Annotated in this window: 215 protein-coding genes, 3 tRNA genes and 1 pseudogene (2 of these 219 running past the window's edge); 86 read left to right on the top strand and 133 right to left on the bottom strand. The window is 65.4% G+C overall.

The window, feature by feature from the left end:
- The 11 genes from AC4ELS_RS18790 to fadD5 form a co-directional block, all read right to left on the bottom strand.
- A protein-coding gene (locus tag AC4ELS_RS18790) for an RDD family protein (protein WP_448444253.1) crosses the window boundary here: on the bottom strand, positions 1-287 show its 5' portion. It extends 691 nt beyond the left edge of the window; only the first 287 of its 978 coding nucleotides appear in the window; its start codon is at positions 285-287; its stop codon lies off the left edge, out of view.
- On the bottom strand, positions 284-928 hold the full coding sequence (locus tag AC4ELS_RS18795; RefSeq protein WP_448444255.1) for an Rv1363c family protein: 645 nt from the start codon (positions 926-928) through the stop codon (positions 284-286). The genes AC4ELS_RS18790 and AC4ELS_RS18795 overlap by 4 nt, the downstream gene beginning before the upstream one ends.
- A complete protein-coding gene (locus tag AC4ELS_RS18800; protein WP_064881334.1) occupies positions 898-2448 on the bottom strand; it encodes an MCE family protein in 1551 nt (516 codons plus the stop codon). The genes AC4ELS_RS18795 and AC4ELS_RS18800 overlap by 31 nt, the downstream gene beginning before the upstream one ends.
- 6 nt (positions 2449-2454) lie before the next feature.
- A complete protein-coding gene (locus AC4ELS_RS18805) occupies positions 2455-3609 on the bottom strand; it encodes a virulence factor Mce family protein (RefSeq protein ID WP_064881338.1) in 1155 nt (384 codons plus the stop codon).
- The gene (locus AC4ELS_RS18810; RefSeq protein ID WP_064881272.1) at positions 3609-5243 is read right to left on the bottom strand and encodes a virulence factor Mce family protein; all 1635 of its coding nucleotides are present in this window, start codon (positions 5241-5243) and stop codon (positions 3609-3611) included. Before AC4ELS_RS18810 ends, AC4ELS_RS18805 begins: the two co-directional genes overlap by 1 nt.
- A 9-nt stretch (positions 5244-5252) precedes the next feature.
- The gene (locus AC4ELS_RS18815) at positions 5253-6818 is read right to left on the bottom strand and encodes a virulence factor Mce family protein (protein WP_448444258.1); all 1566 of its coding nucleotides are present in this window, start codon (positions 6816-6818) and stop codon (positions 5253-5255) included.
- A complete protein-coding gene (locus tag AC4ELS_RS18820; RefSeq protein WP_064881270.1) occupies positions 6815-7846 on the bottom strand; it encodes an MCE family protein in 1032 nt (343 codons plus the stop codon). Before AC4ELS_RS18820 ends, AC4ELS_RS18815 begins: the two co-directional genes overlap by 4 nt.
- Positions 7843-9072, bottom strand: coding sequence for an MCE family protein (locus tag AC4ELS_RS18825; protein WP_064881268.1), 1230 nt, complete (start codon positions 9070-9072; stop codon positions 7843-7845). The genes AC4ELS_RS18820 and AC4ELS_RS18825 overlap by 4 nt, the downstream gene beginning before the upstream one ends.
- Before the next feature lie 4 nt (positions 9073-9076).
- The gene (locus AC4ELS_RS18830) at positions 9077-9946 is read right to left on the bottom strand and encodes an MlaE family ABC transporter permease (protein ID WP_064881265.1); all 870 of its coding nucleotides are present in this window, start codon (positions 9944-9946) and stop codon (positions 9077-9079) included.
- 1 nt (position 9947) lies between these two features.
- Positions 9948-10685, bottom strand: coding sequence for an MlaE family ABC transporter permease (locus AC4ELS_RS18835; RefSeq protein ID WP_165610635.1), 738 nt, complete (start codon positions 10683-10685; stop codon positions 9948-9950).
- A gap of 306 nt (positions 10686-10991) precedes the next feature.
- Positions 10992-12581 carry a fatty-acid--CoA ligase FadD5 gene (gene fadD5, locus AC4ELS_RS18840; protein ID WP_448444262.1) on the bottom strand — a complete coding sequence of 530 codons (1590 nt, stop codon included), beginning with the start codon at positions 12579-12581 and terminating at the stop codon, positions 10992-10994.
- A gap of 126 nt (positions 12582-12707) precedes the next feature.
- On the opposite strand from fadD5, the gene AC4ELS_RS18845 reads away from it, so the two are divergent.
- On the top strand, positions 12708-13400 hold the full coding sequence (locus AC4ELS_RS18845) for a GntR family transcriptional regulator (RefSeq protein WP_498884588.1): 693 nt from the start codon (positions 12708-12710) through the stop codon (positions 13398-13400).
- A gap of 319 nt (positions 13401-13719) precedes the next feature.
- Positions 13720-14022, top strand: a complete 303-nt coding sequence (locus tag AC4ELS_RS18850) for a hypothetical protein (RefSeq protein WP_499048591.1) — start codon at positions 13720-13722, stop codon at positions 14020-14022.
- Here AC4ELS_RS18850 and AC4ELS_RS18855 read toward each other — a convergent pair.
- Together AC4ELS_RS18855 and AC4ELS_RS18860 are read right to left on the bottom strand one after the other, a co-directional pair.
- Positions 14019-14459: an SRPBCC family protein gene (locus tag AC4ELS_RS18855; RefSeq protein WP_064878520.1), complete on the bottom strand. Its 441-nt coding sequence runs from the start codon at positions 14457-14459 to the stop codon at positions 14019-14021. The two genes, AC4ELS_RS18850 and AC4ELS_RS18855, sit on opposite strands and share 4 nt — an antisense overlap.
- Positions 14428-14892: an acyl-CoA thioesterase gene (locus tag AC4ELS_RS18860; protein ID WP_064878522.1), complete on the bottom strand. Its 465-nt coding sequence runs from the start codon at positions 14890-14892 to the stop codon at positions 14428-14430. Before AC4ELS_RS18860 ends, AC4ELS_RS18855 begins: the two co-directional genes overlap by 32 nt.
- Before the next feature lie 26 nt (positions 14893-14918).
- Here AC4ELS_RS18860 and AC4ELS_RS18865 point away from each other — a divergent pair, with 26 nt between their 5' ends.
- The gene (locus AC4ELS_RS18865; RefSeq protein ID WP_064878524.1) at positions 14919-16010 is read left to right on the top strand and encodes an alcohol dehydrogenase catalytic domain-containing protein; all 1092 of its coding nucleotides are present in this window, start codon (positions 14919-14921) and stop codon (positions 16008-16010) included.
- Here the strand turns inward: AC4ELS_RS18865 and AC4ELS_RS18870 are convergent.
- Complete coding sequence (locus AC4ELS_RS18870; protein WP_064878526.1) at positions 16007-17725, bottom strand: acyl-CoA dehydrogenase; 1719 nt, start codon at positions 17723-17725, stop codon at positions 16007-16009. The two genes, AC4ELS_RS18865 and AC4ELS_RS18870, sit on opposite strands and share 4 nt — an antisense overlap.
- 9 nt (positions 17726-17734) lie before the next feature.
- Positions 17735-18631, bottom strand: coding sequence for a sigma-70 family RNA polymerase sigma factor (locus AC4ELS_RS18875; protein WP_064878528.1), 897 nt, complete (start codon positions 18629-18631; stop codon positions 17735-17737).
- 99 nt (positions 18632-18730) lie between these two features.
- Between AC4ELS_RS18875 and AC4ELS_RS18880 the strand changes: the two genes are divergently transcribed.
- Entirely contained in the window at positions 18731-19111 is a 381-nt protein-coding gene (locus tag AC4ELS_RS18880; RefSeq protein WP_448444270.1) for a DoxX family protein, read from the top strand.
- On the opposite strand, the gene AC4ELS_RS18885 is transcribed toward AC4ELS_RS18880, so the two are convergent.
- Both AC4ELS_RS18885 and AC4ELS_RS18890 read right to left on the bottom strand, forming a co-directional pair.
- Complete coding sequence (locus AC4ELS_RS18885; RefSeq protein ID WP_064878532.1) at positions 19104-19877, bottom strand: SDR family oxidoreductase; 774 nt, start codon at positions 19875-19877, stop codon at positions 19104-19106. The two genes, AC4ELS_RS18880 and AC4ELS_RS18885, sit on opposite strands and share 8 nt — an antisense overlap.
- 3 nt (positions 19878-19880) lie before the next feature.
- Complete coding sequence (locus tag AC4ELS_RS18890; protein WP_064878534.1) at positions 19881-20558, bottom strand: TetR/AcrR family transcriptional regulator; 678 nt, start codon at positions 20556-20558, stop codon at positions 19881-19883.
- 127 nt (positions 20559-20685) lie between these two features.
- Here AC4ELS_RS18890 and AC4ELS_RS18895 point away from each other — a divergent pair, with 127 nt between their 5' ends.
- A complete protein-coding gene (locus AC4ELS_RS18895) occupies positions 20686-20796 on the top strand; it encodes a hypothetical protein (protein WP_088305440.1) in 111 nt (36 codons plus the stop codon).
- On the opposite strand, the gene AC4ELS_RS18900 is transcribed toward AC4ELS_RS18895, so the two are convergent.
- Positions 20797-21324, bottom strand: coding sequence for a CGNR zinc finger domain-containing protein (locus tag AC4ELS_RS18900; RefSeq protein WP_463806981.1), 528 nt, complete (start codon positions 21322-21324; stop codon positions 20797-20799). It abuts the gene before it with no gap.
- A gap of 85 nt (positions 21325-21409) precedes the next feature.
- Here AC4ELS_RS18900 and AC4ELS_RS18905 point away from each other — a divergent pair, with 85 nt between their 5' ends.
- From AC4ELS_RS18905 to AC4ELS_RS18915, 3 genes are read left to right on the top strand one after another with little or no spacing between them, the layout of a single operon-like run.
- Positions 21410-22273 (top strand): alpha/beta fold hydrolase, encoded by an 864-nt coding sequence (locus AC4ELS_RS18905; protein ID WP_448444275.1) that lies wholly within the window; start codon positions 21410-21412, stop codon positions 22271-22273.
- Positions 22273-22950: a haloacid dehalogenase type II gene (locus tag AC4ELS_RS18910; protein ID WP_498884594.1), complete on the top strand. Its 678-nt coding sequence runs from the start codon at positions 22273-22275 to the stop codon at positions 22948-22950. Before AC4ELS_RS18905 ends, AC4ELS_RS18910 begins: the two co-directional genes overlap by 1 nt.
- Positions 22947-23927: a zinc-binding alcohol dehydrogenase family protein gene (locus AC4ELS_RS18915; RefSeq protein ID WP_463791596.1), complete on the top strand. Its 981-nt coding sequence runs from the start codon at positions 22947-22949 to the stop codon at positions 23925-23927. The genes AC4ELS_RS18910 and AC4ELS_RS18915 overlap by 4 nt, the downstream gene beginning before the upstream one ends.
- Positions 23928-24022: 95 nt before the next feature.
- Here AC4ELS_RS18915 and AC4ELS_RS18920 read toward each other — a convergent pair whose 3' ends face one another.
- The 3 genes from AC4ELS_RS18920 to AC4ELS_RS18930 are packed head-to-tail and all read right to left on the bottom strand — an operon-like array spanning position 24023 to position 26680.
- Complete coding sequence (locus tag AC4ELS_RS18920) at positions 24023-24808, bottom strand: ABC transporter ATP-binding protein (protein WP_498884596.1); 786 nt, start codon at positions 24806-24808, stop codon at positions 24023-24025.
- Positions 24792-25820: a taurine ABC transporter substrate-binding protein gene (locus tag AC4ELS_RS18925; protein WP_499048596.1), complete on the bottom strand. Its 1029-nt coding sequence runs from the start codon at positions 25818-25820 to the stop codon at positions 24792-24794. The genes AC4ELS_RS18920 and AC4ELS_RS18925 overlap by 17 nt, the downstream gene beginning before the upstream one ends.
- Positions 25817-26680 (bottom strand): ABC transporter permease, encoded by an 864-nt coding sequence (locus AC4ELS_RS18930; RefSeq protein ID WP_448444285.1) that lies wholly within the window; start codon positions 26678-26680, stop codon positions 25817-25819. Before AC4ELS_RS18930 ends, AC4ELS_RS18925 begins: the two co-directional genes overlap by 4 nt.
- Positions 26681-26866: 186 nt before the next feature.
- Here AC4ELS_RS18930 and AC4ELS_RS18935 point away from each other — a divergent pair, with 186 nt between their 5' ends.
- Entirely contained in the window at positions 26867-27538 is a 672-nt protein-coding gene (locus tag AC4ELS_RS18935) for a TetR/AcrR family transcriptional regulator (RefSeq protein WP_498884599.1), read from the top strand.
- Positions 27535-28392, top strand: a complete 858-nt coding sequence (locus tag AC4ELS_RS18940) for a 3-hydroxyacyl-CoA dehydrogenase (protein WP_499048599.1) — start codon at positions 27535-27537, stop codon at positions 28390-28392. The genes AC4ELS_RS18935 and AC4ELS_RS18940 overlap by 4 nt, the downstream gene beginning before the upstream one ends.
- A gap of 13 nt (positions 28393-28405) precedes the next feature.
- On the opposite strand, the gene AC4ELS_RS18945 is transcribed toward AC4ELS_RS18940, so the two are convergent.
- Positions 28406-29020 (bottom strand): DUF3159 domain-containing protein, encoded by a 615-nt coding sequence (locus AC4ELS_RS18945; protein WP_064878552.1) that lies wholly within the window; start codon positions 29018-29020, stop codon positions 28406-28408.
- Between the two features lie 55 nt (positions 29021-29075).
- Positions 29076-30389 (bottom strand): cytochrome P450, encoded by a 1314-nt coding sequence (locus AC4ELS_RS18950; protein WP_448444293.1) that lies wholly within the window; start codon positions 30387-30389, stop codon positions 29076-29078.
- Between the two features lie 123 nt (positions 30390-30512).
- Between AC4ELS_RS18950 and AC4ELS_RS18955 the strand changes: the two genes are divergently transcribed.
- The 5 genes from AC4ELS_RS18955 (at position 30513) to AC4ELS_RS18975 (ending at position 35836) form a co-directional block, all read left to right on the top strand.
- Positions 30513-31181, top strand: coding sequence for a TetR/AcrR family transcriptional regulator (locus tag AC4ELS_RS18955; protein ID WP_064878556.1), 669 nt, complete (start codon positions 30513-30515; stop codon positions 31179-31181).
- A gap of 62 nt (positions 31182-31243) precedes the next feature.
- Entirely contained in the window at positions 31244-32257 is a 1014-nt protein-coding gene (locus AC4ELS_RS18960) for a magnesium transporter CorA family protein (protein WP_064878658.1), read from the top strand.
- A 118-nt stretch (positions 32258-32375) separates the two neighbouring features.
- Positions 32376-33902, top strand: a complete 1527-nt coding sequence (locus tag AC4ELS_RS18965) for a Re/Si-specific NAD(P)(+) transhydrogenase subunit alpha (RefSeq protein WP_064878558.1) — start codon at positions 32376-32378, stop codon at positions 33900-33902.
- Between the two features lie 34 nt (positions 33903-33936).
- Positions 33937-35376, top strand: a complete 1440-nt coding sequence (gene pntB, locus AC4ELS_RS18970) for a Re/Si-specific NAD(P)(+) transhydrogenase subunit beta (protein WP_463791602.1) — start codon at positions 33937-33939, stop codon at positions 35374-35376.
- A gap of 76 nt (positions 35377-35452) precedes the next feature.
- Positions 35453-35836 carry a RidA family protein gene (locus AC4ELS_RS18975; RefSeq protein ID WP_064878563.1) on the top strand — a complete coding sequence of 128 codons (384 nt, stop codon included), beginning with the start codon at positions 35453-35455 and terminating at the stop codon, positions 35834-35836.
- Positions 35837-35965: 129 nt separating this feature from the next.
- Here AC4ELS_RS18975 and AC4ELS_RS18980 read toward each other — a convergent pair whose 3' ends face one another.
- Together AC4ELS_RS18980 and AC4ELS_RS18985 are read right to left on the bottom strand one after the other, a co-directional pair.
- Positions 35966-38767, bottom strand: a complete 2802-nt coding sequence (locus tag AC4ELS_RS18980) for a cadherin-like domain-containing protein (protein ID WP_499048602.1) — start codon at positions 38765-38767, stop codon at positions 35966-35968.
- A 221-nt stretch (positions 38768-38988) separates the two neighbouring features.
- Positions 38989-41697, bottom strand: coding sequence for a cadherin-like domain-containing protein (locus tag AC4ELS_RS18985; protein WP_499048605.1), 2709 nt, complete (start codon positions 41695-41697; stop codon positions 38989-38991).
- 252 nt (positions 41698-41949) lie between these two features.
- Between AC4ELS_RS18985 and AC4ELS_RS18990 the strand changes: the two genes are divergently transcribed.
- Positions 41950-43110 (top strand): ROK family protein, encoded by a 1161-nt coding sequence (locus AC4ELS_RS18990; RefSeq protein WP_448444302.1) that lies wholly within the window; start codon positions 41950-41952, stop codon positions 43108-43110.
- A 31-nt stretch (positions 43111-43141) separates the two neighbouring features.
- On the top strand, positions 43142-44281 hold the full coding sequence (locus AC4ELS_RS18995; RefSeq protein WP_064878571.1) for an acyl-CoA dehydrogenase family protein: 1140 nt from the start codon (positions 43142-43144) through the stop codon (positions 44279-44281).
- On the opposite strand, the gene AC4ELS_RS19000 is transcribed toward AC4ELS_RS18995, so the two are convergent.
- Positions 44256-45170 carry an alpha/beta fold hydrolase gene (locus AC4ELS_RS19000; RefSeq protein WP_448444306.1) on the bottom strand — a complete coding sequence of 305 codons (915 nt, stop codon included), beginning with the start codon at positions 45168-45170 and terminating at the stop codon, positions 44256-44258. The two genes, AC4ELS_RS18995 and AC4ELS_RS19000, sit on opposite strands and share 26 nt — an antisense overlap.
- A gap of 91 nt (positions 45171-45261) precedes the next feature.
- On the opposite strand from AC4ELS_RS19000, the gene AC4ELS_RS19005 reads away from it, so the two are divergent.
- The gene (locus AC4ELS_RS19005; protein WP_448444308.1) at positions 45262-46875 is read left to right on the top strand and encodes an LCP family protein; all 1614 of its coding nucleotides are present in this window, start codon (positions 45262-45264) and stop codon (positions 46873-46875) included.
- A 6-nt stretch (positions 46876-46881) separates the two neighbouring features.
- Here AC4ELS_RS19005 and AC4ELS_RS19010 read toward each other — a convergent pair whose 3' ends face one another.
- Both AC4ELS_RS19010 and AC4ELS_RS19015 read right to left on the bottom strand, forming a co-directional pair.
- Positions 46882-48048, bottom strand: a complete 1167-nt coding sequence (locus AC4ELS_RS19010; RefSeq protein ID WP_064957575.1) for a sensor histidine kinase — start codon at positions 48046-48048, stop codon at positions 46882-46884.
- Between the two features lies 1 nt (position 48049).
- The gene (locus AC4ELS_RS19015; protein WP_064878581.1) at positions 48050-48700 is read right to left on the bottom strand and encodes a response regulator; all 651 of its coding nucleotides are present in this window, start codon (positions 48698-48700) and stop codon (positions 48050-48052) included.
- 42 nt (positions 48701-48742) lie between these two features.
- Here AC4ELS_RS19015 and AC4ELS_RS19020 point away from each other — a divergent pair, with 42 nt between their 5' ends.
- On the top strand, positions 48743-49624 hold the full coding sequence (locus tag AC4ELS_RS19020) for a LysR family transcriptional regulator (RefSeq protein ID WP_064878583.1): 882 nt from the start codon (positions 48743-48745) through the stop codon (positions 49622-49624).
- 46 nt (positions 49625-49670) lie between these two features.
- The gene (locus AC4ELS_RS19025) at positions 49671-50918 is read left to right on the top strand and encodes an MFS transporter (protein WP_499048610.1); all 1248 of its coding nucleotides are present in this window, start codon (positions 49671-49673) and stop codon (positions 50916-50918) included.
- Here AC4ELS_RS19025 and AC4ELS_RS19030 read toward each other — a convergent pair.
- Positions 50864-51349, bottom strand: coding sequence for a nuclear transport factor 2 family protein (locus AC4ELS_RS19030; RefSeq protein WP_499048613.1), 486 nt, complete (start codon positions 51347-51349; stop codon positions 50864-50866). The two genes, AC4ELS_RS19025 and AC4ELS_RS19030, sit on opposite strands and share 55 nt — an antisense overlap.
- Before the next feature lie 55 nt (positions 51350-51404).
- Here AC4ELS_RS19030 and AC4ELS_RS19035 point away from each other — a divergent pair, with 55 nt between their 5' ends.
- Positions 51405-52622 carry an acyl-CoA dehydrogenase family protein gene (locus tag AC4ELS_RS19035; RefSeq protein WP_499048855.1) on the top strand — a complete coding sequence of 406 codons (1218 nt, stop codon included), beginning with the start codon at positions 51405-51407 and terminating at the stop codon, positions 52620-52622.
- The gene (locus AC4ELS_RS19040) at positions 52619-53416 is read left to right on the top strand and encodes a tyrosine-protein phosphatase (RefSeq protein ID WP_448444315.1); all 798 of its coding nucleotides are present in this window, start codon (positions 52619-52621) and stop codon (positions 53414-53416) included. Before AC4ELS_RS19035 ends, AC4ELS_RS19040 begins: the two co-directional genes overlap by 4 nt.
- An 88-nt stretch (positions 53417-53504) precedes the next feature.
- On the opposite strand, the gene AC4ELS_RS19045 is transcribed toward AC4ELS_RS19040, so the two are convergent.
- The 6 genes from AC4ELS_RS19045 to AC4ELS_RS19070 all read right to left on the bottom strand — a co-directional run bounded on the left by AC4ELS_RS19045 (position 53505) and on the right by AC4ELS_RS19070 (position 57842).
- Complete coding sequence (locus AC4ELS_RS19045) at positions 53505-54029, bottom strand: YceI family protein (RefSeq protein ID WP_448444317.1); 525 nt, start codon at positions 54027-54029, stop codon at positions 53505-53507.
- The gene (locus AC4ELS_RS19050) at positions 54026-54529 is read right to left on the bottom strand and encodes a DUF456 domain-containing protein (RefSeq protein WP_448444319.1); all 504 of its coding nucleotides are present in this window, start codon (positions 54527-54529) and stop codon (positions 54026-54028) included. The genes AC4ELS_RS19045 and AC4ELS_RS19050 overlap by 4 nt, the downstream gene beginning before the upstream one ends.
- Complete coding sequence (locus tag AC4ELS_RS19055; RefSeq protein ID WP_448444321.1) at positions 54526-55236, bottom strand: methyltransferase domain-containing protein; 711 nt, start codon at positions 55234-55236, stop codon at positions 54526-54528. Before AC4ELS_RS19055 ends, AC4ELS_RS19050 begins: the two co-directional genes overlap by 4 nt.
- A gap of 9 nt (positions 55237-55245) precedes the next feature.
- Complete coding sequence (locus tag AC4ELS_RS19060; RefSeq protein WP_448444323.1) at positions 55246-55941, bottom strand: haloacid dehalogenase type II; 696 nt, start codon at positions 55939-55941, stop codon at positions 55246-55248.
- A 66-nt stretch (positions 55942-56007) separates the two neighbouring features.
- Entirely contained in the window at positions 56008-56973 is a 966-nt protein-coding gene (locus AC4ELS_RS19065; protein ID WP_448444325.1) for an NADPH:quinone oxidoreductase family protein, read from the bottom strand.
- Between the two features lie 5 nt (positions 56974-56978).
- Entirely contained in the window at positions 56979-57842 is an 864-nt protein-coding gene (locus tag AC4ELS_RS19070) for an SDR family oxidoreductase (RefSeq protein ID WP_055119353.1), read from the bottom strand.
- A 230-nt stretch (positions 57843-58072) separates the two neighbouring features.
- On the opposite strand from AC4ELS_RS19070, the gene AC4ELS_RS19075 reads away from it, so the two are divergent.
- Both AC4ELS_RS19075 and AC4ELS_RS19080 read left to right on the top strand, forming a co-directional pair.
- A complete protein-coding gene (locus AC4ELS_RS19075) occupies positions 58073-58240 on the top strand; it encodes a hypothetical protein (protein WP_448444328.1) in 168 nt (55 codons plus the stop codon).
- Between the two features lie 158 nt (positions 58241-58398).
- Positions 58399-58596 carry a hypothetical protein gene (locus AC4ELS_RS19080; RefSeq protein ID WP_448444329.1) on the top strand — a complete coding sequence of 66 codons (198 nt, stop codon included), beginning with the start codon at positions 58399-58401 and terminating at the stop codon, positions 58594-58596.
- Positions 58597-58659: 63 nt separating this feature from the next.
- Here the strand turns inward: AC4ELS_RS19080 and AC4ELS_RS19085 are convergent, their stop codons facing one another.
- The 3 genes from AC4ELS_RS19085 to AC4ELS_RS19095 form a co-directional block, all read right to left on the bottom strand.
- Positions 58660-59592 (bottom strand): class I SAM-dependent methyltransferase, encoded by a 933-nt coding sequence (locus AC4ELS_RS19085; protein ID WP_448444331.1) that lies wholly within the window; start codon positions 59590-59592, stop codon positions 58660-58662.
- Positions 59589-60551: an SAM-dependent methyltransferase gene (locus AC4ELS_RS19090; RefSeq protein ID WP_448444333.1), complete on the bottom strand. Its 963-nt coding sequence runs from the start codon at positions 60549-60551 to the stop codon at positions 59589-59591. The genes AC4ELS_RS19085 and AC4ELS_RS19090 overlap by 4 nt, the downstream gene beginning before the upstream one ends.
- Positions 60552-60622: 71 nt before the next feature.
- Positions 60623-61258: a TetR/AcrR family transcriptional regulator gene (locus tag AC4ELS_RS19095; protein WP_448444335.1), complete on the bottom strand. Its 636-nt coding sequence runs from the start codon at positions 61256-61258 to the stop codon at positions 60623-60625.
- Between the two features lie 123 nt (positions 61259-61381).
- On the opposite strand from AC4ELS_RS19095, the gene AC4ELS_RS19100 reads away from it, so the two are divergent.
- The gene (locus AC4ELS_RS19100; RefSeq protein WP_448444337.1) at positions 61382-61957 is read left to right on the top strand and encodes a TetR/AcrR family transcriptional regulator; all 576 of its coding nucleotides are present in this window, start codon (positions 61382-61384) and stop codon (positions 61955-61957) included.
- 11 nt (positions 61958-61968) lie between these two features.
- On the top strand, positions 61969-64113 hold the full coding sequence (locus tag AC4ELS_RS19105) for an FUSC family protein (RefSeq protein WP_498884618.1): 2145 nt from the start codon (positions 61969-61971) through the stop codon (positions 64111-64113).
- A 4-nt stretch (positions 64114-64117) separates the two neighbouring features.
- On the opposite strand, the gene AC4ELS_RS19110 is transcribed toward AC4ELS_RS19105, so the two are convergent.
- Positions 64118-65092 (bottom strand): pirin family protein, encoded by a 975-nt coding sequence (locus AC4ELS_RS19110; protein ID WP_055119343.1) that lies wholly within the window; start codon positions 65090-65092, stop codon positions 64118-64120.
- A 142-nt stretch (positions 65093-65234) separates the two neighbouring features.
- Positions 65235-66914 (bottom strand): phosphoenolpyruvate--protein phosphotransferase, encoded by a 1680-nt coding sequence (ptsP, locus tag AC4ELS_RS19115; protein WP_064878617.1) that lies wholly within the window; start codon positions 66912-66914, stop codon positions 65235-65237.
- A 102-nt stretch (positions 66915-67016) separates the two neighbouring features.
- On the opposite strand from ptsP, the gene AC4ELS_RS19120 reads away from it, so the two are divergent.
- The 6 genes from AC4ELS_RS19120 to AC4ELS_RS19145 all read left to right on the top strand — a co-directional run bounded on the left by AC4ELS_RS19120 (position 67017) and on the right by AC4ELS_RS19145 (position 74433).
- The gene (locus AC4ELS_RS19120) at positions 67017-67784 is read left to right on the top strand and encodes a DeoR/GlpR family DNA-binding transcription regulator (protein ID WP_064878619.1); all 768 of its coding nucleotides are present in this window, start codon (positions 67017-67019) and stop codon (positions 67782-67784) included.
- Positions 67781-68749, top strand: coding sequence for a 1-phosphofructokinase family hexose kinase (locus AC4ELS_RS19125; RefSeq protein WP_499048617.1), 969 nt, complete (start codon positions 67781-67783; stop codon positions 68747-68749). Before AC4ELS_RS19120 ends, AC4ELS_RS19125 begins: the two co-directional genes overlap by 4 nt.
- Positions 68746-70767: a PTS fructose transporter subunit IIABC gene (locus AC4ELS_RS19130; RefSeq protein WP_498884621.1), complete on the top strand. Its 2022-nt coding sequence runs from the start codon at positions 68746-68748 to the stop codon at positions 70765-70767. The genes AC4ELS_RS19125 and AC4ELS_RS19130 overlap by 4 nt, the downstream gene beginning before the upstream one ends.
- Before the next feature lie 22 nt (positions 70768-70789).
- Positions 70790-71047 carry an HPr family phosphocarrier protein gene (locus tag AC4ELS_RS19135; protein WP_499048620.1) on the top strand — a complete coding sequence of 86 codons (258 nt, stop codon included), beginning with the start codon at positions 70790-70792 and terminating at the stop codon, positions 71045-71047.
- Positions 71048-71190: 143 nt separating this feature from the next.
- Positions 71191-73608, top strand: a complete 2418-nt coding sequence (locus tag AC4ELS_RS19140) for a TPR repeat domain-containing protein (RefSeq protein WP_448444771.1) — start codon at positions 71191-71193, stop codon at positions 73606-73608.
- A gap of 9 nt (positions 73609-73617) precedes the next feature.
- Positions 73618-74433 carry a hypothetical protein gene (locus AC4ELS_RS19145; RefSeq protein WP_448444352.1) on the top strand — a complete coding sequence of 272 codons (816 nt, stop codon included), beginning with the start codon at positions 73618-73620 and terminating at the stop codon, positions 74431-74433.
- 27 nt (positions 74434-74460) lie between these two features.
- Here AC4ELS_RS19145 and AC4ELS_RS19150 read toward each other — a convergent pair whose 3' ends face one another.
- Positions 74461-75276 carry a type VII secretion target gene (locus AC4ELS_RS19150; RefSeq protein ID WP_448444354.1) on the bottom strand — a complete coding sequence of 272 codons (816 nt, stop codon included), beginning with the start codon at positions 75274-75276 and terminating at the stop codon, positions 74461-74463.
- 377 nt (positions 75277-75653) lie between these two features.
- Here AC4ELS_RS19150 and mycP point away from each other — a divergent pair, with 377 nt between their 5' ends.
- The 3 genes from mycP to AC4ELS_RS19165 all read left to right on the top strand — a co-directional run bounded on the left by mycP (position 75654) and on the right by AC4ELS_RS19165 (position 78827).
- Positions 75654-77003 carry a type VII secretion-associated serine protease mycosin gene (gene mycP, locus AC4ELS_RS19155; protein WP_448444356.1) on the top strand — a complete coding sequence of 450 codons (1350 nt, stop codon included), beginning with the start codon at positions 75654-75656 and terminating at the stop codon, positions 77001-77003.
- Positions 77000-78397 carry a type VII secretion protein EccE gene (gene eccE / locus AC4ELS_RS19160; protein ID WP_448444358.1) on the top strand — a complete coding sequence of 466 codons (1398 nt, stop codon included), beginning with the start codon at positions 77000-77002 and terminating at the stop codon, positions 78395-78397. The genes mycP and eccE overlap by 4 nt, the downstream gene beginning before the upstream one ends.
- Before the next feature lie 100 nt (positions 78398-78497).
- Positions 78498-78827 (top strand): YbaB/EbfC family nucleoid-associated protein, encoded by a 330-nt coding sequence (locus tag AC4ELS_RS19165; protein ID WP_448444360.1) that lies wholly within the window; start codon positions 78498-78500, stop codon positions 78825-78827.
- Positions 78828-79216: 389 nt separating this feature from the next.
- Here the strand turns inward: AC4ELS_RS19165 and AC4ELS_RS19170 are convergent, their stop codons facing one another.
- The 4 genes from AC4ELS_RS19170 to AC4ELS_RS19185 form a co-directional block, all read right to left on the bottom strand.
- Complete coding sequence (locus tag AC4ELS_RS19170) at positions 79217-80764, bottom strand: PPE domain-containing protein (protein WP_448444362.1); 1548 nt, start codon at positions 80762-80764, stop codon at positions 79217-79219.
- A gap of 221 nt (positions 80765-80985) precedes the next feature.
- The gene (locus AC4ELS_RS19175; RefSeq protein ID WP_448444364.1) at positions 80986-81981 is read right to left on the bottom strand and encodes an EspK C-terminal domain-containing protein; all 996 of its coding nucleotides are present in this window, start codon (positions 81979-81981) and stop codon (positions 80986-80988) included.
- A 1281-nt stretch (positions 81982-83262) separates the two neighbouring features.
- The gene (locus tag AC4ELS_RS19180) at positions 83263-84231 is read right to left on the bottom strand and encodes an ESX-1 system-associated protein (protein WP_448444366.1); all 969 of its coding nucleotides are present in this window, start codon (positions 84229-84231) and stop codon (positions 83263-83265) included.
- 277 nt (positions 84232-84508) lie between these two features.
- Entirely contained in the window at positions 84509-85294 is a 786-nt protein-coding gene (locus tag AC4ELS_RS19185; RefSeq protein WP_448444368.1) for a hypothetical protein, read from the bottom strand.
- Between the two features lie 596 nt (positions 85295-85890).
- Here AC4ELS_RS19185 and AC4ELS_RS19190 point away from each other — a divergent pair.
- The 4 genes from AC4ELS_RS19190 to AC4ELS_RS19205 all read left to right on the top strand — a co-directional run bounded on the left by AC4ELS_RS19190 (position 85891) and on the right by AC4ELS_RS19205 (position 87791).
- Positions 85891-86325 carry a DUF4333 domain-containing protein gene (locus AC4ELS_RS19190; protein WP_448444370.1) on the top strand — a complete coding sequence of 145 codons (435 nt, stop codon included), beginning with the start codon at positions 85891-85893 and terminating at the stop codon, positions 86323-86325.
- 193 nt (positions 86326-86518) lie between these two features.
- Entirely contained in the window at positions 86519-87097 is a 579-nt protein-coding gene (locus AC4ELS_RS19195) for a hypothetical protein (RefSeq protein WP_448444372.1), read from the top strand.
- 127 nt (positions 87098-87224) lie between these two features.
- Complete coding sequence (locus AC4ELS_RS19200; protein WP_448444374.1) at positions 87225-87479, top strand: hypothetical protein; 255 nt, start codon at positions 87225-87227, stop codon at positions 87477-87479.
- A 12-nt stretch (positions 87480-87491) separates the two neighbouring features.
- Entirely contained in the window at positions 87492-87791 is a 300-nt protein-coding gene (locus AC4ELS_RS19205; protein WP_448444376.1) for a hypothetical protein, read from the top strand.
- Positions 87792-87817: 26 nt separating this feature from the next.
- Here AC4ELS_RS19205 and AC4ELS_RS19210 read toward each other — a convergent pair whose 3' ends face one another.
- From AC4ELS_RS19210 to AC4ELS_RS19305, 20 genes are all read right to left on the bottom strand, one after another.
- On the bottom strand, positions 87818-88303 hold the full coding sequence (locus AC4ELS_RS19210; protein WP_448444378.1) for a hypothetical protein: 486 nt from the start codon (positions 88301-88303) through the stop codon (positions 87818-87820).
- A 9-nt stretch (positions 88304-88312) separates the two neighbouring features.
- Positions 88313-88606 carry a DUF4333 domain-containing protein gene (locus AC4ELS_RS19215; RefSeq protein ID WP_448444773.1) on the bottom strand — a complete coding sequence of 98 codons (294 nt, stop codon included), beginning with the start codon at positions 88604-88606 and terminating at the stop codon, positions 88313-88315.
- A gap of 74 nt (positions 88607-88680) precedes the next feature.
- Positions 88681-89442 (bottom strand): DUF4333 domain-containing protein, encoded by a 762-nt coding sequence (locus AC4ELS_RS19220; RefSeq protein WP_448444380.1) that lies wholly within the window; start codon positions 89440-89442, stop codon positions 88681-88683.
- A 9-nt stretch (positions 89443-89451) separates the two neighbouring features.
- A complete protein-coding gene (locus AC4ELS_RS19225) occupies positions 89452-90711 on the bottom strand; it encodes an Rv0964c family protein (protein ID WP_448444382.1) in 1260 nt (419 codons plus the stop codon).
- A 3-nt stretch (positions 90712-90714) separates the two neighbouring features.
- Positions 90715-91035: a WXG100 family type VII secretion target gene (locus AC4ELS_RS19230; protein WP_448444384.1), complete on the bottom strand. Its 321-nt coding sequence runs from the start codon at positions 91033-91035 to the stop codon at positions 90715-90717.
- 130 nt (positions 91036-91165) lie between these two features.
- Positions 91166-91519 (bottom strand): hypothetical protein, encoded by a 354-nt coding sequence (locus tag AC4ELS_RS19235; protein WP_448444386.1) that lies wholly within the window; start codon positions 91517-91519, stop codon positions 91166-91168.
- A gap of 565 nt (positions 91520-92084) precedes the next feature.
- Positions 92085-93617 (bottom strand): type VII secretion integral membrane protein EccD, encoded by a 1533-nt coding sequence (gene eccD / locus AC4ELS_RS19240; RefSeq protein ID WP_499048632.1) that lies wholly within the window; start codon positions 93615-93617, stop codon positions 92085-92087.
- A complete protein-coding gene (locus AC4ELS_RS19245) occupies positions 93614-95044 on the bottom strand; it encodes a MinD/ParA family ATP-binding protein (protein ID WP_499048635.1) in 1431 nt (476 codons plus the stop codon). The genes eccD and AC4ELS_RS19245 overlap by 4 nt, the downstream gene beginning before the upstream one ends.
- A 130-nt stretch (positions 95045-95174) precedes the next feature.
- Positions 95175-95462 carry a WXG100 family type VII secretion target gene (locus AC4ELS_RS19250; protein ID WP_135358654.1) on the bottom strand — a complete coding sequence of 96 codons (288 nt, stop codon included), beginning with the start codon at positions 95460-95462 and terminating at the stop codon, positions 95175-95177.
- Between the two features lie 30 nt (positions 95463-95492).
- Positions 95493-95795, bottom strand: coding sequence for a WXG100 family type VII secretion target (locus tag AC4ELS_RS19255; protein WP_064933487.1), 303 nt, complete (start codon positions 95793-95795; stop codon positions 95493-95495).
- A 92-nt stretch (positions 95796-95887) separates the two neighbouring features.
- Positions 95888-97216 (bottom strand): PPE family protein, encoded by a 1329-nt coding sequence (locus AC4ELS_RS19260; protein WP_499048638.1) that lies wholly within the window; start codon positions 97214-97216, stop codon positions 95888-95890.
- A 41-nt stretch (positions 97217-97257) separates the two neighbouring features.
- Positions 97258-97551: a PE family protein gene (locus AC4ELS_RS19265; RefSeq protein ID WP_448444394.1), complete on the bottom strand. Its 294-nt coding sequence runs from the start codon at positions 97549-97551 to the stop codon at positions 97258-97260.
- Positions 97552-97731: 180 nt separating this feature from the next.
- Entirely contained in the window at positions 97732-99483 is a 1752-nt protein-coding gene (gene eccCb, locus AC4ELS_RS19270) for a type VII secretion protein EccCb (protein ID WP_499048642.1), read from the bottom strand.
- 2 nt (positions 99484-99485) lie between these two features.
- A complete protein-coding gene (gene eccCa / locus AC4ELS_RS19275) occupies positions 99486-101714 on the bottom strand; it encodes a type VII secretion protein EccCa (RefSeq protein WP_499048644.1) in 2229 nt (742 codons plus the stop codon).
- Positions 101711-103153 (bottom strand): type VII secretion protein EccB, encoded by a 1443-nt coding sequence (eccB, locus tag AC4ELS_RS19280; RefSeq protein ID WP_064933477.1) that lies wholly within the window; start codon positions 103151-103153, stop codon positions 101711-101713. The genes eccCa and eccB overlap by 4 nt, the downstream gene beginning before the upstream one ends.
- A gap of 3 nt (positions 103154-103156) precedes the next feature.
- Entirely contained in the window at positions 103157-104881 is a 1725-nt protein-coding gene (gene eccA / locus AC4ELS_RS19285; RefSeq protein ID WP_448444400.1) for a type VII secretion AAA-ATPase EccA, read from the bottom strand.
- Complete coding sequence (locus AC4ELS_RS19290) at positions 104874-105419, bottom strand: YbaB/EbfC family DNA-binding protein (protein WP_448444402.1); 546 nt, start codon at positions 105417-105419, stop codon at positions 104874-104876. Before AC4ELS_RS19290 ends, eccA begins: the two co-directional genes overlap by 8 nt.
- A 14-nt stretch (positions 105420-105433) precedes the next feature.
- Positions 105434-106282 carry an ESX secretion-associated protein EspG gene (locus AC4ELS_RS19295; protein ID WP_135358662.1) on the bottom strand — a complete coding sequence of 283 codons (849 nt, stop codon included), beginning with the start codon at positions 106280-106282 and terminating at the stop codon, positions 105434-105436.
- Positions 106283-106297: 15 nt separating this feature from the next.
- A complete protein-coding gene (locus AC4ELS_RS19300) occupies positions 106298-106609 on the bottom strand; it encodes a type VII secretion target (RefSeq protein ID WP_448444405.1) in 312 nt (103 codons plus the stop codon).
- A gap of 31 nt (positions 106610-106640) precedes the next feature.
- Positions 106641-108227 carry an EspA/EspE family type VII secretion system effector gene (locus tag AC4ELS_RS19305; protein WP_499048651.1) on the bottom strand — a complete coding sequence of 529 codons (1587 nt, stop codon included), beginning with the start codon at positions 108225-108227 and terminating at the stop codon, positions 106641-106643.
- A 391-nt stretch (positions 108228-108618) separates the two neighbouring features.
- Here AC4ELS_RS19305 and AC4ELS_RS19310 point away from each other — a divergent pair, with 391 nt between their 5' ends.
- Complete coding sequence (locus AC4ELS_RS19310) at positions 108619-110115, top strand: MinD/ParA family ATP-binding protein (protein WP_448444409.1); 1497 nt, start codon at positions 108619-108621, stop codon at positions 110113-110115.
- Positions 110116-110125: 10 nt separating this feature from the next.
- Here AC4ELS_RS19310 and AC4ELS_RS19315 read toward each other — a convergent pair whose 3' ends face one another.
- The gene (locus AC4ELS_RS19315; RefSeq protein WP_448444411.1) at positions 110126-110917 is read right to left on the bottom strand and encodes a transcriptional regulator; all 792 of its coding nucleotides are present in this window, start codon (positions 110915-110917) and stop codon (positions 110126-110128) included.
- A 385-nt stretch (positions 110918-111302) separates the two neighbouring features.
- Here AC4ELS_RS19315 and AC4ELS_RS19320 point away from each other — a divergent pair, with 385 nt between their 5' ends.
- Positions 111303-111596 carry a WhiB family transcriptional regulator gene (locus AC4ELS_RS19320; RefSeq protein WP_448444413.1) on the top strand — a complete coding sequence of 98 codons (294 nt, stop codon included), beginning with the start codon at positions 111303-111305 and terminating at the stop codon, positions 111594-111596.
- 237 nt (positions 111597-111833) lie between these two features.
- Here the strand turns inward: AC4ELS_RS19320 and AC4ELS_RS19325 are convergent, their stop codons facing one another.
- Positions 111834-112100, bottom strand: a complete 267-nt coding sequence (locus tag AC4ELS_RS19325) for a DivIVA domain-containing protein (protein WP_448444415.1) — start codon at positions 112098-112100, stop codon at positions 111834-111836.
- 45 nt (positions 112101-112145) lie between these two features.
- On the opposite strand from AC4ELS_RS19325, the gene AC4ELS_RS19330 reads away from it, so the two are divergent.
- Positions 112146-113114, top strand: a complete 969-nt coding sequence (locus tag AC4ELS_RS19330; protein ID WP_448444417.1) for a pirin family protein — start codon at positions 112146-112148, stop codon at positions 113112-113114.
- A 4-nt stretch (positions 113115-113118) separates the two neighbouring features.
- On the opposite strand, the gene AC4ELS_RS19335 is transcribed toward AC4ELS_RS19330, so the two are convergent.
- The 4 genes from AC4ELS_RS19335 to AC4ELS_RS19350 form a co-directional block, all read right to left on the bottom strand.
- Positions 113119-113628: a pyridoxamine 5'-phosphate oxidase family protein gene (locus tag AC4ELS_RS19335; RefSeq protein ID WP_064878642.1), complete on the bottom strand. Its 510-nt coding sequence runs from the start codon at positions 113626-113628 to the stop codon at positions 113119-113121.
- Positions 113629-113711: 83 nt separating this feature from the next.
- Complete coding sequence (locus AC4ELS_RS19340; protein ID WP_064878644.1) at positions 113712-114869, bottom strand: hypothetical protein; 1158 nt, start codon at positions 114867-114869, stop codon at positions 113712-113714.
- 1 nt (position 114870) lies between these two features.
- On the bottom strand, positions 114871-117333 hold the full coding sequence (locus tag AC4ELS_RS19345; protein ID WP_448444420.1) for a GAP1-N2 domain-containing protein: 2463 nt from the start codon (positions 117331-117333) through the stop codon (positions 114871-114873).
- Complete coding sequence (locus AC4ELS_RS19350) at positions 117330-119252, bottom strand: SaeA-related protein (RefSeq protein ID WP_448444422.1); 1923 nt, start codon at positions 119250-119252, stop codon at positions 117330-117332. Before AC4ELS_RS19350 ends, AC4ELS_RS19345 begins: the two co-directional genes overlap by 4 nt.
- Positions 119253-119518: 266 nt before the next feature.
- Between AC4ELS_RS19350 and ygiD the strand changes: the two genes are divergently transcribed.
- Both ygiD and rfbA read left to right on the top strand, forming a co-directional pair.
- Positions 119519-120292 (top strand): 4,5-DOPA-extradiol-dioxygenase, encoded by a 774-nt coding sequence (gene ygiD, locus AC4ELS_RS19355; RefSeq protein ID WP_448444775.1) that lies wholly within the window; start codon positions 119519-119521, stop codon positions 120290-120292.
- A 99-nt stretch (positions 120293-120391) separates the two neighbouring features.
- Positions 120392-121258 (top strand): glucose-1-phosphate thymidylyltransferase RfbA, encoded by an 867-nt coding sequence (rfbA, locus tag AC4ELS_RS19360; RefSeq protein WP_499048655.1) that lies wholly within the window; start codon positions 120392-120394, stop codon positions 121256-121258.
- A 9-nt stretch (positions 121259-121267) separates the two neighbouring features.
- Here rfbA and AC4ELS_RS19365 read toward each other — a convergent pair whose 3' ends face one another.
- On the bottom strand, positions 121268-121951 hold the full coding sequence (locus tag AC4ELS_RS19365) for an immunity protein Imm33 domain-containing protein (protein ID WP_499048657.1): 684 nt from the start codon (positions 121949-121951) through the stop codon (positions 121268-121270).
- Positions 121952-122040: 89 nt separating this feature from the next.
- On the opposite strand from AC4ELS_RS19365, the gene AC4ELS_RS19370 reads away from it, so the two are divergent.
- On the top strand, positions 122041-122580 hold the full coding sequence (locus AC4ELS_RS19370) for a hypothetical protein (protein WP_064957529.1): 540 nt from the start codon (positions 122041-122043) through the stop codon (positions 122578-122580).
- Between the two features lie 24 nt (positions 122581-122604).
- On the opposite strand, the gene AC4ELS_RS19375 is transcribed toward AC4ELS_RS19370, so the two are convergent.
- The 5 genes from AC4ELS_RS19375 to AC4ELS_RS19395 form a co-directional block, all read right to left on the bottom strand.
- Positions 122605-123501 (bottom strand): sensor domain-containing protein, encoded by an 897-nt coding sequence (locus tag AC4ELS_RS19375; RefSeq protein ID WP_498884691.1) that lies wholly within the window; start codon positions 123499-123501, stop codon positions 122605-122607.
- 1098 nt (positions 123502-124599) lie between these two features.
- Positions 124600-126378, bottom strand: coding sequence for a hypothetical protein (locus AC4ELS_RS19380; protein ID WP_499048660.1), 1779 nt, complete (start codon positions 126376-126378; stop codon positions 124600-124602).
- Entirely contained in the window at positions 126375-127436 is a 1062-nt protein-coding gene (locus AC4ELS_RS19385; protein ID WP_499048663.1) for a hypothetical protein, read from the bottom strand. Before AC4ELS_RS19385 ends, AC4ELS_RS19380 begins: the two co-directional genes overlap by 4 nt.
- A 402-nt stretch (positions 127437-127838) precedes the next feature.
- Positions 127839-128060: a hypothetical protein gene (locus AC4ELS_RS19390; protein WP_499048666.1), complete on the bottom strand. Its 222-nt coding sequence runs from the start codon at positions 128058-128060 to the stop codon at positions 127839-127841.
- An 822-nt stretch (positions 128061-128882) separates the two neighbouring features.
- Positions 128883-129335 carry a winged helix-turn-helix domain-containing protein gene (locus AC4ELS_RS19395; protein ID WP_499048669.1) on the bottom strand — a complete coding sequence of 151 codons (453 nt, stop codon included), beginning with the start codon at positions 129333-129335 and terminating at the stop codon, positions 128883-128885.
- A gap of 589 nt (positions 129336-129924) precedes the next feature.
- Here AC4ELS_RS19395 and AC4ELS_RS19400 point away from each other — a divergent pair.
- The gene (locus AC4ELS_RS19400; protein ID WP_499048672.1) at positions 129925-130125 is read left to right on the top strand and encodes a helix-turn-helix domain-containing protein; all 201 of its coding nucleotides are present in this window, start codon (positions 129925-129927) and stop codon (positions 130123-130125) included.
- A gap of 587 nt (positions 130126-130712) precedes the next feature.
- Here the strand turns inward: AC4ELS_RS19400 and AC4ELS_RS19405 are convergent.
- The 9 genes and pseudogenes from AC4ELS_RS19405 to AC4ELS_RS19445 all read right to left on the bottom strand — a co-directional run bounded on the left by AC4ELS_RS19405 (position 130713) and on the right by AC4ELS_RS19445 (position 141456).
- Positions 130713-131534 carry an LLM class flavin-dependent oxidoreductase gene (locus AC4ELS_RS19405; RefSeq protein WP_499048675.1) on the bottom strand — a complete coding sequence of 274 codons (822 nt, stop codon included), beginning with the start codon at positions 131532-131534 and terminating at the stop codon, positions 130713-130715.
- A gap of 100 nt (positions 131535-131634) precedes the next feature.
- The gene (locus AC4ELS_RS19410; RefSeq protein WP_499048678.1) at positions 131635-132174 is read right to left on the bottom strand and encodes a TetR/AcrR family transcriptional regulator; all 540 of its coding nucleotides are present in this window, start codon (positions 132172-132174) and stop codon (positions 131635-131637) included.
- Between the two features lie 102 nt (positions 132175-132276).
- Positions 132277-133509: a cytochrome P450 gene (locus AC4ELS_RS19415; protein ID WP_499048681.1), complete on the bottom strand. Its 1233-nt coding sequence runs from the start codon at positions 133507-133509 to the stop codon at positions 132277-132279.
- A gap of 332 nt (positions 133510-133841) precedes the next feature.
- A protein-coding gene (locus AC4ELS_RS19420; protein WP_499048684.1) for an IS3 family transposase occupies positions 133842-134980 on the bottom strand; the annotation gives its coding sequence in 2 pieces (ribosomal slippage) (positions 133842-134710 and positions 134710-134980; 1140 coding nt in all).
- 625 nt (positions 134981-135605) lie between these two features.
- Positions 135606-136430, bottom strand: coding sequence for a hypothetical protein (locus AC4ELS_RS19425; RefSeq protein ID WP_499048687.1), 825 nt, complete (start codon positions 136428-136430; stop codon positions 135606-135608).
- A gap of 305 nt (positions 136431-136735) precedes the next feature.
- On the bottom strand, positions 136736-138355 hold the full coding sequence (locus tag AC4ELS_RS19430; protein WP_499048689.1) for a hypothetical protein: 1620 nt from the start codon (positions 138353-138355) through the stop codon (positions 136736-136738).
- 545 nt (positions 138356-138900) lie between these two features.
- A pseudogene (locus AC4ELS_RS19435) lies at positions 138901-139053 on the bottom strand (nuclear transport factor 2 family protein); the annotation flags it as partial.
- An 813-nt stretch (positions 139054-139866) separates the two neighbouring features.
- Complete coding sequence (locus AC4ELS_RS19440) at positions 139867-140790, bottom strand: hypothetical protein (RefSeq protein WP_499048692.1); 924 nt, start codon at positions 140788-140790, stop codon at positions 139867-139869.
- A gap of 351 nt (positions 140791-141141) precedes the next feature.
- A complete protein-coding gene (locus tag AC4ELS_RS19445; RefSeq protein WP_499048695.1) occupies positions 141142-141456 on the bottom strand; it encodes a helix-turn-helix domain-containing protein in 315 nt (104 codons plus the stop codon).
- 274 nt (positions 141457-141730) lie between these two features.
- On the opposite strand from AC4ELS_RS19445, the gene AC4ELS_RS19450 reads away from it, so the two are divergent.
- From AC4ELS_RS19450 to AC4ELS_RS19490, 9 genes are all read left to right on the top strand, one after another.
- The gene (locus AC4ELS_RS19450) at positions 141731-142483 is read left to right on the top strand and encodes an AAA family ATPase (RefSeq protein WP_499048859.1); all 753 of its coding nucleotides are present in this window, start codon (positions 141731-141733) and stop codon (positions 142481-142483) included.
- Positions 142484-142543: 60 nt separating this feature from the next.
- Positions 142544-144958 (top strand): S8 family serine peptidase, encoded by a 2415-nt coding sequence (locus tag AC4ELS_RS19455; protein ID WP_499048698.1) that lies wholly within the window; start codon positions 142544-142546, stop codon positions 144956-144958.
- Positions 144955-145296, top strand: coding sequence for a hypothetical protein (locus tag AC4ELS_RS19460; protein ID WP_499048700.1), 342 nt, complete (start codon positions 144955-144957; stop codon positions 145294-145296). Before AC4ELS_RS19455 ends, AC4ELS_RS19460 begins: the two co-directional genes overlap by 4 nt.
- A complete protein-coding gene (locus AC4ELS_RS19465) occupies positions 145293-145793 on the top strand; it encodes a hypothetical protein (RefSeq protein ID WP_499048703.1) in 501 nt (166 codons plus the stop codon). The genes AC4ELS_RS19460 and AC4ELS_RS19465 overlap by 4 nt, the downstream gene beginning before the upstream one ends.
- A gap of 284 nt (positions 145794-146077) precedes the next feature.
- A complete protein-coding gene (locus AC4ELS_RS19470) occupies positions 146078-146380 on the top strand; it encodes a WXG100 family type VII secretion target (protein ID WP_499048706.1) in 303 nt (100 codons plus the stop codon).
- Position 146381: 1 nt separating this feature from the next.
- On the top strand, positions 146382-146672 hold the full coding sequence (locus AC4ELS_RS19475; RefSeq protein WP_499048709.1) for a WXG100 family type VII secretion target: 291 nt from the start codon (positions 146382-146384) through the stop codon (positions 146670-146672).
- A 219-nt stretch (positions 146673-146891) separates the two neighbouring features.
- A complete protein-coding gene (locus AC4ELS_RS19480; protein ID WP_499048712.1) occupies positions 146892-148127 on the top strand; it encodes a hypothetical protein in 1236 nt (411 codons plus the stop codon).
- Between the two features lie 13 nt (positions 148128-148140).
- Complete coding sequence (locus tag AC4ELS_RS19485) at positions 148141-148689, top strand: hypothetical protein (RefSeq protein WP_499048714.1); 549 nt, start codon at positions 148141-148143, stop codon at positions 148687-148689.
- A 259-nt stretch (positions 148690-148948) separates the two neighbouring features.
- Positions 148949-151567, top strand: coding sequence for a DEAD/DEAH box helicase (locus AC4ELS_RS19490; RefSeq protein WP_499048717.1), 2619 nt, complete (start codon positions 148949-148951; stop codon positions 151565-151567).
- A 290-nt stretch (positions 151568-151857) separates the two neighbouring features.
- On the opposite strand, the gene AC4ELS_RS19495 is transcribed toward AC4ELS_RS19490, so the two are convergent.
- Positions 151858-152280 (bottom strand): hypothetical protein, encoded by a 423-nt coding sequence (locus tag AC4ELS_RS19495; RefSeq protein ID WP_499048720.1) that lies wholly within the window; start codon positions 152278-152280, stop codon positions 151858-151860.
- A gap of 89 nt (positions 152281-152369) precedes the next feature.
- Here AC4ELS_RS19495 and AC4ELS_RS19500 point away from each other — a divergent pair, with 89 nt between their 5' ends.
- Positions 152370-152825 carry a helix-turn-helix transcriptional regulator gene (locus AC4ELS_RS19500; protein WP_499048722.1) on the top strand — a complete coding sequence of 152 codons (456 nt, stop codon included), beginning with the start codon at positions 152370-152372 and terminating at the stop codon, positions 152823-152825.
- Here the strand turns inward: AC4ELS_RS19500 and AC4ELS_RS19505 are convergent.
- Positions 152822-153310, bottom strand: coding sequence for a hypothetical protein (locus tag AC4ELS_RS19505; protein WP_499048725.1), 489 nt, complete (start codon positions 153308-153310; stop codon positions 152822-152824). The two genes, AC4ELS_RS19500 and AC4ELS_RS19505, sit on opposite strands and share 4 nt — an antisense overlap.
- 26 nt (positions 153311-153336) lie before the next feature.
- Between AC4ELS_RS19505 and AC4ELS_RS19510 the strand changes: the two genes are divergently transcribed.
- The gene (locus tag AC4ELS_RS19510) at positions 153337-154392 is read left to right on the top strand and encodes a serine/threonine-protein kinase (RefSeq protein WP_499048728.1); all 1056 of its coding nucleotides are present in this window, start codon (positions 153337-153339) and stop codon (positions 154390-154392) included.
- Positions 154393-154579: 187 nt separating this feature from the next.
- On the opposite strand, the gene AC4ELS_RS19515 is transcribed toward AC4ELS_RS19510, so the two are convergent.
- Positions 154580-154662: transfer RNA gene (locus AC4ELS_RS19515), tRNA-Leu, on the bottom strand.
- 274 nt (positions 154663-154936) lie between these two features.
- Here AC4ELS_RS19515 and AC4ELS_RS19520 point away from each other — a divergent pair.
- From AC4ELS_RS19520 to pknB, 7 genes are all read left to right on the top strand, one after another.
- Complete coding sequence (locus tag AC4ELS_RS19520; RefSeq protein ID WP_448444432.1) at positions 154937-156445, top strand: FHA domain-containing protein; 1509 nt, start codon at positions 154937-154939, stop codon at positions 156443-156445.
- Between the two features lie 131 nt (positions 156446-156576).
- Positions 156577-157044, top strand: coding sequence for an FHA domain-containing protein FhaB/FipA (locus AC4ELS_RS19525; protein WP_055119261.1), 468 nt, complete (start codon positions 156577-156579; stop codon positions 157042-157044).
- Positions 157045-157129: 85 nt separating this feature from the next.
- Positions 157130-158650: a PP2C family protein-serine/threonine phosphatase gene (locus AC4ELS_RS19530; RefSeq protein ID WP_499048732.1), complete on the top strand. Its 1521-nt coding sequence runs from the start codon at positions 157130-157132 to the stop codon at positions 158648-158650.
- Positions 158647-160062, top strand: a complete 1416-nt coding sequence (rodA, locus tag AC4ELS_RS19535) for a peptidoglycan glycosyltransferase RodA (protein ID WP_448444435.1) — start codon at positions 158647-158649, stop codon at positions 160060-160062. Before AC4ELS_RS19530 ends, rodA begins: the two co-directional genes overlap by 4 nt.
- Positions 160059-161537: a D,D-transpeptidase PbpA gene (gene pbpA / locus AC4ELS_RS19540; RefSeq protein WP_064885492.1), complete on the top strand. Its 1479-nt coding sequence runs from the start codon at positions 160059-160061 to the stop codon at positions 161535-161537. The genes rodA and pbpA overlap by 4 nt, the downstream gene beginning before the upstream one ends.
- Positions 161538-161559: 22 nt before the next feature.
- On the top strand, positions 161560-162822 hold the full coding sequence (locus AC4ELS_RS19545) for a protein kinase domain-containing protein (protein ID WP_055119253.1): 1263 nt from the start codon (positions 161560-161562) through the stop codon (positions 162820-162822).
- Positions 162819-164690, top strand: a complete 1872-nt coding sequence (pknB, locus tag AC4ELS_RS19550; RefSeq protein WP_064957525.1) for a Stk1 family PASTA domain-containing Ser/Thr kinase — start codon at positions 162819-162821, stop codon at positions 164688-164690. The genes AC4ELS_RS19545 and pknB overlap by 4 nt, the downstream gene beginning before the upstream one ends.
- Here pknB and AC4ELS_RS19555 read toward each other — a convergent pair.
- Positions 164668-165342: an aminodeoxychorismate/anthranilate synthase component II gene (locus AC4ELS_RS19555; RefSeq protein ID WP_064885495.1), complete on the bottom strand. Its 675-nt coding sequence runs from the start codon at positions 165340-165342 to the stop codon at positions 164668-164670. The genes pknB and AC4ELS_RS19555 overlap by 23 nt on opposite strands.
- Before the next feature lie 100 nt (positions 165343-165442).
- Positions 165443-166192: a DUF881 domain-containing protein gene (locus AC4ELS_RS19560; protein ID WP_055119247.1), complete on the bottom strand. Its 750-nt coding sequence runs from the start codon at positions 166190-166192 to the stop codon at positions 165443-165445.
- A gap of 94 nt (positions 166193-166286) precedes the next feature.
- Here AC4ELS_RS19560 and crgA point away from each other — a divergent pair, with 94 nt between their 5' ends.
- Positions 166287-166571, top strand: coding sequence for a cell division protein CrgA (gene crgA, locus AC4ELS_RS19565; protein ID WP_036443688.1), 285 nt, complete (start codon positions 166287-166289; stop codon positions 166569-166571).
- A gap of 155 nt (positions 166572-166726) precedes the next feature.
- Entirely contained in the window at positions 166727-167143 is a 417-nt protein-coding gene (locus AC4ELS_RS19570) for a PH domain-containing protein (protein WP_064885497.1), read from the top strand.
- A gap of 85 nt (positions 167144-167228) precedes the next feature.
- On the opposite strand, the gene AC4ELS_RS19575 is transcribed toward AC4ELS_RS19570, so the two are convergent.
- On the bottom strand, positions 167229-167756 hold the full coding sequence (locus tag AC4ELS_RS19575) for a peptidylprolyl isomerase (RefSeq protein WP_064885499.1): 528 nt from the start codon (positions 167754-167756) through the stop codon (positions 167229-167231).
- A gap of 153 nt (positions 167757-167909) precedes the next feature.
- Here AC4ELS_RS19575 and cwsA point away from each other — a divergent pair, with 153 nt between their 5' ends.
- Positions 167910-168308 carry a cell wall synthesis protein CwsA gene (gene cwsA / locus AC4ELS_RS19580; protein ID WP_499048736.1) on the top strand — a complete coding sequence of 133 codons (399 nt, stop codon included), beginning with the start codon at positions 167910-167912 and terminating at the stop codon, positions 168306-168308.
- A gap of 23 nt (positions 168309-168331) precedes the next feature.
- Here cwsA and AC4ELS_RS19585 read toward each other — a convergent pair whose 3' ends face one another.
- The 13 genes from AC4ELS_RS19585 to dnaA form a co-directional block, all read right to left on the bottom strand.
- The gene (locus tag AC4ELS_RS19585) at positions 168332-168976 is read right to left on the bottom strand and encodes an Rv0361 family membrane protein (RefSeq protein WP_499048739.1); all 645 of its coding nucleotides are present in this window, start codon (positions 168974-168976) and stop codon (positions 168332-168334) included.
- Positions 168977-169047: 71 nt separating this feature from the next.
- Positions 169048-169980: a hypothetical protein gene (locus AC4ELS_RS19590; RefSeq protein WP_499048742.1), complete on the bottom strand. Its 933-nt coding sequence runs from the start codon at positions 169978-169980 to the stop codon at positions 169048-169050.
- Positions 169981-170070: 90 nt separating this feature from the next.
- A tRNA-Ala gene (locus tag AC4ELS_RS19595) sits at positions 170071-170143 on the bottom strand.
- 153 nt (positions 170144-170296) lie between these two features.
- Positions 170297-170370, bottom strand: a tRNA-Ile gene (locus AC4ELS_RS19600).
- A gap of 56 nt (positions 170371-170426) precedes the next feature.
- On the bottom strand, positions 170427-171329 hold the full coding sequence (locus tag AC4ELS_RS19605; protein WP_448444447.1) for a DUF3566 domain-containing protein: 903 nt from the start codon (positions 171327-171329) through the stop codon (positions 170427-170429).
- A 52-nt stretch (positions 171330-171381) separates the two neighbouring features.
- A complete protein-coding gene (gene gyrA, locus AC4ELS_RS19610; RefSeq protein WP_499048745.1) occupies positions 171382-173886 on the bottom strand; it encodes a DNA gyrase subunit A in 2505 nt (834 codons plus the stop codon).
- Positions 173887-173975: 89 nt separating this feature from the next.
- The gene (locus AC4ELS_RS19615; protein WP_055119229.1) at positions 173976-174257 is read right to left on the bottom strand and encodes a putative quinol monooxygenase; all 282 of its coding nucleotides are present in this window, start codon (positions 174255-174257) and stop codon (positions 173976-173978) included.
- A gap of 12 nt (positions 174258-174269) precedes the next feature.
- Positions 174270-176297, bottom strand: coding sequence for a DNA topoisomerase (ATP-hydrolyzing) subunit B (gene gyrB, locus AC4ELS_RS19620; RefSeq protein ID WP_064882390.1), 2028 nt, complete (start codon positions 176295-176297; stop codon positions 174270-174272).
- 219 nt (positions 176298-176516) lie between these two features.
- Positions 176517-177104, bottom strand: coding sequence for a DUF721 family protein (locus AC4ELS_RS19625; protein ID WP_064882392.1), 588 nt, complete (start codon positions 177102-177104; stop codon positions 176517-176519).
- Positions 177101-178255: a DNA replication/repair protein RecF gene (gene recF / locus AC4ELS_RS19630; RefSeq protein ID WP_064957517.1), complete on the bottom strand. Its 1155-nt coding sequence runs from the start codon at positions 178253-178255 to the stop codon at positions 177101-177103. Before recF ends, AC4ELS_RS19625 begins: the two co-directional genes overlap by 4 nt.
- Positions 178256-178264: 9 nt before the next feature.
- Positions 178265-179191 carry a phosphogluconate dehydrogenase (NAD(+)-dependent, decarboxylating) gene (gene gnd, locus AC4ELS_RS19635; RefSeq protein ID WP_448444777.1) on the bottom strand — a complete coding sequence of 309 codons (927 nt, stop codon included), beginning with the start codon at positions 179189-179191 and terminating at the stop codon, positions 178265-178267.
- Entirely contained in the window at positions 179184-180377 is a 1194-nt protein-coding gene (gene dnaN / locus AC4ELS_RS19640) for a DNA polymerase III subunit beta (protein WP_064957515.1), read from the bottom strand. The genes gnd and dnaN overlap by 8 nt, the downstream gene beginning before the upstream one ends.
- Positions 180378-180989: 612 nt before the next feature.
- The gene (gene dnaA, locus AC4ELS_RS19645) at positions 180990-182513 is read right to left on the bottom strand and encodes a chromosomal replication initiator protein DnaA (protein ID WP_448444453.1); all 1524 of its coding nucleotides are present in this window, start codon (positions 182511-182513) and stop codon (positions 180990-180992) included.
- A 512-nt stretch (positions 182514-183025) separates the two neighbouring features.
- Here dnaA and rpmH point away from each other — a divergent pair.
- The 9 genes from rpmH to AC4ELS_RS19690 all read left to right on the top strand — a co-directional run bounded on the left by rpmH (position 183026) and on the right by AC4ELS_RS19690 (position 189532).
- A complete protein-coding gene (gene rpmH, locus AC4ELS_RS19650) occupies positions 183026-183169 on the top strand; it encodes a 50S ribosomal protein L34 (protein ID WP_055119217.1) in 144 nt (47 codons plus the stop codon).
- A gap of 30 nt (positions 183170-183199) precedes the next feature.
- Positions 183200-183556, top strand: coding sequence for a ribonuclease P protein component (gene rnpA / locus AC4ELS_RS19655; RefSeq protein WP_064882403.1), 357 nt, complete (start codon positions 183200-183202; stop codon positions 183554-183556).
- Entirely contained in the window at positions 183553-183909 is a 357-nt protein-coding gene (gene yidD, locus AC4ELS_RS19660) for a membrane protein insertion efficiency factor YidD (RefSeq protein WP_448444456.1), read from the top strand. Before rnpA ends, yidD begins: the two co-directional genes overlap by 4 nt.
- A gap of 43 nt (positions 183910-183952) precedes the next feature.
- Positions 183953-184975, top strand: coding sequence for a membrane protein insertase YidC (gene yidC / locus AC4ELS_RS19665; protein ID WP_498885035.1), 1023 nt, complete (start codon positions 183953-183955; stop codon positions 184973-184975).
- Between the two features lie 39 nt (positions 184976-185014).
- Positions 185015-185557, top strand: a complete 543-nt coding sequence (locus tag AC4ELS_RS19670; RefSeq protein WP_055119208.1) for a Jag family protein — start codon at positions 185015-185017, stop codon at positions 185555-185557.
- Between the two features lie 59 nt (positions 185558-185616).
- On the top strand, positions 185617-186333 hold the full coding sequence (rsmG, locus tag AC4ELS_RS19675) for a 16S rRNA (guanine(527)-N(7))-methyltransferase RsmG (RefSeq protein ID WP_064932196.1): 717 nt from the start codon (positions 185617-185619) through the stop codon (positions 186331-186333).
- A gap of 122 nt (positions 186334-186455) precedes the next feature.
- Positions 186456-187319 (top strand): ParA family protein, encoded by an 864-nt coding sequence (locus AC4ELS_RS19680; protein ID WP_236734751.1) that lies wholly within the window; start codon positions 186456-186458, stop codon positions 187317-187319.
- A gap of 74 nt (positions 187320-187393) precedes the next feature.
- Positions 187394-188428, top strand: coding sequence for a ParB/RepB/Spo0J family partition protein (locus AC4ELS_RS19685; protein ID WP_448444461.1), 1035 nt, complete (start codon positions 187394-187396; stop codon positions 188426-188428).
- 222 nt (positions 188429-188650) lie between these two features.
- The gene (locus tag AC4ELS_RS19690) at positions 188651-189532 is read left to right on the top strand and encodes an acetyltransferase (protein ID WP_448444463.1); all 882 of its coding nucleotides are present in this window, start codon (positions 188651-188653) and stop codon (positions 189530-189532) included.
- A gap of 33 nt (positions 189533-189565) precedes the next feature.
- Here the strand turns inward: AC4ELS_RS19690 and AC4ELS_RS19695 are convergent, their stop codons facing one another.
- The 9 genes from AC4ELS_RS19695 to AC4ELS_RS19735 form a co-directional block, all read right to left on the bottom strand.
- On the bottom strand, positions 189566-189997 hold the full coding sequence (locus AC4ELS_RS19695) for an SRPBCC family protein (RefSeq protein ID WP_448444465.1): 432 nt from the start codon (positions 189995-189997) through the stop codon (positions 189566-189568).
- Between the two features lie 386 nt (positions 189998-190383).
- Complete coding sequence (locus AC4ELS_RS19700) at positions 190384-191574, bottom strand: N-acetylmuramoyl-L-alanine amidase (RefSeq protein WP_003883338.1); 1191 nt, start codon at positions 191572-191574, stop codon at positions 190384-190386.
- Positions 191575-191694: 120 nt separating this feature from the next.
- A complete protein-coding gene (trxA, locus tag AC4ELS_RS19705; RefSeq protein ID WP_055119196.1) occupies positions 191695-192027 on the bottom strand; it encodes a thioredoxin in 333 nt (110 codons plus the stop codon).
- Between the two features lie 34 nt (positions 192028-192061).
- On the bottom strand, positions 192062-192997 hold the full coding sequence (trxB, locus tag AC4ELS_RS19710) for a thioredoxin-disulfide reductase (protein ID WP_448444467.1): 936 nt from the start codon (positions 192995-192997) through the stop codon (positions 192062-192064).
- Between the two features lie 80 nt (positions 192998-193077).
- Complete coding sequence (locus AC4ELS_RS19715) at positions 193078-193821, bottom strand: RsmA family anti-sigma factor (protein WP_448444469.1); 744 nt, start codon at positions 193819-193821, stop codon at positions 193078-193080.
- The gene (gene sigM / locus AC4ELS_RS19720; RefSeq protein ID WP_448444471.1) at positions 193772-194425 is read right to left on the bottom strand and encodes an RNA polymerase sigma factor SigM; all 654 of its coding nucleotides are present in this window, start codon (positions 194423-194425) and stop codon (positions 193772-193774) included. The genes AC4ELS_RS19715 and sigM overlap by 50 nt, the downstream gene beginning before the upstream one ends.
- A gap of 99 nt (positions 194426-194524) precedes the next feature.
- Positions 194525-198214: a murein biosynthesis integral membrane protein MurJ gene (murJ, locus tag AC4ELS_RS19725; RefSeq protein ID WP_448444473.1), complete on the bottom strand. Its 3690-nt coding sequence runs from the start codon at positions 198212-198214 to the stop codon at positions 194525-194527.
- Positions 198214-200712, bottom strand: coding sequence for a DUF6049 family protein (locus AC4ELS_RS19730; protein ID WP_448444475.1), 2499 nt, complete (start codon positions 200710-200712; stop codon positions 198214-198216). Before AC4ELS_RS19730 ends, murJ begins: the two co-directional genes overlap by 1 nt.
- Entirely contained in the window at positions 200709-201524 is an 816-nt protein-coding gene (locus AC4ELS_RS19735; protein WP_448444477.1) for an NUDIX hydrolase, read from the bottom strand. The genes AC4ELS_RS19730 and AC4ELS_RS19735 overlap by 4 nt, the downstream gene beginning before the upstream one ends.
- Positions 201525-201608: 84 nt before the next feature.
- Here AC4ELS_RS19735 and AC4ELS_RS19740 point away from each other — a divergent pair, with 84 nt between their 5' ends.
- Both AC4ELS_RS19740 and AC4ELS_RS19745 read left to right on the top strand, forming a co-directional pair.
- Positions 201609-203078 (top strand): CCA tRNA nucleotidyltransferase, encoded by a 1470-nt coding sequence (locus AC4ELS_RS19740; protein ID WP_064957505.1) that lies wholly within the window; start codon positions 201609-201611, stop codon positions 203076-203078.
- Positions 203079-203096: 18 nt separating this feature from the next.
- Positions 203097-203624 (top strand): pullulanase, encoded by a 528-nt coding sequence (locus AC4ELS_RS19745; protein WP_499048752.1) that lies wholly within the window; start codon positions 203097-203099, stop codon positions 203622-203624.
- Between the two features lie 71 nt (positions 203625-203695).
- Here the strand turns inward: AC4ELS_RS19745 and AC4ELS_RS19750 are convergent, their stop codons facing one another.
- Together AC4ELS_RS19750 and AC4ELS_RS19755 are read right to left on the bottom strand one after the other, a co-directional pair.
- Complete coding sequence (locus AC4ELS_RS19750; protein ID WP_499048754.1) at positions 203696-204472, bottom strand: TIGR03084 family metal-binding protein; 777 nt, start codon at positions 204470-204472, stop codon at positions 203696-203698.
- Between the two features lie 22 nt (positions 204473-204494).
- Entirely contained in the window at positions 204495-205778 is a 1284-nt protein-coding gene (locus AC4ELS_RS19755) for an MFS transporter (RefSeq protein ID WP_064957502.1), read from the bottom strand.
- A gap of 88 nt (positions 205779-205866) precedes the next feature.
- On the opposite strand from AC4ELS_RS19755, the gene AC4ELS_RS19760 reads away from it, so the two are divergent.
- Positions 205867-206472 (top strand): YqgE/AlgH family protein, encoded by a 606-nt coding sequence (locus AC4ELS_RS19760; protein WP_463791675.1) that lies wholly within the window; start codon positions 205867-205869, stop codon positions 206470-206472.
- A gap of 8 nt (positions 206473-206480) precedes the next feature.
- Here the strand turns inward: AC4ELS_RS19760 and AC4ELS_RS19765 are convergent, their stop codons facing one another.
- Both AC4ELS_RS19765 and AC4ELS_RS19770 read right to left on the bottom strand, forming a co-directional pair.
- Complete coding sequence (locus AC4ELS_RS19765; protein ID WP_064882438.1) at positions 206481-206831, bottom strand: hypothetical protein; 351 nt, start codon at positions 206829-206831, stop codon at positions 206481-206483.
- A 58-nt stretch (positions 206832-206889) separates the two neighbouring features.
- Positions 206890-207816, bottom strand: coding sequence for an LpqN/LpqT family lipoprotein (locus tag AC4ELS_RS19770; RefSeq protein ID WP_499048757.1), 927 nt, complete (start codon positions 207814-207816; stop codon positions 206890-206892).
- 202 nt (positions 207817-208018) lie between these two features.
- Here AC4ELS_RS19770 and leuS point away from each other — a divergent pair, with 202 nt between their 5' ends.
- The gene (gene leuS, locus AC4ELS_RS19775; RefSeq protein WP_499048862.1) at positions 208019-210886 is read left to right on the top strand and encodes a leucine--tRNA ligase; all 2868 of its coding nucleotides are present in this window, start codon (positions 208019-208021) and stop codon (positions 210884-210886) included.
- 12 nt (positions 210887-210898) lie between these two features.
- Here leuS and AC4ELS_RS19780 read toward each other — a convergent pair whose 3' ends face one another.
- The gene (locus AC4ELS_RS19780; protein WP_064880261.1) at positions 210899-211573 is read right to left on the bottom strand and encodes an SDR family oxidoreductase; all 675 of its coding nucleotides are present in this window, start codon (positions 211571-211573) and stop codon (positions 210899-210901) included.
- A gap of 77 nt (positions 211574-211650) precedes the next feature.
- Here AC4ELS_RS19780 and ggh point away from each other — a divergent pair, with 77 nt between their 5' ends.
- Positions 211651-212991 (top strand): glucosylglycerate hydrolase, encoded by a 1341-nt coding sequence (gene ggh, locus AC4ELS_RS19785; protein WP_064880263.1) that lies wholly within the window; start codon positions 211651-211653, stop codon positions 212989-212991.
- Positions 212992-212996: 5 nt separating this feature from the next.
- On the opposite strand, the gene AC4ELS_RS19790 is transcribed toward ggh, so the two are convergent.
- The 9 genes from AC4ELS_RS19790 to AC4ELS_RS19830 form a co-directional block, all read right to left on the bottom strand.
- Complete coding sequence (locus AC4ELS_RS19790) at positions 212997-213479, bottom strand: MarR family winged helix-turn-helix transcriptional regulator (RefSeq protein ID WP_064880265.1); 483 nt, start codon at positions 213477-213479, stop codon at positions 212997-212999.
- A 76-nt stretch (positions 213480-213555) separates the two neighbouring features.
- A complete protein-coding gene (locus AC4ELS_RS19795) occupies positions 213556-214293 on the bottom strand; it encodes an amino acid ABC transporter ATP-binding protein (RefSeq protein ID WP_055119170.1) in 738 nt (245 codons plus the stop codon).
- Complete coding sequence (locus tag AC4ELS_RS19800; protein ID WP_064957498.1) at positions 214293-216065, bottom strand: ABC transporter substrate-binding protein/permease; 1773 nt, start codon at positions 216063-216065, stop codon at positions 214293-214295. Before AC4ELS_RS19800 ends, AC4ELS_RS19795 begins: the two co-directional genes overlap by 1 nt.
- A gap of 45 nt (positions 216066-216110) precedes the next feature.
- Positions 216111-216776 carry a GntR family transcriptional regulator gene (locus AC4ELS_RS19805; protein ID WP_064880269.1) on the bottom strand — a complete coding sequence of 222 codons (666 nt, stop codon included), beginning with the start codon at positions 216774-216776 and terminating at the stop codon, positions 216111-216113.
- A gap of 89 nt (positions 216777-216865) precedes the next feature.
- Entirely contained in the window at positions 216866-217684 is an 819-nt protein-coding gene (locus AC4ELS_RS19810) for an LLM class F420-dependent oxidoreductase (RefSeq protein WP_082941565.1), read from the bottom strand.
- Positions 217685-217741: 57 nt separating this feature from the next.
- Positions 217742-218629: an Rv0045c family esterase gene (locus tag AC4ELS_RS19815; RefSeq protein ID WP_499048760.1), complete on the bottom strand. Its 888-nt coding sequence runs from the start codon at positions 218627-218629 to the stop codon at positions 217742-217744.
- Between the two features lie 88 nt (positions 218630-218717).
- Positions 218718-219809, bottom strand: a complete 1092-nt coding sequence (locus AC4ELS_RS19820; RefSeq protein WP_064880273.1) for an inositol-3-phosphate synthase — start codon at positions 219807-219809, stop codon at positions 218718-218720.
- Positions 219810-219866: 57 nt separating this feature from the next.
- Positions 219867-220412, bottom strand: a complete 546-nt coding sequence (locus AC4ELS_RS19825) for a PadR family transcriptional regulator (protein ID WP_055120968.1) — start codon at positions 220410-220412, stop codon at positions 219867-219869.
- Positions 220413-220636: 224 nt separating this feature from the next.
- A complete protein-coding gene (locus AC4ELS_RS19830) occupies positions 220637-221509 on the bottom strand; it encodes a DUF1707 SHOCT-like domain-containing protein (RefSeq protein ID WP_448444496.1) in 873 nt (290 codons plus the stop codon).
- 70 nt (positions 221510-221579) lie between these two features.
- Here AC4ELS_RS19830 and AC4ELS_RS19835 point away from each other — a divergent pair, with 70 nt between their 5' ends.
- From AC4ELS_RS19835 to AC4ELS_RS19845, 3 genes are all read left to right on the top strand, one after another.
- Complete coding sequence (locus tag AC4ELS_RS19835) at positions 221580-222002, top strand: DUF5318 domain-containing protein (protein WP_036443617.1); 423 nt, start codon at positions 221580-221582, stop codon at positions 222000-222002.
- 130 nt (positions 222003-222132) lie between these two features.
- Positions 222133-224580, top strand: a complete 2448-nt coding sequence (locus AC4ELS_RS19840; protein WP_082963336.1) for a transglycosylase domain-containing protein — start codon at positions 222133-222135, stop codon at positions 224578-224580.
- A gap of 32 nt (positions 224581-224612) precedes the next feature.
- Complete coding sequence (locus AC4ELS_RS19845; protein ID WP_499048865.1) at positions 224613-226265, top strand: glycosyltransferase family 87 protein; 1653 nt, start codon at positions 224613-224615, stop codon at positions 226263-226265.
- A gap of 42 nt (positions 226266-226307) precedes the next feature.
- Here the strand turns inward: AC4ELS_RS19845 and AC4ELS_RS19850 are convergent, their stop codons facing one another.
- From AC4ELS_RS19850 to AC4ELS_RS19870, 5 genes are all read right to left on the bottom strand, one after another.
- Entirely contained in the window at positions 226308-227003 is a 696-nt protein-coding gene (locus tag AC4ELS_RS19850) for a hypothetical protein (protein ID WP_448444498.1), read from the bottom strand.
- 59 nt (positions 227004-227062) lie between these two features.
- Positions 227063-227629, bottom strand: coding sequence for a hypothetical protein (locus AC4ELS_RS19855; protein WP_499048763.1), 567 nt, complete (start codon positions 227627-227629; stop codon positions 227063-227065).
- A gap of 131 nt (positions 227630-227760) precedes the next feature.
- Positions 227761-228306 carry a hypothetical protein gene (locus AC4ELS_RS19860; protein ID WP_499048766.1) on the bottom strand — a complete coding sequence of 182 codons (546 nt, stop codon included), beginning with the start codon at positions 228304-228306 and terminating at the stop codon, positions 227761-227763.
- Between the two features lie 40 nt (positions 228307-228346).
- On the bottom strand, positions 228347-229015 hold the full coding sequence (locus AC4ELS_RS19865) for a hypothetical protein (protein WP_499048769.1): 669 nt from the start codon (positions 229013-229015) through the stop codon (positions 228347-228349).
- A gap of 76 nt (positions 229016-229091) precedes the next feature.
- Positions 229092-229700, bottom strand: coding sequence for a hypothetical protein (locus tag AC4ELS_RS19870; protein ID WP_499048771.1), 609 nt, complete (start codon positions 229698-229700; stop codon positions 229092-229094).
- Positions 229701-229856: 156 nt separating this feature from the next.
- Between AC4ELS_RS19870 and rpsF the strand changes: the two genes are divergently transcribed.
- Together rpsF and AC4ELS_RS19880 are read left to right on the top strand one after the other, a co-directional pair.
- A complete protein-coding gene (gene rpsF, locus AC4ELS_RS19875) occupies positions 229857-230147 on the top strand; it encodes a 30S ribosomal protein S6 (RefSeq protein ID WP_018603055.1) in 291 nt (96 codons plus the stop codon).
- 69 nt (positions 230148-230216) lie between these two features.
- A protein-coding gene (locus tag AC4ELS_RS19880) for a single-stranded DNA-binding protein (RefSeq protein WP_055119149.1) crosses the window boundary here: on the top strand, positions 230217-230686 show its 5' portion. Its footprint extends 34 nt past the window's final position; 470 of the gene's 504 nt are visible here — the first part of the coding sequence; it begins with the start codon at positions 230217-230219; its stop codon lies off the right edge, out of view.

Below are 230686 nucleotides of genomic sequence, written 5' to 3' on the forward strand. Positions count from 1 at the left end.
AACACCGATCGGCCCGGGCTCCAGCCGGTCAACGCCGGCAACAGAATGCGATTCACACAAGAAACGGCCACCAGCAGGACCAGCCCGCCCGCGTATACCGCCCACCACAACCACTTGCCCAGGTCCGTGCCCTGGGCGACCAGCGTCGCCGTCACGATCAAACCGGCGGGCGCCAGCACATCGATGGCGAACGCCCCGGCCCGCGCCGGCCACGACGCCAACCGCACCCCGTCCGTTCCGGCGCCCTCGGCGGCCACCGGTCCGGCGTTGTCCAGCACAGCGGTCACGACGACGTGACCTGGTCGAGCCGCGCGACCTTGTAGTTGCCGTCCTCGGCGCGGGCCATCTTCACCCGCAGCCGATAACCCTGCTCTTCATCGGACTTCTCGCTGTTGGTGACCAGCACCCGCACCGCGACCAGCAGGTCCATCGACCCGTCGTCGTTGTGCTTCTCCACGGCCGCCCGCAGATCCGAAACCTTCACCTGCACGTTGGCGGCCTGATAGGCGTCGAGCAGCATGCCGCTGTAGAGGCCGGCCTGCGCGCCGAAGTCACCGGTCGCACATTCGATGATCTTGGTCTGGGCCTCGATCATCGCCTGGGTGTTGGGGGCCTGCGTGGCGGTCACACAGTCCTTGGCCGCCTGCAGGGCCTCGGCCTCGTCGCTGGCGATCCGTTCACTGTCCTGATGCGCACGCAGTGCCAGGTAGCCGCCGACACCGGCGGCCCCGGCCAAGACCAGCAGCCCGGCAAGGATCGCCGCCATCCAGCCCCGCCCGAGCCGGGAAGGCCGCGCTGCGGCCTCCTCGGCGTCCGTGGCTGAGATCGGATCAGTGATCTCGGTGACGGCCTCCGCTTGCGGTTCGGTGGTGTGGGGGTCCTGCTGGTCGGCGAGGTTCAGCTGGCTGGCGCCAGCATCTCCTTCCATCCGTCATCTCCTGGTTTATTCGAGTTGGTGACGGAGTACTTCACACCGCCGGGACCGACCACCTCGCCGCTGGACGGACTATAGGTGGCGGTCGAACCTGCTGCCGGAGTGTAGATGCAGGGGTTCGGCTGCTGTCCACTACAACTCACATTGCCACCCCGCGGCGCGGTCAGCGGATCGCTGCGCATCGCCGTTGATTCCGGTGGTGGAAGCTGACTTGCCGGCAACGGGTTCATCCCATTATTCACCGAAGGCGCGGGAATGACCCGGCCCGGATCGACGGGCTGATCGCAGCGCGCGGCCGGAGCCGGGCAGTTGCGGATCTGATTCGGGTCGCCGTACCACGGGTTGGTGCCCAACGGCTGGTAAGGCTCGTCGCTACGGCACTCCGAGGGCGAGGCGGCCCGCTTACCGGGCACATCGGCACACGGGTAGTTACGCGCACCACGCACCGCGTTCGGCGCGTCCTTGGGGATCTTGCAGTACAGGCCTTCAGGCAGCGGAGCCGTGGACGTGTCCGCGGGCGAACGCCACTGCGAGGCCGGCAGGAACCCGGTCAGGCACGGCGGCGGCATGTTGATGCCGAGACCGAAGTGCAGCAGGCCCTTGGGCGCGAAGATCGTCGCGGTCTGGGCGACGGCACCACCCTGGGGCAGTGCCACCAGCACCTGCTCGACGTTCTTGTTGTAGCGCTTGAGCATGTCGATGACGATTTCCAGGTTCGCCAGCGTCTGCGGCAAGGACTCCTGGACGTCTCCGAACACCGAGTTCAGCTGGTCGGCCGTCGGTGCCGCCTGCTGGAGACCGCCACGCAACGCGGCATCGTTCTGAGCGCTCTGGGCGGCCAGCGTGTTCAGGTTCTTGGCCCACCGCGAGATCGCGTCACCCGAATTCACCTGGCTGTCGATGATCGGCCCGGAGTTCTCCACGATGTCGTTGACCGCACCGATGTTGTCCTTGAAGTCACCGGCGATCGCCTGGGTGGAATCGACCAGATGCTGCAGTGACGGCCCGAGCCCGCCGACCGCTGTGGCCGTCTCGTCCAGCAGCGTCGCGATCTTCTCCTTCGGCAGCGCCGCCAAGCCCTTCTGCGCGGCGTCGAGCGACGGGCCCACCTCGGCGGGCACGGTGCCCTTCTGGATCGTGTCGCCGCTGCGGAAGTACTCCTTCGCGCCGTCCTTGGAGACCAGGTCGATGAACTGCTCACCGACCGCCGACACCGAGTGCACGTTGGCGCTCGCGTCGATCGGCACCCGGAACTGGTTGTAGATGTCCATCTTGACGTGGGCGCCCTGCTCGGTGGGCTCCACCGAGGTCACCTTGCCGATCGTGGTTCCGCGATAGGTCACGTTGGCGGTGGCGTACAGACCGCCCGAGTTCGGGAGATTGGCGTTGAGTTGGTACATCCCGACGCCGGCCCAGGTCGGCAACCGCAGGTAGACCAATGCCAGCACGACCAGTGCTATCACCGTCAACACAGTGAACAGAACGAGCTGCATCTTGATGAAGCGGGTCAGCAACATGTCTCACTCCCCCCTTTCCACAAGCGGGCCGCCAGGTGCGTCGTGCGGGTTCGGCGTGAACCGGACATCCGGAATCATCGTCGACGGATCACGTCCCCAGGCCTGTTCAAGCGCACGGAGCATGCCCGAGACACCGGTACCGGACAGGAACGCGTTGTCCACCGAGCTCAGCGTCAGGTCGATCGTCAGCGACACGTTGATGTAGTCGCCGCGCACCGCCTTCGGGATGTTCTCGATGTTGAACGGCACCGTGAGGATCAGCTTGAGCGCCTCGACCAGGTACGGGGCCGAACGGGCCAACTGCTTGAGCGGCCGCTGCAGGTTCTGCAGGTTGGTGTGCAGGTTGGCGTTGCTGTTCGACAACGTGTCGTCAGCGGCCTTCGACAACCGGCCCAGCGAGGTCACCGCGTCGGCGAACAAATCGCGTGTGTCGGCGAAATGCTGGATCAGCGGCGGGAACTCGGTCAGCACCCGATCCAACGTGTCGTTGCGCGCGGCAACGATGTTCAACAGCCGGTTGGTCGAATCGATCGCCCGGGTGATGTCGTTGCGCTGCTGATTGAGCTCGTCGGTGAACGTGTCGAGCCGGCCCAGGAAGTCGCGGATCTGATCGGCACGACCGTTGAGGATGTTGAACACCTCGGTCTGGATGGTCTCGATGTTCGGGATGCCGCCGCCGGTCAGGATGCCGGAGATACCGGCCAGCGTCCGCTCGATCGTCGGGTACGCCGACGACTGCGACAACGGGATGGTGTCCCCGCTGCGCAGCATCTCCTTGGACGGGTCCTTGTCCGGCGGGTTGAGCTCCACGTGCTGCGAACCCAGCAAGCTGGTCTGGCCGATCTTGGCCAGGGTGTTCTTCGGCAGCTCGATGCCCGGCTCCAGGTCGACGGTCAACGTCGGAGTCCAGTTGATCAGCTCGATCTTGCGGACCCGGCCGACGAACACGTCGCGCACCCGCACCCGGCTGTTGGCGTTGAGCGCCAACGTCTCCGGCATCTGCACGTAGAGCGTGGTGCGGCCGGACTCGGTGCCCGGCCCACCCGGCAGCGGCACGTTGGCGACGCCGCGCCACTGCCCACACGAGGTGAGGATCAGCGCAGACGCCGACAACACCGCGACGCGTCTACCGACGCGACCCAAGCTACGTGTCTTCATTAGCCCTGTCCTCCGACCTCGGCGGGCAACGCCGGTCCGGCGGGAGCCGGAGCCGGAGCGGCCGGTGCGGGACCCGACATCGGGTCACCCGGGATCACACCCGGTGCAGGCACCGGCGGCGGTCCGGGCTGCGGGTACCACGGCGGCGGCAGCGGATTGGTCTCGTTGTACGAGTTCGGCGGTCCGGGCAGGTTGCCTCCCGGAGGAGCCCCGAACGCCGGCGGGGCCGGCGGGGCCACGATGTCCGGGCCGCCCATCAACTCGGACAACGATTCCGGCGTCAGCATCTGCTGCGTGGCCGGCTGCACCTGCACACCCTGCATGCCCGGCGCCACGGTCCAGCCCGGCTCATGGTTGCCGTGCGAGAACAACGTGTCGCGCGACCAGATACCGGGGACGGTGGTGTCCTTGTAACCGCCCGGCGGCTGCAGACGCGGATCCGAGTAGGAGATCTGCTTGGGCAGCGTCATCGCGGTGTTGGCCAGGTTCTGGCCGAACGGCAGGAAGTTGAACTTGATCGCGTCGAGGATCGGCGCCAGGTACTGCGCGCACAACTCGGCCGAATCCTGGTAGCCCAACCGGCTGCCCGCCTGGATCGAACTGCAGATGAACTGCAGCGGGTTGGAGAAGTTGGTCAGGCCCGGCAGAACCGGCAGACCCACGATGCCACCCTGATTGGGCGAGACGATGTTGAGCACGTTGGCGGCCAGGTTCGGGTAGGCATGCAGACCCGTCTCCAGACCGTTGCGTGGCTCGGGCTGCAGGATCGCCGTCGTCGCCTCCGACAGGTTGTTCACGTCGTGAGTGAGCACGCCGCCGTTCTTGTCGAGGAACTCACGGGTGGTCTTGAGCACCTTGTTGAGATCCTGCAGGGCCGTTGCCAACTCCTGATCGGTGTTGGTGAACGAGTTGGTGAACTGCGCCAGATCGTTGTTGAGCGCCACGAACTGCTGATCGCTCTTGTGCAGGGCGTTGACGAACAACGCCAGGCTCTTGACCACCTGGAAGAAGTCGCCGCGACCCTGGTTCAGCGTGGTCAGCGCCTCCGACAACCCGTTGAGGGTGCGGTTCAGCTGTTCACCCTTGCCCTGGAAGCCGTCGGCGAAGGACTCGATGATGTCGCCGAACGGACCCCTGGGCTGTTCGGCCGTCGGGCCCAGATCGTCGAGCAGACGCGTGATCTGGTTACGCAACTCGTCGTACTCGACCGGAATCTGGGTGTTCTCGATCGGGATCACCGCGTTGTTCTGCAACCGGGGTCCACCGGTGTAGGGCGGGGACAGCTGGATGACGCGCGAGGCCACCAGGCTGGGGTTCAGCACGGATGCCGTGACGTTCTCCGGCACCTTGTACTTGTTGCTGACGTGGAAGACGACCTTCATCTTGTCGCCGTCGGTCTCGATGCTGTCGATCGCGCCGACCTTGACACCCATGATGAGCACCTTGTCGCCGGGATACAGCGCAAGGACCTCGGGGAAGTACGCGGTGACCGTGGTGTTGGTCATCTTCTTGTACAGGCTCAGGCCGAAGTAGCCCAGCACCAGGGCAGCCACCACCGCCAGCGCACCGACGATGACAGATGCCCGTGATGCCTTGGGCAACTTGATGTTTCGAACGTTGAAAACTGTTGACATGTTTGCGGCCTATCCCTGCGACCCGGGCGGAAGGAACGGCGGGTTACCCGGAAGCGGCGGTGTACCCGCCGGCCCCGCGTCCGGCCCCGGTCCCGGTGGTGCCGGAGGAGCGTTCAGCGGTCCCGGGTGCGGTGCGTAACCCGGGATGGGTCCCGGTGCCACCGGCAACGGGGCGATCGGAACGGTCCGGGCTCCCGGCGGGCCGGGGAGCAGATCAACCGGCGCACCCGGCTGATCCGGGGGCATCTGACCGGGGATGGCCGCACTGGGCACACCCGGCGAATGCGCGATGCCGTCAGGATTCGGCGCCGAGGTTGCGAGGTCCGGCGGACCGTACTCCGGGCCACCGAACGGACCCTGGGTGGCCGCCGCGCACGGCATCGGGTTGCCCGGCGACGGGATTCCGGCCGCGGTCGGCGTGTACGAGCACGGCGACCCGGGCGGGACGGCAGGTCCCGGATGCTCCGGGGTGCCTTCCAGCGGTGTCGGGGCCGACGGCGGAGCACCGTTCTCGAACCGCTTGCCGTTGGGATCGGGGAACCGCGCCGAGGGCAGGCCGGCGTTGCGCCAGAACTCCTCCGGGTCGATGCCGCGCTTCTTGAACGCGGAATCGACGAACGGCTGCAGGATCTGCGGCGGGATCAGGTTGACCAGCATCACCTTGAAGTACGGGCCGGAGGCCAGCGCCTCGGCGAGTGACGTGATGAACTTGCCCGCCACGGTCAGCGTGTCGGCCAGATCCTGCTTGCGCTCGACCAGCAGATCGCTGACCGTCCGCAGCTGCTCCAGCACGTGGTTGAGGTTCGGGTTGTCGTTGATCAGACCCTCGACCTGACGCGACACCGACGAGACCCGCTCCAACAGCATGCTCACGGCCTGGCCGCGCTCGTTGACCGCGGCCAACAGGGTCTGGGCGTTCACCAGCAGCTGATTGACCTGCGTGCTGCGGTCACCGAGGATCGTCGCCACCTTGTTGGCGTTGGCCAGCAGCTTCTTGACATCCTCATCGCGCTTGCCGATGGTCTCGGAGAACTTGGCCACCCCGTCCAGCGCGGCACTCAGGTGCGGCGAGGTCTGATCGACGGTCTCCGACAGGACATTCAGCGAATCCTTGACCGACTTGGTGTCCCAACCCGACGCGTTGCGCGTGACATCGAGGAATGCGTCGTAGATCTGGTACGGCGTCGTCGTCTGGCCCAGCGGCAACATCCCGCGCGGCGGCAGCGTCTGGCTGCCGCGCGGCTGGATCTCGATGTTCTTACGACCCAGGATCGTGTCGGTACGGATCGCCGCACGGCTCTCGGTACCGATCGTCTTCCCGCCAAGGGTGTAGCCGATCTCGACCTTGTCGCCATTGATGTCCATGCTCTTGACCGTGCCGACATCCATACCGGCGATGCGGACCTTGTCGCCCAGGCTCAGGCCCCCGGTATCGGAGAACTGGCCGTAGTACGTCGGGACCGCGAACAGCATCGGCACACTCGTCAGCGTCGAACCGACGCCGATCACCAGCGCCACCACCGCAACACCCATCAGGCCTTTGCGGAAGCGGTCGGAACCTTGCAGTGTCCTCATCGCGGCGTGCACCTCCCCGACGGCTGTGAAGCGAGTCTGACGGTTCGGACGGGCCCGCCCGGCTGCAACCCGTTGAGCTTCAACGAAAGGTCGCAGGCATAGAAGTTGAAGAAGTCACCGTAGATACCACCGGCACGTCCGATGATCTTCAACGCCTGGGGGAACTGCACCAGGATGTCATTCAGCTGCTGCTTCTGGTCGATCAGCGGCTGCTGGATGACCTCGAGCTGACCGATGGTGTCCTTGAGCAGCGGGCGGTTGTCCCCCAGCAGATCTGCCAGTGAACCGGCCGCGTTGCTGATGTTGGCCACCGAGGCTCCGATCGGATCGGCGCGGTTCTTCAGCCCCGTGACCAGCGTCTCGAAGTTCTTCAGGGTGTCGTTGAACTGCTGCTGATGCGCCACGGTGGTGTCCAGCACGATGTTCAGGTTCTTGATCACCTCGCCGATCGCCTGATCCCGGTCGGCGATGCTCTGGGTGAGCTGCGCGGTCTGGTCCAGGATGTCGTTGATGGTGCCGCCCTGGCCCTGGAAGATCGTGATGATCGACTGGGAGATGGTGTTGACCTTCTCCGGGCTCAGCGACTGGAACAGCGGACGGAAGCCACCGACGAGCGCGTCGAGGTCCAGAGCCGGCTCGGTGCGCTCCAGCGGAATGGTGCTGCCGGGAGCGATCTTCGTGTTGCTCTCGCCCCGCTTGAGTTCCAGATAGCGGTTACCGATCAGGTCCTGGTAGCGGATCGCGGCCGTGGTCTCCTCGAACAGCGGCAGCGACTTCTCGACGTTGAACGTGACCTCGGCCTGCTGGCCACCGTTGACCAGCTTCACGGCCGAGACCTTGCCGACCTCGACACCGGAAGCCCGGACGAACTGCCCGGTGCGCAACCCGCTGACGTTCTTGAAGATCGCCGAGTACTCGGAGGTCCGGTTGAACCGGATCTGGCCGAAGACCACGAAGATGATCGCAGTGAAGGTGAGCAGCACCAGTGAGAAGATGCCGAGCTTGATAAGCGTGCCCTTGATGCTCATGGGTTGATCGTGTTCTCCCCCACTTGGCGTCCCCACACATACTCGGCGACGAGAGGTTGCCCCAGCTCGAGGTGGTTGTACGGCGCGATCGATGCTCCGGTGTCCATCACCAGGTACGGCATGGGCCACAGGTCCTTTGTGATCGGCTGCCAGCAGCCGGGCCGGCCCTCGGGCCCACCCTTGGCGTTGACCCGCGGCAGGTTGTCGGGATAGACGTACGGGTTGCCCACGCCCATCACCAGCGACTGGGTCTGCAGCGAGTAGCCGTTACCACCAAGTGCGCCTGCGAGTTTCGGGCCGGCGTCGTGGTAGTTGCGGATCGTGCAGAACAGCGCCGGGCTGTACTTGTCGAGCAGTGCCGAGGTGGGCAACAGGTCCTGGGCGCCGCGGACCAGGTACGGGCCGCCGCGCTCGAAGATGTCGCCGCCGGTGTTGCCGAAACCGACCGCAGCCACCAACGCCTGGTCCAGATTGCCGCGCTGCTCGTTGAGGGTGCGGGCGGTGGTGACGGCGTTGGTCAGACCGTCGAACAGGTCCGGTCCTGCGTTGGCGTAGACCTCGCCGAGGTCGGCCAGACCGGCGATGTCGCGACGGATCTGGGGCATCCGCGGATTGAGATCCGAGAGGATGTCGTTGCCGTTGACGATCGACTGGCCGAACTTGTCCCCCAGCCCGTCGAGGGCCTGCGCGGTCGCCGTCAGCGTCTGGTTCAGCTTGATCGGGTCGATCTGCTCGGAGATCGCGGTGATCGTTTCGAACAGCGTGTTGAACTCCGTCGTCACACCCTGCGCCCGGATCGGCGTGGAGGGCGACAAGCGCTCCGACGACGGGTTCGGCGGCGACAGGAACGAGATGTACTTGTTGCCGAACACCGTGGTGGCCCGCAACTCTGCGCTCACGTTCTCCGGGATCAGCTTCAGATACTGGGGTTTGACGTCCAGGATCAGCTTCGCCTCGGGGTTGTTGTCGACGGTGACGACGTCGATCGAGGCCAGTCGCCCGATGGGCACCCCGTTGAAGGTGACCTTCGAACCCGGGTCCATCGACAGACCGGCCCGACCCGACAGCACGGTCAGCTGTGTCTTCTTCTCGAACGTTCCGCGGAACTGCATCCACGTCAACGCGAAGACCACCATGGTGACGAGGGCGAGGATCAAGCCGGCCAGCTTGTACGGCGGGACCTTCGGCTTGTTCAAGGGCGCGTGCGGCACTGCAGGCTGGGTCATGCCGCTACACCGTGAGGTTGAAGTTGGGGTCGGTGCCGTAGAGCGCCAACGATGCCAACAGGACCACCAACACGATTGCGATCAACGAGGTTCGCATCGACCTCCCTACTGCCTCACCCACACCGACGGCACCGCCACTGGCGTAATAGCCGAAGTAGCAGTGGTTCAACATGACCACGATCGACATGACGATGACCTGAAGGAAGGACCACATCACGTCGTCGACGCGTAGGAACGTATGGAAGTAGTGCTCATACGTACCGACTGACTGCGAGTAGAAGACCGTCGTGACGAACTGCGCAGACAGGAAGGACAGCAGGACCGCCCCGGCGTACAGCGGGATGATGACGATCGAGCCGGCGATCAGGCGAGTCGACACCAGGTACGAAATCGACCTGATACCCATGACTTCCAGTGCATCGACCTCTTCGCTGATCCGCATGGCACCAAGCTCTGCGGTGGCACCGGCGCCGACTGTCGAAGCCAGGGCCTGACCCGTGACCACCGGGGCAACGACGCGGATGTTTGCCAACGCGGCGAAGAAGCCGGTGAAGGCCTCGACACCGATATTGCCCAGGGATGCGAAGCCCTGAATGGCGATCAAGGAGCCGGCCGACAGCGTGACGAAACCGATGATGGCCACGGTGCCGCCGATGACGGCCATGGCGCCGGTACCCATACCGATCTCGGCGACCAGGCGCAGGGCCTCACGGCGATAGTGCCGGAACGCATGCGGGATGGAGCCGATGGCCTGGACGACGAACCACGCGACGTGGCCCATGCTGTCGAGGAACCGGGCCGGAGTGCCCGCGATGTCCGAGGTGCGCGAGAACGCCCGGGGGAACCGGGAGCGAAGAACTGTTGCAGTACTCATGTCAGTGCCCTGTCCCGAACCGCACACCGATGGTGGTGAGCACGACGTTGACTGCGAACAATGCCACCACGCACAACACCAGGGTCTCGTTCACCGCGGTACCGACGCCCTTGGAGCCACCGGCCACCGTCAGGCCCCGGTAGCAGCCGACGAGTCCGGCGATCAGGCCGAACAAGGTTGCCTTGATGACCGAGATCATCACCTCGGGGAATCCGGTGAGCAGGGTCAGGGTGGACACGTACGCACCGGCGGACACGTTCTGGACGTACACGCCGAAGAAGAAGCCACCGATGAGGCCGATGGTGATGACCGCACCGTTGAGCATGAAAGCGACGAATGTGGAGGCCACCACGCGCGGGACGACCAGCCGCTCGATCGGGTCGATGCCGAGCACCTCGAGCGCGTCGATTTCTTCACGCACGGTGCGGGCTCCGAGGTCTGCGCAAATTGCGGTCGACCCGGCGCCGGCCACCACGAGCACGGTCACCAGCGGACCGAGCTGCGTCACCGCGCCGAGGGCCGCGCCCGCGCCTGAAACATCGGCTGCACCGAACTCCGCCAACAGGATGTTGAGGGTGAAGATGATGAGCACGGTCAGCGGGATCGACACCGCGAGCGTTGGCAGGAATGCCACGCGGATCAGGAACCAGCTCTGAAGCACGAATTCCTTCCACTGGAAAGGCCGTGTGAGAAAGGCCTTTCCAGTGAGCACAGTCATCTTGAAGAAGCCACCGACCATAGCCAGCGGCTTCTCCAATTGACCACGTACGTAGCCGACGAGCCCGTCGGCGGGCGCCGTCACCGGTGCGCCCCCTGGACGTGTCGCACGCCCCCTCCTCGTCGCCTGTCAGCTTGTGTGATCCGTCTCTCCCTACTCGCGAGTAGTAATTGAGACCACCGGACTGTACCCGATGGAAACCGGGCCGTGCACTGCATCGGGTGGATTGTGCCATCAACCGTTAACAAGGGCGTGCAAAGACAGCAAACTTTCCCCGCGACCTGCAGAAACCCGTTGACGCGGAGTTACTTTCGTAAACGTCAACCGCTACTGGACGTTGATCGGAGAACCGAACCGCTCCCGGAGTTCGGTCTTGAGTACCTTGCCCGACGGGTTGCGGGGCAAAGCGTCGACGATCTCGATCGCCTTCGGGTGCTTGTAGCGCGCCAGGCGCTCGGTGAGGAAGCCGTCGAGATCCCCGAGGTTCAGTGCATCGCCTCGACTCAAAGCAACCACCGCAACCGGAACTTCGCCCCACTTCTCGTCGTGGCGCCCGATCACCGCGACCTCGGTGATGGCGGGGTGCCCGGCCAGAACGTTCTCGACCTCGGCGCAGTAGATGTTCTCGCCGCCGGAGATGATCATGTCCTTCTTGCGGTCGACAACCCAGATGTAGCCCTCCGCATCCTGGCGCACCAGATCGCCCGAGTGGAACCAGCCGCCGGCGAACGCCTCGGCGGTGGCCTTCGGGTTGTTCCAGTAGCCCGCCATCAAAGTCGGGGCGCGGTAGACGATCTCACCGACGTCGCCGACCGGGACGTCGTTCATGTTCTCGTCCACGATGCGGGCCGAAACGGTGGGGATCACCTGACCGACCGAGCCCAGCTTCCGAATTGCGTCGTCTGCCAACAACATGCAGGTGACCGGGGACATCTCGGTCTGCCCGAACGCAGCGAGGATCTGGCTGCCCGGGAACGTCTCGGCCATTGCGCGTAGCAACGTGTCCGACGCCGGCGCAGCACCCCACGACAGCGACCGCAGGCACAGGTCGCGCGGATTGGCTTTCTGCTCGGCACAAACCGCCTGCCACTGCGCGGGCACCAGGAAGATCGCGGTGACCTTCTCTGCCGCGAGTACGTCGAGCAACGCACCCGGGTCGAACGCGCCGAGCGGATAGATGACCGTCGGCAGGCCGAGGGTCAGACCTGTGTTCACGTTTCCGGCGACACCGGCGATGTGGAACAGCGGGACCCCGATGAAGCCGACGTCGTTGTTGATGTCGACACCGGTGGTGAAGAGGTTGGTCATGCCCTGTCCGACCAAGTTGTTGTGCGTCAGCACCGCACCCTTGGGCCGGCCGGTGGTGCCGGAGGTGTACATGATGAGCGCCGGGGCATCGCTGGGGATGTCGACCGGTTCGACGGGCGGGCCGTCTTCGGCGATCAGGTCCTCGTAGCCGAGGACGCCTTCTTCTGTGGGGGCGTCGGCCACGATGACCGTTGACAGCGTGGCATCGAGATCGCGCACCGCCGTGGCGACTCCGGCGAGCACGGGCTCGGTGACGATGACGCGGGCCTCGCAGTCGCTGACCAGGAACGCCACCTCGGGCGGGGTCATCCGGAAGTTCACCGGCACTGCGATCGCGCCGAGCTTGTTGGCCGCCAGCATCGCCTCGATGAACTCGGGGCGGTTCAGCATCAGGATCAGCACGCGGTCGCCGAAACCGATCCCGCGCCGGCTCAGGGCGCCGGCCAACCTGGTCACCCGGTGGTCGAGCTCGCGCCACGTGGTGGTGTGCCCCAGGAAGCGCAGGGCCGTCTTTTCGGGCTGCATCAGGGCATGCCGGGTCAGTTGGTTGGCCCAGTTCTGACGACGGGCCAGGTATGGCTGCTCAGTGGGGAACGGCTCGGCAGTCAACGGATCTGTACTCCATGGGTATTGAGTTGCACGAATTTTATATTTGATCAAACATGGGGTTGCCCCGGTCACACTATGGCCTCGGCGCCTCGGCGACAAGCCCACCAGAAAGGCGACCGGATTCGCGTGAATGCACCTGCCAGAACGGCCGTGCAACGTCGTCGCGGAGGGCGGCGCGAGCAACTTTCCGACGAGGTTGCCGCCCAACTGCGCGCCGAGATCATGACCGGCGTACTACGCCCCGGGACGTTCATCCGGCTCGACGAGACCGCGGCGGCACTCGGAGTCAGCATCACCCCGGTGCGGGAGGCGCTGCGCACGCTCCGCGGTGAGGGCATGGTGCAGTTGGAGCCGAACCGCGGACACGTCGTGGTGCCACTGACCCGCGCCGACGTCGAGGACATCTTCTGGCTGCAGGCCACCATCGCGCGAAAGCTGGCCGCCACCGCCACAGCACGCATCACCGCGGCCCAGATCGACGAGCTGGAGCAGCTCAACGCCGACCTCGCCGCGGCGGTCAAGGAGCAGGATCCGGTGGCGATCTCGTCAGCCGAGTTCACCTTCCACCGGGCCTTCAACCACGCCAGCGGCCGGATCAAGCTGGCCTGGTTCCTGCTGCATGTCGCGCGGTACCTGCCCGCGCTGATCTACTCGACCGATCCGAAGTGGGGCACCGAAGCCGTCGAGAACCACCGGCTCCTGATCGATGCGCTGCGCCGGCGCGATGCGGAGGCCGCGGTGGAGCTCAACGCCAACCAGTTCACCGACGCCGCCCAGCGGCTGATCACGCGGCTGAACGAGATCGGGATGTGGGACTGAGGACTCCGAGCCGGGCCGGCTGTGTGTCCGCGTCGGCGTGTCGGCCCGGGAAACCAGTGTTCGACCTGCCCGCCTACGAGCGACAATCCAGCGACAATCGCCTCACACACATCGTCAGCATCGGCGGTCACATCAACGATCAATACATGCGCCACTCCAGGTCAAACCAGCCTCGCGTGTAACAGAAATCGGGTTGCCGTGGCGCATGATGCCCCCGTGGCGATTGTCGCTGGATTGTCGCTAACAGTCGGGCACATCGGATATCCCCCGGAAATCCGGGACCGGCATGATTGTCAGACCCCCTTGGCACCGTGACTCCATGGCGGACAAACTCCTGCTGCGGGGCACCAACCTTCGTTACGTGCTCACCATTCAGCTGCTGCAATGCGGCCCACAATCGGTCGCCGACCTGGTCGATGCCCTCGCGGATCAGGGATTCACGACCTCGGGGCGCACATCGAAGGCGATCTCCGACGCCCTGCGCTGGGAGATGAGCCACGGCCGCGTCTACCGGGTCAGGCACGGCCGCTATCGCCCCGCCGAGATGCCGCGAGCCACCGAGTACCGCATCCGCAATCGCGTGCTGGAACTCCGTGCGGCGGCGGCGGACCGTGCGGCCTAGGCGGACAGTTCCTTCACCCTGGTGACGAGTGCGTTGGCCAGGTGGTCCAGCGTGTCGCCGATGAGCTTCTTGACCATCATCGCCGGGATCGGCAGCTTGACCTCGACCTCGAGATCGACCTGAAGCAGCGTGCTGTCCGGCCCCAAAGGAACGACGGAGAAGCGCTGTTCCTGCTTGGTGAAGTGGTCGCCCTGCTGCAGCACGGTGAAGATCTGGTTCTCGGCCGGGTAGTAGACAGCGTTGATGAAGACGCCGGACTGACCCTGGATCTCGACGTCGAGCCGCAGCTGGCTGGGCCGGCCGTCGTCGTAACGGGCCAAGATCCAGCAGCCCTTGATCTCGGGGTTCCACTGCGGATAGGCCTCGAAATCGCCGACGATCGCCATGATCTTCTCGGCAGGGGCATCAACCTCGACGGTCTTGCTCACGAGTGGCATCCGGCGAGCATATCGACTGCAACAGATCGCGGATCACGTCGGGAATCGGTACCGGACGTCGTGAGGTCCGATCGACATAGACATGTACCCAATGGCCGACCGCCGCGACCGGCCCGTCCGGCTCGAAGAGCCCGAGTCGGTAGGTGACGCTGCTGTTCCCCAACCGGGCCACCGCCAGACCGACCACCAGCGGGTCCGGGAACTTCAGCTCCGCGAAGTAGCGGCACCCGGACTCGGCGACTACGCCGAGCCAGGACGCGGTGACCGGATCGACGTTGCAGTTGGTGTTGATCCAGGCGTTGATCGCGGTGTCGAAGAGCTCGTAGTACACCGCGTTGTTGAGGTGGCCGAACATGTCGTTGTCGGTCCAACGGGTCAGCACCGGCCAGTGCAGCGGGAAGTCCTCGGGGGTCAATTCAGCTCCGTCGGTCATTCCGGCAGTCTGACAGGCTGGAGGTCATGAAGATCCGCGGCGCCGTCCTCGAGCACATCGGCCTCAACCGCCCGTACGCCGAGTCCCGACCGATCCGGGTGAGCGACCTCGAACTCGCCGAGCCCGGCCCAGGTGAACTTCTGGTCCGTATCGAGGCCGCGGGTCTGTGTCACTCCGATCTGTCGGTCGTGGACGGCAACCGGGTACGACCGGTCCCGATGCTGCTGGGCCACGAAGCAGCCGGGATAGTCGAGGCCGGTGACACCGATCTGCCGGTGGGCCAGCGGGTGGTGATGACCTTTCTGCCGCGCTGCGGAGATTGCCCCGCGTGCGCCACCGACGGCCTGACCCCCTGCGGACCGGGATCGGCCGCCAACGGTGCCGGCACGTTGATGAACGGCGACATCCGGCTGACCCGCGACGGCCGACCGGTGTTCCATCACCTCGGGGTGTCCGGCTTCGCCACCTACGCCGTCGTGGACCGTCGCTCGGTGGTGCCGGTGCCCTCGGATGTCCCGGCTGTGGTCGCGTCGTTGTTGGGCTGCGCGGTCCTGACCGGGGGTGGCGCGGTACTCAACGTGGGCACGCCGCGGCCGGGCCAGACCGTGGCGGTCGTCGGACTGGGCGGTGTCGGCATGGCTGCGGCCCTGACCGCGCTGGCCCACGACGACGTCCGCGTCATCGGTGTGGATCAGCTGCCCGACAAACTGGCCCGGGCCCGTGAACTCGGCGTGCACGAGACCTATACCCCCGAGCAGGCCGCCGACCTCAAGGCCGACATCGTGATCGAAGCTGCCGGTCATCCCGCGGCGTTGGAAACCTCGATCGCGCTGACCGGCCCGGGCGGGCGCACGATCACCGTCGGCCTACCCCGCCCGGACGCCCGGATCTCGGTGTCGCCGTTGGGTTTCGTCGCCGAAGGCCGGTCGCTGATCGGCAGCTACCTGGGCTCGGCGGTGCCGGCACGCGACATCCCGCGCTTCGTCGAACTCTGGCGGGCCGGTCGGCTACCGGTCGAATCCCTGGTGTCCGACACCATCACCCTCGATGAGATCAACACCGGGATGGACGCCCTCGCCGACGGGCGAGCTGTGCGGCAGATCATCGAGTTCGACTAGAACCAGTTGTCACGCATCTCGAGCGTGGTGCGGTCCAGGCTCTCCAGCAGATCCAATTGCGGTGCGGTCCTGGGCAGTTCGTAACGGAAGAAGTACCGGGCGGCCTGACGCTTACCGTCATAGAAATCCCCGGTCCGGCCTTCGGCGGCCAGGAACTGCTCCAGCCAGATCCAGGCGACGACGATGTGCCCGAAGGCTTCCAGGTATACCGCGCTGTTGCCCATCGCGGCTTCGATATCACCCGAGGCGAACATGGCAGCGGTGACGGCGACCAACCGCTGCCAGGCCGCGTCGAGCTGTGCGGCCAGTTCGGGCGCCGCATCCGAAGCGGCCGCGACCGTCGCTGCGATCCGCTCTCCTAATGCCGCGAGGCCCGTCCCGCCGTTCTGGGTCACCTTGCGCCCCAAAAGATCCAGGCTCTGGATGCCGTGGGTGCCCTCGTGGATCGGGTTCAGCCGATTGTCGCGGTAGTGCTGCTCGACGTCGTATTCGCGGGTGTAGCCGTAGCCGCCGTGCACCTGGATCGCCAGATTGTTGGCCTCCACGCACCACTGCGACGGCCAACTCTTGGCGATCGGGGTGAGGATGTCGAGGACAGAACTGTCCCCGGCAGCATCCCTGTCTACGAGTTTGGCGCAATAGAGCGCCAGAGCCAGGCCACCCTCGACATAAGCCTTCTGCGCCAACAGCATTCGCTTGACGTCAGCATGCTCGATGATGGGCACCTGCGGGGTCGACGGATCCTTGATCCCCAGGGGCCTGCCCTGGGGACGCTCGCGCGCGTACTCCAGCGACTTCAGGTAGCCGGTGTACCCGAGTGCGACGGCGCCCATCCCGACGCCGAGGCGGGCCTCGTTCATCATGTGGAACATGTAGACGATCCCGCGGTGCGGTTCGCCGACGAGATAGCCGACCGCACCGTCGAAGTTGAGCACCGTGTTGGTGATACCGCGCTGCCCCATCTTGTGGTTCAGCCCGGAGATGGCGACCCCGTTGCGGCTTCCGTCGTCCAGGTACTTGGGCACGATGAGCAGTGAGATGCCCTTGGTTCCGGCCGGCCCGCCGGGAATCTTGGCCAGCACCAGGTTGACGATGTTCTCGGTCATCTCATGCTCGGCGCCCGAGATCCACATCTTCGACCCGAACACCCGATAGCTGCCGTCGGGCTGAGGTTCGGCGCGCGTGGTGATGTCGGCCAGCGACGATCCGGCCTGGGTCTCCGACAGCGCCATCGTGCCCGAGAACCGGCCGGCCAGCATGGGTTTGACGAACCGCTCGATCTGCTCGGCCGAGCCGAAACGGGCCAGCAGGTTCGCGTTGGCGATGGTGAGCATCAGATAGCCCGATGTCGACACGTTGGCCGCGGCGATCCAGGCGAATGCGGCCTGCGCGACGGTGACCGGCAGTTGCGCACCGCCGAGCTCATCGTCGAAACCCATGGCGATCAGGTCGGCCGCCGCGAACGCGTCCCAGGCCTCTTTCACCTCGGGGATCAGCGTGACCGTCTGCCCGTCGAACGTCGGCTCGTTCGCATCGCTGAGCTTGTTGTGCGGCGCGAAGTAGCGGGTCGCGAGTTGCTCGCACAGATCCAATACGCCGTCGAACGTTTCGCGTGAGTGCTCGGAGAACCGGTCCAACTTGGTGAGCTTTTCGACGTCCAACCACTCGTAGAGCAGGAAGTCCAGGTCGCGCCGCGAGAGGATGGTCGACTTCATGCGGCCAGGTTAATCGCCGGACGGCGGCTCGGGCAGTGACATCCGAGCCAGCCGTCCCGGGTCGATGATCGACACGATCCCCACCAGTCGACCCCCGTCGACGACGCAGGCCATCACGCTGAGCGGACGACCGGTCGGCCCCCACGCCAGGATCCCCGGCTCGCCGTTGACCGATACGCGCCGGGCCAGGACGCGGGTGCCCTGGCCGCGCCGCACCGCGGCGACGATCGCGTCCGATCCGGTCCCGACGGTCACGCCGGTGGCCGTGTACCGCTGCCAACTGACGTCGGGATCCAGCACGCGAAGCAGGGCATCGAAGTCTCCGTCACGCGCGGCGGCCAGGAAGGCGTCGACGACCGCGCGCTGCTCCTGCTTCCGTCGGCGGCCGCCGGTGGGCGCCGGCACGTCCTGCACCTTCCGGCGCGCACGGCTGGCCAGCATCTTGACGGCGTCGCTCGACTTCTCCAGGATCTGCGCGATCTCCGCGAAGGGCACGGCGAACATGTCATGCAGGACGAACGCGAGGCGCTCGTCCGGACGCAGCGACCCCAGCACGACGAGCATCGCCAGCCCCACCGAGTCGGCGAGCACCGCGGCGTCCTCCGGGGAGTCCTCCCGGGTGTCCAAGTCCTCGGTGACGGCGAATTCGGGAATGTCGGCGGTGGGCGTCACCTCGCCGCGGCTGGTGCGCGACCGCAACATGTCGATGCAGATGCGGCCCACCACCGTTGTCAGCCAACCCGCGACGTTCTCGATCGAGGCCGCGTCCTGACGAGACAGCCGCAGCCATGCTTCCTGCACGGCGTCCTCGGCGTCTGCCCGGGAGCCCAGGACGCGCTGGGCCACCGCGAGCAGTCGGGGCCGCTGCCCTTCGAATGCCTCCGCCAAAGATGCCTCAGGCGTCATCAGTTACCTCTCCTCGCGCCGACCCGTCATAAGAGTGACGAGTCAGCAGTGCCCGACGTAACTACGAAGCCCAGACGTAACCACGAAACGGAGCGAGGAATGCACACCACCCTTTGGATCATCACCATCATCGCCGCGGCGGCCTACGCCGCAGGCGGGACCACGATGCTGCTGATGTCGCGGGAGAGGTACCGGTCGATGGGCAGCACCCAGCACTGGGTCGACGAGTTCGGTGACGGTCACCTGAAGGTGATCGGGACCATCAAGCTGGTCGGCGCGATCGGCCTGGTGCTGCCCGCGGCGTTGAACATCGCACCGGTGCTGACCCCGGTGGCCGCTTGCGGCCTGGCGCTGTTCATGGCCGGGGCAGCCACGACCAGGTTCCGTCGTAGCGAGTGGCTGTACATGGCCGGCGACATCGTCTATCTCGGCGTGTTCGCCTTCTTGGCCTGGGGCTGGTTCACCCTGCCCATCACCTGATGGTGCTCACGCCGCCGTCGACCGGGATGACCGCGCCGGTGATGTAGGCGCTGGCCCGGCTGGCCAAGAACACCGAGATGCCGGCGATGTCGTCGGGCTGTCCGATCCGGCCCAAGGGAAGGACGGCGCCTACCTCTTCCGAGCCGGCCCGCAGCATCTCCTTGGTCATCCGGGATTCGAACAGACCCGGGGCGATCGCGTTGACAAGGATCTTCGGGGCCAGTTCACCGGCGAGGTGCCGGGTCAGCATGTGCACGGCGGCCTTGCTGGCGCTGTAGGAGAAGTTGTCGCGGCCCTTGCCCGGGGCGACGATGCCGTCGATGCTGCCGGTGTTGATCACGCGGGCCGGATCATCTTCGGTGGCAGCGGCATTCAGCAACGGGGTGAGCGCGCGGGTCAGCAGGAAGACGCCTTTGACGTTGACGTCGTAGACCTTGTCGAATCCCGACTCCGGGAACTCCTCGTAGGGTGCACCCCAGGCCGCGCCCGCGTTGTTGAACAGTGCGTGGATGGCGTCCTCGCGTCCGGTGACGGCCGCGGTGAGTGCGGCGACCCCTTCGGCGGTGCCGAGATCAGCGGGCACCGCCGAGATCCGGCCGAGCGGGGACAGCGCGTCTACGGCCGCGTTGAGCTCGGCTTCCTTGCGACTTGAGATGTACACCGAAGCGCCTGCCTGCAGCAGGCCACGGGCCATCATCAGGCCGATGCCCCGGCCGCCTCCGGTGACGACGGCGACCTTGCCGTCCAGTCGGAACAGATCGGTCATGTTCTAGGCCTTTTCCTCGATCTCGACGCCCAATGGCGATTCGTTGCGGATTCCCTCGTCGCGGATCAGCCCGCGCAGCAGCGCCGTGCTGAACTCGACGGCGATCTCCTGGGCACTCCGTCGGCCGTGGGGTCGCAGCCATCGGTAGGAACCGAGCGTCATGCCGATGTAGCCCAGTGCCAACACGTGCGAGTCACAGTCGTAGAACTCGCCGCTGGCGATACCGCGGTCGATCACGTCGCGGACATGCTCGTAGACCTGGGTCTCGGCGCGCCGGATGTAGGCCACCTGCTCCTCGGTGAACCACTCCGCGATATACGGGCCCTCCTGGAAGTACACCGCTGCGCGCTCCAGGTCGTTGGCGATGCCGACCATCAGCCGCCGGGTGAAGTTGTAGATGGTCTCCCGCGCCGAGGCGGTCGGGTCATCGTGGAGCGCCTCGACGGTGAAGTCCGCAGTGCCCTTGTAGATGTCGTAGAGGATGAGGGACTTACTCGAGTAGTAGTGATAGACCGTGGCCTTGTTCAGCCCGACGGCCTCGGCGACATCGTCCATCCGGGTGCCGTGATACCCGCGAGCGGCGAACAGTTTCGCCGCAACGGTCAGCAGTTCATCGCGGCGGGATGTCCCGTTGGCAGTCGCGCCCCCGCGGCCCCGGCCGCCCTCTGCGTCGGATGACATAGCACACTCACTATCAGCATCGCCGGGACCTTGCCCGGGAAATCAATCAACTAGATGGTTGAAGAGTGTAGGCAATTTCCGTTCCCGGCCCTGTTCCGACCTCGCGTACTGCGTCTAGACTGCGGGAATGGATCCGAATCCTGACTACGACGTCAGCGACGAGAGCGACTTCTTCTTCCCGTGGCTGGCCTGGGGCTTGCGTGGCGTTTACCCGCCGCCGGCCTATCCCCCGGTGTAATCAGGGCTGTTCGTCAGTCTTCGCAATCCTTGCGCGCCGGTGGTATCGGCGCGCCTTCATGCGGTTTCCGCAGGTAGTCATCGAGCACCAGCGTTTTGCGTTGGGCTTGCTCCGATCCATCAGGAAGAGCCGACAGTCCGGGTTCGCGCACGCGCGCAGCCGCCCCGGACGCGCGGTCCGCAGCGCATCCCAGGCCAGGACCGCCCGCACGGCGCCCCGCATTTCCTCGTCGACATCCAGTTCCCAGGTCACGCCGTTCTCCGTCGCGTGCGCTCGTAGAACCGCGGCATTCAGGTACGGCGTCAGCGCATCCGGCGACTCGGTTCCGCGCACCACGTCCTGAAGCAGATTCCGCGCTACGGCCAGTTCTGCCAGTTCGGCTTCGGCCGCCTGATGCTCACGCAGCCAGACCCTCACGGCGGCATTTCTCTTCAGCACGTCGTATTGCATTCCCTCCACCACCGGCGTGGTGTTGAGGAGATCGAGCAGCAGCGACTCGTCCGTCAGGCCTACCTCCATGAGCTTCATATCTAACCCCCAAATAGCTATTGACAGGTTATGCCGTCGGGCGTTAGATGTCACTAACCACTAAAACTAGTTAAAGGAGTTAGACATGACCGTTCACCATCGCTACGCCACCGTCGACGGGCAGCGGCTGTTCTACCGCGAGGCCGGAGCACCCGACGCACCGACGATCGTGCTGCTGCACGGTTTCCCGACGAGTTCGTACATGTTCCGTGACCTGATCCCACGGTTGGCCGAGCGTTACCACGTCATCGCCCCCGACCACCTGGGCTACGGCCACTCCGATGCGCCCGCGGTCACCGACTTCGACTACACCTTCGACGCCCTGGCCGACCTCACCGACGGCCTGCTCAACCAACTCGGGGTGTCCCGCTACGCGATCTACGTCCAGGACTACGGCGCACCGATCGGCTGGCGACTGGCCCTGCGGCACCCGGAAGCCATCACCGCGATCGTCAGCCAGAACGGCAACGGCTACGACGAAGGTTTCGTCGAGAGCTTCTGGTCCGGGGTGTGGGCCTACCAGCGCGAGCAGACCCCCGAAACCGAGGCCGGGGTGCGGACCGCGTTGAGCATCGACGGCATCAAATGGCAGTACCTGACCGGGGTTTCGGACGAAAGCCTGGTCAACCCCGACACCTGGGTGCACGACGCCGCGATGGTGTCGCGGCCCGACAACGATCTGGTGCAGCTCAAGCTGTTCCGGGACTACGCCACCAACGCCCCGTTGTATCCCGCGCTGCACGAGTACCTACGCAGCAGTGAGGTTCCCGTGCTTGCCGTGTGGGGCGAGGGCGACCCGATCTTCGGGCCCGACGGGGCGCGCGCCTTCGCCAAGGACGCGGTCGACGCCGAGATCCATCTGCTCGCCGGCGGGCACTTCCTGCTGGAAACCCATGTCGACGAAGTCGCGGGCCTGATCGACGGATTCCTGCAACGCCGGGTCGCCTGATGCGGCCCGGGGTGCTGGTGTTCGACGTCAACGAGACGCTCATCGACATCGATTCCCTGCAACCGTATTTCGAGCGAATGTTCGGCGACCCTCAGGTCCTTCGCGAATGGTTCAACCAGCTGGTGATGTACTCCATGGCCATCACACTGTCCGGGCGGTACACCGATTTCTTCACGCTCGGTCAGGCTGCGCTGCGGATGACCGCCGATGTCCGCCACGTGGATCTCACCGCGGACGATCTGACCGCCCTCGCCGACGGCATGCGCGCCATGCCGGCACACACCGACGTCGCAACAGGCTTGCAGCGGCTTCTGGCAAACGGTTTTCGCCTTGTCACACTTACCAACTCACCACATCGAGACGGGCCGACGCCGCTGGAACGGGCGGGCTTGGGCAGTTACTTCGAGCACCAGTTCAGCGTCGACGAGCATCGCGCTTTCAAGCCGTCGCCGGTGCTGTACACCGGCGTCGCCGAACGTCTGGGGGTGGCGCCCTCGGACTGCATGATGGTGGCCGCCCACATGTGGGACACCCTGGGCGCCCAGGCCGCCGGATTCAGCGGAGCACTCATCACCCGTCCCGGTAACGGTGTGCTGCGAGCACCGAACGTGCCCCAACCCACCGTCGTCGCAACAGACCTCGTACAACTCAGCCACATTCTGGAGGAACAATCATGAGCACCATGCGCGCCATCGTTCTCGACGGCTTCGGCGGGCTCGACCACCTCGTCTACACCGACATCCCCAAACCCGAGCCCAAAGCCGGCGAGGTGGTCATCCAGATCAAGGCCTTCGGCATCAATCACGCCGAGATGCACATGCGCCGAGGTGAATGGGCCGAGGCCGCGGAGGTCAGCGGCATCGAATGCGTCGGCATCGTCGACTCGTGTCCCGGCGGCGAATTCCCTGTGGGCGCCAAAATTGCTGCACTCATGGGTGGACTGGGCCGCACCATCAACGGCAGCTACGCCGAGTACACCCGCGTCCGGGCCGATAACGTCGCACTGATCGACGCCGACTTGCCGTGGGACCAACTGGCAGCCCTGCCTGAGACCTATGCGACGGCGTGGACCTGCCTGTTCCGCAACATCGACCTGCAGCCCGGCCAGACCGTGGTGATCCGCGGCGCCACCTCGTCGTTCGGCCAAGCCGCGGTCAAGCTCGCGGTCAACGCGGGGGCGCGCGTCATCGCGACCACCCGCAGTCCCCAACGATTCGCACTGCTGGAAAGTCTCGGTGTTACTCGCGCCGAACAGGAGGTGCCCGATCTGAGCGCGCACATCGCCGAATCCGGCACCGTGGACGCAGTACTGGACCTGGTCGGCAACAGCACCATCCTCGACTCCCTGGACATGTTGCGCCGGGGCGGGACCGCATGCCTGGCGGGGTGGCTGGGCGGGCTCGACCCGATCCCCGATTTCAACCCGCTGTTGCAGATGGCCAGTGGCGTCAATCTGACGTTCTTCGGCAGCTTCGTGTTCGGTTCACCTGGGTTCCCGCTGTCCGACGTGCCGTTGAGCGACATCGCCCGCCAGGTCGCCGACGGCGTGCTGGACGCCGCGCCGTCGCGGGTGTTCACGTTCGATCAGATCCGCGAAGCACACGAAGTGATGGAGTCAGGTGCCGCCGGCGGGAAGATGGTGGTGGTCGTCTGACCGCGGCGTGTTGGTAGCGGCTCCGCCGAAAGTGACGCCAGGGTCGTTGACCGCGAAAGTTTACGACCATCGCGTCATTTTCGAGATGAAACGACCTATGCGGCAGCGAGTTTGACTGCCTCGCTCACGTCGGTACGCAACTTGAGGTATTCGGGTGAGCGTCGCAGTTCGTGCGCATCAACGCCGGTGCGCGGCAAGTCCACCGGCAGATCCAACGCGATCTTGCCCGGTCGACGCGTCAGCACCACGATCCGCGAACCCAGGAACGCCGCCTCATCGGCACTGTGCGTCACGAACACCGTGGTGCGGCCGGACTCGGCACTGACCTGACGGACATCCTCCTGCAAGCGCTCACGGGTCAGCGCGTCCAGGGCCGCGAACGGCTCGTCCAACAGGAACAGCGGGGTCTCGGCGGCCAGCGCTCGCGCGATCGCGACACGCTGCTGCTGACCGCCGCTGATCTCCCAGATCTTGCGCTTGGCAGTGCCTTCCAGACCTACCCGCTCCAGCAGTTCCTCGCGCCGTTCGGTCCGTCGCTCACGCGGCACGCCGGCGTACTTGAGCGCCAGATCCACGTTGCCGCCCACCGTGCGCCACGGAAACAGCCGCGGCTGCTGGAACACCACACCCGAGGTGACACCGGGCGTGGGGCGGGAGCCGGAGACCTCGACCTCCCCTTCGGAGGGGGTCTCGAAACCGGCGATCAGCCGCAGCAACGTGCTCTTGCCGCACCCAGACGCCCCGACCAGCACCAGGAACGAACCGGGATCGACATCGAGATCCACCGGTCCGAGCGCGGTCACCTCGTCCGAGCCGCGCCTGTACCGATGGGCGACGTTCTTGATCTTCAGGCCGCCCGATGCGTCACTGCTTGAGGACATCCGGCAAGTCTTTCGTGTAGATGGCGTCCTTGAAGACCTGCAGCGAAGCGGCCTCGGGGATCTGCTTCTGATCGGCCAGGAACTGCGATGCGCTCTGCAGGTTGGCGGCGATGTTGCCCGGTGCGCCATCGGTACCCAGCCACTCGGGAGATGCCACCTCGGCCGGCGTCAGGTAGACGCCCTGCTTGAGCTGTCCGGCAACATCTTCGGGGCTCAGACCGACCTCGGCGGCGATCGCCTTGGCCGCAGCCTGCGGATCGTCCTTGATGACGTTCAGCGCGCGGGCCTGCTGCCGACGCCAGATGTCGACCACCTCAGGGTGGGCGGTGGAGAACTCGTCGGACACGGCGGCAAGGTCCAGCGTCGGCTTGCCGTCCTTGGCCAGCTGCCGGCTGGTGATCAGATCCTTGCCGGTCTTGCGCAGCTGGTCCAGTGTGGGCAGCCAGCTGTACGCCGCGGCGATGTCGCCCCGGTCCCAGGCCGCCAGGATGGCCTGCGGCTGCAGGTCGATCAGCTGGACATCGTTGGGCGACAAGCCGTTCTGCGCCAGCGCTGCCAGCAGGCTGTAGTGCGCGGTGGACGCGAACGGCGTGGCGACACGCTTGCCCCGCAGGTCGGCGATCGAGTTGACGCCGGCGCCGTCACGAGCCACCAGCGCCTCGTTGTCGCCGGCGACGTCGAGCACGAACGCCACCTTGTACGGAATGTTCAGCGGCGCCGACAAACCGCGGGCGACCGGGCTCGAGCCCAGGGCACCGAAGTCCAGTTCCTTGGCGATGAATGCGGTGTTCACGTCGGCCCCGGAGTCGAACTTCGTCCACTTGATGTTGTAGTCGGGCAGGGCCTCTTCGAGCCACTTGTTGTTCTTGACGATCAGATCGCCGCTCGGAAAGGACTGGTATCCAACACGAATGGTGGGTTTGTCGGACTTCTCCCCGGAGTGGTCCACCGCGCAACCGGCCAGGGCCACCGTCGCGGCAGCCAGCACTGTGAGCAGCTTCGTCAATCTCATATCTTCCCTCTCCATGGAACGGCCCGTCGTTCGACAGCCCGCAGACCTCCGTCGATCACCAAGCCCGAGATCCCGATGGCGAAGATCCCGACCAGTACGACCGGTGTGTTGTTGTAATTGCTTGCGTCCTTGACCAATCCACCGATGCCGGGGATGCCGTTGAACAGTTCGGCGGCCACCACCGACGAGTACGCCATCCCCACGGCCAACCGGATCCCGGTGAAGGTCTCCGGCAGCGCCGAGGGCACCACGACGTCGCGGATGACCTGTGCCCGGGTGGCGCCCAACGCCCGCGCAGCTTCCTGCAGACCGACGGGGGCAGCGACCACGGCGGCCGTGGTGGCCACGGCGGCCGGCGGTAGTGCGGCCAGAGCGAGAAGCGTGATCTTGGGCGCCTCGTCGATCCCGAGCCAGATCACCAGCAGGAAGAAGTACGCCAACGGCGGCAGCGCCCGCAGGAAGGTCAGCCACGGTTCGAGCACGCTGCGCAGCCATCCGACCGAACCCATCAGCAGGCCCAGGAGAACGCCGGCCACCACGCCGATCACCACGCCGGCCAGTACCCGGCGCAGCGTCATGTACAGGTGCTCGTAGAGCAGGTACCCCGCATAGCCGCGTGCGCCGTCATGAGTGGTCGAGACGTCGACGAAGGCCCGCCAGACCGCCGACGGGTAAGGCACGAACGTCTGGTTCCAGATGCCTGCCCAGGCCACCACCTGCCACACCACGAAGAACAGGACCACCGACAGCAGTGGCAGCGCGGACGTGGTCAGCAGGGTGCGCCATCGGTTTGACGGCCTGACCGCGCGCGGTGGACCGGCTTCGGCCTCGGGGGGAACGATGTCGACGAACACAGACACTGTGGACAGCTTTCTGTTGCTGAAGGTAGTGGGGTGGCGATGGGCTTCAGCGACGACAGCAACCGGGCAGTGATCCGTTCACCTGGGTATTGGTACCGGCGAGCACCGGTGCGGTGAAGGTCTGAAATCGGGCTGAGTTTATTCACGCCGGTTGACATCACCCACGATTAGTGAGTACGTTCATTAATGAGCGCACTCATTAGCGAGGTGATGATGACCGGCCGACGGACGCGCAACATGCAGGACAAGCAGCAGCGGATCTTCGCTGCCGCACGTTCACTGTTCGAGGCGCACGGATTCGAGCCCGTCACGGTGGCCCAGATCGCCGAGGGCGCCGACGTCGCGGCAGGCACCCTGTTCCGCTACGCGTCGTCGAAAGCCGAGCTGCTGCTGATGGTCTACAACGACCAGTTCCGGCAGGCCATCGAGACCGGCATGCGCAACGCGGCCGACATCGACGATCCGAGCGCTGCCGTGTTCGCGATGGTGGCACCCGTGATCACCGAGGCCGCACGGCAACCCGGAAATGCAACGGCCTACCAGCGCGAACTGCTGTTCGGCTCCCCCACCGAGCGTTTCCGTGCCGAGGGCCTCGACCACGTCATGCGGCTCGAGGATGCGATCGCCGCGCGCCTGATGCGCTGTCACCCGGCCGATCCGGCCACCGACAACGAGTTGCGGGCCGACGCCGACCGCGCCGCCAGAAGCGTCTTCGCTGCACTGCATCTCCTGGTGGTCCAACCGTCGACCGGCGTGAAGTGGGGTGCTGACGGCGCCCACGAACTGCTCCAGCAGATCAACCAGATCGTGTTGGGGTTCCTGACAACCAAAACACCACGAGAAGGAGAGGCTTCATGACGAACTCCATCAAGAAGGTGACCGTGCTCGGGACCGGAGTGCTCGGTTCCCAGATCGCGTTCCAATCCGCGTTCAAAGGCTTCACCGTCACGGCCTACGACATCGACGACAAGGTCCTCGAAGCGGCCAAGGACCGGTTCGCGAAGCTGGCCGAAACCTACGCCAACGAGGTACCCGACGCGCGTGACGGCAAGGCCCAGGAAGCGTTGGGCCGGCTCACGCTGACCTCCGATCTGAAGGACGCGGTGGCCGACGCCGATCTGGTCATCGAGGCGATCCCGGAGATCCTCGATCTGAAGCGGGACACCTACCAGAAGCTCGGGGAACTCGCCCCGGCCAAGACCATTTTCGCCACCAACTCCTCCACGCTGCTGCCCAGCGATCTCAAGGACTCCACCGGCCGCCCCGACAAGTTTCTGGCCCTGCACTTCGCAAATCGCGTGTGGCAGTTCAACACCGCCGAGATCATGGGGACCACCGACACCGACCCGGCGGTATTCGCCGCAGTGGTCGACTTCGCCAAGGCCATCGGGATGGTGCCCATCGAACTGCACAAGGAGAAGGCCGGCTACGTCCTCAACTCACTTCTGGTGCCGTTCCTCAATGCGGCTGCCGAGCTCGCGGCCGGCGGCTACGCCGACCCCAGCGCCGTGGACGACACCTGGCGGATCGCCACCGGCGCACCCGTCGGACCGTTCCAGATCTACGACATCATCGGCCTCACAACGCCGTACAACATCATGGCCAACGGAGACGCCGAAGCTCAGAAGCTCGCCGCGTGGCTCAAAGAGAACTACATCGACAAAGGCAAGTTGGGCCTGGCCACCGGCGAGGGCTTCTACAAGTACAGCTGAGGAGCGGCTCCGGTCAGGATGCCGAACGCGGCAGCGCCCGGATGGCGTACCGGGCGCTGAGCAGGACCAGCGTCGTGGTGACCACGAACAACGGCCAGCCCATTGCCAGCCGCGCCACTGCCAGCAGTCCGTCCTGCCCCGTGTCGTAGAGGTAGTTCTGCACCAGGAATCGCGACCAGGACACTGTCGCCAGGATTGCGGTGACGATGTTGAAGACCAGCCGCACCCCGGGGACCCTGCGCCAGCTGCTGTCGCGACCGGTGGCCCAGGCCCAGATCACCCCGACGAGGGGACGCCTGACCAGGATCGAGCCGGTCATCACGATGGCCGATGCCAACGACATCCAGATACCCGGGAGGTAGAAGTCCTTGGCCTGGCCGGTTACCAGGGCCAGCAGCCCGCAGGCCGCCACCCCGACGAATCCCCACAGTGCGGGCCTGATCGATTCGCGCCGCATCAACTGCCAACCGAATACGAGGGCCGCCGTCACCAGCGCGGAGATGATCGCAGGCACCCGTCCCGACAGCGCCGAGACCGTCGCGTACACGGTCACCGGGAGCGCCGAGTAGACCATGCCGCTGACACCGCCGACGCGCGCCATCAGTCCGTCGAGTGGGGAATCCGTCATGGGGGTGTGGGCCTCGCGTTCAAGATCGGGCAGGTCCACATCGAGAGTACCGAGCTCAGCAGACCAGACTGGCCGGCTCGGTGCGCCTGGACCCCAGCAGGGCGGGCAGCTTCACATATCCGTGCAGATTGACCAGACCCCGCGGGCGCGGGGCCTCGGTCAGGCGCAGGTCCGGATAGGCCTCGAACAGTGCGCGCAGCGCGGTCGACCCCTCGATGCGGGCCAGGGCCGCCCCAAGGCAGGCGTGGATACCCGAAGCGAATGCCAGATGCTCGCGGGCGTTGGAGCGGGTCACGTCAAAACGCTCCGGTTCGGCGAACACCCGCGGATCGCGATTGGCGCCGCCGAGCAGCACCGCGACCATGTCCCCGGCACGAACGCGTCGACCCTCGATCTCCACGTCGCACTGTGCGGTGCGCGCGGTCATCTGCACCGGGCTCTCGATACGCAGGATCTCTTCCACCGCAGCCGGCCACAGGTCCGGATTGTCGAGCAGCAGGGCGAGCTGATCGGGGTGCTGCTGCAACAGCACGATCCCGTTGCCGATGAGGTTGACCGTGGTTTCGAAGCCCGCGCCGATGAGAAGTGCTGCGTTGGCCGCGAGTTCGTGGTCTGTCAGCGTGTGGTCGGCGGCCATCTTGGTGAACGGGTTGTCCTCGGCGGCGCCGGCACGGACCTTGTCGAAGTGCTCGGCGAGGAATGCGCCGAGACCGCGCATGCCGTCGATACCCCTACGGTAGGTCCGCCACGGGATCCCGACGTCGAGCAGCGGCGCCCCATCGTGACCCCACTCGAGCAGTTGCGCGCGGGATTCGCCGGACAGCCCGAGGATCTCGGCGATCATGGCAACCGGGAGGACGGCGGCGAAGTCCGCGATCAGATCGAGACGGGGCGTACCCGCCAGCCGGTCGATGAGTTCGGCAGTCACGTGCGCCACCCTGGCGTCGAGCTTGTCGATCGCGCGCGGAGTGAAACTCTGCGCGACCAGCTGCCGGTACTGCGTGTGCGCGGGCGGGTCGACGATGACCATCGCGGGCGGCTCGACCGGATTCGCCACCTTGGGATCGGTCCGGTCCAGCAGCTGCTGAACCGGTTTCGGCATCCCCATCCCGGTGGGTGCGGTAACGCCGAACCTCTTGTCCCGCAGCACCTCCCGGGAGACCCCGTGGTCGGCGGTGACCCAGACGAACGGGGTCTTCACCAACGGACCACGTCGGCGGATCTGTTCCATCAACGGATAGGGGTCGATGCCCTTGCCGTGGCTGGAGATCAGCGCGCCCATCGGATTGCCCGCCCGCCCTTGCACCGACATGAACGCCTTCGGCACTGCGTGCAGTGCGAACCATCTCGTCCACAGCTTGATGTCCATAACGCGCCCCTCGCTCGGCCGGAACCCTAGAATGAGACTTGCGAGACATTTAGACGCTCATCGTCTCACCCGTCTCGATGGCTAGGCTACGACGATCGATCGACGCGGGCAAGGAGTAGTTCGGTGACATCAACTCGAACAGCGGACTTCGTGCGGCGACTCGCCGAACCGGATCCCGCGGTCCTGGCCCGCGTACGAGACCCCGACGAAATCACCGGGCGCATCTTGAGCGCGACACTGGAACAGGCCGAGTTGGTCGGCATTCGGCGCACCACCATGGAAGATGTCGCGCGTCGCAGCGGGGTCGGGCGGGCGACGCTCTACCGCCGCTTCCCCACCAAGGACGTGCTGATCGACGCGGTGGTGCTGTCCGAGGCACGGCGCTACCTCGACGGCAGTGCACAGGCTCGTGCCCACGCGGACACTCTCGAAGACCGCATGGTCTACGAAACCGTCTTCACGGTGACCTTCCTACGGGACCACGCCCTGCTCAAAAAGCTGCTCCGGACCGAACCCGAGACGATCCTGCCCAGTCTCACCATCGACGCCGGAGCCATCATCGATTTCGCGACGGATTACTCGGCTGCGCAGCTACGCACCGATGTGTACGGGACCAGCGAAACCACCCCGGAGCAGGAACGTCACATCCGCACCGTGGCCGAGCTGCACACCCGACTCACGTTGTCGTTCATCGTCACCCCGCACACCAGCATCAAACTGACCAGCCTGGACGACACCCGCGAGTACGTGCGCAGGTACCTACTTCCGATGGTGGCCATCGGAACCGACTGACCGACCAACCGACTGGGGCGAATGACCGCTACAACGATCCCGCGGTGCTTGACTGGTTCATCGTGAGACAGGTGCAGGGACGGGTGTGGCGGTCCGGACAGTCGGTGGACGCCTTCAAGTTCACGGATATCTCGGACTGTCTGGCCGACGAGGACACGCTCGTCTGGGCTGACATCTACGACCCCGATCACGAGGCACTCCGTGAACTGGCCACCGAGCTCGGGCTCAACATGTGGGCGGTCGAGGATGCCGTCGCGCCCAAGGAACGCACGAAAACCTCTGTGTACCAAACACATACGTTCTTCACGGTGTACGCCGTCGACACCCGGGAGCCGGAGCCGGACACGACACCCGACACATCGCTGTTGATCAAACATCGCATCTCGGCATTCGTCCTGCCCCGAGGTCTGATCACCGTGCGTCTGCCCAGCTTCAACGGTGAGTCCACCGAGTTCGACATCAGCGAGGTGTCGCGGCGCTTCGACGACCTCGGTGGACAGCGGTACGGCGTCGGGTCACTGGTCCATGCGCTGCTCGACGTCGTCGTCGACGGACACTTCGAGGCCGTCGAAGCGCTCGACGATGCCATCGAAGGGCTCGAGGACGAGTTGTTCGCCGACGGCGGTCCACGACGCGGCCTCCAGCGACGCACGTTCCAGCTGCGCAAGGACCTGGTCGACCTGCGCCGGGTGGTGCTGCCCATGCGTGAGGTGGTCAGCACCATCCAGCACCGGCGGTTGGACTCGTCAACAGAACCCGCGCTCGATCCGCTTTATGCCGACCTCTACGACCACGTGCTGCGGGCCTCGGAATGGACCGAATCGCTACGCGACATGGTCACCACGGTGTTCGAGACCAACCTGTCGTTGCAGGACGCGCGGCTCAACACCGTGATGAAGAAACTCAGCGGCTGGGCTGCCATCATCGCGGTGCCGACGGCCATCACGGGCTTCTACGGCCAGAACGTCCTGTATCCCGGGATCAACACCGCCGTGGGGTTCGTCGCCAGCTCCATTTTGATTGTTGTGCTGGTCATCCTGTTGTATGTGATGTTCAAACGTCGTGACTGGCTGTAGCCGCACCAGGGCCAGCAGTCACATCCCCCAAAAGGGGCATGCGCGTTATCTGAACACAAGTGCGACACTCTTCCAGGCTGAACGAAGAGGCCTGGACACATAGAACGGAGCGGATTCGATGCTCATCGGGATCCCGCGCGAGTCCCTACCTGGGGAAACGCGCGTCGCCGCCACCCCGCAGACAGTCGGGCAGATCATCAAGCTCGGCTATGCCGTAGTCGTAGAAACCGGCGCCGGTGCTGCATCGAGCTTCTCCGACGCCGCCTATGTAGACGCCGGTGCCGAGATCGGTGACGCGTGGGACGCCGACGTCGTGCTGAAGGTCAACGCACCTGATGATGCCGAGATCGGCAAGCTGCGCGACGGAGCGACTCTGGTGAGCTTGATCTCACCCGGGCTCAAGCCCGAGCTGGTCGAGAAGCTGTCCACCCGACCGATCACCGTGCTGGCCATGGACGCGGTGCCGCGCATCTCGCGCGCCCAGTCGCTGGACGTGCTGTCCTCGATGGCCAACATCGCCGGTTACCGCGCCGTCGTCGAGGCCGCCCACGCATTCGGCCGATTCTTCACCGGTCAGGTCACCGCCGCGGGCAAGGTCCCGCCGGCCAAGGTCCTCGTGGTGGGTGCCGGCGTGGCCGGCCTCGCTGCCATCGGCGCTGCCGGCAGCCTCGGCGCGATCGTGCGAGCCACCGACCCGCGTCCCGAGGTCGCCGATCAGGTCGCCTCCCTCGGTGGTGAGTACCTCTCTGTGGCCAACGAGGCCGCCGAGGTCTCGGCCACCGGTTACGCCAAGGAGATGGACGACGACTACAAGGCCCGCGAAGCGGCCCTGTACGCCGAGCAGTGCAAGGACGTCGACATCATCGTCACGACCGCACTGATCCCCGGTAAGCCCGCGCCGCGCATCATCACCGCCGAGATGGTGGCCTCGATGAAGGCCGGCAGCGTGATCGTCGACATGGCCGCGGCCAACGGCGGCAACGTCGAGGGCACGGTCAAGGACCAGGCGATCGTCACCGACAACGGCGTGACCATCATCGGCTACACCGACCTGGCCGGCCGCCTGCCCGCCCAGGCCTCCCAGCTGTACGGCACCAACCTGGTGAACCTGCTCAAGCTGCTGACCCCGGAGAAGGACGGCAAGGTCGTCCTCGACTGGGACGACGTGGTGCAGCGCTCGATGACCGTGGTGCGCGACGGCGAGACCACCTGGCCCCCGCCACCGGTGCAGGTCTCCGCCGCTCCGGCCGCCCAGCAGGCTGCAGCGGCCCCGGTGGTCAAGGAAGAGAAGCAGCCGATGTCGACCGGGCGCCGGCTGGGCGTCACGTTCGGCGCCGCGGCCGCGATCTTCGCCCTGATCGCGATGTCCCCGGCCGCGCTGCAGGTCCACCTGACGGTGTTCGCGCTGGCGATCGTGATCGGCTACTACGTGATCGGCAATGTGCACCACGCGCTGCACACCCCGCTGATGTCGGTGACCAACGCGATCTCGGGAATCATCGTGGTGGGTGCCCTGCTGCAGATCGGCCACGGCGATATCGCCATCACCGCCCTTGCCTTCGTGGCCATCCTGCTGGCCAGTATCAACGTCTTCGGCGGCTTCGCGGTGACGCGTCGCATGCTCGCGATGTTCTCCCGCAGCTGACGGTCCTACCCACAGAAACTTTGGAACGGATTCCATGTTCACCCTAGAAAACGTTGCCTCGGCCGCCTACGTCGTCGCGGCCCTGCTGTTCATCCTTGCGCTGGCCGGCCTCTCCAAGCACGAGACGTCAAGGGCCGGAAACACCTTCGGAATGACCGGCATGGCCATCGCCCTGATCGCGACCATCGCGCTGGCCTTCGACCGCAAGATCGAGCCGCTGGGCCTGGCCCTGCTGGTCGTCGCCATGATCGTCGGCGCCGCGATCGGCCTGTGGCGCGCCAAGGTCGTCGAGATGACGGGCATGCCCGAGCTGATCGCGCTGCTGCACAGCTTCGTCGGTCTGGCCGCCGTGCTGGTCGGCTGGAACGGCTACCTGCACGTCGAGAACAGCCTCGGCGGCGACGAAGCGGTGAAGCTCGTCGGCGAGAAGATGCTCGGCATCCACTCGGCCGAGGTGTTCATCGGCGTCTTCATCGGTGCGGTCACCTTCACCGGTTCGATCGTGGCCAACCTCAAGCTGTCGGCCCGGATGAAGTCCGCGCCGCTGATGCTGCCCGGCAAGAACTTCCTCAATGTCGGTGCGCTGGTGGTTTTCGCTGCGCTGACCGTCTGGTTCGTGATCGAGCCGCACCTGTGGCTGCTCATCGTCGTCACCGTGCTCGCGCTGCTGCTCGGTTGGCACCTGGTCGCCTCGATCGGTGGCGGCGACATGCCCGTCGTGGTGTCGATGCTCAACAGCTATTCGGGCTGGGCCGCAGCGGCATCCGGCTTCCTGCTGGGCAACGACCTGCTGATCATCACCGGCGCCCTCGTCGGCTCCTCCGGTGCCTACCTGTCCTACATCATGTGCAAGGCCATGAACCGGTCGTTCATCTCGGTGATCGCCGGCGGGTTCGGCATCGAAGCCGGGCCGGCCGAGGACAAGGACTATGGCGAGCACCGCGAGATCAACGCCGAGGGCGCGGCCGAACTTCTCGCTCACGCCGACTCGGTGATCATCACCCCCGGTTACGGCATGGCCGTGGCACAGGCCCAGTACGGCGTGGCCGACCTGACGCGCAAGCTGCGTGAGCGCGGCGTCAATGTCCGCTTCGGAATCCACCCCGTCGCGGGCCGTCTGCCCGGCCACATGAACGTGCTGCTGGCCGAGGCCAAGGTGCCCTACGACATCGTGCTCGAGATGGACGAGATCAACGACGATTTCGACGGCACCTCCGTCGTGCTCGTGATCGGTGCCAACGACACCGTCAACCCGGCCGCGTCCGAGGACCCGGGCAGTCCGATCGCCGGCATGCCGGTGCTCACGGTGTGGAATGCCGACAACGTCATCGTGTTCAAGCGCTCCATGGCCTCGGGCTACGCCGGCGTGCAGAACCCGCTGTTCTTCCGCGAGAACACCCAGATGCTGTTCGGCGACGCCCGCGACCGCGTCAACGACATCCTGGCGGCGCTGCCGGCCGAGGCGCGGGTGTAATTCCCTCAGCTAGTGCGAAAGCCCCTTATTTCCCCGGAAATAAGGGGCTTTCGCGTTTCTTCACTGGAAGGTGCCCATGAAAATCGTTGTACCGGAATGGATGCGGCCGATGTACGACGCGCACCACTTTTCGCCGGCGGTGATCGACGGCGATCACCTGCGCTGCTCGGGGATGATCGGGATGCGCCCCGACATGTCCGTTCCGGAGGATCCACGGGCCCAGTTCATCCAGGCCTTCTCGAACCTGCAGGGACTGTTGGCGGAGGCCGGACTGACCTTCGCCGATGTCGTCGACATCACCAGCTACCACGTCGGCCTGCAGCAACACGTGCAGACTTTCGGTGAGGTGAAGGACGAGTTCGTGGCCGCACCGTACCCGGCCTGGACGGCTGTGGGCGTCACCGAGTTGGCGATCCCAGGTGCGCTGGTCGAGGTCCAGATCGTCGCGCGGATGCGCTGACCCGGCCGCGCCCGGGGACCCCGACATATGTCCGGCTCACGACACTGTGACGATCGTGCAGGAAATCCATGCCATTTGGCGAATTTTCGCCGAAAGCCTGCACGTTCGTCACAGCGCTCGCCGACACAACTACATATTCGCCCTGTCCTCGTCGATCCTGTCCTGATCGTTGACACTCTTTACGTCACCGTCGAGGTCAGAGGTGATGTGGCCGGTCATCGTTCGCTGGAGCTTGTTGATGGTGGCGTCCGCCTTGAGGTATCCGGTGTGTTCGCCTGTCACCGTGATGTCGGCGAGGTAGCGGATGGATGACTGACTGGCGGTGGTGTCGGTCGACTCGGTGCCGTTGAGGATCATTCCCTGCTCGTTGACGTAATCGGTGTAGGTGACGGTGCGGACGATGTGGCCGGTCGTCGGATCGGTGGACTCGCTGACCACCGCGGTACCACCGCCGGCCCCGGCATAGGTGCCGGTGGGAGGCAGCGGGGCCGCGCTGGGAACGTAGGTCTTGAGTTCGGGGGCCCACGTCGGGTCCGGCGTCGTCCGGTCGCCGGCCACCGGGCCGACGCTGGTCGTGTAATTCAGATTGGCGATCACCAGTCGGGATTCGCCGGTGGGGCTGGCCTCCCAGAACGTGACTGCATCGCCGGTGTTGTTCCAGCTCGCCATGCTGCGGGCGGTGTATCCGTCGCCGTCGACGAACAGCGGGATTCCGTTCTCGCCCTCAAGGTCATCCTCGACGGCCAGTGCCCACTCCTGGTTCGAGATGTTCGTTCCATCCCCGGTACCTCGGTAAGCCTCGTACACCGCGCCCTGGATGTCTGCCGGCAGGAACGCCGGCCGCACGATCCGCGACATCGGTGTCAGCGCGTCGTACCCACGGGTGCTTCCGACCGCGATCCACTGTTCATTGGGCGAGAGGTCGATGTCCTCGTCGTAGTCGAGGTTGCCGGTCAGGCGGGTCACTTCGCCCGTCTCGAGGTCGACGACGATGTCGTCGACGTTCCCGGCCTCATACCGCCCACCGAGGATGATCACCCCTTTGCCGTCGGGGGTCCACTGCTTGCCCTCGCCGACCGGGTAAACCACACGGGCGTCGGCGATCTCGTAGCCGGCGTCGGTACGCTCCAGCCTGCCGACGATCGGCACGGCGGTGATAAGACCTTGCGGGGTCATCTGGATCTGGCTGAACAGCACGTGTGTCCCGTCGGGCGAGATCCGCATCTCGCGCTGCGGATCGAGGACGCGCGCCCCCGCCGGGGGTGTGATGACCGGAACGAGCTGCTTGCCGTCGGCCGTCTCCTCGTAGACCACATAGGAGTTCGGACTTGTCGTGACCTGGACCATCAGTCGCCCCGAACCATCTTGGAAGGGAACAACCCTACCGAGGCCGCCGGTGACCTCAGTCGACACACCACAGGTGATGCACTCGACTTCGTTGCCGTCGACGCTGATCCGGTAGATCTCCTGGCGGCCCCCTTCGGCCGGTGTGGCCCCGAAGTAGATGGACTGGCCGTCTTCCGAAAACCGCGGGGTGTTCGGGTTCTTGATGCCGTCAGGCAGGTTCAGGATCACCCGCTCGACGGTGGGGTTGAGCACCGTGACGTCGATGTCGTTCTGAGCGGTGCGTGGTTTGAACAGCGCCAACAGGTTGACCTTGTTCCCGTCAGTGACCGACACGGTGAACGAATCCATCTGCGCCGCATCGTAATCAATATCGTCCGGGGTGTAGGTGAATTCCCCGGTCTCCTGGTCGATCGTCACCGTGCCGTATTTCGGCTGCTCGGTCACCGTGTAGGTCAACTCGTCACCTTCGGCGTCGGTCACACCGATATTGCCGGTGACGGTCTGACCGGTCTGCACTGTGGTGGTCGGGCTGCTGACCACCGGCGCCTGGTTGAACAGATTGCGCCGAACCCACCCCAACACCGCCCACGCCATCGGGGTGAAGGGCTCAGGTGAATCCGGAGACGGTGCCAGGAACGGGTTGAGCAGATTCGCCACAATCCCGTTGAGCACCCCCGCCGGATCGGTAGGGGTGGCCACCTGACCCCTCGGCGCCACCGCAGCCGTGGCAATCTGCACATTCGCCGCACTCGACACTGCCGGCGTCCTGGCCTCGCGCGCAGTAGCCGCCGGCATCGGCGCGTCGAGCTTCTGGCTCAGCTGCTCCGAAAGCTTCTCGCTGATCGACCCCGTTACCTGCTCGACCCGCTCAGTCACCTCCTTGGCTTTCGCCAGCGACCGCTCGAGGGTGGCGCTGAGCTTGACCGGCCCGAGCGGAGCCGCGGTCTTCGAATCGGCGTCCGCCACAGCATCCGCGGCCCGAGGCGACGTGACGTCGGGCAGCGAGACTTCCGGCAACGAGACTTCCGGCAGCGAGAGCGACGGCAGCGACAACTCCGGCTTCTCCGTGCCGTCGTTGCGGGTCAGCACGCTCTCGCGCACCCTGTCCGGTATCGACGACAACGCCTGCAGGTGCGCATCGATCGCTCCGGCGAGTCCCTCCGGCCGACCCGGCTCCTTCTGTGCCCCACCGCTACTGCTGATCGTCACCCCGGGTGCCAACTCCTTGGTCGATGACGTCTCGCCGACGACCTTCGGCTTGGTGGTCTTCTTGGCCCAACTCTTACGGGGACCGTTCGACGATCTGCCCTTGCCCGGTGAGCTCTCGCCCGACGCACCGGCAGATGACGGCCCCGTCGAGGTCTCACCAGCCGCCGAGCTCGCGGAGGTCGACGTCGACGAATCCGAGGAGGAGGTGCCGGTCGAGTCGGCCGCGGCGACGCCGTATCCGGAGGCGACGGCCGCGACCAACCAACCAGTCACCACGATGCCGCTGTAGGCACCGATACGCCCGGTGGCCTGAAGTGTCCGGCGAGATGGAGGGGCAGTGAATTGCGGATTGAAGAGCGGATTGACAACAGTCATGGCGTGACTCCAGTTGCCCTGTGGGCAGGTTTAATTGGGTTGACGAATTTAATCACAGCACTTTTCTTGACGACCGGAAGCCGATTGACAGAATTGGCCAGATGTCAGAATGTACGACGGAGCTGAGCTTGAATCCTTTGCACGCCAACCACTCCGGCGCGTCCACTTGAGTGAACTGGCCGGAGTGGTCGAGGCGAAGGGGTAGTACGGACCGTCGACGCCTACACGTTCTGCTGCGCTTCGTTGATCGCGTTCTGGTCCAAGATGCTCTGCACGTCGCCGTCGACATCGGAGGTGATGTACCCGCTGTATGTCTGCCGGTTGGTGATGGTGGCATCGCCCTTGAGGTAGCCGGTGTGCGTCCCGGTCACGCTGACGTCGGCGGTGTAGTGGATGTACAACTGGTTGGCCGTGGAGTCGGTGGCCTCGGTGCCGTTGAGGATCATCCCGTCCTCGTTGACATAGTCGGTGTAGGTGACAGTGCGGATCGTGTGCCCCGGATTCGTCGTGTCCGCGGCCTCGCTGACCACCGCGGTGCCCCCACCCGCGCCGGCATAGGTACCGGTCGGTGGAAGTTCCGGCGCGCTGGGAACGTAGGTGCTCAGTTTGGGCAGCGTCGACGACAATTCCGGAGTCTTGTTATCGCCTTGGAGGGGGCCCACACTCGTCGTGTATTTCAGGTTGGCAATGACCAACCGGGTGTCCGTTGGGTCTTCGTTGCTCTGTTCCCAGAACGCAACTGCCGTTCCGTCGTTGTTCCAACCGGGCATGCTTTGACCGGCGTACCCGTCACCTTCGACGATCAGCGGGAGACCGTTCTCCCTCTCAAGCTCGTCTCCGACTGCGATCACCCAGGCCTGATTGGAGACATTCACCGGAGACGCATAGGCGTTGTAGACCGGTCCGACGATGTAGGCGGGCAGGAATGCCGGCCGTGCGATCCGCGACATCGGGGTGAGGGCGTTCAACCCCCGCGTGCTTCCGGTGACGATCCACTGTTCGTTGGGCGATTCGAAGACGTTCTCCTCGTAGTCGAGACCAGCTGTCTCACGGGTGATGTTCCCGGTGGCGAGATCGACCTTGATGGCGTCGACATTGCCAGCGTCGTACTGTCCGCCCATGATGATCACGCTCTTGCCGTCGGGCGTCCAAGACTTACCCTCGCCATAGGGAGCAACCACACGTGCGTCGTCGATCACGTACCCGTTGTCCGTGCGGACCAGCTTGCCAACGACTGGAACGATTGCCACGTAACCGTTGGTGCCCAATTCAAGTCGGCTGAACAACACGTGGGTCCCGTCGGGCGAGATCTTCATTTCGCGTTGCCGGTCAACGACATATGTCGGACTGTCCGGCGTAGTGAGGGGAACCAGTTCCCTTCCGTTCACACCGTCTTCCAGAACCGCATAGGTGTACGAACCTGTGCTGGACGTAACCCGGATCAGCACCCGGCCCGATCCGTCTTCGAATGGAAGCGGTTTCTGCAGATCGTCGGTAACGCTCGTCGTGACACCACAAGTCAAGCATCGAAGGTCGGTGCCATCGATGTTCATCTGGTACACCTCGTCGCGACCGCCGGCTACGGGTGTGGCCCCGAAGTAGATCGATTTGCCGTCCGCGGAGAACCTCGGCCGGTTCGGGTTGGTGATGTCGTCGGGAAGATCCAGGATCACCCGCTCTACAGCCGGGCTGAGCACCGTGACATCGACGTCTTTCTGAGCAGTGCGGGGTTTGAACAGAGCCAACAGGTTGATCTTGTCGCCGTCGGTGACCGACACGGTGAACGTATCTGTCTGCGCCGCCACGTAATTGATGTCATCCGGAGTGTAGGTGAATTCACCGGTCTCCTGATCGATGGTCACCGTGCCGTGCTGCGGCTGTTGGGTCACGGTGTAGGTCAACGCGTCACCCTCGGCATCGGTCACCCCGATATTGCCGGTCACCGTCTGACCCGCCTGCACCGTCGTCGTCGGATTACTCACCACCGGCGCCTGATTGAACAGATTGCGCCGAACCCACCCCAACACCGCCCACGCCATCGGCGTAAACGGCTCCGGAGAATCCGGCGACGGCGCCAGGAACGGATTCAACAGATTCGTGACAATCCCGTTGAGCACCCCCGCCGCATCCTCGACAGGGTTGGCCACCGGATTCTTCGGAGCCACCACCGCAGCCGTCGCGACCTGAACATCACTCGCTGTCGACACCGCAAGCGCCTTGGCCTCATACACCGTAGAAGCCGGCTTCGGCTCGGCGAGCTTGTCGGCGATCTCCTCCGACACCTTCTCGGAGATCACACCGGTCACTCGCTCCACCCGGTCAAGCGACTGCTTCACCCTGTCACCGAGTTTCACCTGACTCGGTGACGCCAAGGGCTGCGCGGTATCCGAGACGTGTGACATCTCCACGTCTGTTGCCGGTCGTTCCGGCGCGTTCTTGATCCCCGGCAGATCCAAGACGGTCGATCGGACCTTGTCGGCTATCGACGACACCACCTCCAGCGGCTGGTCAACAGTCGTGGCGGGCACCGATGGCACGGGTCCCGACGCAGGAACTGCCATGCCGGAACTGGCCGATTCCTCCTGAGCCCCAATGCTGGTCACTGCCTCGTCTGCGGTGTCGCGTGCCCCTCCACTGCTGCTCACCGTCACTCCGGGCGCCAGTTCCTTGGTCGTGGCCGTCTTGCCCGGCCTCTTCGACCCGCCGGCTTTCTGCCTCCAATCCTTGCCAAGACCGAGTGACGGCGGCCCACTCTTTCTCGGCTTGGAAGCGACGCCCTTCGCGGACCCGGACTCAGGCTTGGCCGCCGTTGCCCCGCGGGACGAGTCACCAGAGGACGCCGACGTCGAGGAATCCGATGCCGAACCGGTCGTGTCGGCCGCGGCGACGCCATAGCCGCTGGCTACCGCGGCGACCAGCCATCCCGCCACCACGACACCGCTGTACGCGCCGATCCTCGCGGTAGTTTGAGTTGTTCTCCGAGACGCGGCCGACCGGGCCGACGTGCTCGACGAAGACGAGGCGAACAGGGGGTTGATGAGGGGATTACTAGCGGTCATGGCCTGGCTCCGATGCCCTAGGTACCTATTTAATTTCTGTGACGAACTTAATAGCAGCCGCCTTACGACGCCGTCAAGGAGGTTCCGCTGAAGCGGTCAGAATCAGCGCGCCGGGAAAAGCAGGTGTTGCACCTGCTGCACCGCCAGCGCGTCGTCCACCTGTTGCGGACCGAGGGTCCGCTCGCTCGAGCCGATCTGGCTGATCGCCTCGGGCTGAGCCGTCCCTCCATCACCACCCTCGTCGGTGAGCTGATCGAGGACGGCACCCTGGTCGAACTGGATTCCCGCGTCGAGGGTCCGGGTTACCGCGGCCGGCCTCGCAAACTTCTCGGCTGCAATCCGCACGCACGTCGGGTCCTCGGAATCTGGATAGACGAACGTCGCGCACGTATCGCCGTCGCCGACGCAACGGGCAACATCACCCACGAAGATGAGACACCCACGGCAGGCAGAGCGGCCGCGTCGGTGATCCGCTCGATCATCCGGATCGCCAAACAGCTGATCGAGGACCCCGCGGTGGAATCCGTCGCCGCCGCGGGCATCTGCATACCCGGATTCATCGACAGCACAACCGGATTCGTCGTGGAATCCAAGTCGCTCGGGTGGTCCGAGGTAGAGCTGGGCCAACCCATCTCGCACGCCCTCGGAGTACCGACCGCCGTTTTGGATTCGACCCAGGCCATGACGCTTGCCGAAACGATTGCCGGCGAAGCCCGAGAGGTGCGCTCCGCGCTACTCCTCGATTGCGGAGGCCACGTGAACGTCGGGCTGATCATCGGCGGACGGCCGTATTCCGGCGCCACCGGCGTCGCCGGAGCTGTCGGGCACATGCCGATCGCGGGGAGCAACGCGCAATGCCTTTGCGGCAGAACCGGTTGCGTAAACGCCGAAATGTCACTGCACGCCATGCAACCCGTCGCCCCGCACACCGAAGGTGTGCCCCTGAAGGACATCGACCTCGACGCAGTCGCGCAGGAAACGAGCCGGAACCCGGCCGCCCAGAAGATCATCCGCGATGTGATCGACCGGATCGCGCACACCGCGATCCTCATGGAAGCACTCATTGACCCGGAGATCCTGATCCTGTCCGGGCTCATCACCGAGTTCGAGGAACTCATCGTCGCCCTCGAAGCGCGTATCGACGAGATCAGACCACCCGAGAGGCGTGGCCGCACCGCCACCGTGCGCTCGCAGATCGGCCGCGACTACCGGGTGGCCGTCATCGTGGCCCTGCAGCAACTCGATCCCGACATCGCCGGACTGCTGCAAACCCCCAGCCCGTGACCTGCCGCCCGGAAAACTAGGATGTGCAAGTATGCCGGTTGACCGCCTCCTGCCCTCGGACGACGCTCGCGACCTGATCGCGCTGACCCGCGATGTCGCCGACAAGGTCCTCGACCCGATCGTCGACGAGTACGAACGCGACGAGAAGTACCCCGAAGGCGTCATGGCCCAGCTCGGCGCGGCCGGGCTGTTGAGCCTGCCCCAGCCCGAGGAGTGGGGTGGCGGTGGCCAGCCCTACGAGGTCTACCTGCAGGTTCTCGAGGAGATCGCGGCGCGGTGGGCCGCGATCGGCGTCGCGGTCAGCGTGCACAGTCTCTCGTCGCACCCGCTGCTGGCCTACGGCACCGAGGAACAGAAGCAGCGCTGGCTGCCCGGCATGCTCGCCGGTGACCAGATCGGTGCCTACAGCCTGTCCGAACCGCAGGCCGGATCCGACGCCGCCGCCCTGAACTGCAAGGCCACCCGCGACGGCGACAGCTACGTCCTCAACGGCTCCAAGGCGTGGATCACCCACGGCGGGAAGGCCGATTTCTACACGCTGTTCGCCCGGTCCGGAGAAGGTTCGAAGGGCATCTCGTGCTTCCTGGTCCCCGCCGATCTCGACGGCCTGAGCTTCGGGAAACCCGAGGAGAAGATGGGTCTGCACGCCGTGCCCACCACCTCGGCGTTCTACGACAATGCCCGCCTGCCCGCCGACCGGCTGATCGGCACCGAGGGGCAGGGACTGTCGATCGCGTTCTCCGCGTTGGACTCCGGCCGCCTCGGCATCGCCGCGGTCGCGGTCGGCATCGCGCAGGCCGCCCTGGACGAAGCCGTCCGCTATGCCAACGAGCGCACCACGTTCGGCCGCAAGATCGTCGACCATCAGGGCCTCGGGTTCCTGCTCGCCGACATGGCCGCCGCAGTGGTCAGCGCCCGCGCCACCTACCTGGATGCCGCGCGCCGCCGCGATCTCGGGCTGCCCTACTCGTCACAGGCCAGCGTCGCGAAACTGATCGCCACCGATGCCGCCATGAAGGTCACCACCGACGCGGTGCAGGTGTTCGGCGGTGTCGGCTACACCCGCGACTTCCGGGTCGAACGCTTCATGCGGGAAGCCAAGATCACCCAGATCTTCGAAGGCACCAATCAGATTCAGCGCCTGGTCATCTCGCGGGGGCTGGGGTCCTGACGAAGCCGGTCACGGCAGCCAGGAACTGATCGGGCTGCTCGACCATCGGCGAATGTCCGGACCCTTTGATCACCACGGGCGGCAACCCAACCGCGGTGTAACGCTGGACATTGGGCGCTGTCGGGGTCAGCACGTCCTCGTCACCCCAGAGCACCAGTACCGGCTTGTGCAGTGCGGCAAGCGTTTCCGCAGTCGGGTGTGGACCGTCCTTCGAGTCGCACAGGCCGGTGTAGGTGAGCCGCTCCAACGAGCGGTGAGCATAGCCGGGCACCGGGTAGTCCGCGGCAAACCCGGTCTGCAGTGAACTCTCGCTGATCGCGTCGACGCCGCGGACAAGATCCATCGCCGGCCCGATCACCGGCCAGCACACCATTTGTCCGAGCAGCGGCATGCTGACCAGATCGTCCGATCCCGGGGTGTCCGAGACCACGACGCGCTCCACCAGGTCGGGATACTGCCGGGCCAGCTCGGCCGAGACCGCTCCGCCCATCGAATGGCCGATCAGCACCGCGTGACGCACACCGAGCGCCACGAGCGCGTTGCGCACCGCCGTGGCCTGCGCATCCGAACGGTAGGCGGCGCCGGCGGCGGGCGCCTCCGAGCCGCCGTGACCGACCAGATCGATCGCGATCACCCGCTGGTCCCGGGCCAGCTGCGGGGCCACCTTCTCCCACCACTCCATGGAGGCCGAGTACCCGTGCAGCAACACCACCGCGCGTTCCCCCGGCGGCCCGTACTCACGCACGTTGAGGTCGGGACCGTCCAGTTCCAGCACGTGCCCGCCGCCGAACGACTCGGCCCGATGGTGCTCCTTGGTCGCCGCCAGTTCATTCAGCAGCAACGCCACCACAGCCAACAGCAGCACGACGACGGCGATGCGCAATTTCATCCTGCGCACGCTAATGCCAAGACGTCGGCACTGACCAGCAATTTTCCCCGGTGGAACGAGTCTCAGCGAACGGCCCCATAATGACAGGGCAATGAACACACCTGCCCACACCGCCGGCGTCCCCCGGCACCGTATGCCGCGTCGGGGCGTGCGGGCCGCTCGCCGCGCCGCAGTCGGCCTGGTGGCGGCATCCGTGGTGGCCGGTACCGGTGCGGGCTGGGTGACCTACCACGGGGCCCTGGACGGCATCACCACCTCCAACGCTCTGGACGGTGGGCCGATGTCGGCCGGCGACACCGAGAACATCCTGATCATGGGGTTGGACAGCCGGTTGGATCAGCACGGCAACCCGCTGCCCGAGGATGTCTACCAGGCCCTCCACGCCGGCGACGAGACTGTCGGCGGCTACAACGCCAACGTGCTGATCGTGGTGCACCTGCCCGGTGACGGCGGCCCGGCCACCGCGTTCTCGATTCCGCGCGACGACTATGTGGACCTGGCCGGGTGCGATGTCTCGCCGTGCAAGGGCAAGGTCAAACAGGCCTACGGTTGGGCCTATCAGCGCGAGATGGAATCGCTGGAGGCTGACTCCGAGAACCCGTCGGCGAATGAGCAGCAGGCCCGTGAGGCGGGCCGCAAGGCGGAGATCGCCACGGTCCGCAACCTGCTCGGCATCCCGATCGACCATTTCGTCGAGGTCACCCTCGGCGCGTTCTTCGAGATCGCCAAGGCCGTGTCACCGATCACGGTCTGCCTCAACGCCGACACCTCAGATCCGTACTCGGGGGCCGACTTCCACCAGGGCGTCCAGGAGATCGACGCAGCCCAGGCGATGGCCTTCGTGCGTCAGCGTCGCGATATCAACGACGAGAACTTCACCGACCTCGACCGCACCCGCCGTCAGCAGGCCTTCATCGCGGCGCTGGTGTCGGCGCTGGGCCACAGCGGAACGCTGAACAGCCCAACCGGACTGCGCAGCCTGCTGAACGTGGTCAAGCAGAACGTCGCGTTGGACGCCGGATTCGACCTGCCCAGTTTCGCCCGACGGGCCTCCGCGCTGACCGACAAACCACCGACGCTCTACACGCTGCCGATCAAGGAGTTCAGCCAGAATTCCTACGGCGAGGACATCAACCTCGTCGATGTGCCGACGATCCGCAAGATCGTGCACGACCTCGTCTCCAAGGACGACGCCGCGTCGTCGTCGGCACCCACCAGCAAGGCTCAGACGCTCAACGGCCACGGTGCGGTGCTCGACGTGATCAATGCGTCGACCTACAGCGGACTGGCTGCCCAGCTCGAAACGACCTTCGGCGCACACGGATTCACCGAGGGGCAGATCGGTGACGGCGAATCACTGGCCGCCACCACCACGATCGACTACGGGACCGGCGCCGAGGCCGCTGCTCAATCGTTGGCCGACGAGCTCGGCGTGATCGCGAACCCGTCGTCCGAAGTGGTGGCCGGCACCGTTCAGCTGACGCTGGGGACCGATTTCCCCGGCGACGAATACCTGTCGGGATCGAGCGATGCGACGTCTGAGTCCGGGTCGGACTCCACCTGGGACTCCAGCAGCGAGACGACGGAAGAGACCACGCCCAGCACGCCGGTGACGACGGTGGCCGCCACCGCGACCGGTACCTACACCCCGGCCCCCACTGACCTGAGCCAGATGAAGGTCTCCGGCATTCCCTGCGTGAAATAGCCGCGGCTACAGCGTGACCCGGACCTGGGTGCCGAACCCGGGCTCTGAGCTGATCGCCATCGAGCCGCCCATGGCATCGATGCGCACCTGCAGTGAGGCCAGCCCGATGTGTCCCTCGGCCACAGACTGGCCCAGTATCGCCGGGTCGAATCCCTTGCCGTTGTCCGCCACGGTCAGCACGACGCGCTCCCCCGAACGGTAGAGGCCGACGGAAATCGTGGTCGCCCCGGCATGTTTGTTGATGTTGGCCAGCAGTTCGCGCGCGGCGCGGTACAACAGCGCCTGCCCGTCGGGCTGCCCGACGTCCTCCAGATCTGCCCGCACCGCTATATCTGGCCGAGTTTCGTACTGACGCAACAGTTCCCGCACCGCCGGGGTCAGTCCCAGCTGAGCCAGGACCTGCGGATGCAGTGCGGTGACGGTGGAGCGCAGTCCGACGGCGGTCTCCTGCAGTGCGGCATGGACGCGGTCCAGGCCGGGATCCGGGATGCGTTCGCGGATCTCGTCGAGGTCGAGGCGCGCGGCGAGCAGGGTCTGCAGTGGCCCGTCGTGAAGGTGCTCGGCCAGTTCGGCGTTGCGCAGATCGTCGGCCCGGGTGGATTCCGACACCAACTGGCGACGCACCTCCATCAAGGTCCGTACCCGCGCCGAGCGGCGCGCCAGCACAAATGACAGCGCGGCCGACGCGACCGCGAGCCACGCCAGAAAGCCCACGTGCATGTACACGATGTCGGGCAGGCCGACGTTGTCGTCGCGCTCAGAATACAAGATCCACACCGCGAGATATCCCACTGCGGTGCTGCCGCCGAGCAGTGCGGTCAGCCATGGACGGTCTTGGAACGCAACGGATATGGGCAACAGGAAGAACACCGGTAGCAGCGCCGCGGTGGCTCCGCCCGAGACGGCGCACAGGGCGACCAGCACCAGCACATCCACAGCGGTCGAGGCCCATTCGGCCCACGGCGGCATGGGCCCGCGGAACACCACCACCAGCCACAGCACCGCCACGGCGGCGTAGACGCTCAGGATCACCGCGTACAGGACTGGTAACCAGTGGTCGACGTCCCACACCGAGACCAGCACCACGATCAGACCGATCAGCGGCAGCCGCAGCAGCGCCGAGACCCGCACGGGTTGGGTGGTGAAGAATTCGACGACGCGCCCGCCAGCCATGTCAGTCCAGCAGCCGGCGGCGCATCGCCTCCGCGACTGCCGCGCCCCGATCACTGACGCCCAGCTTCTCGTAGAGGCGCTGCACATGGGTTTTCACGGTCGACGGCGCCAGGAACAGCTGCTTGGCCATGGCCGGGATGGAAAGGCCCTTGGCGATCAGGTCGAGCACCTCACGTTCCCGCGGGCTGAGCACCGGGACGTCGGGTTCGTTGCGACGCCGGATCTCGCCGGCCAACCCGGCCGCCAGGTTCGGGTCGAGAACGTCGCGGCCCTTGGCACACGACAACACGGCGTTCACCAACTCGCTGCGGGTGGACTCCTTGGACAGGAATCCGGCCGCCCCCTGCTGCAACGCGGTGTAGACGATCGCCGACTCGTCGTGCGCGGAGACCAGCAACACGCGGGTGGGCAACTCGTCACGGCTGACCGCGGCCGCCACCTGGGCCCCGTCGAGTTGTGGCATGCGGTAGTCGAGCAGGGCCACCTGCGGCTGGTGGGTCCTGATCAATTCCAGTGCGTCGGCACCGTTGTCGGCCTCGGCCACCACGTCGATCTCGCCGCTGGAGGTCAAGGCGCGCACGACGCCCTCGCGGAACATCGGGTGGTCATCACCCACGACCACCCGCACCTTGGCGACCATGCGACACAGCATGGCACAGGCTGACCGGTGATCAGCGCGTTTAGAGTCGGCGGTATGCATCTGGACGAGCTGCAGTGGTTCGTGGTGCTCGCCGAAACCGAGCATGTCACCGACGCCGCAGCCGAACTCGGCATCAGCCAACCCACCCTGTCGCGCGCACTGGCCAGGCTCGAAGAGCAGGTGGGTGTTCCACTGTTCGATCGGGTGAACCGGCGGCTCCGGCTCAACGCCTACGGGCACATCCTGTTGGAGCACGCCCGCCGCAGTATCAACGAAATCCGTACGGCCACCGAGAGAATCGCCGAGTTACGCGACCCGGATACCGGGACCGTGCGGCTGGCCTTCCTGCATTCGCAGGCCGGCTGGTACGTGCCGGATCTGTTGCGCCGGTTCCGGACCGAGGCTCCGCGGGTGCGCTTCGAGCTGTTCCAGGGCGCGGCCCACGAGATCGTCGAACGCCTGGCCGGCGGTGAAGCCGACCTGGCGATCACTTCGCCGCGCCCCGAGGGCTTTCGCTGGCGCGGACTGTACATGGAGCGGTTGTGCCTGGCCGTACCGCGCGAGCACCGCTTCGCCCGCCGATCCAGGGTCCGGTTGGCAGATGCCGGCGCCGAGCCTTTCATTGCCCTGGCACCCGACTTCGGGTTGCGTCAGCTCACCGACGAACTGTGCGCCGAGGCCGGCATCTCGCCGCCGGTGGTGTTCGAGGCGATGGAGATCCCGACCATGGAAGGGCTGGTGGCCGCCGGTTTCGGGGTCGCGGTGGTCCCGGTACCCCGGGCCGAACGGGCCGAACCCGGAGCCGCGTACGTGCCGCTGTCGGAGAGTTCGGCCAGGCGCCAGATCGGGCTGACGTGGAACGCCGACCGCCCGCTGCCGCCCGCCGCGGCGCGTCTGGCCGAATTTGTCATGCAGAATATTCATGAGCTTGAGTAAACTCATGCATTGGACACATTTTTGCCGACGTCCTACCGTCGGCTGAGTGTCCACCTCCCTGACCTCCGTTGAATGGCGCGGGCATTCCCGTGGCTCAACCGAGTACCGCAGGCTGCTGGCCGCACTGTTCTGCGCCGGCGTCGCGACCTTCGCTCAGCTGTACTCACCCCAGGCCGTACTCCCGCTGATCGCCCACGACATGGGCACCGGCGCCGCGCACGCCGCCTTGACGATCTCGGCCGCCACCGTCGGGCTGGCACTGGGTGTGATCCCGTGGTCCGCTCTGGCCGATCGCATCGGCCGGGTCCAGGCCATGACGATATCCATCACCGCAGCAACGGTTCTCGGCCTGATCGTGCCATTGGCCCCGAGTACCGCGCTGCTGCTGTCCGGTCGGCTGCTCGAAGGGCTGATGCTGGGCGGGGTGCCCGCGGTGGCCATCGCCTACCTCACCGAGGAGATCGACGCCGGGCATGCCGCCCGGGCGGCAGGCACCTACGTCGCGGGCACCACCATCGGCGGATTGGCCGGCCGGCTCGTGACCGGGCCGATCGCCGAGTTCGCCGGATGGCGCGTCGGCGTCCTCGTGGTCGCGGTGTTGTGTGGTCTGTCGGCATTCGCATTCGTCAAGCTCGCCCCGCCGGCGCGGGGGTTCACCCCGGCCCGCAGCCGCAACCTGGGCCGTCGGCTCGCCGAGAACCTCCGCTCACCCCGTCAACTGGTGCTCTACAGCCAGGGCTTCCTGCTGATGGGCGGCTTCGTGGCGATGTACAACTTCCTCGGTTTCCGGCTGATGGCCACCCCGTTCCACCTGCCGCAGACCGTCGTCAGCCTGGTGTTCCTGGCCTACCTGTCGGGCACCTGGGCCTCCGCCCGGGCCGGCGCCGAGGCCAGTCGGTTCGGCCGCAAGACCGTGCTGATCGGCTCGATCGCCACGATGATCGCCGGCGTCGCGATCACGCTGGCCGGCAATGTCTTCGTGGTGCTGATCGGGCTGGTGATCGCCACCGCCGGCTTCTTCGGTGCGCACGCGATCGCCTCGGGTTGGGTGGGTGCCGCCGCCGGGGACGGCAAGGCCCAGGCGTCGTCGCTGTACAACCTCTTCTACTACGCGGGATCCAGCGTCATCGGCTGGGTCGGCGGGCTGGCGTTCGACGCCGCGGGCTGGCCCGCCGTGGCCGGTACCGTGATCGGTCTGGCGGTGGTGGCCGGGGTGCTGGCGTGCACACTCAAGCTCAGCTACCAGAGCTCGATATCCCGGCCGTACTCCTCTTGCGGACGCGGACCGAAGTAGCGCCGCTGCGACTCCTCGATCGCGACATCGTTGATGCTGGCCTCCCGTCGGGCCATCAGCCCCTCTGGGGTGAACTGCCACAACTCATTTCCGTAGCTGCGGTACCACTGGCCCTGGGCGTCGTGCCATTCGTACTGGAACCGCACTGCGATCCGGTCCTCGCTGAAAGACCAGAGCCCCTTCCTCAGCACATAGTCGAGTTCGCGTTCCCACTTGCGGGTCAGGAACGCCACGATCTCCTCGCGCCCGACGATGTGCTCGGCGCGGTTGCGCCAGACGGAATCGGGCGTGTACGCCAGGCTGACCTTCTCCGGGTCACGCGTGTTCCACGCGTCCTCGGCTGCTTGGACCTTCTGGAGAGCTGTTTCGAGAGTGAAGGGCGGGAAGGGCGGGCGGCTTTCGGGTGGGACGGGGGGCGGCGTTCCGGTCATGCCACCTTTCTACCTGTCTAACCATGTGGCTATCGTGGCTGGCATGGACTTCGCTCTGTCGGCCAAAGCGGCTGATTACCACGCCCGGTTGACCGACTTCATGGTGGAGCATGTTCTCCCCGCGGAAGCCTCTTACCACGCCTATCGCGAGGAGAAGGGCCCGAAGGATCACACGGTGCCACCGGTGGTCGAGGAGCTCAAGGTCAAGGCGAGGGCCGCGGGCCTGTGGAACCTGTTCCTGCCCTCGGAGTCCGGTCTGACCAATCTGGAGTACGCGCCGCTGGCCGAACTGTCCGGTTGGAGCCTGGAGATCGCCCCTGAGGCACTCAACTGCGCCGCGCCGGACACCGGCAACATGGAGACCCTGCACCTGTTCGCCGACGAGGCCCAGCGCAAGCAGTGGCTCGAGCCGCTGTTGGCCGGCGATATTCGCAGTGCGTTCGCGATGACCGAGCCGGCCGTGGCGTCCTCGGATGCCCGCAACATCGAGACGACGATGCTGCGCGACGGGGCCGACTACGTGATCAACGGCCGCAAGTGGTGGATCACCGGGGCCGCCGATCCGCGCTGCAAGATCCTGATCGTGATGGGCCGCACCAATCCCGACGCCGCCTCCCACGCCCAGCAGTCGATGATCCTGGTGCCGGTGGACACCCCGGGGGTGGACATTCAGCGGTCCCTGCCGGTGTTCGGTTGGCAGGATCAGCACGGGCACTGCGAGATCGTGTTCGACAACGTGCGGGTGCCCGCCGAGAACCTGCTCCACGAAGAGGGCAGCGGTTTCGCGATCGCCCAGGCCCGGCTGGGGCCGGGCCGCATCCACCACTGCATGCGTGCCCTCGGTGCGGCCGAGCGGGCGCTGGCATTGATGATCGACCGGGTGCAGAAGCGGGTCGCCTTCGGCAAGCCCTTGGCCGAGCAGGGCGTGGTACGTGAGTCGATTGCCAAGTCCCGCAACGAGATCGACCAAGCTCGGTTGCTGTGCGAGAAGGCCGCGTGGCTGATCGACCAGGAAGGCAACAAGGCCGCACACGTGCTGGTCTCCCAGATCAAGTCGGTGGCCCCGCAGGTCGCCTGCGACGTGATCGATCGCGCCATCCAGGTGCACGGCGCAGCGGGCGTCAGCGACGACTTCCCGCTGGCCCGGCTCTACAGCTGGCACCGCGCGATGCGGTTGTTCGACGGCCCCGACGAGGTCCACATGCGCACGATCGCCCGAGCGGAGCTGGGCCGTGAGAAATCGCCTCTCGCTGCGGCGGTGATCGCGCAGTGACCACCGAGCTGGGGGAACTGTCGGGGGCGTGGAACTTTCGCGACGTCGCCGAGATCGCCGGGATCCGCCCGGGCCTGCTGTACCGCTCCAGTGAGTTGAGCCGGCTCACCGACGACGGCCGCGTGGCGTTCAGCGGGCTTGGTATCACCGATGTCGCCGACCTTCGCTCACATCAGGAGGTCGCGCGGCGCGGGCCCGGCCAGGTCCCCGACGGCGTGACGGTGCACATGCTGCCGTTCCACCAGGGCGACGACTCCAACCAGGACGCACCACACGAGTCGACGTTCCAGCGGGTGATGTCCGAGTCACGCGACGGCGAGGACACCTCCGCGTCCGCGCGCCGCTACATGACCGAGGTGTACGAGGAGTTCCCGGGCCTGCCCGGTGCGCATACCGCTGTACGGCAGGTGATTTCGCTACTCGGGGCGAACCGCCCGGTGATCGCGCACTGCTTCGCGGGCAAGGACCGGACCGGCTTCACCGTGGCGACTGTGCTCACTGCGGTAGGCGTGGACCGCGACGCGGTCATCACCGACTTCCTGCGCAGCAATGACGCGACCGTCGCCCTGCGGGAACGCATCATGGAATCGGTGCGGGCTCGTGCGGATTCGGCTGAGGCCATCACCTACGCCGAGGCGCGGTTGTCCGACGACGTGCTGGGCGTGCGTGAGGAGTACCTCGACGCGGCGTGGAAGAAGCTCGACGCGGCGTACGGGTCGGTGCAAGGTTTCCTCGAGGCGGCCGGAGTCTCGCCTGACGACCTCGCCGCGTTGCGGAACAATTTGGTGGGCTGAAGCTGCTTGTTGACTTTGGACTGACGCTGCATTTTTGCGGGTAACGGTGTGCGTGGTGTCAAAGTCAACGGGCACCGCCACCCGCCGGTCAGGGACGGTTGGCTGTCAGACTCACCCCGACCTCGTCGGCCACCTTCATCGCCCCCATCAGCATCGAGAACTGCTTGATTCCGAAATCGCTGTGCCGCACAGAAGCCGTGCCGAGCACAGAATCGCCGGACACCTCAACCTCGACGGTCTGGTCGCCGGAATGGCCGGCAAGCTCGAGGACTCCCGCGATCCGTATCAGAGAACCGGAGCGCTCGATCAATGTGGACCGGAACCGGGCCTGGGGAAACTTCTTCGCCCGCAACGTCTTCAACGCGTTCGATCGGATCAGCAGCTTCTCGGCCCCCGACAACGGAGTCATGCCGCCCTCGCCCCGCAGCACGTCCAGGGAGTCAAGGTCCACCGTCACCTCGACCGCCGCAGGCTCATCGCCGTCCCATTCCACGGTCGCGTGCCACGAGCGCATCGCGATCGTCAACCGATGGCCCATCCGCGACGCGCTCCCCGTCACACCGGTGTGGAGCAGCAACTCGCCCGAGTCGGGGCCCAGGTTCCACTGCGTCACGCGGCGATCACCAGACCCGTCACCCAGGTGACCGTCGCGAGTAGGGCTCCGGTCAGCTCGACGCCGACTGACAGCGCAACACCCTTGAGCGCGTGCACAGTTGACGTCCAAGCCCGCCGGTAGTCGCGGCGCGAGGCCAGCTCGGCCAGATAGACACCCGCGACGAAGCCGATCACCAAACCGATCACCGGGATGACGAAGAACCCGATCAGGCCGAGCACCCCGCCGGCTGCCAGGCTCCAGATCCCCACCTCCGCGGCCCGCATCCGGCGTACCGGCCAGACGTACTTGATCACCTCGGCCGTCACGAAGAACACCGCTGCGACCCCGAGCGTCACCCACGCAACTGTGGCGTTGGTCCCGTCCTTGGCCTCCAAGACCGCCCACACCGCGATCGCGGCGAAGACCAGAAACCCACCCCCGGGCAGCACCGGCAACACGATGCCGATAAGACCGATGGCAATCACCAATGCGACGAGAACAACGCCGAGAGTGCTCACGGTTTCTGCCCGCGCACCCACTGCATGGTGCCCATGGTCTTCGACCGCACCCGCTCCAGACCCAGCACCTCGAACCGGTCGGCGAGCTCATCTTCGGCGAAGAAGCGCGCACCGCCCTTCGACAACAGCTGCGCCGGTCCCCGGTTGGTCGCCGTGGGCACCATGATCGCCATCCGCCCGCCGGGGCGCAGTACCCGCACCATCTCGGCCAGTGCGGCCTCTGCGTCGGGGATCAACTGCAAAACCGCGATCGACGTCACCGCATCGAAGACGTCGTCCCGGAACGGGAGCTTCTGAGCGTCGGCACGCAGGAAACCGACCTGGCGGCCCGCTTCGGCCTCGACAGCGCGGGCCAGCATCGGCTCGGAGATGTCCACACCGAACGCGAACCCGTCCAGCCCGGCCGACCGCGCCAGCGCGGCCGTCACATTGCCAGGACCGCTGCCGACATCGAGTGCGAGGCCGCCGGGCGGGATATCCAGCCATTCGGTGGGTTCCTGCCACGCCGTCATCAGCTTGCGGCCGATCCCCTGGGCGTTGTCGTAGAGCTTCGACCCGAGCGGGGACGCCCACACCTTCTGGATGAATCCTGCGTTCTTCGGGGCGTCACTGCCGTCGCCCAACAGGTCGAGATATCCCTTGCTGACGTCCGGCTCCGCCGGCGGTTCGGCGAGAAGTTCCAGCGCCTTGGTTAGTGCGGTGTCCACACCCCTACGCTACGCACCAAGTTGGTCGGCAAGGTCGAGAAAATCGGTCGCGACGATGTCGAAACCGTCGGCCGTGACGTCGTGCGGAGTCGCGTCCGGGCCATACTCCAGGGGCCGGGCCACGTATGCGGTCCCGAGTCCGGCGTCGCGGGCGGCCCGCAGGTCGGACGGATGGGCCGCCACCAGCGTCAGCTCTTCGGGGACGATGTCCAGCAGGTCGGCACACCCGAGGTAGGCCTCGAGGTCGGGCTTGTAGTGCCGGAACAACTCGGCCGAGATCACGCAATCCCACGGTAGCCCGGCACGTTTGGCCATGTTCGTCAGCAGTGAGACGTTGCCGTTCGACAACGTGGTGATGAGGTAGTGCTGCTTGAGCCGGCTCAGCCCGACCACCGAGTCCGGCCACGGATCCAGCCGGTGCCAGGCCCGGTTGAGGTGGTCGATCTCGTCCGGGCCTGCCTCTACGCCTGCCTCCTCGAGCAGTGAGACCAGGATCGCGCGATGCAGATCGTCGATCCTGGTCCACGGCAGCTCACCGCGGCGCACGCGGTCCATCGCCGGGGCATAGCCGGCCCGCCAGTTGTCTGCGAAGACCGGCCAATCCCGTTGCAGCCCATGGCTTTCACCGAATGCTTCCAGCTCACCGATGATGCTGGACCGCCAGTCGACGACGGTGCCGAACACATCGAAGGCCAGGGCTTTCATCGCTACGGCTCGATGTTCTTCGCGCAAGCGCTCATCAGGGCTCGATGTTCTTCGCGCAAGCGCTCATCACGGCTCCAGGACGAGCTTCCCGCGCACCTGCCCACTGGCCAGCGCATCGAGCGCGGCCGCGCCCTCGGACAGCGGGAACCGGACCGGCGCAGGGGGACGAAGCCCACCGGCCACCAACTTGTTGAGCTCGGCCCCGACCTGGGCCTGTGCGGCGGGATGGCGGCGGACGAACTCGCCCCAACCCACCCCGACCACACTGACGTTGCGCAGCAACAACCGGTTGACCTTGACCGTCGGGATGCCGGCGCCTGCAGCGAATCCGATGACCAGCAGCCGGCCTTCAGGTGCCAGCACCCGGATGGCGTCGTCGAAGGCCTCGCCGCCGATCGGGTCCACCACCAGATCGACGCCTTCGCCTCCGGTGGCATCCATGACCGCCTGACGCCAGCCGTCGGTCAGCGGTAGCACCACATCTGCACCCACAGACGAGACGAACTCCTCGGCCCCGGATCGGTGCACCATGGCAATCACCTTGGCGCCCATGGCTTTGGCCAGCTGGATCGAGGCGACTCCGATACCGCCGGCCGAGCCGAGCACCAGCACCGTCTCCCCCGACACCAGCCCACCGCGGCGGGCCAGCGCGAACTGCATCGTGTAGTAGTTGCCCAGCAGCGATGCGGCCTGGCCGTCGTCGAGTCCGTCGGCAGTGGGGATCACATTGGCCGGCAAGGCCGCCACCTGTTCGGCGTACCCGCCCAGCATCGTCATCGCCGAGACCCGCTGACCCGGGGTGAATCCCGAGCCCTCGGGTGCCGAGCGCACCGTTCCGGCCACCTCCATGCCCGGTGTGAACGGCGGCTCGAGCCGCAGCTGGTACTCGCCGCGCAGCAACAGCAGATCGGGGAAGCAGACGCCGGCGGCGCCGACGTCGATGACTACCATGTCGGAAGACACGGGGCCGTCGACGTCGACGTACGCCAGCCCGGACGTGCCGGTAAGTGCCTGCGCTACAAGCGCCTTCACGTATTTCAGCCCAGCTTGAAGCTGGCCTGCTGGGCGGCGGACAGATCGGTGATCTCGCCCCACTTGGCGGCGATCTCATCGACCGAAGGCACCTCGCTGAAGGTGATGCCGTCGTTCTGGAAGAGCGCGGTGCGCTGTACTTTGCCGCCGCCGACGATGAACACCGAGTCGGTGTCGGGCAGTTCCTCGGTCATCAGGTAGGCCACCACGGGGGCGACGTACTCGGGGGTGAGCTTCTCGAACACCTCGGGCGGCAGGATGTCCTGCGTCATGCGGGTGGCGGCGATCGGCGCGACCGCGTTGGTCTTGATGTTGTACTTGGCGCCTTCCTGGGCCAGCGTGTTGATCAGGCCGACCAGGCCGAGCTTGGCAGCACCGTAGTTGGCCTGACCGAAGTTGCCGAACAGGCCGCTGGTGGAGGTGGCGACGACGACGCGGCCGAAGCTCTGCTCGCGGAAGTGCGGCCACGCGGCGCGAATCACGTTGTACCCACCGTAGAGGTGCACCTTGAGCACGGCGTCCCACTGCTCGAACGTCATCTTGTGGAAGGTGCCGTCACGCAGGATGCCCGCGTTGCTCACCACACCGTCGACCTTGCCGAACTCGTCGATCGCGGTCTTGATGATGTTCTCGGCGCCGGCCTGCTCGGCGACGCTGTCGTAGTTGGCGACGGCACGGCCACCGGCAGCCTTGATCTCGGCCACCACCTCGTCGGCCATGTTGTGCCCGGCGCCGGACCCGTCGCGGGCGCCGCCCAGGTCGTTGACGACGACGCTGGCGCCCTCGCGCGCGAGCGTCAGGGCATATTCACGGCCCAGACCTCCACCGGCTCCGGTGACGACGACGACGCGATCCTGCACTCCTGGCATGGGGATTCCTCCTCGATAACGGGCCTCGAAACGGCTCAGCTCCCCTCCTGTATACGGCGAGCGGACAACTCCCGGTCAACCGGGTCGGTCAGCGCTCATTCGAGGCGCGGCTGACGTGTTTCTGCCAGCCGGGAGTCAATTGCCGCCAACGTCGCCGATCCGGAAATCAACGGTGTGCCCCTTTAGTTGAACCAATCAGGAAAGTAAAGAGTTGGAAAGAGGCAGAGGAAATGAAGAAGTTCGGATTGACCGCAGTTGTCGCCAGCGGCCTGGCCGCCGCAGTTCTGGGCCTGGCCGGCCCAGCTTCCGCCGATGTGTCCCACCACGATTGGCTGGATCAGATCGGCCCGCACGTGACCGTGCCACACGTCGACACCACGGTGCACCAGAGCCACTGAAGCTCCGGCCTGCCGGCGGATGCGGCTCGCAGACACCTCGCGACGAACCGACCGGCCGGGTGACCACAGTCACGCTTTCGTGACTGTTTAGTAGGAATAAACGCCCAGGTCCGGCGGGTTAATAGATGTGGAAGTGTTCGTTAAAAGGATAGAAATAGATGAAAAAGTTCGGAATTCCCGCAGTGCTCGTCAGCGGAGTGGCCACCGCCCTTCTGGGCCTGTCCGCACCCGCCTCAGCCGGAGTGGACCACCACCTCTGGGTGCACCAGATGCATCAGAAGGCAACGGCTCCTCAGGTCGACACCACGGTCAAGCACACCAATGTGAATCGCACCAAGGCGATGTCGAACCACTGATCGACAACGAAAACAAAAGGGGCGCCCCGCAACCGGGGCGCCCCTTTTGTCGTGTCAGCGAGCTCAGAGCTTCTCGGCGGTGACGAAGGTGGAGAACGCCCGCGTGTCGTCGTGCTCGATCTCCACGTAGCGGCCCAGCCGGCGCATCTCGTCGAGCGAGTGCACACCGTCGGCCCGCCAACCGTGAGCGCCCAGCCACTCCGCCACATCGGCACGATCAGGATCCTCGTAGATCAGGTCCTGGATGTTGAGCGCCTGCTCCATGTTGAACTGCGCGGCGAAACGCTCGAAACGCTCACGCATCTCCTCGCGACGCTCACCGGCCGAAACCCCGGCGGTCTCGGCGGCGATCCGGCTTCCCGGGGCCGACAACTCGGTGACGAGCTCGAAGAGCCGATCCTGGGCGTCGGCAGGCAGATACATCAGCAGGCCCTCGGCGAGCCACGCGGTCGGCTGGGAATCGTCAAACCCCGCTTCCCGCAATGCTTTGGGCCAGTCCTGGCGCAGATCGATGGCCACTTCCCGGCGCTGCGCCGACGGCTGCGCACCATGGGCGGCCAGCGTCTCGGCCTTGTACTCCAGCACCTTCGGCTGATCGATCTCGAACACCGTGGTGCCGGCCGGCCAATCCAGCCGGTACGCGCGTGAATCCAGGCCCGACGCCAGGATGACGATCTGGCGGATACCGGCGTTCGCGGCCTCGGTGAAGTACGCATCGAAGAAGTGCGTACGCACCGCCTGGTAGCTGCCCATGTGCTCGAAGATCTTGGCGGCCTCGTCATCGACCTCTGCGATCTTGGCGGCGACATCCTGGTCCAGCAGTGTCTCCCAGAAGCCGGTTCCGGCGCCGGCCACCAGGACCGCCGCGTACGGATCACGGATCAGTGGGTTCTCGCGTCCGGTCTCCCCGGCCCTGGCGGCGGCGACCATCACGGCCGTCGACCCGACGCTGGTGGCGATGTCCCAGGTGTCGTCGTGGCTGCGCAGTGAGCTCATCGGGATTCTCCGTCCAATCGGGCGCGCAACAGCACGCTGTCCAAACCGAATTCCGCCAGTTCGTCGGCGTCGGCCGCGCGACCCAACCGGGCCATCTCGTCGGCGCTGGACACTGCGTCGACGTCCCAGCCGTGAGCCGCGAGCCATTCCGCGGCGGCGGCGCGCCCGTCACACGCGTACATCAGCGCGTCGGCATCGATGTCGAGTCCCAGCGAGGCGCGCATGTTCTCACCGCGGGCCCGACGTGCGGCCCGCTTCTCCGGGGTGAAACGCGCCGGATCCATGACGAAGTCCTCGACCGCGACGCGGCTGCCCGGCGCGCTGTGTGCGCCGACGAGTTCGAACAGCCGATCCTGCGCCTCGGCAGGCAGGTAGGGCAGCAGCCCCTCGGCCAGCCATGCAGTCGGCTGCCCGGGGTCGAAGCCCGCGTCGATCAGCGCCGTGGGCCAATCGTCACGCAGGTCGACCGGCACCGGGACGTGCTCGGCCCGGGCCAACGCACCGTGCGCCTGCAATGTCTCGGTCTTGTAGTGCAGCACCTTGGGCTGATCGATCTCGTAGACGATGGTGCCCGCCGGCCAGTCCAGCCGGAACGCCCGCGAGTCCAGGCCCGCGGCCAGGATCACGACCTGACGGATGCCGTCATGGGTGACCTCGGTGAAGTAGTCATCGAAGTAGTGGGTGCGCACGGCCTGGTAGTTGCGGGCCATGTCGTGAATGCGGTGTGCCTCCGGATCGTCACCGATCCAGTGCGGTTCGCTGCCGGCCAGCTGCGCCCAGGCCGGACCTGCGGCCGCCACCAGGAGGAAGGCGAACTCGTCGCGAATCAGGGGTTCGGGCTGCACGGTCTCGGCGGCACGGGAAGCGGCAACCGCCAGCGCAGTCGCCCCGACGCTCTCGGTGATGTCCCAACTGTCGCCTTCGGCCCGACCCGGCCGTACCTCGCTCAGATCAGTCATTTGCCAAGCAATACTACCGAATACTTAGCCGATCTATGCGGTGCTGTGGGGCACCTCACGGCATCGCTGCATCAATCGCGCAGTTGCCAGAGCTTGTTCGCCATCAGCAGTTCGAACTTGTCGACGATGACCGCTACGTCGTCACGATGCCCCACGTAACCGGCGTAAAAGCCCATTCCCCACATCACCGCCACCAGCATCTCCACGATGGCCGGGATGTCGGTGTCGGTGGACAATTCGCCGCCGGCGATCGCCTCGTCGACTGCCCACCTGACGAACTCGCGCGAGCTGCGCAACGCGTCGTGCTCCTCGGAGACGAGCTCGGGATGGCGCTGCGCCTCCAGCACCGAGGTCACCAGGAATGCCGCCGCCGACCGGTCGGTGGACTCGGCATCCATGGCCGCGGCGAAGAACGCCGAAATACGGTTCAGCAGGCTCGTGGCTTCCCGCGCCTTGGCAATGCCTGCGGCGATCACTTTCGCATTGGTCTGCTCGACCACATCGCGGTACAAAACGCGTTTGCTACTGAAGTAATGGTTGATTGCCGGACGGGTGAGATCCGCGCGGATCGCGATTGCCTGAAATGTAGCTGCGTCGTAGCCAAGTTCGCTGAAAACTTCGCGGGCGGCACGCACGATGCGCTCGCGTGTCTCCGCTGCCTTTGCTGCGGGAGGACGTCCAGGTCCTCGACTCGCCATGTGGGCCACACCCAAATTGTGCCACACGTCACCTGAGAGCCCCGATGCCGTCATGTTCGTGTGCGTTATATGCGGCTGACCAGCAAAGCCCCGCCGCGCCGAAAATGTTGACGACGAACTAGCGTTAGCCCGATGGCGGGGCTGGTGTCGCGGGAGGCGTACTTCGAAACCGGTCTGGATGTGTTGTCCGATCTCGGGTACGGCGGGCTCAAACTTGCCGAGGTGTGCAACCGACTCGGCGTCACAACCGGGTCGTTCTATCACTACTTCCCCAACTGGGCGGCCTACACCAAGGAGTTGATCGCGCACTGGCGTGAGGCGCGCACTCTGCGGGTGGTCGAGGCGATCCGCGCCGACACCGATCCGCATCACCGCATCGAGTCCTTGATCGGTGAAGCGCTGGCCCTTCCCCATGGGGCAGAGGCAGCCATCCGGGTATGGAGCTCGCTCGATCCCTACGTATACGACGTGCAGGCGGTGGTGGACCAACTGCGTTTCGACATCATCTTCGAGTCCGCCTACGAGATCATCGGCGACGAACGGAACGCCCGGTATTTCGCGGCATGGAGTTTGTATCTGGTCGTCGGTTACGAGCAGACGACGTTGCCCCGCGACCCCGAAACCTTGGCGTGGATCACCGGCCAGATGCGCGACGCGCTCGAAACGGGCCGCTTCACTCCCACGCCGGGATCGGACCAACCGGTCTAACATCGGCGATCATGCTGACCCCGGCCGAGATCTGGCACCGGGCAGCTGACCGCCTGCGCGATAAGGACCCCGATTACGACGCGCTGCGCCGTGCCGTCCGGGCCGCCATCGTCCTACCCGTCGCCGCAGCCGTGGGCTTCGCCGTCGGGGGCGACTCACAGACTCCGCTGTTCGCGATCTTCGGAGCGGTCTCCCTGCTCATCACCGCCGACTTCCCCGGCAACCGGCCGGCCCGCGCCCTGGCCTACGGCGGCCTGGCCCTCAACGGGTTCGTACTGATCGTGCTGGGCACGGTCCTGGCCCCGCATCCGTGGCCGAGCGTGGCGGCGATGTTCGTCGTCGGACTGGTGGTGACGTTCTCCGGGGTGCTCAGCGAGATCGTCGCCGCCGGGCAACGCGCCACGCTGCTGCTTTTCGTGCTGCCCCTGTGCACGCCCGTCGGCCCGATTCCCGACCGGCTGCTCGGCTGGCTGATCGCGCTGGTGGTGTGCGTGCCTGCCGCGCTGTTCCTGTTTGCGCCCCGCCACCACGATGAGCTGCGCCGCGACGCCGCGCGGGTATGCCGGCTATTGGCCGACCGGCTGGAGGGCCAGGCCTCGGACCGTGACGTCACCCGCGCGATGAACGCGCTCTACGCCAGCTTTCTCGGCGCCGACTACCGGCCCGTCGCGCTCAGCGCGGGCAGCCGCGCCCTGGTGCGCGTCGTCGACGATCTCGGCTGGATCTGCGACCAGGTCACCGACCAGACCGGCGAACTGCTGGGTGCCACGCGCGAGCCCACGGTGCGGGTACTGCGCGACAGTGCCGCCCTGCTGAAGATTCATGATCGCGCCGAGCGTGCCACCCGCGAAGCCGATCTGCGCGCGGCTCTCGCCGAGCAGCGCACCGTGGCCCAGAGCAGTTACCGCGAGGACATCACCCAGATCCTGAGCATGGCCGACGACGCGTCCGCCGCCAAGGTCGGCGGTGTCCTGCTGAACCGGCGCACCATCTCGGCCACCATCGCGGTCACCGGACGCGTGATCGGCAACGCGGCGCTGGCCGATGCCCGCCCGGTATGGGCCCGGGTGCTGGGCCGGCGGCTACCCAAAACCGGCGCCGCGGATTGGGTGATGCCTGAGACCGTCGCAGTCGCCGCCATCACCCGCGGCCTGGTCGCCTCCCGCGCGGTGGTGCTGCGCAACAGCCTGCGCACCGGGCTGGGGTTGGCCCTCGCGGTGGCCGTCACCCACCTGTTTCCGGTGCAGCACGGGTTCTGGGTCGTGCTGGGTGTGATGTCGGTGCTGCGCAGTAGCGCGCTGGACACCGGGACACGGGTGCTGCGCGCCGTGGCCGGCACGACGATCGGCTTCATCCTCGGCGCGGTGCTCATCGAGTTCCTCGGGGTGGACCCGGTGGTGATGTGGATCTTGTTGCCTCTGGTGGCATTCGGGTCGGCCTACGTGCCCAAGGTCGGATCGTTCATCGCCGGGCAGGCAGCGTTCACGATGATGGTGCTGATCAACTTCAACCTGATCGCACCGACAGGTTGGCGCGTCGGACTCGTCCGGGTGGAAGACGTCGTGGTGGGCGCACTCGTGGGGATCGTGGCGTCGGTGCTGTTGTGGCCGCGGGGTGCGACGGCCTCGGTAGCCAAGGCGATCGATCAGGCCCGGGCGGTGGGCGCACAGTTCCTCGATGCCGCCGTGCTGCGGGTGACACGCGGCGCCTCCGAGGCAGCCACCGATCGCGTGATCGCACTCGGGCATGACACCCTCACCGCCACGCGGACACTGGATGACGCGGTCCGCCAGTACCTTTCGGAGACCGGCGGACCCACCGACCAACGCGCTCCGGCGGTGCGCGCGGCCAACCGGGTCATCCGGGTACGGGCGGTAGCAGAGCTGATCGCCGATGTCGTACCCCCACCGCTGGGCGTCTATCCGCAGACCCGCTCGGTGATCGAGGAGCATGCCGCGGCGATCTGCGCCCGGCTCACCGGCGCGGACACCACGTCGGAACTGGTACCGATCGGCGAGAATTTCGTGGTGTCGTTGCGTGCCGAGGCCACCGGAACCGACCTTGCGGTCTCGGCGGCCCTGCCGCTGGTGACGGCTGCAGCGCATCTCGGCGAGCTGGAGTTGCTGTACCCGCAGCCCGCCGAGTCGGTGGGTTAGTCGATCAGTTCAGCGGCCGGTGCGGCATCAGCGCATTCGGCGGGATCTGGCCGAACTTGCCTGCCTGGTAATCCTCCAGCGCCTGGATGAGCTCCGACTTGGAGTTCATCACGAACGGGCCGTAGTGGAAGACCGGTTCCCGAATCGGCCGGCCGCCCAGCAGCAGAACTTCCATGGCGGGCCGGTGTGAATCCTGAGTTCCCTCGGCCGACACCGTGATCCGGTCGCCGGGGCCGAGCACGGCTAGTTGGCCCTGGTGGATCGGGTGACCGACGGGGCCGACGCTGCCGCGCCCGCTCAGTACGTACACCAACGAGTTGAAGTCGCGGTTCCACGGCAGGTTGAGCTGCGCACCCGGTTCAATCGTGGCGTGCGCCAAGGTGATCGGGGTGTGCGTGTTACCCGGCCCCTGAGCACCGTCGATCTCGCCGGCGATGATCCGGACCAACGCCCCGCCGTCCTGGGACGACAGCAACTTCGCGTCGGGACCTTCGATGGCCTGGTAACGCGGCGTCGCGAACTTGTCCTTCTTCGGCAGGTTCACCCACAGCTGGATGCCGTGGAACGTGCCGCCGCTCTCGACCAGTTCGGCCGGCGGAGTTTCGATGTGCAGGATGCCGGACCCTGCGGTCATCCACTGGGTGGCTCCGTCGGTGATCAGACCGCCGCCGCCATGTGAATCCTGGTGCGCGAACCGGCCGTCGATCATGTAGGTGACGGTTTCGAAGCCGCGGTGCGGGTGCCAGTCGGTGCCCCGCGGTTCACCGGGCTGGTATTCCACCTCACCCATCTGGTCCATGTGGACGAACGGGTCGAGGTCGGCGGCGCTGACTCCGCCGAACGCGCGGACGACGGGGAATCCCTCGCCCTCGTATCCGCGCGGGCCGGTGGTGATCGAGCGAACCGGGCGTTCGGTCTCCGACGCCTGAGCTGCCGCGATACGGGGCAGGGTCAAGGTGTCTGCGGTGATGGCTGGCATCTCCTACCTCCTGTTTGTAGTCTTATGCCAGCTATAACCGGACTGCGGTCCGATTATTCCCCCGGGGCCCTTTCCTCCCGCGAGCAGACGCTCCGGTACCCCTTCGGCAGCATTTTCGGGTACCTAGTTGTCTGCTCGCGGTTCAAAGGTGAGCCGCGGCGGCCTCGCGGGCCTCGGCAGCTGTCGCGGTGTCGAGTACCGCCTCCGCGGCGGCGCGGCACTGCTGCAACGTCACCTGCGCGAGCTTCGCGCCCACCGCTGCGATCGCGGCCGGCGCCATCGACAACGACGTCACACCCAGGCCCACCAACACGGCGGCCAGGAGTGGGTCGGCCGCGGCCTCGCCGCATACTCCGACCGGCTTGCCCGCCGCCGCTCCGGCGCGGGCCGCCATCGCCACCAGAGCCAGTACCGCGGGCTGCCACGGATCGGTGAGGGCGGCCAGATCGGCCGACATCCGGTCGGCGGCCATCGTGTACTGGGCGAGGTCGTTGGTGCCGATCGACAGGAACTCGACGTGCTCGAGGATCTTGTCGGCCAACAGTGCCGCAGCGGGCACCTCGATCATCACGCCCGGCGTCAGCCCGTACGAACGTGCCTTGGTGGCAAAGCTTTTCGCCTCGGCCGCGGTGGCGATCATGGGCGCCATGACCCACGGCGGGTTGCCGGTCTGCTCGGCAGCCGCGCCGACCGATTCGAGCTGACGGTCCAGCAGGCCGGGATTGCCCTCGGCGATGCGGATGCCGCGCACGCCGAGCGCCGGGTTCGCCTCCTCGGGATGACCTGCGAACTTCAACGGCTTGTCCGAACCCGCGTCGAGGGTCCGGACCACCACCTTGTGCCCGGCGAACGCCTCGAGCACCTCACCGTAGATGTTCGCCTGTTCGTCGACGGTGGGCTCGGTGTCGCGGTTGAGGAAGCACAGTTCGGTGCGGAACAGCCCGACACCTTCGGCAGGGGTTTCGCGGGCTGCGCGGGCGGCGGCACCGTCCTGGACATTCGCCAAGATGGCGACGGTGTGGCCGTCCGCCGTCGCACCGGGGCCCGCCCACTGTCGGGCTGCCAGCGCGTCCCGTTGCGCAGCGGCCACAGCCGCGGCAGCCTCCGAGGCGTCGGGGTCTGCCGTGAGGGTGCCCGCGGTGCCATCGAGAAGAACCATCGCGCCGGCGGCGACGGCGTCGAGGCCACCGATGGCCACGACGCAGGGAATTCCGAGCTGGCGGGCGATGATCGCGGTGTGGCTGGTCGGCCCACCGAGGGTGGTGGCCAAGCCGACCACCAGCTGCGGGTCCAGACCGGCGGTGTCGGCAGGTGCCAGATCTTCGGCACACAGGACCGACGGGATATCCGGCAGCGGCACACCAGGTTCTGGCAAACCGGACAGCTCGGCGATGACCCGGTCGCGAATATCCCGCAAGTCGGTGACGCGTTCGGCCATCAGCCCGCCGAGCTGCGTGAACAACTCCACGAACTGGTCCACGGCCTCGGTCACGGCGCGGACCGCGGGAGCGCCTGCGGCGATCCTCTTGTCAGCAGCCCCGAGCCAGGCCCGGTCCTGGGCCAGCGTCGCGGTGGCGGCGAGGACTTCCGAGGCGGCACCCGTGGCGTGCGCGGCCCGGTCCCGCAGCCGGGTGGCGACCTCCGTCGCCGCAGCTGCAAAACGCCCCGCTTCGGCCGGCCGGTCCGCCTCGGCGATGTCGCCGGCCGGCACCTCGACCTCCGGGAGTCTGCTGACCCGGATCACGGGTGCGTACTGCACTCCCGGGACCACCGGAACCCCGCGCAAGACGATGGGTGACGCAACCGATGCTGTAGTGCCCATGTGAGCCACATTACAAGAAAATGTTGACAAGTCAACACAGTCAAGCGTAAAACAACATATATCAACATCTCGTTAGGCTCGAACCCACACAAACGGAGGCTCATGTACGCCGAGGAGCGCCAGCAGGCCATCGCCGCGCTGGTCATGAGCAGGGGCCGCGCCTCGGTCGCCGAACTCGCGCAGACATACGACGTCACCACCGAAACCGTCCGCCGAGATCTGGCAGTGCTCGACAAGGCCGGCGTCGTCCGCCGCGTGCACGGCGGAGCCGTCCCCGCCCGGACCCTCCACCTCGTGGAAGCCGGCGTCGGCGAACGCGACACCACCCGCGCCGCGCAGAAGGATGCCATCGCCGCGGCTGCAGTCGACTTCTTCCCCCTCACCGGTGCCAGCGTCCTGCTGGACGCCGGCACCACCACCGCCCGCGTCGCCTCGCAGGTACCGACGGACCGGGAGCTCACCGCGGTGACCAACTCGGTGCCGATCGCCGGCCTCCTCGCCACCATGCCTACCGTCACCCTGCAATTACTGGGCGGGCGGGTCCGCGGCCTCACCCAGGCCGCCGTCGGCGAGCAGGTGCTGCGGGTACTCGAAACCCTGCGGGTGGACATCGCGTTCATCGGCACCAACGCCATCAACGTGCGACACGGTCTCTCGACCCCCGACACCGACGAGGCAGCCGTCAAGCGGGCCATGGTGCAGGCCGCGAATTACGTTGTGGTGGTCGCAGACTCATCAAAGGTAGGCCAAGAGGACTTCGTCAGCTTCGCCCCCATCGACAGCGTCGACACCCTGATCACCGACAGCGAGATCTCCGATGCCGACCGCGCACAGCTCACCGAACACGGCGTCGAGGTGGTGATCGCATGATCATCACGGTCACCCCCAACCCCAGCCTGGACCGCACCGTCACATTGAGGACGCCGTTGACGCGCGGAGCCGTACAGCGCGTCGACACCGTCACCGTCGAACCCGGCGGCAAGGGCATCAACGTGGCCCGAGCTCTGACCCTGGCCGACGTTGCCGCCGAAGCGGTGCTGCCCGCTGCCGACACTGATCCCCTGCTCGCGGCGTTACGGGCGCACGGTGTGCCGTTCACCGCCGTTCCGATCGCGGAGCCCGTCCGCACCAACGTCGCCATCACCGAATCCGATGGCACCACAACCAAACTCAACGAGCGCGGCGCCAGCGTGGACGCTGACACGCTGTCGGCGCTCACCAGCTGCCTGCTGACCAAGGCGCAAGAAGCATCGTGGTTGGTGTTGTCCGGGTCGTTACCGCCCGGGATTCGGGACGACTGGTATGCCCAGGTGGTGCAGCTGCTGGCGCCGCTCGACTGCCGGGTCGCCGTCGATACCTCCGAAGCGCCGCTGGCCGCGCTGGCCGCCGCGTTCGAGGTGGCCGCGCCCGATCTGATCAAGCCCAACGCCGAGGAACTGGCCGACCTGGCCGGGGTATCGGCCGACGCCCTGGAAAATGCTGCGGCCCAAGGTGACGTGTCATCGGTGGTGGCGGCCGCCGGTCGGCTCGTGGACCGGGGCGTCGGCGCGGTGCTCGCCACGTTGGGGGCAGCCGGCGCGGTCCTCGTGGACAGTTCGGGCTCCTGGCTGGCCACGCCGCCGCCGATCGTTCCGCGCAGCACCGTCGGCGCGGGCGACGCCTCCCTGGCCGGCTACCTGCGCGCCGCCGACGCCGGTGCCGAAGCCCCGCAACGACTGCAGATGGCCGTCGCCTACGGCAGCGCCGCCGCGGCACTGCCCGGATCCGCCCTGCCCACACCTGCCCAGCTCGACCTCGACGCAGTCCGCACCCACCCCATGAAGGTGTCGCCATGACCCAACCGATCATCACCCCCGAGCTGGTCCTGCTCGACGCCGACGCGGGCCGCGACAAGCAAGCCGTCATCACGCGACTGGTCGGAGCACTCGCCGAGGCAGGTCGCACCGACGACACCGACGGCCTGGTGGGCGCCGCAATGGCGCGAGAAGCCCAGTCCGCCACCGGACTGCCCGGTGGCATCGCGATCCCGCACTGCCGCTCCCCCTACGTCGAGACGCCCACGATCGGCTTCGCCCGGCTCTCCCCCAAGGTCGACTTCGGGGCTCCCGACGGACCGGCGGATCTGGTGTTCCTGATCGCCGCACCGGAATCCGGTGGGGCCGAACACATGAAGCTGCTCTCCAGCCTGGCCCGCGCGCTGGTCCGCAAGGACTTCGTGGCGTCACTACGGGGTGCCGCGAGCGTCGACGAGGTGGTGGCACTCGTCGACGGCGTGGTCAACCCGGCGCCTGTTCCTGCCCCTGCTCCTGAGCCTGTTGCTGAGCCCGTCAAGGCGGTGTCGATCGTCGCCATCACCGCCTGTCCCACCGGCATCGCTCACACGTACATGGCGGCCGACGCACTCAAACAGGCCGCCGATGATGCCGGGGTCGAATTGACCGTCGAAACCCAGGGCTCGTCCGGAAGCACGCCGTTGTCCGCGGCGACGATCGCTGCGGCCGATGCCGTCATCTTCGCCACCGACGTCGGGGTCAAGGACAAGCAGCGTTTCGCCGGCAAGCCCGTCGTCGCCTCCGGCGTCAAACGCGCCATCAACGAACCCGGGGTGATGATCTCCGAAGCCATCGGCGCCGCAGGCAATCCCAATGCCCCGCGAGTGGCCGGCTCGGTTGACGAGGCCGCTCCGGCCGCGTCGGGCGACGTGGGCTGGGGCACCCGCACCCGACAGATCCTGCTCACCGGCGTGAGCTACATGATCCCGTTCGTCGCGGCGGGCGGTCTGCTCATCGCCCTGGGCTTCCTCTTCGCCGGCTACGACATCGGCAACACCCCGGACGGCCAACCCACCCCGCTGGCCTACGGAATGAACTCGCTCGGTCATCACATCGCGGTCACCAACACCCTGGCCGACCTGCCACCCGGTGGTCTGACGCAGTACCTCGGCGCGGTGCTGTTCACGCTCGGCGGACTGGCGCTCATGTTCCTGGTACCCGCACTCGCCGGATACATCTCTTTCGCGATCGCCGACCGGCCCGGCATCGCACCGGGTTTCACCGCCGGAGCGGTGGCAGTATTCGTCGGCGGCGGGTTCATCGGTGGCATCGTCGGCGGTCTGATCGCCGGATTCGCCGCCCAGTGGATCAGCTCCTTCAAGGTGCCACAGTGGTTCCGGGGACTGATGCCGGTGGTGGTGATCCCGCTCGGTGCGTCACTGATCGTCGGCCTGTTGATGTTCCTGCTGCTCGGCCGGCCGCTGGCCGCGCTGACCACCGGTCTGACCAACTGGCTCAGCGGCATGACCGGGACTTCGGTCGTCATCCTCGGTGTCATTCTCGGTTTGATGATGTGCTTCGACCTCGGCGGCCCGGTCAACAAGGCGGCCTATGCATTTGCGACCGCGGGCCTCAACGTCGCCGACCCCGCCACGCTGCGCATCATGGCCGCGGTGATGGCCGCCGGCATGGTGCCGCCGCTCGCCATGGCGCTCGCCTCGACGCTGCGGCCGCGGCTGTTCACCGAGCCGGAGCGCGAGAATGGCCGCGCCGCATGGCTGTTGGGCGCGTCCTTCATCTCCGAAGGTGCCATCCCGTTCGCTGCCGCCGATCCCCTGCGGGTCATCCCGTCGATGATGCTCGGCGGCGCCGTCACCGGCGGGCTGATCATGGCGTTCGACGTCACGCTCAAGGCGCCGCACGGCGGCATCTTCGTATTCTTCGCGATCGGCAACCTGCTGTGGTTCCTGATCGCCCTGGCTGCCGGCACCGTCGTCAGCGCCCTGGCGGTCGTTGCGGCCAAGCAGTTCGCAAAACCGTCTGTCACCACGCCGGAAGCTCCGGCGCTGGCCACCACCTGAGTCACAACCCGAAGGAGAAACAATGCCAAGCAAGACTGTCACCGTCGGTTCGGCCATCGGCCTGCACGCCCGCCCCGCCGCGATCATCGCCGAGGCGGTCGTCAATGCCGGAGTTCCCGTCACCCTGTCTATGGACGGCGGCGAGCCCGTCGACGCCGGTTCCGCCCTGATGATCATGACGCTGGGTGCCGGCAATGGGGCTCAGGTGACGGTGGATTCCGACGACGCTGACGCGTTGGCCAACGTTGCCGGGCTCGTGGAGCAGGATCTGGACGCGTAGGTGCAGCAGACTTGGGAACCAGGGCTCCCGGTACCCGCGCGGATGGGCCTCTCCTCTCCGGCATTTGGCGCACTGCGGCCACTGCTTGGCTGAGATACTGAGAGTGAGTATTTGTTCAAGTCTGGGGAGGCTGGTCTGTGGGTGTGTTGGATGCATTTTATTCAACGTGGACGAGCGCACGAAAAACGTTTGGGCAAGGCGCGCCTCAGGATGGCGCGACGCTAGACCAAAGTTCGAAGCTGACACAGATGAAGACCGGCGTAGAGGCGGCTGCACCGGACGCCCGGTGGCAAGGCCCGGCATCGGAGGCATACGCGGCCAAGAACAAGGAGCATGCCGGTGTGTACGGCAAGTTGGCTGAGTTGGATCAGAAAATGGCCGCCGAAGTCACCAACGCCTCTAATGTAGTTGCGACGGGCCGCAAAAACCTGGACAACATCAAAAGTTGGGTCGACACCGCGGCCGCAGCTATACCGAGCGGTACCAGCGCAATCGATCGTGACAGCAAACTCCTGTCTATCGCCAGCCAGGGAATCGGCAAGGTCAGCGAGGTCATCACCACTTCGAATGCTGCGATGAGCACAATCGGTGGACGGGTCGACACAATCAAGAGCGAATGGCAAGCGATGGGCAATCGCCCTGGCGGGCCGAAAGAAAGTCCGTCAGATATCCGCATGCTAGGCGGTGATATCAAAGATGGCGAGGATAAAGAGAACAAACAGGACGGCGTCGCCGGCAGTCCAGCCATCAATGAACAGGCCCGCAAGGATGTTGATGCCGCGCTCAAAGGCGATAAGGATGCCCAGCAGCGTGTAAAGCTCACACTGGACTCCATCGGAGGTGAAAAGCTCTCCGGCAACGAAAAACTCGATCCCACGCAAGCTGCGTACCTAAGCCAGATGCAAGCGCAGCAGAAGCTCAGATCAGTTGACGAGCTAGACGAGGCGGCCAAAAAAGGCGCCAGCGGAATCATGGCCGATTCATGGAATCTAATGAGCAATCCAAATATCGAATTTCCTAAGACAGAATCGATTGACGGAGCACTACAGTCAGAAGAATCAGTTAGAGGCGGCTTTGATAAGCTTCCAGACGGCGTTAGGTCAACTCTCGAATCACCAGGAATTGAACAATCTGAAAACCTGCAGAAGATAGCCGATATTGCCAATACTGGCAACGGTGAGCACTTTTCGAAAGGTACCGATTTCGACCGCGGCATGATGCATAAGGTAGCGGACATGATGGAGTCGCCTTTGTGGCGGTCCGATGACGCGCCCTTCCGTATCTTTAACCCTGTAACCGGAGATTTCATGGATTTGCCTGGCAGTTGGGACGATCCACGTCCGCCGCACGCCGCCCTCGAGAAAGTCGCATCTGACGTAATGCTTGCCGTTCACAACGATCACCAGGTAATCCATGATGCAATAACTGGCGACGTGGCCTCAGGCAACCCGTATGGTGAGAAATTTAAGGTCAATAGCGAGCATCTGATGTACAACCTCACACACGAGGCCTGGGGCGATCGCGGCACAGGTGCCGGCTCCCTTTTCGAGTGGACGAAATCGGCGGCCATTGGCCCCGAGGAGGGGATCGCAGCGTCCACAGCACATACGTACGGCGAATACCTCGGCACGCACTCAAAAGAACTGATGCACCTCAGTGGCGACGATACGATCGGCCTCGATGGTAAGCATACCTTGGGTGGCGTAAACCCTCACTTGACCAACGCGATGGCTACCGGGCTTACGCCTTATATCGATAACATCGCTGGCTTGTCCAACGGGCTGCCAGGTTTTGAACCATTGGATACGTACAACGATTACAAGGAAAACTCGCTGCCAAACACAAAGGGCTTGTTCGCCGTTCTTAGTAGCGAAGAGAGCTCGGCTAAACTGTGGAGTTCCGAAGTATATAAGCATGCCTTGGCATATGAAACGGCGTTCGCAGTGGATCCACAAGATCCGAACTCTGGAAACAAGTTGAATTCCTCCGCTACGCTGCGCGGACTCGTCGATGATGGATTGGTCGCAGCCCATGACTCGTTTGCCGCAAATCAGAACGAAATGAACGCAAAATTACAGGAATGGAAAGAGTTCGCATACGACGCTGCGCTCGAAGATCTTAAAGTAGGGTCGGCCGCGCTGCCAGGAGGGATTGCGGCAAGTCCAGCCATTGGCGTCGTTGGAGCATCATTGCGCGATGAAATTCTCGGAACTACGGAAGTGATGGATCCGAACAATCCAATTTCAAACATGAGCGACGAGACAGCGAGTGCCCGGATAGTGAGTACGGTAGCGCAGGTTGGCGGAGATGTTCACCTCCCCCAAGCCCATTACAACGAGCAAGGTCGACTGGTTGGCTATCCGCCTGGTTCGCATGCTGTGATGGTGGACGGCCAGATCGTCCGTCCACCGGAGGCGAGCTTCGACGAGCATGCTCAGGCTGTCCAAAAGGCGGCAGAGACTGTAGTTGGAGGGCACGACCCATTGCAAAAGATGATCACTAAATACAACGGAATAACCGAAGAACCTAACCCGCATGATCCTGCAAAGCGCGACAAGTAGACATCGCATATGAAACGCCTTGGTGCATTATTCCTTGTGGCGGCGCTCGCCGCTGCCGGTTGCATTTCTTGTAAACAATCGAACCCAGAAAATCTGCAAACGGCGGGTGCAGGTTGGCCTTCAGATTTGTCCGACTTTACCATCAATTGGACGGCCGATAAAGGCATTGATCTGGTCCACGACGGAGCAGCGATCGCCACAAGGGCGTATGTCGAGTCGTATTACTTGGCGAGTATCACTGAAGACGAAACGTACTTGTACCCGGGGTTCGCAGAAGCAGTAGAACCGAATCAGTCCGCATCACGGCCGCTTGGAAGGTCTCACCTACATCCGCAGGTGGGTATCTCCCCGGCGGCAATTTGGGTCGGCACTGCGCGTCATCGGGTGCTGCGCCTGGACCGCCTAGGGGATGACGTCACTGCTGTCGTCTGTGCATACTTGTACGGTTCGGCGGGCACTATTCCCGCGGCCGAAGGCTATTTCGTGAATGTGGGGATTGGCGACGAATTTAATCCTGGCATTTTCCCGATGAGGGTAGGACTGCGAGCTCCCGACGATTCCACGAAATTGTTATCGCAAAAAGGGCCCTCGAAGGCCCCCTTCCAAGATGTCTTCGGAGGTTGGAAGATAACCAGCTTCCTGTTCGACTACTTTACCCAGCCCGCGTCGTGGCCAGAAAAGGGAAGCGATCTCGCCTCGTGCATCGCGAGGGACGAGCGGCCAGCGGAGAATACGCACTTTGAACGTGATAAGTCGTACCCACGGTCGGCCTTCCCGACACTGCCTTCCGTGCCGGGATGGCCGGAGAAACCTGTTCTGAATTAGCCACCCATCTCCTGATGGACCGACTGGTCACAGGTCGCGGGCGGTTCTTTGATGAATCCGGGGCGATGGCGCGGAAGCCGTTTCCTTCCCACCGGACTCATCGGTCCGAGGTGGCAGACCCTGCAACTCCCTCATCCGCTCCTCGCTCATGATGCCGGCATGCGCGGGTGCTTTCTCTCCGTCAGTGGGCGCACCAGCGCCCCCGGATGAGCCATCCGCTGTTGGCGGCGCACCCGCGTTGGTTGCACCTGACTTCGTAGCCAGGTCAGAGGCGGCAGTCCCTCCAGCCGCGCCACCTTGAGTGGCCGCTTGGATTATGCCCTGCACGCCCTGCATCGCCTGCTGAGGAATCTGAGACAGTCCCTGCACGATGCCCTGGACCGGCTGCGTTATTCCTTGCATCATCTGCCCGGCCATCTGAGAAAACTGACCCATCATCTGACTTCCGGTTTGGATCCCACGGTCTTGGCCTCCGTCGGGAGCAGCGCCCGCATCATAGCCACCCGCAGTTGTCGCTGGACCCGCTTCTCCGGCACCACCTAGTCGATCAGCCTGGGCTTTAAGCCTTTCGGCGGCTTCAAGATCGCCGCGCTCATAGGCATTAGCGGCCTGCCGTAGTGTCTGGGCCAGCCTCTCTGAGTCCGCCTTGGCGGCGCCAACCGCTCCACGGCGCGCGTCGATGGCAGTGGCGAAGGCGGCCGGGTGGCCGATGGTGCCATGGCTGCTCAACACCCCGGACAGCGCGGACGCACCGTCGATCACGTTGCCCGCGTCAGTGGCGACGTTGTCAAACTGCCCACCCAAAGCCGTTATCGCACCGGTGAAAGCCTTCAGCCCTGTCATCGCCGACCCTCCGCGTTGCACGTCAAACTCCTGCCGACGATTCTAAGCGGTCGATCATGACCTCCTGGACAGAATTCCCTGCTCATAGCGTCGGCTAAGTACGCTCCCTTCTAACCGTTCATTCGCCCCCAGCCGGCGCGGAGGGAGAAGTGACAGCCACACCCGAACCCGGTGACATCCCCCGCTTGCCGCGTGCAAAGCTCACTGCGGGCACAAAGCGTTATCAGCCTCACCTGGGCACCCTTATGATTGCCTGCGTGCAAATAGCCGGACGGCTTGAAGTGAGAAGATGCATTGTCGAGCAGGCTGGAGTTTGTTTGCTGAATGTGCATCAGCACACTGCAGACATGTCCGATGTCCTTGGGGGAGTGTGAGGCGTGCAGCGCTTAGCCGTGATGCTGCTGGCAGTTTTGTTGGCGCTATTCAGTGCGCCTCCGGCGTTCGCGATCGATCCGCCTGCGATCGATGCCGCGGCCGTTCCGCCTGATGAGACGGGTCCCGATCAGCCGACGGAGCAGCGCAAGATCTGCGCTGCGCCGACGGTCATGCCGAATTCGAACTTCGCGGACAAACCGTGGGCAGCGGACTACCTGAAGCTGGCCGAGGCGCAGAAGTTCGCAACCGGCGCCGGCGTAACTGTCGCGGTGATCGACACCGGGGTCAACGGTTCCCCTCGAGTTCCGGCCGAGCCGGGTGGCGACTTCGTCGACGCAGGCGGCAACGGAATGTCCGACTGCGACGCCCACGGGACACTGACCGCGTCGATCATCGCCGGACGCCCGTCCCCCACTGACGGATTCGTCGGTGTGGCGCCTGATGCGCGACTGATTTCGCTGCGTCAGACGTCAGTGGCTTTCCAGCCCAAGGGTTCGCGGCAGGATCCCAACGATCCCAACACCACCCAAACCGCGGGCTCGATCCGCAGTCTGGCCCGCTCGGTGGTGCATGCCGCCAACCTGGGCGCGCAGGTCATCAACATCAGCGAGGCCGCCTGCTACAAGGTCACCCGCCGGATCGACGAGTCCAGCCTGGGCGCGGCCATCAACTACGCGGTGAACGTCAAGGGCGCGGTGATCGTGGTGGCCGCCGGCAACACCGGCCAGGACTGCACCCAGAACCCGCCGCCGGATCAGTCGCTCCCGGCCGATGCCCGCGGTTGGAAGGGCGTGCAGACGATCGTCAGCCCGGCCTGGTACGACCCGCTGGTGCTGACCGTCGGCAGCGTGGGCCAAAACGGTCAGCCGAGTAACTTCTCGATGTCGGGCCCGTGGTTGGGTGCGGCAGCTCCCGGCGAGAACCTCACTGCACTCGGCTATGAGGGCCAGCCCATCAACGCCACCCCCGGTGAGGACGGCCCGGTGCCGCTGAACGGCACGTCGTTCTCGGCCGCGTTCGTCTCCGGTCTGGCGGCGCTGGTCAAACAGCGCTTCCCAGATCTGACCCCTGCCCAGGTGATCAACCGGATCACCGCCACCGCGCGCCATCCCGGCGGCGGCGTGGACAACTATGTCGGTGCCGGAGTCGTCGATCCGGTTGCTGCGCTGACGTGGGAGGTCCCCGAGGGCCCGGCCAAGGCGCCGTTCCGCGTGAAGGAAGTTCCGCCGCCGGTGTACATCCCGCCGCCAGATCGCGGCCCGATCACCGGAGTGGTGGTTGCCGGAGTTGCACTCGCGCTGATTCTCGGGATCGCCGCGATGACCCGACGCGCATTGCGGCGGCGCCAATGAGCTTCTTGCAGCGGCATTTCGGCTTCCGCTTCACCACGGGGCACGCCATCTGGGCGGCCACGCTGATACCGGCGTGCATCGCGATATGTATGCACTTCAACCTGCTGTGGCTGGGAATCACGCTGTCGGTACTGATCGCGATCTTCTCGGTGCTGACCATCCGCGGTTACCGGCTCACCGGTTGGGTCCGGGCGGTCTTCTCGTGGCGCCGCCGCCACCGCAGTACCCCCGACGTGCCGTCGGAGCCTGCGGTCGGCGCCACCGTCATGCCCGGCGACCACGTCGCGGTGCGCTGGCAAGGTGACTACCTGGTCGCCGTCATCGAGCTGGTACCAAGGCCTTTCACCCCGACGGTGATCGTGAACGGCGGTGCCGTCTCCGACGACACCGTCAGCACCAAGCTGGTCGAGAAGCTGCTGGCGGCGCACTGCCCGGACCTCGAGGCCGACATCGTCTCTGCCGGCTATCGGGTCGGCAAGACCGCGCCCGCGAGCCTGGTGGCCCTTTACGAACAGGTGGTGGGCCCGTACCCGGCACCGGCCAACCGGCGGACCTGGATTGTGCTCCGCGCGGACCCCGAGGAGACCCGTCGCTCCGCCCAGCGCCGCGACAGCGGGGTGTCCGGGCTGGCCCGATATCTGGTGGCGTCTGCCACCCGTATCGCAGACCAGTTGGCCAGCAACGGCGTTGACGCACGCTGCTCGCGCAGCTTCGACGATTTCGACAAGGCCACCGAGATCTCCTTCGAGAAGGAGACCTGGTCAGTGATCAAGGGCCGCAGCACCTTTACCGCGGCCTACAACGCTCCCGGTGGTCCCGACGTCTGGTGGTCGGCGCGCGCCGATCACACCACTACCTGCGTGCGTGTGCGCCCCGGGGCTGCCCCGACTACGACAGTGCTGTTGACGACGTTGTCCAATCCCACTACGCCGCGCGGGTTTTCCTGCCTGTACGGCGGGCAGCGGGCGGCCCTTCAAGGTCTTACCCCGGTGACCGACAAGCACCATGAGCTGCCGATCGGCTCGGCCGGCGTACTCGTCGGTGAGACCTCAGACCGCTACCCGGTGTACATGCCGTTCGACAATGTCGACGTCAGCATCAACCTCGGCGACGCGCGCCTGTTCACCCAGTTCGTCATCCGCTCCGCCGCATCCGGCGCCGTGGTGACCCTCGGGCCACAGTTCCGCGAATTCGCCACCATGATCAACGGCCGCGTCGGCCGAGTGCCCCGCGTCGCCTGGCCGCACTCGACTACGTACCTGGGACCGCATCAAGGCGTCGGCCGAGTGATCATGCGGCCCAACTTTATTGACACACCGCGGCACCGTCAGCTGCCGATCACGTTGATCAATCCGCGTGAAGAGAGCCGCTACCAGATGGCGCTGGAGCAGTGACATCAAGCTTCCTGGGAGAGGGGTCCCAGAAAGGTCGGGAGGACACCGTTATGACAAGGACATGGGCAATCAAGTCCGGCCACGCGGGGCAGGGTTCGCAGTGAACGACGATATGCACCCGGAAGTCGCCGCGGTTCTACGTCAGGCGCAACGCCTTCAGTCGCTGATGGACGATCAGCTGCACAAGATGGCCAATGAAACCTTCACTGCCAGCGACGAAACCGATACCGTTGATGTGACCCTCGACGGTCACCACAACCTGAAATCGATCTTCATCGAGGATGGCCTACTGCGGCTCGGCGCACAGGCGGTGCAGCAACGCCTCAACGAGGCGCTGCAGAAGGCTACTGCGCTTGCGTCGGCTTCGATCGAGGCAGACCGCGAACGCATCGACGAGGTCGCTGCCCGGATCACGGCCGAGGATGCTTAGAGGGGAGGAAAGCCGCTGAGGCCCACTGGGTTATCTCAGCACGGGTGGGCTGCCGTTCCGGCGGTGAATGTGATCGGTCGTTGCAAACGCTTGGCTTCCGAACTCACTCCGGTGCGGCCGCAGGTGAATCGCCGACCATTGAGTGAACTGTTGCCGACTTCGTAGCTACTGCGACAGGCCCACTCGGCGAGATGAATAGGCTGACTCGCGAATCGCTCACCGCCGCAGACTTCGCGTCGTCGACTAGAGATCCCTGGATGGCTGGCATAGCCGACCCCGAGGTAGACGCCAGGAACGACAACGCGCTTCACGCGAAACAAGATTCGAGTTCTCGGCTGGCACGGCGAACCGTGATGTTCTCACAGGTCGCTGTGCCAGCCGTACAATCCCTACTTCTTGTTTTCCTTACCTTCTCTGCGCGGCCGGTGCCCGATGATGGCTTCGGTGTGGGCGCGGTCTTCGACGTAGAGGTCGTCGTCGGGAGTCAGGTTGGGATCGCGGCGCTTCTCTTTGCCCTGGTTGCCCTGACCGTGGCCACCACCCATACCACCCATGCCGCCGCCCATACCGCCCATGCCGGCACCACCCGGCGCCGCGCCAGCGGGCCCGGCTCCACCGCGTGCCGCCGCGGCGGGATTGGCCGCCACGGAATCCGCGCCGACCGCTGGCCCCAACGGGGTTGACGGCACTCCGCCACCTCCACCGCCGAGGCCACCTCCGCCGCCTCCGGCACTCGCCGGCTTCAGGCCGGGTTCGCCCAATCCGGGAAGGTCTCCAAGCTTATCGCCCGGCAAGCCGCCGGGCATGCCGCCAGACGGTGACCCTCCACCGGACGGGGAGCCACCACCAGATGGCGAACCGCCGCCTGAGCCGGAGCCACCACCGGCGCCTTTGCCTGCACCAGACTGAGCCCCGGATTGCTGCCCCGTTTGAGTGGCGCTGGCCGGCGACATGGATGGTTCTCCGGCCTGCGCCTGATCTCCGCTACTCTTACCCTCGCTCTCGCCGCCGCCACTCTTGTTGCCGCCGCTGGTTCCGTCTTTGCCACCAGTGTTGCCGGGGCCCGTACCCCCGGCTTTCCCGAATGGCGGACTCGGCGGGGTGGGCATCTCCGGCCGAGCCGACTGCGCGTAAGAATCACGAACCCCCAGAGATTTGCGTTCCTCTTCCTCCATGCGGTTGGCGACAGCGTCGATGTCGGCCTGGCTCGGATTGGTCCCGTTCAACAGGTCGTCCATGGCGTTTTCGAGGTCCTTGTATGCCGCTGCAATCGGCTTGTGTTCGGCCTCGGCCTTGTTGTGGCCCTGCATAATTGCCAAGGCTGCGACACCGTACTTTCCCCACGCGTCGGAGAGGTCCTCGATCCAATCGCGAAAGAGGTTGAACTTGGCGAACGCTGCGAACGCCGCGTCGCCCTCCCAGCTTTCGATGTTCGGGGCGGGGATATTGGCTTTGAGTCCGAAATGTGCCTGTGCCGCTTTACCGATCGCCTCATTCAGTGAGGCGGTATTGCCCGGGTTGTTGAGCAATTCTTCGGTTTCGGGCACCGTGGCGTACCCATCTGACGTCACCATCGCTGGTTGCGGCGGCGCTGGGGGCAGTTGCACATCCGGTCCCGACGTGTTCGGAACCGGGATCGCTTCGACAGCGCGCACACGCTCGATGCCGACCGCGGCGGAGGTATCGACGTTCGTGTACGCGGTGGCCGTATCGCGCAGCATGGCCGCCATTCGCAGGCTTTCCTGTTTACTGGCCTCCGTGTACTGCTGTAGCGACTCCCCGTAGGCGTTCAGGTTGTCGATCGCTGCCTTGGTTGACTTCAACCCGTCCGGCGCCGTAGCCCTCGGGGCCTCGGAGGGCCACTCCCCCTCGTTTCCCTCGATCCACTGCGCCCGCTTATTCAGCTCTTCGGCAGCGACCTTGATTCTATCTCCCACCCGTACTCCTCATGCCACAGCCTTCAACGAAGACCCTTGAGCCACAACCACAACAGTGCCGCCCACATCCACCCGCCGCCCACACACAATCCGTAGATCAAGCGGTTCAGGTACCGCGACATAACCATTTTCATCCGAAAGAGGCTGTCCACCAACGGGTTTCATCCAACCCAGCCCGCCTGCGCCGTCGGGATCGAGTTCGCGCTCGTCAATAGAGGCGCTCAACTCGGGTCTCCGAGCGCATCAGAGTTCAGCACACTCACATGCTGCCAATACAGCGCGTCGGCGATCGCCTCCCGCTGACTGGGTCCATCGGTGGCCGTGTATGCGGCGTGCATCGCCACCTCGTACATGTGCTGGCCGTAGGCCACCATCGCCTGCAATTGCACCGCCACTCGACCTGGGTCACTGTTGAGCAACGGACGGAACACCGCCATCAACAACTTCACCCGACGATCCTCCGGCGGTTGTGGATCCACCGGCGCCGGCGGCAACAACTCCGTCAAACCCGCATCGCTGACCTTCGACAAACGCTCGGCCACCTCTGGCGCGATCAACATCAACCGCGACCGCCCCTGCATCTGGCCGTTGGCCGGCAAGTCGTCGGGATGCAGTACAACGGTCGCGGCCCCCGAGTCAAACCCCTTGAGTTGATCCTCGAGCGCAATCACGGCCCGTAATTGCGTGTCGTGGGCTTGAGCCCAACTCTCCAGCGCCAACATCGGATACGTCGCCGACCGCCCCCGCTCCGTAGCTGCAACCGACTCATCCAGGCTGGCGAACTTCACCTGATCCGGCAAATTCACCCCGTCAGGCACAAAACCCAACCCATAGTTATTGGCCACGACAATCGTGCCGTCGTTAGTCAATGCGGTCAGCCACATGAACCGCGGTGCAGTCGTGCCCACGTTCAGCGCCGCCGCGATCCGCCGAGCGAGCTCCAACGGATCAGAACTGGACCGCCGCGACGCTTTCGCAGCTGCGTCGCGCTCGGCACGTGCCGCCGACACCGGGATAGGCGCCACCTGCGCTCCGCCACCGGCCGTCGGAGTAGATGCCGAGTTCACCGCCGGACCGAGCGCGCCAGGAGCCGGCGCGCCGGGCGAAACCGGCGCGGCGGGAGGTGCGGTTGGTGGAGGGCCCAGCGGCATCGGAGTGCTCGGTGCGGCACCGGTGGCCGGACCCGCACTCACCGGAGCGGCACCGGCGCCGGTCACGCCACCTGCTGCCTGGGCCATAGTTCCCGGTGCCGGCGCGCCCGATGGCGGGCCGGCCGGTGTTGCGTTGAGTGGTTGCGAGGTAGGCGGCCCACCAAGCGGTTGCGACGGCGACGACGACATCTGTTGCGGGGGCCCACTGGCCTTAGCCGCGTCTGCCATGCCCTTCTGAAACTGATCCAGCGGGTTCGTCGGCTGAGCACCTGTACCGGCGGCGCCGGTCGGAGCGCCAGTGGCACCCGCTGCGGACGCGGCGTCCGACTTCGACCCAACCGCCGACATCGGGGACACGTTTGGTCCCTGCGAACCGCCACCGGTCGACGGTGGCGCGCCAGAGGGCGTGCCAGTTGCGGGAACTGGCGTAGGAGCAGGTGGTGCTGCGGGCTTCGGATCGGGATTTATTGGTACCGGCGCGGCAGGCGGCGTCTTTTCACTGAGCCCACCAGGCGCCGCCGGCCCCTCACCCTTGCCCCCAGGCCCGGCTGGGTTGACTGGTGCCGGCGCGGCGGGCGGCGTCTTTTCACTGAGCCCACCAGGCGCCGCCGGCCCCTCACCCTTGCCCCCAGGCCCGGCTGGGTTGACTGGTGCCGGCGCGGCGGGCGGAAGCTCTTCACTGAGCCCACCAGGCGCCGCCGACCCCTCACCCTTACCGCCAGGTGAGCCAGACGGCCCTTTCTGCGCCGGGTCGGGCATCTTGCCGTCTGCACCCGGCGTATGCGCTGGCACGTGCAGATGGTGCGCTAGAGATTTCGCCGCATCGGAGACATGCCCGACGTTTTCGTTGTAGCCCTTAAGAATCTCGTCCTCGATCCGATCGGACCGAGTGTCTTTGAAGGGAATCTGGGGAAACCCCTCGTTGTGAATATCTTCGCACATCTTCTGCACTCGCTGCGCGGTCGAATTCACCAGGTCTTTTGTGTCGGCAATCATTTTCTCGATGAGTTTTAGTTTGCCTTTGACGCGCTCGGCTGACGCCTGACTGTGTTCATGATCGGTGATGATCCCCGAAGCCTCGTCATAGGCCGCTTGGGCTCCGGTGCCTTCCCAGTGGTCGGACAGCTTCATTCTCTGCCGACCCGCCTGGGGAACGATCTGATCGCGCAAATTCGTTGCCAATGTGCCGAACGCATCTGCTGCTGCCCCGACGGCCTCTTCGTCGGCGTTGGGCCATCCGGCACCGACTACCGTCTGGCCGCCATATTCACTGGTATCGGGCTGTTTCGTCGCCACCCCCGCTACGCTCCACTCGGCTTCCCGGGGCTACTTTTCATCTGCAAGCTACTACCCCAATGCCTTGCAAGCAGAGTCAACGAGGTTTGCTATGCGCGTCGCAACACCTACTAGGTTGTCATCGGCCGGAGTGTATGTAGGCAGGGCCTCCAGATAGGCTTTACGGTACTGAACCCCGAGGTCTGCGAAATCGCGCAATGTCGGATTCCCACTTTCGCGGCCCAATGCAGACAGTTGGGTATTGAGAAGCCTCATAACCGGAACTACATCGTCGTTGATCTTTCGTTGTTCCGGTGACCATTCGACACCAGGGATATCCGGACTTATCTCGTTCCAGGATTTACTATTTGCAAAGTACTGCTCTAGGGCGGAGTTCCATTTCGGGCAGACCGGATTCGGCTCGGTCAGCAGTTTTTGGGCATCAGCGGAGCCTCGAACCGGAGCAACCTCATCGGGGGTAGCCAGGGCCGGAACCAACGGTCCCCGAGCAGCCGCTGAACCATAATCGATCGCCGCGCATATTCTTGAAAGCGTGTCGGATGCCTGGATTGCGACCGCAGCCAAGTTGTTATCGATCGGGGTATAGCTGGGGATACTGTCCGCATAAGCCCGCGCGTAGGCGATGAACTGTTCGTATAGTTCCCGCATCACTCGGTGGGGTGTCAGTTTCGCCGAGGGAATGAGTTGATCAGCGGCATCTCGGAACGCCTGCCCGGCGGCGTCATACTGGGCACGAATCTCCGGGGTCCACTCCGTCGCCGGGATCCCCGGGTCACGCTTCTCCCAACCATTCCTGGTCCGGCTGTCGAGTGTGCTCGCGATTGGATACCGCGTCTTGCACGAGGGGTCCTCAAGGATCACTGCAACCGGCCCGGTGTCATTGGCGCTAGCAATGTCGGGATTCGCCGCACTGCTAGCCGAGGCACTGGGCGGGGACGCCGTGAGCGACGATGGTCCACCCTTGTCGCCTTTGTTCGCCACGGACATTGTGACTGCGGCGGTCACTCCGATCACCGCCACCAACGCCACCCCACCCAGCGCCCACTTCCAGCCGTTCCTGCGCTTGGGGGCCTGCACGGGTAGCGGCTGTTGTTGCCACGCCGGGGGCGGGCCACCTGGCCCGGAGCCTGCGTGTGGGGGGTACCCGCCGGATCCGCTGTAGGGCGGTAGGGCACCGCCATGTGGCGGCTGTGACCCCCCCGCGGGCGGCACCGAACCAGAAGGAGGCGGCGGCAGAGTCACCGATGCACCCCCACAAGTGCATTCATGCCACTAATCCCAACAACCCTGCCGTACTTCACAGCGCAACCTCCGGTGACGTCTCAGTTGTCCGCCGATACCGGTCCCCAGGAATCGACGGTTCTGTCTGCGGAGCACCCACGGGTGCCTGCGGTCCGGGGCCACCATCAACCCCGGCCGAATCCTTCTTCTTGTCCTCGTCCGAGGACCTATCCTCGGTCGGCTTCTCCTCGCCCTTCTCGTCCTTGCCCGCCGGGGAGTCAGACTGCTGCTGGGTGCTCCCAGCTGTCCCGTTGGCAGCCCCATCTCCCTTGGCGCCCTCACCCGGTTTCTCTGAACCCTGTGACGCCTGCTGCACGATGCCCTGCACCCCCTGCATCACCGGCTGCACCATCTGACCAGCTGCCCCCGCCGCTTGCATGGGCACCTGCGCAGCCTGCTGGCCCACCTGCATCGCCACGCCCATTAACTGGCTCAACAAACTCATACCGCCATCACCTGCGGAGGCGGCTGCCGGCGCGGCGCTCGCAGGGGAACCGGCCCCGAACGCATCGGCAGGGTCAGCCAGCTTGCGTTCGGCCGCACCAATCTGATCCCCTCCGGCGCCATCGGTACCGTGGTACACACCTCGCGCAGCGTGCAAGTTCCCGGCAAACCGCTCCTCGCGCGCACGAGTAGCGACAACCTGCTGTTTCACGTCGGCTTCATAGTCTGGAACAACCGCTGCCACCAGAACGCTGACGGGATCACTGCCAGCTGTAACCGCAGGAGCTGGCGGCACTGTTACCTCGGCCGGATCCCAGGCAAGTTTTGTCTCGTCGACCCGAATACCGGGATACCCCATCAGCAATTCCCCTCGCACAACCCATGGCACATCCACCAACGCTGGCACAGCACCTGTCAGCTTAACGGCCCTTCATTCCCGCCATATGCGCCAATTCTCAGTATGGCCACCCTGGCCCGCCAGCTTTAAGCAAGATTCCTACCCAGGCAAGTCTCTCGACGGTCCGAACCGCGATCAGCGCTCCCCTGCTTGAAGCAAGGAGGCCGCCCTCCTGACAGCCTCAGCTGCCAAACAAATCCGGCAGCTTCGAATGGCTGCACAGGTGGGTCGTGATGGTTTGACGCGGCCCTGACAGGATGTGCAGCCTCATTGGTTGTAAAGCGTTAGGGCCGTGCAGAACTCGTTCCGGCGCCAGCCGCCGTCACGATTCGAGACCGGCGGATCTAACGGAGGCAATGGAACGCAGCCTGCGCGCGGCTTCCTGCCCCTACGTGAAATGGATTGCGCAGATAGGTTCACAGGGCTCGGCTATCGAACTCCGGTGCGCGTAGTCGTGGGCATCACGGGGTGATCCTCACGCGCGAAGCGGCAGCCTGCCATACTCCTTCGGACGTTCGCGGAGGTCGCCGCGGACGGCGAGGATTCAGGGGGCAGATGTGGCTTTGCAATCGATGGCGCGAGGGATAGCCGTTGCGGCGTTGCCAGTGATCGGTGTTTTGGCTGGGTGCTCCGGCAGCTTCGAGGTCGGCACGATGTCGTCGTCGTCCTCGTCGTCTGCCACTTCAAGCGCGCCCTCCATTCCCGAGGTAAGCAAAAAGGCTTTGGAGTCCGCTGCAACGAAGCAACTTCAGCCAAAAATCGACGTTCCAATCGACTCCGTTGATTGCGACGGTGGTCTTCCCGCCAAGGTGGGCGCGACCCAAACGTGCACTGTGACTGTTGGTGAAGACACCTACCACGCGACGGTCACGGCCACCGAGGTCAACGGCACGAACGTCGACTTCCACATTTCGATTCCACCCGGCCAGGGGAAGTCCGGCGACTCATCGGGTTCTGACGACTCGTCGCCATCACCGAGCCCGGCAAACTGACACATCCCGCCGGTGCGCCGGCGTCGGGTCGCCTCGCCGCATGGCGGGAACAACACGGCACAAGCCAAACATCGCTTGCATCGCAGGACGACTTAGAAGAATATTCAGGCTGAGCAGACCTTCGTCCGCGGATGATCTGCTGCGAACGTGACTGCCGGCCGGCCGGCCGACTGCCAAGGGGGATTGCTGGCAAATGGCGCCTTACGGTACGAATGACTGGGACGACACCGACGACGACAACATCCTCGACGCGCTCGACTTCGGCACCCCGGTGTTCGAAGACGATTCCGGCCTCGACGCTCTGCCGGACCACCACAGCGGCCAGGACTTCGACCACGGTGAGGACCTCGACGCAGCAACTGACTACCTGGGCCAGGCGTTCGAGGAAGCCGATGTCAACGGCTTCGGAGCCGAGGTGGACCAGGCTGAGCCAGATGAGATAGAGCAGGTCCCGGTGGTTCAGGCCATCAATCCGCCTGGCACTGTCACCGTCAGCGCGTACCTAAATGGCTCGATCGCGAAGGTAGAGCTGGCCCCGAAAGTCGCCACACTCACCGAAGCCCAACTGGCCGATGAAATCTTGTTCGTGGCCGGGGTGGCCGCCAAACGCGCGACCGCGGTGCTACACGGCGAAGCCGTGGGGATGCTCGTCGAGCAAGGAATGGACTTCCGCGAAGCTCAGTACTTCGTCGAGACAAACATGCCGTACGCAACCCCGAAGCAAGCCGACGACGCCGAACGCGCGCTCATAACGCGGCACTTCGGCCAGTAGTCCTGCACGTTCCGGTCCTGGTCGACCCCGCGCCTGTGACCAATGCGCTGACGCGTGGACAGGCAGGCTCATTTGAGCGCCGTGGCGAGGTCGGCAAGACCAGATTGGGGAGAGACTGAGCGAGTTCATGAACGCCGTCGCCGTCGCGGCGGCCGGCACACCGTACACAGTCGTGCCCACCAAGCGTGGTTTCGATGTCCAGTTGGACACCGCGAGCGCGCAGTGGTGGGAGCTCTTCGCTCGCGTCAAGATGCGCAAGTCGTTCCGTTGGCGGGTAACCGAGAAACGAGGTGGCAGTACATTCACCGTCACCGACCGGGAGGTTGACGTCGACTGGCGTGCCGGAGCGCCTTCCTTAAGCGTTGGCTCGCAGTCGTTTTGAGATGGTTTCGACTTGTCCACGTTGTCCTGGAACGGTTCGTGGAAGATTCAAACAGGACGCATCGTCGAATGGTCACGCCAGAATATCTGGGCACTGTCTGATCGAGGCCGCATCGAGCAGGTTGTCGACTACAAGTTCAACGCTCGCGAGGGCCGGGATCTGATTCGAATGGTTGCCAAGCAAATTGGGCTCAAAGAGCGCCAACCATTGACAGTGAAGATGACGTGGGCCATGGTGTCGGCAGTACCGATCGGATTCGGTATCTACGGGCTGGTGGAACTGGCACACAAGGCCTTGCCTGCGCTGGGATGAGCTCGGGCCTGTGGCCAACTCACGTCTCACACGCTCCGGTACAGCAGTCCTTTGTACGTCCAGCCAGAAGCGGTCGCGGTATCTCGCAACGGATTCTTCATGTCGTTCGTATCGAATCGATAGTCGTAACCGTTGACGGTCCCCGACGCAGTCACCTGTAGGTTGCCGCTGGAATCGACCCGGATCTGGCGGAACCGATTGTTGTCGTCGCGGCGCCACTCCCACATCTGGTCTTTGGCCCGCAGTTCAGACTTCTCCGGATCCAACCGCATTAGGATCATGAAGCTCTCGTTGATGTTGATCTCGTCGAAGATCGGCTGCCACCGCGGATCGCCCGTCCGCCACTCCGCGACTAGGTCAACCCCCTCCTCGGATGTGCCTTGTCGCACTCGCCACGGCGCTTCAGCACTGTTCAGCCGCATCAACCGTTGCCACAGCTCTTGGGGCGACACAGCAATGACATCAGGCTCCGGCTTGCGGCTGCCGCTGCCGAAGAAATCAGAGAAACCCACGATTGCCCCTCAGGACATCGGCTTGTCGTCGACCTTGGCATCGAACTTGAGGTTGTCGCCACTCACCGATGTCGTGGTGACAGTCACACCCAACTTCGTGCCCTTAACGGTCAACACACATCGCTGCGTTGCCCCGACCTTGGCGTCAAGGTCACCGTCGCAGGTCACCGAATCCGCCTTCTTACCCGCCTGGGCTTCCAACTTCTCCTTGACCGTTTTGGCCAACTGATCTTTCGGCGTTCCGGTGCTGCCGACATGTACGTTGGCCGAGCACGCGCCAAGGAGTCCAGCCACCACAAGCATTGAAGCAGCCAGCATCCGGCGCGTATCAAGCTTCGTATTTAGCATCGTCAATTCCCCTCTGAAATACTTTTCAACTACACCATTGGTTTGCGATCAACCTGTATATCGAACTTCACATCGGCATTTTCGACGCCGGTCACAGTAACTGTGACGCCCAGTTTGGTTTCACCAACTACTAACGCACATCGCTGGACGGCGCCAATCTCTGCCGGTAGGTCGCCGTTGCAGATCACGGCGTCAGCCTTCTTCCCGGCCGAGCGCTCCAGAAGTTCTTTAACCCGCGATTCCAGATGCGCCTTACCCAGCCCGGGACGCTCTGCAGGACCGGGAGGTGCATCACCGGTTTCGCCGGGCTGACGGCGAGCTTGGATGGATTCCATGAACTGCACAACCGCGGATTGCCCGGACTCATAGGACTCTGCCGGCGCGCTGTACAGCAGCTGCAGCAGGACCAATTTAGACGGTTCTTCAGTCGGTATTTCGAGAAGAAACTGGGACTGCTTGATATCTACGGATCGTCCGTCAAGATTGACGGTGAATTGAAGTTCCTGGGCGTACTGGTCGGGCGAGGACTCCGAGATCATCCCTTCCCGCACCAACGTCAAATCCGTGGTCCGGCCCGCCAGCCTCTGGCGGTACGCAGCAGCACGCTCAGCTAGGTCACCAGTGGGCCCCATGAGTTGTTCGGTGACCGTGATGTTGGTCGTGAATGGCGCATCAAGATCAGCTCGGCGCAACAACACGATTGATGCGGCGTCCTCGTTCACAACCTCGGGTTCGACAGAGACCCAGCCATCGGGTACGTCGCCTGTCAGCTCAATACCCCGAGCAGCCACATGTCCCCCTTAGAATCCGAACCACTTGCCGACCTTCTTGGCCCCGTCCTTGATGGTGTCGGTGACCTTACCGGGGTCAATCTCCACGTCGAAGCCCACCTTGCCGCCCACGCCCAGTGCGGCACCGAGCGATCCACCGATCTTGAGCTTGCCGTCGTGGAACCCGGCATCCAGATCTCCCGAGATTCCGATGCCGGCCTGCAACTCTCCGTGGGCCCCGACGCCCACACCGCCTACATCGACGCTGGCGTCCCCGGTCAGCCGTGCGCCGGCAAACGCTTCGGCCTCCAAATTCACGCCATCAGCGCCTATGGACGCATTGGCGGTGGCGTCGGCTTCGACGGCCGCGCGTACCTCGCCCTCGGCCTCGGCGATGCCATAGGTTGCCGAACCCTTCGCCTCAGCACCAACCAAGGTCGCGTTGGCGTTGGCACCTGCCGAGATACCGTCTGAGGTGACCTCAACGTTGGCCTTCGCCTCCGCGCTGAGGACATCGACGCCCGCAGTGCCCTTGACCTCAACTCCGTTGTCGAACGTGTGCTTGCCCTCGGGAGTCTCCTTCGAATAGACCGAAGCCTTTCCGCTGGTGACTTCTTTTTCGTAGAGCTTTACGCCGGGGCCCTTCTTGGACTTGTCGTCACCGTTCTTGCCGTCTTTGCCGTCCTTGTCCTTACCGTCTTTGTCCTTGCCGTCTTTCTTGTCGTCTTTTCGGGATCCGAAGTCACGCTCTTTCTTGTTCTTCGGGTCGAATTCCTTCGACTTCTCGAGCACCTTCTTCTTCTCGCCCGGCTCAAACGCCTTCGCCAGAAGGTCATCCGCCTTGTCCGCAGCTTGCAGCAGCTTGTCGACGGCTGACTGGGTGTTCTTCACCATCGTCTCTACGAGCTTCTTGCTCTCCGCCTGAAGCGATTCGACCGACGGTGCTATCACTCGGCTAGTCGCCGCGTCGATCACAATCCCGTAGGCCCCCGCCGTGGAACGAAGTGCCGCCAGTTGGGATTTGACCTGACTTACCTCGTTCGCCGCGGTCCGCGCGGCGGTGGAAACGCCCGTTGAGTCCTGGACATGGCTCTGCAGATCGCTTGCGCGGGCCTGTGTCTGTTGCAGCGCCGCCGCCGACCCCTGGCCAGACCAGCTTTGGAACGCAGTTAGGCTCCCAAGTGAGCCACTGACCCGAGAGGCAGCTTCAGCTCGGACCGCGCTTGACTGGCTCACCGCGTTGATTGCAGCAGAATCCCACCGATCGATATCGGCTACGTTCAGGCCCACGGATCAGACCGCGGTGGAATCGAATGCGTCGCCCGCCGACTTCACCGACTCCGCCTCGGATTCATCTGTGTGGCCGTACATCGCCGCGGCGGCTACGAAACGCTCCCCGTGCCCAGAAATATTGTGGTGATGAATCTCGGCGTCCTCGTCCCATTCGGCTAACTTTGCCGCCAAGGCGGCGGCCGACTTACCGATCCACCCGGACTGCGCTGCCGCGAGCTGCTGGCTCGAGGAGGCAAGTTCACCCCGCAACGTTTCAGCAAGCTCGCCTACCTGCTTGCCCGACTCATGCACAGCCGCCGCATCCACACGTAGTTGGCTCATCGGCCCCCCTCTACCAATGCTCAAACAGTCCGCCAGGCGCGGCCTCTCACGAGTAGCTAGCCTAACCCGCGGTCACAGGCCTCAGGTGCAGAAGTTTTGGTTCAGGGACCGCAACCTGCCGGCTGAGCTTTCAGCTGGCGAACAGTTCCGCCGGCGCAGAGTGTTCCTGCGACCAGTCGGTCCACACGGGCGCAGTAGGCCCGACCGCGCTGGTCACCAAATCCCAACCGCCGCTTGAATTTGACCGAAACAGTCCGACGTAGCGCTTCGAGGCGCCACCGTTTGCCGCCGCCTCGGCCAGTGGAGTTCCGGCATAGTCGAACGGGCTGCCGTCTGAGTTCTGCAGTTGAGCGGACAGGAACGCCCACCCGCTCGAAGCCTTGAAGGACTTCACCGCGAACTGAGCGCCCTTCCCCAGTTGACCGTCTACGTCGGCAGCGGCGGCCTTCAGGATGGCTTCTCCCTCAGCCGAATTCTGGGCCACGTCATGCAATTGCTGGGCTCCAGGTGTCGATGGTTCTGCAGAGGTACACCCGGCCCCTCCCATTGCCACACACACGGCCAGGAGGCTCATTTGCACAGCGAGCAGCACTCGCCAGCGTCGAGTTGTCATGGTCCGACGGTACGGCAGCGGAAACCGGGGCGCGATCGACTCAACAGCGAACGTGCGCGACTTGACCACGTACACAACGGAACTGTGGAACACGGCCGATCGCAGTATGCCCCGTATGTCGGCTACGAGCCGGCGACCGCCGTCGCCGAGCGAGCATCGGTCTCCCGATACCTCACCGCAGCCCCAGCCGGATCCGTCCCTGAGGCGGTCGCATCCTTGGCGACAGCGTCGCGCTGCCCGACCAAGTTGATACCCGCGGCGCGGCAGACATCTGCAGTTCGCAGGCCTGTCACACCGCCCGCCGCGGTGCGCAGCGGAGCATCCACCCTGAGCCCGGACAACTGGGCTCCCGCCTCATGAAATCGGTTGGCGGCGTTGTTCAACGCGTCCGGTCAGACCTGGAACTCGTTGCCCATCTGATCCCCAACCGACTCCGCTAGTGCAACCGCAGGTTTCGCAGCAGGTCGTACACGCCGGCGATCCACAGCAGCAACGGAATCACCGCGGCGATGGCAGCGCCGTCGCAGAGTTCCAAGATCCGCTTGGTCACCGGTGACACGCGGCGCACGCCGTCGGTGGCACCGATGGCGATCACCGCGACCAACCCGAGCGCCGTGTAGATCACCAGCACCAACCACGCGCTGCCGGGATTCCACAGGCACAACCGGACCATCACGCCGGTGGGGACGGCGACCGCGGCCGCGAGCAGCGCCCAAGAGCACCACCGCTCGGCATACAGCCGCGACCGGAAGCCGCAGATCACAGCGACCAGGGCGGCCACGATCATGCTGTGTACAAAGAAGTGCCCTTGCACCACAACGGCAATCGCGCCCACCGAAAGCACCAGCGCACCGGCCGAGAGAAACCCGATCAACAGCTGCCGGGTGAGCAAGCTGCGCTCCTGCAGCCGAGCCGCCGATTCCGGCACCGAGGCGATGATCGCCTTCCATGTGGGAGAGGCCTCGTCGACCTCGTCGGGAGTGATGACCGGGTCGAGCAACTCGTCGTTGGACACCGACTCACCAGGCGCCGGGATGGGCGGCAGGGCGATACGGGCAACGGCGACAGTGAGTTTGGCGGCGTTGGTCACCACGATCAACCCGAAGGCGATGGCTCCGGCCGGGACCCAGGCACCGCCGTCGTAACCGACGGTGATCGCCGCGCCGGTGATGGCGATCGCCAGCACTGCCGCGAAGGAGGCCACGTCAGCCCGACCGCGCGGCCCGCCACGGGTCGCCAAAGTCAACAACAGCACCACCGCGCCGGCCCCGGCGAGCTGTGGCGCACCGAGGGAATCGGCGTCATAGGGCAAGGGCACGGCCAGCGCCGCGGCGCCGCCCAGCACAATCGTCGCGGCGAGCAGCAGGCTCTCGGCCAGATCCAGGTTCTGGTACCGGCTCTGCGCAGCGAAGCTTCCGCCGAGCAGGCCCAAGCCGAACAGCCCCAGCGCCAACGCCCACCACCAGCCCTGGCCTGCCCCGCTCCAGGACACCAGCGACATGACGGTGATGACCGTGGCAACTACTGGAATGGCAATGCCGACAAAGCGATTCAGTGCCGTACGGTCGAAGATCGGTGATTCGTCGAGCACCGCGATCGCGTCGATCACGTCCTCGACGAGCGGGCGGTACCGCTCGGTACGGCTGACCGAAACCAAGGTCAGCAACGAACCGTCGACCACCCCGGCATCGTCGAGCGATTCGTCGGCCTTCAGTGGCGGCGCACCCGGGCGGGCGAATGCCCACATGCCCTGCTCGGAGAAATCGAAACCGGCGAGGGTGTCCTTCGGAGTGTCCTCGAGCAATTCGCCCAGGACACTCACGGTTTCGTCGATGTAGGTCTCGATCGCCGCCGTGGCCGGCAACACCAGATCCGTCATCCGCTTACCGGTGAGGATGGTGACCCGGGTGGTGGACGGCCGGCCCGGCGTCGAGCTCGATGTGTCAGCGGCAGCTGCGGTCGCGGTCAACGCCGTTCAAGCCTGTCGAAATCGTCGGACAGGGCAGCGGCCAGCTCGGTGATGCGCCGCTGGTACGTGTCGCTTAGCAGCTCGAGCTGGATCTCGGTGCCCGCGGCGATGTGCTTGTCCCACGGCAGCACGATGACCCGGCCCGGAGGTACGTGGCGTTCGAACTGCTGCACCAGGTCCTCGACGTCCACGTTCGGCTTGCCCGGCGTGACGTGGTTGATGACGACACAGGACCTGCCGAGCAGATCCTGGTATCCGTTCTGGCGCAACCAGTCCATCGTGATGGCAGCCTGCCGGGCCCCGTCGATCGAGGCACTGGCCACGATGACCATGCCCGACACGGTCGACAGCACTCCGCGGGACGCCTTCTGGAACAGACCGGCGCCGCAGTCGGCGAGGACGAGGTTGTAGTAACGCGACACCACGGCGGTGGCGCCCTTCCAGTCGTCGTCGTTGAACTCACGCTGTGCGCCGCTGTAGTCCTCGGACGACAGCACCTCGAGGTTCGCGCCGTTCATGCTCGTGTAGGCGCGAATGTCGTTGTAACGCGACAGTTCCTGGTCTGCGAGTAGATCGGAGATGGTCGCCGCGGACTGACGGCCGGCCCGGTCGGCCAGGTTGCCGCCGTCGGGGTCGGCGTCGATCGCCAGGATGCGGTCGCCGCGGACCTTGGCCATGGCCGATCCCAGCGCGACCGTGACCGCGGTCTTGCCGACGCCACCCTTCAGACCGAACACACCGATCTGGTAGGAGTCGCGGGCGTTACGCCGAATCCGGCTGTGCAGTTCGAGTTCGTAGATCTCGTCGGGCGACAGGCCGAGGTTGATCCGCGTCGTCAGATACAGCCAGTGGCGCCAACCGCGCTGGGACGGCATCTTCACGCCGGTCTTCACCCCGACGTGCGACAACGCGTCGATCGCGCGGTGGTTGCCCATCGTGGCGGCCGAGGTGGGCCCGGGCGCGGCCGGCGTCGGGATGGCCTGCCCCGCTCGCCACTGGCCACTGACCTCGGGATCGAGATCGGCGAACTGCGACGGTGCCGGGCCGGGCGCGACGCGCGGAGCCGGACCGGGCATGGTGCGGGCCTGCTCGTGCCGGGCACCTTGTCCGAACTGCTGTTGCTGCTGTGGTGCCCGCAGCATGGAGTTCTGCGGCCACTGGGGCGCGCTCGCCGGCGGCTGTGGCATCGGCGCAGGCATCTGCTGCGCAGTCTCCGCGTGCCGCGGCTGCGGGGCGGCCTGAGTCTGAGTGGAGGCCGTGGGGGCCACGGGCACATCCGTGGAACTGGTCTCCCCAACCGGCACCGGCGGTGGCGCCGCTGCCGCGGCGGCCTTCAGGATGGCATCTCTGTCCACGATGGCCGTGGCGTCGTCGACCGGTTTACCCGGTTCAGACGAATGAAAGAGCCGGTCATAGTCGGCCGACATGGGGACCCCTCAGATAGTCAAAAACAGATGGTTAGATCTTTACACCCAAGCACAAGTGGTGGGCGGGTTCGGCCCATCATCAGATAGTCCGAACACCCGCCCACCAAAGCATGCTTGTTGCCGCGTAGTACTAGGCAAACATCCCCGAGACGCCGGCCTCGGTCTGGGCCATGGTCTGTCCCGCCTCGCTGATGGTCTGCGCAAGGTTCTGCAGCGCCTGGTTCAGCTCGTTGGAGGTGTTGTCCCAACGGGTCTGGACGGCCTGGTAGGCCTCCGAACCCGAGCCGCCCCACGCCGAGGCGAGCGAGGCCAGCGAACCCTTGCCCTCGTCCAGCAGGCCGGCGGTGGTGCCGACGGCGCCCTGGATCTCACTGGCTCCGCCTTCGATACCGGCGAAATTCCAAACCTGTTCTGTCATGTCTTGTCTCCGTTTCTAGTGGTCGTTAGGTCAGATCTGCATCGACGAGGCCAGGTTTCCGGCCTGATCGTCGTCGGTGCTGGAGTACTGGGTACCCGAGGTGTGGATGTTGGTCGAGATCTCGTTCAACTCCTGGATCTGCTTGTCAGCAGCCTCGTGGAACCGGGCCAGCGCGGCCTGCGCGGCGGTACCGGCCTGACCCTGCATCTGGGCAGCCAAGGTGCCACCGGTCGACTCGACCTGAGCGATCACGCTCTTGAGCTCACCTGAGATGCGCTCGAAATTAGCAGCCTCCTTGGCGAGGACGGCGGCATCTGTATTCATCTGTGCCATGTTGGATTCCCCTTATTTTTCCTTTGTCCTCACCAGAGAAAATTTGGCGAGTCCCCCGGCCGGGTGGCCGGAAAGTCTGTGTGGTGGACGACTTACCAGTCGTCGTCTGCGTCGTCGGTTTGGTCGTATGTGAGCGAGGTCGGCGCGATCAATCCGTCCTTGGTGCCGCCGCTCTTCTCTTCGTTGTTCTTGGCAGCGTGCACCGGTGCCCCGCCTCCTCCGCCGGCGCCGCTACCGACCGGGGCCACCGGACCTGCGGCGCCCGCGGCCGAGGCAAACCCGGCGGGCTTGGCTTCCCCGCTGATGCCCAGCATGCTGGACAACAGCGCCGTCCGCGGCGGAGATCCAAGTGCGCCCGGCAGCGACGCCGCACGCACCAGGCCCGAACCCGAACTCGGGCCCGTACCCCCGGCCAGCGGATGGTTCGAGAACGGCGAGGCCCCCATCAGCCCCATCTGCATGGCCTTGTCACTGCCCCCCATGCTGGAGAACTGGCTGACCATCTGCGTCACCTGCTGCAACGGTTGCGTCATCGCCTGCATCGGGCTCTGAAGCATCTGCGGGATCTGTCCCGCGATCTGGCCGGCCTGCTGCCCCATCTGCATGACCATCTGCATGCCCTGCTGCATAGGGTTCTTCTCCGTCGGGTCCTTTTCCTGCTGCCCGGCGTTCTCACCCTTGCCCGCCGCACCGGCTGCCCGCTGCTCGGCATGGTTGGCCTGCGCAGCGGCATTACCGGTAGCCAATTTGATCGACGAGAGCGTGGAGAGCGCGCTGATCCCTTCGATCGTGGCGTTGCGCATCATGCCCTGGGCCGTCCGCGGAGCCGTCGACGCGAGCGCCGCTGCCGCGGTCGTCTCACCGATTCCGGGCATCACGATCGGCTTCATCGGCACGATCGGCTCGAACAGCAGGTTGGCGGTGGTTTCGGCGTGATAGGCCTCCATCGCGCCGGCAGCCTGGTTCCACATCCGGACGAAGTAGTCCATCTCGTTCAACCCGATCGGCATCGTGTTGATGCCGAGGAAGTTGGTGGCGTTCAGGACTGCGTTCGTGATGTGGTTCTGCTCGATCTCCGGAATCGGCGGGGTGGTCGTCAGAGCCAGGGTGTACGAGCTCGCCTGGGCGCTTGCCTGCAAGGCCCGCTTCTGCGCCTGCAGCACCATGGTCCGCAGCCACATGATCATCGGCATGGTCGCTGCGACCGCGCGTTCACTTGCCGCGCCGCTCCACACCGAGGTCAGCGTGCTCAGCGCCCCGGCCAGCTCGTCGGCTTGGGTCTCCAGCAGGATGGCCAGACCCTCCCAGCCCGCTGTCGCCTGGAGCATCGGCGCCGGGCCCGCACCCAACATCAAGCGCGCGGTGTTGACCTCTGGCGGCAATGCAAACCAGGTCGGTGGAACCGGTGGTGCCATGACCATTGCTGGACGACCCTATCTCTGACGATTTGCCGACTGGCGGCTTAGAGCGTGGTGGCCTGAGCTGCGTCGACCGCGTTGTAGATGCCCGCGATCTCCTGGAACGCCGCACCCGCCCGGGTGAGTTCCTCCTGGGCGAACGAATTCGCGGCAAGAGCCTCGACTCCCTCGCTGGCGAACGCCATCGCAGCGATCACTGAGACCTCGTCAGCGCCGGCCGGAACCAGCGCGGTGACGGCGGCGGTAGCGGTGGTGCCGCCGGCCAAACCGCGGGCTGCGTTTGCGATCACCTGCGCCGCAACACCTTCGGCACCCGGGTTGTGCATCAACGGTTCCATTTGCTTACTCCCCTGTTTCGATTGCAAATAACCAGGGACAAGCACTCAAGACCGACGTGGCATGGAGTTTGCCAAGTCGCCAAGGAATCTGTCCCCCGATCCCTTTGCTGGCGGGCCGCCGCCAGCGTTGCTGAGTGCGTTGGATAAATACTAACTGCAGTTTTGGAGTGCTGAGAACACTTATTCCGCGGGCGGATCGACATAGGACGCCTGGATGACTTCCTTACCCTCCGGCGCGACCATAAATGCCTGGCCAGGCGGCCTCTTCTTGACGATGATCTCCCGCGACGGGAAGTCGTTCTTCTCCCCGGACAGGAACAACGTCGGCGAACCGGCACCGTAGGCGGCACCCACGAACTTATCCATCGTGGCCCGGTGCGCCAGGCTCATCTGGCACGTCACGATCACGTGCAGACCGATGTCTGCTGCCGCGGGCAGCAGTGGACCCAACGGCGCCATCGGCGACATCATGCCTGCGGCCGCGGTGATCATGTGCCAGTCGTCGACCAGCAGCACGATGTCCGGCCCACTCCACCACGACCGCGCCCGCAGCTGCGCCGTGGTCAGGTCGGGCGGCGGCAACCGCTTCTTCAGGTTGGTCGCGAGCGCCTTGATGGCCTCCTCCAACGATGCACTGTTGCGGTTGATCGCACCCGCCGCCAGCAGATGCGACTCGGGCACCGCGTCCAGCAGGCCAGACCGGTAGTCGGCGAGCATGAACCGCACCTGGTCGGGACTGTTGCGACTGCAGATGGCCTTGGCCACCGCATGCGCGATGGTGGTCTTCCCCGACTTCGGGGCGCCGAAGATCAGCAGGTGTGGCGTCATGTTCATGTGGTTGTAGGCGACCGCGAGATCGGATTCGCGCAGCCCCAACGGCACCTGCCAGCGCGTCCGGTAATCCGAATCGGGTCCCGGCGGGTTCGGGTCGAGCTGGTGCAGGTAGATCTTGTCCGGGAGAACCCGCACCTGCGGTGCCTGGTCGGTGTAGCGCGAGGCCACTTCCCGCACACTCGCCGTGATCGCATCGACGATGTTGGCCGAGCTGTGCACACCATCCAACCGGGGAACCCCGATCATCAGGTGATGTTTCTCGAGGGAGACGGCACGACCCGGCCGATTGGCGGGGATGTCGCGGGTGATCCGGTCGATCTGGGTCTCGTTGACATCGCCGAGGCGGAACTCGACCTTGGTGCCCAGGTAGTCGCGCACACGTGACTTGAGCTCGGTCCAGCGCGGGGTGGAGATGATGACGTGCACGCCGTACGCCAGCCCCTGGCCGGCCAGGTCCTGCACCGCCGGTTCCAAATCGGGGAAATCGGCTACGAACGCAGGCCAACCGTCGACCACGAGGAAGACGTCTCCGAACGGATCCTGTGCAGCCGGATTATTCGGATCCTCCCGCATCTCGCGGTAGGCCGAGACCGAGCCCACCCGGTATTGCTTGAACACCTGCTCGCGGGCTCTCAGCACCGCCTTGACCTCGGCCACCACTCGGTTGACCCGGTCCGGTTCGGCGCGGGTGGCCACGCCGCCCACGTGCGGCAGGTCTTCCATGTACATCAGGCCACCGCCGCCGAGGTCGATGCAGTAGAACTGCACCTGCCGCGGCGTGTGGGTCGCCGCGGCCGACAGGATCAGGGTCTGCAGAAAGTTCGACTTACCGGTCTGCGGCGCGCCGCCGATCGCGATGTTGCCACCCGCGGCCGAGACGTCGACGCCCCAGATGTCCTGCCGGTGCCGTCGCGGCTCGTCCATGATCCCCAGCGGAAAACGCAACGGCTGACGCTGGTAGTCGCGTTCGATCAGCTCGTTGAGCGGGGTCGGGTCGGTCAGCGGCGGCAGCCACATCTTGTAGGCGCGGCTCTCACCGGTGCCCAACTGTCCGAGGACGACCTCGCGCAGCACCCGGGGTTCAGCGTCTGTGCTCATCGCTAATTCACCGCCGTATCAAAAATCGGGGTCGTCGTGAACTGATGAATCCGCACCCGCGCCTGCCGCTTCTCCCGCGGCCGGGCCTCGCCGTCGACCGAGTCCTCCACCTCGGGCACGTAGTTGGCGCCGGTGTAGAGGGTGCTGAACTTCACCGGGTCCTCCATACCCACCCGCAGGAAGCCCACACCGCTCTCCTTGTTGGTGATGTACTGCGCCTCGGGCGTACCGATCACCGCCTTGGACTCCGATGAGCTGGTGGTACGCAACGCAATTCGGTAGGTCAGGTTCGGCTCGAGCTTGTCGATCCGCACGCCGCCGGTGTTCAGCGACTGGGTGGCCAACAACAGGTGCACGCGCAGCGACCGGCCCACGCGGCAGATGCGGTCGAACAGCTGGATGAAGTCGGGGTGGTTCTGCAGCAGCTCGGCGAACTCGTCGACCACCACGAACAGCGTCGGCAACGGCGGCAGGTCGGCACCGCGCTCACGGTGCTTCTCGTACTCGGCCACACCGGACAACGCACCCGCGGCACCCACCTGCATACCGGCCTGCCGCAGGATCTGCTGGCGCCGGTCGAGTTCACCGGTGAGCACCTCGCCCATACGGCCGACCAGCTCGGCTTCCTCTTCCATGTTGGTGACGACGGCCGCGGTGTGCGGCAGCTTCTCCATACCCAGGAAGGTCGACCCGCCCTTGAAGTCGGTCAGCAGCAGGTTGATCTGGTCGGGGTGATGGGTGGCCACCAGCGACAGGATCATGGTGCGCAGGAACTCCGACTTACCCGAGCCGGTGGTTCCGATGAGCATGCCGTGCGGACCGGCACCGAACTCGGCGCCCTCCTTGATGTCCAGCTTCATCACCTCGCCGGACTTGAGTTCGTGTCCGAACGGGATCTTGAGCCGGTCGCGGTCGGTGTCGGTGAACATCCGCCAGCGTGCCGGGGTCACCTCTTCGACCGACTTGGCGCCCACCAGGTGGTGCCATTCCTTGGAGACCTTCTTCTGCACCCGGACGTTCTTGTCGATGATCGTTCCGGTGATCGACCAGCCGGCCAGCTTGCGGGCGATGCGGCCCGCCTGCGCCGGGGTCAACCGGTCGACGACCCGCGTGACCTCGCGGTAGTTCTGGTTCGGCAACTTGTCGTCGGCCGTCCCGTCTGCGTCGACCCGCAACCGGTACGCCGAACCCCGGTGATTGCCGAGCGTGAGCACGGTGACCCCGGCCCGGCCGTCGACCGGGAAGCCGGCCTTACCGCCGGTCAGGTCCACCACGATGACGTACGGGCCGCCGGGTGCGGCATCGGCGCTGTGCGGGCCGCGCGCGGTCAGGTCACTCAGGCCGTCGGGGCGGGTGTAGACCAGCCGGGTGGGCCCGGCCGCATCGGTGTCGGTCTGGTGCTGCACGTGCGGCAGCCACTTGAGCCACGACCACTTCGGGTCCTCCGGGTTGTCGGTGAGCACCCGGATCTGCAACAGGTCCGGGGGATGGAACACCGCCAGATGACAGATCATCGCGGTGAGCATCGCCGACGCGCCGTCGAGGTCACCACCCACCGCGATCGTCGGAAATGTCCGCAGCTGAACAAGTTTCGGGCAATCGTGGATCAGGCCGTGGGTGCGCAGGAACTTGGTCACCCACATGTGGCTGACCGGCTCCAGGTGCGGCTGCGGCGCGCCCTGCGGACCGGCGAGTTCGCCGCTGGTGTTCGGCTTGAGCAGCCGGTCCACCGCGATCTCGGCGCCGATGCCGATCCGGGTGGCGGCGTAGAAGTCGGAGTTGGCCTGACGCGACCACTGCCGGTGGGTGCCGATGATCGACAAAAGATCGTCGGGATGCGGTGCGTGGTAACCGAAGAACGAGACCTGAGCCGACGCCGACGACGTCACGCGGGTGCGCAGGCCGGCCAGGTACCGCAGGTATTCCTTGCGGTCGGCGTTGATCTCGGGAACCTTCTTGCCGCCGCCGCCACCGCTGCCCATCATGCCGACCGTGCCCATGATCATCATCAACGGCATCATCAGCATGTACGGCGACAGCTGACGCACACCGGTGAAGATCATGATCGCGATCATGCCGATCATGCAGCCGCCCATGACCCAGGGCATTGCCTTCTGCATACCCGACGGCGGGATCTCGATACCGAGGTCATCCGGTGCGGCGACGTTGATCTCGCCCGGTGTCAGCCGCGGCCCCCGCTTGATGGTCGGGGTGAACTTCTTGGTTGTCATGAGCCTTGCTTGCTTTCCACTTTGCGCGGATGGGGGTCGGCAGGCAGCGTGTCGTGCTCAAGCAGCGCCGCGTCCTTCGACAACACCGGGCCCTCCACCAGCAACCCGACGACCTGCCACGGTGCGTTCACCGCACCGGACAAGCCCAGATTCTTCGCCGCATCGTCATTGGCGATGCCGTACCGCACTCCTTGTGGGTCGATGTAGTACAGACTCTCGCCCACCCGCGGATCCGGCGACTGAAGCCGCACGAACTGACCACCTTCGATGTACACCGTTGCGTCACCGCCGATCTGGTCGATCCCGGTGCCGACCGCCGACGACGGGATCGGCAGCCTACGACCGGCGATCACGGTGGTCTTGGGCGCCTGGTCGCCCGGCTCCCGCTGCCAGGCCCAGCACAGCACCGGGGTGTCCTGACGCAGCAGCACCTCGAGCGGCTTGTCCGGCAACGGCGACCCGTAGACCTGCTCGGCGATCTTGGCGACCTGGCTGGCCTCCACCGACGGCGGCTTCATCAGGCCGTAGGAATTGGTGGCGCGCAACGCCGCAGCGGTGGTGGGGTTGACCCGGGCCACCCCGTCCGGCAACACCACATAATGCTGCGGCTCGGATTCGGTGGCCGTCTGGAACACCGAGCCGATCACCAGATTCTCCGGCAGCCCAACGGTATTCGGTGCACCCGCGGCCGCGATCGCCGGCAGCTGCCATGGGCCCCGGTTGGCCAGTGCGTTGAACAACCCCTCGGAGACCGGGGTGGCCTTCGCGGTCACCGGAATGCCGACGGCCGAGCTGATCGCCCGGTCCCCCAGGTCGATGCTGTGTCTGCCGTCCTCGGTGACCAGCCAGTTACCCCCCTCGAAGGACACCAGCATGCCCTGGTTCGGGCGCATCGGGCCGACGGCGGTGTCCGTTGCCAGCGACCTGATCAGGATGGAGGACTCCACCTTGGGTGCCGAGCTGTCAGGCTTGGCGACGGTGTCGCACAACGTCCATCGCGAGGCGGGCGCACCGATCGGGGTGGCGTACGGCGCACCGGGAATGCCGATCGGCTGCCCCTTGGGCAACCGGTTCAGCTCTTCGGACTTCACCGCAGACGGGGTGCCGGAGTTACCCAGCGCCAATCGCGCCGAGGTCAGGTTGTACACCGGGCGCAGCAGATTGCTGCCGGGCAGCATCACGTAGAGCTGATTGGTGGTGCGGTCCACCAACAACTGGTCACTGCCCTGCTTGCCCAATGGCTTGAAGTACGCCATCAGACCCGCGCCGAGGCAGATCAGCACCGAGACGACGACACCGGCGAACACCGCCCGGCTGTAGAACTGCAGCGGATCGTCGAACATCCGGGTGTCGCGGCGCACGATCGCGTGCTCGACGCGACGCAGCAGAAAACGCCAGCCGCTGACCTGGACCTTGGTGGTGAGCCGGAAACCTGCCATCGGTTATTCGCCGACATTCAGGCGGCTGTGCACCGCCGCGATCGCCGCCGACATGTCGTCTCCGTTGATCTCACTGAGCTGCTCCACACCCAGACTCTCGAAGTCCAGCGACCGGGACAGCCGCATGTCGCGGTTCTGCTCACCGGCTTCCACCAGCTGCCGTGCATAGCGACCGTTGCCTGCGATGTCCAGTGCCGGCTTGTTGTTGAGCCTGCGCTGGCTCAACAACGAGGCCGCCTCGTTGACACGCTTGCAGGCATCGTCGTCGAGCCACGAATCATTCGACTTGGCAATGACTTTGGCGATCTCGACGATGTCGTCGGGCGAGTACGAGTCGAACTCGATGCGGGTGGCGAACCGGGACCGTAAACCGTCGTTCGCCTCCAGGAGGCGGTCGATGTCATTGCTGTAACCGGCGATGATGACCACCAGGCGGTCGCGGTCGTTCTCCATCCGGGCCAACAGGGTGTCCAGCGCCTCGGTACCGAACGGGTCGGCGCGGCCATCGCGCTCCTGGACCAGGGTGTAGGCCTCGTCGATGAAGAGCACACCCCCCAGGGCGCGATCGATCGTCTTGGCCGTCTTGACCGCCGACTGGCCTTCGTACTCCGCGACGAAATCCTTACGCGAAGTTTCGATCAGCTTCGGCTCGGCGATCACCCCGAGGCCGGCCAGGATGTTGGCGACCACGCGCGCGATCGTTGTCTTACCCGTACCGGGCGGACCCGCGAAGATCATGTGCTTGGAGGTCTGGGCCACCTTCATGCCGCGCGCGGCCCGGATCCGGGCCATCTGCGTCGCCGCCCGGTAGGCCTCGATCTGCTCCTTTACCCGGCTCAGACCGATCTGCTTGTCCAGCTCCGCCTGCGCCTCGGCGAGCAGCTTGTCCCGCCCGGAGGTATCGGCCACCACGCTGGACGGATCCCACGGATCGGTACGGGCAGCGATCTTCTCCGCAGTGGTGGTCTCCAGACGGTAGGCCGGATCACGCAGTGCCGCAGTGACTTTGGGCTCAGGGAAGTTCGCCTGCAACCATTCCAGGAGAACTTGGGCCGATTCCTCGTTGCCCTGGTAACGCCGCGCCATCGCCAGGTACCAGGCAATCGCCGGTGCGCAGGCCTGACCGGCAGGTGTGTCATTGGCCTCGGTGAGCCTGCGGTCGGCCTCGGTGAACAGTCCGAGGTTGGCCGCCGCGACACCGTGCGCCACACCAGCAGCCGCGGCAAGGAACTTGTCTGGCCACTGGTCGGCGCCGCGCACCTGGTCGATCACATCGGTCCACCGTTGCGCCGCACCGTAGATCACCGCCTTGACCCAGGCCACCAGATGGTCGGACCCGCCGGCGGGGGCATCTTCCAAGGCCTCCATCGCATCGGCGTAGTTACCCTCGGCCGCCTCCTGCACGGCGAAGCCCATGGTGATCGCCAGCGGAGAATTGATCGGGTAGGAGATGTCTTTCCCGTAGATGCCGCCGATTGGCACCCGCGCGCCGACTCCGTTCATCGAGATCTCGGCGGTACCGGCCAGTTGGCCGAAGTTCGAGCGCGAATACCAGGCCCGGAACAGCGTCACCCGGTCGCTGTCACCGCAACGGATCCGACCCACCCAGGCATCACAGGCAGCCTCGTCGTAATTGGTTATCTCGGTGAATATCTCGAGCGAGCGTGCCGGCGAGCCGGACAGCATGCCGACCGCGCTACCGAACATTCCAGCAAGGTGGTCAGCCATCGTCGCCTCCATAGCGGGTCGAAAAGACCTGGGCCCGAGCATCATCGGCTTGCTCCGGGGTAGGTAGATCCAGGTCACGGGTCAGAAAGTCGCGGGTCGCCGCGTCGTCGTGTCCATGCTCCCGCATTCCCGCGAGCATGAACGAGTACTGGGCGGACTTGGCCTGTTGAGCAGCCAGACCCGCGATCACCAGGATCTCCTCGGCGAGATCCCGTTCGGACAAATTGGTGGCTTTCGGTGCCAACTCGATCTGATGCACCCGGCCATCCATGAACGCCGTCACCGTGACGGTTTCGGGCGGATTGGTGACGGTGAACAGCGGCACCGCGAGTGCCTCGTCGTCGACGTCGGACACGTCCGAGTACCCGTCGCCGGATACCGCATCCTCGCGGTCCTCGGACGGTACGACGTCGTCGTAGGTCCCGAGCGCGTCGAGGGCCGCCGCGTTCGAACCGTCGTCCGAGTACGAGAAATCCAGCGCCGAGAGGTCGTCATAGTCGTCATCGTCGTCCGGGGAATGTGGCGGAAAGTCACCCACCGTGGCGGCCTCTCTCAGTACGCGTAGGAACTGTCCGGATCAGACTTGTCGAACCACGAACCAGAGGGCAGGAATTCGATCAAACCGTCCAGCGCCCGCTGCAGATTGTCCTTGGTCCCGGTCAGGAAGCTGCCGTAGAGCTCCCCGTTCACCCGGCGCGGGATCGACACGATGCGACCCTGCTTCGAATCGAGTACGCCTGCGGCCACGTCGACCTGGGAGGTGGTGCCTCCCGGATTGCGCTCGGAGACCACCAGCTCCACCCAGCTCTCGGGCTCGGAGATGATGTTGGCGTAGACCCGGGCGGAGGTCGGCGGGATCCCGTAGCCGGTCAGCTCGTCGGCCGTGCGGCAATTGGCGAGCGTCGCCGCGACACCGGTCAACGGTTCGACGCTGGCCGGCAGTCCTTCGCCGAGCACTGTCATCACCATCCCGGCCAATCCGACCTGCGCGGCCACCCGCTGCAGCACCAGCATGTCGTTGTCGCGGGCCGCGACCACGTGCCGACCGCCCTTGCGGCACACCACGAACCGGATCATCTTGCCGCCCAAGTCGCGACGCCACCAGCGCCCCTCAAGCGTGCGCTCGGGGCGGCTCAAGGTGTCGAGCATCGCCGCCACTTCGGGATGCGGATTGCCGAAGACGTCCAGCACGCCCTGGGCCGTGAGATCACGGGCGACCTGCTCCCACACGATGTTGCGCAGGTCGGGCTGCGGAATGTTCAAGCGGATGCCCATCGAAGGCGGGAAATCAGCCAGCCCCAGCTTGTCGGCAACCACCAGGATGCCGTCGATGGTCAGCTCGACCCCCACGACATCGTCGATAGCCGCGGTGTTCGCGTCAGCGCCAAAAGAATTTGTCATCAGTCCGCTCCGCCTCTACCGCACTGTTCCACGGAGGGCATCGGACGTCGTCGAATCCGTCCCGTCGTACCCGCCCGCTGCGCGGGAGAGCTTCGCCCCGAGGTCTCGCGACACCCAGGCCATACAGGTTCCTGCAGCTCGACGCGCGTTGACCGCGGTCGCGACGGCAGCCGCCGTCGACGATGAAATCGGCCCGTGCGTCGTGCGTACCGCGGTGTCGACACCTTCGACCACGCCGGTAGCCACGGTGAGGCCGGTCGCAGCCTCATCCTGTTTGGCCGATAGCTCGTGCAAATGAGCGGTGGCAACCCGCAAATCACCCGCCATGAAATTCCCCTCGATCCCTGTCCCCGAATTCTTACCTGTCGATCACGGCCGCAGATCCGGGTACACCGCGATCTAATGTAGCCGCCGCTGCCACATGCAGCTGGCCCTGCTCGAAATCCGCCCCGACATGCACCGGAGCCGGGCCCGCCGCGGCGCCGCCTGCGGCCGTGGCCTCGAGGTCCGGAGGCAGTGTCCTGGCGGCCTCGTCATCCGCGCCGGCGCCCGGCGGATCGGCCGGCACACCAGCTGAATCCGTGGCAGGCACGCCGCCGGCCTCACCCTCTTCGGGCTCGCCGACCTGGTCCTCGCCGTCCTTGCCGTCGGTCTCGCGGTCCTTGCTGTGCCCGTCCTTCTCGTCGTCCCGGTCGCGGCCGTCCCGATCCTCGTCGCGGTCGTCCAACTCGTCGGCATCGGTACTTCCCGACGCCTGGTCGAACTGGGCGGCATCGGCGGCGGGGCCACCGGCCTGCCCGGCCGCCTGACTGGCCATGTGCGCCGCCTGGGTCCCGGCCTGGGTGGCAGCCTGCGCCGCCTGGGTGATCCCGGCGAGTATTCCGCTCAGGGGGCTGACCAGCGAGCCCAGGATCCCGCCGAGGGCGCCGGCCGCGCTTGTCGCCGCATCGGATGGTGAGGCCCCGGCAGCCGGCATGCCGGTAGGCATCGACGGCGACAGCGAGGAACCGGACGGCATGCCGGCCTCACCGCCGGTCGACGGAGCCGCACCACCGGTGCCCGACGGGACCTCACTGTCTGAACTGTCTGACGGAGCATCGTCGCCGCCTGTCAGGATGGCCGGATCCGAGGCATCGGGATCCGCCGGCACGGTCGGCACCTCAGAGTCGTCGGCCGGCCGCTCGAATTCCGCGGAGGTGGCGCTGCCTGCCAGGTTCTCGTACTGGACCGCCGCGGACTGCAAGACGGCGGCGTTCTCCTCGATGTGGCCGCACAGAGTTCTCAGATCGTTGTCGGAGTCGCCGACTGCCTTCGCCACCATCGCGAACTCGGCCGTCATCTGGGCCGCCGGACCGAAACCCGGAACGATTCCCGCGCTCGTGGTGAGCATGCTCATCGCGCCCAGCCAGTCGGAGTGACCGTCGAGGCTGTCGCGAGTGGCCGCGATCTGGCCGGCCTCGGTGGACAGCACCTCGGCCACCATGGTGTCCAACCCGAGCATCGTCTGGACCCGGCCGACCTGTTCGGTGTTGCGGCCCGCATAGGCGCTGGCCCCGCTGCTGTCCCAGTTGTCGCCGGGGAAGGCCGACACGAGCACCTGCCCGACCGCCTCCATCTTGTCGGCCCCTTCACCGAAACGGTGTCCGTTCTCCGGATCGCCGACTCCGGTGCTGTGCTTCATCGACTCGATGGTCTGCTGGCCGGCGGCCAGGACCGGCGACCGGGCGGCTCGGATCAGCCGTCCGCCGATCTGCGACGCGAAGAAGTTGGCGGCCTTGTGGCTGAGGTCGGCCACCTGGCCGCCGAACGTGGATACCTGCTCGAGTTCGGAGCCGGCGGTGTTGCGGACGATGAACTCTCCGACCCTTGCGGCACGCTCGGTCCACTTCAGGTTGTTCCCGATCACGCCTTTGCCGAAATCGGCAATGTCCCCCAGCAGTCCCATACCCCGTATCCCCTTCGCCGGAACAGAGATTACCAGCGCATTCGACCCGGTCAGCGCACCAATTTCGGGCCTGCGACCACCTCTGGACGACGGCCGTCGAACCCACTCCGACCACCATCTTTTGCAGTTGAACGGTCCCTTTTGCAGGACCATCCGAGCGGTTGCGCCGCACGACCAGGCGGCCTCTCAGGAGCGGCCGACGCGAGGGCACATCGGGGTGCCGCCGGGGTGGCATCCAGCTCCGCTGCGACCCACTCGGGGTTTGCCATCCAAATTTGCTACCACGTCAGTTCGCTCCGATTCCGGACGGATCATGCAAGCCGCACGGGTTGTGGTCGATACTTGAGCACGGTCAAAGTTCCCGTGTGTGAGTTCCGGAGGAGATTCAGGCGTGCCCGACCCCGACGACACCTTGCGTAGAGAGCTCGGCTGGACGGGGCCGGAGGAATCGCATTTCGAACCCGACACCCGGCCGACCCGCCGCAAGCCACCAGAGCCGCCACCGTCGATACCCGGACGGCCCCCGGTGGATTTCGTGCCGTCGAAGACTCCCGCCGGCTCCGGCTCCGACGATTCCGGCACGTCGCAGGTCGTACCCGTCGATCGTGACGCCGAGCGAGCCCGCAACACGTTCCGGGAGGCGCCTCCTGCACCCCCGACCCCACCGCAGCAGCAGGCGCCGCCTCCTCCGCCGCCGCCCGCGCCGCCGCACGACACCCGTCAGGCACCGCCCCACCAGGCCCCGCCGAACATGGGCCATCCCGAACCCCGGCCGGATGCCTGGGAACAGGGCCCGCCCGGCTGGCAGCTTCCATCGCAGCGGCCCCCGGGCCCCGGGGGCCCACCGCAGCCGCCGTACGGACCACCACCCGGCCAACCCTGGCCCGCCGAAGGCGGATTCGCACCGGATCCGGGCGCGCCCGCACCCGGTGTTCCGCCCCTGCCGACCGGTTCCTACGCGGACCGGATCCGCGTCAACGACCTGGTTCCGCCGAAGCGTCAGCCACCGGCCAGCGGTTGGCGATTGTTCGTGTACCGGGCCACGTTCGGGATGATCAATCCCGGCCCGTCGCCGGAAGATCTCCGGGTCGCCGAGCTGGAGACCAAGATCAAGGGACTCCTGCGAGGGCACTACAAGGTCGGGGTGATGGGCAAGGGCGGGGTCGGCAAGACCACCGTCTCGGCCAGCGTCGGGTCGATCTTCGCCCAGTTGCGCCAGGACGATCGCGTGGTGGCCATCGATGCCGACACATCGTTCGGCAAGCTCGGCAGCCGCGTCGATCCCCAGGCCCAGAGCTCGTACTGGGAGCTGGCCAACGACAAACACCTGGACTCGTTCGCCGACGTGCGCAGCCGGGTCGGCAACAACGCTGCGGGGCTGTTCGTCCTGGCGGGCGAGGGCACCCCGGCCCGCCGCCGCGTGCTCGACGCGGCCATCTACCGCGAGGCCACCACTCGACTCGACAAGCATTTCTCGATCTCGGTGGTGGACTGCAGCTCGACGATGGACTCACCGGTGACCCAGGAAGTGCTGCGCGACCTCGACGGCTTGATCGTGGTGTCCTCCCCGTGGGTCGACGGCGCCGCGACCGCCGGACAGACACTGGACTGGCTGGCCGCCCACGAGATGACGGAACTGCTGCAGCGCACCGTCGTGGTGCTCAACGACTCCGACGGCCACGCCGACAAACGCACGCGCACGATCCTGGCCGGACAGTTCTCGGGTCAGGGGCAGCGGGTCATCGAGGTGCCGTACGACGGGCATCTGCGTCCCGGTGGCGTCGTCGATCCGCGGGAGATGTCGATGCCGACCCGCCGCAAGTTCCTGGAGATCGCCGCAGCGCTCGCCGAGCACTTCCCCACCCATGACGAGCGGCGGGACCGCTAGCCGGGCCTGATCAGCGCATCGCGCCGATCAGCGCCTCCAGAGCGTGGACGGCGGATGCGTCGACGGGGTATTCCGCCTCGGCGCGCGCCACGATGTCTTCGGAAACACCGGCGGCCGTTGCGGTCTCACTGATCGTGAGATTCGATTGCCGACGGGCGGCATACAGGCGCTGCCCGAGCGTGGCGCCAGGGGCGGTGGCGGCGAGGGTGGTCAGCTCATCGATCTGGCGCCGTACCGCACTGAGGGCCTTGATCAGCGCCGGCGTCACCATGCTCAGCCGCGCGGCGCGGGCGGCCACCGCCTCGAGCTGACGCAGGTCGGCCAGTACCGATGTGACCCGCGGCGTGAACTCCTGTTCCCCGACACCGGGCAACGTGGCGATCGTCGACTCGAGGGTGCTCACCGCGGTGAGGACCGCCTGGGCGATCAGCGGTACCTCGTCACTGGCCGGAGGTGTGGTCGTCAACGGGACAGCTGCCGGCCGCGCGGTGACCACTGTCGGCGGCTCGATGTGCGGCGGCGCGGGCATTGCCGGATCCGGTACCGGCCCGCCTTGCCGGAGCCGGGCGATCGTGCCCGGTGGCCAGCGCAACACCTCTTCGAGCTTGAGCCGGGTGCGTTCACGGGGCCAGCTGCGGCCCTTCTCGAACGCGATGAGCGCTCCGGCGTTGATGATTCCGTCGGCGGCGAGGCTGCGCTGGCTGATGTCGAGCTCGCGGCGTCTGGCCGCAGCCGCGGCACCCGCGCGGATGAGTCCGACATCGAACTCACCAGTGGCGAGGTCGTACTCAGCGTCGGTCATACGGGGCTGTTTCCTCGCGGATGTGCTCAGCTCAGCGCAGTGCTGAAGCGGTTGCCGGGACCCCTCAATCCTAACCCCAGACCGAAGCACCGCTACACCTTGGGTTTTTCGCATATGTAGCAAACAACCCCGACGCTACGGCTTCTTGACCGGACAAACCGCAGCCCTGCTACGGGTACAGCCAAGTACCTATCGGCGTCCTGACGTGCATGTTTAGATCCATGTCGACTTTCCGCTGGTGATTCCGCATCGTTACCTTTGCAAATTTCCGTAGCGTTGCACCGCTGCGGTTTCGACCAAACTGTTGCATCGCTACGGTTCTTGCTATAGCGTTCCCCTCAACGCGGTAGACACCGCAACAAAGAGCCCTAACAGGAGCAGCAGCATGAACGCACTCATGGCCAACGGCATCCCGCTCGGCGTCTGCACCAGCAACCCGGAGCGGTGGACCTCTACCCCCGACGACCAGGCCAAGGTCATCTGCCGGGAATGCCCCCGGCGCTGGCTGTGCGCTCGCGAGGCCTGCGAACTGCCCCGCGCCGAAGGACTTTGGGCCGGCATCATGGTTCCCGAGGCCGGCCGTGGCCGTAACTTCGCGCTCAAGCAGCTGCGATCGCTGGCCGAGCGCAACGGCTACCCGGTGCGCAAGCTCGGCCTGGTCTTTCCCGAAGCCGCCTGATCCCGCTCTCGCAACACCGCTTCACCAGATCTGTTGTCTGGCCCTTTCGCTGCCGATTCGAGGGGACGGCAGGGCAGGGGCGAGTTTCCACTGGGGGAGGAATAGGGGCCCGGGGTGTGTCGTTACACCCGCAGACGGTGCCGGGCATTGCCCCGGGCCCCACACCAAAATCGTCGCTTCGAGTGACCACTCGCCGCGAGGCGCAGTGACGGCACCGTCCCCGAACTTCTTCTCCCGTTACCGCTCGAGCGTGACGACCACCGCGTCGAGCAGACTGTCCACCTCGTCCTCGTTGTAGCCGCGCTGAAACATCGGCGGCTTCGGGAACACGATGTTGCGGACGTCATCGGGACCCAAGTGCCCGCGCCCGTCGAGCCTGCGGGCCACCAACGCCAGAAAGTCGTCGACCGACTTCTTGTCGTAACCCCGCTTGCCCAACGGCGGCTTCGAAAATTCGGTGCTGCGAACATCTTCGGCAGTCAATCCCCCGGTCATGCCGGTCATGCTAACCGCGCACCGAGGCCCCCGGACGCGGTTACCGTGAGGTTCATGAGCAACACCGACACGGCGCCCGCCGAAGTCACCTGCACCAACTCGGAGTTCACCGGGGTGCTGCATCCGCGGGAGGTGCCGCTGGGCGGGCCGCGCGCACTGCTGGTCCGGCGCACCCTGCCGCAACGGGACCGGTCGATGATCGGCGCCTGGTGTTTCGCCGACCACTACGGGCCGCACGACGTGCGGGCCGCGGGCAGAGGCATGGACGTGCCGCCCCATCCCCATACCGGTTTGCAAACCGTGAGTTGGCTTTTCGAAGGCCTGATCGAGCACCGCGACAGCGCCGGGGTCCACGCCATGGTCCGCCCGGGTGAACTCAACCTGATGACGGCCGGTGCGGGGATCTGCCATTCGGAGGTCTCGACACCGGAGACGACGATCCTGCACGGCGTCCAGCTGTGGGTGGCGCTGCCCGATGCCGCCCGCGACACCGGCCGTGACTTCGCGCACCACACGCCCCTGCCGCGGACCATCGACGGCGCCACCATCCGGGTGTTCCTCGGCGAGCTCGAGCAGTCGCAGTCACCGGTGCACACCTTCACGCCGCTGCTGGGCGCCCAGATCGACCTCGACCCGGGCGCCGAGCTGACGCTCGACGTCGATCCGGCCTTCGAACATGGCGTGCTACTGGACCAGGGCGCGATCGAAGCGTGCGGCACCACGCTGGCCGTCGCCGATCTGGGCTACCAGGCCGCGGGGCGCACACAGCTTCACCTGGCCAACCGCGGTATCGGCCCGGCCCGGGCGATTCTGCTCGGCGGACCGCCGTTCACCGAGGAACTGGTGATGTGGTGGAACTTCGTCGGCCGCAGCCACGACGACATCGCGACCTACCGAGAACTGTGGCAGGCCAACGACGCACGCTTCGGCGACGTGCAGGGCTATGTCGGAAACATCGCCCGGTTACCCGCGCCGCCCTTGCCGAACGGGCGGCTCAAGCCGCGCCCGCGCCCCTCGAGCTAGGTGTTCAGATACTCGCGTTCAAATACTGCGCAGTGCTGCCGCCCACCGGCATCTCGGGCAGCCCGAGCTTGCGGTGGTCCCAGCTGCGCAGCCGGCTGGGCACGACCCGCACCGCGATGCGGTTGTTCATCATCTGGTCGACGAACGGGCGCATCTCCTCGGTGTAGGGACCGGTGTAGCGCTCCCACACGCTGATACCCACGCGCAGAATGGTTTCCGGGTCGTCGACGATCTCCGCGGTGCCGTCGATCGACACCCCACGCAGCGTGTTGTAGGTGTCGCCGTCCTCGATCATCGTCGTGATCGTGGGGTCGCGGCGCAGGTTGACCGCCTTCTGCGACTTGGCTTTCGTCTCGAACCAGATCTCACCGTCGAGCACCGCGTACCACATGGCGACCAGGTGCGGTCGGCCGCTGGGCAGCACGGTAGCCATCGTCGCGGTTCGGCTGTGCTCGATGAATTCGGCGATCTCATCGTCACTCATGACGATCTTCGTGCGCTCGTTCTTGCCCACCTGTCACCTCTCTGATCGGTCAGCCCACCATAGCCACGGCCTCACCGGACTCCGCGAACGCGGTCGGTAACCCGACCGGCCGCCTACAGCACGCCGAATTGTGAGGTCACCCACCGCACCGGATCCACACAGCGGAATGGGGCAATCCCCCTGGCGTGCAGCCGATTTCCGGTCGGCGGATGCCCGAGCGCGGATACCGCGAAGTACCGGGTGGCCAGCCGCGCTCCGGCGGACGGGTTCTCCACGGCCGACACGATCGAGCCACCGTGCAGACGGACCAGCAGGCTGCGCACCTCCTGATCGAGCAGTTGGCCGTCGACGTCGTCATACTGCTTGCCGTCGGAGGTGTCCCGCAGGAAAGCCGCTCCCCCGTTGGACATGACCAGCGACCATTCCGAACCCTGCACGTCACGCAGGGCCCGCAGCACGTCGAACTTGGACAGGATCACCGCCAGCTTGGGCTGACCCGGGTTGACCGCCACCAGCAGATTCCCCAGGACCGAACGCGGTTCCCCACCACTGAACGGCTGAGGCGGCAGCAGGTCCTGCAGTTGATCGCGGATGGCCTTGACCCGCAGCGGGTCGAACATGAAGAACACCGCATCGGCGTGGCCGAAGAACTGGAAGGGCGGCGCGCGCAGGTCACCGTTCTCCAGGTCCTCGCCCGCCACGTCGCGCAGTACCAGGAACCTGCGCACGCCGTGCCAGATCCCGATCGAAAACACCAGGGGTTCACGCTGATTCGGAGCCTGGGTGTGCACCGTCGGAGTGGGAGGCAGCAGGCCCCGCTGCACATACAGCGGTCCTTCGTAGTTGGTGGCGTAGTTCTGCGCAGTAGCTCGGGTTACCGGTTCCAACACCACACCGAACCGCTCGCAGAGCAATTCCAGCTGCTTGATGAGAACGGCGATGTAAAGGCTCTTGCCCGTCGCGCGCGCGCCGGCCAGCGCGATGCAGATGGCGTGGCCCTCCCGGAAACCCTCGGGGAGGGTGAAGTGGCAGACCGGACAGATCTCCACCGCGGGCCCCTGCAATGCCCGGTTCGCCTCGGACACCGGAGGCGGCGGACCGTTGTATCCCGGGGCCCGGGTCCAGGTGTACAGCGGGCCGCAGTCGGCGGGTGCGCCCACGTAGGTCGAGGCGACATCGTCGCGGTACCGGGTGCCGCCGGCCTGAGCGGGCAGGGTCCACAGATGGTTGTTGGGACTCAGCTGGGTGAAGCAACGCGGGCACTTGCTCATGTCAGCCCCGGCTCCCCCTCAGTCGTTCCGCCAGCGACGGATTCGCACCCCGCCGCGTCAGCAGCCTGTCCACCATCTTCCGGTACCCGCGCATCGTCCCCTCAGAGGAATCACCCGACAACTGCGCCATCAACACCACCACGGATTCCGCGTCGGCGCCGCTCATCGTGGCAGCCAGCTTTCCGGCCAACACGCCCGCGAGCTGCTCCACCGGGTCGGGGGCGTAGGCGGCGGACTCGGCTGCCGCGTTTCGCAACAGGCTGAGCGCCACCACCGTCACCGGCGCCAACTGGCCACCGTCGACCAACGGTAGTACCCGGGCCACTGCCTGTGCGCCACAGCCGGTTTCAGCGGCCAAAGCGTTACAGGCCTGCGGATAGGGCTGCCCGGCGAGCACGCCCAACAGGGCAAACGCCAGCAGCCGCACCGAGAAGTCCGGGTGGACGGACTCCGGTTCCACCTCGGCCAGCACCTGATCCCACAGCGGCGTGTACGCGCTCTGGTGGGTATGCAGATACCGCTGCTGCAACCAGTTCCGCGGCTCGATGTGTCGGACCGCTGCGCAGGCCACCACCACGCCGTCGCCGTCGTCGTTGTCGTCGATCACCTTGCCGGCCAACTGCTGCAGCGCTGCCGAGTCCGCGGCGCCGAGAAGTGTACGTACCGCGGCCCGGCCCGGCAGTTTGTCGGCACCGACGGCCAGCAGGAGATCCCGCGGATTCCAGACCGAGGCTGCCGCGGCGGCCTCGAAACTGTCCGGATCGGTAGTCCGCAGCCACCACAACTGCGCGCCGGCATCACCCGGATGCCGCGCTCCGCTCCGACGCGACCGCAGCCCGCGCAACGCGGCGCGGATCCACACCGAATCCCAGGGCTGGGCAACGGTGAGTTCAGCGGGCTCGGGCACCGGGCCGGCCTCGGCCAACCAGTCGAGCACGTCGTCGCCGATGACGCCGCCTTCGACGTCGCAGCGCAGCAACCAGGTACCCAACGCCAGTCGGTCGGCGCCGCCGATCACCCCGCGCACGCGCGGATCAGCCAGGCCGGGCAGCACACCGTTGGTCAGGGCGTCCTGCAGTCGGTCGTCGACTACCCCCGCCCGCAACAGCAGGTCTACGACCCGTAGCAACCGGTCGGCGCCCTGCTGCCTGCTGCGGTCCAGGGCCGGTCCGATGGCCACCCGCAACGACGAAGGTGTTGGTTTCCCGTGAAACGTTCTCGGCCCCAACGGGATTGGTCCGTCCTGTGCCATCCACGCGTCGTCGACGATGGCCCGGGCGAAGTAGGTGGCATCGGCGTACGTGGCTCCGGCCCCCTCCGGCAGCTCGTGCCGCGCCCGCCAGGCGTCGGCGGTGGTGACACCCACCACAACAGCGAGCACGTCGGCGATGATGTAGGCCGCGGCGGACCCGACCAGCGCACCCGCCGGGGAATGCGCGGCGATCACCTCGTGGGCCTCGGCCTGCGCGTCCGCGAACTCCTGATTGCCGGCCACCGCCATCGCGATCGGCCACGCTGGATGCAGCCCGTCGTCGCGCACCTGGCTGGAATACGTGTCGATGTCATCGAGGGCACCGCGCGCCGACGCGGCATCGAGCAGCACCACCTGCGCCATCACCGACCACCGGGTCACCTCGATCCGGTGTCCACCCGCAGTACGGTGCGGATCTCCGCCGAGCTCACCCAGCGACACGGGCTCGGATTCGCTGATCACCACCAGGCCGGGCTCGACCGCGGAAAGGTCCTCGAACGGCACCGCGCTCAGCACCTGACCGTTGTGCGGCGCGACCTGCTCGGCGCGGTCGAAGGTGGAGAAGCTCAGCCTCGCCGCGGTACCCGGCGACATCAGGAAACTCACCAGACCGATCCACTGTGCGGCCGCATCCGGGGACTGCACACCCAGCACCACCGGCGGCCCGCCCGCGAGCGCCGCGGCCACCGCATCCAGGAGCGCGAACAGCGTGGCCAGCCGCCACGTGGTGGTATCCAGCGCGAACGCGACCACGCTGTCCTTGGTCACCGTGCTCCCCAGCTCTGGCAGGTCCGCCGGGAGCTCGGCCCGGGCCACCGCGGCAGGGCCGTAAGGCTGCAGCCAATGCGGCGAACGCCACCGTTCGATGGCCCGGCAGCGCGGGTGGGTTTCGGGCGCACGGTCCAACAGCACGTGGGCGAACACGTTGCCCGGCCGGCCCGTGCTGTCCGACCCCGCCGGGAAGGTGTGCCAGTACCCCGCGCCGCCGGGGACATCGCGGTACGCCAGCCGGCGCGGACCCTGCTCGAGCTGTTCGGGGGTCGGGAAGTCGGGTGTCGGCCCCACCGGTCGGAAGACCGTGTGGACGCCGACCATCAATGTCTGGGTCTCCGCCGGCGTGAGCCCACCGGTCGTTTCCTTGACCTGCCAGCCGCCGACGGTCCCGACGGCATCGAACGACGTGTAGGTGAGCTGGCCGTAACGCGACGTCATAACACCGTCGCGGTGAGCTGCAAGGTCTGCGACGGCGGGTCCAAAAGTGCCACGGTGCGCAGCTGGAGTGGGTCGGTGATGTTGAGGAACAACCGGATCCAGCCGTGCAGTCCACTGACGTTGGCGGCCCACAGTTCACCGGCGCCCGACGCCGTCGCCGCCGTCCAGCGCAGGCACTTGGACGGGTGGTCGGCCAGCTGACCCTGCGCGTCCAGCGGTGCGACGTCGACGGGATTACCGTCGTGCACGCTCAACGGCATCCGCTGCGGATTGTTGACCAGGACGAACGCCGGCGAGCCCGGCAGTTCGTACTCGGACCGCACCGCGACGGTGGCCGTGGTGGGGAACCCGCCGGGGTCGCGGCCGATCCGCACCGCGTACTGCAACCTCAACATGCCCGGGTACTCGATGCTGGCGACCGGTCCGGTCACTCGGCGGCCGCCGGAGAACGCCACCGGCGCCAGGTGCAGTGAACATCCCCCTACGGGGAGCGCACCGGTCAGGTGCATGCCGCCGTACTTCTCGTAGTCCTCCAGTGAGATCTCGAAGGATCTGCCGGTCAGGCCGGCCCGGGGATCGTGCCCCTTGGGCGCGAGAGTCACCGCCACACCGGCTGCGCCGGCCGGCCATTCGAACGTCAGCACCTGCTTGTTGCAGTACTCGACCAGTTCGACATCGCGGATGGTTCCGGTGTGTACGGCCGATACCGTGCGGCCGAGCACGGCGCGCCCGGCCAGGATGGTCACCGGCGTGACGTAGGCCCGGCTCCACCCTTGGGGCCACGGCACCCCGGTCATCAGGGTGCGGGTGCTGCCGTCGGGTTGTGTCTGATTGGCCACCGGCTGCCGCAGGCGTAGGTCCGGGGCCAGCCCCACCTGCTCGAGGGCGTTCTCGGGAAGTTCGGTGGAGACACTCCCCGCGCTCGGACCGGTCTGGCTGAGGTAGATCGCCACCTCTGCTCCGGGAGCCGCCCAGGACACGTCGAACGACTCACCGTCGAAGGCGGTGTCCACCGAGATGTCGGTGACCGCGGCGAGCACCGCAGACACCTCCACGTCGGCGTCGACGGGTTCCGAGAGCTGCACGGCCCCGTCGGCGTCCACCGCGCAACGCACCCGGTAGCGGTAGCGCATACCCCGGGTCGCCCCGGAGTCGACGAAACCGGTCCGGTGCTCACCGTCGGCCAGGATCCGGTAGCGGGACTCGTCGATCGCGGGTCCGTCGGCCTCCTCGAGCGGGATGCGGTAGACGTGCACGGCCCTCGTCGCGGGCGGTGACGTCCACTTTCCGATCACCAGGCCGCTGTCCTCGCGGATCGCCACCTCGCCGGGCGGGGCGACCAAGACCCCACTGGCATAGAGCACCGGCCGGGTGCTCAGGGCATCCGCTCGGGACGTCCCGGTGATGACCCAGACCTGGTAGTAGCGCACGGGCCCGGTCAACGGCCGGTCGTCGCTGGCCGCCGACAACGGCGTCGCGGCGACGAGGTCAGCGTTCTCCGATGATCGGGGCGCCCGGTCCTCGGCACTGACCACCCGGTACAGCACCACTCCCCCGTTGGCTTGATAATCCGGCCAACTCAATTCGACGACGCCGGGGCGGGACTCGCCGTGGCGGAAGGCAATCGGGTGCACGTCACCGGCCACCGGGGGCTGCTGCTGCTTGTCGGGGACCTGGGTCTTCAAGTCGGCCAGTACCCGGGCCATGTCCTCGGCATGTTCTGCGACCGAACCGGGCAACATCTCGCGGATCTGCTCGACGTCGGTGCGTCCCGACCGGAGCACCAGCCGGAGATGGGCTTCCTTGAAACTGCGCGCTGCGACCGCCCCGGAATCGACCAGTTGCTGACGCCAGGCCAGCAACGGCGCCAGCCGGGGATCCGCGTCGTCGGGATCGTCGACGGGATACAGATCGGGCATCAGAACACCAAATCCCCGCCGGACATGAGCGCTACGCGTCACCTGCTCCGGCAGCTCGAACAGCGCGAACTCCTGAGGTGTCGGGCCCACACTGGACCGACACACCCAGAAACGCTACCGCAGCAGCGGCGTGGTCACTGCCACATGGTGGGCCGGGCTGAGGCGACATGATCGGACACACGGCATAAGTTCGGAACATGTCTTCTGCCGGCTCGTCGGACGCTGACCCGCCGCCTGCACGCCGCGGTGTGGGCGCGGTCGGCCTGATGCCCGCGGCGTTCATCGGGCACGGCAGCCCGATGAACGCGCTCGAGTCCAACCGCTTCACCACGGCCTGGCGCGGCTTCGGTCAGATCGTGCCGCGGCCGCGGGCGATCCTGGTGATCAGCGCGCACTGGTACATCAACGCCACCGCGGTCACCGCGATGCCGAGCCCACGGACCATCCACGATTTCTACGGATTCCCGCGTGAGCTGTTCGACGTGCAGTACCCGGCGCCGGGGTTGCCGGAGCTGGCCGAGGAGGTCGGCGACGTGGTGAAGCCGACGTGGGTGGGTGCCGACGTCGACAGCTGGGGCATCGACCACGGCACCTGGTCGGTGCTGGTGCACGCCTTCCCCGACGCGTCCATACCTGTTGTGCAACTGGCGATCAACGCCAACGAACCGGCCGACTACCACCTGCAACTCGGCGCAAGGCTGGCGCCGCTGCGTGAGCGCGGCGTGCTCATCGTGGGCAGCGGCAACATCGTGCACAACCTCGCCGGCATGGACCCCACCCAGCCCGAGGACGGTTTTGCCTGGGCCAAGCGGTTCGACGACGCCGCCCGAGAACAACTCACCCACTCCCCTGCCGACGTCCTCGGTCTCGCGGCACATCCGGACTACGCGGCCGCCGTTCCCACCCCCGACCACTTCATCCCGATGCTGTACTTCGCCGGGCTGGCCGGTGCCGCACCAGATTCCGGGAGGTCGGTAGACCCCCTGGTCACCGGCTACACCTACGGGTCGTTGTCGATGACGTCGTATGTACTGCGCTGAGACAGCTCGATTCGTCGAATCCACGCCGAAAGGCACGCTATGGTGACGGGCGTGTTGGGCCATGACGAGCAGGTAACCCCCGTCGGGGTGTAGGCAGGCGTGCGCGGAATCATCCTGGCCGGCGGTTCCGGCACACGACTTCATCCGATCACGATGGGTGTCAGCAAGCAGTTGCTGCCGGTGTACGACAAGCCGCTCATCTACTACCCGCTGTCCACTCTGATCATGGCCGGTATCCGCGACATCCTGGTGATCACCACCCCGGTCGATGCCCCGGCGTTCCAGCGGCTGCTGGGCGACGGCTCGGCCTTCGGGGTGAATCTGACCTACGCAGTCCAACAGCAGCCCGAGGGCCTGGCTCAGGCATTCATCATCGGAGCCGAGCACATCGGCACCGATTCCGTGGCACTTGTGTTGGGCGACAACGTCTTCTATGGCCCGGGCCTGGGAACGAGCCTGCGCCGGTTCCAAAATGTCAGCGGTGGTGCGATATTCGCGTACTGGGTGGCCAACCCGACGGCCTATGGCGTCGTCGAGTTCGACTCGAACGGGGCAGCGCTGTCGCTGGAGGAGAAGCCCATCGTCCCCAAATCCCAGTACGCGGTGCCCGGGCTGTATTTCTATGACAACGACGTCATCGAGATCGCCCGGTCGCTACCCAAGTCGGCCCGCGGCGAATACGAGATCACCGGTGTCAATCAGACCTACCTGAGCCAGGGCCGACTCTCGGTCGAGGTTCTCGCCCGAGGCACCGCGTGGCTGGACACCGGCACCTTCGACTCTTTGTTGGACGCCAGTGACTACGTCCGCACCATCGAACGCCGCCAAGGACTGAAGATCGGTGTGCCAGAGGAGATCGCGTGGCGGGAGGGCTACATCGACGACGCCCAACTTGCCGCGCGCGCCGAAGAACTGCCCAAATCCGGCTACGGCGACTATCTACTGGAGCTGTTGAAACGCAAGTAAGCGACGCACTCATGGCGTCTGGTCGCCTACAACATCGTCGCCGAACATCGTGGCGAGCAGCGACTCATCCCGCACCGGCAACGGTTCGCCCTGCCGTACGACCAGCGGTGCCCCGCCGCCTACGAGCACCGAACAGTGCGGCGGCAATGCCAGAAACCCGATGATGGCTGGGTTGGCCACGGCGAGCTCGTACAAGGTGGCGTGCCGAAGGTTCGCCTCGTCATGGTCGTGATCGTCACCGGGACAGCCGATGTACCAACCGGACTCGTCCTCATCGTGGGAATATCGATGCATCAAGACGGTTTCTGCGCTCGCGAACAGCTCGCAGGTCATGGCGTACTGGATGTAGCGCGGGAAGTCCAGTTCGTCTGCGAGTCCGACACTTTCGGCAACCTCACGCTGATACCACAGCTGGCTGACGGTGTTCGATGCACCGGCGACAAGGTTCGGTGGGACGTTCTCGAAATCCGGCTCGCACAGTCCCAACGTGCCGTCGCCGAGATCGGTGACGTAGCAATTCAGCCACCCGATGACGATGCTCTCTCCGACCGAGAATCGGGTGCCGCTCCTGATGCAGCTCTCCAGCCAGGACGCCAGCCACTCGATGCCCAGCTCAGTTACCACCTCGGGCTCGTACTCGAGGGTGAATTCCGGGTGCCCGGACGCTTCCGCCGTCGTTCTACGCTGCGCCACTTCTGTTCTCCATATTCGCGATCACGGGTCGGGCCGAGTGTGGCACATTCGGGCTTCGGGAGCGGCTGTGCGTCGCATAGGGTCCGGCCATGTCGCTCGATCAACTGATTTTGCTCGTGCCGCCGCCGAAGTCCGTACCCGACTTCGACTTCGGCGCAGTCGAGACGGCAATCGGACATGCCTTACCCGACGACTACAAGCGACTCGTCAGCACCTACGGCAGCGGCTCATTCGGTGGATACCTGGCGGTGATGGCCCCCACCCAGGATGAATTGGTCTCCGGCGGCGCGTATTGCCGACAGTCCCTGACCGACCTGCGTCACACCTATGCCAACCACAGCTGGATCTACCCGGACGGATCGACGGCCCCGATGGTGCTCGAGGACGTCAATCCAGTGCCCTACTACGGGTGGGGCGGTGCCCCGGGTGGGGAGACCGGTTACTGGCACGTCGACGGCGACGACCCCAACGGGTGGGCGGCCGTCGTCATCGGCGACGGCCTGACGAACGACTACCACCCGCACGGACTGGTCGCCTATCTCACCGACCTCATCGCAGGGCGGTTTCCGACCGAGGTGTTCGGCGACGATGCCTTGAAGCTCATCCGTGGGACGTTTCTACCCAGATGACCAAGATGAGTTGCCGCGCAGCGGTCAGCTTTTGCCGTTGATCTTCGTGCCGATCTCACGGGCGACCGAAAGGCCGGCCGTCACGTTGTCACTGCTGCATCCCCGCACATCGACAACTACGTTGGCCCGTCGCGACACCCCACGACTACAGGTGATCGCATTGGCGGCCCCGCTGGTGTCGGTGAGAATCGACATGTTCAGGAACTCTTTGGCTTTGTCCTCACCGTTGCCCGTGGTCTTCACCGTGTCGGTGCCCAGGCCGTCATAGGTGGCGTTGAGTGTCTTGAATCGACACGCCGTCCAGTCGGAGGCCTGCTTCTGGAACGCCGCCTTTGCGGCCGCCTCATCAGGGAACAAGACGGCGGCCTGAACCAAGTGGAGTCCGTTCCCGCCCTGCGCGGTCTGGATTGCCACGCCCGTGTAGCCGGAATCGCCATAGGTCGATTGAGCACCCGGAGCCCACACGCCCGCGCAGTTCGGGGGTGTGACGGGATCGGTGGACAGTGACGTCTCGACCGGCCCGGTCGTCACGCCGGAAATATAGAGCTTCTTCTCGATCTCACTGGCAGACAACAACACACCCTCCAGCTCGGACGCCTCCACGGTGCCGTCGGCGCCGGGCAGTGCTGCCGTTGCCGAGCTGGTCGCCGGGCTCTTCGACGTGGTCTGGTTAGAACCCGACGGACGTGCGCTGGTGGTGCCGGTCGCGACCGCACTATCACCCGACTCATCGCTGCCACCCAGATTGACTGCGACAAGGACGATCGCCAGCACCAAGACGACCGCGGCGGCGATCACGCCCCCGATGATCCACGGCCCTTTGTTGTTGTCGTTGTTGGGCGGCTGGCCGTACGGCGGGTTCATCATCGGCGGTGCGTTCCACGGACCGGGTTGACCGGCCTGCCATTGCCCGCCAGGCATCGGAGGCGGCGGATACGGCGCCGACGGCGGTCCCTGCGGAGGGCCCGCCGGAGGCCAGGGCGACTGCGAGGGGGCCGGCTGATTGCCAGGCCACCCCCCGCCCTGGAATGGGTCGTTTCCACCAGGATTCATTGGTCCTCCATATCTTGTTGTGAAAGAGCTCGAACCACATGCCCGCGTCGCCGGCCCGGTATTCGCGAAAGGGCTTCGGCGGCGGGCGCTTCGGTGCCTTTTCCTGGTTCCCGGCTGAATTCCCTGCGGGCAGGTATCGCTCGGTTCGCGTGACGCGGACGCATTGCCACCACTGCCCCCTGGTCCGGAAGATCCGGGCATACGGGTCTTTGTCGAACGGATGCTTCGGGTCTTCCGCCACGCACGGTAATCGGGTCGGCCGGTGCGCCGCCGTATGTCGGACAGCGCAAAGGACCCCTCCAGTTCTCTGGTGCTCTCGACAGGCCGCCCCACCCTAACCCTGCTGATCACCAGCTGAGCACACCAATTTGGCCGCGCCAATGCCCTGCCTCCGCACCCATTCCGCGCACCATGACCTCGGCGGTCGCAATATGACCGGGATGCAAGTAGACAAAGCCAGATTGTCGACCCGTGGGTTGTCGGGGTTACGGACTCGCTTGAACCCGTGGCCTTCGGCGTTGACATTCACGCCCCCGACTCGCCTCTGTGAATTGACTGCGGACTCCCGGCGCAGGCCACCAAACACAAAGGCCGCGAACCCGGTTGGGTTCGCGGCCTTTGAGTTGCAGTTCGTAGAACCGCTCTCTGTGAGTGGTTTATTCTCCCAGTTCAGAGCATATTTTTGCGGACTCGCTCCACGTACTTCTTCCGGGTTTTCCACAGCCTTTCCGGCCTCCGGAGACGCTTCCAGACCGGGTCTAGTTTGGGCCCAGTGTCACTGGCAACCGGGCCTTCGGGGTACCCGAGCTGGCGCGTACTCGTCGGGCTGTGCGGCGGCACGATCGCCCACACCGCTGCGTGACCTCAGCGTTATCGGATATTCCACAGACTTTTCCGTGGCAGTTTGTAGTCCAGACATCGAGAAGCAGGCCACACAGGGAGTGGCCTGCTTCTGGTGGTGTCGTGTCAGCTACGAGGCGGTATTGGCGTCGGTGGGCGCCCGAGGTCTCGGGTTAGTTGACGCACTTTGATGTCGATCGATTCAGTTCTTCTCGCTGTGGGATCGTGGTGCTTTTGAGCGCCGATGTTCACCGCAGCGGCGGCCAGCGCGATGGCGAGTTTGATCATTGGTGTGCGCCGCGGACCTGTGGTGAGTTCATCGAGACCAGCGACGTGGTCGGATTTGAGCTGGCTGAACCGTTGTTCGGTCAGTGCTCGGACTGCTTCGTAATACAGGGTGTGTTCCCATGACCCTGGCACCAGATCCCATTGCGCCATGCGGAGCTGGTCGTCAGTGAGGTAGACGGTGACGCTCGCATTGCTGCAGCAGGCGAACGTTTCAGCTGCCCATTCCGGTTCAACCAGTGGTAACCCGATGCGGTCGGTGTGCATCGATTCTGGCTTCAGCGGACACATCACCGTCCCGAGGGAGGCTGGACAGACCAGACGAATCTTGGCCAGCTTGGGCACCTCACGTCCGAGTTGAGGGCGTCCACGCAGCACATCGGCCATGGCCGGCCGCGAGTGGTAGCCCATGAGGTACGGGTAGCTGGCCTGCAGCCGACGGTCGTGTGCCCGGAAGCCGTCTTGATCTAGCAGGTCGGTGCTGCGCGGTGTCCGGTGCCCAGTGATGCGTTTTATGCCGGCCGGGCAGATGAAGCTGCCGGCGTACTGGATCGGCCCAGGTAGTACATCGTCGGGAAACCCGGGTGGGTTTGTGCTGGCGAACTGCACGCCCCAATGCTGGGGATAGCGGACGACCGGCGAGTACTGGGTCTTCAGCATGAGCGCGCCGAATCCTCTCTTGGCGTTGTAGCCCATGTCCGCGACGAGGAAAGGCCACCGGTGCCGGCCGCTGCGTCGGCAGTCGACGCCGTTACGACGCGCATGCGCCAGCGCGGTTTCCAAGCCCGCCACGCTGGCCCCTCTAGGCACATGGACGTCCATGCCGATGAAGAGGGCGGGTTCGGCATGTAGGGCGTCTCGTCGGGCGATCCGCGAGAGGAACGTCGCACCGACGCCGAACCCTCCATCTTTAGTGCTGCCAGTGGTGCTCGGGTCTTTGATCGCACCGCTGCGCCTTTCGCGGGCCCAGTACCCAGCAACGGACGAGGCGCCTCGCCATTTGGTCGCACGAGTGCCCAGCACACCGTCTGGCAGCGCAGTGTTGATCGTCGTCTCGTCGACCATCACATCGCCTTCACAGTTCGGCGGTGAAGCGATCTTGATCGACCCGTACAGAAGGTCGTTGCATACCGCTGTCAGGCGCTGCGACGCCAGCTCCGACTGGATACGGTCGGCATCGCTACGCGCAGCCAGCCTGGCGTCAAACTCGGCGTTGGTCATGCGGGTGGCTGGGAGATCGAAGTCGGGGTCCAGCGCGCGCATGCGTGATGCCCAGAATCGGTGGAACTGTTTGTAGGCCTTTTCGGTGTCGGTCCAGATCGGTGCGCGGTTCTGCCCAGCCATACCGACAGAGGCGAGCTGGTCCTCAGTGAATTCGCCGATGGTGTCCATGGCTCCCCGCAGACTGTAAGGGCGGCCCATGAGGAATCGGACCAGTAACGCCGCCAGCACCGCGGACACCGTGTAGCTGAGACCACTCGCCGGTCTGCCGCCGCCGTGGGTGGATTGGCGGTAGGCGTCCTCAATGGTGTCTGCCGCGCGGGACTTTGTGATGACATCCCAGGCGTCGCAGAAGACCCAGTCGGCAATCGTGCATTGCGGATGGCGCTGTCGGATCATCGCGCACCATCCCGCAAAATCGTGAGGATGTGTCTGATCTTGTAGCGCGGTAGTGAACCGCGCTGATCGGTCAATATTTTCAGGTCGAGTACGTCGGCCAGCTGCAACAACAACGCCGCCGGGATACGTTCGGCGAGGTCGAGCACCCACCGGTTGCGCAGAGCGACCGGATTGATTCCTGGGTAGCCGTATTTCCTGAGTTCTTCGCTGATCCGGTTCACGATGTTGCGTTCGGCGGTTTCAGCGTTGGGTGCCAGGACCAGGCCGTCACCGACGCGGGCGGCCACAACAAGCAAGCGTGCGCCGATGTCTGGGTCGATGACAGGTACCTGTCGGACACCGCCGCGCTGGCTCGGCATGGTCACCACCGTGAACGCCTCCCCGTGGCTGGTGATGCTCGTGATCGCGGTCCCGCGAAGATCTCGCAGGTCAGCCGACCTGGCTCCCGCCCCGTGGCAGAGATCCAGCGCGAGTTGCACGCGGGTTCCCAGGGAGTCCGGCAGGCCAGGGATCACAGCGCGCAGGTTCGCGATCTCCTGGGGGGTTGTAGCGGTCTGCCGCATTTGTCGAGATGCAGTCGCCCCGCGGACTGGTGGGTAGTGCTGTGGGTGCAGCACCCGCCCCACTGCGTAGAGGACCGAGCGACGCGACCCCCAGCCACCCTCACGCCGTGGCGCATGCGTCGTGAGGTACTGCTCGACAGTGGATCTGGTCAACGCCCGGTAGGGATCAACGACCCCTTCGAACGATGCCCACACCAGAAGGCGTGCGAGCTCGCCAGTGGCGGTGCGGTCGGTTGCTGCCCGGGTGAATGGCACCAAGCAGCGCAGACGCGCGGCGGCGTCGACAGCGGCCCGAGCCACTTCGGGGTCATCAGCGCCAACCTTGAGCTTCCGTAACCGCTCCCAGCGCTCCGCTTGCGACGGATCCGGGGTGGGCAACGGCTTCACCGCGGTCCGCGCCACCGCAATCTCAGCTGTGCTCGACACAACTGCCTCGCCCACCAACGGACCTGCACCGTTGATGGGCTTGCTCTTGTCCTTCGTCCATCGAGCCATCAGCAGAAACCTCCGCCAGCGCCGGGGACGAACTGCTGCGGTGCGCGGTGGTCTGGTGCGTTGCGCTTCGCTGCGCTGACGACACTCAGCTTCCGATGGGTCAGAGATGTGGTCTGCCGCACCGACGTTTTGTTGTGTTTGGCGTAACACGCCGTCGGCGTGGATGGTTGACACAGTCGTGCAGACACGGTGGAATACACCTATCCCTCCTTGAGGGTTGGAGAGCGTGAGAACTCTTGTGAAATGCCGAAGCCGGGTTACCGCCCGGCTTTTGGCATTTTGGGGTGTCGGCAGTGCCGACCTGTGAGGTGGGGTTCGCGGTAATCGCGAGGGCTGTGCAGCGTCTACATGTGGGTGCTCCTGTTCTGCAGGCTTGGCGCTATCCGGTGATAGTCAGACTGGTCACGCGTCCACGGTGCCCTGGCCGCTGTCTTCCAGGTGATCCGCACCGGGCTCACCCATGCTGTCGATCCCGGAGAGTCCCCGCTCTAGAAGGCGTTCTCCGGCGCGCGACAGCGTTAGCTCTTCGGTCTTGGCGTACCGATAGACGCGTTCGGCGAGATCCGGAGGCAACCCGAACTCGACCCGGACACGATCACGGCGTCCCATTAATGGTCGCGGCATTGGCCACCCCTGTTGGATTGAGGACCCGGTCCATTCCGACATCTGCCGGAAAATATAGCCTCCAGTGGCACAAGGGAATTCATCCAAGATCAATGCCGCCACCAGCGCGCTACGGTTATGCGCTACGTCCCGTAGCACCCGCTTCCGTTGGTCGGGCGGCCGAGGTATGTGGTGATACTCACTGCAAGTGGCACCCAAAGATCATGCTGTAAACAATGTTTGGGAAAGATACCGAACCAAGCGGCTACTTCGGCACACCGTCTGGTGCGACGGTTTTGCTCTGCTACCGCTACTGTTTCACAGCTGAAAACGGTAGCAGTGCACGGCGGTTGATGTGACTTCGGAATCGCGCGTCCGAACCGGCGTGTCGCGTAAGTTGGTAGATAGCTTGGCACTTCCTGCCTGTCGGCCGCACGGCTGGCGCTCTGGTCCAGCATGTGGTCGACGAGGCGTTACCGCGCCGTCCCAAACTGCCGGCGGTCGGTGGATTGCCTGCCGCAAAGTGGTTTTCGCCCATGTCTCACTCGAGGCCTCGACCTGGGGTGGACGCTCAGGAGGGCAATCGAGGGCGACGACTCTGTGGATGACCACAACTTGCGCGGCCGGCTGGTTACCTCGACAACACCGGCACTTCAGTGGAGCCACTCCTGAGGCCCACCGCCTGAACGTACTACTAGTGACATTCAAGGATCAATCGGCCGTCCGATGCGTTCTGTTCCTGGCGATGCGTCGAGGAGCATTGGCGTGGGCGCTGCGGCATGGCAGAAAGCAGGCTTTTCACCGCCATTGCGGCCAGGCGCACAAGTTGCCTGCCCTGAGTCCTTAGACGCGCCCCAGGTGGCGCTCGGCCAGTCGGTGAAATTCTTGGTCATCAAGGAGTCCGCGGTAGAAGGCAATCTCGATGGCATCCCAGTCTGCGCTGGCGTAGGCATCGACTGCGACACCGTCGACGTGTACAACGGCCCCGTACGAGTAGGACCAGTGCAACAGTTGGTCCATCATCTCGCCACTGTCGATCAGTCCCGCCGCGCGGCGATCGATTACCTCGGTAGGTGTGTCGTGCATCAACGAGGAATCTTCGGAGAATTGCCTCAAGATCCGTTGCACGTCGGACTCCGAGTAGATCTCGACCAGGGCGCTGATCTCGCGTGCTGAAAGTCCCCCATCGATACAGGCTTGGTAGATGGCGCGGTCGAGTTCGCCTTTGGCGACGCGCTGCCGAGCAGCACTGGCCAGTAGCCGCTTTCGGGTGGCCGCGGTGACGTCAGTGGACATCGGTCGCACCTTTCGTGATTCATGACGAATCATTTCCAGTGTATGGAAGTTCGCCGGTTGTCTCTGATCACAATCAGGGATTCGTGGAACTGCACTTTCTGGGTGCCGGCCGGGCCGGCGCGGCACGCATCCAGGAAGCCGGCCACCGCATGCGCAGCGAAAGCCACGGATGCAGCTAACGAGGCTCGGGATCCGCCCAAGGAGCCATGCGCATCACCTGATGTGAGCAGTTGCCCTCACGCGAGGCCGGCGATGCACCGGTCGGCTGATCGAATCCCGGGCCTACGCTATTGACGCGCAGCAGATGGGGGACGGTGATTCCCCTCAGCGCCGCCCTCGGCTTCGAGGACGCGCTTCTCTATCGGGAGTAGGCGAACCTTGACTTGTTCGGTCAGCCGTCGATGTTCTGATTTGGACACTTTTCCTCCTCGACCTCCGACAATCCGCGTCTGGTCGGGCGCTGCAGCAAATAATAATACTAGTGGGGCAGACTATTGTGTTTACTAACTGGCTACTTGAGGCGTGCCGACCCGACCAAGCCAGACAGACCCTCATCGCGCTGCCCTGTGGGCCCCGACGAAGACGAGCAGTGGGGTTACGTATCCGGACGTTGCGACTCGATCAAGGGCTGACTCAGGAAGCGCTGGCCCTGGAGTCCGGTGTCACCCGGAATGTCCTCATCCACGTGGAACACGACAAGCGGGGCTTGCTCTACGAGAGACTCTTCGACCTCGCAGACGCGCTCGGAGTGCCCGCGAGCCACTTGCTCGAGGACCTCGAGGAGGTGTAGCCGCAGCGGCCCGATGGAGCCCGTTCAATACTCCTGGCGTCGAGGAGGAGCAGTCGTTGTCCGACACGATCGCGTCCCAACGCCTGGCCAGCTCGCCATCGTGCTGCAACGGATTGGCGAACCCTCGCACCGTCGCCACGAGCTCGTGGCCAAGATGCAGGTCTGAGGTGAGCCAAACGTAGCCACCGCTGCTTTGACCGTGCGAGCTCCTCTCTCTACAGCGTGGCAGGGAAGCTCCGTCCTGACCACGTGTGCGCCACCGCGGGGTTCGACCATCGACTCACGCCAAGGGGCGACCGCCCGCTAGCGCTACTAGTAATACATGGGTTCAGCGATGCCTTAGTGCCGGACACTGGCCGTTGTTGAACGCGTTCATCTGTAGTGGGTGGGGTGTCCCAGACTATTAAGTCATGTGAGTGCTTGGCCGGGAACTGGATCGGCTGAGGGGGACCCGGTTGGTGGTCCAGTCGCTATGCGACTTGTGGTTGGTGGGTCGTTGCCCACTCTAGGGCGGAGCTAGGCGGCACCTCACTCCGAGGGGTGGGCGTCGATGGCCGTTGCTCTGTTGTTCGGGAATCGGTGGTGGATCAACGGGTGCAGGGTGGTCCTTGCCGTATTCGTTTGCGGGTTTCGTTGATGTCGGTGATCTGGGGAAAGGTGTATTCCATCCACCAGGTGGCCCCTGCCTCGTGGCAGGCGTGTACCACCGAGGTGTCGTGAGGGCTTTCGGTGCGGCCGAATCGGATCACATCCAAAGGTGGACCGGGACTGCGTAAGGCTGTGACTTTCTCGATCATGGCCTTGAGGTCGTCGGGCTCGACCTCAAGGCCGTATTGGTCGGCGCAGATCATGCCGTCCCAGCGGGCCGCGCGGGCGAAGGGTTTGGTTGCGGACTTGGTTGTTGCTGTCCAGATGGGCACTCGGGGGCGCTGGACGGAGGGTGTGAATCCGTCTGTTTTCACTTGATAGTGAGGTCCGTTGTGCTCGATGGCGCTACCACTCCAGAGTTGGTCAAGAACGGTGAGCGCCTCATCGAGTTTCGCGGCGCGTTCAATCGAGGTGCCGGTGTCTCCGAATGCGGAATAGTCGGGCAGTGCCGCGTATCCGGCGCCGGCACCGAATGTGATGCGACCCGCAGAGAGGCGGTCTAGTGTGCTGACTTCCCGGGCGAGTTTAGCGACGTGGCGTCTCGGCACGGGGGTGACGAGTGTGCCGAGGCGGATTGTTGATGTCGCAATTGCCATGGCAGTCAACGCTATCCAGGGATCCACTGTAGGTTCGATCACCTGTAGGTGGTCCCAGATGAAGACTCCGTCCCAGCCTGCGTTCTCGGCGTCGCGGGCAAGCGCAGCCAGGACAGTAGCGTCTCCACAGCAGCCGAAGTTCGGTAGATAGATTCCCGTTTTCATTTGCGTACCGGTCCTTTTGGATCCTTGGCGTGATTTGATTAGCGATGGTCATGAGCAAATTGGTTGGTTGTCTGGGGCCGCTGGGGGTGCCGACGGTTCGTCAGGCTTGTGGGGAACCGTCGACGATGCGGCGAAGTTGGTGATAGAACTGATCATCGTCATCCCCGGGCACAAGGTAGTGAGAAAGGGCCACTCGGACGATGGTGCCCGCGATTACGTCGGCATCTTCGATGTCTCCGAGGGTGTCACGCACCCAGCCGCGGACGACGGGGACAGTCCGCGTCAGCTCGCCCAGTTCATGCGCGGGCTCGATCTCGATCAGGTGCCGGAGCGGATAGGACTTCGTGAAATCTGCGATGAACCGAAGCAGCGCATCGACACGCTGTGTCCCTGAAGTCCCTGCTAAGGCGGCGCGAACTGCCTCGTACACAACTTGCTCCTCATGACGGCCGAGCGCGTCGAGGAGCTTGTCTTTCGAGGAGAACAAGCGGTAGAGCGTCGGGCGGGAAATCCCAGCCTGCGCGGCCACCTCTGACAGGTTCAGCCCAGTTCGTCCCCGTCGGCTGAGCACAGTGGTGGTTGCCTTCAGGATCCGATTGGTTGTCGAAGTATCGTCGCCAAACCACTGAATATCGGTCATGACGATCCTTCTTTGCTTGTTGAGACATAAGATTCCGAAATCTCCGCCGTAAGAATGTGGTTCCGTCCGAGAGATGCGGGTTCGGCAGCTGATGCCAGTCAGTCACGGCGCTTCGGTCGTCCGGACAGGCACGTTGCACCACCCGGCCACGCTGGTTGCGCTGACTCGCCGGAGGCCGCTGCGGTCGACGGTGTACTCAGGGATCAAATCCAACAGGGCATTCAAGGCCAGACAGCCTTCCATGCGGGCTAGCGCCGCGCCAAGGCAGCTGTGGATTCCGTAGCCGAAGCCGAGGTTGTTGCCGGAGTATTTGCGGGTGATGTCAAAGCGATCGGCATCAGGAAATGCGCGGTCGTCGCGGGTGGCCGCGGCGAGCAAGAGCAGCACGGGACTGCCTTCGGGGATGGTGACGCCATGCATTGTGACATCACGTGTGGTGACACGAACGTCGTATTGAGCGGGCGGTTGGTAGCGCAGCAGTTCCTCGAATGCTCCAGGCACCATGCTGCGGTCGTTGCGCATCGCATGCCATTGTTCGGGATGTTCGGCGAACAGGACCACCGCGTTGCCAATCAGCTTCGCGACGGTTTCTGCGCCTGCGCCACCCAACAGGGAGATGAAGCCGGCTATCTCCATGTCGGTGAGACGAGTCGAAGCGCCGTCGCCGCGGTCGACTTCGGCCTGGGTGAGCCGGGTGATCATGTCGTCTTGCGGTGTGGCGCGGCGTCGCGCGATCAGATCCATGTAGAGCTGTGCGGCAGCACGAACCCCGTCGACCGCCTCGGCGGTGAATGCTGCGTCACCTGAATTGCGCTCCAACGGTTTAGCCAACCAGACACGGATCTGGTCGCGGTGTTCCTCGGGCACTCCCAGCATCGTGGTGATGACATCGAAAGGGAACAAATCCGAGAAGTCGGCAACGGCGTCGAACGCGACCGGATCAAGCCCCTCGATGTAAGAGTTGATGATTTTCTTGACCATCGTTTCTAGACTGGCCACGGTACGCGGGGTGAACGCCTTGTTCACCAGTCGACGCATTCTCGTGTGCTCGGGTGGATCCATCATGATGATCATCGGCCCGCTCGGCAGGGCAACCTCAGGGTTGAGCACCATGTCCAAGGTCACGCCATGCGCTGAGGAGAACGTGTCGAAATCCTTAATACTCGCCGCGACGTCGTCATAGCGACTCAACGCCCAAAAACCGTAGGCCGCATTGTGATAGACGGGCACCTCGTCACGCAGCCTGCGGTAGGTGTCATACGGATCAGTGAAGTACACCTCTGAGAACGGATCGAACTCCAGGGCCTTCGACTCCACCGCAATATCACCGCGCATCCTTGTATCTCCTTCACGCGACTCGCCCACCGCCGGACACGAAACCCGACTAACAACATGGGCAGTGTTACACAGTTTACGACAACTGTAAATATTGTTGCATCATGTGCTCGCGCATCGCTGGTCGGGGCGCCGACAGGAGGCCGGCAGCCGAGAGCGGCGCTTGCGCGTCATAGGGAATGAAGCGGCTCGCGAGACACACTGCGGTGTAGCCGCCGTGAGACAAGTCCCAAGTGTTCAGGTCGGGACTGCCCAATGGAGGCAGCAGAGCGTGCGAACCCGCATCTTCTGTAGCAACTCTCGCCGATTGAGGGGCGCTGGGTCGGTGGTCGCTATGCGGCTCGGGTTTGGTGAGTCGTGATCCACTGTAGGGCGAACTCGGCTGGTGTGAGTTCTCCGTGAGCGGAGTGCGGCCTATTGGCGTTGTAGTCACGACGCCAGTCCTCGATGATCACACGGGCCTCCAGCAGCGAGTCAAACCGCCAGGAGTTGAGCAGTTCATCGCGCAGGCGGCCATTGAACGACTCGATCCAGGCGTTCTGCCACGGCGACCCAGGATCGATAAAAAGTGAACCGGCACTGTTGAATCGACACCAATCCGACACAGCATGCGCCACGAATTCAGGCCCGTTATCGAACCGCACATAGTGCGGCGCCCCGTGCATGAGCGCCAGACGGTCCAAGACGTCGACGACACCGTCGGCATCGATTGACCGACCCACCTCGATGGACAATGCTTCGCGGGTGAACTCGTCGATCACGTTGAGCATCTTCAGCGTGCGACCGTCGGCGGTGGTGTCGAACTGAAAGTCCATCGCCCAGATCACGTTCGGACGAATCGGGGACATCGCCCCGACTGCGACACCGATCCCGGTCAGCCGCTTCTTGCGCCGCCGCTGCGGCACCCGCAGGCCCTCCTCACGCCACAGCCGGCGGATGCGTTTGTTGTTGGCCTTCCAACCGGCTCGCCGCGCCATCTTGGCGGCCCGGCGCCACCCCCAGCGTGGCCGGTCGACCGAGAACCTGCGCAGCCATGCCCGCAGCTCAGCCTCCTCGGTGCTGATCGGTGCCGGCGCCAGCCGCATCGTGGAGCGGTGCAAGCTGACGACGGCACAGGCGCGGCGCTCAGACACCCCGAACCGCTCACGCAGCGCGATCACCGCGCTGCGCTTGCGGTTCGGGGTTAGAAGTTTCCCGACGAGATTTCCTTGAGCATGTCGATGTCGAGGGCCTGGTTGGCGACCAGCTTCTTGAGCCGAGCGTTCTCGGCTTCGAGTTCCTTGAGTCGTTTGGCGTCGTTGGCCTTCATGCCGCCGTACTGGGCCACCCAGCGATGCCACGTGGACTCAGTGACCTCCAGGTGCCGGCACACCTCGGCCAGCTCCTGACCGGTCCCCAGGAGCTTGTTGCCCTCGGCCAGCATGCGGATGATCTGATCCGGGGTATGCCGTCGGCGCTTATTCGTTGCCATGTCGTTGGTGATTCTTCCTGCCCGAACACTCGGGCAACAGAGTCCCACAACGACTGGACCACTACAGAGGGCTCACCTCACGGCGGGTTGGGCGTCTAACTTGATATGGACGCCGAGGAGCGCCAAGCGCTCGTGGACGAGGGCCTTGATCCCGATGACCCTCAAGTGGTGACAGCGATTGATTTGGTGCGGTGGGAGTTGTCGCTGCTGCTCGGTCAGGATGGTGTGACTCGTCGCTGAGCCTCGAACTGCATCGACGCGGCCAAACCTATCCATTGCCAGTTGCGCCACCGCCGGATTCGAGAAAGGCCCAACGGCAAAACGGCGACACAAGAATGTCGGGTCCTACCCTCGACAAAGTTCGCCCCACCACTAGCTCACACCCCCCGACACCAATCTTCGTGGCGGATCACTCGGTACCAGCGCACCGTCACCAACCGTCCCCCCGGGACAGTCAAGCGATACCTCAACAGTCCCGCGAATACCGTGAGAACACACGCGATGAAATCGGGATCGCCTGACACGACCTACATTGGCGGACATACGCTACCGACAGCGTGCGTGTACGTCCGTCGCGGACACACCGGCTTGGCGACAAGTGGCCACCCTGGCCAAACACAGTCAGCTACGCGGTTGTGTTGGTGCCGAGGTTGGTGGGCGGCACGGATGCGGAACGGCGCCAGGTGAACCCGTCGGGGGTCAACTGGGTCCGGTAAAACGTCGCGTCCGCCCGTCGGACTATCTGGAATGAGTGCCTCCGGCCCACAAAGTAGGCTCGGCTGTTCGGAGTGCGGACCCGACGTCGCGATCGAATCCCACGGTTGGCGTCGAGGTGGAACCACAGGCACCAAGCAAGCATGCGCGCCGTTTCCCCCATTCCGACGTCAACGTCGACGATGAGGTGTAGCGATTGTCGCGGCAGCAGTTGGTAGTTACGCGACGTCACGTGCCGGCCGTTTTCGTCACCGAGGGTCTCGACCTGGCACGGCCGGTCGGTATAGAGACCAACAGCCAGTAGAAAGCTGTCGACCACGCCGCCACCGACGCCCAGTTCGATGACGGATCCTTCTGGGAGTCGTTGAGCAGGAACCATCTTCGCGGTGGCTCGGACGTCGTTGACGAACACCGCGTTGCTGGACTTGTTATAGATGTGAAGGACTATCCGATCTCGGTCGACGGGCAGCCACTGCTGCTCTCGTGCGACCTCCTCGATACTCAGGTGCAAGTTCTGTGCATCGAACCTTGCTGCTGACGGTGGCGTGTCCGGGTTGCCGGGCACCCAGCGAGGTATCGCGCGCGCCGGGATCTGCGCCTCGCGGATAACCTGTTGACGCCGATCGCCTTCCAGCACGTCGACGCGCAGCGGGCTGCCTCCCAAGGCATCTATCAACATCGGTAGTCGCCCGATTATGCCGACCAATGGGCCCAGCCCAATATCCACTGCTTCCACCCCCGGGACCAGTACTGGGCAAAAGCTTACCTTCAACGCTCATGGATACGCTCCCACGACCGCTCAGAGAACTTGGAAGCTACGGGGTTTCAACACAGGCGAACGTTTCCACGTCTGCCAAATGGGTCCACTCTACGCGGTATGAACTGATGGTTTGGCCGGGTGCGCCTCTGCTGCAGGCACACCGTTGAACGAATCGCCCGTTCGCGTGGTAAGGCGATGCACGGCGTGTTTTGGGCGCAGAGACGAACGACTCCCCAGCGGACACGCCGGCTCGACGGCGCCGGAGCGGCCGAAGATTGCCGCTAGCAGTGGGTGTGCCGCGGATCGAATGCGGTGGTTATCTCGGCGCTGATTCGCTCTGCGGAGGCGCCCGGTGCTGTCTGCCAGACCTGCAGCAATCCCCACGTCAACGCGATCGCGTTCAGTTGAATTCCCGGGTCATCCCGATCAATGCGGGACGACGGCGTAAGGAGGTTCTCGATCGCCATCTGCATCGCAGTGGTGTTGCTGCCCCAGTAGTAGATCAGTTCCACCGCCCTTTCCACATCTAGCTCGGCAAATAGTTCGCCGATACGATCAGGAGGCCAGCTGGGGTAGGCGTAGCGCGCCGCACTCTGAAAGTGCTCTGAAAATCTTTCGCGGCCAAGGACTTCAAGCGCATACTGGCCGATGGACAACACGTGTAGCAGATCGTCGATTTCCAGGTGTGACTGTTCGGGCGAGATGAACAGCGCTTTCGGATTGCGCAGTAGTTCGGTAACGGTGTTAGCAGCAGCGAATACCGCGAGAAGATGGGTCAGTTTGTCGGGATCGACCTCATGCTGCTCGACACGAAGATCGTCCCGATACCAATCGGATTCGGCTAGGCCGAGCCGATGTTGCAGTTCCCGTACCAGCCGGATGGCGTCATCCCAAGAACCGTCAGACGTCGTGTAGGCGTCGGCGGCGCCGAACCCTAGATGCCGGGATCTGATTTCGTTGGCCCGGTGCTCCATAACCTCAGACCATGCCGTGCGTGCGCTTGGCTTGATCGCGTCCGGATCCACCTCGTAGTAGCCCGGTATGTCAGCGATGGGAAGAATGAAACTGGCGGCCTGCGAGAATGCTTCGTCATCGGTCACCAGCACGATGCAATTTCGCTCCGGGCTGGTTCCTCGAAGGCCCACCATGAAACTGACCATGCTGCAATCCCACGCAGCGGAGTTGATCGCGGTGGCCACGTCCGGCTTATTCATTTTGAACACCCCGTCGACGATTGCCTGAGACACCGACTGCTGGCCCAGCTCAGCCAGGCACAACCAGGTCCAAGACAGTGGTATCCAACCGATCTCGTCGCTCAGCCAGTTCAACAACTCGATCAGTAGGTCTCTGGACTGCTCCGGCGTGCGCTTTCCTCGGTGCACAGAACCGACCATCAGACGCCATTTCGCGATCACCGCATAATTCGGCAGCACCAACGTCGCGAAATAGGGCCGCGCCAGTCCGACCCAACGGTCGATATCATCGTACTCAACCGTGACCGTGAAGCTTTCCAATGGTCGCCGACCCGAGAAGACGTCCACCGCGGGGTGATCACGAGCAATGTTGATCAGCGACTCGACTGCCTGCACGCGTGCGGCGATCTTGAGCGGTGACACGGCGTAGCCATCGAAGTCGGCCCCCTCGATCGCGCCGGGCATCACCATGAAGCCAGCCGCGTCGAACTTGCTCATCCATTCGATGAGATGGCGGAAGCGCCGTTGCTGTACAGCATTTGGATTGTGGCCGTTGCGCAGTATCGCCTCGCCGAAACTCACGACGTTGGAGTCAAGCAGCAGATCGGCACCGCTTAGCGGCACACTGCCGCCTTGCGTCGCACCCACAAAGTAGAAGTGTTCACGCCCCGGTTTGTCGACGGCCGCCTTCCTGGCGCGTTGTCCCACTGCAGCTCCCCTTCCCAGCGATGGTCCGACGGCCCCCTCTTCTCCCGCAGTCCATCAACAGCAGTGTGCAAGACCCGCGCCACCGAGTACAGCGATTTTCCCTTGTGTTGGTGGTCAGTTCAGAAGCCGGGGCGGCCCATCCAGTGTGGGTTCCACTTCTGCGCTGCCCATTCCATTTCAGGTCTGCCGACAGTTTCCAAGTGGCGAGTTCACGTGGAGTCCTTTAGCCATCGTAGCTGGTCAGGTTGGCGAGAGCCGCTTTCAGGATCGCGTGAGCGGCGAAATGGTGTTGTTGAGCGTCGTTTCCAATAACTGCGCTGATAGTTCCATTTGAGACCTGGCAGTTGGTCTGCTGAGGCAAGCAGGTGGACCGAAGTCCTGTGAAAGCAGACAGGCGTGACGTGTCGATCTTCACCGCATCTCTGCACCTGCCGGCGGTCGCCACCAACTAGACAGTCCGAGACGGAACAGCGGCCAGCCTGTTTTCACCTGCGCCTGAGGGTTTCGCCTGAGACGGTAGGTGGTAGATCCCCGTTCGGCGCGGGCTAGTCGATGGGTTGGTCCGCGAAAGGGTTGTTGTGAAACCAGACGTTCTCCTCCACCAGGTGGTGGCTGCGCCAGCCGTCGCCGGTGCGGATCAGCTGGTGGTGGTAGTAGCCTCCGCAGAAGCTCAGTCCCGATATCCCGGGCAGCTGCATCGCCAATGAGTTGACTATTCAACACGTATAAGTTGTATATTCGGCAATATAGGGAACGGTGGGCGCTTGGGTCAAGCAATCGCGGGAAACCGGACTTGTTCCCCGAGTTCATTCATCCAGGCGTCCATCCGGCGTCGTTCATCGACCGGCAGCGCAGTTCGACGGCATCGCTACGGCAGCTGCGCTTTTCTAGGGACCAGTGCCGACACCGTGTATCCCCGAAGGACGCAACACCTTTGAAGGGCGCGGCTTTGCAAGCGAAGACCCGCTGGACGCGGTCGATGCGGAACACGTCGCGGCACTCGCTTGCGCGCACCTGTAAGCCGCTGGACGTATCAGCGTCGCGACGGCTCGCGATCCAGCGACGGCCCCAATCTCAACTGCCTACTGCCCCGAATCGGACTGTTATCGGTTGGGTGTAGCGCTCCCACGCCACGCTGCCGGCTTGTTGAGGTGGGCCCGATTCTGGCCAACCTCGTTGCACCTCAACGGCTAAAGCCAGATTCAAGTGCGGTTCGTCAGAATTCTCTGACACCGTGCGGTCTCATTTTTGCGAGTTTCAAGATCGAATCATCTGCGGATCGCACGCTTGCCGACAGCGTCTGTGGTGCCGACGTCCGTAGGGGCGATCGGTGATAGCCCCAACGGTCAACCCCGACCTGAGTAGATGGAGCTGCGAAGCCTGCTGCTCTTCTGCCCCCGCACGACACGCCAGCTGACCTTCGCGGCACCCCAACGCGACGACGCTGCCAACCTGGCCAGACAATCGCTCTGACTGTGGTTACCGAAGAAGCACGCTCGGCCTGTGGAGCGTCAGTGTTCAAATGGCCAGTTACCCAACGCGTTGGCCTGGCACTCACGTGGCCAATCGCATGGGTACACGCCCCAATCGTCGACTCCAGCTCGCGCGGTGACATATCCACGTTGAGCTTCCTGTGGATAGCCCATGATCCGAAACGGACTTCCGTTGTCATTGCGGATTTCGATATGTGAGCCGTCGTCGAAGGCCACATCAATGTGGTACAGGATCTCATCGCCATAGAAGGGGGCGACAACCACCGCATTGAAACCCACCGTTTCACCTTTAGATACCGTGACCAACCGCTTGTCGAGATAGTGAACTGTCGTCGGTGCGCCTTCGTCGTCCTGTACACGGGCGTTGAGGTCATCAGAGCCGAAATCAATTGCGAAATCTTCTCTTCCGGTCGCACCTTGGGGAACTGCGTAGAAGACAGCGCCGGCCGGCGCAGGCGCACGGAAATCGACTACGGCTTTGATACTGCTGATGTGGGCGCTCGCCGAACGCAACCCTGTCAAGTCGAAGGCTAGCGTCGAGGACACTTGCGACATCTGCAGATGGTGTGCGAAAGGCATATCTGCAAACGTCGCTCCCACCCCAGGGAATCCGGTCTCCGACATACCCCTGACAGTCCCTGGCGCGATGTCGATCGCCGAACCAGACACCCACGATGCCCACGGCGCAGGTGCCTTGGCGATGAAGGCTTTCGCAGGCGCAGAGTTGCGGTCGGTCGCTGCCCTGTCCTCTGCGATACCGCGATCGTTGACCACCGCAGCATTTCTGGCAAAGAAGTGCTGGTTAAGCAATGTTGCCGCCAGGCTCGCACTCACTGCAAGGCTGATCGTTAGAGCGACTCTGCTCATGCACCACTGGACGATGTTGTGCACCCGGGAATCGGGTTTTCCGTGCCGCGCCATCATTTCCCCCTCGCCCGCCACTGGCTTCGGTTATGAGCCTATGCATCACGCCTGACACGTGCGCGAACGACGAACTCGACCCAAATTGCGAACCACCGCTCGCAGTTTCGTCTCGAAGTTTTCTCGGCGCAGGCAGTCGTTAGGAAAACGAATCGCTCAACATGCACGTTGTTCACGTGATATCCGACCACACCCGGATCGAGACTGCGTCGCCTCCAAATCAGTTGCTCTACAGTCTGTCTCACGATCGACTCCACGCGGCGGCGATCACGGCAGACAGACCTGCCACCAGCCTCGCTCGTATCAGCATTTCAGTCGAAGCTGCCGTCTGCGCGCCGACTGCTGCCCGCATTTTCGCGATCCCGTCGCTGATTAGGGGTCGTTGTCCCTACCCGTAGGCGCCGAATCAACCAGGGGTTGAGGACTAATAGGCCCGGTCAACGACCGCATCATCGGGCTCAAATCGATCCGCAGCGCGACACCCAACGCAATGACGGTGAAGAACCCGGGATCAACCACCCGGCCTTCCTCGATCGCCTGGATCGTCGACGCGCTGACTCCAGACCGTGCCGATAGCTCTTTTCGTGAAAACTTTAGTAATTTTCGTTGGTGGCCCAGAAGCTGGCGCAACGCTTCACGACGTTCCTGGTATGGAAGGTCTTTCTGGCACGTACGCCCGCGCTGCACCCGCTCAAACTATCAAAAAATTCATAGGTCTTTGCTGACTCGTGTTACGATCACGCCCATGGCAGGTCGTCATCTCCGCGACATGATCGTGGCGTACGGGCAACGCGACGACCTCAAGTTTCGGCGCGCAGCGCAAGCGATCATCAGCGAAGAAGAGGCCAAGCGACACACCGTCCTGGCGCGCGAGCTGCGAACCGCGCTGGCGGCCAACTCAGCGTTGGGTGTCAACGAGCAGCCGATCGTGCCCGAGCCGCCAGTGGACCGCGACAGCGCAATGCCCTTGGCTCGGGTTGAATTGACCGACCGCACCTTGAACGAACTGGTGCTCCGAACAGAGACAGCAGACGCGCTGCAGCAACTGATTACAGAAGTCCGGCACTGGGCGGATTTGGATGCCGCTGGGTTGCCGCGGCGCAATCGGTTGTTGTTGTCAGGACCGCCCGGGTGCGGCAAAACCTCTGCAGTATCAGTGCTGGCCCACGAACTGGGCCGGCCGCTGGTCACCGCTCGGGTGGAAGGGCTGATGTCGAGCTACCTCGGCGAGACCGCCACGAATCTGACAAACCTATTCACCTTCGCCTCAACTGGTCCCTACGTGCTATTTCTCGACGAGTTCGACAGCCTGGGCAAATTGCGTGACGATCCGTCTGACCACGGTGAGCTGCGCCGCGTTGTCAACGCCGTACTGCAGCAGATCGACGCCTACACGGGTCCCTCGCTGATTGTTGCGGCGACAAACCACTCGCAGATCCTCGACAGCGCCCTGTGGCGGAGGTTCGACGCAGTCATCGAACTGGGTCTGCCCAGCGAGGACGAACTGGCCGCGGTGGTGCGACAGAATCTGCCCCCCAAGGCTTTCTCCCTTGCCCGACCACAGCTGGCCCGACTCTCGGGCTTCCCTCATGCCGCTGCAGAATATTTCGCGAATGCTGCACGGCGCCGTGCAGTGCTGGCCGGCGCGAAGACCATCACGGCCGCCGACGTTGATGCGGCCATGGCGGAAACGACTTCTCGACCCTGGCTGTAATTTGCAACACATTTAACGCGTAGGTCAATCAACCGTTGTCAGCAAAGTTACTGTCATGGCATGGCTGACCACCTTAGGTTGTTGGGGGATATTCCATTACGGACAAAACGTCGCAGTAACGGTGTGCCCGGCGACCCACCACCGTTTGACAGAGATGCTCACGCCACGACATTGCGCGGAATTCTGGAGGGGCTGGAGAGCGCCCGTCGGGCGATACTCGCCCGGGCACTGGACACCGCCAACGACGAACCCGTAACTGACGCCGCCGACTTGGGGGAATTCGTTCTCAAGTTTTCGGGCCGGTTCAATGACGACCGCGGCGCATTCAAGAAAGCCGGCATGACGGCGCTGGCGGCCAGCGATGGCACCGAGTTCTACGCCCTGAGCACCGACGCGTCGCGTCGCGTGTTCGCCGAGCACGCGCAGTCATACATCGACGGCGAGCAGGATCTCGATGTTCTCACTGAGAAATGGCGCGATCTACTCGATCGCATCCACGGTGTCGAACTCTACGACATCGCCGACCGGCTCGCCGATGGCGTTCTCCGGCCCGCCGACGATGAAGCGGGTCTTTCCGAGATCGATATTGCCTTATGGCCCACGTCGATCGTGGATCAAGGTGCACCAAGAGAAGGGCGCCGGCGGGTCACGGCAGTCCGCGATGTCGTCACCGGCAACGCACACCTCGATCCGCGGGTAGGTGTCGTTGCCTACGATGACGCCCACACCGATCGGCTCATGGTTCGGGCACGGGTCAACGCCACAACGTTCGACGCGGTCGCCCGTCACCCCTATGTCGAGAAGATCCGCGGATCGCTGCAAGTATCGGTAACCCAAAGCGATCTCGACGCCGCACCCACACCCACGGACCGACTCCTACCCGAAGGCGCACCGATAGGCATCATCGATGACCTTGTCGTCACTGCAAATCCATGGCTGGAGGACGTGGTGGTCGAGCAGAAATCCTTCCCCGACGGATTCGACTACGGTGAGCCAACCCGCCACGGCACACATGTCGCCGGATTCGCGGCGTGGGGCAACGTCCGTGCCCTGCTCGATCCCGACTACGACGGTCAACCCTATCCGATCTACGTTGCCCGGGTTGCGCAGGCCAATGAGCACCTGCAGCCCCAGTTCGTCGGAAACGCAGCCGACTTAGTCTCCCAGGCGCTCGATTGGTTCGCCGAAAAGGGGGTGCGGATCGTTGTCCTCGCCTATGCCTATTCCTACGCCGACAACGGCGCCCTCACCGCTGACCTGTCGGCCGTTGTTGACGAAAAGTGCCGAGAACACGGGCTCGTGGTCGTCGTCAGCGCCGGCAACCTGACTGATATCGGACACCAACACTGGCATGAGGACTATCCCCAGTATCTGGACCAACACACGGCCAAGATCGCTGCCCCCGGCACCGCCGCTCTGGCAGTGACGGTGGGCTCCGTTGCCCATGACACGGCCGTGGATCGGCAACGCTGGCCGCATGGACTGCACATCGCCGAACCAGGCCAGCCTGCACCGTTCACTCGGACGGGGCCGATCCGCGGTAGCAACAAGGCTGGCCGGAGAAAGCCGGAGTTCGCCAGTCACGGTGGAAGTTGGGGCTGGGACCAATCCGCCGACACCATCATCTACGACGACCCGAACATCGCTGCCATTGCCCTCATCCCACCGCGGCGGGGCCGGGTATTCGGATCGGTGTGGGGAACCAGCTACGCCGCACCTCAGGTCGCTCACGAAATCGCACGCATCCAGACCCGTTACCCCGAGGCGGGAGCGAATCTGCTGCGCGCCCTCACTACGTTGTCAGCCGAGCCATCAGAAGCAAACGCCTCAGCCGACACAGCCCTCGCCGCGGCCCATGGCATTCCCGTTGCCGATAACGTGCTTGAAAGTGACACTGACAGTGTCATATTCGTCTATGAGGGCGAAATGGCAACAAACTCCCATACTGTCCTGGAGATCCCGATACCTGTTGAGTTCGCGACGGGGGCATCCCATCGCGAGTTCAGCGTCGCGCTCGCTTTCGACCCGCCCACTCGGCGCAGCCGACGCGATTACATTGCGGGCAGAATGCAGTTCGACTTTCATCGGAAGTTAACCTTCAGGGAGATCTCCGACATCTATGCACTGCAGCACTCGATCGCGGAGGTGCAGGCCAATCCGAACCTTAAAAGGTACGACAAGCCAACACCGGTGAAGATGCGGCCCGCGACCCAAAACACACTGGCCGATACCGTCATTTGTCGCCGCTACGAGATGCAGCAAGGCGGTTGGAGCCCAGACGATGCCGGCTACTTCTTGATCATTACCCACGAACACAGTCAGTGGACCACCGCCCAGAAAAGCCACTACGAGCGGCAGTCTTTCGCTGTTGCCGTACGGATCCGAGACTTCAGCCGTCCTGAAATCGACTTGTACGCATTAGCGCAAGCGCGCCTACAGGACCGGGCCCGCGCCCGAGGAGGAGCAGACCGATGACCAATTCCACTAACGGCCAGCGTGCCCACCTGGAACTGGACTGGGCTGCCTCGCCGCGCCCAACTCTGTGCGAGGAAGTGTTCGATCGCATCACGATAGAGAAGGTTGGACGGTCCTGGAGCAGACAAATCAAGATCTGCGGCCAGTGCCCATTCTGCTTTGGCGAGTTCAGCTACGTGCACTCGCTGAAGTTGGTTCCGACGGTGGCCGCTCCGTCAGGACAAGGCAGCGGCGCCATCGACATCACCATCGAATGCCGCTGTGCACACCGGCACCCGAACGCGCCTGATCACGTCACAGGGTGTGGCCAATATTGGACCGTTGAAATCACACGATGATTCGCCGCAAGCCCTACCGTGCGGTTCGCATACGCGAAGCCACCGATGCTGAGATCGCCGCCAAGACTCGCATCGAGAAGCTGATCGCTCAACAGCTTCCAGCCGTGCGCGCCACAGCACAGAACTGGCGCAACGGCGTCGGTTTCGGTGCCGTCGCATCGACACTCGTGGGGTTGTTCAAGGCACCAGAGATCATCAAGAATGCGACCGCGCAACAGGTAGCCAATGGCGGCTGGCTCTTAGCTATCAGCATCGTTGTGGCCGTAGCATCCTTCGCGTGTGCTCTTCGAGCATCGTTCGGCTGGCCATCATTCAAAGCTATTGGTTCCGAGGACGAACTACGTCAATGGGAGAGCGCCGAGACAGCGGCCACTATCAAGCACCTACGCAGGTCGATGGTCCTCGCCATCGTGGCTTTCCTCGGTTTCTGCACCGCCGCGGCAGTTCTCATCTTCCATGTTCCACTGCCTCTACAGTTTCCCCGCTGGGACCAATAAGCGATTCGATGCAGCGGTCAGCAACAGCACGCCATTGACCGACCTGATCCCCATTGATCATCCGATCGATCACCGCGGCCACGGTATTCACGCTCAAGGTGTCGCCCAACCGCCGCCACAGTTGGGCTCGCTCATCCCTCGACGGGCGCAGGCCTGCAACTGGGTTGATGGCGCTGGAGGCCACCAATTGGTGCAATCGGCTCCCCCAGCCGACTTGTAGTCTAGTTTCGGCGAAAGGGGGACGCGCTGTGCCAAGTGCAGCAGACGGGGGCAATGATCACACGTTGCGGGTTGACACCGACACACTCAGCAGCACCTCAGACCAACTGCAATCGATCGCTGACGAGTTGCGCGACGGCCTGCGCCGACTCGTTTCACACGCTGACCGAGTAGTTGACAACACCTGGCGAGGTGAAGCCGCCTCGGCGTTCGCCAACGAATGGAACGAGTTCCGCGAGACGGCCGAATCAATCGTCGAAGACGCCGATGTGATTGCCGGACTTGTGGCGCTCAGCGCCAACCACTACATCAACGGCGACGAATCCAACGCGGAAATGCTGCGCGCTACATGGTCAAGACAGGTATGACATGGCTGGCTACACCGTGGATGTCGACGCGCTGCACGATCTTCAAGAACAAATGCAGCAATTCCTGACCAAAGCCACCGAGAATCTGGCCCGCGTAGAGGGTCTTATCGTCCAGGTCTGTGCAGATTGGGACGGGACCGCCGCCGCCGCTTACCAACAACGCCATCGCGAATGGGTCGACGCGTTACGCGACATGAACGACTCGATCGCCGACTTCAGGGCGTGGGCGAGCGAGGCCGAAGACGGCTACCGCGAGGTCATGGAAATCAACCTGCGCATGGCGCAGGGATAGAACGGGTCAACGTCCGTGGGTGTTTGGGTCGTCGATCCCGACTGGTATTTCACCACCGCCGAGGTACTGGGGCGCGCGGCTTCCGAACTTGCCGGCGCGGCAGGAACAGTCGCAGCTGCCGCGGACTTCGCGAGTCTGCACATGGCGGGCAATGACCCGATCGGGACCGGGTGGGGATCGGCATACGACGCCGGTGCGTCCGGCACGGTGCAGGGCGCGGTGTTGCTCAGCAAGGCGTGGTCGGCGCTGGCTGGCCGGATCTATCAGGCCGGGGTGAACCACGCCTGGGTCGAGTTCCGCAACGGCCGCGGCCGGCTACCCGTGCCGGCGAACCTGCCGCCAGAGCCGGCGATCTCCCAATTGAGTCTGACGATGCAAACCTCGGTGGGCGGCAACGGGATTGGTCTCGATGAACTGCTTCCGGGTCTGCTGGAGATGCTGGGCCGTGAAACCCCCAACGCCAACACCGACAAGCTAAACACCGCCGCCGACGTGTGGAGCCGTTTCGGCGCAGACATCACCGACACCGTTGACGGAGTCGTGCGGCTGACGAAACGCCCCGATCCGTCGTTGCCTGACGCGACAGCTTTCTATGACTCTGTCATCAAAGTCAGTGCGCCCGGTGACGCGTTGGCCGCCGATGCGCGCGCGTTGGGCTCACTGACCAGTGGCTTTTCTGCTGGTGTGACCACGATGCGCCAGTCCATCGACAGGCAAGTCAGATTCACCGCACTCATGCTCGGCGGCACCGGAACCGTGTCCGTCGTTGCTGCCGGGGTCACCGGCGGCATCTCGATCCGGGCTGAGGCCGCCGTGGCGCGGCGGCTGATTCAACGTGCCTCCGACAATATCCGCGGATATATCAACACCTTGCAAACTACCGCGTCGCTGGTCAACACCTTCTCGCCGGTCTTTGACCCGGTCATGAAATCGCTTCTGGACAAAGAAGCCCTCATCCCTGCTGTCGGATACGAACACAGACCCGATGGCACACTCAAACCGACCGTCCGCTATTTCGACCGTGCCAAATGGGCGGCCTGGCAGCGCTACCTCGAACGGGGCGGCGACTGGGACATCGACCGATGGAGCAAGGCCTACGATCAGCTCCTGGAGAATGCGGCCAATGGGTGGTGGTATGACCAGCTGGTCGCCGACATCATGGGGTACGACACTGAAGAGGGCTGGCGTCACCAATACGGCAACGCCGAGATCGTGCCCGGCCGGCGATGGGACTGGGCCCACCTGGTCGATGGGATACCGGACGAGGTGGTCGAGAATAAGAGCGGCAGACTTGATTTCGATCAGCTAAGCGCCGATGAGGAAGCTCTGCAAGCGGGCCTGAACGTCACCTACAACATCAACAGCAAGTACCCCTACAGCGAGGCAGAACTGGCTGAGCTGCAGCGACTGCAAGACGAGTACCCCGACCAGTTTCGGGTGAACCGGCTACCCTGACGGGGAGGCAACCATGGGCAGCACATTCAACTACGTACCGATCCAGCTGACGAAAGCGTTTCGCGACGCCCAGTCCGACGAGAAGTTCCAAAGCTGGCTCAAAATGCAGGACGCCGCGATGGGCATTGAATTCCCCATCAACGACCTCCCAGAGGTGCGCGACAGCATGTTCACCAAAGACAGCCTCGCTCTAGCTGAAGCCAAGCTGACCGACCTCTACGACAGCAACCGCACCGCGTACACCGGTGACGAGAACGTCCACCGCACAATGCGTTTCGTGTACTACATCGGTGAAACCTTTCGCCGGTCCTTCGAAGGAACCTGGGTCGCAATCCCGCCTCAAGACAACACATCTAAACAAGACACTCCGCTGCCGGGCATCGACGTTCCGTTCCGCGAAGGATTCATCCAGCCGACCCAACTCATCGGTTTCGCACTCATCCGGCGCAGCGGCAACGAGCTCACGCGCGTGTACGGCCACATGGAACGCGCCTACAACAAATGGGAGCAAGCAGGTCGGCCAGAACGTACCTACCGCGGCACACTGCGCGAAAACGGCTAACCGGCCGGACTGTCTATCGTTGTTGTCACTTGTCTCGGCGGGGATGCCATCTTTAGTGAGACGATGGCCGCGCAATCGGCCCAGTGAAGTTGGCATTTCCGCAACTGCGGCCAATCCTCATCACCTGGAATCGGCCGCGCCGTCACGTACGGCGGTCACCGCTGTGCAGCGCGTAGATCGACTTACCGATCCGGCGCAACAATGTCTGTATTGGCTTCACCTCTAAACTTCACATCTGCATTCACGACTAAGGACCAGGATGGCATTCGCGAAGACGACACGTGCGCAGCCGGTACCGGACGACCCTGAATCGCTTTACCGGCAGTTGGCGCGCACTAACAACGGCCCTGACAGCCTGTGGGGCCATCAGACCGACATCCTCCGCGACTGGCACGGGCACTATCTGAACAAGAATGACGTCGCGTTGGAGTTGCCGACCGGGGCAGGAAAGACGCTAGTGGGCGGATTGATTGGCGAGTGGCTACGTCAGTCCGAGGGCAAGCCAGTCGCGTATCTGTGTCCGAACAATCAACTCGCCGCGCAGGCCGCAAACCGCCTGCGCGAGTATGGGATCCCCGTCTCTCTGCTGACCGGCCGAGTCAACCAATGGGATCCGGTTCAGCGGGCCAAATTCAATGCCGCAGACGCGGTCGCAGTGACCGTCTACTCGCACGTTTTCAACACGAACCCCGGGATCATCGACGCCGGAACGCTGCTGTTCGACGACGCACACGCCGGAGAGCAACCCGTTGCAGCGGCATGGAGTATCACCATGTCACGTGACGAAGGCGCTTACCAATCAGTGCTGTCGGTATTGTCCGACGGACTGGGTGAGCAGCTCGTGTCGTCGCTGCGCGAAGACAATTCCGTCCGCAAGTACAGCAAGGACGTGTTTCTGGCCGCGCCCACGGTCGTGGCGCTGAGGGCATCCGATCTCGAACAGACACTCAATGCTGCGGTGGCAACGAAGCAAATCGATAAACAACAGCGCTATCCGTTGAGCACCCTGGCTGGACACCTCGGCGAATGCTTGGTTTACGTGTCCTATCGCCGCATCCTGATCCGGCCCTTGATCAGCCCCACCGCCTGCCATCCTGCGTTCGCCGACGCGGGGCGACGCTTGTACATGAGCGCCACACTAGGCGCCGGCGGCGAACTAGAGCGCGCATTCGGGCGCCGCAAGATCCACCGCATGCCCGTGCCCAAGGGATGGGATAAACAAGGCACCGGCCGGCGCTTCTTTGTGTTCCCAGAGTTGGCAACCGAGATGTCTAGCGACGAAACGCTTGTTGAGCCGTGGCTGAAGGACACAATCCAAAAGCATGGTCGCGCAGCGCTACTCAGTCCATCCGATCGTCGCGCCGCCGCGGTCATCGCTGCGACACTGCCGGAGGGGTACGTCCAGCTCGACGCTCATACGGTCGAGAGCGACATGACGAAGTTCACCGACCAAGAGCACGCCGTGTTAAACCTCACCAACCGCTACGACGGTGTCGACCTGCCCGACGAAGCGTGCCGATTACTCATCCTCGCCGGGCTGCCCTCACAAGGCGACCTCCAAGAGCGCTTTCTCTACGACGCGTTGGGCGCCGGCCGCGTCCTGCAGGAGCGCATTCGGGCGCGCATCATTCAGGGAACCGGGCGCGCAACTCGCAACGCCAAAGACCATGCGACCGTTGTCGTCATCGGAGACGACCTGACCAACTTCATCATCCGATCCGATGTGCTCGCCGCGCTACGCCAGGAGCTTCAAGCCGAAATCGAATTCGGGCGACAACAAAGCCTCGACCGACCTATCGCCGACATCGACGAGAACATCGGCCTGTTCTGCGGCCAGACCAGCGAATGGTTCGAAGTCGAAGCCGAGATCACTGCCGACCGCGACGCCCGCGAACGCCAGGATCCGCCGGCGACCAAAGAGTTCGCAGACGCCGCCCCCGAAGAGGTCGCGGCGATGGAAGCGTGGTGGAACGGCGATATCGAGCTCGCGCTGCAGCGCGCCCAAGAAGTCGTCACCATTCTCGAGAAGAAGCGTGCTGCTCATCGGTATTCGGCCCTGTGGCACTACCTGTGCGGATCCTGGACACGGACCCGCGCCGATGAATCAGGCGATCCCACCGGCAGTCTCGCGAAGGCCGCCAGGGGGCACATCCGCCGCGCACGAGCCGCTGCCCGGGGCACGACGTGGCTGAATCATCTTGTCGATCCTGTCGCGGCGATCAGGCGCGCCGAAGACTTCGACGACCTGGACCGGCTCGCCGCACACAACCTCGTCGATCGCATCAACCAGTGGAACGACGCCGACGAAAAGGCGCTTACCGAAGCGCAATCCAATCTCGCGCAGAGCAGCTTCAAGAAATACGAAGCAGGTTTGAAAGCACTCGGCCGGTACGCCGGCGCCAGCGAGGTGTACGACGACGGCGGAGCGCAAGCCGCACCCGACTCCACCTGGATCTTCGGAACCCAGCTTTGGGTCGCGTGGGAAGCCAAGAGCGAGGCACTATCTGACAGCAGCATCCCCGCGAAGTACACCCGGCAAGCCACCCTGCATCTCTCATTCGTTGCCGACAAGCGCGCTGGCGAGGAAGCGCCGGCCGGGTCATTTACGTGTTACACGACACCGCAAGCGAAGATCGAACCCTCAGCACGCGCGGTTTGCGGTGAGGACGTGTATCTGATTCCGATCCACGACCCGGCTAACCTTCTGGCAGCGGTCGACCGCGCGTTGACGAAGGCTAGGACTTTCGGCGGCGCCGTCGACGAGGCGGGCGTGCTGAACGCACTCCAGTCAGAGGGTTGCCTGCCAAGTCAATGGCTGTCGCGTTTTACCTCGCAGCCGCTCAAGTCGTTCGGTCAGCAGGTGGACAGCACGGAGTAAGCCTGCCGGTCGCTCAGCGAACACAACTGCGGGGCGGGACAGCCACACTGTCCGGTGCAGATTTGCTGCTACGACCCGCCCCGCGGCCGGCTCCAAGTTGAGGGGCCCGCGGAACTGCGACGTGTGGTGTGGTGCTGGTCCCCGGGTGGGGGCAGACACGTCGGACCTCGGGGGGCTCTGTACAGGAATGCAGAACGTGTATCGCTCCGCCGATTTTTGACCAGCTCGTAAGCCTCGCGAAGAAAGTCCCCAATGGAAGGCGTCTATGGCTGATCGCTGCACACTTTGAGCTACAGCGCTATCAGATGTCTCCGCGAGGTCAACGAAGTTACGTGATCACACCCGTGGATGTTCGCGGTGCTCATCCGCTCCTCGCCGAGGAAAGCGGCATGGACATGCGGAGCGCCGAGCGATCGGGCCAAATCAGCCTTAAGGGCAATACCCGTCGTCCCAGCGACATAGCCAGCAACTAGAAGCACCGACTGATTGTCGAGACGTCGTGAAGAATCGACAGCGCGAACGCCTTCGTCGGCGAGGAGCGCAGCTCCTATGATGCGCTCTCCGGCCTCGTCAACAGCCATGAGTGCGTCACCCGCACCCAAAGCGATGGAGGCGATCTCACGTCCGGCGTTCCGCAAGTCGTCCCCGCGCAGCGTGCTGTTCGCAGTCTGCGCGGCGAGGATTCGGCTGAGAAGGCTAACCGGAGTACTCATGTAAGTAAGTATGCCTTTCATACCGACATGCGCGACGTAGGCGTGATAGACAAGTTGCTTACATATGTCATAGGCGCAATCCTTAAAGGGTGGAACCGGCCGTAACAATCCAGGACGCGGCAGCGCGCTTGGGCGTCACGCGTCAGCGGATCTATCAGATGCTGACGGCCGGAGACCTGGACGGCCCGCGTCACCCGCCCGGAGCACGCGCGCCCCGCAATGCTCTTCGCGTATTTGTTGCCTCGCTGCAGTCCTGGGAGGCGGATCATCGTGGGCAACGGAACAGACCACGACGCCTGCGCTCATCCGACGTCGAGGCGGCGTTGAGGGACGACGCCTACCGAATGAAATTGGCCCTCGACACGGCCCGCGATCAACTCACCAACCAGCGACTCCAGAACGAGAAACTAGCGAGCTTACTTGCCGACGCGGTTGCCGCGCTCCAAGCCGAACAGGCGATGGCCCGGGACGCCGAGCGGATCACCGAAGAGTACGCCGCGATCGCTACGAATCATTTGGCGCCGGACCTACACGGCGACGCCTAGCCGGTCGTCCGATTTCCGACTAGACCCGACAAGGCAGCGGCAATTGCTTCTACATATTTTCCGCCGAGGATCGGCTCCGCCTCTTTGTCTAGGCCTTCCTTCGAGGTACCGAATGCGGCGCCACAATCCTTGCCGCTGCGGATGACTGTGTTCCGAACGACCTCGTGCGCTGCTGCCGTGACCGCTCCCTCCGCCAGCAGCCTCAGCCGTGGCCCCTCCTGGTTAGAGGGCCGTTGCGGCCGGTCAGCTCGACGAATAACGATGCAGTCGGGTGCGATGGACCGTGCTCTGCCCCTAACCTTCTTCGACAGTTCGCCCAGTCGAACGGCAAGGTCATCTACGGCCTCTTTGACCTCAAAGTTGTCTTCCACACTCAGCGCCTGCCGATCGAACCCTTCTTCTGGTCTCGCGTGATCGTCCAGAATCACTGCAGCCACCGTGATCTTCTTGCCGCTGATGCTCACAGCCAAACCCATCACCCGCATCTCTACATTCTGCCTAGGATTTCGCTATGACGGCGGCAACTCCGACGACAGGACAGGTCATTGCTGGCCGGTACGAGGTGCGAAAAACCCTGGGCAGCGGAGCATTTGGCGAAGTGCACGAGGTGTTTGATCATCACCTCAAACAGGTGTGCGCCCTCAAGATCCACCGACAAGTTGTGGATGGGCCTTGGACCGAGGCACAGATCCTCCGGCAACTAGACGGCGAATACATTCTCAAGGTACTGAACGCGGACCTCGCCGAAGGCGCCCCGTACGTCGTGACACACCTAGCGACAAACGGCACGATTGCCGACCAGATCCAGCCAGGCATCGGGATTCCGATCTCCACAGCTGTCCGCTGGGCTCGGCAGGCATGTCAGGGCGTCGCCCGCATCCACGATCAGAAGTTGCTGCACCGCGACATCAAACCCGAGAACCTCTTCATCGACCGTCGTCAGGATGTTTTAGTCGGCGACCTCGGGCTCGCGCAGCTCCAGGATGAAAACGGCCTGGCCGACGCCGCGGGGAGCATCCCAACGATGGCTCCCGAAGTCGCGCGCATCGGCGTACCGGGGCAGAACCCAACGACGGCGCGTGTCTATGGCATCGCCGCAGATATCTACAGCCTCGGTGCAACTCTGTTCTGGATGCTCGCTGGCGCTCGGCCCGTTCCGGCAGCTTCGTCATACGGCGACATATGGAACGCGTCGCAACCCGACCTCTGGAACGTGGCTCCACACGTACCACAAGGACTGCGCGACATCGTCAACAAATCCATCGCGCGGGACCCTGTCGAGCGGTACGCCTCGGCAGCCGGGTTCGATTCCGCACTCGGCGGATGGTCACCGCCGCCACGCCACTGGACTCGCATAAAGTCACATCCCGGGCATGAACAGTGCTTTATTGGCACCAAAGGCACGTCGGCCCTGGAAGTTTGCGCAATCCCAACGGGTGTACGAACACAGTTGAACATCGTCGCGCGCCACTCGGCATCGCGGCGAGCTGTGACGAAGGCCTTCCGGACAGTAGCGAGATCCGGGCTGTCTGCTGGTTTGCGCAGTGCCTTCCACGCATGCAAATGACGATGTGCTTCCAGCCGGCGAATGCGGCTTCGGGCTACCTACATGGGTCGTGGCATGGCCAGATCCCGACATGTGTGTTGCAGCCCCTCGACACCCCTCGACACTGTCAAGCCCACCCAAACACAAAGGTCACGAACTCTTTTGAGTTCGTGACCTTTGTGGCCGCAGTTCGTAGAACCGCTCTCTGTGGGCGAAGGGGGACTTGAACCCCCACGTCCCGAAGGACACTGGCACCTGAAGCCAGCGCGTCTGCCATTCCGCCACTCGCCCGAATGACCGAGGCAGCGTAACACTGCGAGCGCGCCGTTCCCAAACCAGCCGATCAGCGGGCCGATCAGGCGGCCGTCAAACTGTCAGAAAACCCTTAACCTCATCTAGATCAGGTCACTGACCTGCATCGATCGGATTCTCAGAGTTCTGTTGGTCCCGCATTACGGCACCAGGCCGATACCATGCTTGTGAGCAGTGTGGCCAGAGCGACACGCGGGAGCACGGGTGGCCGTGCCGAGGCGACGTACGACAACGAGAAAAGGCGGGCGGTGACATGGGTCTGGTCGACCGCATCGAACGCAAACTCGAGTCGACCGTCGGCGATGCGTTCGCCCGGGTCTTCGGCGGCTCGATTGTGCCCCAGGAAGTAGAGACGGCGTTGTGCCGGGAAGCCGAGTCCCGAGCCCGTACGGTGGCCGGTGGACGAGTTTTGGCACCGAACGACTACGTAATTACGCTCAGTGGCACTGACTATAAGAAAGTAAGCGCCGATACTGACCTGACCTCGACCGCGTTCGCCAAACATCTGGGGGGATTCATTCGTGATCAGGGGTGGCAAACGTATGGTGATGTGGTCGTTAGATTCGAGCAATCACCGAACTTGCACACCGGACAGTTCCGCGCACATGGCGCGGTTAACCCCGATTCGACCGCTGGCGAATCCGCGCGAGCCCAAGGCGACCATGCGTTCACCGCAGAATCAGGAGAACCACCTATGACCGATAACCCGAATTACCGCGGCGGCCAGGGACAAGGGCGGCCCGGCGACGACTATTACGACGACCGTTACGGCCACCCGCAGGATGACCCCCGTGGCGGGCAGTACCCACCGGATCAAGGCGGCTATCCCCCGCAGGATCAGGGTGGCTACCCTCCGCAGCGCGGCGGATACGGCGGCGGCGACCGCGGTGGGTACCCCGACCAGGGTGGGTACCCGGATCAAGGCGGCTACCCCGACCAGGGTGGGTACCCCGATCAAGGCGGCTACCCCGACCAGGGCGGCTACCCCCCGCAGTCCTACGAGCAGCAGCGCCCGCCCGCCGGCTACGGCGGCCAGCAAGGCGGCCAGCCGGGCGGTGGTTATGACCGCGGCTACGGCGGCCAGCCGGGTGGTGGCTACGGCCAGCCCCCGCAGGCCCCCGCGGGTGGCCAACCCGGTTACGGCGGCGCCAGCGACTACGACTACGGACGTCAGGACCCCCGCCAGGGCGGCGGCTACCCGGAGCAGGGTGGCGGTTACCCCGAACAGGGCGGCTACGGCGGTGGCGGCGGACAGTCCTACGGACGCCAGGACTACGGCCAGCCGCAGGATTACGGTCGCGGCTACGCCGAGCCCCAGCAGGGCGGCGGTTACGCGGAGCCCGGCTACGGCGACGCAGCAGGCTATGGCGATCAGGGCGGCTTCGGCGGCGGCGACTACGGCGCACCGCAGGGCGGCCAGCCCGGTTACGGTGCCCAGCAGGGCGGCTACGGCGGCGGTGACTATGCCGCAGGTGGCGCTGCAGTCACGCTGCAGCTCGACGACGGCAGCGGCCGCACCTACCAGCTCCGTGAGGGCGCCAACGTGATCGGCCGCGGTCAGGACGCACAGTTCCGTCTGCCCGACACCGGGGTGTCACGCCGGCATCTCGAGATCCGGTGGGACGGCCAGGTCGCGTTGCTGTCAGATCTCAACTCCACCAACGGCACCACGGTGAACAATGCACCGGTGCAGGAGTGGCAGTTGGCCGACGGCGACGTGATCCGGCTGGGCCATTCCGAGATCATCGTGCGCGTGCATTGAGCGTCTGAGACCGGACACACCTGAGTGGCAAGCACCCCGCTTCGCCCTCACGGCGAACGCCGTCCAAGTATCGTGACGTTGCCGACGGTAGCTGAGCGATACCAGTGGGGCGGATACGGAGAGGACGTCAGATGCAGGGGTTAGTGCTGCAACTGACGCGTGTCGGATTCCTCCTGCTGCTGTGGCTGTTCATCTGGTCGGTGCTGCGCATCCTGCGGACCGATATCTATGCGCCCACGGGCGCTGTGATGGTGCGCCGGGGGTTGGCCCTCCGCGGCTCTCTGCTGCCGAGTCGGGACGGACGTCACATCGCGCGGCAATTGGTGGTCACCGAGGGCGCACTGGCCGGTACCCGCATCACATTGGGTGCCCAGCCGGTACTGATCGGCCGTGCCGACGACTCCACACTGGTGCTCACCGATGATTACGCTTCGACGCGCCACGCCCGGCTCTCGCCACGAGGTTCGGAGTGGTACGTCGAGGACCTAGGATCGACCAACGGCACATACCTTGACAGGGCGAAGGTGACAACAGCGGTAAGGGTTTCGATCGGGACGCCGGTCCGAATCGGTAAGACGGTAATCGAGTTGCGTCCGTGACGCCGCGCACGCGAGGAGCAGATCCGGCACTGCGCACGCGAGGAGCAGATCGGATACTGCGCATGCGAGGAGCACGAGAAACAACATGACCCTCGTACTCCGATATGCCGCGCGCAGTGACCGCGGGCTGGTTCGCGCCAACAACGAGGACTCGGTGTACGCCGGGGCGCGGTTGCTGGCACTGGCCGATGGCATGGGCGGCCACGCCGCAGGCGAAGTGGCCTCGCAGCTGGTCATCGCAGCGCTCGCCCACCTCGACGACGACGAACCCGGCGGCGACCTGCTGGGCAAGCTCAATACAGCCGTGGCCCAGGGCAATGCGGCGATCGCGGCACACGTCGAGGCCGACCCTGAACTCGAGGGCATGGGCACGACGCTCACCGCGATCCTGTTCGCGGGCAACCGCCTCGGCCTGCTCCACATCGGCGATTCCCGGGGATACCTGCTGCGCGATGGCGAGCTGACCCAGATCACCAAGGACGACACCTTCGTCCAGACCCTTGTCGACGAAGGTCGGATCACGGCCGAGGAGGCCCACAGCCATCCGCAGCGCTCGCTGATCATGCGGGCGCTGACCGGCCACGAGGTCGAGCCGACCCTGATCATGCGTGAGGCCAAGGCCGGCGATCGCTACCTGCTCTGCTCGGACGGTCTGTCCGATCCGGTCAGCCACGAGACCATCCACGAGGCCCTCCAGATCGAGGACGTCGCCGAGAGCGCCGACCGGTTGATCGAGCTGGCCCTGCGCGGCGGCGGACCGGACAACGTGACCGTGGTGGTCGCCGACGTCGTCGACTACGACTACGGACAGACCCAGCCGATTCTGGCCGGCGCCGTGTCCGGGGACGACGACCAGAGCGCGCCGCCGGACACCGCTGCCGGGCGGGCTTCTGCGTTCAACCCGCGCCGCAACGAGCCCAAACGAGTGGTCCCCCAGCCGGCCGAGCCGGACCGCAAGCCGCGGTCGCGACGCCGGATACTGATCGCCGCCGTACTGCTGGTGCTGGTGCTCATCTGCGGGTTGGCGATCGGGCGGCAGATCATCCGCAACAACTACTACGTCGCCGCACACGACGGCACGGTGTCGATCATGCGCGGGGTGCAGGGCTCGTTTCTGGGCATCTCCCTGCAGGAGCCGTACCGCCTGGGCTGCCTGAACGCACGCAACGAACTGTCGCTGATCGGCGTCGACGAGGACCGGAGCCGGCTCGACTGCCGCTTGATGGCGGTCGACGACCTGCGCCAGTCCGAGCGCACCTCGGTGGCGGCCGGCCTGCCCGGTGGCACGCAGGACGAGGCCATCAAGCAGATCAACGACATGGCCCACGGCTCCGTCCTGCCGGTGTGTGCGCCGCGCACCGCGCCGACGACATCGAGGCCCACCCCACCGCCCAGTCCGTCGCCGTCGCCGTCACCTGCTCCGGGTGTCGCGCCGACTCCGGCACCTGGCGCGGAGACGCAGGCACCCGAAACGCCTGCGCCTGAATCCTCGGCGCCCGGGACCGCCGTTGTGCCGGCTCCGGTCCTACCGACACAGTCCCCGACGGTCACCGCATTGCCGCCCCCACCACAAGAACCGGGGAAGAACTGCCGAGCCGTGTCATGACGACTCAACCCCAGTCGCCGGTTACCGTCATGCCGCCGCTCCCCAATCGGCGCAACGCGGAACTTCTGCTTCTGGGGTTCGCGGCCTTCATCACCACCATCGCGCTGCTGATCGTCGAGGCCAACCAGGAGCAGGGCCTGAGCTGGGACCTGGTCGGCTACGTCGTCGCCTTCATCGCCCTGATGGGCGTCGCCCACCTGGCCATCCGCCGGTTCGCGCCGTATGCCGACCCGCTGCTGCTCCCGGTCGTGGCGCTGCTCAACGGGCTGGGCCTGGTCATGATCCACCGGCTCGACCTGGCCAAGGGGGAAACCGCGACGGATGGGCTCGGTGGCACCGCGAGCCAGCAGATGACGTGGCTGCTGATCGGCGTGATCGGCTTCTCCGTCGTGGTCGCGTTGCTGACCGACCACCGCATGCTTGCCCGGTACGGGTATATCTGTGCGCTGACCGGCCTTGTGCTCCTTGTGATTCCGGCATTGCTGCCGACGAGATACTCCGAGCAGTACGGCGCCAAGATCTGGATCCAGTTCCCCGGCTTCTCGATTCAGCCCGCCGAGTTCTCCAAGATCCTGCTGCTGATCTTCTTCGCTGCGGTGCTGGTGGCCAAGCGCGATCTGTTCACCAGTGCGGGGAAACATTTCTTCGGCCTCGACCTGCCACGGCCCCGTGACCTGGCTCCCCTGCTGCTGGCCTGGGCCGCCTCGGTGGGCGTGATGGTCTTCGAAAAGGACTTGGGCACTTCCCTTCTGCTGTATGCCTCGTTCCTCGTGCTCGTCTACGTGGCTACCGAGCGCCTCAGCTGGGTGGTGATCGGGCTGACCCTCTTCGCCGCGGGAAGCGTTGTGGCATACCAGGTTTTCGGCCATGTCCGGGTGCGGGTGGAGACCTGGCTCGACCCGTTCGCCGATCCCGACGGCGCCGGCTACCAGATGGTGCAATCCCTGTTCAGCTTCGCCACCGGCGGCATCTTCGGCACCGGTCTGGGCAACGGACAACCCGGGACGGTGCCCGCCGCAGCCACCGACTTCATCATCGCCGCGATCGGCGAGGAGCTCGGATTGGTCGGGCTCGCAGGCGTTCTCATGCTCTACACGATCTTCATCATCCGTGGCATGCGCACCGCGATCGCGGTGCGTGACAGCTTCGGCAAGCTGCTGGCCGCCGGCCTGTCCGCCACCCTGGCCATCCAGCTGTTCATCGTCGTCGGAGGCGTCACCAAGCTGATTCCCCTGACCGGGCTGACCACCCCGTGGATGTCCTACGGCGGATCTTCGCTGCTGGCCAACTACATCCTGCTGGCCATCCTGGTGCGCATCTCTCACTCCGCACGGCGGCCGATCACCACCACGCCGGCGCCCAACCCCACCCCGATCGCTGCGGCCAGCACCGAGGTGATCGAGAAGGTATGAACACCTCCCTGCGCCGGGTGGCAGTCACGATCATGGTGCTGATCGTGCTGCTGTTGGCCAACGCCACGATCACCCAGGTTTTCACCGCCGACGGGCTACGTGCGGACCCGCGCAATCAGCGGGTGCTGCTCGACGAGTACTCGCGCCAGCGGGGCCAGATCACCGCAGGCGGCCAGCTGCTGGCCTATTCGAAGGCCACCGACGGCCGGTTCCGCTTCCTGCGGGTCTACCCGAACCCCGAGGTGTACGCCCCGATCACCGGCTTCTACTCGCTGGGCTATTCCAGTACCGGGCTGGAGCGGGCCGAGGACACCATCCTCAACGGCTCCGACGAGCGCCTCTTCGGCCGCCGGCTGGCCGATTTCTTCACCGGCCGCGACCCGCGCGGTGGCAATGTCGACACCACCATCAATCCGCAGGTGCAGCAGGCCGCCTGGGATGCGCTGCAGCACGGCTGCAACGACGGCCCCTGCAAGGGCTCTGTGGTGGCCCTGGAGCCCTCGACAGGCAAGATCCTTGCCATGGCGTCGTCTCCCTCCTACGACCCCAACCAACTCGCCACACACGACCTGGGCGCCCAGAGCGAGGCCTGGCAGCAGTTGCGCGACAACGAGCAGTCCCCACTTCTCAACCGCGCCATCTCGGAGACCTACCCGCCGGGCTCCACGTTCAAGGTGATCACCACCGCGGCTGCGCTTCAGGCCGGCGCCACTCCGGATACCCAGCTGACCGCGGCGCCGCGGATCCCGCTACCCGACAGCACCGCGACGCTGGAGAACTTCGGCGGATCCTCGTGCGGTCCCGGTCCCACCGCGACGCTGCGTGAGGCGTTCGCCAGATCCTGCAACACCGCGTTCGTTCAGCTGGGCCTCAACACCGGCGCCGACAAACTCAAGTCCACCGCCCAGGCGTTCGGACTCGACGAAGCCCCGCCCACCATTCCGCTACAGGTGGCCGAATCGACCACCGGTCCGATTTCGGACGCGGCGGCACTGGGTATGTCCAGCATCGGGCAGCGGGATGTCGCTTTGACACCCCTGCAAAATGCGCAGGTGGCCGCCACCATTGCGAATGACGGCATCGCCATGCGCCCGTATCTTGTGGATAGCCTAAAAGGACCCGACCTGGCCACGATCGCCACCACCGCCCCCGCCCAAGAGCGCCGGGCGGTGTCACCCCAGGTCGCAGCTACACTTACGGACTTGATGGTCGCCGCCGAGCAGGTGACTCAGCAGAAGGGAGCCATCGCCGGCGTGCAGATCGCTTCTAAGACCGGTACGGCAGAGCACGGGACGGATCCCCGTAACACTCCGCCGCATGCCTGGTACATCGCATTCGCACCGGCCAGTGACCCCAAGGTCGCGGTCTCGGTGTTGATCGAGGACGGCGGGGACCGGTTGTCGGCCACCGGCGGCGCACTCGCCGCCCCGATCGGACGTGCCACCATTTCGGCGGCACTGCGGGAGGCGTCATGAGTCACCTCGCCGGAGGCGAGAAATGAGCCCGCGCGTTGGAGTCACGCTGTCCGGGCGTTACCGGCTGCAGCGGCTGATCGCCACGGGCGGCATGGGTCAGGTCTGGGAGGCTGTCGACTCCCGGCTGGGCCGGCGCGTCGCGGTCAAGGTACTCAAGGCCGAGTTTTCCACCGATGCCGAGTTCGTCGAGCGGTTCCGGGCCGAGGCCCGCACGGTGGCCATGCTCAACCACCCCGGCATCGCCAGCGTGTACGACTACGGCGAGACCGAGCTGGACGGCGAGGGCCGCACGGCGTACCTGGTGATGGAGCTGATCAACGGCGAGCCGTTGAACTCGGTGATCAAGCGCACCGGCCGGTTGTCGCTGCGCCACGCCCTGGACATGCTCGAGCAGACGGGACGCGCCCTGCAGGTGGCACACACCGCTGGCCTCGTGCACCGCGACGTCAAACCGGGCAACATCCTGATCACCCCGACCGGTCAGGTGAAGCTGACCGACTTCGGTATCGCCAAGGCTGTCGACGCCGCCCCGGTCACCCAGACCGGCATGGTGATGGGCACCGCGCAGTACATCGCGCCCGAGCAGGCGCTTGGCCATGACGCCACCGCGGCCAGCGACGTGTACTCCCTGGGAGTCGTCGGCTACGAATCTGTCTCCGGCAAGCGGCCGTTCACCGGCGACGGTGCGCTGACGGTGGCGATGAAGCACATCAAGGAGACCCCGCCGCCGCTGCCCGCCGATCTGCCGCCCAACGTGCGGGAGCTGATCGAGATCACCCTGGTGAAGAACCCGGGGATGCGTTACAAGTCGGGCGGCCCCTTCGCCGACGCGGTCGCCGCGGTGCGCTCCGGTCGTCGTCCCCCGCGTCCCAACCAGGCTCCGACGCTCGGTCGGGCCGCCCCGGCGGCGGTTCCGTCGGCAGCGCAGGCGCGTGCCGCAGCGGACCTCAGCGGCCGCACCCCGGTGACCGCCACCCGGGCGAGGCCGACCACGGCCGCACACCGGCCCGCGCCCGCCCCGCGACGCACGTTCTCGTCGGGTCAACGTGCCCTGCTGTGGGCCGCCGGGGTACTCGGCGCGCTGGCAATCGTGATTGCCATCCTGATCGTCCTCAATGCTCAGGACCGCAAGGATCAACCCCCGCCCACCGTCACCGACACGGTGACCCAGACGACGCCCTACCAAACGCCGGCAGCGTTGCCGGACCTGGCATTCCACGCGATCGTGCCCAGGGGAGCCGCCGCTCAGGTTGTCCCGAAGGCACCAGAACAGATACTGCAATGACGACGCCTCAGCATCTCTCTGACCGATATGAACTCGGTGAAATCCTCGGCTTCGGCGGCATGTCCGAAGTCCACATCGCACGCGACACGCGGTTGCACCGCGATGTCGCGGTCAAGGTCCTGCGCGCCGACCTGGCCCGCGACCCCAGCTTCTACCTGCGTTTCCGCCGGGAAGCGCAGAACGCGGCCGCGCTGAACCATCCCGCCATCGTTGCGGTGTACGACACCGGCGAGGCCGAGACACCCAACGGGCCGCTGCCCTACATCGTCATGGAGTACGTCGACGGTGTGACGCTGCGCGACATCGTGCACACCGAGGGTCCGATCCCGCCGAAGCGCGCGATCGAGATCATCGCCGACGCCTGCCAGGCGCTGAACTTCAGCCACCAGCACGGCATCGTGCACCGGGACGTCAAGCCGGCCAACATCATGATCAGCAAGGCCAATGCTGTGAAGGTGATGGACTTCGGTATCGCGCGGGCCCTGGCCGATACCGGCAACAGCGTCACGCAGACCGCCGCGGTGATCGGCACCGCGCAGTACCTGTCGCCCGAGCAGGCCCGCGGGGAAACCGTCGACGCTCGTTCCGACGTGTACTCACTGGGCTGCGTGCTCTACGAAATCCTCACGGGCGAACCACCTTTCATCGGTGACTCCCCGGTGGCAGTGGCCTATCAGCATGTCCGCGAGGATCCGGTCCCGCCGTCGAGCCGGCACACGGGCATCTCCCCAGAGCTCGACGCCGTCGTGCTGAAGGCACTGGCCAAGAATCCGGACAATCGCTATCAGACCGCGGCCGACATGCGCACGGATCTGATCCGCGTGCACAGCGGCGAGGCTCCCGAGGCACCCAAGGTGCTCACCGACGCCGAGCGGACGTCGATGATGAACTCCGGGCCGATGCTGACCCAGGGTGGCGCTGCGCCCACCCAGAACCTGGTGGTGCCCCGCCCCGCCGACCGCAACGCCTCGCTGGCCCGTTGGCTGATCGCCGTCGCGGTACTGGCGGTGCTGACTGTCGTGGTGACGGTCGCGATCAACATGTTCGACGGCAAGCCACGCGACGTGCAGGTGCCCGACGTGAGCAGTCAGCGTTCGGCCGACGCCGTCGCCACGCTGCAGAACCGCGGGTTCAAGACCCGCACCGAAGACAAGCCGGACAACCAGATTCGGCCGGGGTACGTCATCAGCACCGACCCGGGGGCGAACAGCATGGCGGCCGCCGGTGACGAGATCACCGTGAACGTCTCCCGCGGACCCGAGCAGGCCCAGATCCCCGACGTCGCCGGCCTGTCCCCGAGCCAGGCCCGACAGAAGCTGAAGGACGCCGGGTTCGACAAGGTCAAGGAATCGGCGAGCCCGTCGACGCCGGAGCAGAAGGGCCGGGTGCTGGCCACCAACCCGCCGGCCAACCAAACCGCGGGGATCATCTACGAGGTCACCCTCGTGGTGGGTTCGGGCCCCGAGGACACCTCGGTTCCCGATTGCAAGGGTCAGAGCGCCGATGTGTGCAAGCAGATTTTGACCGCCTCGGGCTTCACCAACACCGTGGTCATCGACGTCGACAACACCGCGCCTCCAGGGCAGGTGGTGGGCACCGAACCAGCCGCCGGCACGTCGGTTCCCAAGGACACGCCGATCCAGATCCACGTTTCCAAGGGCAACCAGTTCGTCATGCCCAACCTGGTCGGCCAGGTCTGGGACGACGTCTATCCGCGACTGACCTCTCTCGGCTGGACCGGGGTACTGGACAAGGGGCCTGACATCCGCGACAGCGGTCAGCGCACCAACGCCGTCGTCACCCAGAGTCCGCCGGCGGGCAGCGCGGTGAACTTCGGGGCGAAGGTCACGCTGAGCTTCGCGTCGTAGCCGCCGCTACGGCGTGGGCCACCTCGGCCTCGAGCGCGGCCACCAGACGTTCCTCCGGGGCGGCACCGCAGACGCCGAGCCAGTTGGCCAGCATGCGGTGCCCACCCTGGGTCAGGATCGACTCCGGGTGGAACTGCACGCCGTGGATGGGGAGCTCGGTATGCCGCACCGCCATGATCACTCCGCTGTCGGTCCGCCCGATCACCTCGAGCTCGTCCGGCACGGTCTCGGGCAGGATCGTCAGCGAGTGGTAGCGGGTCGCGGTGAACGGATCGGGGAGACCCTTGAGCACGCCGGCGTCGGAGTGATGCACCACGCTGGTCTTGCCGTGCAGCAGTTCGGGTGCGCGGTCGACCGTGCCGCCGAAGGCGACGCCGATGGCCTGATGCCCCAGGCAGACGCCGAGTAGGGGAGTGCCTGCCGCCGCGCACGCGTGTACGAGCGGGATCGTGGCGCCGGCCCGTTCCGGGGTGCCGGGGCCGGGGCTGAGCAGCACGCCGTCGAAGTCGGCTGCGACCTTGGCGAGGTCCGCCTCGGTGGCCAGGCGCTCATCGTCGTTGCGCCAGACCTGCGCGTCCACCCCGAGCTGGCCCAGATACTGGACCAGGTTGAACACGAAGCTGTCATAGTTGTCGACGACCAGAACCTGCATCGGCCCAGGTTACTGGATAATCCAGGGCATCGATTCTGCGGTGACGGCGGTCTGTACTCGCACTTTTGCGCCCTGGTCGCAGAGTCAGCGCAGACAAAGATCAATAGCCGACAGGGCCCGCAGGTTTCGCGTAGCGCATCCGCACCGGCTCGGTGTGCCCCGTCAGCTCTACCTCGGCCCGGGGCTCCTCGACATAGCCCAATCCGAAGCGCACCACGTACTGCTTGTACAGGGTGACCAGTGGGGCCGCCGCGAGCGCGGCCTGCATGGCCGGGGCGTCGCCGATCGCGGTGATGACGTAGGGCGGACTGTAGGTGCGGCCGTTGAGCAGCAGGGTGTTGCCGACGCAGCGGGGCGCCGAGGTCGCGATGATGCGTTGGTCCTGCATCTGGATGCCTTCAGCACCGGCACTCCACAGCGCATTGAGGACGGCCTGGATGTCCTGTTGATGTACCACGAGGTCGTCGGGGGAGGCGTCGCGGGGGAAGCGCCCCTGGGCGTCGCGTTGGGCATCGTTGAGGGTGACCACCAGGCCAGGCCCACGCATGGGAACTGTGCCCGCGTCCACGGCCAACTGGGCCGAACGTCGGGTGATGGCCTCGAGGGCCGCGTGGGAGCCTGGCGATCCGCCGTGGTGACTGTCGATCTCGGTGGCCAGCGAGTCGCGCTGGGCCGTGAGCCGGTCGACGGACTGTTGGGCCTCACGCACGAGGTCGACGAGCCGGGGTGCGTCGCTGCGGCGAATCTCGTCACCACCCGAGACCCCGTGGGTGGCGGCCAGCAACAAACCGGCGGCCAGGCAGACCACCGGGACGCCGAAGCGCCAGGGGGATCGATCCGGTTGGTCCATCGCAGTCTCTCCTGGACGTGCAGCTACGTTAGGCTCGTGAGGCATCCTGCCTCATCGTCGCACCGTGTGACGCCGACTGTCCGCGAAGGTACCCATGCCCAAGTCCAAAGTCCGTAAGAAGAACGATTTCACCATCAAGCAGGTGAGCCGGACTCCGGTCAAGGTGAAAGCCGGACCGTCGAGTGTGTGGTTCGTCGCGCTGTTCATCGGTCTCATGCTGTTCGGCCTGTTGTGGCTGCTGGTTTTCCAGCTCGCCGCGACCAACCCCGTGGACACCCCGTCCTTCCTTCAGTGGATGGCCGATATGGGTCCGTGGAACTACGCGGTCGCCTTTGCCTTCATGATCAGCGGGCTGTTGCTCACGATGCGCTGGCGTTGATCCGAGAGCAGACGATAATGAATTCATCTTACGTTTTCAGCGTTACCAGCCCAGCAACGCCGGCGATGCTCAATCACATCGTTGTGATTCATCCCCATTGGGGATAGCACCTGTGGATAACTCCATTAGTCGCGGTAAGAGGGTGTGAAGAACCCGTGCAGCAAACTCATTGGAGCCCACCGGCCGCTGGAGTCGCAGGTTGCGCCGTAGCCGGACTAGCGATGGCTATCGCAGCTGTGACCGTGATCACAGACCCGCCCGGACGTGTTCTTGCCGGCATAGCTGGGGTGGGATTGCTCACGTTCGCAACATTGTCGTGGCGGGCCCGGCCGAAACTGGCAATCAACCAAGACAGTCTCACCGTCGCCGGTTGGCTGCGGACCCGGACGTATCGTCGCAATGAGATCCGGAAGATCCGCATCACCGAGTTCCGTCGCATCGCCCGCAAGGTCCGCCTGCTCGAGATCGACACGGTCGACGACCGGCTGGAAGTCCTCACGCGGTGGGACCTGGGAACAGACCCGCTCGACGTCCTCGACGCGCTCACCCAGGCCGGTTTCTCGACCGGCTAGGCCCGGAAATGAAAATTCCCCACACAACACGCGACGCCCCCGAGTCCGGGGGCGTCGCGCATTGGTATGTGCGGGGAAGTGCCCGTTATGACACGGTGATCGATTCCACGACGACCGGGTCGGTCGGGCGGTCGGAGCGATCGGTCGGGGTGGAGGCGATCGCGTCGACCACCTTCTGCGACTCGGCGTCGACGACCTCACCGAAGATGGTGTGGCGACGGTTCAGGTGCGGCGTCTTGCCGACCGTGATGAAGAACTGCGAGCCGTTGGTGCCCGGCCCGGCGTTGGCCATGGCCAGCAGGTAGGGCTTGTCGAACTGGAGCTCAGGGTGGAACTCGTCGGCGAACTTGTAGCCTGCGTCGCCACGGCCGGTACCGGTCGGGTCACCGCCCTGGATCATGAAGCCGTCGATCACCCGGTGGAAGATGACGCCGTCGTAGAACGGACCGGAGGTGCCGCCCGAGGCGTTCTCGGTGGTGTAGTCCTTGGTGCCCTGCGCCAAGCCGACGAAGTTGGCCACGGTCTTGGGAGCGTGGTTTCCGAACAGTGCGATCTTGATGTCGCCGCGGTTGGTGTGCAATGTCGCCGTCGCGGTCTGAATGGGGCTCGTCACGGCTACTCAGTCTGCCATCCCGGTTCGCGGCGAGGGTCAGATACCCCACCAAGCGCCCCAGACCCGCGCAGAGATGGCAGTCTGGATCTCAGCCGACAGATGGCCCACCCGGGTCCGTCGCCAGTGTCCCGCCAGTGCCCAGAAAGGTGCCAGATGACCGCGAACGTCGATACCCGGTTGGCCCCCCGTCAGCGCCTAGCCCGCGGCTTGAAATACAGCACTGTCGGTCCGGTCGACGTGACCCGCGGCGTGGTGGGCCTGAGCGCCAACACCGTGTCCGCCGTTGCCGCCGGGCTGCGCAAGCGCTACGACTCGGGCAAGCTGCGCCGTCAGCTCACCGCCGCCGCGGAAGCGGTGGCGGCGTTGCCCGAGGTACTGCAGGAGGCGGCGGCAGCACCCGAGCCCAAGCGACGTCGCCGCCGGTTGGTGCTCGCCGGGGTCGCCGCGGCAGTCCTTGCCGGTGGGGCCGTGACGTTCTCGATCGTGCGGCGGTCCACTCGGCCCGAGCCCTCTCCGCTGCCGCCCAGCGTCGAGGTCAATCCGAAGCCCTGACGCGGTAGCCGCTGCGCGCCCGGCTATTCGTTGAACTGCGCCTCTGCCGGGTCGCACACCTTCCACGCGCCCGATTCCTTGCGCAAGTACAGCGAACCGGAGTGCTCGGAGTTCGGTCGCAGGAATTGGACCTGCGCCACATCGTCTTTCACCGTGACGTCCGTGACTTCGAACGGCTGGCGGTTGTCCTTGGCCCCCGGACCCGAATCGCCAGGGTCGAAGCCGTCGCCGTCGGTGACCAGGTCATGCTCCTCCTGACAGAGTGTCGCCAGCATCTTGTCCTGATCCTGGGTGTCTATCGCTTCGGCGAATTGAGAAGCGACGTCCTTGATCGCACCCTTTTCCCGACTCCCCGAAAACCACATCCAACCGCCGACACCGCACAGGATCAGTAGCACCGGCACGGCGATCGCCAACGCGATCAACAACTTCGACCTGCCCGCACTCCTTCCGGGCTGCTCCTGCTGATATCCCTGCCACGGTTGCGGAAATCCCGACTGCGGAATCCCATAGACCGGCGGGGCGCCGCCGGGCGTCGGGTATCCCGATGGGGGATAGCTCGGCGGCTGTCCGTAACCCGTTGGCGGACAAGGCTGTTGCGGCGACGCCCAGTCAGGCGCGCCGGGACGGTTCGGGTCACCACCAAACGGTGACGTCGGTCCTGTCATCACACCTCACTCCACCTTGCCTTTTGCGGTCAATTCGGCGGCCACTTGATCGAAGCCGATCTCCAGCCGACTCACTCTCCGTTGGCCCTCACGAGGTTGTCGATGATGTCCTGCAGCTGATTTCGGGTCTCGTTCTGTAGCTGTATCTGTTTTCCCGCCCAGCTCCGGTCCGCCTCGGGCAGCATGCGTGCAGCGCTGCCCGAATACTCGGCGGTATTCGCAGTCCAGGACATCCATTGGAAGTTCAGCGGTACCTGCGACAGCAGATACATCTGATCCGAGGTCAACTTCAGGAAACCAGGAAGCTTGATCAGCTCCGCCAGCGGAACAATGTGGTCCGGCACGACTTTCGCGTCGCCGGCCGGTGTCTCTCCGATCTTCTGTCCCGGATAGGCCGGGTCGGGGGCTCCTGCCGGCGGCGCGGCTGCACCGGCAAGGTGGATATCTTTCGGCACGTTCCTCGAGCTGTCTCCGCGCAGAGCTTCGTACAGTGGCCGTTCCGGCGCGTCCTTGGGCATGGTTTCCCGATCCCCCTTGCGGACGGCCGGCGGCTGATAGCCCGCGGGGATACCTTTCCTCGCGTCGTCGATCGCGAGCCGTTGCGCTGCCGTGGGCGTGGCCAGCTGTAGCCCTGACGGGTCCTTGGGCGTCAGCACCGCGACTGCGGCGTCGCACGCGTCGATACGCGGCATCAGCGCGCTGCGGTCGGCCTCGAGCTGTACCTTCTCCGCGTTGAACACATCGACAGCGGCATGGTCGTAGGCGTTGACGGAGCCGGTCCGGCTGTTGTGATCGTTCGCGCGCTGTATCCACGCATCAAGTTGGGCAGCGGGGTCGGGGCACACCTGATGCAGGATGTCGGCGCGAGCCACAGACAAGACGGGTCCCGCGATGACGGACGCCCACATCAGCCCCGCTGCGAATACCGGCGCGAGCAACACGCGCACCATTCTGCTAACCACCACTTGCCCCCCGACTGCCCGAAAACTCCCGGCCACATTCAAGCACGCAGGTTATGGCCGGCCTGTGGTCGGAAACAAGAAAAGCGGCCCCGGATGGCTGTCACCGGAACCGCTTTGACCGAACTTTGATTGTGGAGCCTAGGAGATTCGAACTCCTGACATCTGCCTTGCAAAGGCAGCGCTCTACCAACTGAGCTAAGGCCCCTCATTTGGCCGAGGTGGCGCATCTGCCAAGTCATGCCAAACTTCTTCACCGTGTCGTGATCGCCATACGATCACCGCCGCGGCTGCGATGCCGGCCAGAAGCATGAACCGCATGGCACAACCTCTCGGTGATCACCGGCTACACCGGGTGTCGTGGGCCTAGGAGGACTCGAACCTCCGACCTCTTCGTTATCAGCGAAGCGCTCTAACCGCCTGAGCTATAGGCCCGAAAATTGGGATCGACCGAGCGCAGAGATTACCGCACCGGAGCGCAGAGTCCCAAATCAATCCCTGTCGGCCAGCGTGACCTCGACCCCGCCGACCAGATCAGTGGTCAGGTTGTAGATGAAGGCACCGATGGTCGCCATGGCACACAGCACCACGATGTTCACCAGGCCGACCAGCGCCGCCCCGCCGAAGATCGTTCCGCTGGAGACCAATTCGCCGCCTGAGGCGCCGCTGGCGCTGGTGAGGAGGTCGCCGACATTGCTGTTGAGCTTGCTCCACACACCCATGGCGCCGAGCACCAGGTACAGGAATGCCACCGCGATCATCCACACGAAGAACAGCACCACCGACAACACCAGTGAGACCTTGAGCACAGTCCACGGGTCGACCCGGCGGATCTGCATGCTGGCCCGGACCGGCCCTTGATGCGAGCCACGGTTGGCGACCTGGATCCGGGTGGTGGGGCTGTTGCTCGAGCTGCGAGCGGCAGGCGCCTCAGTGGCCGTCTTACGTTGCGGGGTACGCGGCGATGGCCCGGAAAGGTCCGGGATCTCACTCGCGTAGGCCTCGGGCCGCACCTGCTCGGTGCGGGTTGCCGACGGAGCAGGTGGCGCCGGACGGGCAGGCCGGGCCTGCTGCTCGGTGTCCTTGGTCTCGGTGCCGGCGACGAAGCGCTGCAGCCGGGCCTCCACACCGGGGGAGTGCGATCCCGGGGTACGGGCGCCTTCTTCACGCGACTCGGGCGCCTGCGGCGGGGTGGTACGGGCGGCAGTGCCCCGCTGCCACGGCGGCGCTTCCCCGGTCTCGGTGATCTGGCCGCCGGCGGGGCGCGCCTGCGTCCCGGCCGTCTTGCCGGCGGCCGGGGTGGCCTCGGCCCCTGCGGCCCCGGTACCCGAGCCGTTGGAGCTGCCGGACCGGTCGCCCGTTCGCGGGTACCCCGGCTCGTTCGGTGAACTCACCTAACAGCTCCTTAGCTCAGGCCGAGGTCCGGGTTGGGCCTCGGCGACAGCATCACTCTTCGTCGGACTCGACCTCATCCGCTTCCGAGTCCTCCTCGGCGTTGCGCGCAACCGCAATCAGTGTGTCGCCCTCGCCCAGGTTCATCAAGCGAACGCCCTTGGTCTGACGCCCAGCTTTGCGAACCTGACGTGCGGCGGTCCGGATGACGCCGCCACCGGAGGTGATGGCGTACAGCTCCGTCTCGTCATCGACGATCAGCGCTCCGACCAGACTGCCACGTTTGCGGTCGTACTGAATCGTCAGGATGCCCTTGCCGCCACGACCCTGGACCGTGTACTCGTCGATCGCAGTGCGCTTGGCGTAGCCGCCAGCGGTCGCGACCAGCAGATACGTGTCCGGTTGGACGACATTGAGGGACAGCAGCCGGTCATCCTCGTTGAACCGCATGCCCTGCACGCCGGAGGTGGCACGGCCCATCGGACGCAAGGCCTCGTCGGTTGCGGAGAACCGGATCGACTGGCCGTTGGCGCTCACCAGCAGCAGGTCGTCGTCGGCCGAGCAGAGCACCGCGCCGACCAGTTCGTCACCTTCGCGCAGGTTGACCGCCACGATGCCGCCGGAGCGGTTCGAATCGAAGTCGACCAGCCTGGACTTCTTGACCAGACCGTTGCGGGTGGCCAGCACCAGGTACGGCGCATCTTCGTAGCTCTTGATCTGGATGACCTGGGCGATGCGCTCCTCCGGCTGGAAGGCCAGCAGGTTCGCCACGTGCTGGCCACGCGCGGTGCGCGAGGTCTCGGGCAGCTCGTAAGCCTTGGCCCGGTACACCCGGCCCTGCGTGGTGAAGAACAGGATCCAGTCGTGGGTCGAGCAGACGAAGAAGTGGTTGACGATGTCGTCCTGCTTCAGCCCGGCACCTTGCACGCCCTTGCCGCCGCGCTTCTGGCTGCGGTAGAGGTCCGTCTTGGTGCGCTTGGCGTACCCGGTCTCGGTGATCGTGACGACCACGTCCTCGCGGGCGATCAGATCCTCGTCACTGACCTCTCCGTCGGCGGGCATGATCCGGGTCCGGCGGTCGTCGCCGTGCTTTTCGACGATCTCGGCCAGTTCGTCGCGAACGATCGCGCGCTGCCGCTCCGGCTTGGCCAGAATGTCCTCGAGGTCGGCGATCTCGGCCTCGATCTTGGCCAGGTCGTCGACGATCTTCTGGCGTTCCAGGGCAGCAAGCCGACGCAGCTGCATGTCCAGGATGGCCTGGGCCTGGATCTCATCGATGTCGAGCAGCTCGATCAGTCCGGCCCGGGCGATCTCGACGGTCTGCGAGGCCCGGATCAAAGCGATCACCTCGTCGAGTGCGTCCAGGGCCTTGACCAGACCGCGCAAGATGTGCGCGCGCTCGTTCGCCTTGCGCAACCGGTAGCGGGTGCGGCGCACGATGACATCGAGTTGGTGCGCGACGTAGTACCGGATCATCTGATCCAGCCGCAGCGTGCGCGGCACCCCGTCGACGATCGACAGCATGTTGGCGCCGAAGCTGGTCTGCAGCTGGGTGTGCTTGTAGAGGTTGTTCAGCACCACCTTGGCGACGGCATCGCGCTTGAGCTCCACCACAATTCGCAGCCCGACCCGGTCGCTGGACTGGTCCTCGATGTTGGAGATGCCGGCCAGCTTGCCGTCGCGCACCTGCTCGGCGATCGAGGTGATGAAGTTGTCGTGGTTGACCTGGTAGGGCAGTTCGGTGATGACAATGCCGGTGCGGCCCCGGCTGTCTTCTTCGATCTCCACAACACCGCGCATGCGGATGGAGCCGCGGCCGGTGGTGTAGGCGTCGTGGATGCCCTGGGACCCGACGATCAGACCGTGGGTGGGGAAATCCGGACCCTTGACGCGCTCGCACACCGCGGCCAAGGTCGCCTCTTCGTCGGCCTCATGGTTTTCCAGGCACCAGTACACCGCCTCGGCCAACTCCCGCAGGTTGTGCGGCGGGATGTTGGTGGCCATGCCGACGGCGATTCCGCCCGACCCGTTGGCCAGCAGGTTGGGGAACCGGCTCGGCAGCACCGTGGGTTCCTGCACCCGGCCGTCGTAGTTGGGGATGAACTCGACTGTCTCCTCGTCGATTTCCCGCAACATCTCCATGGCCAGCGGCGTCAGCCGGGCCTCGGTGTAACGCATGGCCGCGGCGGGATCGTTACCCGGTGAGCCGAAGTTTCCCTGGCCGTCGACCAGCGGGTAGCGCAACGACCAGGGCTGAGCCATCCGGACCAGGGTGTCGTAGATCGAGGAGTCGCCGTGTGGGTGGTAGTTACCCATCGTCTCGGCCACCGAACGTGCCGACTTGGCGTGGCTGCGGTCCGGGCGGAAGCCCGAGTCGTACATCGCGTAGAGCACGCGCCGGTGCACGGGCTTGAGGCCGTCACGCACCTCCGGCAGAGCGCGGCCGACGATCACGCTCATGGCGTAGTCGATGTAGCTGCGCTGCATCTCGTGCTGAATGTCGACCGGTTCGATACGGTCTGAGGTTCCGTCGCCGGGTGGCAACGTGGTGTCGGTCATGTGTTCCTCGCTCGTCGGCTCGGCTTGTTGCGGTCAGAGGCCCTGCGGCGTGAATTACGGTGGCGCGCAGGGCAGGTGCGTCTTCGGGGTCACAACGCCGCCGTGTGGTTGTACTCCCACTTTTCGATGCTCGGTCCCAGCTCCGTCAGGAAGGTCGCGACGTGCGGCGTGGTTCCGTGCGCATCCATGGACTCCCTCGAATCCCAATGTTCGAAGCACAGGAACAGCGACGGGTCCTCGAGATCGCGATAGAACTCGTAGGTGATGCAGCCCGGTTCGGCCAGTGTGGGATCGACCAGATTCTGCATCGCGGTCGCAGCGCGCTCGGCCGCCTCGGGGGCAACCTTGACCCGGATAAACGCTGTGTGCATCGTCGGTTCCGCCTAAACGTCCAGGAACCGAACGTCTTTGGCGTTGCGCGTGATGAAACTGCGGCGGGCTTCGACGTCCTCACCCATCAGAATGGAGAACAGTTCGTCGGCCGCGGCGGCGTCATCGAGCGTCACCTGACGTAAGACCCGCACCGACGGATCCATGGTGGTCTCCCATAGTTCCTTGGCGTCCATCTCGCCCAGACCCTTGTAACGCTGGATACCGTCGTCGACATTGATCCGCTTGCCGGCTGCCTTACCCGCCTCGAGCAAGCCGTCGCGCTCACGGTCGGAGTAGGCGAACTCCGGTTCCTGACGCTGCCACTTGAGTTTGTACAGCGGCGGCTGGGCCAGGAAGATGTGGCCGTGTTCGACCAGCGGTTTCATGAAGCGGAACAGCAGGGTCAGCAGCAGGGTGGAGATGTGCTGGCCGTCGACGTCGGCGTCGGCCATCAACACGATCTTGTGATAGCGCAGCTTGCTGATGTCGAACTCGTCGTGAATGCCGGTACCCAGGGCCGTGATGATGGCCTGGACTTCGGTGTTCTTCAAAACCCGGTCGATACGGGCCTTTTCGACGTTGATGATCTTGCCGCGCAGCGGCAGGATCGCCTGGAACATCGAGTCGCGGCCACTCTTGGCCGAACCGCCGGCCGAATCGCCCTCCACCACATACAGTTCGGACTTCGTCGGATCCGTAGAGCGGCAGTCCGCGAGCTTGCCGGGCAGGCCACCGATGTCGGTGGCGCTCTTGCGCCGGACCAGCTCACGCGCCTTGCGGGCGGCGATACGCGCCTGCGCCGATGAAACTGCTTTGTTCACCACGGTTTTGGCCTCGGCGGGATTCGCCTCGAACCAGTGGGTCAGCTGCTCGTTGCAGATCTTCTGCACGAACGACTTCACCTCGGTGTTACCGAGCTTGGTCTTGGTCTGGCCTTCGAACTGCGGTTGGGCCACCTTCACCGAGATGACCGCGGCCAGGCCTTCACGGATGTCGTCGCCGGTGAGGTTCGGATCCTTGTCCTTGAGGAGCTTCTTGTCCTTGGCGTACTTGTTCACCACGGTGGTCAGTGCCGAGCGGAAACCCTCTTCGTGGGTACCGCCCTCGTGCGTGTTGATCGTGTTGGCGAACGTGTGGACCGACTCGGAGTAACCGGCATTCCACTGCATCGCGATCTCGACCTCGTGACCGGGGCCCTTGCCGTCGAAATCGATCACGCTGGGCTGGATCGCAGTCTTGGTGCGGTTGATGTGCTTGACGAAGTCGACCAGACCGCCCGGGTAGTGGAAGGTCCGGTGTTTCACCTTGTGGGGCGCGGCGGCCTCGGCCGCCGTCTCCTCCGCGGATTTCGGGGCGGCGGCGGTGTCGGCGACCACCTCGTCGACGACTTCCTCCTGGGACACCCGCTCGTCGGTGAGGTCGATCGTCAGGCCCTTGTTGAGGAAGGCCATCTCCTGCAGACGACGGGCAATGGTCTCGAAGTCGTACACCGTGGTCTCGAAGACATTCGGGTCAGCCCAGAACCGGATGGTGGTACCGGTCTTGGTTGTCTTGTCACCCTGCTTGAGGGTTCCCGGCACCGAGTTGTCGTAGGTCTGGAACCACTCGTAACCGTCCTTGTAGATGTCGGCCTCGAGCCGGGTCGACAGGGCGTTCACGACGGACACGCCCACGCCGTGCAGACCGCCGGATACCTGGTAGGCACCTTCTTCGAACTTGCCGCCGGCGTGCAGAACGGTCATCACGACATCGACGGTCGGGATACCGGTCGCGTGCATGGCCACCGGAATACCGCGGCCGTCGTCGGTGACCTGAACGCCGCCATCCTCGAGGATCCGCACGTCGACCTTGCTGGCGAACCCGGCCATCGCCTCGTCTACCGCGTTGTCGACGACCTCCCACACCAGGTGGTGCAGACCCCGCTCACCGGTGGAACCGATGTACATGCCCGGACGTTTACGAACGGCCTCCAGTCCTTCGAGCACCTTGATCGAATCGGCGCCGTACTCGGTTGGAGCATTCTTCTTCTGGGCAGCCACGTCGGACGCGTCTCCTTGGGGTTCGCGGGAAGCGGTTGCGTCGCCGCCCTGCAGATCTCGCCACAGTCTACCGGTCCAGACGGACAGGGCCGACTCTGTAGCGGCGTTTTCACCTACCTAACTGCGCCGTGCGCGGAATTTCGCGGGTCTCGGTGCCTTCGGACGCTTAAGAAGATCGCTTTCGGCCGTCTCGACGCTCTCAGCGCAATACCGCCCGGGCTAGCCGTAGGTATCGCGGGGACCTCGGCCCGGCACGTGATACCGACCTTTCCGCCACGACGGGCCGACCGGACCCACGATCTTCAAGGAGGTCACCACTCCATCCCCGACCGCGGCCGCGATCTTGGCCAGCAGCTGGGACTGCACCATCCGAAGCTGGGTGGCCCACGCAGTCGACTCTGCAGACACGGTCAACACACCCTCGTTCAAGGCCGTCGGATTGGCATGGTCGGCGATCTGGTCACCCACCACGGTCCGCCACCGACCGAATACCGAACCCTCGGCCACCCTCGAGCCCCAGCCTCGAACCTTCGCCAGATCCTGGGTCGCGGACCCGAGCAATTGCGGATCACGGACATCGGGACCCGGACCGGACCAGCTGCGACGCCGGCCGGTGTTTCCTGCCGTCCGCCGGACCGGGGTTCTGCGGCCGCGGCCGACATCCTTACCTTGACTGCGGGCCGCCCCGCGCGCCTCCTCGAGAGTCCGCCGCACCAGGTCCATGCCGCGCATGCGGCTCAGGTCCTCGGGAGAGACGGCGGGGGAGGGGATGGCCGACTGGTCGGTTTCTGCGGGATCGTCCGTCATGACTGCACCACCGATATCCGCCCCTGGTCCCCTTCGGTCATCCTGATCTCGACGCGGTTGACCGCCCAGTCCGGCGGGATGTCCTCACCCACCGCCGCGGTGACCAGAACCTGTTCGGCCTCACCGGCCACCGCGGCCAGCGCCTGCCTCCTCGAGGTGTCGAGTTCGGCGAAGACATCGTCGAGCAGTAGCACCGGATCCACCCCGTCGGAACGCAACAGCTCGTAGGCGCCGAGCCGCAGAGCCAACGCCATCGACCACGATTCACCATGGCTGGCAAAGCCTTTGGCGGGTTGGTCGCCGAGCCACAGCTCGAGATCGTCACGGTGTGGGCCGACCAGACAGACTCCGCGGTCCAACTCTGCATCACGCCGGCGGCTCAGCGCGTCCAAGAGCGCGGCCTCGTAGAACTCGACGGACTCGAGGCCAGGCGCGTTCGCGATGGCCTCCACCCCGGAGCGGTACCGGATTGTCGCGGGGCGGCTCGAGGGCGCCAACAATTGATAGGCCTTCTGCACCTCGGGGTGCAGCTGCTCGACCAGCGCGATTCGTGCGGCAGTCAACGCCGCACCATGGGCGGCCAGGTGCCCATCCCACACATCGAGGGTGTCCAGCACGCTGCGATCACCCCGATAGCGGGCTCCCGCAGCGGTTTTCAACAGCGCGGTGCGCTGCCGGACCACTTTGTCGTAGTCGGCACGGATACCTGCGACGGTCGGCCGGCGGGTGGTCGCCAACTCGTCCAGATAACGCCGCCGGTCTCCTGGATCACCACGGACCAGTGCAAGGTCTTCCGGGCTGAACAGCACGGCCCGTAAGACCCCGAGGATTTCGCGCGGGGACCGCACCGGCGACCGGTTCAACCGGGCCTTGTTCGCCCGGCCATTGGTGATCTCGAGGTCGACCGCGAGTTCCCGGCCTTCGTTGACGACGATGCTCGAGACGATCGCACGTTGCTCGCCGGCCCGGATCAACGGCGCATCAGAAGCCACCCGATGGGAACCCAAAGTGGCGCAATACCACAGTGCCTCAACGAGATTCGTTTTACCGAAGCCGTTCGGTCCGACGAATACGGTCCGGCCGGGCTCCAGCTCGAGCTCGATCTGTGCCCAGGACCGGTAGTCGGTCAGCCCCAGGTGACGGACATACATCGGAATCGCCTAACCGGACTCACTGATCCGGTGCACAGCATGGCCACCGAACTGGTTGCGCAGCGCCGACACTGCCTTCATGGTGGGGGAATCCTCTTGCCTCGAGGCGAACCGGGCGAACAATGATGCGGCGATGACCGGCATCGGAACCCGATGGCTGATGGCCTCTTCCACGGTCCAGCGACCTTCCCCGGAATCCTCGGTGTATCCGCTGATCGCCGCGAATCCGGGGTCTTCCTTGAGCGCTTTCGCCAGCAGCTGCTGCAGCCACGACCGCACCACCGTGCCATTCGTCCAGGCCTGGATCACTGCCTGGGGATCGGTGATCAGGTCTTCGGCCGACAGCAGCTCGTAACCCTCGGCGTAGGCGTGCATCAGGCCGTATTCGATGCCGTTGTGCACCATCTTGGCGTAATGACCGGCGCCCACGGGACCGGCGTGCACGAAGCCGTCGGCCACATCACCCGGCGGACGCAGCGTGTCGAAGATCGGCATGGCTCGAGCCACGTCGGCGTCACTGCCGCCGACCATCAGCCCGTACCCTTCCTTCAGACCCCAGACACCGCCCGATACGCCGGCGTCGATGAAGTTGATTCCCTTGTCGCCCAACAACTTTGCGTGCGGTCCGTCCTCGGTGTACCGAGAGTTTCCGCCGTCGATCACAAGGTCGCCTGCACCCAGCACATCGGCCAGCGCGACAATAGTCTGGTGCGTCACCGTGCCGGACGGGACCATCACCCAGACCACCCGCGGCGCCTCGAGCGCGCCGGCCAGATCGGCCAGGCTCGCCACGTCGCTGACTTCAGGACGTGGGTCGTAGCCGACCACCTCGTGGCCACCGGTGCGCAGGCGCTCGCGCATGTTGAAGCCCATCTTGCCCAGGCCGACCAACCCCAGTTGCATGTGCGCCCTTTCTCGACCGCGCCGGTCAGCCAGGAAGGCGAACCGGCATCAACAGATAGACGTAATCGGTCTTGGCGGCCGGGAACGGTCCCGAACCACCGCCGGTACCACCATCCTCGCTCGTGGGCCGCAACACGGCAGGACGACTCGGCGTGGTGAATCCGAACGTCACCCGGTCCGAGTGCAGCGAGCTCAACCCGTCGGTCAGGTAGGTCGGGTTGAACGCGATGGTCAGCGGGTCGCCGGCGAACTCGACCGGCAGGTCTTCCTCGGCGCGACCCACATCGTCTGCGCCGGCCGAGAGCCGCAGGACGTCATCGCCGAACTCCATGCGGATCTGGGCTCCCCGGTCGGCCACGAGTGCCACGCGCTTGATGGCCTCGGTGAGCTCGGCCACGCCGATGGTCGCCACTGCGGTGTGCTCGTTCGGCAGCAGCTGACGGAACTTCGGGAACTCCGCGTCCAGCAGCCGGGTGGTGCTGCGCTTGCCGTTACTGCGGATACCGAGCAGGCCGTCCTTGCCGACCGATTCGCCGGAACCCAGCGACAGATGCACCTGGTTGCCGTCGGTGCCGGCCTTGGCCGCCTCGGCCAGAGTCTTCGCCGGTACCAGGACCGCGGCCTCCACGTCGGTGGCACTGGTTTCCCAGGTCAGCTCACGCACGGCCAGCCGGAAGCGGTCGGTAGCAGCCAAAACCACTGATTCACCGGAGATCTCGACGCGGATACCGGTCAGCATCGGCAAAGTGTCGTCACGGCCGGCGGCGACGGCGACCTGACCGATGGCCTCGGCGAACAGGTCGGACGACACCACACCCGTCTCGTCGGGCAGCGTCGGCAGCGCGGGGTAATCCTCGACTGCCAGGGTCGGCAGCGAGAACCGGGCGCTGCCACAGGTCAGTGCCACCCGGGTGCCCTCGACGCTGAGCTCCACCGGCTTGGCCGGCAATGCCTTGGTGATGTCCGACAGCAACCGTCCGGATACCAAAACGCTTCCAGGAGACGCGATTTCGGCACTGACACGCACCTCGGCGGAAACTTCGTAGTCGAAGCCGGAGATGGTCAGACCGTCATCCGTGCCGGTCAGCAGGACCCCGGCCAGAACCGGGATGGTGGGCCGGGTCGGCAGATTGCGGGCCACCCAGGCCACCGCGTCCGCGAAGTCCTCACGCACCACGCGGAACTTCAAGTCGGTCAGCCCAGCCGTCGTCGTCGCCACGTGCTATGCGCCCCTTCGATGATCCCCATAACGAGCTCTACCAGCGTCTTCCCAGAACACCGCCACGCAGCATCGCGCTGAATGACAAAGCTGGAACCGCTGTCGTTGAACCACCGTAGAGCTTTCCGCATCAACTTGAAAGCTAATCCACCGGGGTGACATGGGGGCTTGCATGTGCTTCTCGAGCCAGGGCAGAGCCGAGGTTTCGTCCGGTGTCCCCAAGCCCCTTCTTCTAGAAAGAACTCTTAGAAGATATTTGAGTAACAGTATTAGGGACTGTGAAAACTGGGGATGAACGGGTGTTTGCCCAGTACTCCAGGTGTGTCGGAATGTGAGTCGGCTGTGGAGACCGGTGGACGGACCGGCCGCCGAGTGTGGACAAATGACATCGTGTGGATGATTTTGTCATTCATCCCGTGGTTTGCCCGCAGGTTGTCCACAGCCGTATCCACAGCGGTCAGCTGTGACATGTGATGCCTCGCGGGGCGAAAGTTGTTACAAGATTTTTCGCCGGACGGGCCCACGGTGACCACGATGTGAGACGCCGGATACCCCGCCATGGCAGCACTAAACCCCCTCGGAGGTCATCTCGAGGGGGTGGCGGGAGAGGTTTCAGCGCTTGGCGCGCTGACGAATGCGGGTGGTGAGTTCCTTGACGTGGTCGAAAACCTCACGTCGCTCAGCCATCTCGCCGCGGATTTTCTTCTCCGCATACATGACAGTGGTGTGGTCACGCCCGAACGCCTGGCCGATCTTCGGCAGGGACAGATCGGTGAGCTCACGGCACAGATACATGGCGATCTGACGGGACTGCGCCAGTGCCCGGGTCTTGCCGGGCCCACGCAGCTCCTCGACCGTGGTCTCGAAGTACTCGGCGGTGGCCGCCATGATCGCTGCGGTACTGATCTGCATGGTGGTGGCGTCGGCGATCAGATCCCGCAACACGACTTCGGCCAGCGCCTTGTCGATCCGGGTCTTGTTGAGCGAGGCGAAGGCCGTCACCCGGATCAACGCACCCTCGAGTTCGCGAATGTTGCGCTCGATGCTGCTGGCGATGAGCTCGAGCACGTCGTCGGGCACGTCCAGGCGATCCATCTGCGCCTTTTTACGCAGGATCGCGATGCGCGTCTCCAGCTCGGGCGGCTGCACATCGGTGATGAGGCCCCACTCGAAACGGGTCCGCAGCCGATCCTCGAGGGTGGCGAGCTGCTTGGGCGGCCGGTCCGACGAGATCACGATCTGCTTGTTGGCGTTGTGCAGGGTGTTGAAGGTATGGAAGAACTCTTCCTGGATACCTTCCTTGCCCTCGATGAACTGGATGTCGTCGACGAGCAGGATGTCGATGTCGCGGTAACTGCGCTTGAACGAGGCCTTGCGGTCGTCACGCAGTGAGTTGATGAAGTCGTTCGTGAATTCCTCCGTGGAGACGTACTTCACGCGCATGCCCGGGAAGAGACGTTGCGCATAGTTCCCCGCGGCGTGCAGCAGATGGGTCTTGCCCAGACCGGATTCACCCCAGATGAACAACGGGTTATAGGCCCGCGCCGGCGCCTCGGCGATCGCCAGGGTCGCGGCGTGGGCGAAGCGGTTGGACGCACCGATGACGAAGGTGTCGAAGGTATAGCGCCGGTTCAGATTGACCGCGTTGTCGTCGCTGATGGTGGAGTCGCGCTGCGGGCTGCTGAAGTAGCCCGGCCAACTTTCCTCGGCACTGACCTTGGCGGCGCGGTCGTCGTCGATCTCGTCGACGTCGGCGGGCGAGGCAGAAGCGGCCGTGTCGTCCCGGTCGTCGGTGGTGGACCCGGAATCCGACGCGTTGGGGGAGTCCTCGGATTCCTCCGGCGGAGTGGCGATGCGCACGCCCAGCTCGACCCGCTGACCCAGCTTGCGGCTGAGCGCGTTGATGATCGGTTCGCGGAGGTGCCGTTCGATCTCGTTCTGGACGAATGGTGTGGGAACCGACAGCAGAGCAAACCCCTCGGCGATGACGAGGGGTTTCACCAGCTTGAGCCATGCTCTTTGCTGAGGAGTCAGCGGGAGGAGAGCTGGATCGGAGTTTGCGTCCCGGTCGCCGTTGAGTTCGGCGACGACGCTGTTCCAGACTGCGACGAACGGTGGATCGGGGTCAGCTGGCAACGACTGTTCCCCCTTAGAGGTGCATCGAGGTCGACCCGGTGACGACCAAAAAGAACGATGACGAACTGTCCACATATTTATCCACAGCTTGTGGAGAAAGGACAGTCGTCGTCGCTCTGTTGTCTGTTGTGAGAGCGTCGTAGCCGGATACGTCGCATGCTGCGAGGGTGTGCCGCGCCGCGAGCTCTCGTTTCATTTTCCGGGGCCGATCCAGGCTCGGAACGGCATTGCCAGAAGCTAACAGTTTTCTCTCGATGTGCCAACAGTTCTGCAACATCCGATACGCACCATGTAGGCGGGTCGGCGCAGGTTTGACCGAGGGAAATCTCATCAGTACCCTCGAGCAGTCGCCCGCACGTGGCGATACGGCTGCGCCCGGGAGGTTTCCGGAGAACGCGCCGGTTAGTAAAGCACGACGGACGAGCTTAAACAGAGCTTGCAACGGCAACTGTTTTCGGCGGCACTTCGGTGTCGGTGGATGCGGGTGCCAAACGGAACAAGGAGAGATTGCCGTGGCCAAGGGCAAGCGGACCTACCAGCCCAACAACCGCCGCCGTGCGCGCGTGCATGGGTTCCGGCTGCGGATGCGGACGCGCGCCGGCCGCGCCATCGTCGCCAACCGTCGTGGCAAGGGCCGTCGCGCACTCACTGCGTGATACTGCGGCTCTCAGGCAGGATCTAGCGCGGTGCTTCCGGCTCGATACCGGATGAGGCGGTCCGCGGAGTTCAGTGCCACCGTCAGTCGTGGCGTGCGTGCAGTGCAACCTGATGTTGTCGTGCACGCACTCCACGAGGGAACGGACGCAACCGGCCCGCGGGTCGGTCTGATCGTGTCCAAAGCCGTCGGGAATGCCGTGGAGCGTCATCGGGTATCCCGGCGGCTGCGTCATGCCGCCCGTACCGTCATACCGAAACTGGATGCCACGGACCTCGTGGTGATCCGAGCTCGCGCCGGCAGCAGTGAAGCGCCGTCGCCGCGGTTGGAGCAACAGTTGCAGCGCGCTCTCGAGCGCCTGGAGGCACGGCGCAGGACGTCACCATGATCCGCAGGGCGGGTGCCGGTGCAGCCCGCGGTGCGATCTTCCTGATTCAGCTCTACCGCCACACCATCTCTCCGCTTCGACTGCCGTCGTGCCGATTCATGCCGACCTGTAGTCAATACGCGGTCGACGCCCTCACCGAATACGGCTTGTTCCGCGGTGCGTGGCTGACGTTGATCCGACTGCTGAAATGCGGACCATGGCACGCGGGGGGATGGGATCCCATCCCGGACCGGTGCCCACACGATCACGAGTCCGTCAGTTCTGATGAGACCGTTTCTGGCGAGATCGCCGCCGCCGAAAACCTTGTCTGGGATACCCCAGCGAAGCGAGGGGAGAGCAAGTCGCGTGTTTAATTGGTTCAGCCTGGACATCATCTATTACCCGGTGTCGGCGATCATGTGGGTTTGGTACAAGGCATTCGCCTTCCTGCTCGGCCCCGAGAACTTCTTCGCCTGGGCGCTGTCGGTGATGTTCCTGGTCTTCACCCTGCGCGCGATCCTCTACAAGCCCTTCGTCAAGCAGATCCGCACCACGCGGCAGATGCAGGAGTTGCAGCCACAGATCAAGGCGCTGCAGAAGAAGTACGGCAAGGACCGCCAGCGGATGGCGCTGGAGATGCAGAAGCTGCAGCGCGAGCACGGCTTCAACCCGATCCTCGGCTGCCTGCCGATGCTGGCGCAGGTGCCGGTGTTCCTCGGTCTGTACCACGTGTTGATGTCGTTCAACCGGACCCAGACCGGCATCGGCCGGCTGGGGTTGTCGGTGGAGGAGAACCGCAGCCTCGCGAACTATGTGTTCAGCGCGACCGACGTGAGTCACTTCCTCGACGCGAACCTGTTCGGTGCACCGCTGGGCGCGACGATGGTTCAGCAGCACGGCCTCGAGGCGTTCACCGAATTCAACCGGTTGTCCGTGGTCCTGGTCGGCGTTCCGATCATGATCCTGGCCGGTATCGCCACGCACTTCAACAGCCGCGCCTCGGTCGCCCGCCAGAGTGTGGAGGCCGCCGCCAACCCGCAGACCGCGATGATGAACAAGCTGGCGCTCTACGTGTTCCCGCTCGGCGTGGTCGTCGGTGGGCCGTTCCTGCCCCTGGCGGTGATCATCTACTGGCTGTCCAACAACATCTGGACCTACGGTCAGCAGCACTACGTGTTCGGGATGATCGAGAAGGAAGAAGAGGCCAAGAAGGCCGAGGCGATCGAACGACGTTCGGCCAACGCACCGGCGCCCGGAGCGAAACCGAATCGTGCCCGTAAGGCCGAAGCCGCGAGTGCGGCGGCCGCTACGGAAGACGCTGAACCTGAGTCGGATGCGGCGCAGACGAAAGACCAGAAGGACGCGGCAGGTGAATCGGCAGCCCCGAGCGTGAACCGCACGCCCAAGCCCGGTGCACGCCCCAAGAAGCGGAAACGGTGACCAGTTCTCACGCTGGCTACAAGTAGGGAGAAGACGGATATGACGGACGCACAGACGACCGAGCCCGGCGCGGAGCTGGAGGAGGACACCCAGTCGGCGCCCAAGAGCGAGGACGACCTAGAGGAGCGATTGGTCGCGGAAGGCGAGATCGCCGGCGACTACCTCGAGGAGCTGCTCGACCTGCTGGACTTCGACGGCGATATCGATCTCGATGTCGAAGGCGATCGTGCGGTGGTGAGCATCGACGGCGGGGGCGATCTGAGCAAGCTGGTCGGGCGCAAGGGCGAGGTGCTCGACGCTCTCCAGGAGCTGACCCGACTGGCCGTGCACCAGAAGACTGGCGAGCGCAGCCGGCTGATGCTGGACATCGCGCGGTGGCGCCGCCGTCGCCGCGACGAGCTGGCGGCGCTGGGCGACAAGGTGGCCCGACGGGTGCTGGAGTCGGGTGAGCGTGAGGAGCTGGCTCCCATGACGCCGTTCGAGCGCAAGATCGTGCACGACGCTGTAGCCGCGGTCGATGGTGTCCGCAGCGAGAGCGAGGGCGTGGAGCCGTCGCGACGCGTCGTCGTTCTGCTTGGCTGAGTTCTAGTTACAAGGGTGTAGTTCGTTTTGCGGCGACGGTGCCGTAGGGAGTGCGGAGGATGTTTCACGTGAAACATGGACCGGTCCCCGCGGCACCGGACGCCGCGGCGGAGGTCTTCGGAGAGCGTCTGGAGACCGCCGAACGGTACGCGGCGATTCTTGCCGGTGCCGGTGTCGAGTGGGGTCTGATCGGTCCGCGAGAAGTGGACCGGCTCTGGGATCGACACATTCTCAACAGCTCGGCTCTCGGAGAGCTTCTGGCTCCCGATGAGCGCGTCGCCGACATCGGCAGCGGCGCCGGCCTCCCGGGTATCCCGTTGGCCCTGGCGCGCCCCGACGTTCATGTCACGTTGATCGAGCCGCTGCTGCGCCGCAGCGAGTTCCTCCGTGAGACGGTCGACGAATTGGGGCTCGACATCGCGGTGGTCCGTGGTCGGGCCGAAGACTCAGACGTTCGTAAATCGGTGGGCGAGTTGGATGTGGTGACTTCCCGTGCGGTCGCCTCACTGGACAAGTTGACGCGGTGGAGCATGCCGCTCCTTCGCGTCGACGGAAGGATGCTCGCCCTCAAAGGTGAGCGCGCCGAGGCTGAGATCGAAGAGCACCGGCGTGGGATGGCTTCCCTGGGTGCAGTCGATGCCAGGGTGGTGAAATGTGGCGTGAACTATTTGAACCCGCCCGTAACCGTCGTCGCCGTGCGACGCGTGGCGGTGAGACCGGGCACCCGGTCAACGGGCAGAGCCTCCGGGTCGCGGGGGAGATCGGGCAGGAGATGAGGATGGGTTCTGATCGGCCGGCAACCGCTGGCGCGGGTGCTACGCCCGCCGTTTCACGTGAAACAGTTTCACGTGAAACATGGAAGAACGGTGGTGGCGCTGCGTGGTCCACGGACGCCAGCATGGACACCCCGATAGCGGCGGAGGCGGAGCAGGCGACCCGCGTGCTCCACACCTCGCACGGACAGCTTCCCCGGCCGTCGCGCCAGCGCGTGTTCACGATCGCGAATCAGAAGGGCGGCGTCGGCAAGACGACGACGGCGGTGAACGTCGCGGCCGCGCTCGCACTGCAGGGGTTGCGCACGTTGGTGATCGACCTCGACCCCCAGGGCAACGCCAGCACCGCGCTGGGCATCGAACACCGACCGGGGACCCCGTCGTCCTATGAGGTCCTCATCGGAGACATTCCGGTGGAGGAGGCCCTGCAGCAGAGCCCGCACAGCGACCGGTTGTTCTGCATTCCCGCGACGATTGATCTGGCCGGCGCGGAGATCGAGTTGGTCAGCATGGTGGCTCGCGAGGGGCGGTTGCGGTCAGCGCTCGCCGCTCTGGCCAACCACAACTTCGACTACGTGTTCATCGACTGCCCACCGTCCCTCGGACTGCTGACCATCAACGCGTTGGTGGCGGCTCCCGAGGTGCTCATCCCGATCCAGTGCGAGTACTACGCGCTGGAAGGGGTGGGGCAGCTGCTACGCAACATCGAGATGGTGAAGGCGCATCTCAACCCCGAGCTGTCGGTGTCCACCGTGATACTGACGATGTACGACGGGCGGACCAAGCTGGCAGATCAGGTGGCCGAGGATGTGCGGGAGCACTTCGGCGACAAGGTGTTGCGTACGGTCATCCCGCGCAGTGTGAAGGTGTCGGAGGCTCCGGGCTACGGGATGACGATTCTCGATTACGATCCGGGTTCTCGTGGTGCGTTGAGCTACCTCGACGCGAGCCGCGAGATCGCAGAGCGCGGAGCCCCGCCCCGCGCCTAGTAGGCGCCGGCACCACGCCAGTGACCAACAGCCAGTAGACAGACAGCGGACGGCACGATGAGCAGGAGACGACCATGAATCAGCCGGCACGGAAGCGGAGTGGCTTGGGCAGGGGACTGGCAGCCCTCATTCCGACCGGTCCCGCTGAGGACGGTACCGATGTCCTGAGCCCCAAGATCGGCGCAACTGCAGCCGACGTTCTGCTCGGGCCGTCGGCCGGCCCGAGCGACGCGGGGACGGCGCCCCCGACGTCCTCCGCGCCCGATGGGGCCGACCCGGTCCTTGCCGGCGACGTGGGCGCCACCTATCGGGAGATCGATCCCAGCCTGATCCAGCCGAATCCGCGGCAGCCCCGCCAGGTGTTCGACGAGGAGGCGCTGAGCGAGCTGGTGCACTCCATCCGCGAGTTCGGATTGATGCAGCCGATCGTCGTCCGCGCGGTCGAAGAGAACGGCGAATCCCGCTATCAGTTGGTGATGGGGGAGCGGCGCTGGCGGGCCGCCCAGCAAGCCGGCCTGGAAGCCATTCCGGCGATCGTCCGTGAGACCGGTGACGACAGCATGCTGCGTGACGCGCTGCTGGAGAACATCCACCGGGTTCAGCTCAACCCGTTGGAAGAGGCCGCCGCCTACCAACAGCTGCTCGACGAATTCGGAGTCACCCATGATGAACTCGCCGCGCGGATCGGTCGCTCACGGCCACTGATCTCCAACATGATCCGTCTGTTGCGCCTGCCGATCGCCGTGCAGCGCCGCGTCGCGGCCGGTGTGCTGTCCGCGGGGCACGCACGTGCGCTGCTCGCCCTGGAAGGGGGAGCGGAGAAGCAGGAAGAGTTGGCCGCCCGCATCATTGCCGAGGGCATGTCGGTGCGTGCCACCGAGGAGGCCGTGACGCTGGCCAACCGCGACGGCAACACCACGCCACCGGCGCCGCGGCGTAAGCCGATCCAGATGCCGGGCTTGCAGGACGTTGCTGAGCGGCTCTCTTCAGCGTTCGATACCCGGGTCACCGTGAGCCTTGGCAAACGAAAAGGCAAGATTGTGGTCGAGTTCGGATCGGTGGATGATCTCCAGCGCATTGTCGAAATTATGAGCGCCGAAGACCACTGAGAACCCACGACCAACGACACCAGGTTGTTCCGTCACTGTGACACATCAGTGATCAGAGTCCGCAGTCGCGAGCGCCACATAGCGCAAAGCTTCTGTGCCGCATAGCATTTCACCTCGGAGGCGGAACTGGATGACATTTTCAGGGCGCAGTGGTCCGACTCCGGCGGACTCTCCTATCCTTGAGGGGCAGCCACGCACACAGTGTGAAAGCCAGGGACCTCAGTGACAGCACGAATAACGCCGCTTCGGCTCGAGGGCTTCGAGCAGCTGCCCAAGCATGCGCGGCGCTGTGTGTTCTGGGAAGTTGATCCCTCCACCATCGGTGACGACCACCTGACCGATCCCGAATTCGAAAAAGAAGCGTGGCTTTCGATGGTCATGCTCGAGTGGGGATCATGCGGCCAACTGGCCGTGACGGCTCGCGCGGACGCACCCGACCAGGATCCAGATACAGGGTCAGATGCCGACTCCGCTACCGCGTTCGACTTGGTGGTACCCGCCGACGCAGCAGGCCTCGTGGGGCCGGAGGGTGAGGACTGGACGGCTCCGGCTGTCGTGGACGATCCGTGTCTGGGCTTCGCGTTCTATGCACCCCCCGGCGCCGTGCCGCGGGCCCGGCTTTTCCCGACCGCTCCCGTCAGCCCGGACGCGATCTTGTTGACGGCGATCGGTGTTGAATGTGCCGAAGACCGCGGGCTGTTGTCGCAGAGTCTGCTGGCCGCCGTGGTCAATGATTTGGTGCGACGCGGCGTTCGGGCTCTGGAAGCATTCGGTTACACCTCGGCCGTGAGCGAATTGGCCGACGGCGGCAAGCTTCCCGATGAGCTGTCTCCGGTAGTGGCGGTGCTGGGGGACTGTTCGGTCGAAGACTGCATGCTGACATCCGATTTCCTCGAAGACGTCGGTTTCACCGTTGTCGCGCCACACCCGTACTTCCCGCGACTGCGTCTGGAACTCGACAAAGGCCTCGGCTGGAAGGCCGAAGTGGAAGCCGCCCTCGAGCGCCTCTTGGAGAACGCGCGGATCGAGCTGCCGATCGGTGCCGGGATGTCCGGGGCCGGCATCGGGGCGAAAAGTGTTGTCCGACACGACAGGAAAGTCTGACGTAGACCGCCAACCGAGACTGTGCCCGCGGCCTCAGGAAGCTCGTCGGTCGGCGGCGCGGGCAGCTCGAGCGCTGGCAACCCGGATCGCGATTGCGACGAGGAGCTGGCTGCCAGGAATAGCGGTGGAGAAGCTGATCTCCGTTGAGATCCGGCTTCCACCGGCACGGGGCTCGACGGTGATCTGGCCGGTGTAATCACGGAACGGCAGCCCGGAGAGCAGTTCATATCGCAGGGTTGTCGGCGCGTCGAACGTCGTAATCCGTTCGCGGATAACCGTTCCGAACGAATGAATCGCACGGATGGCACCTACCCCGTCTCGATCAGGACTGCCGGCCGTCTCCAGGACGACCTTGCGCGTAGGCATCCACTCGGACATCCGGTCGTGATCTGTAAGCACTTCCCAGACCACGAGGGGGTGGACGGCAACTTCACGGCTGTCGGTGTAACGGTAATGCCGGGCCATCTCGTCAGGTAAGCACGCCGTGGCCCTGACGTCGAGAGGTGCGGACCCGCCGGCGGATGCCGAAGCGTATCCAGCTCGTAGGCGACAGTGATTCCGCCGGGCAACACCGGGCTGGGTGCCGCCCGCGGCGCACTCGTCGTCGACTGCCGGTCTTCCTAAAATCGGGCGGCCGATCTGACCACGCCGATTCACCAGATATGTGGTGTCACATGACGAAACGACCATCGCATGGCCGGGTGGGCAGTTGCGGGGCTGAGTCGGCGCTCACGCGCTCGACCGGATGGCGCTACACGCTCAGGTTGAGTTGGCGCTCACGCGCTCCTGCTGGATTGGCGCTCACGCGCTCCAGCTGAAGTGGCGCTCACGCGCTCCTGCTGGATTGGCGCTCACGCGCCGCGGCTCGCCTGCTCCACCGAAAGCTCATGCGCCAACAACTCGGCGAAGGTGAATGTCCCTGTCGGACGGTCGTTCTTGCCCAGCAGATACAGCCGCTTGACCGCCGCCAGGATGCCTTCGGCAATCGCATCACGGGTCTGGGTGGACAGCAGCAGACCGCGATCATGGGGATTGGTGATGTAGCCGATGTCCACCTCGACGGTGGGCATCCGGGTCAGGCGCAGCAGATCCCAGGTGCGGCCGTGCGACCGGCAGTCACGTAATCCGGTGCGGGCCACCACCTCCCGCTGAATGAAGTCGGCGAGGTTACGGCCGATGGTCGACACCGACCCATGGGAATTCCCGAAGTGGAACGAGGCCACGCCGTTTGCGGAGGGGGAGCGCTGACTCTCACAGCGCAGGCTGATCATCAGATCCGCACCGACACGGTTGGCGGTGGCGGCACGTTCGGAATCCAGCGGGCTGCGGTTGGCCGGGCGGGAGATGAACGTCTCCATGCCGATCGCCGTCATCCGGCCTTCGAGCCGACTTGCCAAGTCCCACAGGATGTCTGCTTCGCTGATCGGGCCGTCGGGCCCGTTCATGATCATCCCGTGATCGGATCCGCCGCGGCCCGGGTCGATGATGACGTGCTTACCCGAGAGCTGCGGACCCGAGCGTCGTACCAGCTCTTCTTCCCGGATCGCGTGCGGAGACCCACCGGTCACCCGCGAGCCCAGGAAATACAACGAGCGCAACGTTTCCGGGCCACAGATACCGTCGGGGTACAGCCCGTACTCACGCTGGTACGACGACAACGCGTTGTGGGTCTGTAGGCCGAAATGCCCGTCGACCATGCCGGTATAGAAGCCGAGGTCCTGGAGGCGAGCCTGCAGGGTGGCCACGTCGTCGCCGTACATGGGCGCACCGAACTGGTGAGTCAGGGTGCGGGCTCCGAGCCGGTAGGAGGCCTCACGCAGGGCTCGATAGGTGGCTTCTCCGACGATGCCGTCCACCAACAGGCCTCGGTGCTGCTGAAATGCCCGGACGGCGCTGTCGAGCTCGTCATCGAATGCGTCGAGCGCAACATGTCTGCCGGTGCTCAGGTCGGCGTCAGGGTTGTCGATCAGACCTAACGCGGCCAAGGCTGCCCGGATCTCGGTGACTGCTCCGCCACGGTCACCGCGACGCAGACTCGACATTCGGCCCCTCCATGCTGGTTTCCGGCGATCTGCCAGGCTAGCTAGCCAGCATTGTCTCAGATTTCGGCCACAATCCGGAAAACGCCAGGCGTATCCGGGGTGTGTGGGGTGTGTGTGAACTCAGAGTGCGTCGGCAAGTTCGCGCAGCAGCGCGGCCTTGCCCTTGGCGCCGACGATGCGCTTCACCGGTGCGCCGTCCTTGAACAGGATCAGCGTCGGGATGGACACCACCTGGAAGTCACGCGCGGTGGCCGGGTTGGCGTCCACGTCGATCTTGGCGACCCGCAACTCGCCGGCCTTCTCGCTCGCGATCTCCTCGAGCACCGGGGCGACCATCTTGCACGGCCCGCACCAGGTGGCCCAGAAATCAACCAGTACCGGTGTGCTGCTGGTCAAGACGTCGTTGGAGAACGAATCGTCGGTGACCGTTACTGTTGCGCTGTCCGCACTCATGGAGCTCTCCTGTCGGGTCGAAATCTATTGGGGGTCAGTCGTTGTCGGCGAGCCAGCGCTCGGTGTCGATGGCAGCCGAACAGCCGCTGCCCGCGGCGGTGATGGCCTGGCGGTAGGTGTGGTCGACGAGATCGCCTGCGGCGAACACCCCGTCGAGCGTGGTCGCGGTGGTGCGGCCGACGACCTTCACGTAGCCCTCGTCGTCGAGATCGATCTGGCCGCGCACGAGTTCCGAGCGCGGGTCGTGGCCGATCGCCACGAACACGCCGGTGACCTGGAGCTTGGACTCCTCGCCGGTGACGGTGTCGCGCAGGCGCACGCCGGTGACCTTCGGATCGCCCTCGATCTGGGTGATCTCGGTGTTGGTCAGGAAGGTGATCTTCTCGTTGGCCCGGGCGCGTTCCAGCATGATTCTGGAAGCGCGGAATTCGTCGCGGCGGTGGATCAGGGTCACCGAACGCGCGAAGCGGGTGAGGAACGTCGCCTCCTCCATCGCCGAATCGCCGCCACCGACCACGATGATGTCCTCGTCGCGGAAGAAGAAGCCGTCACAGGTGGCGCAGGTGCTCACACCCATGCCGGTCAGGGCTTCCTCACCGGGTACGCCGAGGTGGCGGGCCGCGGCGCCCATTGCCAGGATCACCGATCGCGCCTGGTGGGTCTCGTCGCCGACGGTGACGGACTTCACGGGGCCGGTGAGGTCGACGACGTCGACGTCCTCCATGCGGAGATCCGCGCCGAAGCGCAGGGCCTGCTCACGCATCTCGTCCATCAGCTCAGGGCCGGTGATGCCCTCACGGAACCCGGGGTAGTTCTCCACCTCGGTGGTGGTCATCAGCGCGCCGCCGAACTGCGTTCCCTCGAACACCAGCGGCTTGAGCTGGGCGCGGGCAGCGTAGATGGCTGCGGTATATCCGGCGGGGCCGGAACCGATGATGATGACGTCGTGGACCGTCGCTGAGGAGGACATGTAGGCCTTTCTGCCGTACTCGGCACGGGTTGCAACGTCAGCCTAGGCCGGATGTGTTCCCACCTGGCTCGCAGGACACACTACGGACGTTTCACCGGGTGTTTGACCACGGTGTCTGCCAGCGATCCGGCATGAGTGGCGTCGCAGTCCGCGGGGACCACGACCCCGACGATGGAGTCCGGGTCGGTCGGCGACATCAACACCAGCACTCCGTGGCGACCGGCCACGTCCATCGGGCGAGCGCCGAGAACCTGGACACCGGCGGGGTAGCCCAGCGCGGACAGGCACGCATTGCGGCGTTGTGGGTCGCTCAGCGGTCCCAGGTCGGGCGGGACCGACAGCAGCCCCTGGATCTGGGTTTCGGACAGACCGATCGCGCTGCGCGGCGGTGAGACGGTGATCCGGCCGAAGCTGGTCAGTGTCGAAGGGGCCTGGCCCGCCGGGCGTACCAGCACCAGCGCGCCCACCACTGCGGCCGCCACGGCCGCGCACGCCCCGGTGACGGCGGCGATCGACTTCCAGCGTCGTCCGGGCGGCGCCGGCGGGGCAGGCTCGGCCCGCAGTACTTCGGACAGCCGGACACTCACCTCGTCAGGCACCGGGGGAGCGGTGGAGGGGTCCTGGCCGAGCTGGGCCAGATCGCGACGCACCCGATCGAGGGCCGCCAGGGTGTTCCTGGCATCCGGTCCGGCGATCGGGTCGGTGCGTACCCGTCGGCGAAGCTGCGCGGCCGTGTCGTCGTCGAGCAGCCCGGCCTGCAGATCGGCGAGCAACTCAGCAGGAATCGGGCCGTCCGACGGCACTGGGGGTGTGCTGCCGTTCATCGCCTTCAAAGTACTGGAGCAGGCCTGCGAGCTTGTGCCTGGCGCGCGAGCACCGGCTCTTCACGGTGCCCTCTGCGACCCCGAGGAGCAGGGCCGTCTCGGCCACCGAATAGCCCTGCATGTCGACGGCCACCACGGCGGCGCGCTGCTCGAGCGGCAGCTGCATGAGTGCCCGCTCCACCACGATCGCGGTGGCGACCCGGGGCGCTGGGTCGCCGGCGGGGTCCCGCAGATGGAGGAGGTGGTCCAGCTCGTGTTCGGACGAGGTGGGCTGGTGGCGTGACCGGCGGACCCGGTCAAGGCAGGCATTCACCACGATCCGGTACAGCCAGCTGCTGACTGCCGAATCGTGGCGGAACGACGCGGCCGTGCGATGGGCCGACAACAACGCATCCTGCACGGCGTCGTCGGCGTCGTCGTGGTGATGGCTGGTCAGGAACGCCAACCGGCGCAGCTGACCGTGGTGCCGGTGAACGAGTTCCTCGAATGCGTAGCGGTCCCCGGCGACGTGGGCGGCCAGCAGTTCGGCATCGGTACGCGTGGCGGTGCCATGCTTCCGCAGCTGCGTCGTCGCCGGCTTCCCGGTCCCCCCGAACCTTCCCACACGCTGAACTTAAACGCTGTCCGGCAGCCGCCCGGACACTTGTTTGCCCGGGACGGTGTTACGCCAGGTCAAGAAGCCATCGGGCCTGGGGATGACGTCTCAGGAGGCCGCTTTGAGGGTGATCTCGGAGATGTCGGTGCGGCTCTTGCCGTCCACGGTGCCCAGCGTCGAGATCCACACCAGCACGTACGAGGTGGACTGTGCCTTGTTCACCGAGATGGTGTTGGAGCCGGGCTTCAGCGGGGTTGTCGGTGTCAGTTCGGTGGTGTCCGACAGGGATGACGGGGTGGCCGACTGGGCCGCGCGGATCTGCACCGAGGTACCGGTGCTGGTCACGTTCAGGGTGACGGCGCCGATCGTGGTGGGCTGCGGCAGTTGCAGCATCAGGCCGACGCCGTTCTTGAACCCGGGGAACGGGGCCGGATCCGAATACGTGTCGGTGGACCATGCCGTGCTGGTGTTGCCGTCGATGGCCTGCCCGGCGGTAGCCGGTGAGTCGGCTTCGCCTTCGGGTGAGAACACAGTTGCCCGAACGGGTTTCACCGTGCTACCGGTGGCGGCCGACGAATTGTCCTGGGTCTGCTCGCTGTTCTCCGACGGCGCGTTCAGGCCGAGCTCGTCCCGGTTGAGGCCGCCCCCCACGTCGCCGAAGATGCTGTTGAGGACGGACGCGAGCACCAGCAGTGCCACCAGGATGATGGCCGCGCCCACGCTCACCCCGATGATGACGCCCTTGCGGCGCCGGGCCTCGGCGGCTTCGTGTTCCTCCGGGGTTTCGTGTGCGCGGACGGGAGCTGCCGGGGCCGGCGTCTCCTCGACCGAACCCGCCATCAGTTCGGTGCGATCGGCGATGGCGGTGGCCTGTTGCAGCAGGTTCAAAAGGGTTGGAGCGCTTCGAATTCCGCCGCCGGGTTGGACGGCACGGGCGGCCGCAGCCGAGATCTGGAACGGGATGTCGCGGTCGACGGCGCGCGGTTCGACCGGCTGCCCGGCCGGATCAAGGGCGGCGGGCTCCAGCCCGCTTCGTGATCCGGATTCCGGCAGCGGCCAACGGTTGACCAGCAGCGCGTACAGGGCCGCGCCGATGCCGCGGATGTCGTCGTCCGGTGTGGCGTCGGGCATCGTGGCCGGAAAGGCAAGTGCCACATCGCCTTCGATGCTCACCCGCACCCGGCTGGGGTGGTCGATCGACAGTGCCACTCCGGCGCGGTGGGCCGCCTCGGCGGCAGCGGCGAGCGACTGGATGGCGCGGGCCCCGCCGATCGGGGAGGGCGAGGTGTCGGCGACCTCGGCCAGTGAGCCGCCGCGAATCCACTCCGAGACGATCAGGCCGCCCGACCCGCTGTGTGCGACGTCGAGCACCCGGGCGATACCGGGAACGTCGAGGCGGCTGAGTTTGAGGGTGCGCGAGAGGATCTCCTGCACCTGGGCGTCGGGCATGGTGGCATCAGGGTCGACGAAGGTCAGCGCCACCTGACGATCGAGTGCGGTGTCGAGGGCCTGCCAGAACTGCAGGTGCGGCGGACCACCGTGGAACACCAGAAGCCGGTAGCGGCCGTCGGCGATGGTGGCCCCGGGGATGAGGTGCACGTCGTCGTCCGCCGATTCCAGCGCGGCATCGTGCGGCGGTGCGAACGAGATCGGCTCGCGGGTCGGGTCACCGCCGTAGTCGGTGAGCGGGCGCGTTGCCCCGTTGGACCGGCTCGCGGCGGGTTCACCAGATCCGGTGCCCTCCTCCGACGGGGTGTCTGCCGAACCGGCGGGCGCCACATCCGGTTGGAACTCGTCGGCGGCCGGACGCGGCAACTTCGTCGTATCCGTTGTCATCCCGGAACTCGAGGTGGCGTCCAGTGCCGCGTCGTCCGCAGATTCGTCGGTCACCGGTGATCCTTTCCACATCCCCGCTCCGGCAACGTGTGCCGGAGTCCCGCCTCCGGCGGCTGCCGGGCTTGACGGCCACCCAGTGGGAGAAGAATTCCTCTGATCAGGGTACGTGACGGGCGCTGCAGGTTGAGGTCCGACGGGCGGCGCAATTGTTTGCATGGCTACCTGTCCGGCCCCCGGCGCCGGGGCGGGACGCCCCCGCCCGAGCCGGCGGCGGACCATTGCCAGGGCCGACTGCGCCTCCGGAACCCGGGCGGCGATCATCACCCCGGCGATGATCGGGACCATGATCACGCCGAGGGCGAGCAGCCGCAGCAGCGAACCCGCGGCGCCCGCGTGCTCGGTCAGTGAGTCCAGGCCGAGCAGCCGGTCGGCGGCGTGGGCCACCAGGCTGGCCACCAACGACGCCGCGATGGTGACCAGGATGGTGCGGATCACGCTGTCGCGCAGTAACCGGCCGCCGCGCGGACGCAGGTTGGACTTCAGGAGCACGTAGCCCATGACGGCTCCGGCGACGAACCCCAACCCGTTGGCCAGTCCGAGGTAGCCGGCCACCATGTTGGGGTCGTCGGTCAGGTGCGGGGCGATGATCGAGCCGATGATCTTCACGGCGGTGATCACGACGATGATGGCGATCGGGGTCCAGGGCTTCTCCCGTGCGTAGAACACCCGCAGCTGCAGCAGTACCAGCGCATAGGGGATGAGCGTGAAGGCCGACAGGGTGATCGCCATGCCGAGGTAACCGGCGTCTGAGGCGCTGAAGTTGCCGTAGGCGAACAGTGCGCTGCCGATGGCGGGCCCGCCGACGGTCATCATCGCCACCACCGGGATGAGCGTCACCATGGTGAGCCGGGTGGCCAGGGAGTAGTCGTCGAGCACGGCCGGAATGTTGTCGGCGGCCGCGTTGCGGCTCAGGCGCGGCATCACCACGGTGAGCACCGTGACGCCGATCATCCCGAACGGCAGCATCAACACCAGCCAGGTGTAGTTGTAGATCGCGGGCCCGGTGTCGGCGGCCCCGCTGGCGATCTGATTGCCGACGATCAGGCCGATCTGGCTGATCAGTACGTAGAGCACCATGGCGGCGGCCATGGTCCCGAACTTCTTGAGCCGGTCGTCGATGCCCCACAGTGGCCGCAGGCTGATCCGCTCGGCGCGGATCGCCACGAGCAGCACGGCAGCCTGCGCGACCACGCCCAGGGTGGTGCCGATCCCGAGGACCAGCAGCTTGGCCGTGCCCATGTGGGGCGGATCGATCGAGAACTCGCCGGGCACCAGGACGAACACGCCCAGCGTCACGATCGCCACCACGTTGTTGACGACGGGGGCCCAGGCAGGCGGACCGAAGACGTTGCGGGTGTTGAGGATTGCCATGAAGACAGACGACAGGCCGTAGAACAGCACCTGTGGCAGCAACAGGTAGGCGAACGCGGTGGTCAGCGGATTGTTGACCTTCGGATCACTGCCCAGCATCAGTCGCACCAGCAGTGGCGCACACAGCACCGAGAGCACTGTGGTGACCAGCAGCAGTGTCGTGGCGAGGGTCACCAGCCGCCGCACGAACGCGGTGCCGCCGTCGGCGTCGTCGCGTTCGGCGCGGGCCAGGACCGGAACGAAGATCGCCGTGAAGGTGGCCTCCAGCACCAGTGCGGCCACCATGTTGGGCAGCTGGTTGGCCACGGAGAACGAGCTGGTCAATGCTCCGCCGAGCATCGCCATGAGGAGCACGAACCGGAAGAACCCGGTGATGCGTGAGATCAGCGTCGCGAAGGCCATGCCCCACGAGCGCGAGACAACGGCGGCGTCGGACAGTTCGGCCCGCCCGGCAGGACGGATCGGGCCGGTGGCGTGCGGAATCCTCGGCGGGCCCGGTGGGCGGGCCGGTGGTGGGTCGGGCGAGGTCATCAGGGTCGGTCCGGGCTGGTCGCCGTCGCCGGCGGGGACGGCGGGGCGGCGGGCGCCTCGTGAGTGTTGTCAGAGTCGGCGTCGTTGTTGAACGCCATCGCGACGTCGAGCGGGTCGGGGTGCTCGCCCGGTGGGATGAGATCGGCACGGTCGGGCTGGCCGCGGAAGCGGTGCCACAACCGGCGCCCGGCGAGCGCCACCAGCACGGCCCCGGCCGACAGGGTGATGAAGAACAGCACCTTGCCGTAGGCGTTGGAGTGCACCGACAACCGGACGGGCTCACCGAGTGTCAGTCCGTCGGTGGTCTGCAGGCTGACGTCGACCGCCACCCGCTGGGTGAAGTGCACCTCGATCGGTACCCGCAGCGGCAGATAGCCGGGTGGCAGCTCGATCTCGCCCATGTCGGTGACGGTCATCCCGGGTGGTGCGTCGACGTGTAGCCGGACCCTGACCGGAACCGGCAGGTCGTTGCGCAGGGCCAGGGGCAGCGGACTGCGCTCGGTGGCCAGTGTGTAGGCCCCGCCGGGGTTGACGATCGTGACCGCGCCGAACATGTCGTTCACACTGCGGCCGACGGTCTGCAACCGCTGCACGGCCAGCCCCTCTCGGGCCTCCGGCGGCACGGACTGGCTCAGTGCCCGCAGCATGTCCTCGCGCAGCGGCGCGGTGTACTGCATGCCGGTCAGTCCGGTGCGTTCATCGGTGGTCAGCGCCGCGGTCAGTCCCCACAGCCGGCTGACCGCCGCCGCGATGCCGCTGCTGATGTTCTCGTCGATGGCGCTGCGCGGGTTGCCCAGGGAATCCGGCGGCGGGGGTTGCACGGGTTCGGGCGGCGCCGCGTTGCCCTCGGCGATCACCATGGGCAGCGGGCGCGGCACGGCCAGCCCGGCGTGGATCGTGGTGGCCACCGAGGTCAGGATGGCCTGCGCATCGTCGGCGTCGAGCGACCACACGAGCGGCGGCATCAGGATCTGGGTGCGGGGCTCCTCGGTGGGGGTGAGGCCCCGCCACAGCAGCGCCCCCAGCGCATCCTGGCGCCGGGCCGTCTGCGAGTCATGCCGAACCGGGATCTCCAGCGACGGATCCAGGTATGACGGCGCCACCGGATCGGTGCCCGCACCGGCCAGGGCGGCACCGACCGCGGGATCGAATCCGGCCGCGACGACCTCGGGCCCGTACCGCAGCGGGGTCACATCGGCGGTCTCGGGGGCGCCGGTGGCCGAATCCTGGGCGGCGATCTGGGTGGCCGAGATGGCGACCGTCTGGCCCTGGGCTGCCAGCAGGTGAAGCGCGGGGCGGGTGAGCGGACCGTCACCCAGGATGCTGGCACCCCGGATCGAGGTGACACCGAGGATCTGATCGACGATGTCGCCGGCGCCGTTGGTCGCGATCGCGCTCAACCCCGGATCGCCGACCCGTTGCAGTGCGGTCAGGTCGGCCTGTGCGTAGTTGGTCGGTGCCACGCAGAGCCGCCCGGCCAGGCCGCGCAACCGGTTCAGCCAGTTGACGGCGGCTTCCTGGCCAGTGCCGGGTCGCGTCGGGGTGGCTGCCCCGGCGTCGGGACCGTCGTTGACGACGTAGCCGCCGGTCATCGCGTTGACCGTGACGAGCAGATCCGGGTCGACGGCAAGGCACAAGGTGGCGCGCAGCTGGCCACCGGAGTCGACGGTCGGCCCGGTGGCGAAGTCGGCTGCCGACAGCAGGGTGTCGAGCCGCCCGCCTGGGGCCAGGGACGCGGCGAGGCTGTCGTCGACCAACCGCACCGGTGTGGTGCCCCCGGGGGCGCCGGGGGCCAGTCGTGGTCGGTCGGCCAGCGGCCAGAGCATGGTCATCCGCACCGGGTGGGAGGTGTCCGGCGGTACCACCGAGCTGAGGGTGTCGGCGGCCGACATCGATTCGGGAGCATTGTCGGCGGCCTGGTCGGGCGGCACTCCGAGGACCGGGAGGAGGAAGCGGGCGTCGTCGAGTTTGGCCGGCGCACCGTAATCCGGTGTCCCGTTGACGTTGATCAGCACGGGATAGACGCCGGGCTCGCTGATGTGCAGTGACCCGGGGCCTTCGGAGCGCAGCGGATAGGACAGCGTGAAGCCCACCGACTGGCCACGATCCATCTCGGGTGCCACGGTGACGAAGTCGGCTACCGGCTCGAACCGGTCGACATCTCCGGTGAGGTCGGTGCGCAGCTGGCTCGATGAGGTCACCGCGCGCGCGTGCTCCATCCGGATGTCCACGTCACGCACCGGCCGGTCGCCGACGTTGAGCACGGCCCCGGTCACTGTGAGCACCGATTCACTCGTGGTGGTGACGACGTTGGGGGTGACGCGGTCGATGCGGATCTGGAGGAACGGCATCGCTCCCGGTTCACTGGCGCTCGCGCGCGGCAGAAGCACCGGCAGCGCGGCGGTGGACCACACCGAGAACAACAACACCACCGCCACAAGCACCACTGTGTGCGCCAGGAGGGAGAACCCTCGGCGCACCGCCGGGCCGGCGGTCACGGCCCCTGTCCGCATCCGTTCGTGCGCCGGCGGGGCTGGGGTTGGGCAGAGTCGTCGCGGCGGTGGGTGCGGGCGTGCGAATGGGTCTGGGGACGCCGCCGGGGCGCGCTGCGAGGCAGTGGCGGCAAGGCCTCCGGCCCGTCGGTGTGCAGCTTGTCGATCAGCTCTCCGGCCACCTCGGCGAGCTTGCGCTCGTCGGCATAGGCCAGCCGGGACGCGAGATCCCGCAGCGGGACCCAGGCGACCTCGGTCACCTCGACGTCGTCGTCGGACAGTTCGCCGCCCTGGAAGCGCAGGAGGTAGTGGTGCACGGTCTTGTGCACCCGGCGGCCCTCGGTGACGAACCAGTAGTCGATGCTGCCGAGCGCGGCCAGCACGTCGCCACGGATACCGGTCTCTTCGGCAACCTCGCGGATCGCGGTCTGTTCGGCCGTCTCACCGAGTTCGATGTGCCCCTTGGGCAGGGACCACAGCATCCGGCCACGCCGGTCGACCCGGCCGATCAACGCCGCCACCTGGGTGTCCTTGGGTCCGTCGATTCCGTCGATGACCAGGCCGCCTGCCGAGGTCTCGTGAACGGTGCGCAGACGTTCCGGCGGTCGCCGAGGACGCGACTTACGTTGCTTGGACTGGTCGCGCGGGGTCGGGGCGGAATTTGCGGTACTGACGGGAGCTTCGCCGGGGCCGTCGGTGTGGCGTTCGGCATCGTTGCCCTGATCACCGGCCGGTGGCCCCGCAGCCCTTTGTGCACGACGACGGCCACGACGCCGGCTGCGGCGCCGTCGTGGTTTGGCCTGTTCGCCGTCCGACACCCAAGCGATAGTAGCTGCCATGGGGTTGGCCTCCTGCCGCACTCGCCGGTTGTGACCACACCGCGAGCATTAGGCTCATCGAACGTGTCCGACGCTGTTGTTACTGATGCCGAATTGCTGGCCGGCGCGCTGGTCGCGCTGAACCACCGCGCCGAGGTGCTGCGCGCGCTCGGCGCGGTGTTCGCTGAGGCGGGTCACGAGCTGTATCTGGTCGGCGGCAGTGTGCGCGATGCGCTGCTGGGCCGGCTGACCGATCACAGTGATCTCGATTTCACCACCGACGCCCGCCCCGAGCAGATGCTGAAGGTCCTGCGTCCGTGGGCCGACGCGCTGTGGGAGACCGGGATCGAGTTCGGCACGATCGGTGTGGGCAAGCGGGTGGGCGGGGTGGAGCACCGGCTCGAGATCACCACGTTCCGGGCCGACAGCTATGACCAGGTGTCGAGAAACCCGACGGTGGAGTTCGGCGACAACCTCGATGACGACCTGGCGCGCCGCGACTTCACCGTGAACGCCATGGCGGTGCGCATCACGGCCGACGGTCCGGCCGAATTCCGCGATCCGCTTGGCGGTTTGGCGGCCATTCAGGCCAAGGTGCTCGACACCCCGTCGGCGCCGGAGGTGTCGTTCGGGGATGATCCGCTGCGGATGCTGCGCGCGGCCCGGTTCGTGTCGCAGCTCGGGTTCGGGGTGGCGCCGCGGGTGCTCGAGGCGCTGCTGGAGATGGCTCCGCAGCTGGAGCGCATCACCGTCGAGCGGGTCGCTGCCGAGTTGGACAAGCTGTTGCTCGGCGCGGATCCGGTGGCCGGCGTCGATCTGATGGTGCAGACCGGGTTGGGCGAGGTGGTCCTGCCCGAGGTCGGCGAGATGCGGATGGCCATCGACGAACACCACCAGCACAAGGATGTGTACTGGCATTCGCTGACGGTGCTGCGGCAGGCGGTGGATCTCGAGGATCAGGGTCCGGATCTCGTATTGCGTTGGGCCGCATTGCTTCACGACATCGGCAAGCCCGCGACCCGCAAGCACGAATCCGACGGGGGAGTGAGCTTTCACCACCATGAGGTGGTCGGCGCCAAGATGACCCGCAAGCGGATGCGCGCGCTCAAGTACTCCAAGCAGATGGTCGACGACGTGTCGCAGCTGGTGTACCTGCATCTGCGGTTCCACGGCTATGCCGACGACAAGGGCACCGGGAAGTGGACCGATTCGGCGGTGCGGCGTTACGTCACCGATGCCGGTCCGCTGCTGAGCCGGCTGCACAAGCTGGTCCGCGCCGACTGCACCACCAGGAACAAGCGCCGGGCAGCGCGGTTGCAGGCCAACTACGACGATCTGGAGAACCGGATCGGCGAGCTGGCGGCGAAAGAGGATCTGCAGCGGGTCCGGCCGGACCTCGACGGCAACGAGATCATGGAGATCCTCGGCATTCCCGCGGGCCCCCAGGTCGGCGAGGCCTGGAAGTACCTCAAGGAGCTCCGGCTCGACCATGGACCGCTGTCCCGTGAGCAGGCCATCGACGAATTGTTGAAGTGGTGGAACGCCAGAAGCTGATCGTGCGTCTGATCAGTCATGGACTACTGCCTGGGTGAGCCCGACGGGACCGCTGCCATCTTCACCGGCGTGCCGGACATGGATGTGGACGGGGACGGCAGCCCCGACGGCATCGGACTCGATTTCGACGGGGACGGCCGGCTCGACGACGTGATGGCCGATTTCGACGGGGACGGCGTCGCCGAGCGGATGGTGCTCGACGCCGATGACGACGGACAGGCCGAGAGCTATTTCTCCGACGACGGTTCGGGTACCTGGGCGGTGAGTGTGGACCGGTCCGGACAGGTGCGCTGGTTCGGTTTGGACGGGGTGGAGCGGGCGATCGGCGGGCAGGAGCGCAGCGACTCGGGAATCGATGGAGTACCGGTGGTCGATTTCGACGGTGACGGGGCTACCGACGACCGGTTGATCGACGTGGACGGGGACGGCCTGGCCGATCGGGCGTTGGTCGGGAACCTGGCGTACGTCGATACCGACGGTGATGGCCGGTGGGACATGAAGCTGGCCGACACCGATGGCGACGGCCGCGCCGATTCGGTCTCCTGAGCGATGACTCTGCGGTGAGGGCCCTGTCTACTCGAACTTCCGCGCCCTGAGCGCAGGATCAATTTCGCCGCTCAGCCTCGCCCGGCGCCCGGAGGCCCGGCGAAGGCCTGCGCGATCGTCAACCACTTGGCGGCGTCGTCGCCGACGGCGGTCACGTCGAGTTCGGCCGGGGCCCGTCGCTGGGTGACCAGCATGCAGAAGTCTTCGGCAGATCCCGTCACGCGCTGCTGTGCGTCGGCCGGCCCCCACTCCCACAGCGAGCCGTCGGGCGCGGTCAGCTCCACCCGGAACGGCTCGGCGGGTGGGGTCAGCCCGTGCACGGTGAATGCGAAATCCCTTGTGCGAACGCCGATGTGGGCGATCGAGCGGAGCCGCTCGGTGGCGGGACGATGAACCCCCAGCGCGTCGGCCACATCGAGACCGTGCGCCCAGGTCTCCATCATGCGGGCGGTGGCCATCGACGTCGCGCTCATCGGCGGGCCGAACCACGGCAGCTTGCGGCCTTCGGCCACGTCGACGAGTTCGGTGTGCAGTCGCGCACGGGTTTCGCGCCAGTCCGCCAACAGCTGCTCTGGCGGCGTCAGTGCGAGTTCCTCGGCTGCGGCGTCGACGAACCCCGTCGGGTTCTGCATCGCCTCGGCGAGGACGGCGTCGAAGCCGGACTGGTCGGTGATCGCGATGACCGACACTCGGTCGGTCCACAACAGGTGGGCGATCTGATGGGCAATGGTCCAGCCCTCGGACGGCGTGGCGGTGGCCCAGCGCTCGGGCGGCAGGTCGGCCACCAGGGCGTCGAGTACATCGCTCTCGGCGGACAGGTCGGCCACGATCGGCCCGGCGCTCACCATGGCGGTCAGCCTAGACCGGGGATCACACCCGCTTCGGGGATGCCACCGCCGCGTGCAGTCCGAGCCCGATCAGGTAGGCGACGGCCCCGGCGGCCACCAGGGCAGGCGAGTGCCCGCCGGCGGGGATCAGAGCGGCAGCCGCCGCGATCGCCGCGACGAACGACATCCAGAACAGCGCATCCTGCACGGTGAACACGTGACCGCGTAGAGCGTCGTCGACGTCGATCTGGATCGCCGAATCCGCACACAACTTCACGAGCTGCCCGGCCGCGCCGAGCAGCAGACCACAAGTCAGCATCACCGGGATGTGCAGGCCGAGCGCCAAGAGCTGGATGGCCGCGGCGAAGCAGAGCGCGCCATTGGCGGTCGCGTAGCGCCCGAACCGGCCGATCACCGCCGGGGCGGCCACGGTGGCCAGGAACTGGCCGATACCGCCGGCTGCCAGGAACAGAAACGCGCTACCCAGGCCCAGCCCGGTCATGTCGGGGTTATCGGTGTGCCGCACGATCACCAGCACCAGCAGGGAATTGATCCCGAAGGCCATCCGATGCGCGGCCAGCCCGGCCAGGGTTCCTGCGACGGGCCGCACGGTCAGCACGGTGCGCAGGCCATGCACCCAGCCGGTGGACACCGCGTAGGCCACCGAGCCGTGGATGGTGCGCTTGCTCTCGTGCGGCCCCAACACGTGCGGGCCGAAGCGCACCGACAACCACAACGCGAGCGCCACCGGGAGCGCCACGATGAACATGACCGCCGAGGCGCCCACGTCGTCGGCGCCGACCACCGTTCGCGGCACCAACATGAAGATGGCGCCGAGGAACGCGGCGAGCGCTCCGATCGCGGTGGCCACCGAGTTCATCGTGACGACCCGGTCGGCCGGCACCACATCGGGCAGCGACGCCGACAGACCTGACGACACGAACCGGGTGAACCCGTTGATGATCAACGCCCCGCACAGGATCGGCAGATCCCCGACACCGAACGCCAGCAGCCCACCCACCAGGAGCACCAGCAGCAGTCGGCCCAGGTTGGCACCGATCATCACCATCCGCCGGTCCCAGCGGTCCAGCAGTGCCCCGGCGAATGGACCGAGCACCGAGTACGGGAGATACAGGACGGCGAACGCACCGGCGATGGCCCACGGCTCGGCCTCCCGGTCGGGATTGAACAGGAGTCCGCCGGCCAGGCCGGCCTGGAACAGGCCGTCGGCGAACTGACTGACCGCACGCAACTCGAGCAGGCGGCGGAATTCGGTCATGCCACGCAACGAGTGCCAGAGGGCACGGAGCGCTTGAGCATGAACCACTCGATCAACAGTACAAAGCTGCGCCGAAATCCGACCGCGCCCGGGCTTGTTCGCCACGTCTTGGCAATCGCGGTGCCATGATGTAACCGTGGCGCAGTCAGAAGACCCGGAGGATTTCATCGCGCCTGCGGCGCACCGGGTGCGTCCGGGCACGCTGCTGCTGGCCAACACTGATCTGCTGGAGCCGACCTTCCGGCGCAGCGTCATCTACATCGTCGAGCACAACGCCGGCGGCACCCTCGGCGTCGTGTTGAACCGCCCCAGTGAGACGGCGGTCTACAACGTCCTGCCGCAGTGGGCGAAGCTCACCAACAAACCCAAGACGATGTTCATCGGCGGCCCCGTCAAGCGGGACTCGGCGCTGTGCCTGGCGACGCTGCGGGTCGGCATGCAGGCCGACGGCGTTCCGGGACTGCGGCACGTGCAGGGCCGCGTGGTGATGGTCGATCTGGACGCCGATCCGGACACGCTGGCCCCGGTGATCGAGGGTGTGCGGATATTCGCCGGATACTCCGGCTGGACCATCGGCCAGCTCGACGGCGAGATCGAGCGCGACGATTGGATCGTGCTGTCGGCGCTGCCGTCGGATGTGTTGATCGAGCCCCGGGTCGATCTGTGGGGCCGGGTGTTGCGTCGTCAGCCGTTGCCGATGTCGTTGTTGGCCACGCATCCGATCGACGTGAGCCGCAACTAGCTTCTGGACTACTTACAAGACAGGGTGCAGCTGGCGCACGAGCCGGCGCAGTCCGCTCCCGAGCCGGCGCCCGCCTCCGCCGCCGCGACGGCCTTGGCGCTCTGCCAGCAGCCGGCGGCGACCGTGGCGATGGCCCCGATGATGCACACCATGACGACCATGAGGCCGGTGTGGGGCGCGGCAGCCAGGGCGGCGGCACCCCCGGCGGCGAGCATGACCGCGGCGGCCAGTTGGGTCGGGGCCACAGCCCTCAGGACCGAGCGCACGGGATCACCGGTACGGGGCCTGGTCAACAACCACAGCCCGAGCACACCGACGATGACGGCGGCGCTCAAACACAGCAGCGCGGCGATCAGCATGCGCCACACAATACGAGGCGCCGGTCGGTATTGCGAGGTCGGGGCGGGTTCTGGTGTTTCAGCCCTGCAGGCCCAGGAGCTGGGGCAAACCCGGCTGTGGCGCCGGTGCGGCCGGGGCGGGAGTAGCTGGCGGAGCGGGAGCCGCCGGGGCCGGCGCGCTGACCTTGAACCCGGACACGATCGCGTCGGCGGCGTCGGCAGCCGCGGAAACACCCTGGTTGGCGGCCGAGGAGTTCACCGACAACGACACCAGGTAATGGTCGGGGCCCGCGGTGGCCAGGATGTGCCTGCGTGAGGTGTTGAGCACCTGGCTGCCGGACAGGTAGCTACCTTCGATAAACGCCGACGGGAAGCCGTTGAAGTCACCCATGGCCATGTCGGTGGGACGCCAGTTCTGCAGCTGCTGGGTATCGACGAATCCGTGGCTGGCCGCTTCGACCGGGTCGAAATTGCCGACGAGCTTGTAGACCACCACCTGCGCGTTGGGGGTGTAGAGGTCGGTGCTGGCGCGGTCGGCGATCACCGCGAAGGCGTCGGGAACGTTGGGGTCGGGCACCTTGGTCCAGCCCGACGGCAGCGGCAGGACGATGCTGAGCGCCTTGAAGTCGTGGCTGACCTGAGGCTCCATCTTCACGCCCTTGCTCTTGAAGAATTCGGCAAGGGTGCCAGACGAGGCGGGGGTGATGGTCTGGGCCGGTGGGACAGGCGCTGCGACCGCGGGCGCGGCGTTGGCTGCCGCACCCGGGACGCCGGGGGCTGCTGCGGCAGCGGGTACTGCGGCGGGGGCGGCCGGGGCCGCAGGAGCGGCAGGGGCTGCGGCAGGGGCGACCGTGACGGTCTGGGTCACCGTCACCGGGCCGGGAACGCTGGGAGCCGGGAGGAGGGGTTCGGCAGAAGCGGTCTGACCGGTGAAACCGACAACCCCGGTCACGCCGATGGCCGTGCCCGCTGCCAGTACCCGCCACCGGCGGGTCAACTCGATCATCGCTTGATTCCTCCCAGCAAACCGTGTCCCACCTGGGACCTCTCCACTGAGCGCCGAGACTATCCAGGGATGACCGCCCACCACCAGCAACTCAATCGACCTGGAATCAACCCCTGACAGAGCCGCGACGAAACCGATACCAACCTGTGGCCTGCGTCATCGAAAGACGGGCGGTGAGCTGCCCAAACCGTGGCCTTATACCCTGAACGGCGTGATCGAACCCGCCGCCGCCGCCCAGTCAGGGCAGTCAGAGGACACCCCGCAGCACCGCTACACCGCGGAGCTGGCGGGTCAGATCGAGCAGTCCTGGCAGCAGACCTGGGCCGAGCTTGGGACTTTCAATGTGGCCAATCCGGTGGGTTCGCTGGCGGACGGCTCGCCGGTGCCGGCCGACAAGATGTTCGTCCAGGACATGTTCCCGTACCCGTCCGGCGACGGCCTGCACGTCGGGCACCCGCTCGGTTACATCGCCACCGACGTCTACGCCCGGTACTACCGGATGACCGGGCACAACGTGCTGCATGCACTGGGCTTCGACGCGTTCGGTCTGCCTGCCGAGCAGTACGCCGTGCAGACCGGGACGCACCCGCGCACCCGTACCGACGCCAATATCGTCAACTTCCGTCGCCAGCTGGGCCGGCTGGGTCTGGGCCACGATTCGCGGCGCAGCTTCGCCACCACCGACGTCGATTTCTACAAGTGGACGCAGTGGATCTTCCTGCAGATCTACAACGCCTGGTTCGACACGGCGGCGGGCAAGGCCCGGCCCATCACCGAGTTGGTGGCCGAATTCGAGTCCGGGGCACGCACTCTCGACGACGGCCGGGTCTGGGCGGAGCTGTCGGCAGGCGAGCGCGCCGATGTGGTGGACGATTACCGGCTGGTGTACCACGCGGATTCGATGGTGAACTGGTGCCCGGGCCTGGGCACGGTGCTGGCCAACGAGGAAGTCACCGCCGACGGCCGTAGCGATCGCGGCAATTTCCCGGTGTTCCGGAAGCGCCTGCGGCAGTGGATGATGCGCATCACCGCCTATTCGGACCGGTTGCTCGACGACCTGGAGCTGCTGGACTGGCCGGACAAGGTCAAGGCCATGCAGCGCAACTGGATCGGCCGCTCGACCGGAGCATCGGTGGAGTTCGGCACTGCGGCCGGCGACGTCGAGGTCTTCACCACCCGTCCGGACACCCTGTTCGGCGCCACCTATCTGGTGCTGGCTCCCGAGCATGATCTGGTCGACACGCTGACGGCCGACGCCTGGCCCGAGGGCACCGATTCGCGGTGGACCTTCGGCGCGGCGACGCCGGCGGAGGCAGTCGCTGCCTACCGCGCCGGGATCGCGGCCAAGTCGGATCTGGAGCGCCAGGAGAACAAGACCAAGACCGGCGTGTTCTTGGGTGCATGTGCCACCAATCCGGTGAACGGGCAACAGGTTCCGGTGTTCATCGCCGACTATGTGCTGGCCGGATACGGAACCGGCGCCATCATGGCGGTGCCCGGCGGTGATCAGCGTGACTGGGACTTCGCGACCGAGTTCGGCCTGCCCATCGTCGAGGTGGTCTCCGGCGGTGACATCACCGAGGCGGCCTACAACGGCGACGGAACCATGGTCAACTCCGACTATCTCAACGGGCTGTCGGTGGCCGAGGCCAAGAAGGTTGTCATCGAGCACCTGGAGGCCGACGGTCGTGGCCGGGCCCGCATCGAGTACAAGCTGCGGGACTGGCTGTTCGCCAGGCAGCGGTACTGGGGTGAGCCGTTCCCCATCGTGTACGACGCCGACGGCCGCGCCCACCCGCTGCCGGAATCGGCTCTGCCGGTCGAACTTCCGGACATCCCGGACTATGCCCCGGTCTCGTTCGACCCCGACGACGCCGACAGTGAACCGTCGCCGCCGCTGGGCAAGGCCACCGAGTGGGTACACGTCGAGCTGGATCTCGGCGACGGGCTGCAGACCTACACCCGCGACACCAACGTGATGCCGCAGTGGGCGGGCAGCTCCTGGTACGAGCTGCGCTACACCGACCCGCAGAACTCGGAAGAGCTGTGCGCCAAGGAGAACGAGGCCTACTGGATGGGCCCGCGTCCGGCCGAGCACGGACCGAACGATCCGGGCGGTGTGGACCTGTACGTCGGCGGCGTCGAGCATGCGGTGCTGCACCTGCTGTACTCGCGGTTCTGGCACAAGGTGCTGTTCGACCTCGGCTTCGTCAGTTCGAAGGAGCCCTACCGCCGCCTGGTCAACCAGGGTTACATCCAAGCCTTCGCCTACACCGATGCCAGGGGTAGCTATGTGCCTGCGGCCGAAGTCGTTGAGCGGGAAGGGAAGTTCTTCTGGCCGGGCCCCGATGGTGAAATACAGGTCAACCAGGAGTTCGGCAAGATCGGCAAGAGCCTGAAGAACTCCGTCTCACCCGACGAGATCTGCGACGAGTATGGCGCGGACACGCTTCGGGTCTACGAGATGTCGATGGGCCCGCTGGAGGCGTCGCGGCCGTGGGCCACCAAGGACGTCGTCGGCGCGCACCGCTTCCTGCAACGGGTGTGGCGTGTGGTGGTCTCCGAAGAAACCGGTGCGACCGACGTCAACGAGCACGAGGCACTCGACACCGACACGCTCAAGGTCCTGCACCGCACCATCGCCGGTGTGACCGAAGACTATGCGGCACTGCGCAACAACACCGCCGCGGCCAAGCTGATCGAGTACACCAACCACCTCACCAAGGAGGGCGTGTCGGCTCGCGCCGCGATCGAGCCGCTGGTGCTCATGGTGGCCCCGCTGGCGCCGCACCTGGCCGAGGAGTTGTGGAAGCGGTTGGGCCACGACACCTCACTGGCGCACGGTCCGTTCCCGGTGGCCGATCCGCAGTACCTGGTGGACGACACCATCGAGTTCCCGGTTCAGGTCAACGGCAAGGTCCGCGGCAAGATCACGGTTGCGGCCGATGCCGAAGCCGCGGCCATCCAGTCGGCGGCGCTGGCCGACGAGAAGGTGCAGGCGTTCCTGGACGGTGCCACACCAAAGAAGGTGATCGTGGTCCCGGGCCGCCTGGTCAACCTCGTCGTCTAGGACGCACCCGAATCACCCGGGGCGGACCACGATTTCGTGGACGTGGCCGTCGGGCGGGGTGGTGACGGCGGTCGCCACCAGTCCGGCCACGGTCTCGGGTTTGAGGAACTTCGTGGCGTCGTACTCACCGACGCCATCGCTTTCGTAGGCCACCAGATCGCGCTGCATCTCGGTGTCGGTGCGCCCGGGGAAGATCGAGGTGACCCGCAGCGAAGGTTCGTCCGCGCGCAGTGAGTCGGCGAATGCCCGCAGCGCGAACTTGCTGGCCGAATATGACGCCATTCCGGGCGAAACCTTCTGCCCGGCACCGGAATTGATGAAGACAACGTGCCCGCGGGCGGCGCGCAGGGCAGGCAGCAAGGCCAGCGTGAGCGCCACCGCACCGGTGACGTTCACCTCGAACGACGCCCGCCACTGCTCGGCGATCGACTCGGAAACCCGGCCGGGGTAGAGGACGCCGGCGTTGTGGACCAGTACATCGAGTTCGGCAAGCACCTCGGTGGCCGATTCGATCGAGTCCGCGTCGGTCAGATCCAGCGGCCAGGTCGGCGCGCCGAGTTGTTCGGCGAGCGCGTCGAGGCGGCGCGACGGGCGACCGGCCAGCAGCAGCGTGTGGGTGGGAGCAAGGGCGGCGGCGATGGCCGAGCCGATGCCGCCAGAGGCTCCGGTGATCAATGCAGTCGGCACGACTGCAACGTTACTGTGATGCCGAATGCGACGGGGCCGACCTGCGGACCGGGGCGCGGCGTCGCATCATGGTAGGGATGCCACCGGATCCCAGCTTCGCTCCCACCCAACTCGCCGCGCGCGCCGCCTACCTGCTGCGCGGCAACGACCTGGGTGTGATGACCACTGCCGCGCCGTTGCTGTATCCGCACATGTGGAGCTGGGATGCGGCGTTCGTCGCGATCGGGCTGGCTCCGCTGAGTGTGGAGCGTTCCGTAGTGGAACTCGACACGCTGCTCTCGGCGCAGTGGCGCAACGGGATGATTCCCCACATCGTGTTCGCCAACGGCGTCGACGGCTACTTTCCGGGTCCGGCCAGGTGGGCCACCTCGGCGCTGGCCGCCAACGCGCCGCGGGTCCGGCACACCTCGGGCATCACGCAGCCGCCCGTCCATGCGATCGCCGTGCAGCGCATCCTCGACCACGCCCGCAGCCGAGGCCGGTCCACGCGGGCGGTGGCGGAGACCTTCCTCGATCGACGGTGGGCCGATCTGGTGCGGTGGCACCGCTGGCTGGCCGAGTCGCGGGACCAGGACGGCCACGGCCGCATCACGCTGTACCACGGGTGGGAGTCCGGAATGGACAACTCGCCGCGCTGGGACAGCGCCTACGCCAACGTGGTTCCTGGCAGCGTGCCGGAGTACCAGCGCGAGGACAACGCGATCATCACCGACGCCACCCAGCGGCCGAGCGATCTCGAGTACGACAGGTACCTGTGGCTGCTCGAGGAGATGAAATCCGTTCGCTACGACGATGATCTGCTTCCGAAGGTGATGAGCTTCGCGGTCGAGGATGTGTTCGTCTCGGCGATCTTCTCGGTCGCCTGCCAGGTGCTCGCCGAGATCGGGGAGGACTACAAACGCCCGAACGCCGACGTCCGCGATCTCTACTCGTGGGCCGAGCGTTTCCGGGTCGGCGTTGTCGAGACCACCGACGAACGAACCGGTGCGGCAAGGGATTACGACGTTCGGGCGAAGAGGTGGGTGGCCACCGAGACCGTGGCGCAGTTCGCCCCGCTGCTGTGCGGAGGGCTGCCGCACGAACGCGAACGCGCCCTGTTGCGACTGCTGGAAGGCCCGCGGTTCTGCGGGCATCCGGACCTGAAGTACGCGCTCATCCCGTCGACGTCGCCGGTGTCGCGGGATTTCCGGTCGCGCGAGTACTGGCGCGGCCCGGTGTGGCCGGTGATGACGTGGCTGTTCTCGTGGTGCTTCGCGCGGCGGGGCTGGGCCGAGCGGGCCACGACGCTGCGCCGGGAAGGGTTGCGTCAGGCCAGCGACGGGACTTTCGCCGAGTACTACGAGCCGTTCACCGGGGAACCGCTGGGCAGCATGCAGCAGTCGTGGACCGCGGCTGCGGTGCTGGACTGGCTGGGCTGACCCGGTTACTCAGATTTGGCGTGGGCGGCGGTGGCCTGGTCGTTCTGGCCGGCCAACCGCTCGAGCGGGGCCAGTGCGGTGGCCAGCGTCGCGAGATCGTCGGAGCTCAGGTTGGCCAACCGGGCGGCCAGATCAGCTCGCCGGGCGGCCAGGGATTCGCGGTGCTGCACGAGGCCGCGCGGGGTGACCTCGACGAGAACGGCGCGCAGGTCGGAGGGGTCGCGAGAGCGCTTGACCAACCCGAGCTTCTCGAGCCGGCGGATCGCCACGGTCGTGGTGGGGGTGCGCACGCGCTCACGGGCGGCCAGTTCGGTCATCCGGATCGGGCCCTGGTCGAGCAGGGTGAGCAGGATCGAGAGCTGGGCCAGCGTGAGCTCCCCGGCGGTGCCCTTGTTGGTGTCGCCGCGGCGCAGCACCGAGAAAACCTTGGAGAGTACGCGTTGCAGCTCTCCGGCCAGCTCAGTGACCTGCGGTTCGGGCTCTCCCATAATTCGCTAGTCTAACCTGTCTGACGCTGCCAGGTTGTCAGCTTGTTCCGTTTGATGCAGGGGTTTCACGGCAAACTCACAGCACCTGGGACAGGAAGCGGCGCAGCCGATCTGTCTCGGCCGCTTCGAAGATCTGGTCGGGGGTACCCGACTCGACGACCTTTCCGTGATCCATGAACACCACCGAGTCGGCGGTGGAACGGGCGAAGCCCATCTCGTGGGTGACCGCCAGGATGGTCATTCCTTCGGCGGCCAGCTCGGCGATCAACTCCAGAATCCCCTTGACCAGCTCCGGGTCCAGCGCCGAGGTGGCCTCGTCGAAGAACATCACCTGGGGGGCCATGGCGAGCGCGCGTGCGATGGCGACGCGCTGCTGCTGGCCGCCCGACAGGGTTGCCGGACGTACATCGGCCTTGTGCCGCAGGCCAACCCGATCCAGCTGCTCCAGCCCCACGGTGCGGGCATGTTCGGGGCTGAGCCGCTTGAGCTTTCGCGGACCGAGGGTGACGTTGTCGAGAACGGTCTTGTGCGGGAACAGGTTGAACTGCTGAAACACCATGCCGATGCGCTGGCGCAGTTGATCGGGATTGTCGGTCAGCACCGAGCGTCCGTCGAGCAGGATGTCACCGCGGTCGGGTTCGTACAGGCGGTTGAGGGTGCGCAGCAGCGTCGATTTTCCGGATCCGGACGGGCCGATGATGGCTGTCGTCGTACCGGCAGGCACGTCGAGATCCACCCCGCGGAGCACCGCGTTCGGCCCGAACGACAGGTGAATGTCGTTGGCGGCCAGCGCGACCGGCTGTGGTGCCGACATCAGATCATCTCCTGGGTGGTCGCCGGGGGGAGGGGATCTTCCTCGGCCGGGGGCCGGCCTCTGCGCAGGCGGTTGTCGACGAAGTTCACCAGATGGGTCAGCGGGATCGTCAACAGCAGGTAGAAGAGCCCGGCGGCGACCAGCGGTGACAGATTGCCGGTCTGTGCGTTGAGATCTCGGCCCACCTGGAACAGTTCGCGCTGGCTGGCGACCAGGCCGAGGAAGTACACCAGCGACGAGGCCTTCAGGAGCGAGATGAACTGGTTCATCAATGCCGGCAGCACCCGCCGGATGCCCTGTGGAACGACGACCAATCGCATCGACGAGGCGTAGCTGAAGCCCAGCGCGCGTGAGGCTTCCAGCTGTCCGGCTTCCACGCTCTGGATGCCCGAGCGAAAGATCTCCCCGACGTAGGCCGCTGCCATTAGGCCGAGGGCCGCGATGCCCAGCGGGTAGGGGCTGTTGCCGGTGAGTGATCCGACCACCGGGCCGATGCCCAATCCGATCAACAGGATGATCACCACTTCGGGCAGGCCGCGGAAGATGTCGGTGTATACCCGGGCGGGCCAGCGCAGCCAGCGCGACCGGGAGATGCCCGCGACCGCCAGAACCATGCCGAGTACGAGTCCGATGATGCTGGCGCACACGGTCAGGATGAGCGTGTTGGGCAGTCCGGTACGCAGCAGGTCGGGGATCGCCTGCTTGTAGAGATCCCAGTCCAGGAACGAGTCCGCCAGTTGTGCGAGTGTCGATTTGGGTGCCACCGGACCACCGGCGGCGGGTTTCTCGTTGGCGGCGGCGATCGCGGCGAAATCGGGCAGCTTGGGTTCGGGGGCGGCCTTGGAGCCCGGTTTCCAGCCGGGCGGCAGAGCCCGTGGCACCCAGTCGGAGTACAGCTGGGCCCAGGTCCCGTCGGCGATGACGGCGTCGAGTCCGGAGTTCAGCGCGTCGATCAGGGGCTGGTTCTCCTTGGCCACCGCCCATGCGACGAAGTTGTCCAGGCTGAAGGTGTTTTCGATGATCTGTGCCGGGTCGCCGGGCTGCACGGTGCCCGAGGCCTGTTGTGACGGTGCCACCCAGGCGTCGATCTGCCGGGTCTTGAGGCTGGCGTAGACGGTGTTGTAGTCGGGGAACTTCACCGGCTGCAGGTGCAGGGTGTCTATGACGTACGCCTCCTGCACGGTGCCCTGCACCACGCCGATGCGCTGCCCGGCGGCGAGCTGGCCGAATCCCTTGATCGGTGAGCCGGAGGGCACGACGAGCGAGAAGTAGCCGAAGTCGTAGCCGTTGGTGAAGCCGACGGTGCGTCGCCGGGCGTCGGTGGTGGTGATCGAGCTGGACGCCACATCGAAGCGGCGGGAGGCGGTCTGGGCCAGCAGGCCGGAGAAGTCGGTGCCGACGAAGTTGACCCGAAGGCCGAGCTTGCCTGCGATGGCGCGCAGCAGTTCGTTGTCGAAACCGGTGAACTGTCCGGCCGAGTTGATGCAGATGCTGGGCGGCGCGTCCGACAGCGTGCCGACGGTGAGGACGCCGGGCGTGCCGAGGCCGAGGTTCTCGGGCCGGACCGTGTCCAGGGGTATGACGGTGGCGGTCGTGTACTTGTCGGCGCCGGGTCCGGTTGCCGCGGCGGCAAGGTTGGTGGGCAGTGCGCTCGCGCTGTCGACACCGGGTGGGGCGCACTGGTCGACGTCCGCTCCGGCCGGCGCTGCACACACCAGCCCGAGCAGCATCAGGACCGTGGTCAGCAGCGCGGCCGATCGTCTGGCGTCCATCTGATGCAACCTAGTGGGCGGGCGCCTCGTGATGAGTGATTCCGCTCAAGGGGACCGCAAGTCGCCGAACACTCCGCGCCGGGTCAGCTCGCCGATCATGATCTGCGCCATCTTCTCGGCGCGGTCGGTGCAGGCCTTGCGGGCTCTCTCGGGATCGCGGGCCTGGATCGCCGCCATCTCCTCCTCGTAGCCGGCGAGAAAGTCGGCCTTCGCCTTCGGGTAGCTGATCCAGAACTCCGCGGGCGCAAAGCTCTTACCGGCACGGATGGTGGCGTGCAGGCGCGGCCCGGCGTACTCGTCGTTGATCGAGTCGCGAAACACCCAGCACGCCTCCTGGAAGCCCTTGGTGTCCTTTGCTGAACGCATCATGCGCAACGTGTCATCGAGATGCGCGACCATGCGCGGAGTCGGGTTCGTGGCGCAGCGGGCGGAGGCGATGCCGTTGAGAATTCCGTACAGCTCATGGTGCTCGGCCACTGTGGCCTCGTCGAAGCGGGAGACGAATGCGCCGCGGTGATATCGCGTCGAGAGAATTCCGTCGTGCTCGAGCTGAACCACTGCTTCCTGGATCGGAACGCGGCTGAGCCCGAGGTCACGGACGATCTCGTTGCGGTCGATGCGGTCGCCGGAGCGCAGCTTGCCCGTCATCACCAAATTGATGATGTGCGTGACAACCTGGTCCTTCTCCTTGACCCCGTAATTCTTCGGCACCCTGGTTTATCTCCCCCTATGGCGATTATGTTTCGCCAGTTTCTCACGCGCCCGCCAGTTCGGAGACCTGAGTCGGTTCAGCTCAGTCGCTAAACTTTGCGCGCTCGGTCGTCGCGCCAGCGGCACAGGGCCTCGGCGCCCGTCAGGTCGTAGTCCGGACCGTTGACCCCCACGGTCAGGATGCTGACCCCCAGATCGGCCAGTGCGTCGGCCTCGGCGAGCATCGCGTCGATGCCGCCGGTCTCCTGCACCCCTGCCGAGCGCTGCACGGTCGCCGGGTCGCGGCCGGTGATGCCGCAGTGTTCGGCGAGGACCTCCGCCTTGCCCGGGTAGGTGTTGCGGTCGACGAATGCGTGCCAGATGTCGGCGTGCTCGGCTACCAGGCGCAGAGTCTTGCGTTCCCCCTGACCGCCGATCAGGATCGGGATCTCACGGGTGGGCGCCGGGTTGAGTTTGGCCAGCCGGGCCTCGATCCGCGGCAGAGCTACGGCAAGATCGTCCAGGCGACTGCCTGCGGTGCCGAACTCATATCCGTACTCGTCGTAATCCTTTTGTTTCCAACCGCTTCCGATGCCGAGGATGAGCCGGCCGTCGGAGATGTGGTCGACGGTGCGGGCCATGTCTGCCAACAGTTCCGGATTGCGGTAGGAGTTGCAGCTGACCAGTGCGCCGATCTCGATGCGCGAGGTCTGCTCGGCCCAGGCGCCGAGCATCGTCCAGCATTCGTAGTGCGCGCCTTCGGGGTCGCCGTAGAGCGGGAAGAAGTGATCCCAGTTGAAGGCGATGTCGACCCCGATGTCCTCACAGCGACGCACCGCGTCGCGGATGTGGCTGTAGGTGGGGGAGTGCTGCGGCTGCAGTTGCACGCCGATGCGGATGGGATGGCTCACATGGGTGAGCGTACCCACGAGGACTGCTCTTTGAACCCCCGCAGCGCTCTCCGATGTGATGCGCGGGGCGCCGGATCAGCCCAGTAGGCCGCGCAGGATCTCGACCAGCTTGGCCGGCTGATCGCCCTGCACCGAGTGGCCCGAGTCGGCGACCACGTGGGTGCGCTGGAAACCTGGTGCGCTATTTGCGAACTGCTCGGCGTCGTCGTCGTTGACGAAATAGGAGTTGGCGCCGCGGATCAGGGTGGTGGGCATGGTGATCGCCGGGACGTCGTCCCACAGGCCGTCAAACCCGTCGCCTTTGCGGAAGGTGTCGTAGCGCCACGTCCAGCTGCCGTCCTCGAGCTGCTTGGAGTTGTGGAACACGCCGCGCCGCAAGGAGTTCCGGTCCCGGTGTGGGGCGGCGGCGACGGTCACATCGAGCATGGCCTGAAATGTCGGGAACGTGCGGTTCTCCTGCACGAGGGCGACGGTGCCCATCTGTGCCTTGGTCATCTCGTTGTGCCGCTCGGGGGCCGACGGGGTGACGTCGACCAGCGCGAGTTCGGGAACCAGCCGGGGTTCGGTCGCAGCGATCCGCAGGGCCGTCAACCCGCCGAGCGACATTCCGACGACCAGGCGTGGGTTGGGTGCGTGATCTTCGAGCACCGGAATCAGGCTTGCCGCATTGAGTTTCGGGCCGTAGTCACCGTCCTCGCGCCAGGCCGAGCGGCCGTGGCCGGGTAGATCCACGGCCAGGGCGGGCTCACCGAGTCCGAGGATCACGGTGTCCCAGGTGTGGGCGTTCTGACCGCCGCCGTGCAGGAACACGATCCGCGGAGCGACAGTGCCGAACTTCAGCGCGCTGACGGGCCCCTGTTCGATGCGCTCGACCGGTGGTATCGCGGTTGCGCCGATCTGTTCAGCGTTCTCGTGCAGGAGGCCGAACTCGTCGAGGTCGGTCAATGCGTCGTCGCTCACCACGCCGCCGACCTTACTTCCAAAACGACTCTGCGCCCAGGGCGTAGATGTGCGAGAAGCACACGCCCTGAGCGCAGAGTGAAAGGAGGATCTAGCCGTTGATGAAGGTCTCCAGCTCGATGCGCGCGACGTCGTCGGCGATCTGCTTGGGCGGGCTCTTCATCAGGTAGGCCGAGGCGGCCTCGATGGGGCCGCCGATACCGCGGTCCTTGGCGATCTTGGCGGCGCGCACAGCGTCGATGATCACACCGGCGGAGTTCGGCGAGTCCCACACCTCGAGCTTGTACTCCAGGTTCAGCGGGACGTCACCGAAGGCGCGGCCTTCCAGGCGCACGTAGGCCCACTTGCGGTCGTCGAGCCACGCGACGTGGTCGGACGGGCCGATGTGGACGTTCTTGTCCTCGACCTTGCCGGCCAGCGAGCCGGTCAGGTTGGAGGTGACGGCCTGGGTCTTGGAGACCTTCTTGGACTCCAGGCGCGAGCGCTCCAGCATGTTCAGGAAGTCCATGTTGCCGCCGACGTTGAGCTGGTAGGTGCGGTCCAGCGTGACGCCGCGGTCTTCGAACAGCTTGGCCATGACGCGGTGGGTGATGGTCGCGCCGACCTGGCTCTTGATGTCGTCGCCGACGATCGGGACACCGGCGTCCTCGAACTTCTTGGCCCACACCGGGTCGGAGGCGATGAACACCGGCAGCGCGTTGACGAAGGCCACGCCGGCGTCGATCGCGCACTGGGCGTAGAACTTGTCGGCCTCTTCGGAGCCCACCGGAAGGTAGGAGACCAGGACGTCGACCTTGGCATCCTTGAGCGCCTTGACCACGTCGACGGGCTCGAAGTCGGAGACCTCGATCGTGTCGGCGTAGTACTTGCCGATGCCGTCGAGGGTCGGGCCGCGCTGCACCGTCACGTTGGTCGGCGGCACGTCGGCGATCTTGATGGTGTTGTTCTCGGAGGCGAAGATGGCCTCGGACAGGTCGAAGCCGACCTTCTTGGCGTCCACGTCGAACGCGGCCACGAACTTCACGTCACGCACGTGGTACGGGCCGAACTTCACGTGCATCAGGCCCGGCACGGACGCATTTTCGTCGGCGTTGTGGTAGTACTGCACGCCCTGGACCAGGGACGATGCGCAGTTACCGACGCCGACAATGGCGACCCGGATTTCTCCTGCGTGCTCAGACATGGACGATCTCCTTACTCGTTCTGTGTGCTCGGCCTGGGGCCTTGTGCGGATCGGTGCTCATATGTTTTCCGAGCGCCCCTGGGCCGTACGTTCGGCCGCGATCAACTCGTTGAGCCATTTGACTTCTCGTTCGCTGGACTCCAGGCCCAGTTGGTGCAGCTGACGGGTGTAGCGGTCGAACGAACTGCTGGCCCGCGCCACGGCTTCGCGCAGACCCTCCCGACGTTCCTCCACCTGACGACGCCGGCCCTCAAGGATTCGCATCCTGGCCTCGGCCGGGGTGCGGTTGAAGAAGGCCAGGTGGACACCGAACCCGTCGTCGGAGAAGTTCTGTGGCCCCGTGTCGGCGACCAACTCGGTGAACCGCTGCTTGCCGGCATCGGTCAGCTGATACACCCGCCGAGCGCGACGCACCTTGGTCGGTCCCAAGGGTGCGGCGTCCTCGACGATCAGGCCATCGGCCTGCATGCGCCGTAATGCCGGGTAGAGCGACCCATACGAGAACGCCCTGAACGCCCCCAACAGACCCGTCAATCGCTTGCGCAGCTCGTAGCCGTGCATGGGTGATTCGAGCAAAAGGCCCAGGACTGCGAGCTCCAGCATCGAAAACACCCCTCTCGACAGGTCAGATGGAATTGATCGCTACGACGGATCAACACCTCGCCAAACTGTATCGCGCCGATATATTGCGTGCCAACTGAATGCCACGGATTCACGCGGTTGGCCGTCGATTGGCCGTCGATTGTCACGCTGGAGTGGCGGTCGAGCTCCAGCGTCACGCCAGCGTGACGCTGGGCCCGAACTGCGGCGACGACGGCGCAGCCGGCTCAGCGGTTGGCGGGCCAGAGCTGCTTGGTGGTTCCGTCGGGGTACAGCTCGATGCGGCCGGAGCCGAAATCACTGTTGACGAAGATCTCGACGTTCACCGCCTCGGGGGCGGACGGGTCCTTGCCCGGCCCGATCCGCATCCAGACGTCTTTGACGTCGGCCCGTTTCACCCCGACGGTGTCGGGTGCTCCCCGCAGGATCGCCAGGGTCTTCTCGTAGTCGAACTTGGCCAGGTCGATCAGCCGGTCGTCGCTGTCGATCGTGCTCGGGGACGAACTGGGATCGCCCCAGCCGCCGCGGTAGTAGTAGGTCTGTTTGCGGCGGTTGTCCTGCGGATCGGGCCGGTCCAGCATCGCCATGTCGTCGTGGATGTCGATCTCGAAGCCCAAGGTGTTGCCGAACTTCTGGTGCATCTGCTCGAACAGACCCTTGAACCCGTTGAGCGATTGCAGCTGCGTCGGCGGGGTCAGCACCACCGGGTCGATGCCGTCCGGCACCGCCCCCGGGTCGGGGTTGAAACTCAACGGTGACGGGGTGTTTCCGTACAGACCCCAGCCGATACCGATGCCGAGCACGACCAGTACGACGGCCGAGGCCACCCGCAACCCCCACCCGGAACCGGCTGGTTTGCGAATGCGGGGCAGGCGGGGCTCGGTCAGCGTCGGCATCTTCACCGGCGCATTGGAGTTCTGTAGATCGTCGACCAGGCGGGCCAGGTCTCCGAGGGTCGTGGCGTTGGTGGCCGCCGACACCCGCTGACGGTGTTCTTCCATGGACAACTGGCCTTCACCGAGCGCGTTGTCGAGCACCTTGCAGGTGTCGTTGCGATCGCTGTCTTTGGCCCGGGTGGTCGAGGTCTGCCGAGTTGCCACGGAAGATGATCGTAGGAGGTGTGACGCGGTCGCGCCTCGGTGTCCAAGGGGTCGACGTACTCTGGTCATCGTGCGATTGCAGAGACAGGTGGTGGATTACGCGCTTCGGCGGCGGTCCCTGCTGGCTGAGGTCTATTCGGGGCGCACCGGCGTCTCGGAGGTCTGTGATGCCAACCCGTACCTGCTGCGCGCGGCAAAGTTTCACGGCAAGCAAAGTTCGGTGATGTGTCCGATCTGCCGTAAAGAGCAGCTCACGCTGGTGTCGTGGGTATTCGGTGATCATCTGGGCCCGGTGTCGGGCTCAGCGCGCACCGCGGAGGAGCTGGTGATGTTGGCAACTCGTTACGACGAGTTCGCAGTCCATGTGGTTGAGGTATGCCGCACCTGCAGTTGGAATCATTTGGTCAAGTCATATGTCCTGGGCGCGCCTCGGCCGCCGAAGGCACGTGGCACTCGAGGCACGCGCAAGTCGGCGCGCACGGCCAGTGAATAACGAAGGGCGCCATAGCCGGTCAGCCAACGACATCCGTAGTGCGGCTGACCGCCTCGGCGCGCGCGAAAACCGGCCGCCGGCCCAGAAGCCCCCGGTGCGCGAGAACCCGCCCGCGCGGGAGAAGCCGCCGATGCTGGACAAGCCCCCGGTGCGCGAGAACCGCCCGCCCGCTCGTGAGAATGCGCCCACGGGACGGCCGAACGGTCCCACGGGTCGTCCCGGTCGTCCGGCGGTACCGCCCGATGATCGGCTCACCACGGTGCTGCCGCCGGTGCGTGACGGTGCGCCTGCCCCGCTCGACGTCGTCAGGGCGGCGATGGACGGCACTCCACCGCCGAAACCGCCGCCACCCAAATCTCCGCCTCCGCCGCCGGGAGGCGGCCGCGGGAACGGGCCTTCGGGTCCGTCAGGTCCGTCGGGGTCGAGCCCCAAGACGACCCGGCAGTTCCACATCAACTGGAAGCTGGTCCGACGGCTGTCGATAGCCGCTGTCGTGGCGATGATCTTGCTTCCGCTGGTGACCTTCGGGATGGCGTACATGATCGTCGACGTCCCGCAGCCCGGTGACATCCGCACCAACCAGGTATCGACGATCCTGGCCAGCGACGGCAGCGAGATCGCCAAGATCGTGCCTCCTGAAGGCAACCGCGTCGACGTCGGAATCGACAAGATCCCGGAGCACGTCCGCAACGCGGTGATGGCCGCCGAGGACCGCGACTTCTACACCAATCCGGGCTTCTCGTTCACCGCGCTGTTGCGCGCGATCAAGAACAACCTGGTCGGCGGTGATCTGCAGGGCGGGTCGACCATCACCCAGCAGTACGTCAAGAACGCGCTCGTCGGTGACGAGCGCTCTGGCATCGGCGGTCTGATCCGTAAGGCCAAGGAACTGGTCATCTCGACCAAGATGGCCAGCGAATGGTCCAAAGACGCTGTGATGCAGGCGTATCTCAACATGATCTATTTCGGTCGCGGCTCCTACGGGATCGCGGCGGCCGCCAAGGCGTACTTCGACAAGCCGGTGGAGCAGCTCACCGTCGCCGAGGGCGCACTGATGGCCGCGCTGATCCAGCGTCCCTCGACGCTGGACCCCGCAGTGGATCCGGAGGGCGCCGCCGAGCGGTGGAACTGGGTGCTGGACGGCATGGTCGACATGGGCGCGTTGTCGGCCCAGGAACGCGCCGGCCAGGTGTTCCCGCCGACGGTGCCGCCGGACCAGGCCCGCCAGGCGAATCAGACCACGGGCCCGAACGGATTGATCGAGCGTCAGGTCACCAAGGAACTGCTGGATCTGTTCGACATCAGCGAGCAGGCGCTGAACACCGAGGGTCTGCAGGTCACCACCACGATCGACCCGCAGGCCCAGCAGGCCGCCGAGAATGCGGTGACCAAATACATGGACGGCCAAGACTCCGACATGCGGACCGCGGTGGTGTCCATCGATCCACGTGACGGCGCGGTCAAGGCCTATTACGGCGGTTCGGATGCCAATGGCTTCGACTTCGCCCAGGCCGGTCTGCCGACAGGCTCCTCGTTCAAGGTGTTCGCTCTCGTCGCCGCCCTGCAGCAGGGCATCGGTCTGGGTTATCAGGTCGACAGTGGACCGGTCGAGGTCAACGGCATCAAGATCAGCAACGTCGAAGGTGAAGGGTGCGGCACCTGCTCGATCGCCGAGGCGCTCAAGCGGTCGCTGAACACCAGCTACTACCGGTTGATGCTGAAGCTGGAGCACGGTCCCGAGGATGTCGCCAAAGCGGCCCACGATGCCGGCGTGGCCGAGAGTTTCCCCGGCGTCGAACACACGCTGTCCGAGGACGGCAAGGGCGGCCCGCCCAACAACGGTGTGGTGTTGGGCCAGTACCAGTCCCGGGTGATCGACATGGCTTCGGCGTACGCGACGCTCGCGAACTCCGGCGTCTACCACAAGCCGCACTTCGTCCAGAAGGTCGTGAACTCGTCGGGACAGGTGTTGTTCGACGCGTCCAGCCAGGACAACGGTGAACAGCGGATCGACAAGGCCGTGGCCGACAACGTCTCGTCGGCGATGCAGCCGATCGCCGGCTGGTCGCGCGGGCACAACCTGGCCGGCGGGCGCGCCTCGGCCGCCAAGACGGGCACCAATCAGCTCGGCGATACCGGCGACAACCGGGACGCCTGGATGGTCGGCTACACACCGTCGCTTTCGACCGCGGTGTGGGTCGGTACCTCCGACGGTGTGAAGCCGTTGAAGACGGCAGGAGGGGGCCCCGTCTACGGATCCGGTCTGCCCTCGGACATCTGGAAATCCACGATGGACGGCGCGCTGAAAGGCACCGACAACGAGAAGTTCCCGAAGCCGACCGAGATCGGGGGCTATGCGGGTGTGCCGCAGGCCCCGCCGCCCCCGCCCGCACCGGGTACTCCGGGTGGTCCACCGATCGTGATGCCTTCGGAGACCGTGATTCAGCCGACCATCGAAGTGGCCCCGGGTATCACGATCCCGATCGGCCCCCCGACGACCGTGCCGATCGGACCGCCGCCGGGAGCTCCCGTTGTGCCTGGCGTGCCGGGCGAGCCGGTGCCACCGCCGCCTCCGTGACGGACCAGGTGTCCCCGGCTCCGCCGGTCGAGTTGGATTCGCCGGCCCCGCCGGCCGAACTGGTATCCCCGGCGCCGCCCGCAGAAGACCGACGGAGCGCCGACGACCGCGACCTCCCCAGCCGCAACGACCGGTTGGCCGAGGCGCTGTCGCAGACGGTGGGCGGGCCCGTCGGCCGACATGCGTTGATCGGCCGGTCCCGCTTCATGACCCCGCTGCGGGTGATGTTCATCATCGCCGTGGTGTTCCTGGCATTGGGCTATACGTCCAAGGCCGCGTGCCTGCAGACGACCGGCAGCGGGACCGCTGGTCAGCGGGTGGCCAACTGGGAGAACAACCGGGCCTATTACGAGCTGTGCTATTCCGACACGGTTCCGCTCTACACCGCAGAGTTGTTGAACCAGGGCAAGTTTCCCTACAAGTCCAGTTGGGTCGAGAACGACGCCACCGGCAAGCCGCGCATGCAGTACGACGGCAGTCCGGCGATCCGCTACATGGAATACCCGGTGCTGACGGGGCTCTACCAGTACGTGTCGATGTCACTGGCCAAGACCTATACCGCACTGACGAAGCTGGTGTCGGTCCCGCTCATCGCCGAAGTGGTGATGTTCTTCAACATTGCCGCGTTCGGTTTGGCGCTGGCCTGGTTGGCGACGATCTGGGCCACCTCACGACTGGCCGGCCGGCGGGTGTGGGATGCCGCGTTGGTGGCCGGCTCACCCATCGTGATCTTCCAGGTGTTCACCAATTTCGATGCCCTCGCCACCGCCTCCGCGGCGGGCGCGATGCTGGCGTGGGCCCGTCGAAAACCGGTGTGGGCCGGGGCGCTGATCGGAATCGGGGTGGCGGCCAAGCTGTATCCGTTGCTGTTGTTCGTTCCGCTCGTGCTGCTCGGGTTGCGCACCGGGCGTCTGCGTGAGGTCGGCAAGACGGCGTTGACAGCGGTGGTGACGTGGTTGGTCGTCAACCTGCCGATCATGGTGATGTTCCCGCGCGGATGGTCAGAGTTCTTCCGGCTCAACACCCGTCGTGGTGACGACATGGATTCGCTGTACAACGTGGTGAAATCGTTCAGCGACTGGCAGGGCTTCGATCCGGACCTGGGTTTCTGGCAGCCGCCGACGGTGTTGAACACTGTCACCGCGGTGTTGTTCGCCGCGTGCTGCATTGCGATCGGCTACATCGCACTGACGGCGCCGCAGCGGCCACGGTTGGCGCAACTGGCGTTCCTGGTGGTCGCCACCTTCCTACTGACCAACAAGGTGTGGAGCCCGCAGTTCTCTCTGTGGTTGGTGCCGCTGGCGGTGCTCGCCTTGCCGCACCGCCGAATCCTGTTGGCGTGGATGACCATCGACGCCCTGGTGTGGGTGCCGCGCATGCTCTATCTGTACGGCGAGGCCAACAAGGGTCTCCCCGAGCAGTGGTTCACCACCACTGTGTTGCTGCGTGATCTCGCGGTGATCGCGTTGTGCGCGTTGGTTATTCGTCAGATCTATCGCCCGGACCTCGACCTGGTCCGGCACGGCGGCCGCATCGACGACCCCACCGGTGGGGTGTTCGACAAAGCACCCGATAGCCCGCCGCGGTGGCTGCCGGACTGGCTGCGACCGTCGGCTGACCGGGTGCGTATCGAACCGGCTCCGGAGCCCGAGCTGGTGGACGCCTCGGTTGTCACGCCAGAGTGACGCTCGGCGCCGACAGCCACGCTGGCGTGACAATGGGTGGGCTCAGCCGTGATGTGGCGGGTACCCCGGGTTTTGCACCGGGTACCCCTGAAACGGTGAAAACGGCTGAGGTGGGGTTTCCTCTGGTGCGGCAGGCTGATTGGCCCTGATCCAGGCACCCGTAGCCGGCAGCATGGCCAGTACGAGCGTCGTGAGCACGTAGATGAGAACCACGGTCCAGACCAAGAAAAAGGCGGGGCGGCCATCGCGGGTGGCGTCGGTGTAGGTCGCCGCGAGGCCGACGACAGCGATCGGCACGGCCAGTGCGGAACCGGCGATCACCAGCCCGCGCCCGGCCTTCTTGGGTTTGTAGAGCTTTATCGCGCCGAACAGCCAGAGCAGCCCGTAGCCGCCGATCACCAGAAGATTACCGACGATCGTGCCCAACGCCTCGCCGAGTCCCATCCGGCCGTTGCTCACATCCACAAGCATTGCGACCACCCCTGCCAGAAGGACGCCGAAAACTATCACCGCGGCGACGCCTGCCAGGGCGGCGGCGGCGATCCCGAAGACACCCCTGGCCGGGGCGGCTGGTCCGGATTGCGGTTGGCCGGGCTGGGCGTTTACGACCGGCGGCTGGCCGAACTGTGGGAAACCGCCCTGGTGGGGGAATCCCGGTTGCGGGAATCCGGAGGGCTGCTGTGCGAAGTCGGGCTGGCCACCCGACCCCGGCCGGTAGGGCCCGTACGGATCGTTCACACCGCCTCCTCGAAGTCCACGTTCACACGGGCCGCGGTAGGCACGAGATCCGCACCGCTTCAACCCCGGTATGGCGGATAGTACTGCGGAGCAACTGGATCCTGCTTCGCCTGGATCCAGGCTTTCGTCGAGGGCAGCATCGTCAGGACCAGCGTTCCGATCGGGAAGGCGAAGTCCAGCAATGCGATTGTGACGATGGCGCCCGCGCTGGGTTCGGCGTTGGTGAATCCTTCGATCAGAAAGAGCGCACCGGCCAGCATGATCGCGGCACATCCGCCGGCGATGATCCCGCGGCTGATTGCCTTGCGTCGCCACAGCTGTATTGCTCCGGTCACGAGTGCCAGTCCGGAGGCGATACACAACAGAGCAACCGTGGCAGCCGGCACCTCGGAACGATGCCTGCTGATCACCGCGACCATGATCAGGATGCCCAGGACGAGTCCGGCAAGTCCGCCCAGTAGCGCCAGGATGGCGGCGATGGTCCCGGTGGCACCGCTCGGGACGCTCGACGGGGCCGGCTGATGGACGCTCGGGTAGCTGGGTTGGCCGAACCCGGGCTGGTGGGAGAAGACCGGCGGCGGCGTCTCGAAAACGGGCTGTTGTGAGAAGGCCGGTTGTTCCGACATTCCCTGATCGACGGGACCACTGGGAAACGTCACAGATCCCCCCGGAGTCTCAAAGGCTGACAGGGCCCAGCCTATCTGGACTGCCGCGGGCACAGTGCCAGTGTCGTTCGCGCAGCCCGAGCCCGTCGGCGTCAGGTCGCGGCAACCAGATCCTGTTTCGCCCGGATCCACGCCGCGGTCGACGGGAGCAATGCCACCACGAGGGTGGCGATCGGCAGAATCAGACTCAGGACTGCCAGTCCGCTGATGGCGTAGGACCCGTAGCGGGCTGTCGTGGCCAGACTCAGTCCGAGGCTGATCAGGCTGCCGAGGATGATCAATACGCAGCCGCTGACGATCAGTCGGCGTCCGATCATCTTGCGTCGCACCAGCGCCACGGTGCCGGCCAGAAGCAGGATTCCGCAGACGACGCTCAGCAGCGTCGCGAGGACGGTCAACGCCAGCGCACCGGGGGTTCTGAGGGCCAAAGTCCGTAGGCCCGTGTCTCCTGCCAGTGCGGCCAGACCGCTCAGCCCGATGATGCCGTTGCTGAGAGTCAGCAGTGCACCGATCCCGGACAGGACAGCAGTGATGATCGCTGTGAGCGCGCCCGGCGCGGCCTCCGGATGGCCCTCGGATCGGGATTCGACGAGCGCGGACTCGGGGTGTTGCCCCTCGGATCCGTGGGGAGAGGTCACTGCTGCTCCGATCGTGGGTGGTTGGTGGGGGTGTACGGAATCAGCCCAGGTACGGCGGATACGGCTGGGGCGCAATCGGATTCTGCTTCGCCCGGATCCAGGCAGCTGTCGACGGCAGTAGTACCAGCACGAGAGTCGCGATCGGGAAGATCACACCCACGAGATCCGCAGCGACGCCGCGGTCGTACTCATAGTCCGCGATCGCCGATGGCGTCCAGGTGAGATTGATCAGGGTGCTCAGAATGGATGCCGAACAGCCTGCGGCCACGAGCCACCGCCCAATCATCTTGCGTAGCAACAACGTCACCGTCCCGATCAGAAGCAGCACTCCGGCGACGATGTTCAGCCCCGTGATGGCGACCAGGGGTGTCCATGCGCTTCCGGCAGCATCGGACGTTTCGTCTATCAGTATCGAAAGCCCGAAGGCCATGAAGAGGCCCCCTACAACGTTCGCCAAGCCGCCGAGGCCCGCAAGGACACCCGCGATGATGCCGGTGACCCCACTCGAAGGCACCGGGGCTGAGGGCAGCATGCCATAGGGCTGTTGCGGGTAGCCCGGCGGCGGATAGCCGGGTTGCTGCGGGTAGCCCGGCGGCGGATAGCCGGGTTGCTGCGGGTAGCCCGGCGGCGGCGGCGGGTAGCCAGGCTGCTGCGGATAGCCGGGCTGGCCGGGAAGCCCCTGACCGTACGGCCCATTGGGATACGTCACGGTTCCCCCGACCCTCGAAGTTTTACAGGCTCACCATATTCCGGTTTGGGTGACTCAGAGCGGCTTTGGCCTCGGGTCAACCCCAGCCCGGGTGCTGCGGGTAGGGCTGGGGCGCAACTGGATTCTGTTCGGCTTCGATCCACGCGGTCGTCGACGGCACCAGGGCCAACACCATCGTCACGACGGGGAAGACGGTCCCCACCACAGCGAAGATCTCACGGGCGTGGTAGCCGTAGGACGACGCTTCGGCAGCGGTCACGCCGAAGATGAGCAGGGTGCTCACGATTGCCAGCGCGCATGACCCGACCACGAGCCATCGGCCTCGCATCTGCCGTTCGCGCAGCTTCACCGCTCCGATGGCACACATCACTCCGAAGGCGGCATTGAGCGCGGTCACGATGATCAGAAACGCGAGCTCGGCACCGGAGCCGCTGGAGCTGGTGGCCCATGCGGCGACTGCGATCGCCGCCAGAACGCTGGTCCCGATGCCTGCAACAGCGCCGAGCGCCGCGAACACGGCCGCGGTGATCCCCGTGGCCCCGCTGGGTTCCACGGACGGTCCTGCGCTGGGAAGTTGTTGCGGATGGCTGAAGAGTGGTGGCAATGGCTGTTGCGTGTAACTGGGCTCCGGATAGCCGGACTGGTCGGGGAACTCCTGGCCGAAGGGCGAATTGGGATAGGTCACAGATCCCCTCGATCTTGACGTCGGATGGCCCGCATCGCACGGATTTCGCAGATCAGGGCTATTTCCGGTAGCCTAACCCGGTTGCCGACGCAGGCGACCCTCCTGCCACGGAATTCGCCGTGGCCGTACACGACCAGAGGAGGTGATGAGGTTCTAATGCGTCCATACGAAATCATGGTCATTCTCGACCCCACACTTGACGAGCGCACCGTAGCTCCGTCGTTGGAGACGTTCCTGAACGTCATCCGCAAGGATGGCGGTTCTGTCGACAAGGTCGACATCTGGGGACGCCGCCGGCTGGCCTACGAGATTGCCAAGCACGCCGAGGGCATCTACGCCGTTGTCGACGTCAAGGCTGAACCGGCCACCGTGTCCGAGCTCGACCGTCAGCTCAACCTGAACGAGTCCGTGCTGCGGACCAAGGTGATGCGGACCGACAAGCACTAAAGGCTGTCAGTCGTCGGCGGGGCTACGTAGGCTTCGCGCAAACGGACATGCCTATCCCAGGAGGATCTCGTGGCTGGTGACACCACCATCACAGTTGTCGGAAACCTGACCGCTGACCCGGAACTGCGTTTCACTCCGTCTGGCGCAGCAGTCGCCAACTTCACCGTCGCCTCGACGCCGAGGATGTTCGATCGGCAGAGCAACGAGTGGAAGGACGGCGAGGCGCTGTTCCTGCGGTGCAACATCTGGCGTGAGGCGGCCGAGAACGTGGCCGAGAGCCTCACCCGGGGTTCGCGGGTGATCGTCACCGGCCGGCTCAAGCAGCGTTCCTTCGAAACCCGCGAGGGTGAGAAGCGCACCGTTGTCGAGGTCGAGGTCGACGAGATCGGTCCGTCCCTGCGCTACGCCACGGCCAAGGTCAACAAGGCCAGCCGTAGTGGCGGCGGCGGTGGTGGTGGCTTCGGTGGTGGTGGCGGCGGAGGTTCGCGCCAGGCCGAGCCCAAAGACGATCCGTGGGGCAGTGCGCCGGCGTCGGGCTC

The organism is Mycobacterium shunyiense (assembly GCF_058270035.1).

Excerpts from the sequence above, each read along its gene's own strand:
- AC4ELS_RS19770 (WP_499048757.1), bottom strand. The coding sequence starts at position 207,816 with ATGATCGAGTTGACCCGCCGGTGGCGGGTACTGGCAGCGGGCACGGCC.
- AC4ELS_RS18895 (WP_088305440.1), top strand. The coding sequence starts at position 20,686 with ATGGATCCGAATCCTGACTACGACGTCAGCGACGAGAGCGACTTCTTC.
- recF (WP_064957517.1), bottom strand. The coding sequence starts at position 178,255 with ATGTATGTCCGTCACCTGGGGCTGACCGACTACCGGTCCTGGGCACAG.
- AC4ELS_RS19545 (WP_055119253.1), top strand. The coding sequence starts at position 161,560 with ATGAGCCCGCGCGTTGGAGTCACGCTGTCCGGGCGTTACCGGCTGCAG.
- AC4ELS_RS19825 (WP_055120968.1), bottom strand. The coding sequence starts at position 220,412 with ATGCTGGAGCTCGCAGTCCTGGGCCTTTTGCTCGAATCACCCATGCAC.
- AC4ELS_RS19530 (WP_499048732.1), top strand. The coding sequence starts at position 157,130 with ATGACCCTCGTACTCCGATATGCCGCGCGCAGTGACCGCGGGCTGGTT.
- rodA (WP_448444435.1), top strand. The coding sequence starts at position 158,647 with ATGACGACTCAACCCCAGTCGCCGGTTACCGTCATGCCGCCGCTCCCC.
- AC4ELS_RS19700 (WP_003883338.1), bottom strand. The coding sequence starts at position 191,574 with ATGTCGAGTCTGCGTCGCGGTGACCGTGGCGGAGCAGTCACCGAGATC.
- AC4ELS_RS19265 (WP_448444394.1), bottom strand. The coding sequence starts at position 97,551 with ATGGAACCGTTGATGCACAACCCGGGTGCCGAAGGTGTTGCGGCGCAG.
- AC4ELS_RS18810 (WP_064881272.1), bottom strand. The coding sequence starts at position 5,243 with ATGTCAACAGTTTTCAACGTTCGAAACATCAAGTTGCCCAAGGCATCA.
- AC4ELS_RS18795 (WP_448444255.1), bottom strand. The coding sequence starts at position 928 with ATGGAAGGAGATGCTGGCGCCAGCCAGCTGAACCTCGCCGACCAGCAG.
- AC4ELS_RS19125 (WP_499048617.1), top strand. The coding sequence starts at position 67,781 with ATGATCATCACGGTCACCCCCAACCCCAGCCTGGACCGCACCGTCACA.
- AC4ELS_RS19370 (WP_064957529.1), top strand. The coding sequence starts at position 122,041 with ATGTCGCTCGATCAACTGATTTTGCTCGTGCCGCCGCCGAAGTCCGTA.
- AC4ELS_RS18860 (WP_064878522.1), bottom strand. The coding sequence starts at position 14,892 with ATGACCGACGGAGCTGAATTGACCCCCGAGGACTTCCCGCTGCACTGG.
- AC4ELS_RS19495 (WP_499048720.1), bottom strand. The coding sequence starts at position 152,280 with ATGAGTACTCCGGTTAGCCTTCTCAGCCGAATCCTCGCCGCGCAGACT.
- AC4ELS_RS19080 (WP_448444329.1), top strand. The coding sequence starts at position 58,399 with ATGAAAAAGTTCGGAATTCCCGCAGTGCTCGTCAGCGGAGTGGCCACC.
- yidC (WP_498885035.1), top strand. The coding sequence starts at position 183,953 with ATGTGGGTTTGGTACAAGGCATTCGCCTTCCTGCTCGGCCCCGAGAAC.
- AC4ELS_RS18920 (WP_498884596.1), bottom strand. The coding sequence starts at position 24,808 with ATGTCCTCAAGCAGTGACGCATCGGGCGGCCTGAAGATCAAGAACGTC.
- AC4ELS_RS19070 (WP_055119353.1), bottom strand. The coding sequence starts at position 57,842 with ATGCCAGGAGTGCAGGATCGCGTCGTCGTCGTCACCGGAGCCGGTGGA.
- AC4ELS_RS19475 (WP_499048709.1), top strand. The coding sequence starts at position 146,382 with ATGGCTGGCTACACCGTGGATGTCGACGCGCTGCACGATCTTCAAGAA.
- rsmG (WP_064932196.1), top strand. The coding sequence starts at position 185,617 with ATGTTTCACGTGAAACATGGACCGGTCCCCGCGGCACCGGACGCCGCG.
- crgA (WP_036443688.1), top strand. The coding sequence starts at position 166,287 with ATGCCCAAGTCCAAAGTCCGTAAGAAGAACGATTTCACCATCAAGCAG.
- AC4ELS_RS19215 (WP_448444773.1), bottom strand. The coding sequence starts at position 88,606 with ATGCTTGTGGTGGCTGGACTCCTTGGCGCGTGCTCGGCCAACGTACAT.
- AC4ELS_RS18820 (WP_064881270.1), bottom strand. The coding sequence starts at position 7,846 with ATGAGCATCAAGGGCACGCTTATCAAGCTCGGCATCTTCTCACTGGTG.
- AC4ELS_RS19450 (WP_499048859.1), top strand. The coding sequence starts at position 141,731 with ATGCCCTTGGCTCGGGTTGAATTGACCGACCGCACCTTGAACGAACTG.
- ptsP (WP_064878617.1), bottom strand. The coding sequence starts at position 66,914 with ATGGGCACTACAGCATCGGTTGCGTCACCCATCGTCTTGCGCGGGGTT.
- AC4ELS_RS19295 (WP_135358662.1), bottom strand. The coding sequence starts at position 106,282 with ATGACAAATTCTTTTGGCGCTGACGCGAACACCGCGGCTATCGACGAT.
- AC4ELS_RS18965 (WP_064878558.1), top strand. The coding sequence starts at position 32,376 with ATGCTCATCGGGATCCCGCGCGAGTCCCTACCTGGGGAAACGCGCGTC.
- AC4ELS_RS18830 (WP_064881265.1), bottom strand. The coding sequence starts at position 9,946 with ATGAGTACTGCAACAGTTCTTCGCTCCCGGTTCCCCCGGGCGTTCTCG.
- AC4ELS_RS19075 (WP_448444328.1), top strand. The coding sequence starts at position 58,073 with ATGAAGAAGTTCGGATTGACCGCAGTTGTCGCCAGCGGCCTGGCCGCC.
- eccCb (WP_499048642.1), bottom strand. The coding sequence starts at position 99,483 with ATGAGCACAGACGCTGAACCCCGGGTGCTGCGCGAGGTCGTCCTCGGA.
- AC4ELS_RS19395 (WP_499048669.1), bottom strand. The coding sequence starts at position 129,335 with ATGTCCACTGACGTCACCGCGGCCACCCGAAAGCGGCTACTGGCCAGT.
- AC4ELS_RS18910 (WP_498884594.1), top strand. The coding sequence starts at position 22,273 with ATGCGGCCCGGGGTGCTGGTGTTCGACGTCAACGAGACGCTCATCGAC.
- AC4ELS_RS18925 (WP_499048596.1), bottom strand. The coding sequence starts at position 25,820 with ATGAGATTGACGAAGCTGCTCACAGTGCTGGCTGCCGCGACGGTGGCC.
- AC4ELS_RS19015 (WP_064878581.1), bottom strand. The coding sequence starts at position 48,700 with ATGCTGTGTCGCATGGTCGCCAAGGTGCGGGTGGTCGTGGGTGATGAC.
- AC4ELS_RS18875 (WP_064878528.1), bottom strand. The coding sequence starts at position 18,631 with ATGACGCCTGAGGCATCTTTGGCGGAGGCATTCGAAGGGCAGCGGCCC.
- AC4ELS_RS19145 (WP_448444352.1), top strand. The coding sequence starts at position 73,618 with ATGAAACGCCTTGGTGCATTATTCCTTGTGGCGGCGCTCGCCGCTGCC.
- AC4ELS_RS18855 (WP_064878520.1), bottom strand. The coding sequence starts at position 14,459 with ATGCCACTCGTGAGCAAGACCGTCGAGGTTGATGCCCCTGCCGAGAAG.
- AC4ELS_RS18870 (WP_064878526.1), bottom strand. The coding sequence starts at position 17,725 with ATGAAGTCGACCATCCTCTCGCGGCGCGACCTGGACTTCCTGCTCTAC.
- AC4ELS_RS19795 (WP_055119170.1), bottom strand. The coding sequence starts at position 214,293 with ATGTCGGCACCACAGCCGGTCGCGCTGGCCGCCAACGACATTCACCTG.
- AC4ELS_RS19510 (WP_499048728.1), top strand. The coding sequence starts at position 153,337 with ATGACGGCGGCAACTCCGACGACAGGACAGGTCATTGCTGGCCGGTAC.
- AC4ELS_RS19000 (WP_448444306.1), bottom strand. The coding sequence starts at position 45,170 with ATGAAATTGCGCATCGCCGTCGTCGTGCTGCTGTTGGCTGTGGTGGCG.
- AC4ELS_RS19410 (WP_499048678.1), bottom strand. The coding sequence starts at position 132,174 with ATGACCGATATTCAGTGGTTTGGCGACGATACTTCGACAACCAATCGG.
- AC4ELS_RS19135 (WP_499048620.1), top strand. The coding sequence starts at position 70,790 with ATGCCAAGCAAGACTGTCACCGTCGGTTCGGCCATCGGCCTGCACGCC.
- AC4ELS_RS18975 (WP_064878563.1), top strand. The coding sequence starts at position 35,453 with ATGAAAATCGTTGTACCGGAATGGATGCGGCCGATGTACGACGCGCAC.
- rpsF (WP_018603055.1), top strand. The coding sequence starts at position 229,857 with ATGCGTCCATACGAAATCATGGTCATTCTCGACCCCACACTTGACGAG.
- murJ (WP_448444473.1), bottom strand. The coding sequence starts at position 198,214 with ATGACCTCGCCCGACCCACCACCGGCCCGCCCACCGGGCCCGCCGAGG.
- AC4ELS_RS18905 (WP_448444275.1), top strand. The coding sequence starts at position 21,410 with ATGACCGTTCACCATCGCTACGCCACCGTCGACGGGCAGCGGCTGTTC.
- AC4ELS_RS19345 (WP_448444420.1), bottom strand. The coding sequence starts at position 117,333 with ATGACGTCGCGTTACGGCCAGCTCACCTACACGTCGTTCGATGCCGTC.
- AC4ELS_RS19260 (WP_499048638.1), bottom strand. The coding sequence starts at position 97,216 with ATGGTCATGGCACCACCGGTTCCACCGACCTGGTTTGCATTGCCGCCA.
- AC4ELS_RS19555 (WP_064885495.1), bottom strand. The coding sequence starts at position 165,342 with ATGCAGGTTCTGGTCGTCGACAACTATGACAGCTTCGTGTTCAACCTG.
- AC4ELS_RS19840 (WP_082963336.1), top strand. The coding sequence starts at position 222,133 with ATGCTGGACAAGCCCCCGGTGCGCGAGAACCGCCCGCCCGCTCGTGAG.
- AC4ELS_RS19255 (WP_064933487.1), bottom strand. The coding sequence starts at position 95,795 with ATGGCACAGATGAATACAGATGCCGCCGTCCTCGCCAAGGAGGCTGCT.
- AC4ELS_RS18805 (WP_064881338.1), bottom strand. The coding sequence starts at position 3,609 with ATGAAGACACGTAGCTTGGGTCGCGTCGGTAGACGCGTCGCGGTGTTG.
- AC4ELS_RS18890 (WP_064878534.1), bottom strand. The coding sequence starts at position 20,558 with ATGTCATCCGACGCAGAGGGCGGCCGGGGCCGCGGGGGCGCGACTGCC.
- AC4ELS_RS18825 (WP_064881268.1), bottom strand. The coding sequence starts at position 9,072 with ATGACCCAGCCTGCAGTGCCGCACGCGCCCTTGAACAAGCCGAAGGTC.
- pknB (WP_064957525.1), top strand. The coding sequence starts at position 162,819 with ATGACGACGCCTCAGCATCTCTCTGACCGATATGAACTCGGTGAAATC.
- AC4ELS_RS19625 (WP_064882392.1), bottom strand. The coding sequence starts at position 177,104 with ATGACGGACGATCCCGCAGAAACCGACCAGTCGGCCATCCCCTCCCCC.
- AC4ELS_RS19315 (WP_448444411.1), bottom strand. The coding sequence starts at position 110,917 with ATGACCGACGCTGAGTACGACCTCGCCACTGGTGAGTTCGATGTCGGA.
- AC4ELS_RS19340 (WP_064878644.1), bottom strand. The coding sequence starts at position 114,869 with ATGAGCAAGTGCCCGCGTTGCTTCACCCAGCTGAGTCCCAACAACCAT.
- AC4ELS_RS19820 (WP_064880273.1), bottom strand. The coding sequence starts at position 219,809 with ATGTCTGAGCACGCAGGAGAAATCCGGGTCGCCATTGTCGGCGTCGGT.
- AC4ELS_RS19800 (WP_064957498.1), bottom strand. The coding sequence starts at position 216,065 with ATGGACGCCAGACGATCGGCCGCGCTGCTGACCACGGTCCTGATGCTG.
- AC4ELS_RS18980 (WP_499048602.1), bottom strand. The coding sequence starts at position 38,767 with ATGACTGTTGTCAATCCGCTCTTCAATCCGCAATTCACTGCCCCTCCA.
- AC4ELS_RS19490 (WP_499048717.1), top strand. The coding sequence starts at position 148,949 with ATGGCATTCGCGAAGACGACACGTGCGCAGCCGGTACCGGACGACCCT.
- AC4ELS_RS19695 (WP_448444465.1), bottom strand. The coding sequence starts at position 189,997 with ATGGCCCGGCATTACCGTTACACCGACAGCCGTGAAGTTGCCGTCCAC.
- AC4ELS_RS18950 (WP_448444293.1), bottom strand. The coding sequence starts at position 30,389 with ATGGACATCAAGCTGTGGACGAGATGGTTCGCACTGCACGCAGTGCCG.
- AC4ELS_RS19525 (WP_055119261.1), top strand. The coding sequence starts at position 156,577 with ATGCAGGGGTTAGTGCTGCAACTGACGCGTGTCGGATTCCTCCTGCTG.
- AC4ELS_RS19085 (WP_448444331.1), bottom strand. The coding sequence starts at position 59,592 with ATGAGCTCACTGCGCAGCCACGACGACACCTGGGACATCGCCACCAGC.
- AC4ELS_RS19680 (WP_236734751.1), top strand. The coding sequence starts at position 186,456 with ATGGACACCCCGATAGCGGCGGAGGCGGAGCAGGCGACCCGCGTGCTC.
- AC4ELS_RS19030 (WP_499048613.1), bottom strand. The coding sequence starts at position 51,349 with ATGACCGGAACGCCGCCCCCCGTCCCACCCGAAAGCCGCCCGCCCTTC.
- AC4ELS_RS18880 (WP_448444270.1), top strand. The coding sequence starts at position 18,731 with ATGCACACCACCCTTTGGATCATCACCATCATCGCCGCGGCGGCCTAC.
- AC4ELS_RS19670 (WP_055119208.1), top strand. The coding sequence starts at position 185,015 with ATGACGGACGCACAGACGACCGAGCCCGGCGCGGAGCTGGAGGAGGAC.
- eccB (WP_064933477.1), bottom strand. The coding sequence starts at position 103,153 with ATGGCAGGTTTCCGGCTCACCACCAAGGTCCAGGTCAGCGGCTGGCGT.
- AC4ELS_RS19060 (WP_448444323.1), bottom strand. The coding sequence starts at position 55,941 with ATGAAAGCCCTGGCCTTCGATGTGTTCGGCACCGTCGTCGACTGGCGG.
- trxA (WP_055119196.1), bottom strand. The coding sequence starts at position 192,027 with ATGAGTGCGGACAGCGCAACAGTAACGGTCACCGACGATTCGTTCTCC.
- AC4ELS_RS19150 (WP_448444354.1), bottom strand. The coding sequence starts at position 75,276 with ATGACAGGGCTGAAGGCTTTCACCGGTGCGATAACGGCTTTGGGTGGG.
- AC4ELS_RS19120 (WP_064878619.1), top strand. The coding sequence starts at position 67,017 with ATGTACGCCGAGGAGCGCCAGCAGGCCATCGCCGCGCTGGTCATGAGC.
- AC4ELS_RS18850 (WP_499048591.1), top strand. The coding sequence starts at position 13,720 with ATGGCGGACAAACTCCTGCTGCGGGGCACCAACCTTCGTTACGTGCTC.
- AC4ELS_RS18865 (WP_064878524.1), top strand. The coding sequence starts at position 14,919 with ATGAAGATCCGCGGCGCCGTCCTCGAGCACATCGGCCTCAACCGCCCG.
- gyrA (WP_499048745.1), bottom strand. The coding sequence starts at position 173,886 with ATGACCGACACCACGTTGCCACCCGGCGACGGAACCTCAGACCGTATC.
- ygiD (WP_448444775.1), top strand. The coding sequence starts at position 119,519 with ATGCCCGCGGCGTTCATCGGGCACGGCAGCCCGATGAACGCGCTCGAG.
- AC4ELS_RS19245 (WP_499048635.1), bottom strand. The coding sequence starts at position 95,044 with ATGTCGGCCGACTATGACCGGCTCTTTCATTCGTCTGAACCGGGTAAA.
- AC4ELS_RS19750 (WP_499048754.1), bottom strand. The coding sequence starts at position 204,472 with ATGGTGAGCGCCGGGCCGATCGTGGCCGACCTGTCCGCCGAGAGCGAT.
- AC4ELS_RS19010 (WP_064957575.1), bottom strand. The coding sequence starts at position 48,048 with ATGGCTGGCGGGCGCGTCGTCGAATTCTTCACCACCCAACCCGTGCGG.
- AC4ELS_RS18940 (WP_499048599.1), top strand. The coding sequence starts at position 27,535 with ATGACGAACTCCATCAAGAAGGTGACCGTGCTCGGGACCGGAGTGCTC.
- AC4ELS_RS19560 (WP_055119247.1), bottom strand. The coding sequence starts at position 166,192 with ATGGACCAACCGGATCGATCCCCCTGGCGCTTCGGCGTCCCGGTGGTC.
- AC4ELS_RS19020 (WP_064878583.1), top strand. The coding sequence starts at position 48,743 with ATGCATCTGGACGAGCTGCAGTGGTTCGTGGTGCTCGCCGAAACCGAG.
- AC4ELS_RS19460 (WP_499048700.1), top strand. The coding sequence starts at position 144,955 with ATGACCAATTCCACTAACGGCCAGCGTGCCCACCTGGAACTGGACTGG.
- AC4ELS_RS19090 (WP_448444333.1), bottom strand. The coding sequence starts at position 60,551 with ATGACTGATCTGAGCGAGGTACGGCCGGGTCGGGCCGAAGGCGACAGT.
- AC4ELS_RS19185 (WP_448444368.1), bottom strand. The coding sequence starts at position 85,294 with ATGGGGTATCCCGGTATTCGGGTCGACGAGACAAAACTTGCCTGGGAT.
- AC4ELS_RS19585 (WP_499048739.1), bottom strand. The coding sequence starts at position 168,976 with ATGACAGGACCGACGTCACCGTTTGGTGGTGACCCGAACCGTCCCGGC.
- AC4ELS_RS19685 (WP_448444461.1), top strand. The coding sequence starts at position 187,394 with ATGAATCAGCCGGCACGGAAGCGGAGTGGCTTGGGCAGGGGACTGGCA.
- AC4ELS_RS18835 (WP_165610635.1), bottom strand. The coding sequence starts at position 10,685 with ATGGTCGGTGGCTTCTTCAAGATGACTGTGCTCACTGGAAAGGCCTTT.
- AC4ELS_RS19455 (WP_499048698.1), top strand. The coding sequence starts at position 142,544 with ATGGCTGACCACCTTAGGTTGTTGGGGGATATTCCATTACGGACAAAA.
- AC4ELS_RS18915 (WP_463791596.1), top strand. The coding sequence starts at position 22,947 with ATGAGCACCATGCGCGCCATCGTTCTCGACGGCTTCGGCGGGCTCGAC.
- AC4ELS_RS19230 (WP_448444384.1), bottom strand. The coding sequence starts at position 91,035 with ATGAGCCAACTACGTGTGGATGCGGCGGCTGTGCATGAGTCGGGCAAG.
- trxB (WP_448444467.1), bottom strand. The coding sequence starts at position 192,997 with ATGTCCTCCTCAGCGACGGTCCACGACGTCATCATCATCGGTTCCGGC.
- AC4ELS_RS19765 (WP_064882438.1), bottom strand. The coding sequence starts at position 206,831 with ATGCTGATCGCCGCGCTGCTGTGTTTGAGCGCCGCCGTCATCGTCGGT.
- AC4ELS_RS19790 (WP_064880265.1), bottom strand. The coding sequence starts at position 213,479 with ATGGGAGAGCCCGAACCGCAGGTCACTGAGCTGGCCGGAGAGCTGCAA.
- AC4ELS_RS19250 (WP_135358654.1), bottom strand. The coding sequence starts at position 95,462 with ATGACAGAACAGGTTTGGAATTTCGCCGGTATCGAAGGCGGAGCCAGT.
- AC4ELS_RS19380 (WP_499048660.1), bottom strand. The coding sequence starts at position 126,378 with ATGATCCGACAGCGCCATCCGCAATGCACGATTGCCGACTGGGTCTTC.
- eccE (WP_448444358.1), top strand. The coding sequence starts at position 77,000 with ATGAGCTTCTTGCAGCGGCATTTCGGCTTCCGCTTCACCACGGGGCAC.
- AC4ELS_RS18995 (WP_064878571.1), top strand. The coding sequence starts at position 43,142 with ATGCCGGTTGACCGCCTCCTGCCCTCGGACGACGCTCGCGACCTGATC.
- AC4ELS_RS19375 (WP_498884691.1), bottom strand. The coding sequence starts at position 123,501 with ATGCCTGGCGGGCAATGGCAGGCCGGTCAACCCGGTCCGTGGAACGCA.
- AC4ELS_RS19745 (WP_499048752.1), top strand. The coding sequence starts at position 203,097 with ATGGACTACTGCCTGGGTGAGCCCGACGGGACCGCTGCCATCTTCACC.
- AC4ELS_RS19485 (WP_499048714.1), top strand. The coding sequence starts at position 148,141 with ATGGGCAGCACATTCAACTACGTACCGATCCAGCTGACGAAAGCGTTT.
- AC4ELS_RS19200 (WP_448444374.1), top strand. The coding sequence starts at position 87,225 with ATGAACGCCGTCGCCGTCGCGGCGGCCGGCACACCGTACACAGTCGTG.
- AC4ELS_RS18935 (WP_498884599.1), top strand. The coding sequence starts at position 26,867 with ATGAGCGCACTCATTAGCGAGGTGATGATGACCGGCCGACGGACGCGC.
- AC4ELS_RS19350 (WP_448444422.1), bottom strand. The coding sequence starts at position 119,252 with ATGCCCGATCTGTATCCCGTCGACGATCCCGACGACGCGGATCCCCGG.
- AC4ELS_RS19110 (WP_055119343.1), bottom strand. The coding sequence starts at position 65,092 with ATGCCAGCCATCACCGCAGACACCTTGACCCTGCCCCGTATCGCGGCA.
- eccA (WP_448444400.1), bottom strand. The coding sequence starts at position 104,881 with ATGGCTGACCACCTTGCTGGAATGTTCGGTAGCGCGGTCGGCATGCTG.
- AC4ELS_RS19520 (WP_448444432.1), top strand. The coding sequence starts at position 154,937 with ATGGGTCTGGTCGACCGCATCGAACGCAAACTCGAGTCGACCGTCGGC.
- AC4ELS_RS19415 (WP_499048681.1), bottom strand. The coding sequence starts at position 133,509 with ATGCGCGGTGATATTGCGGTGGAGTCGAAGGCCCTGGAGTTCGATCCG.
- AC4ELS_RS19105 (WP_498884618.1), top strand. The coding sequence starts at position 61,969 with ATGCTGACCCCGGCCGAGATCTGGCACCGGGCAGCTGACCGCCTGCGC.
- AC4ELS_RS19465 (WP_499048703.1), top strand. The coding sequence starts at position 145,293 with ATGATTCGCCGCAAGCCCTACCGTGCGGTTCGCATACGCGAAGCCACC.
- AC4ELS_RS19130 (WP_498884621.1), top strand. The coding sequence starts at position 68,746 with ATGACCCAACCGATCATCACCCCCGAGCTGGTCCTGCTCGACGCCGAC.
- AC4ELS_RS19505 (WP_499048725.1), bottom strand. The coding sequence starts at position 153,310 with ATGCGGGTGATGGGTTTGGCTGTGAGCATCAGCGGCAAGAAGATCACG.
- AC4ELS_RS19390 (WP_499048666.1), bottom strand. The coding sequence starts at position 128,060 with ATGCCGCGACCATTAATGGGACGCCGTGATCGTGTCCGGGTCGAGTTC.
- AC4ELS_RS19300 (WP_448444405.1), bottom strand. The coding sequence starts at position 106,609 with ATGGCGGGTGATTTGCGGGTTGCCACCGCTCATTTGCACGAGCTATCG.
- pbpA (WP_064885492.1), top strand. The coding sequence starts at position 160,059 with ATGAACACCTCCCTGCGCCGGGTGGCAGTCACGATCATGGTGCTGATC.
- pntB (WP_463791602.1), top strand. The coding sequence starts at position 33,937 with ATGTTCACCCTAGAAAACGTTGCCTCGGCCGCCTACGTCGTCGCGGCC.
- AC4ELS_RS19325 (WP_448444415.1), bottom strand. The coding sequence starts at position 112,100 with ATGACCGGCATGACCGGGGGATTGACTGCCGAAGATGTTCGCAGCACC.
- AC4ELS_RS19715 (WP_448444469.1), bottom strand. The coding sequence starts at position 193,821 with ATGAACGGCAGCACACCCCCAGTGCCGTCGGACGGCCCGATTCCTGCT.
- AC4ELS_RS19385 (WP_499048663.1), bottom strand. The coding sequence starts at position 127,436 with ATGGCTCGATGGACGAAGGACAAGAGCAAGCCCATCAACGGTGCAGGT.
- AC4ELS_RS18815 (WP_448444258.1), bottom strand. The coding sequence starts at position 6,818 with ATGAGGACACTGCAAGGTTCCGACCGCTTCCGCAAAGGCCTGATGGGT.
- ggh (WP_064880263.1), top strand. The coding sequence starts at position 211,651 with ATGCCACCGGATCCCAGCTTCGCTCCCACCCAACTCGCCGCGCGCGCC.
- cwsA (WP_499048736.1), top strand. The coding sequence starts at position 167,910 with ATGACCGCGAACGTCGATACCCGGTTGGCCCCCCGTCAGCGCCTAGCC.
- yidD (WP_448444456.1), top strand. The coding sequence starts at position 183,553 with ATGATCCGCAGGGCGGGTGCCGGTGCAGCCCGCGGTGCGATCTTCCTG.
- AC4ELS_RS18900 (WP_463806981.1), bottom strand. The coding sequence starts at position 21,324 with ATGAAGCTCATGGAGGTAGGCCTGACGGACGAGTCGCTGCTGCTCGAT.
- AC4ELS_RS19100 (WP_448444337.1), top strand. The coding sequence starts at position 61,382 with ATGGCGGGGCTGGTGTCGCGGGAGGCGTACTTCGAAACCGGTCTGGAT.
- AC4ELS_RS18885 (WP_064878532.1), bottom strand. The coding sequence starts at position 19,877 with ATGACCGATCTGTTCCGACTGGACGGCAAGGTCGCCGTCGTCACCGGA.
- AC4ELS_RS19405 (WP_499048675.1), bottom strand. The coding sequence starts at position 131,534 with ATGAAAACGGGAATCTATCTACCGAACTTCGGCTGCTGTGGAGACGCT.
- AC4ELS_RS19320 (WP_448444413.1), top strand. The coding sequence starts at position 111,303 with ATGAACGCACTCATGGCCAACGGCATCCCGCTCGGCGTCTGCACCAGC.
- AC4ELS_RS18945 (WP_064878552.1), bottom strand. The coding sequence starts at position 29,020 with ATGACGGATTCCCCACTCGACGGACTGATGGCGCGCGTCGGCGGTGTC.
- AC4ELS_RS19330 (WP_448444417.1), top strand. The coding sequence starts at position 112,146 with ATGAGCAACACCGACACGGCGCCCGCCGAAGTCACCTGCACCAACTCG.
- eccCa (WP_499048644.1), bottom strand. The coding sequence starts at position 101,714 with ATGACAACCAAGAAGTTCACCCCGACCATCAAGCGGGGGCCGCGGCTG.
- AC4ELS_RS19305 (WP_499048651.1), bottom strand. The coding sequence starts at position 108,227 with ATGGGACTGCTGGGGGACATTGCCGATTTCGGCAAAGGCGTGATCGGG.
- AC4ELS_RS19005 (WP_448444308.1), top strand. The coding sequence starts at position 45,262 with ATGAACACACCTGCCCACACCGCCGGCGTCCCCCGGCACCGTATGCCG.
- AC4ELS_RS19195 (WP_448444372.1), top strand. The coding sequence starts at position 86,519 with ATGGCGCCTTACGGTACGAATGACTGGGACGACACCGACGACGACAAC.
- AC4ELS_RS19855 (WP_499048763.1), bottom strand. The coding sequence starts at position 227,629 with ATGTCGGAACAACCGGCCTTCTCACAACAGCCCGTTTTCGAGACGCCG.
- AC4ELS_RS19615 (WP_055119229.1), bottom strand. The coding sequence starts at position 174,257 with ATGCACACAGCGTTTATCCGGGTCAAGGTTGCCCCCGAGGCGGCCGAG.